Annotated in this window: 227 protein-coding genes, 2 tRNA genes and 1 other RNA gene (2 of these 230 only partly in view); 115 read left to right on the forward strand and 115 right to left on the reverse strand. The window is 70.6% G+C overall.

Translation table 11 applies throughout. The features are described from left to right. The 4 genes from BMZ47_RS28905 to hemF all read right to left on the reverse strand — a co-directional run. Positions 1-48, reverse strand: partial view of a fumarylacetoacetate hydrolase family protein gene (locus BMZ47_RS28905; protein WP_244536767.1) — the 5' portion only. The gene continues 102 nt to the left of window position 1, outside the view; 48 of the gene's 150 nt are visible here — the first part of the coding sequence; it begins with the start codon at positions 46-48; the stop codon falls past the left edge of the window. A gap of 50 nt (positions 49-98) precedes the next feature. After that, positions 99-188 (reverse strand) — tRNA-Ser (locus BMZ47_RS08630). An 80-nt stretch (positions 189-268) separates the two neighbouring features. After that, complete coding sequence (locus tag BMZ47_RS08635) at positions 269-1,387, reverse strand: ATP-dependent DNA helicase (RefSeq protein ID WP_007563537.1); 1,119 nt, start codon at positions 1,385-1,387, stop codon at positions 269-271. After that, positions 1,384-2,316 carry an oxygen-dependent coproporphyrinogen oxidase gene (hemF, locus tag BMZ47_RS08640; protein ID WP_091860816.1) on the reverse strand — a complete coding sequence of 311 codons (933 nt, stop codon included), beginning with the start codon at positions 2,314-2,316 and terminating at the stop codon, positions 1,384-1,386. Before hemF ends, BMZ47_RS08635 begins: the two co-directional genes overlap by 4 nt. A gap of 208 nt (positions 2,317-2,524) precedes the next feature. On the opposite strand from hemF, the gene BMZ47_RS08645 reads away from it, so the two are divergent. Then, positions 2,525-3,229: a glutathione S-transferase family protein gene (locus BMZ47_RS08645; protein WP_091860818.1), complete on the forward strand. Its 705-nt coding sequence runs from the start codon at positions 2,525-2,527 to the stop codon at positions 3,227-3,229. Positions 3,230-3,284: 55 nt separating this feature from the next. Here BMZ47_RS08645 and BMZ47_RS08650 read toward each other — a convergent pair whose 3' ends face one another. After that, on the reverse strand, positions 3,285-3,695 hold the full coding sequence (locus BMZ47_RS08650) for a PaaI family thioesterase (protein ID WP_091860820.1): 411 nt from the start codon (positions 3,693-3,695) through the stop codon (positions 3,285-3,287). A gap of 370 nt (positions 3,696-4,065) precedes the next feature. Here BMZ47_RS08650 and BMZ47_RS08655 point away from each other — a divergent pair, with 370 nt between their 5' ends. Next, entirely contained in the window at positions 4,066-4,569 is a 504-nt protein-coding gene (locus BMZ47_RS08655) for a Ros/MucR family transcriptional regulator (RefSeq protein WP_007563545.1), read from the forward strand. Between the two features lie 133 nt (positions 4,570-4,702). On the opposite strand, the gene BMZ47_RS08660 is transcribed toward BMZ47_RS08655, so the two are convergent. Further along, on the reverse strand, positions 4,703-4,888 hold the full coding sequence (locus BMZ47_RS08660; protein ID WP_091860823.1) for a hypothetical protein: 186 nt from the start codon (positions 4,886-4,888) through the stop codon (positions 4,703-4,705). A gap of 231 nt (positions 4,889-5,119) precedes the next feature. On the opposite strand from BMZ47_RS08660, the gene BMZ47_RS08665 reads away from it, so the two are divergent. From BMZ47_RS08665 to BMZ47_RS08675, 3 genes are all read left to right on the forward strand, one after another. After that, positions 5,120-5,581 (forward strand): GNAT family N-acetyltransferase, encoded by a 462-nt coding sequence (locus tag BMZ47_RS08665; protein WP_091860826.1) that lies wholly within the window; start codon positions 5,120-5,122, stop codon positions 5,579-5,581. 71 nt (positions 5,582-5,652) lie between these two features. Continuing rightward, positions 5,653-6,006 carry a hypothetical protein gene (locus BMZ47_RS08670; RefSeq protein WP_091860829.1) on the forward strand — a complete coding sequence of 118 codons (354 nt, stop codon included), beginning with the start codon at positions 5,653-5,655 and terminating at the stop codon, positions 6,004-6,006. A 129-nt stretch (positions 6,007-6,135) separates the two neighbouring features. After that, entirely contained in the window at positions 6,136-7,266 is a 1,131-nt protein-coding gene (locus tag BMZ47_RS08675) for a hypothetical protein (RefSeq protein WP_091860832.1), read from the forward strand. A 133-nt stretch (positions 7,267-7,399) separates the two neighbouring features. Here BMZ47_RS08675 and BMZ47_RS08680 read toward each other — a convergent pair whose 3' ends face one another. Further along, entirely contained in the window at positions 7,400-7,708 is a 309-nt protein-coding gene (locus tag BMZ47_RS08680) for a hypothetical protein (protein ID WP_091860835.1), read from the reverse strand. A gap of 273 nt (positions 7,709-7,981) precedes the next feature. Between BMZ47_RS08680 and BMZ47_RS08685 the strand changes: the two genes are divergently transcribed. Next, complete coding sequence (locus tag BMZ47_RS08685; RefSeq protein WP_091860838.1) at positions 7,982-9,856, forward strand: PAS domain-containing sensor histidine kinase; 1,875 nt, start codon at positions 7,982-7,984, stop codon at positions 9,854-9,856. Positions 9,857-9,883: 27 nt separating this feature from the next. Further along, positions 9,884-10,591 (forward strand): peptidoglycan-binding domain-containing protein, encoded by a 708-nt coding sequence (locus BMZ47_RS08690; RefSeq protein ID WP_091860841.1) that lies wholly within the window; start codon positions 9,884-9,886, stop codon positions 10,589-10,591. Positions 10,592-10,677: 86 nt separating this feature from the next. Here the strand turns inward: BMZ47_RS08690 and BMZ47_RS08695 are convergent, their stop codons facing one another. Further along, the gene (locus BMZ47_RS08695; protein WP_085985795.1) at positions 10,678-10,935 is read right to left on the reverse strand and encodes a hypothetical protein; all 258 of its coding nucleotides are present in this window, start codon (positions 10,933-10,935) and stop codon (positions 10,678-10,680) included. Positions 10,936-11,233: 298 nt separating this feature from the next. Here BMZ47_RS08695 and BMZ47_RS08700 point away from each other — a divergent pair, with 298 nt between their 5' ends. Continuing rightward, on the forward strand, positions 11,234-11,572 hold the full coding sequence (locus BMZ47_RS08700; protein WP_091860844.1) for a DUF1491 family protein: 339 nt from the start codon (positions 11,234-11,236) through the stop codon (positions 11,570-11,572). A 271-nt stretch (positions 11,573-11,843) separates the two neighbouring features. After that, complete coding sequence (locus BMZ47_RS08705) at positions 11,844-13,514, forward strand: methyl-accepting chemotaxis protein (protein ID WP_167369015.1); 1,671 nt, start codon at positions 11,844-11,846, stop codon at positions 13,512-13,514. Between the two features lie 120 nt (positions 13,515-13,634). Here BMZ47_RS08705 and dgcA read toward each other — a convergent pair whose 3' ends face one another. Together dgcA and dgcN are read right to left on the reverse strand one after the other, a co-directional pair. After that, the gene (dgcA, locus tag BMZ47_RS08710) at positions 13,635-14,618 is read right to left on the reverse strand and encodes an N-acetyl-D-Glu racemase DgcA (protein WP_007563565.1); all 984 of its coding nucleotides are present in this window, start codon (positions 14,616-14,618) and stop codon (positions 13,635-13,637) included. A gap of 1 nt (position 14,619) precedes the next feature. Then, positions 14,620-15,633: an N-acetyltransferase DgcN gene (gene dgcN / locus BMZ47_RS08715; protein WP_091860850.1), complete on the reverse strand. Its 1,014-nt coding sequence runs from the start codon at positions 15,631-15,633 to the stop codon at positions 14,620-14,622. Between the two features lie 280 nt (positions 15,634-15,913). On the opposite strand from dgcN, the gene BMZ47_RS08720 reads away from it, so the two are divergent. Beyond that, positions 15,914-16,483: a PAS domain-containing protein gene (locus BMZ47_RS08720; protein ID WP_007563570.1), complete on the forward strand. Its 570-nt coding sequence runs from the start codon at positions 15,914-15,916 to the stop codon at positions 16,481-16,483. Between the two features lie 43 nt (positions 16,484-16,526). Here BMZ47_RS08720 and BMZ47_RS08725 read toward each other — a convergent pair whose 3' ends face one another. After that, positions 16,527-17,078 (reverse strand): GNAT family N-acetyltransferase, encoded by a 552-nt coding sequence (locus tag BMZ47_RS08725; protein WP_091860853.1) that lies wholly within the window; start codon positions 17,076-17,078, stop codon positions 16,527-16,529. A gap of 131 nt (positions 17,079-17,209) precedes the next feature. Next, the gene (locus BMZ47_RS08730; RefSeq protein WP_007563574.1) at positions 17,210-18,376 is read right to left on the reverse strand and encodes a type III PLP-dependent enzyme; all 1,167 of its coding nucleotides are present in this window, start codon (positions 18,374-18,376) and stop codon (positions 17,210-17,212) included. Positions 18,377-19,210: 834 nt separating this feature from the next. Here BMZ47_RS08730 and BMZ47_RS08735 point away from each other — a divergent pair. The 8 genes from BMZ47_RS08735 to BMZ47_RS08770 all read left to right on the forward strand — a co-directional run bounded on the left by BMZ47_RS08735 (position 19,211) and on the right by BMZ47_RS08770 (position 34,547). Next, positions 19,211-19,711: a GNAT family N-acetyltransferase gene (locus BMZ47_RS08735; RefSeq protein ID WP_091861340.1), complete on the forward strand. Its 501-nt coding sequence runs from the start codon at positions 19,211-19,213 to the stop codon at positions 19,709-19,711. Between the two features lie 470 nt (positions 19,712-20,181). Beyond that, the gene (locus BMZ47_RS08740; RefSeq protein WP_091860856.1) at positions 20,182-22,281 is read left to right on the forward strand and encodes a methyl-accepting chemotaxis protein; all 2,100 of its coding nucleotides are present in this window, start codon (positions 20,182-20,184) and stop codon (positions 22,279-22,281) included. Between the two features lie 372 nt (positions 22,282-22,653). Further along, positions 22,654-24,750, forward strand: a complete 2,097-nt coding sequence (locus BMZ47_RS08745; protein WP_091861343.1) for a methyl-accepting chemotaxis protein — start codon at positions 22,654-22,656, stop codon at positions 24,748-24,750. A 133-nt stretch (positions 24,751-24,883) separates the two neighbouring features. Continuing rightward, positions 24,884-26,329, forward strand: a complete 1,446-nt coding sequence (locus tag BMZ47_RS08750; protein WP_091860859.1) for a lipopolysaccharide biosynthesis protein — start codon at positions 24,884-24,886, stop codon at positions 26,327-26,329. Positions 26,330-26,450: 121 nt separating this feature from the next. Further along, positions 26,451-27,638 carry an FAD-binding protein gene (locus tag BMZ47_RS08755; protein ID WP_091860862.1) on the forward strand — a complete coding sequence of 396 codons (1,188 nt, stop codon included), beginning with the start codon at positions 26,451-26,453 and terminating at the stop codon, positions 27,636-27,638. A gap of 50 nt (positions 27,639-27,688) precedes the next feature. Beyond that, the gene (glcF, locus tag BMZ47_RS08760) at positions 27,689-29,017 is read left to right on the forward strand and encodes a glycolate oxidase subunit GlcF (RefSeq protein ID WP_091860865.1); all 1,329 of its coding nucleotides are present in this window, start codon (positions 27,689-27,691) and stop codon (positions 29,015-29,017) included. 981 nt (positions 29,018-29,998) lie between these two features. Then, positions 29,999-33,154, forward strand: a complete 3,156-nt coding sequence (locus tag BMZ47_RS08765; RefSeq protein WP_091860868.1) for an Rne/Rng family ribonuclease — start codon at positions 29,999-30,001, stop codon at positions 33,152-33,154. 154 nt (positions 33,155-33,308) lie between these two features. Next, entirely contained in the window at positions 33,309-34,547 is a 1,239-nt protein-coding gene (locus BMZ47_RS08770; protein WP_091860871.1) for a methyl-accepting chemotaxis protein, read from the forward strand. Between the two features lie 3 nt (positions 34,548-34,550). Here BMZ47_RS08770 and uraD read toward each other — a convergent pair whose 3' ends face one another. The 7 genes from uraD to BMZ47_RS08805 form a co-directional block, all read right to left on the reverse strand. Further along, positions 34,551-35,060, reverse strand: a complete 510-nt coding sequence (gene uraD / locus BMZ47_RS08775; RefSeq protein WP_091860874.1) for a 2-oxo-4-hydroxy-4-carboxy-5-ureidoimidazoline decarboxylase — start codon at positions 35,058-35,060, stop codon at positions 34,551-34,553. Positions 35,061-35,064: 4 nt separating this feature from the next. Further along, positions 35,065-35,418 carry a hydroxyisourate hydrolase gene (uraH, locus tag BMZ47_RS08780; RefSeq protein ID WP_091860877.1) on the reverse strand — a complete coding sequence of 118 codons (354 nt, stop codon included), beginning with the start codon at positions 35,416-35,418 and terminating at the stop codon, positions 35,065-35,067. A gap of 27 nt (positions 35,419-35,445) precedes the next feature. After that, positions 35,446-35,964 (reverse strand): hydroxyisourate hydrolase, encoded by a 519-nt coding sequence (gene uraH / locus BMZ47_RS08785; RefSeq protein WP_091860880.1) that lies wholly within the window; start codon positions 35,962-35,964, stop codon positions 35,446-35,448. 169 nt (positions 35,965-36,133) lie between these two features. Beyond that, positions 36,134-36,430, reverse strand: coding sequence for a DUF2934 domain-containing protein (locus BMZ47_RS29255; protein ID WP_007567345.1), 297 nt, complete (start codon positions 36,428-36,430; stop codon positions 36,134-36,136). Next, the gene (locus BMZ47_RS08795) at positions 36,430-36,600 is read right to left on the reverse strand and encodes a DUF3606 domain-containing protein (protein ID WP_007567347.1); all 171 of its coding nucleotides are present in this window, start codon (positions 36,598-36,600) and stop codon (positions 36,430-36,432) included. Before BMZ47_RS08795 ends, BMZ47_RS29255 begins: the two co-directional genes overlap by 1 nt. Positions 36,601-36,830: 230 nt before the next feature. Then, positions 36,831-37,193 (reverse strand): membrane protein insertion efficiency factor YidD, encoded by a 363-nt coding sequence (gene yidD / locus BMZ47_RS08800; protein WP_007567349.1) that lies wholly within the window; start codon positions 37,191-37,193, stop codon positions 36,831-36,833. A 6-nt stretch (positions 37,194-37,199) separates the two neighbouring features. After that, positions 37,200-37,646: an iron-sulfur cluster assembly scaffold protein gene (locus BMZ47_RS08805; RefSeq protein ID WP_091861346.1), complete on the reverse strand. Its 447-nt coding sequence runs from the start codon at positions 37,644-37,646 to the stop codon at positions 37,200-37,202. A gap of 310 nt (positions 37,647-37,956) precedes the next feature. On the opposite strand from BMZ47_RS08805, the gene folE reads away from it, so the two are divergent. From folE to BMZ47_RS08825, 4 genes are all read left to right on the forward strand, one after another. Continuing rightward, positions 37,957-38,733 carry a GTP cyclohydrolase I FolE gene (folE, locus tag BMZ47_RS08810; RefSeq protein ID WP_483129549.1) on the forward strand — a complete coding sequence of 259 codons (777 nt, stop codon included), beginning with the start codon at positions 37,957-37,959 and terminating at the stop codon, positions 38,731-38,733. Between the two features lie 106 nt (positions 38,734-38,839). Beyond that, complete coding sequence (gene hisI / locus BMZ47_RS08815) at positions 38,840-39,262, forward strand: phosphoribosyl-AMP cyclohydrolase (protein WP_007567355.1); 423 nt, start codon at positions 38,840-38,842, stop codon at positions 39,260-39,262. Next, positions 39,259-40,242 carry a patatin-like phospholipase family protein gene (locus BMZ47_RS08820; protein WP_091860886.1) on the forward strand — a complete coding sequence of 328 codons (984 nt, stop codon included), beginning with the start codon at positions 39,259-39,261 and terminating at the stop codon, positions 40,240-40,242. The genes hisI and BMZ47_RS08820 overlap by 4 nt, the downstream gene beginning before the upstream one ends. A 143-nt stretch (positions 40,243-40,385) precedes the next feature. Continuing rightward, complete coding sequence (locus tag BMZ47_RS08825) at positions 40,386-41,957, forward strand: alkaline phosphatase D family protein (RefSeq protein ID WP_091860889.1); 1,572 nt, start codon at positions 40,386-40,388, stop codon at positions 41,955-41,957. Positions 41,958-42,005: 48 nt separating this feature from the next. Here BMZ47_RS08825 and BMZ47_RS08830 read toward each other — a convergent pair whose 3' ends face one another. Then, positions 42,006-42,437, reverse strand: a complete 432-nt coding sequence (locus BMZ47_RS08830; protein ID WP_007567361.1) for a CBS domain-containing protein — start codon at positions 42,435-42,437, stop codon at positions 42,006-42,008. Between the two features lie 129 nt (positions 42,438-42,566). Further along, on the reverse strand, positions 42,567-43,388 hold the full coding sequence (locus BMZ47_RS08835) for a rhomboid family intramembrane serine protease (RefSeq protein WP_091860892.1): 822 nt from the start codon (positions 43,386-43,388) through the stop codon (positions 42,567-42,569). A 172-nt stretch (positions 43,389-43,560) separates the two neighbouring features. Between BMZ47_RS08835 and BMZ47_RS08840 the strand changes: the two genes are divergently transcribed. The 4 genes from BMZ47_RS08840 to BMZ47_RS08855 all read left to right on the forward strand — a co-directional run bounded on the left by BMZ47_RS08840 (position 43,561) and on the right by BMZ47_RS08855 (position 45,874). Continuing rightward, on the forward strand, positions 43,561-43,890 hold the full coding sequence (locus tag BMZ47_RS08840; protein WP_244536768.1) for a toxin-antitoxin system TumE family protein: 330 nt from the start codon (positions 43,561-43,563) through the stop codon (positions 43,888-43,890). After that, a complete protein-coding gene (locus BMZ47_RS08845) occupies positions 43,887-44,246 on the forward strand; it encodes an HVO_A0114 family putative DNA-binding protein (RefSeq protein WP_091860895.1) in 360 nt (119 codons plus the stop codon). The genes BMZ47_RS08840 and BMZ47_RS08845 overlap by 4 nt, the downstream gene beginning before the upstream one ends. A 159-nt stretch (positions 44,247-44,405) precedes the next feature. Beyond that, positions 44,406-45,005, forward strand: coding sequence for a PAS domain-containing protein (locus BMZ47_RS08850; RefSeq protein WP_091860898.1), 600 nt, complete (start codon positions 44,406-44,408; stop codon positions 45,003-45,005). Positions 45,006-45,235: 230 nt separating this feature from the next. Next, a complete protein-coding gene (locus BMZ47_RS08855) occupies positions 45,236-45,874 on the forward strand; it encodes a PilZ domain-containing protein (RefSeq protein ID WP_091860902.1) in 639 nt (212 codons plus the stop codon). 19 nt (positions 45,875-45,893) lie between these two features. On the opposite strand, the gene BMZ47_RS08860 is transcribed toward BMZ47_RS08855, so the two are convergent. The 3 genes from BMZ47_RS08860 to BMZ47_RS08870 all read right to left on the reverse strand — a co-directional run bounded on the left by BMZ47_RS08860 (position 45,894) and on the right by BMZ47_RS08870 (position 48,119). Beyond that, entirely contained in the window at positions 45,894-46,475 is a 582-nt protein-coding gene (locus tag BMZ47_RS08860) for an SCO family protein (RefSeq protein WP_050732028.1), read from the reverse strand. Positions 46,476-46,573: 98 nt separating this feature from the next. Further along, positions 46,574-47,077, reverse strand: a complete 504-nt coding sequence (locus BMZ47_RS08865; protein WP_091860905.1) for a PRC-barrel domain-containing protein — start codon at positions 47,075-47,077, stop codon at positions 46,574-46,576. 82 nt (positions 47,078-47,159) lie between these two features. Further along, positions 47,160-48,119 carry a LysR family transcriptional regulator gene (locus tag BMZ47_RS08870; protein WP_244536769.1) on the reverse strand — a complete coding sequence of 320 codons (960 nt, stop codon included), beginning with the start codon at positions 48,117-48,119 and terminating at the stop codon, positions 47,160-47,162. A 202-nt stretch (positions 48,120-48,321) separates the two neighbouring features. On the opposite strand from BMZ47_RS08870, the gene BMZ47_RS08875 reads away from it, so the two are divergent. From BMZ47_RS08875 to BMZ47_RS08905, 7 genes are all read left to right on the forward strand, one after another. Beyond that, entirely contained in the window at positions 48,322-48,948 is a 627-nt protein-coding gene (locus tag BMZ47_RS08875; RefSeq protein ID WP_091860911.1) for a LysE family translocator, read from the forward strand. 60 nt (positions 48,949-49,008) lie between these two features. Then, positions 49,009-49,488 (forward strand): tRNA (cytidine(34)-2'-O)-methyltransferase, encoded by a 480-nt coding sequence (locus BMZ47_RS08880; protein WP_091860914.1) that lies wholly within the window; start codon positions 49,009-49,011, stop codon positions 49,486-49,488. A 52-nt stretch (positions 49,489-49,540) separates the two neighbouring features. Beyond that, positions 49,541-50,974, forward strand: coding sequence for a protein adenylyltransferase SelO (locus tag BMZ47_RS08885; protein WP_091860917.1), 1,434 nt, complete (start codon positions 49,541-49,543; stop codon positions 50,972-50,974). Positions 50,975-51,291: 317 nt separating this feature from the next. Then, positions 51,292-51,519, forward strand: a complete 228-nt coding sequence (locus BMZ47_RS08890; RefSeq protein ID WP_007567380.1) for a hypothetical protein — start codon at positions 51,292-51,294, stop codon at positions 51,517-51,519. A gap of 8 nt (positions 51,520-51,527) precedes the next feature. Then, entirely contained in the window at positions 51,528-51,884 is a 357-nt protein-coding gene (locus BMZ47_RS08895) for a hypothetical protein (RefSeq protein ID WP_091860920.1), read from the forward strand. A gap of 147 nt (positions 51,885-52,031) precedes the next feature. After that, positions 52,032-52,313 (forward strand): BrnT family toxin, encoded by a 282-nt coding sequence (locus tag BMZ47_RS08900; protein WP_091860923.1) that lies wholly within the window; start codon positions 52,032-52,034, stop codon positions 52,311-52,313. Between the two features lie 8 nt (positions 52,314-52,321). Further along, positions 52,322-52,663 (forward strand): helix-turn-helix domain-containing protein, encoded by a 342-nt coding sequence (locus BMZ47_RS08905; RefSeq protein WP_091860926.1) that lies wholly within the window; start codon positions 52,322-52,324, stop codon positions 52,661-52,663. Between the two features lie 42 nt (positions 52,664-52,705). Here BMZ47_RS08905 and BMZ47_RS08910 read toward each other — a convergent pair whose 3' ends face one another. The 5 genes from BMZ47_RS08910 to BMZ47_RS08930 form a co-directional block, all read right to left on the reverse strand. Beyond that, positions 52,706-53,131, reverse strand: coding sequence for a GNAT family N-acetyltransferase (locus tag BMZ47_RS08910; RefSeq protein ID WP_091860929.1), 426 nt, complete (start codon positions 53,129-53,131; stop codon positions 52,706-52,708). 154 nt (positions 53,132-53,285) lie between these two features. Continuing rightward, entirely contained in the window at positions 53,286-54,440 is a 1,155-nt protein-coding gene (locus BMZ47_RS08915; RefSeq protein WP_091860932.1) for a GNAT family N-acetyltransferase, read from the reverse strand. Between the two features lie 10 nt (positions 54,441-54,450). Beyond that, entirely contained in the window at positions 54,451-55,866 is a 1,416-nt protein-coding gene (locus tag BMZ47_RS08920) for a lipopolysaccharide biosynthesis protein (protein WP_007567392.1), read from the reverse strand. 152 nt (positions 55,867-56,018) lie between these two features. Further along, on the reverse strand, positions 56,019-57,518 hold the full coding sequence (gene gpmI / locus BMZ47_RS08925) for a 2,3-bisphosphoglycerate-independent phosphoglycerate mutase (protein WP_091860936.1): 1,500 nt from the start codon (positions 57,516-57,518) through the stop codon (positions 56,019-56,021). Positions 57,519-57,735: 217 nt separating this feature from the next. Next, entirely contained in the window at positions 57,736-58,815 is a 1,080-nt protein-coding gene (locus BMZ47_RS08930; RefSeq protein WP_091860939.1) for a glycosyltransferase family 2 protein, read from the reverse strand. A 354-nt stretch (positions 58,816-59,169) separates the two neighbouring features. On the opposite strand from BMZ47_RS08930, the gene BMZ47_RS08935 reads away from it, so the two are divergent. The 3 genes from BMZ47_RS08935 to BMZ47_RS08945 are packed head-to-tail and all read left to right on the forward strand — an operon-like array spanning position 59,170 to position 62,981. Further along, positions 59,170-60,066, forward strand: coding sequence for an ABC transporter permease (locus tag BMZ47_RS08935; protein WP_007567397.1), 897 nt, complete (start codon positions 59,170-59,172; stop codon positions 60,064-60,066). Continuing rightward, positions 60,066-61,298, forward strand: a complete 1,233-nt coding sequence (locus tag BMZ47_RS08940; protein WP_091860942.1) for an ABC transporter ATP-binding protein — start codon at positions 60,066-60,068, stop codon at positions 61,296-61,298. Before BMZ47_RS08935 ends, BMZ47_RS08940 begins: the two co-directional genes overlap by 1 nt. Positions 61,299-61,313: 15 nt before the next feature. After that, positions 61,314-62,981 (forward strand): glycosyltransferase, encoded by a 1,668-nt coding sequence (locus BMZ47_RS08945; protein ID WP_091860945.1) that lies wholly within the window; start codon positions 61,314-61,316, stop codon positions 62,979-62,981. A gap of 160 nt (positions 62,982-63,141) precedes the next feature. On the opposite strand, the gene BMZ47_RS08950 is transcribed toward BMZ47_RS08945, so the two are convergent. Genes BMZ47_RS08950 through BMZ47_RS08980 form a run of 7 tightly spaced genes read right to left on the reverse strand, consistent with a single transcriptional unit; the run spans position 63,142 to position 69,728 of the window. Further along, positions 63,142-64,110, reverse strand: a complete 969-nt coding sequence (locus BMZ47_RS08950; protein WP_091860948.1) for a glycosyltransferase family 2 protein — start codon at positions 64,108-64,110, stop codon at positions 63,142-63,144. Further along, a complete protein-coding gene (locus tag BMZ47_RS08955; protein WP_091860951.1) occupies positions 64,107-64,907 on the reverse strand; it encodes a polysaccharide deacetylase family protein in 801 nt (266 codons plus the stop codon). Before BMZ47_RS08955 ends, BMZ47_RS08950 begins: the two co-directional genes overlap by 4 nt. Beyond that, positions 64,904-66,040, reverse strand: a complete 1,137-nt coding sequence (locus BMZ47_RS08960; protein WP_091860954.1) for a DegT/DnrJ/EryC1/StrS family aminotransferase — start codon at positions 66,038-66,040, stop codon at positions 64,904-64,906. Before BMZ47_RS08960 ends, BMZ47_RS08955 begins: the two co-directional genes overlap by 4 nt. After that, a complete protein-coding gene (locus BMZ47_RS08965; protein WP_091860957.1) occupies positions 66,037-67,068 on the reverse strand; it encodes an SDR family NAD(P)-dependent oxidoreductase in 1,032 nt (343 codons plus the stop codon). Before BMZ47_RS08965 ends, BMZ47_RS08960 begins: the two co-directional genes overlap by 4 nt. Beyond that, positions 67,052-68,167 carry a DegT/DnrJ/EryC1/StrS family aminotransferase gene (locus tag BMZ47_RS08970; RefSeq protein ID WP_091860960.1) on the reverse strand — a complete coding sequence of 372 codons (1,116 nt, stop codon included), beginning with the start codon at positions 68,165-68,167 and terminating at the stop codon, positions 67,052-67,054. The genes BMZ47_RS08965 and BMZ47_RS08970 overlap by 17 nt, the downstream gene beginning before the upstream one ends. After that, a complete protein-coding gene (locus BMZ47_RS08975) occupies positions 68,164-69,192 on the reverse strand; it encodes a Gfo/Idh/MocA family protein (RefSeq protein WP_091860963.1) in 1,029 nt (342 codons plus the stop codon). The genes BMZ47_RS08970 and BMZ47_RS08975 overlap by 4 nt, the downstream gene beginning before the upstream one ends. Before the next feature lie 14 nt (positions 69,193-69,206). After that, positions 69,207-69,728: an acyltransferase gene (locus BMZ47_RS08980; protein WP_091860966.1), complete on the reverse strand. Its 522-nt coding sequence runs from the start codon at positions 69,726-69,728 to the stop codon at positions 69,207-69,209. Between the two features lie 264 nt (positions 69,729-69,992). Here BMZ47_RS08980 and BMZ47_RS08985 point away from each other — a divergent pair, with 264 nt between their 5' ends. The 4 genes from BMZ47_RS08985 to BMZ47_RS09000 all read left to right on the forward strand — a co-directional run bounded on the left by BMZ47_RS08985 (position 69,993) and on the right by BMZ47_RS09000 (position 77,028). Then, the gene (locus BMZ47_RS08985) at positions 69,993-71,342 is read left to right on the forward strand and encodes a polysaccharide biosynthesis/export family protein (protein WP_091860969.1); all 1,350 of its coding nucleotides are present in this window, start codon (positions 69,993-69,995) and stop codon (positions 71,340-71,342) included. Positions 71,343-71,394: 52 nt separating this feature from the next. After that, positions 71,395-73,797 (forward strand): GumC family protein, encoded by a 2,403-nt coding sequence (locus BMZ47_RS08990; RefSeq protein ID WP_091860972.1) that lies wholly within the window; start codon positions 71,395-71,397, stop codon positions 73,795-73,797. Positions 73,798-74,080: 283 nt separating this feature from the next. Next, a complete protein-coding gene (locus BMZ47_RS08995; RefSeq protein ID WP_091860977.1) occupies positions 74,081-75,244 on the forward strand; it encodes a glycosyltransferase family protein in 1,164 nt (387 codons plus the stop codon). 956 nt (positions 75,245-76,200) lie between these two features. Continuing rightward, a complete protein-coding gene (locus tag BMZ47_RS09000) occupies positions 76,201-77,028 on the forward strand; it encodes a LuxR C-terminal-related transcriptional regulator (RefSeq protein WP_091860980.1) in 828 nt (275 codons plus the stop codon). A gap of 109 nt (positions 77,029-77,137) precedes the next feature. On the opposite strand, the gene BMZ47_RS09005 is transcribed toward BMZ47_RS09000, so the two are convergent. Continuing rightward, entirely contained in the window at positions 77,138-78,502 is a 1,365-nt protein-coding gene (locus BMZ47_RS09005) for a UDP-glucose dehydrogenase family protein (RefSeq protein WP_091860984.1), read from the reverse strand. Positions 78,503-78,847: 345 nt separating this feature from the next. Between BMZ47_RS09005 and BMZ47_RS09010 the strand changes: the two genes are divergently transcribed. Both BMZ47_RS09010 and BMZ47_RS09015 read left to right on the forward strand, forming a co-directional pair. Further along, positions 78,848-79,069: a DUF6894 family protein gene (locus tag BMZ47_RS09010; protein ID WP_007567426.1), complete on the forward strand. Its 222-nt coding sequence runs from the start codon at positions 78,848-78,850 to the stop codon at positions 79,067-79,069. 70 nt (positions 79,070-79,139) lie between these two features. After that, positions 79,140-79,364 (forward strand): hypothetical protein, encoded by a 225-nt coding sequence (locus BMZ47_RS09015; RefSeq protein WP_091860987.1) that lies wholly within the window; start codon positions 79,140-79,142, stop codon positions 79,362-79,364. A gap of 193 nt (positions 79,365-79,557) precedes the next feature. Here BMZ47_RS09015 and BMZ47_RS09020 read toward each other — a convergent pair whose 3' ends face one another. Then, entirely contained in the window at positions 79,558-81,255 is a 1,698-nt protein-coding gene (locus BMZ47_RS09020) for a methyl-accepting chemotaxis protein (RefSeq protein ID WP_091860990.1), read from the reverse strand. Between the two features lie 563 nt (positions 81,256-81,818). On the opposite strand from BMZ47_RS09020, the gene BMZ47_RS09025 reads away from it, so the two are divergent. Continuing rightward, positions 81,819-82,124 (forward strand): hypothetical protein, encoded by a 306-nt coding sequence (locus BMZ47_RS09025; protein WP_230366426.1) that lies wholly within the window; start codon positions 81,819-81,821, stop codon positions 82,122-82,124. Between the two features lie 161 nt (positions 82,125-82,285). Beyond that, the gene (locus tag BMZ47_RS09030) at positions 82,286-82,594 is read left to right on the forward strand and encodes a hypothetical protein (protein ID WP_091860996.1); all 309 of its coding nucleotides are present in this window, start codon (positions 82,286-82,288) and stop codon (positions 82,592-82,594) included. Positions 82,595-82,615: 21 nt separating this feature from the next. On the opposite strand, the gene BMZ47_RS09035 is transcribed toward BMZ47_RS09030, so the two are convergent. After that, positions 82,616-83,641, reverse strand: a complete 1,026-nt coding sequence (locus tag BMZ47_RS09035; protein WP_091860998.1) for a glycosyltransferase family 2 protein — start codon at positions 83,639-83,641, stop codon at positions 82,616-82,618. Between the two features lie 199 nt (positions 83,642-83,840). On the opposite strand from BMZ47_RS09035, the gene BMZ47_RS09040 reads away from it, so the two are divergent. Further along, the gene (locus BMZ47_RS09040) at positions 83,841-84,677 is read left to right on the forward strand and encodes a family 16 glycosylhydrolase (protein ID WP_091861001.1); all 837 of its coding nucleotides are present in this window, start codon (positions 83,841-83,843) and stop codon (positions 84,675-84,677) included. A 303-nt stretch (positions 84,678-84,980) separates the two neighbouring features. Here the strand turns inward: BMZ47_RS09040 and BMZ47_RS09045 are convergent, their stop codons facing one another. After that, positions 84,981-85,718, reverse strand: coding sequence for a sugar transferase (locus BMZ47_RS09045; protein WP_091861004.1), 738 nt, complete (start codon positions 85,716-85,718; stop codon positions 84,981-84,983). 202 nt (positions 85,719-85,920) lie between these two features. On the opposite strand from BMZ47_RS09045, the gene BMZ47_RS28465 reads away from it, so the two are divergent. Next, positions 85,921-86,073: a hypothetical protein gene (locus BMZ47_RS28465; RefSeq protein ID WP_007567443.1), complete on the forward strand. Its 153-nt coding sequence runs from the start codon at positions 85,921-85,923 to the stop codon at positions 86,071-86,073. Positions 86,074-86,402: 329 nt separating this feature from the next. Further along, positions 86,403-87,584, forward strand: a complete 1,182-nt coding sequence (locus BMZ47_RS09050) for an acyltransferase family protein (RefSeq protein WP_091861007.1) — start codon at positions 86,403-86,405, stop codon at positions 87,582-87,584. Between the two features lie 3 nt (positions 87,585-87,587). On the opposite strand, the gene BMZ47_RS09055 is transcribed toward BMZ47_RS09050, so the two are convergent. Next, positions 87,588-88,844, reverse strand: a complete 1,257-nt coding sequence (locus tag BMZ47_RS09055; RefSeq protein WP_091861010.1) for an acyltransferase family protein — start codon at positions 88,842-88,844, stop codon at positions 87,588-87,590. 753 nt (positions 88,845-89,597) lie between these two features. On the opposite strand from BMZ47_RS09055, the gene BMZ47_RS09060 reads away from it, so the two are divergent. Beyond that, positions 89,598-90,344 carry a hypothetical protein gene (locus tag BMZ47_RS09060; RefSeq protein WP_139220960.1) on the forward strand — a complete coding sequence of 249 codons (747 nt, stop codon included), beginning with the start codon at positions 89,598-89,600 and terminating at the stop codon, positions 90,342-90,344. Here the strand turns inward: BMZ47_RS09060 and BMZ47_RS09065 are convergent. Then, a complete protein-coding gene (locus BMZ47_RS09065; protein WP_007567451.1) occupies positions 90,334-90,555 on the reverse strand; it encodes a DUF6894 family protein in 222 nt (73 codons plus the stop codon). The two genes, BMZ47_RS09060 and BMZ47_RS09065, sit on opposite strands and share 11 nt — an antisense overlap. 387 nt (positions 90,556-90,942) lie before the next feature. Between BMZ47_RS09065 and BMZ47_RS09070 the strand changes: the two genes are divergently transcribed. Both BMZ47_RS09070 and BMZ47_RS09075 read left to right on the forward strand, forming a co-directional pair. Next, positions 90,943-91,974, forward strand: a complete 1,032-nt coding sequence (locus BMZ47_RS09070) for a glycosyltransferase family 2 protein (RefSeq protein ID WP_091861016.1) — start codon at positions 90,943-90,945, stop codon at positions 91,972-91,974. A 5-nt stretch (positions 91,975-91,979) separates the two neighbouring features. Next, complete coding sequence (locus BMZ47_RS09075; RefSeq protein ID WP_091861019.1) at positions 91,980-92,912, forward strand: glycosyltransferase family 2 protein; 933 nt, start codon at positions 91,980-91,982, stop codon at positions 92,910-92,912. Between the two features lie 70 nt (positions 92,913-92,982). On the opposite strand, the gene BMZ47_RS09080 is transcribed toward BMZ47_RS09075, so the two are convergent. The 10 genes from BMZ47_RS09080 to BMZ47_RS28475 form a co-directional block, all read right to left on the reverse strand. Further along, positions 92,983-93,753, reverse strand: coding sequence for a potassium channel family protein (locus BMZ47_RS09080; protein ID WP_050731989.1), 771 nt, complete (start codon positions 93,751-93,753; stop codon positions 92,983-92,985). A 47-nt stretch (positions 93,754-93,800) separates the two neighbouring features. After that, a complete protein-coding gene (locus BMZ47_RS28470; protein WP_007567456.1) occupies positions 93,801-93,956 on the reverse strand; it encodes a hypothetical protein in 156 nt (51 codons plus the stop codon). A 78-nt stretch (positions 93,957-94,034) separates the two neighbouring features. Further along, a complete protein-coding gene (nhaA, locus tag BMZ47_RS09085; RefSeq protein ID WP_091861021.1) occupies positions 94,035-95,213 on the reverse strand; it encodes a Na+/H+ antiporter NhaA in 1,179 nt (392 codons plus the stop codon). A 251-nt stretch (positions 95,214-95,464) separates the two neighbouring features. After that, on the reverse strand, positions 95,465-96,130 hold the full coding sequence (locus BMZ47_RS09090; protein WP_091861024.1) for a class I SAM-dependent methyltransferase: 666 nt from the start codon (positions 96,128-96,130) through the stop codon (positions 95,465-95,467). Positions 96,131-96,284: 154 nt separating this feature from the next. Then, positions 96,285-98,432, reverse strand: coding sequence for a TonB-dependent hemoglobin/transferrin/lactoferrin family receptor (locus BMZ47_RS09095; RefSeq protein WP_091861027.1), 2,148 nt, complete (start codon positions 98,430-98,432; stop codon positions 96,285-96,287). A gap of 180 nt (positions 98,433-98,612) precedes the next feature. Further along, positions 98,613-99,437 carry a heme ABC transporter ATP-binding protein gene (locus BMZ47_RS09100; RefSeq protein WP_091861031.1) on the reverse strand — a complete coding sequence of 275 codons (825 nt, stop codon included), beginning with the start codon at positions 99,435-99,437 and terminating at the stop codon, positions 98,613-98,615. Next, on the reverse strand, positions 99,430-100,512 hold the full coding sequence (locus BMZ47_RS09105) for a FecCD family ABC transporter permease (RefSeq protein ID WP_007567463.1): 1,083 nt from the start codon (positions 100,510-100,512) through the stop codon (positions 99,430-99,432). Before BMZ47_RS09105 ends, BMZ47_RS09100 begins: the two co-directional genes overlap by 8 nt. Positions 100,513-100,662: 150 nt before the next feature. Next, positions 100,663-101,556, reverse strand: a complete 894-nt coding sequence (locus BMZ47_RS09110; RefSeq protein ID WP_091861034.1) for a heme/hemin ABC transporter substrate-binding protein — start codon at positions 101,554-101,556, stop codon at positions 100,663-100,665. Then, positions 101,553-101,765, reverse strand: coding sequence for a hemin uptake protein HemP (gene hemP, locus BMZ47_RS09115; RefSeq protein ID WP_007567467.1), 213 nt, complete (start codon positions 101,763-101,765; stop codon positions 101,553-101,555). Before hemP ends, BMZ47_RS09110 begins: the two co-directional genes overlap by 4 nt. A gap of 276 nt (positions 101,766-102,041) precedes the next feature. Next, the gene (locus BMZ47_RS28475; protein WP_007567468.1) at positions 102,042-102,200 is read right to left on the reverse strand and encodes a hypothetical protein; all 159 of its coding nucleotides are present in this window, start codon (positions 102,198-102,200) and stop codon (positions 102,042-102,044) included. Positions 102,201-102,657: 457 nt separating this feature from the next. On the opposite strand from BMZ47_RS28475, the gene BMZ47_RS09125 reads away from it, so the two are divergent. Beyond that, entirely contained in the window at positions 102,658-104,811 is a 2,154-nt protein-coding gene (locus tag BMZ47_RS09125; protein ID WP_244536771.1) for a TonB-dependent receptor, read from the forward strand. 17 nt (positions 104,812-104,828) lie between these two features. Here the strand turns inward: BMZ47_RS09125 and BMZ47_RS09130 are convergent, their stop codons facing one another. After that, positions 104,829-105,809, reverse strand: coding sequence for a PAS domain-containing protein (locus BMZ47_RS09130; RefSeq protein ID WP_167369016.1), 981 nt, complete (start codon positions 105,807-105,809; stop codon positions 104,829-104,831). A gap of 685 nt (positions 105,810-106,494) precedes the next feature. On the opposite strand from BMZ47_RS09130, the gene BMZ47_RS09135 reads away from it, so the two are divergent. The 21 genes from BMZ47_RS09135 to BMZ47_RS09235 all read left to right on the forward strand — a co-directional run bounded on the left by BMZ47_RS09135 (position 106,495) and on the right by BMZ47_RS09235 (position 123,953). Next, positions 106,495-108,426: a methyl-accepting chemotaxis protein gene (locus BMZ47_RS09135; RefSeq protein ID WP_091861045.1), complete on the forward strand. Its 1,932-nt coding sequence runs from the start codon at positions 106,495-106,497 to the stop codon at positions 108,424-108,426. A gap of 31 nt (positions 108,427-108,457) precedes the next feature. Continuing rightward, positions 108,458-110,056, forward strand: a complete 1,599-nt coding sequence (locus BMZ47_RS09140; RefSeq protein ID WP_091861047.1) for a chemotaxis protein CheW — start codon at positions 108,458-108,460, stop codon at positions 110,054-110,056. Positions 110,057-110,108: 52 nt separating this feature from the next. Further along, complete coding sequence (cheB, locus tag BMZ47_RS09145) at positions 110,109-111,215, forward strand: chemotaxis-specific protein-glutamate methyltransferase CheB (protein WP_091861050.1); 1,107 nt, start codon at positions 110,109-110,111, stop codon at positions 111,213-111,215. Continuing rightward, entirely contained in the window at positions 111,205-111,822 is a 618-nt protein-coding gene (locus BMZ47_RS09150; RefSeq protein WP_091861351.1) for a HEAT repeat domain-containing protein, read from the forward strand. The genes cheB and BMZ47_RS09150 overlap by 11 nt, the downstream gene beginning before the upstream one ends. Next, on the forward strand, positions 111,822-112,691 hold the full coding sequence (locus BMZ47_RS09155; RefSeq protein ID WP_091861053.1) for a CheR family methyltransferase: 870 nt from the start codon (positions 111,822-111,824) through the stop codon (positions 112,689-112,691). Before BMZ47_RS09150 ends, BMZ47_RS09155 begins: the two co-directional genes overlap by 1 nt. A gap of 13 nt (positions 112,692-112,704) precedes the next feature. Continuing rightward, on the forward strand, positions 112,705-113,082 hold the full coding sequence (locus BMZ47_RS09160; protein WP_007567482.1) for a response regulator: 378 nt from the start codon (positions 112,705-112,707) through the stop codon (positions 113,080-113,082). Then, the gene (locus tag BMZ47_RS09165) at positions 113,079-115,712 is read left to right on the forward strand and encodes a chemotaxis protein CheA (protein WP_091861056.1); all 2,634 of its coding nucleotides are present in this window, start codon (positions 113,079-113,081) and stop codon (positions 115,710-115,712) included. Before BMZ47_RS09160 ends, BMZ47_RS09165 begins: the two co-directional genes overlap by 4 nt. After that, the gene (locus BMZ47_RS09170) at positions 115,712-116,002 is read left to right on the forward strand and encodes a hypothetical protein (protein ID WP_091861060.1); all 291 of its coding nucleotides are present in this window, start codon (positions 115,712-115,714) and stop codon (positions 116,000-116,002) included. Before BMZ47_RS09165 ends, BMZ47_RS09170 begins: the two co-directional genes overlap by 1 nt. Continuing rightward, positions 115,999-116,793: a ParA family protein gene (locus BMZ47_RS09175; RefSeq protein WP_091861063.1), complete on the forward strand. Its 795-nt coding sequence runs from the start codon at positions 115,999-116,001 to the stop codon at positions 116,791-116,793. Before BMZ47_RS09170 ends, BMZ47_RS09175 begins: the two co-directional genes overlap by 4 nt. Before the next feature lie 9 nt (positions 116,794-116,802). Next, a complete protein-coding gene (locus tag BMZ47_RS09180) occupies positions 116,803-117,177 on the forward strand; it encodes a response regulator (protein WP_007567488.1) in 375 nt (124 codons plus the stop codon). A 2-nt stretch (positions 117,178-117,179) separates the two neighbouring features. Next, positions 117,180-118,454: a methyl-accepting chemotaxis protein gene (locus tag BMZ47_RS28480; protein WP_167369017.1), complete on the forward strand. Its 1,275-nt coding sequence runs from the start codon at positions 117,180-117,182 to the stop codon at positions 118,452-118,454. 95 nt (positions 118,455-118,549) lie between these two features. Next, positions 118,550-118,933 carry a response regulator gene (locus BMZ47_RS09190; RefSeq protein WP_007567491.1) on the forward strand — a complete coding sequence of 128 codons (384 nt, stop codon included), beginning with the start codon at positions 118,550-118,552 and terminating at the stop codon, positions 118,931-118,933. 8 nt (positions 118,934-118,941) lie between these two features. Continuing rightward, the gene (locus BMZ47_RS09195; protein ID WP_091861066.1) at positions 118,942-119,793 is read left to right on the forward strand and encodes an STAS domain-containing protein; all 852 of its coding nucleotides are present in this window, start codon (positions 118,942-118,944) and stop codon (positions 119,791-119,793) included. Beyond that, on the forward strand, positions 119,793-120,182 hold the full coding sequence (locus BMZ47_RS09200; RefSeq protein WP_007567495.1) for an STAS domain-containing protein: 390 nt from the start codon (positions 119,793-119,795) through the stop codon (positions 120,180-120,182). The genes BMZ47_RS09195 and BMZ47_RS09200 overlap by 1 nt, the downstream gene beginning before the upstream one ends. Further along, positions 120,160-120,612, forward strand: coding sequence for an ATP-binding protein (locus BMZ47_RS09205; RefSeq protein ID WP_050731966.1), 453 nt, complete (start codon positions 120,160-120,162; stop codon positions 120,610-120,612). The genes BMZ47_RS09200 and BMZ47_RS09205 overlap by 23 nt, the downstream gene beginning before the upstream one ends. Next, positions 120,609-121,082, forward strand: a complete 474-nt coding sequence (locus BMZ47_RS09210; RefSeq protein WP_091861069.1) for an anti-sigma regulatory factor — start codon at positions 120,609-120,611, stop codon at positions 121,080-121,082. The genes BMZ47_RS09205 and BMZ47_RS09210 overlap by 4 nt, the downstream gene beginning before the upstream one ends. Continuing rightward, complete coding sequence (locus BMZ47_RS09215) at positions 121,079-121,672, forward strand: SpoIIE family protein phosphatase (RefSeq protein ID WP_007567500.1); 594 nt, start codon at positions 121,079-121,081, stop codon at positions 121,670-121,672. Before BMZ47_RS09210 ends, BMZ47_RS09215 begins: the two co-directional genes overlap by 4 nt. A 6-nt stretch (positions 121,673-121,678) precedes the next feature. Continuing rightward, on the forward strand, positions 121,679-122,686 hold the full coding sequence (locus tag BMZ47_RS09220) for a sensor histidine kinase (protein ID WP_091861072.1): 1,008 nt from the start codon (positions 121,679-121,681) through the stop codon (positions 122,684-122,686). A gap of 153 nt (positions 122,687-122,839) precedes the next feature. After that, positions 122,840-123,067 (forward strand): hypothetical protein, encoded by a 228-nt coding sequence (locus tag BMZ47_RS09225; protein WP_007567503.1) that lies wholly within the window; start codon positions 122,840-122,842, stop codon positions 123,065-123,067. Positions 123,068-123,170: 103 nt separating this feature from the next. Next, on the forward strand, positions 123,171-123,392 hold the full coding sequence (locus BMZ47_RS09230) for a hypothetical protein (RefSeq protein WP_007567504.1): 222 nt from the start codon (positions 123,171-123,173) through the stop codon (positions 123,390-123,392). Positions 123,393-123,506: 114 nt separating this feature from the next. After that, positions 123,507-123,953 (forward strand): hypothetical protein, encoded by a 447-nt coding sequence (locus tag BMZ47_RS09235; RefSeq protein ID WP_091861075.1) that lies wholly within the window; start codon positions 123,507-123,509, stop codon positions 123,951-123,953. A 10-nt stretch (positions 123,954-123,963) separates the two neighbouring features. Here BMZ47_RS09235 and BMZ47_RS09240 read toward each other — a convergent pair whose 3' ends face one another. The 6 genes from BMZ47_RS09240 to BMZ47_RS09265 all read right to left on the reverse strand — a co-directional run bounded on the left by BMZ47_RS09240 (position 123,964) and on the right by BMZ47_RS09265 (position 127,775). Next, positions 123,964-125,373, reverse strand: a complete 1,410-nt coding sequence (locus BMZ47_RS09240) for a TAXI family TRAP transporter solute-binding subunit (protein WP_007567507.1) — start codon at positions 125,371-125,373, stop codon at positions 123,964-123,966. 134 nt (positions 125,374-125,507) lie between these two features. Continuing rightward, positions 125,508-125,891, reverse strand: a complete 384-nt coding sequence (locus tag BMZ47_RS09245) for a CsbD family protein (RefSeq protein WP_007567510.1) — start codon at positions 125,889-125,891, stop codon at positions 125,508-125,510. 64 nt (positions 125,892-125,955) lie between these two features. Further along, complete coding sequence (locus tag BMZ47_RS09250; RefSeq protein WP_007567512.1) at positions 125,956-126,159, reverse strand: CsbD family protein; 204 nt, start codon at positions 126,157-126,159, stop codon at positions 125,956-125,958. 83 nt (positions 126,160-126,242) lie between these two features. Continuing rightward, positions 126,243-127,166: a PhnA-like protein gene (locus tag BMZ47_RS09255; RefSeq protein WP_091861078.1), complete on the reverse strand. Its 924-nt coding sequence runs from the start codon at positions 127,164-127,166 to the stop codon at positions 126,243-126,245. Between the two features lie 46 nt (positions 127,167-127,212). Further along, positions 127,213-127,560 (reverse strand): CsbD family protein, encoded by a 348-nt coding sequence (locus BMZ47_RS09260; protein ID WP_007567528.1) that lies wholly within the window; start codon positions 127,558-127,560, stop codon positions 127,213-127,215. A 68-nt stretch (positions 127,561-127,628) separates the two neighbouring features. Beyond that, positions 127,629-127,775 (reverse strand): CsbD family protein, encoded by a 147-nt coding sequence (locus BMZ47_RS09265; protein WP_244536772.1) that lies wholly within the window; start codon positions 127,773-127,775, stop codon positions 127,629-127,631. A 599-nt stretch (positions 127,776-128,374) separates the two neighbouring features. Between BMZ47_RS09265 and BMZ47_RS09270 the strand changes: the two genes are divergently transcribed. The 6 genes from BMZ47_RS09270 (at position 128,375) to BMZ47_RS09295 (ending at position 131,151) form a co-directional block, all read left to right on the forward strand. Beyond that, on the forward strand, positions 128,375-128,557 hold the full coding sequence (locus BMZ47_RS09270; protein WP_007567537.1) for a hypothetical protein: 183 nt from the start codon (positions 128,375-128,377) through the stop codon (positions 128,555-128,557). 209 nt (positions 128,558-128,766) lie between these two features. Continuing rightward, complete coding sequence (locus tag BMZ47_RS09275) at positions 128,767-129,060, forward strand: lipase chaperone (protein ID WP_007567539.1); 294 nt, start codon at positions 128,767-128,769, stop codon at positions 129,058-129,060. Then, entirely contained in the window at positions 129,057-129,287 is a 231-nt protein-coding gene (locus tag BMZ47_RS09280) for a DUF7241 domain-containing protein (RefSeq protein WP_007567542.1), read from the forward strand. The genes BMZ47_RS09275 and BMZ47_RS09280 overlap by 4 nt, the downstream gene beginning before the upstream one ends. A gap of 155 nt (positions 129,288-129,442) precedes the next feature. Then, positions 129,443-130,405 carry a transaldolase gene (gene tal / locus BMZ47_RS09285; RefSeq protein WP_091861082.1) on the forward strand — a complete coding sequence of 321 codons (963 nt, stop codon included), beginning with the start codon at positions 129,443-129,445 and terminating at the stop codon, positions 130,403-130,405. A gap of 121 nt (positions 130,406-130,526) precedes the next feature. Next, positions 130,527-130,775, forward strand: coding sequence for a hypothetical protein (locus tag BMZ47_RS09290; protein ID WP_007567544.1), 249 nt, complete (start codon positions 130,527-130,529; stop codon positions 130,773-130,775). A gap of 139 nt (positions 130,776-130,914) precedes the next feature. Further along, the gene (locus BMZ47_RS09295) at positions 130,915-131,151 is read left to right on the forward strand and encodes a hypothetical protein (RefSeq protein WP_007567545.1); all 237 of its coding nucleotides are present in this window, start codon (positions 130,915-130,917) and stop codon (positions 131,149-131,151) included. Positions 131,152-131,277: 126 nt separating this feature from the next. Here the strand turns inward: BMZ47_RS09295 and BMZ47_RS28485 are convergent, their stop codons facing one another. From BMZ47_RS28485 to BMZ47_RS09305, 4 genes are all read right to left on the reverse strand, one after another. Beyond that, positions 131,278-131,418 carry a hypothetical protein gene (locus BMZ47_RS28485; RefSeq protein ID WP_007567546.1) on the reverse strand — a complete coding sequence of 47 codons (141 nt, stop codon included), beginning with the start codon at positions 131,416-131,418 and terminating at the stop codon, positions 131,278-131,280. Then, a complete protein-coding gene (locus BMZ47_RS09300; RefSeq protein ID WP_007567547.1) occupies positions 131,418-131,651 on the reverse strand; it encodes a hypothetical protein in 234 nt (77 codons plus the stop codon). The genes BMZ47_RS28485 and BMZ47_RS09300 overlap by 1 nt, the downstream gene beginning before the upstream one ends. Before the next feature lie 120 nt (positions 131,652-131,771). Then, a complete protein-coding gene (locus BMZ47_RS29120; protein ID WP_007567548.1) occupies positions 131,772-131,930 on the reverse strand; it encodes a hypothetical protein in 159 nt (52 codons plus the stop codon). Positions 131,931-132,099: 169 nt separating this feature from the next. Then, positions 132,100-132,978, reverse strand: a complete 879-nt coding sequence (locus BMZ47_RS09305) for a class II aldolase/adducin family protein (RefSeq protein WP_244424291.1) — start codon at positions 132,976-132,978, stop codon at positions 132,100-132,102. Between the two features lie 112 nt (positions 132,979-133,090). On the opposite strand from BMZ47_RS09305, the gene BMZ47_RS09310 reads away from it, so the two are divergent. The 3 genes from BMZ47_RS09310 (at position 133,091) to BMZ47_RS09325 (ending at position 136,381) form a co-directional block, all read left to right on the forward strand. Beyond that, positions 133,091-133,996 (forward strand): LysR substrate-binding domain-containing protein, encoded by a 906-nt coding sequence (locus tag BMZ47_RS09310; RefSeq protein WP_091861085.1) that lies wholly within the window; start codon positions 133,091-133,093, stop codon positions 133,994-133,996. Between the two features lie 146 nt (positions 133,997-134,142). Further along, complete coding sequence (locus BMZ47_RS09315) at positions 134,143-135,519, forward strand: NAD(P)H-dependent oxidoreductase (protein WP_091861088.1); 1,377 nt, start codon at positions 134,143-134,145, stop codon at positions 135,517-135,519. Positions 135,520-136,102: 583 nt separating this feature from the next. After that, the gene (locus BMZ47_RS09325; protein WP_091861092.1) at positions 136,103-136,381 is read left to right on the forward strand and encodes a hypothetical protein; all 279 of its coding nucleotides are present in this window, start codon (positions 136,103-136,105) and stop codon (positions 136,379-136,381) included. A 34-nt stretch (positions 136,382-136,415) separates the two neighbouring features. Here BMZ47_RS09325 and BMZ47_RS28495 read toward each other — a convergent pair whose 3' ends face one another. The 4 genes from BMZ47_RS28495 to BMZ47_RS09340 form a co-directional block, all read right to left on the reverse strand. Then, on the reverse strand, positions 136,416-136,574 hold the full coding sequence (locus BMZ47_RS28495; RefSeq protein ID WP_163006140.1) for a hypothetical protein: 159 nt from the start codon (positions 136,572-136,574) through the stop codon (positions 136,416-136,418). 327 nt (positions 136,575-136,901) lie between these two features. Then, a tRNA-Arg gene (locus tag BMZ47_RS09330) sits at positions 136,902-136,978 on the reverse strand. Positions 136,979-137,079: 101 nt separating this feature from the next. Then, positions 137,080-137,820 carry a nucleotidyltransferase family protein gene (locus BMZ47_RS09335; protein WP_091861094.1) on the reverse strand — a complete coding sequence of 247 codons (741 nt, stop codon included), beginning with the start codon at positions 137,818-137,820 and terminating at the stop codon, positions 137,080-137,082. A 176-nt stretch (positions 137,821-137,996) separates the two neighbouring features. After that, positions 137,997-139,574 carry a bifunctional tRNA (adenosine(37)-N6)-threonylcarbamoyltransferase complex ATPase subunit type 1 TsaE/phosphotransferase gene (locus BMZ47_RS09340; protein ID WP_007567580.1) on the reverse strand — a complete coding sequence of 526 codons (1,578 nt, stop codon included), beginning with the start codon at positions 139,572-139,574 and terminating at the stop codon, positions 137,997-137,999. Positions 139,575-139,873: 299 nt separating this feature from the next. Here BMZ47_RS09340 and cynS point away from each other — a divergent pair, with 299 nt between their 5' ends. Further along, entirely contained in the window at positions 139,874-140,362 is a 489-nt protein-coding gene (cynS, locus tag BMZ47_RS09345) for a cyanase (protein ID WP_007567581.1), read from the forward strand. A 205-nt stretch (positions 140,363-140,567) separates the two neighbouring features. On the opposite strand, the gene BMZ47_RS09350 is transcribed toward cynS, so the two are convergent. The 6 genes from BMZ47_RS09350 to BMZ47_RS09375 form a co-directional block, all read right to left on the reverse strand. Beyond that, entirely contained in the window at positions 140,568-143,840 is a 3,273-nt protein-coding gene (locus BMZ47_RS09350) for an efflux RND transporter permease subunit (protein WP_091861097.1), read from the reverse strand. Between the two features lie 125 nt (positions 143,841-143,965). After that, a complete protein-coding gene (locus BMZ47_RS09355; protein ID WP_091861099.1) occupies positions 143,966-145,048 on the reverse strand; it encodes a M48 family metallopeptidase in 1,083 nt (360 codons plus the stop codon). A gap of 10 nt (positions 145,049-145,058) precedes the next feature. Then, positions 145,059-146,336, reverse strand: coding sequence for a DUF898 family protein (locus BMZ47_RS09360; protein ID WP_244536773.1), 1,278 nt, complete (start codon positions 146,334-146,336; stop codon positions 145,059-145,061). 209 nt (positions 146,337-146,545) lie between these two features. Continuing rightward, on the reverse strand, positions 146,546-146,980 hold the full coding sequence (locus tag BMZ47_RS09365) for a tellurite resistance TerB family protein (RefSeq protein WP_007567585.1): 435 nt from the start codon (positions 146,978-146,980) through the stop codon (positions 146,546-146,548). Positions 146,981-147,290: 310 nt separating this feature from the next. Further along, positions 147,291-147,512 carry a YbdD/YjiX family protein gene (locus BMZ47_RS09370; RefSeq protein ID WP_007567586.1) on the reverse strand — a complete coding sequence of 74 codons (222 nt, stop codon included), beginning with the start codon at positions 147,510-147,512 and terminating at the stop codon, positions 147,291-147,293. Between the two features lie 8 nt (positions 147,513-147,520). Then, positions 147,521-149,581: a carbon starvation CstA family protein gene (locus tag BMZ47_RS09375; protein ID WP_007567587.1), complete on the reverse strand. Its 2,061-nt coding sequence runs from the start codon at positions 149,579-149,581 to the stop codon at positions 147,521-147,523. Positions 149,582-149,866: 285 nt separating this feature from the next. On the opposite strand from BMZ47_RS09375, the gene BMZ47_RS09380 reads away from it, so the two are divergent. Then, positions 149,867-150,733 (forward strand): NAD(P)-dependent oxidoreductase, encoded by an 867-nt coding sequence (locus tag BMZ47_RS09380; protein ID WP_091861105.1) that lies wholly within the window; start codon positions 149,867-149,869, stop codon positions 150,731-150,733. A 97-nt stretch (positions 150,734-150,830) separates the two neighbouring features. Here the strand turns inward: BMZ47_RS09380 and miaA are convergent, their stop codons facing one another. Further along, positions 150,831-151,745 carry a tRNA (adenosine(37)-N6)-dimethylallyltransferase MiaA gene (gene miaA, locus BMZ47_RS09385; RefSeq protein WP_091861108.1) on the reverse strand — a complete coding sequence of 305 codons (915 nt, stop codon included), beginning with the start codon at positions 151,743-151,745 and terminating at the stop codon, positions 150,831-150,833. A 14-nt stretch (positions 151,746-151,759) separates the two neighbouring features. Between miaA and serB the strand changes: the two genes are divergently transcribed. Next, positions 151,760-152,653 carry a phosphoserine phosphatase SerB gene (gene serB / locus BMZ47_RS09390; protein WP_091861110.1) on the forward strand — a complete coding sequence of 298 codons (894 nt, stop codon included), beginning with the start codon at positions 151,760-151,762 and terminating at the stop codon, positions 152,651-152,653. A gap of 4 nt (positions 152,654-152,657) precedes the next feature. Here serB and BMZ47_RS09395 read toward each other — a convergent pair whose 3' ends face one another. The 7 genes from BMZ47_RS09395 to BMZ47_RS09425 all read right to left on the reverse strand — a co-directional run bounded on the left by BMZ47_RS09395 (position 152,658) and on the right by BMZ47_RS09425 (position 159,524). Continuing rightward, positions 152,658-152,957: a hypothetical protein gene (locus tag BMZ47_RS09395; protein ID WP_091861113.1), complete on the reverse strand. Its 300-nt coding sequence runs from the start codon at positions 152,955-152,957 to the stop codon at positions 152,658-152,660. A 234-nt stretch (positions 152,958-153,191) separates the two neighbouring features. Next, entirely contained in the window at positions 153,192-154,739 is a 1,548-nt protein-coding gene (locus BMZ47_RS09400) for a Do family serine endopeptidase (protein WP_091861117.1), read from the reverse strand. Between the two features lie 107 nt (positions 154,740-154,846). Next, positions 154,847-155,800, reverse strand: coding sequence for a protease modulator HflC (hflC, locus tag BMZ47_RS09405; RefSeq protein WP_091861120.1), 954 nt, complete (start codon positions 155,798-155,800; stop codon positions 154,847-154,849). Further along, the gene (gene hflK / locus BMZ47_RS09410; protein WP_007567594.1) at positions 155,797-156,993 is read right to left on the reverse strand and encodes an FtsH protease activity modulator HflK; all 1,197 of its coding nucleotides are present in this window, start codon (positions 156,991-156,993) and stop codon (positions 155,797-155,799) included. The genes hflC and hflK overlap by 4 nt, the downstream gene beginning before the upstream one ends. Positions 156,994-157,285: 292 nt before the next feature. Further along, entirely contained in the window at positions 157,286-157,777 is a 492-nt protein-coding gene (locus BMZ47_RS09415; RefSeq protein ID WP_007567595.1) for a dihydrofolate reductase, read from the reverse strand. Continuing rightward, positions 157,774-158,568 (reverse strand): thymidylate synthase, encoded by a 795-nt coding sequence (locus BMZ47_RS09420; protein ID WP_091861123.1) that lies wholly within the window; start codon positions 158,566-158,568, stop codon positions 157,774-157,776. The genes BMZ47_RS09415 and BMZ47_RS09420 overlap by 4 nt, the downstream gene beginning before the upstream one ends. A gap of 98 nt (positions 158,569-158,666) precedes the next feature. After that, positions 158,667-159,524 carry a CPBP family intramembrane glutamic endopeptidase gene (locus tag BMZ47_RS09425; RefSeq protein WP_167369018.1) on the reverse strand — a complete coding sequence of 286 codons (858 nt, stop codon included), beginning with the start codon at positions 159,522-159,524 and terminating at the stop codon, positions 158,667-158,669. On the opposite strand from BMZ47_RS09425, the gene ssrA reads away from it, so the two are divergent. The 3 genes from ssrA (at position 159,516) to BMZ47_RS28500 (ending at position 160,831) form a co-directional block, all read left to right on the forward strand. After that, positions 159,516-159,898: a transfer-messenger RNA gene (ssrA, locus tag BMZ47_RS09430) on the forward strand. The genes BMZ47_RS09425 and ssrA overlap by 9 nt on opposite strands. Before the next feature lie 66 nt (positions 159,899-159,964). Next, positions 159,965-160,591: an SspB family protein gene (locus tag BMZ47_RS09435; protein WP_007567598.1), complete on the forward strand. Its 627-nt coding sequence runs from the start codon at positions 159,965-159,967 to the stop codon at positions 160,589-160,591. Positions 160,592-160,654: 63 nt separating this feature from the next. Then, a complete protein-coding gene (locus BMZ47_RS28500; RefSeq protein WP_167369019.1) occupies positions 160,655-160,831 on the forward strand; it encodes a hypothetical protein in 177 nt (58 codons plus the stop codon). 202 nt (positions 160,832-161,033) lie between these two features. Here BMZ47_RS28500 and BMZ47_RS09440 read toward each other — a convergent pair whose 3' ends face one another. Further along, positions 161,034-161,258: a hypothetical protein gene (locus tag BMZ47_RS09440; RefSeq protein WP_091861126.1), complete on the reverse strand. Its 225-nt coding sequence runs from the start codon at positions 161,256-161,258 to the stop codon at positions 161,034-161,036. 48 nt (positions 161,259-161,306) lie between these two features. Next, positions 161,307-162,725, reverse strand: coding sequence for a cytochrome P450 (locus BMZ47_RS09445; RefSeq protein ID WP_091861129.1), 1,419 nt, complete (start codon positions 162,723-162,725; stop codon positions 161,307-161,309). Positions 162,726-162,846: 121 nt separating this feature from the next. On the opposite strand from BMZ47_RS09445, the gene fumC reads away from it, so the two are divergent. The 4 genes from fumC (at position 162,847) to BMZ47_RS09465 (ending at position 165,514) form a co-directional block, all read left to right on the forward strand. Next, positions 162,847-164,262: a class II fumarate hydratase gene (gene fumC / locus BMZ47_RS09450; RefSeq protein WP_091861132.1), complete on the forward strand. Its 1,416-nt coding sequence runs from the start codon at positions 162,847-162,849 to the stop codon at positions 164,260-164,262. 108 nt (positions 164,263-164,370) lie between these two features. After that, the gene (locus tag BMZ47_RS09455) at positions 164,371-164,574 is read left to right on the forward strand and encodes a DUF4169 family protein (protein WP_091861135.1); all 204 of its coding nucleotides are present in this window, start codon (positions 164,371-164,373) and stop codon (positions 164,572-164,574) included. A gap of 10 nt (positions 164,575-164,584) precedes the next feature. Next, positions 164,585-164,815 (forward strand): ribbon-helix-helix domain-containing protein, encoded by a 231-nt coding sequence (locus tag BMZ47_RS09460; RefSeq protein WP_091861137.1) that lies wholly within the window; start codon positions 164,585-164,587, stop codon positions 164,813-164,815. A gap of 81 nt (positions 164,816-164,896) precedes the next feature. Further along, the gene (locus BMZ47_RS09465) at positions 164,897-165,514 is read left to right on the forward strand and encodes a ParB-like protein (RefSeq protein ID WP_007567608.1); all 618 of its coding nucleotides are present in this window, start codon (positions 164,897-164,899) and stop codon (positions 165,512-165,514) included. A 12-nt stretch (positions 165,515-165,526) separates the two neighbouring features. On the opposite strand, the gene BMZ47_RS09470 is transcribed toward BMZ47_RS09465, so the two are convergent. Continuing rightward, entirely contained in the window at positions 165,527-165,910 is a 384-nt protein-coding gene (locus BMZ47_RS09470; protein ID WP_091861140.1) for a PRC-barrel domain-containing protein, read from the reverse strand. A 118-nt stretch (positions 165,911-166,028) separates the two neighbouring features. Between BMZ47_RS09470 and mepA the strand changes: the two genes are divergently transcribed. The 3 genes from mepA to BMZ47_RS28505 all read left to right on the forward strand — a co-directional run bounded on the left by mepA (position 166,029) and on the right by BMZ47_RS28505 (position 167,569). Beyond that, positions 166,029-166,964 (forward strand): penicillin-insensitive murein endopeptidase, encoded by a 936-nt coding sequence (gene mepA / locus BMZ47_RS09475; RefSeq protein WP_091861143.1) that lies wholly within the window; start codon positions 166,029-166,031, stop codon positions 166,962-166,964. Between the two features lie 19 nt (positions 166,965-166,983). Then, positions 166,984-167,340, forward strand: a complete 357-nt coding sequence (locus BMZ47_RS09480; RefSeq protein ID WP_091861145.1) for a hypothetical protein — start codon at positions 166,984-166,986, stop codon at positions 167,338-167,340. 64 nt (positions 167,341-167,404) lie between these two features. After that, on the forward strand, positions 167,405-167,569 hold the full coding sequence (locus tag BMZ47_RS28505; protein WP_167369020.1) for a hypothetical protein: 165 nt from the start codon (positions 167,405-167,407) through the stop codon (positions 167,567-167,569). Positions 167,570-167,572: 3 nt separating this feature from the next. Here the strand turns inward: BMZ47_RS28505 and msrA are convergent, their stop codons facing one another. Continuing rightward, positions 167,573-168,229: a peptide-methionine (S)-S-oxide reductase MsrA gene (msrA, locus tag BMZ47_RS09485; RefSeq protein WP_091861148.1), complete on the reverse strand. Its 657-nt coding sequence runs from the start codon at positions 168,227-168,229 to the stop codon at positions 167,573-167,575. A 216-nt stretch (positions 168,230-168,445) separates the two neighbouring features. Here msrA and BMZ47_RS09490 point away from each other — a divergent pair, with 216 nt between their 5' ends. Beyond that, positions 168,446-168,940, forward strand: coding sequence for a PAS domain-containing protein (locus BMZ47_RS09490; RefSeq protein WP_007567616.1), 495 nt, complete (start codon positions 168,446-168,448; stop codon positions 168,938-168,940). 10 nt (positions 168,941-168,950) lie between these two features. On the opposite strand, the gene BMZ47_RS09495 is transcribed toward BMZ47_RS09490, so the two are convergent. Continuing rightward, a complete protein-coding gene (locus tag BMZ47_RS09495; protein ID WP_007567618.1) occupies positions 168,951-169,271 on the reverse strand; it encodes a hypothetical protein in 321 nt (106 codons plus the stop codon). 227 nt (positions 169,272-169,498) lie between these two features. Here BMZ47_RS09495 and BMZ47_RS09500 point away from each other — a divergent pair, with 227 nt between their 5' ends. Continuing rightward, positions 169,499-170,176 carry an HAD family hydrolase gene (locus tag BMZ47_RS09500; RefSeq protein ID WP_091861151.1) on the forward strand — a complete coding sequence of 226 codons (678 nt, stop codon included), beginning with the start codon at positions 169,499-169,501 and terminating at the stop codon, positions 170,174-170,176. A gap of 594 nt (positions 170,177-170,770) precedes the next feature. Then, entirely contained in the window at positions 170,771-171,109 is a 339-nt protein-coding gene (locus tag BMZ47_RS28795) for a hypothetical protein (RefSeq protein ID WP_091861155.1), read from the forward strand. Between the two features lie 8 nt (positions 171,110-171,117). Here BMZ47_RS28795 and BMZ47_RS09510 read toward each other — a convergent pair whose 3' ends face one another. Next, positions 171,118-171,837: an invasion associated locus b family protein gene (locus BMZ47_RS09510; RefSeq protein ID WP_091861158.1), complete on the reverse strand. Its 720-nt coding sequence runs from the start codon at positions 171,835-171,837 to the stop codon at positions 171,118-171,120. Between the two features lie 138 nt (positions 171,838-171,975). Further along, positions 171,976-172,257 carry a hypothetical protein gene (locus BMZ47_RS09515; RefSeq protein ID WP_050732141.1) on the reverse strand — a complete coding sequence of 94 codons (282 nt, stop codon included), beginning with the start codon at positions 172,255-172,257 and terminating at the stop codon, positions 171,976-171,978. A gap of 237 nt (positions 172,258-172,494) precedes the next feature. Here BMZ47_RS09515 and BMZ47_RS29300 point away from each other — a divergent pair, with 237 nt between their 5' ends. After that, positions 172,495-172,836: a CopG family ribbon-helix-helix protein gene (locus BMZ47_RS29300; RefSeq protein WP_425285055.1), complete on the forward strand. Its 342-nt coding sequence runs from the start codon at positions 172,495-172,497 to the stop codon at positions 172,834-172,836. A gap of 250 nt (positions 172,837-173,086) precedes the next feature. Here the strand turns inward: BMZ47_RS29300 and BMZ47_RS09530 are convergent, their stop codons facing one another. Beyond that, complete coding sequence (locus BMZ47_RS09530) at positions 173,087-173,578, reverse strand: P-loop nucleotide/nucleoside kinase family protein (RefSeq protein ID WP_091861161.1); 492 nt, start codon at positions 173,576-173,578, stop codon at positions 173,087-173,089. A gap of 426 nt (positions 173,579-174,004) precedes the next feature. On the opposite strand from BMZ47_RS09530, the gene BMZ47_RS09535 reads away from it, so the two are divergent. After that, complete coding sequence (locus BMZ47_RS09535; protein WP_139220961.1) at positions 174,005-174,913, forward strand: hypothetical protein; 909 nt, start codon at positions 174,005-174,007, stop codon at positions 174,911-174,913. A 24-nt stretch (positions 174,914-174,937) separates the two neighbouring features. Here the strand turns inward: BMZ47_RS09535 and argH are convergent, their stop codons facing one another. Further along, the gene (gene argH / locus BMZ47_RS09540) at positions 174,938-176,317 is read right to left on the reverse strand and encodes an argininosuccinate lyase (RefSeq protein ID WP_007567633.1); all 1,380 of its coding nucleotides are present in this window, start codon (positions 176,315-176,317) and stop codon (positions 174,938-174,940) included. A gap of 42 nt (positions 176,318-176,359) precedes the next feature. Between argH and tlpA the strand changes: the two genes are divergently transcribed. Beyond that, positions 176,360-177,001, forward strand: coding sequence for a thiol:disulfide interchange protein TlpA (gene tlpA / locus BMZ47_RS09545; RefSeq protein ID WP_091861167.1), 642 nt, complete (start codon positions 176,360-176,362; stop codon positions 176,999-177,001). 12 nt (positions 177,002-177,013) lie between these two features. Here the strand turns inward: tlpA and BMZ47_RS09550 are convergent, their stop codons facing one another. Both BMZ47_RS09550 and BMZ47_RS09555 read right to left on the reverse strand, forming a co-directional pair. Then, a complete protein-coding gene (locus BMZ47_RS09550) occupies positions 177,014-177,379 on the reverse strand; it encodes a DUF6883 domain-containing protein (RefSeq protein WP_091861171.1) in 366 nt (121 codons plus the stop codon). Then, entirely contained in the window at positions 177,376-177,648 is a 273-nt protein-coding gene (locus BMZ47_RS09555; protein WP_244536774.1) for a DUF4926 domain-containing protein, read from the reverse strand. Before BMZ47_RS09555 ends, BMZ47_RS09550 begins: the two co-directional genes overlap by 4 nt. An 89-nt stretch (positions 177,649-177,737) precedes the next feature. Here BMZ47_RS09555 and nhaA (BMZ47_RS09560) point away from each other — a divergent pair, with 89 nt between their 5' ends. Together nhaA (BMZ47_RS09560) and BMZ47_RS09565 are read left to right on the forward strand one after the other, a co-directional pair. Next, positions 177,738-178,943, forward strand: a complete 1,206-nt coding sequence (nhaA, locus tag BMZ47_RS09560) for a Na+/H+ antiporter NhaA (RefSeq protein ID WP_091861174.1) — start codon at positions 177,738-177,740, stop codon at positions 178,941-178,943. Between the two features lie 49 nt (positions 178,944-178,992). After that, a complete protein-coding gene (locus BMZ47_RS09565) occupies positions 178,993-180,747 on the forward strand; it encodes a carbamoyltransferase family protein (protein ID WP_091861177.1) in 1,755 nt (584 codons plus the stop codon). Between the two features lie 51 nt (positions 180,748-180,798). On the opposite strand, the gene BMZ47_RS09570 is transcribed toward BMZ47_RS09565, so the two are convergent. The 4 genes from BMZ47_RS09570 to BMZ47_RS09585 all read right to left on the reverse strand — a co-directional run bounded on the left by BMZ47_RS09570 (position 180,799) and on the right by BMZ47_RS09585 (position 184,269). After that, entirely contained in the window at positions 180,799-181,146 is a 348-nt protein-coding gene (locus BMZ47_RS09570; RefSeq protein WP_007567643.1) for a hypothetical protein, read from the reverse strand. Positions 181,147-181,231: 85 nt separating this feature from the next. Further along, on the reverse strand, positions 181,232-181,909 hold the full coding sequence (locus tag BMZ47_RS09575; RefSeq protein WP_007567644.1) for a haloacid dehalogenase type II: 678 nt from the start codon (positions 181,907-181,909) through the stop codon (positions 181,232-181,234). Between the two features lie 79 nt (positions 181,910-181,988). Further along, complete coding sequence (murJ, locus tag BMZ47_RS09580; protein ID WP_091861180.1) at positions 181,989-183,515, reverse strand: murein biosynthesis integral membrane protein MurJ; 1,527 nt, start codon at positions 183,513-183,515, stop codon at positions 181,989-181,991. Positions 183,516-183,669: 154 nt separating this feature from the next. Further along, the gene (locus BMZ47_RS09585; protein ID WP_007567646.1) at positions 183,670-184,269 is read right to left on the reverse strand and encodes a superoxide dismutase; all 600 of its coding nucleotides are present in this window, start codon (positions 184,267-184,269) and stop codon (positions 183,670-183,672) included. A gap of 398 nt (positions 184,270-184,667) precedes the next feature. Here BMZ47_RS09585 and BMZ47_RS09590 point away from each other — a divergent pair, with 398 nt between their 5' ends. Then, positions 184,668-185,498 carry a hypothetical protein gene (locus BMZ47_RS09590; RefSeq protein WP_091861183.1) on the forward strand — a complete coding sequence of 277 codons (831 nt, stop codon included), beginning with the start codon at positions 184,668-184,670 and terminating at the stop codon, positions 185,496-185,498. A gap of 12 nt (positions 185,499-185,510) precedes the next feature. Here the strand turns inward: BMZ47_RS09590 and BMZ47_RS09595 are convergent, their stop codons facing one another. The 4 genes from BMZ47_RS09595 to BMZ47_RS09610 form a co-directional block, all read right to left on the reverse strand. After that, positions 185,511-187,226 carry a sensor histidine kinase gene (locus BMZ47_RS09595; protein WP_091861186.1) on the reverse strand — a complete coding sequence of 572 codons (1,716 nt, stop codon included), beginning with the start codon at positions 187,224-187,226 and terminating at the stop codon, positions 185,511-185,513. 201 nt (positions 187,227-187,427) lie between these two features. Continuing rightward, positions 187,428-188,162 carry a tRNA (guanine(46)-N(7))-methyltransferase TrmB gene (gene trmB, locus BMZ47_RS09600; protein WP_091861189.1) on the reverse strand — a complete coding sequence of 245 codons (735 nt, stop codon included), beginning with the start codon at positions 188,160-188,162 and terminating at the stop codon, positions 187,428-187,430. A gap of 195 nt (positions 188,163-188,357) precedes the next feature. Continuing rightward, positions 188,358-189,536, reverse strand: coding sequence for a methionine adenosyltransferase (metK, locus tag BMZ47_RS09605; RefSeq protein ID WP_007567650.1), 1,179 nt, complete (start codon positions 189,534-189,536; stop codon positions 188,358-188,360). A gap of 169 nt (positions 189,537-189,705) precedes the next feature. Next, entirely contained in the window at positions 189,706-190,116 is a 411-nt protein-coding gene (locus tag BMZ47_RS09610) for a helix-turn-helix domain-containing protein (protein ID WP_007567652.1), read from the reverse strand. 563 nt (positions 190,117-190,679) lie between these two features. Between BMZ47_RS09610 and BMZ47_RS09615 the strand changes: the two genes are divergently transcribed. The 3 genes from BMZ47_RS09615 to BMZ47_RS09625 all read left to right on the forward strand — a co-directional run bounded on the left by BMZ47_RS09615 (position 190,680) and on the right by BMZ47_RS09625 (position 193,874). Then, complete coding sequence (locus BMZ47_RS09615) at positions 190,680-191,528, forward strand: thermonuclease family protein (RefSeq protein WP_091861192.1); 849 nt, start codon at positions 190,680-190,682, stop codon at positions 191,526-191,528. A 5-nt stretch (positions 191,529-191,533) separates the two neighbouring features. Further along, positions 191,534-193,021 (forward strand): M48 family metalloprotease, encoded by a 1,488-nt coding sequence (locus BMZ47_RS09620; RefSeq protein ID WP_091861195.1) that lies wholly within the window; start codon positions 191,534-191,536, stop codon positions 193,019-193,021. Between the two features lie 172 nt (positions 193,022-193,193). Then, the gene (locus tag BMZ47_RS09625; RefSeq protein WP_091861198.1) at positions 193,194-193,874 is read left to right on the forward strand and encodes a glutathione S-transferase family protein; all 681 of its coding nucleotides are present in this window, start codon (positions 193,194-193,196) and stop codon (positions 193,872-193,874) included. A gap of 11 nt (positions 193,875-193,885) precedes the next feature. On the opposite strand, the gene BMZ47_RS28515 is transcribed toward BMZ47_RS09625, so the two are convergent. The 4 genes from BMZ47_RS28515 to BMZ47_RS09640 form a co-directional block, all read right to left on the reverse strand. After that, on the reverse strand, positions 193,886-194,041 hold the full coding sequence (locus tag BMZ47_RS28515) for a hypothetical protein (protein ID WP_007567661.1): 156 nt from the start codon (positions 194,039-194,041) through the stop codon (positions 193,886-193,888). A gap of 378 nt (positions 194,042-194,419) precedes the next feature. Next, complete coding sequence (locus BMZ47_RS09630; RefSeq protein WP_091861201.1) at positions 194,420-196,672, reverse strand: xanthine dehydrogenase family protein molybdopterin-binding subunit; 2,253 nt, start codon at positions 196,670-196,672, stop codon at positions 194,420-194,422. Positions 196,673-196,680: 8 nt separating this feature from the next. After that, complete coding sequence (locus BMZ47_RS09635) at positions 196,681-197,688, reverse strand: FAD binding domain-containing protein (RefSeq protein WP_091861205.1); 1,008 nt, start codon at positions 197,686-197,688, stop codon at positions 196,681-196,683. Beyond that, on the reverse strand, positions 197,685-198,209 hold the full coding sequence (locus BMZ47_RS09640; RefSeq protein ID WP_091861208.1) for a (2Fe-2S)-binding protein: 525 nt from the start codon (positions 198,207-198,209) through the stop codon (positions 197,685-197,687). Before BMZ47_RS09640 ends, BMZ47_RS09635 begins: the two co-directional genes overlap by 4 nt. Positions 198,210-198,440: 231 nt before the next feature. Between BMZ47_RS09640 and BMZ47_RS09645 the strand changes: the two genes are divergently transcribed. Then, entirely contained in the window at positions 198,441-199,826 is a 1,386-nt protein-coding gene (locus BMZ47_RS09645) for a M20/M25/M40 family metallo-hydrolase (RefSeq protein WP_091861211.1), read from the forward strand. Here BMZ47_RS09645 and BMZ47_RS09650 read toward each other — a convergent pair. Next, positions 199,817-200,527 (reverse strand): nucleotide-binding protein, encoded by a 711-nt coding sequence (locus BMZ47_RS09650; protein WP_091861214.1) that lies wholly within the window; start codon positions 200,525-200,527, stop codon positions 199,817-199,819. The two genes, BMZ47_RS09645 and BMZ47_RS09650, sit on opposite strands and share 10 nt — an antisense overlap. A 133-nt stretch (positions 200,528-200,660) precedes the next feature. Between BMZ47_RS09650 and BMZ47_RS28520 the strand changes: the two genes are divergently transcribed. From BMZ47_RS28520 to BMZ47_RS09670, 5 genes are all read left to right on the forward strand, one after another. Next, on the forward strand, positions 200,661-200,825 hold the full coding sequence (locus BMZ47_RS28520; protein WP_167369021.1) for a hypothetical protein: 165 nt from the start codon (positions 200,661-200,663) through the stop codon (positions 200,823-200,825). Positions 200,826-201,142: 317 nt separating this feature from the next. Further along, the gene (locus BMZ47_RS09655) at positions 201,143-202,342 is read left to right on the forward strand and encodes an SMP-30/gluconolactonase/LRE family protein (RefSeq protein WP_091861219.1); all 1,200 of its coding nucleotides are present in this window, start codon (positions 201,143-201,145) and stop codon (positions 202,340-202,342) included. 80 nt (positions 202,343-202,422) lie between these two features. After that, positions 202,423-202,863 carry an MEKHLA domain-containing protein gene (locus BMZ47_RS09660; RefSeq protein WP_208601025.1) on the forward strand — a complete coding sequence of 147 codons (441 nt, stop codon included), beginning with the start codon at positions 202,423-202,425 and terminating at the stop codon, positions 202,861-202,863. Positions 202,864-203,194: 331 nt separating this feature from the next. Then, entirely contained in the window at positions 203,195-204,058 is an 864-nt protein-coding gene (gene motA / locus BMZ47_RS09665; RefSeq protein ID WP_091861221.1) for a flagellar motor stator protein MotA, read from the forward strand. Between the two features lie 22 nt (positions 204,059-204,080). Further along, on the forward strand, positions 204,081-204,941 hold the full coding sequence (locus tag BMZ47_RS09670; RefSeq protein WP_091861224.1) for a flagellar motor protein MotB: 861 nt from the start codon (positions 204,081-204,083) through the stop codon (positions 204,939-204,941). Positions 204,942-205,120: 179 nt separating this feature from the next. On the opposite strand, the gene BMZ47_RS09675 is transcribed toward BMZ47_RS09670, so the two are convergent. The 8 genes from BMZ47_RS09675 to BMZ47_RS09710 all read right to left on the reverse strand — a co-directional run bounded on the left by BMZ47_RS09675 (position 205,121) and on the right by BMZ47_RS09710 (position 216,425). Beyond that, the gene (locus tag BMZ47_RS09675; protein WP_007567686.1) at positions 205,121-206,101 is read right to left on the reverse strand and encodes an ABC transporter ATP-binding protein; all 981 of its coding nucleotides are present in this window, start codon (positions 206,099-206,101) and stop codon (positions 205,121-205,123) included. After that, entirely contained in the window at positions 206,098-207,078 is a 981-nt protein-coding gene (locus tag BMZ47_RS09680; protein WP_091861227.1) for an ABC transporter ATP-binding protein, read from the reverse strand. Before BMZ47_RS09680 ends, BMZ47_RS09675 begins: the two co-directional genes overlap by 4 nt. 196 nt (positions 207,079-207,274) lie before the next feature. Next, positions 207,275-208,246 carry an ABC transporter permease gene (locus BMZ47_RS09685; protein WP_007567690.1) on the reverse strand — a complete coding sequence of 324 codons (972 nt, stop codon included), beginning with the start codon at positions 208,244-208,246 and terminating at the stop codon, positions 207,275-207,277. A 10-nt stretch (positions 208,247-208,256) separates the two neighbouring features. After that, positions 208,257-209,234 carry an ABC transporter permease gene (locus BMZ47_RS09690; RefSeq protein ID WP_091861230.1) on the reverse strand — a complete coding sequence of 326 codons (978 nt, stop codon included), beginning with the start codon at positions 209,232-209,234 and terminating at the stop codon, positions 208,257-208,259. 9 nt (positions 209,235-209,243) lie between these two features. Next, a complete protein-coding gene (locus BMZ47_RS09695; RefSeq protein WP_091861233.1) occupies positions 209,244-210,860 on the reverse strand; it encodes an ABC transporter substrate-binding protein in 1,617 nt (538 codons plus the stop codon). Positions 210,861-211,254: 394 nt separating this feature from the next. Continuing rightward, positions 211,255-214,422, reverse strand: a complete 3,168-nt coding sequence (locus BMZ47_RS09700; RefSeq protein ID WP_091861236.1) for a multidrug efflux RND transporter permease subunit — start codon at positions 214,420-214,422, stop codon at positions 211,255-211,257. 18 nt (positions 214,423-214,440) lie between these two features. Beyond that, the gene (locus tag BMZ47_RS09705) at positions 214,441-215,664 is read right to left on the reverse strand and encodes an efflux RND transporter periplasmic adaptor subunit (protein WP_407942885.1); all 1,224 of its coding nucleotides are present in this window, start codon (positions 215,662-215,664) and stop codon (positions 214,441-214,443) included. 293 nt (positions 215,665-215,957) lie between these two features. After that, on the reverse strand, positions 215,958-216,425 hold the full coding sequence (locus BMZ47_RS09710; protein WP_091861242.1) for a hypothetical protein: 468 nt from the start codon (positions 216,423-216,425) through the stop codon (positions 215,958-215,960). 181 nt (positions 216,426-216,606) lie between these two features. Here BMZ47_RS09710 and BMZ47_RS09715 point away from each other — a divergent pair, with 181 nt between their 5' ends. The 3 genes from BMZ47_RS09715 to BMZ47_RS09725 all read left to right on the forward strand — a co-directional run bounded on the left by BMZ47_RS09715 (position 216,607) and on the right by BMZ47_RS09725 (position 218,263). Then, positions 216,607-217,167, forward strand: coding sequence for a L,D-transpeptidase (locus BMZ47_RS09715; protein WP_091861368.1), 561 nt, complete (start codon positions 216,607-216,609; stop codon positions 217,165-217,167). 197 nt (positions 217,168-217,364) lie between these two features. Further along, complete coding sequence (locus BMZ47_RS29305; protein WP_007567703.1) at positions 217,365-217,610, forward strand: DUF6894 family protein; 246 nt, start codon at positions 217,365-217,367, stop codon at positions 217,608-217,610. Positions 217,611-217,648: 38 nt separating this feature from the next. Continuing rightward, positions 217,649-218,263, forward strand: a complete 615-nt coding sequence (locus BMZ47_RS09725; protein ID WP_091861245.1) for an outer membrane protein — start codon at positions 217,649-217,651, stop codon at positions 218,261-218,263. Positions 218,264-218,311: 48 nt separating this feature from the next. On the opposite strand, the gene BMZ47_RS09730 is transcribed toward BMZ47_RS09725, so the two are convergent. Continuing rightward, positions 218,312-218,884, reverse strand: coding sequence for a GNAT family N-acetyltransferase (locus BMZ47_RS09730; protein WP_091861248.1), 573 nt, complete (start codon positions 218,882-218,884; stop codon positions 218,312-218,314). Between the two features lie 174 nt (positions 218,885-219,058). Further along, positions 219,059-219,134 carry the 3' end of a MaoC family dehydratase gene (locus tag BMZ47_RS09735; RefSeq protein WP_091861371.1) on the reverse strand. The gene runs 968 nt beyond the window's last position, so only the last 76 of its 1,044 coding nucleotides appear in the window; the start codon falls outside the window, past its right edge; the stop codon is at positions 219,059-219,061.

The raw sequence follows: 219,134 nt of genomic DNA on the forward strand, positions 1-219,134 counted from the left end.
GGTCCCGGTGGCGATGATATTGCCGGGAACAAGGGTGAGGCGACTCAAGAGATCGCCGATGGTGGTGGCCGACCGGTTGCGTTCGCCCTGACGGTAGCTGGCGGAGAGGGGGGGATTCGAACCCCCGATGCCCTTGCAGGCATGCCGCATTTCGAGTGCGGTGCATTCAACCGCTCTGCCACCTCTCCGCAAGGTGCCTCGATGAGACGGGCGGTGCCTAGCACGCGCGCTCGGGCTTCACAAGCGATGTCGACGCGCCGGGCGCCGATCAGACGACGATCGTGATCGCCTGCGCGGCGCGGGTCAGGCCGGTATAGAGCCAGCGGGCGCGGTGCTCGCGGAAGGCGTAGGATTCGTCGAACAGGGTCACCCGGTCCCATTGCGAGCCCTGCGCCTTGTGCACGGTCAGGGCGTAGCCGTAGGTGAACTCGTCGGTCTCCCGGCGCAGGAACAGCGGGATCTCCTCGTCCGTGCCGGAGATCATCGCGCGCAGCACCTTGATGTCGGTGGCCCGGCGGCGCAGCGCCGGGTCGTCCTCGGGGACGACGTCGAGGCGGACCAGGTCCGGGCGCGGCGGGGCACGCAGGGCCTGGACCGTCCAGGTCGAGCCGTTGAGCAGGCCCTTCACCCGGTCATTGCGCAGGCAGACCAGCTTCTCGCCCACCGCCGGCATCGGGTCGGTGTGGCCGGCGAGCTCCCGGAGCCGGTTGTTGTAGAGGCGGCGGGTCTTGTTGAGGCCGACCAGGACCTGGTCGCATTCGAGCACCTCGGCCGGGTCGAGGGTGCGGCGGGAGACGATCCGGCTCTGCCCGTAGGTGCCGAGCTCCAGCCGGCCGCCCTCGCGCACCGTCATGGCCATGCGGACGATCGGGTCGTCCTTGGCCTGGCGATGGACCTCGGTAAGCATCACGTCCGGCTCGGCCTCGGTGAAGAAGCCGCCGCCCCGCACCGGCGGCAGCTGCGCCGGGTCGCCCAGCACCAGCACCGGCCGGTCGAAGGACAGGAGGTCGTTGCCGAGGTCGGAATCCACCATCGAGCATTCGTCGATGATGATCAGGTCGGCCTTCGCGGCCGGGCCGGAGCGGTTCAGCGTGAAGGTCGGGCCGCCCTCCTCCGCCTCCTTGGTGCGGTAGATCAGCGAGTGGATCGTGGCGGCGTCGTAGCAGCCCTTCTGGCGCATCACCGAGGCCGCCTTGCCGGTGAAGGCGCCGTAGACCACGGTGCCGTCGACATCCTCGGCGATGCGGCGGGCGAGCGTGGTCTTGCCGGTGCCGGCATAGCCGAACAGCCGGAACACCTGGCTCCCGCCCGTCTTCCGCCAGGCGGCGATGGCCTTCAGCGCCGCGTCCTGCTGCGGCGCGTAAGCCGAGGGCAGCCCCGCGCTCACGGCCAGCGCACGGTCGGCGGCAGGGACGACAGGATCGAGGCGACGTTGCCGCCGGTCTTCAGCCCGAAGATCGTACCCCGGTCGTAGAGCAGGTTGAACTCGACGTAGCGCCCGCGCCGCACCTGCTGCTCCTCGCGGTCGGCCTCGGTCCAGGCGGTGCGGAGGTTGTCGCGGACGATCTTCGGATAGGCTTCCAGGAAGGCGCCGCCGACATCGCGGGTGAAGGCCAGATCCGCCTGCGGATCCCCGGTCCAGCGATAATCATAAAAGATACCGCCGATGCCGCGGGGCTCGTTGCGGTGCTTGAGGTGGAAGTATTCGTCGCACCAGGCCTTGTAGCGGGCATGGTCGACGCCGTGGGCCGCGCAGGCGCGCTCGAGGCAGGCGTGGAAGTGGCGGCTGTCCGGGTCGTCCTGGTTGCGCCGCCGCTCCAGCACCGGGGTGAGGTCGGCGCCGCCGCCGAACCATGCCTTGGTGGTCACGACGAAGCGGGTGTTCATGTGCACCGTCGGCACATGCGGGTTCCACGGATGGGCGATCAGCGAGATGCCGGTGGCGAAGAAGCGCGGATCCTCGGCGGCCCCGGGCATCTGGGCCCGGAATTCCGGGGCGAACTCGCCGTGGACGGTGGAGATGTGCACCCCGGCCTTCTCGAACACCCGGCCCTTCAGCATCGCCATGACGCCCCCGCCCCCGGGCTGGCCGGTATGGTCGGTGCGGTTCCAGGGCGTCTTCACGAAGGTCCCGGCGCCCGTCGGCGCGTCCGGGTGGAACGGTCCCTCGGCCTCGGCCTCCAGGGTCTCGAAGGCCGCGAGGATTCGGTCGCGCAGGGTCGCGAACCAGGCCGCGGCCTCGGATTTCATGGCCGTCACGTCGGCCTCGGACAGGGGGGCAGTCAGGGCTGCGCGGGGGTCGTCCGGCATCGTCATGCGCTAGGCTTTCCCACCGCGCCGATGGGGCGTCAATCGGCGGGCGGCAATTCGATTTGCCGCGCCGCCCGACGCCGCCTTCCCGGGCCGACGCGCCATCGCGGCGCACGGGCTGCCGGGCCGGTGTCCCCTTCGGCGGCGGGCGCTCTAGATCAGCCGGCCCCGCGCCGATCCGGCGCCGCCCCGAACCGTCAGGACAGCCCGAGCCATGGCCGACACGCTCCGCCTCTTCACCTCGCCCTCCGCCTTCCCGAATCCCCAGCGCCTGCGCCTGTTCGCGCACGAGAAGGGCATCGCCCACCTGTTCGACGAGGTGATCTACGACATGGCGCCGGGGGGCGAGCAGCGGCACTGGCGCCATCTCAAGATGAACCCCTGGGGCGAGACCCCGACCCTCCTGCTCGCGGACGGGACCATGCTGTCCGAGACCGCCGCGATCGTGCGCTACCTCGACGCGGCCCATCCGGGGCGCCGCATCACCGGCGATACGCCCCTGGAGCAGGGGCTCGACACGATGTGGGAGAACCGGATCTGGGTGCACATCCTCTACCGCATCACCACGATGTTCCACGTGCTGCACCAGGGACTCGGGCCCAAGCTGGAGCTGACGCACAACCCGCAATGGGGGGAGCATTGCCGCAAGGAAGCGCTGGGGCACGCCGCCCTGGTGGACCGCCATCTCGCGGACGGCCGCGCCTGGATGCTCGGCGGCGATGAGCCGACCTTTGCCGACATCACGCTCTGCACGGCGATCGCCTTCTCGAAATTTCCGGTCTGCGCGACCCCGCTCGACGAACGGTTCGAGCAGCTCGACGCCCTATGGCGGCGCTGGCAGGCGCGGCCGAGCTTCAAGGCGGCCTATGCCGATGGCGGCAGCGGGCTGGCGGAACTCGACCCTCTCAAGACCGCGTAGGACGGGTCTCGGGTTTCGGTTCGGCGTAGGCCCGGCGCCGAACCGCGCCTCCGCCTCAGCGCCGGCCGCTCTCACCCACCGGCTTGAGCAGGCCGGTGGCGCTCGCCACCAGCTCGCCGTCCGCATCGCGGATCTCGGCCTCGCAGAAGATCACCGAGCGCCCGGCGCGGGTGACGCGGCCCTCGGCGAGCAGGACGTCGCGGCCCGGGGCGAGGAAGCGGGTCTGCATGTCGAGGGTGACGACCGGCCGGCCGGCCTTCAGCCGTGCGGCGGTGCCGAGGGCGACATCCAGCAAAGTGCAGATCACGCCGCCATGCGCGATGCCGAGATTGTTGGCGTGCTCGGGCCGCAGGGCCAGGCGCAGCCGGGTCCGGCCCTCGTGCACGTCCAGCGCCTCGATCCCGCAATAGGTCACGAACGGGATGTGGGCCCCGAAGACGGTGCCCTGTTCCGATGGTTGATCCACGCCGCTATCCCCAGATCATGTTCCGCCGACATCGTCATCGCGCGGGCGGTATACAATCCCACGCGGCCGATCCCACGGAGCGGGACGTGTTTCCGGTCTGTTGCGAGACCGGACAGGGATTTTCGCAGACGAAGCCCTCCGGTTGACGGCCCCGAAAGGCGTAACGCGCGCGGCGCAAAAGGACCCGTTCCCGTTCAAGTGCGGCTCGCCGCTATCGGTTTGCTCGGGCGACGATTTCAGCTGCACCCGCGGCTTGAGTAATATGCGTGTTCACGACCGACGCATTGTGTAAGGAAACTCTCGACGACGACTTGATTTTGCTGCACAGACGATAGAACCGTGCACCACCGTCGGATAGAGGGAGTCATCGATGGACGACATCGCCACAGATCAGCAGCAGACCTTTATCGAGCAGGCGTCGGACATCGTGTCCGCGTATGTCTCGAACAATTCCGTCCCGATCAGCGAATTGCCCGCGCTCCTGGCCGGCGTTCACGCGGCCCTGGCGAAGCTCTCCGCTCCGGCAGCCGCCGTCACCGAGACGGCCGACAAGCCGACGCCGGCGCAGATCCGCAAGTCGGTGACCCCGGATGCGCTGATCTCGTTCATCGATGGCAAGCCCTACAAGACGCTGAAGCGGCACCTGTCGCGCAACGGCCTGACCATCGAGCAGTATCGCGAGCGCTTCGGCCTGCCGCGGGACTATCCCTCGACTGCGGCCAGCTACTCGGCCCAGCGTTCCGAGCTCGCCCGCAGCCTCGGCCTCGGCCAGCAGCGCCGCAAGTCCGCGGCGCCGGTGCAGGAGCCCGATGAGGAGCCGGCCGAGAAGCCGAAGAAGGCGACCCGTGCGCGCAAGGCCAAGGAAACGGCCTGATCGAGCAAACGGTCTGATCTCGAGAGACCCGATCCAGGGACCTCGATCAGACCGATGATCCCGGGCGGCGGCGCGCATGCGTGCCGCCCGGATCGCATGAGCCTTGTCGCAAGCTTCGCGGCCTCGGCGTCGATCAGGCGAAATCCGCCAGATCGTCGGCCACGTCCCCCGCGGCCCTCTCCGTCTCGGCCTTTTCGGCCTCGCTCTTTTCAGCCGTGTCGGCTTCGGGCCGCCGGCCCGGCGACGGCGGCCGACCGCCCTCCCCCGGCATATCGCCGTCCGGCCCGTCGGTGGTTTTGTCCGGCACCCGGCTCGCCATTCTGTGCTCTCCCGTCGTTCGTGCGGTTGTCGAGCAAAGACATCAGTCTTGCGCCCGTTCCGCACCCGCCGCCGCACGGGTGCCGGCTGAGGGGCTGCCGCAGCCGTCCCACGTCCTTAGTAAGCAGAACCCGGCAACCCGAACCCGGGACGAAGCGCCGCTCGGGCCCGCTTCGCGACGCGCGCGACGATTGCGTAGGATGACCGCAGGCCACGGCCATGGGAGCAGGGATTGGGCAATCGCTACGGGCTGGAGATTCGCGCAGCTGCGGGGCCCGACGCGGCGGGCCTCGCCAACCTGTTGGGCGAGGCGGGCATCGCGGTCGGCGCCATCGATCTCGCCGCCAGGCTCGACGCTCTCCAGAGCAGCGGCGGCACGGCGCTTGTGGCGGTGGAATGGGGACCGCCGAGCGGGCTGATCGCGCTCAGTCCCGTCCGCACGCTGGATGCCCCGAAGGCCTTGGGCCTCATCACGATCCTGGTCGTCGCGTCGGATTCCCGCCGCAAGGGCATCGGCCGGGTGCTGCTGAAGGCGGCCGCGCGGGCGGCGCGGCAGGCCGGGTGCGAGCGGCTGATCCTCAGCGTCGGCCCCGGCCAGGATGCGTTGCACGCCTTCTGTCTGGCGGCCGGCTTCACCGGCGACGGGCAGATCCTCACGCGCCCGTTGCTCAAGCGAGGCTCGACGGACCCTTGAGATCCGCGACACCATGGGCGCAGCCAGCGGGCCGTATCGGGCGTTGACCTCACGAGACTGGAGTTCGACCGATGCTGCGATCCGAGACCCCGCCGCCGCCCGGAAACCTGCCGGCCGATGCCCCGCCGGATTCCGAGAACCCGACCTCGGCCCAGCTCAAGGGCGACATCGACAGCGGCCGGACCGGCGACAAGATCCCTCATGTCGATGTCGGGGCCGCCCCGCTCGGCACCTGCGACGAGGCCGGCGGCACGCCGCCGACGCCGCAGCGGGTCCGGCTCGCGCGGCTGACCGAGCGCGCGCCCTCCGAGAAGGCGGCAGCGGGCGTCATGCAGCAGCGCACGCCCTGGATCACCCCGGCCTATGCCGGCGCCATCGTGGCGATCGCGGCCGTGCTGGCGATCGCTCTCTGGTTGACGCACTGACCCGGAGCCGGAGCCGGACAGTACCGGGATGGTGCAGGACGGCACGGTGCCGATGCGGGCAGCTTAAAGGTCGATTCACGTCGATGCGGTTAGCGTGAGCTTACTGCAGTCTTGCGTAACCCGATCCTCATGCCCCCATCCGTCGACGCTCCGCCGGACCTGTCCGGGCTCCTCGAATTGTCGCGGATCGAGAATCTCGATCTGAAGCCGGTGATCCTCCGGGTGCAGACCGACCTGTTCGTCCGGTCGCCCGGCCGGGATCGGGCCCAGGTCGAGATCTTCGAATCCCTGGCCTGCGGCCTGATCCCCACGGTGGACGACGAGACCGCCGAGGTCGTCGCCCGCAAGCTGGCCCCCTTCCCCGAGACGCCCCCCTCGGTCCTGGAGGCCCTCGCCGTCCGGGGCGGCGCCGTCCGCGACACGGTGGTGACGTTGGCCCCCGTGCTGAGCCACCGCCTGATCGAGGCCGCGCTGGCCGACGGCTCCGACATCGCCGCCCGCATCGCGGCCCGGGTGGGGCTGAGCCGCGAGGCGGTCGACGAACTCTCCCGCGAAGGCCGTCCGGAGATCGACCTCGCCCTGGCGGCCAATCTCGGCATCACCCTGCGCGGGGCGGAGCTGGCCCGGCTCGTGAGCCGCGGCCGCAGCGTCGCCGAACTGGCGCGCCTCCTCCTCGCCCGCCCCGACGTCTCGGCCGCCGACCTCGTGCCGCTCTACCTCCATGCCGACCCGATCCGCCGCGAGGTGATCGGCCGGACCGTCGAGGCGACCGCCGCCCTGCGCCCCTGCCCGCCCCCGCCGCGCGGCCTCGGCGAGACGCTGACGGGCCTCTCTTCCAATCAGGACGTCCCGACCTTCATCGCGGCCCTGGCCGACGGCCTCGGCCTGGCGCACGATTTCCTCACCGTGGTCGCCGAACCCGGCGCGCGCTACGACCTGCTGACGCTCGGCCTGCGCGCCGCCGGCCTGCACGAGGAGGAGGCGGTCTACATCTTCCTCACGCTCAACCAGGGCGTGGCGCGATCCGCCGAGCGGGTGGCCGGGTTGGTGCGCCTGTTCCGGACCGTGAGCCGGCCGGCCTCGCGCGACCTGATCGCGGCGATCCTCGACACCCCCCTCGCCGAGCGCGGACGGAGCGAGGCCCACCAGCCGCTGCACGGCCCGGAGGCCAAGCTGCGTCAGGGCCCCGAGCGCGCCGGCGCGCAGCGCCCGCCCCTGCCGATGCGCGCCTTCCGGGCGACCGGCGGCGAGGCCGGCTGACGCACGAAGGTCGGGGATTCGAAAGGGTCCAGCCCTTGTGCGGGTGAAGGGCGAAGCCCTTCCTCATCAGGGCTCCGCCCTGAGAACCCGCCAAAGGGCGAGGCCCTTTGGGAACCCGTGGCTCTACGTCGGTTCAGCGGGGCTCCGCCGGACCATGCCAGGCAGGCTGCCGGTCGGAGGCTTCCAGCGTGTCGTTCGAGGCGGGCTCGTCCACGCCGGCGCGGCGGCTCAGCTCGGCCATCAGGCCCCGGGCCAGCACGGCGCGCACCGCCCGGCTGTCGGGGGGGACCGCCTCCAGGGCGGCCGGCAAGGCCGCCTTGGCGCCCGCGACCGCCGATCCGGTGAGCTTGCGCGTCTCCGCGGCTGGATCCGTGCCGTTACGCAGCATCGCCAGATACGATAGCGCGCCGATCACCAGCGCGGCGCGCAACAGGAAGGTCATCGGACGGGCTCCTTCGCGGACATCGCGCGCTATCGAAACCCGAAAATGCGTCGGGTTTCGTGAACTCCGCCGCAACCCTCCCGGTTTTCGGCATCCATGGTGAACGAAGCCCGTTCCCGGGCGTCTGGTTACCTTGCGGAAAGCATCCCGAGCAATCGGACAAGTCCCGCAACACTCGTTTAAGCCGCCCCTGCGACTGTCCGGTAGTCGTTTTGAAGTCGAGCCGGAGGCGCGAGGAATGTCGATTGGCATTCACCGCGGCGCGTGTGAGCCTTGCCTGTTAAAAAAGCCCTGACTTCTCTGCTCGACGACCGCCTCGCGGGTCTGGTCCACGAATCCGTGGCGGACGATGCGAGCGTGCGGTTCCGGCATGAGCGTTTCCTGATGTCGCGCCTCGCCACCGGGATGGTGATGATGGCGGCGCTGCCGCCCTATCTCGTCTGGCGCGGGGTCCCGTCGGGCATCGAGGTGCTGGCGATCGCGAGCCTGCTGCTGCCGGTGCTGGCCGCCGTCCTACTCGCCCGCACCGGCTCCCTCTGGGTGGCGCACGCGGTCTCGTCGGCGGGACTGACCGGATTGGTGGTCTGCCTGGCGGGACTCACCGGCGGCGCCGCCTCCCCGGCCGCGGTCTGGCTGGTGGCGATTCCCCTGGAGGCCTTGGTCTCCGGCTCGATGCGCGCCACGGCGGCCGCCGCCGTCCTGGCCGTGCTCGGCGTGCTCGGTGTCGTCTCCCTCGGCTCCTGGGCCGGCACCGTGCCGATGATGGACATCTCGGCCAGCGTCGCCCTGCCGGTCTTCGCGATCACGGCGATCGGCCACGTCGCCGCCCAGGCCCTGGAGCACATGCGCAACGAGGGCACCTGGCGCGAGCGGCTGCGCGACAACGAGGCCCGCGACCGGCTGCTGCTCTCGGCGATCGACGACCTCGTGACCTGGCACGACCGCAACGGCCGGGTGCTCGAGGCCTCGGTCTCGGCGAGCCGCCTGGTCGGCAGCGACGCGGCGCGGCTACGCGGCCACGGCCTGCTGGAGCGGGTCCATGTCGCCGACCGGCCGGCCTTCCTCAAGGCCGTGAGCGATGTCGCCGCGACCGGGCGGCCCGCCACCCTGCCGCTGCGCCTGCATGTCGAGCCGGCCGCCGGCCGTCCCGACGGCGCTCGCCTGATCCATGCCGAGATGCGCGCCCACCGGATCGAGCACGGCCCCCACGATGCGGCCATGACCGTCGTGGCCGTGACCCGCGACATGACCGAGCATCACCGCCACGCCGAGGAGCTGGAGCGCGCCCGCGCCGAGGCCGAGCGCGCCGACGCGATCAAGGGCCGGTTCCTGGCCAACGTCACGCACGAGCTGCGCACGCCGCTCAACGCGATCATCGGCTTCTCCGAGGTGCTGGCCGGCGAAGGCGCGATCAGCCTCAGCCCCGATCAGGCGCGGGAATATGCCGGGATCATCGGCTCGTCCGGCCATCACCTGCTCGGCGTCGTCAACACGCTGCTCGACATGAGCCGGATCCAGAGCGGCAATTTCGACTACGCGCCGGAGATCTTCGATGCCGCCGCGCTGGTCCGGTCCTGCTGCGACCTGATGCGCCTCAAGGCCGAGGCGGCCGGGGTCACCCTGGTGGCCGCCGTGTCGGGACCGATCGAGATCACGGCCGATCCGACCGCCTGCCGTCAGGTGCTGATCAACCTGATCTCGAACGCCGTGAAGTTCACCCCGCGGGGCGGCCGGGTCGACCTGTCCCTGCGCCCGGGTCCGGACGGGCTCGACATCGTCGTGGCCGATACCGGGGTCGGCATCGGCGAGGGCGACCTGCCCAAGCTCGGCACGCCGTTCTTCCAGGCCGGGAGCGGCGGCTACAAGCGCCAGCACGAGGGGACCGGCCTCGGCCTCTCGGTGGTCCAGGGCCTGGTCGGCCTGCATGGCGGCGCGCTGCAGATCGAGAGCGCGCCCCAGGCCGGCACCGTCGTGACCGTGACGCTGCCTCTGGTCTGCCGGGATCCGGCGGCCGCCGCCGGCCCCGCCCCGATCCGCACCGCCGTGCGGGGCGCCAGCCCCCCGCGCCGGTCGGTGGTGCGCCTGCCGCTCGGCCTGTTCGACGCCGAGCCGGCCGCCTCGGAGCCGACCCTGCGTCGGGCCGGCTGAGCCATCGATCCGCGAGAAGGAGACACGATGTCAGGCTACCGCGAGATCACCGTCCCGGGGGAGGCACGCTCCGCCCGCCGTCCGGCGCCGCGCCGGGCCGCCGCCGCCCCGAGCGACTGGCGCGGCGTGCTGGTCGGCGCGTTGAAGGCCACGGGCGCCTCGTGCCGGAACAGCCCCGGCACGGTGCTGAGCAGCCTCGTCGCCGTGGGCGCGGCGGGCTTCATCTGCTTCAACGCGCTGGGGCACCAGTCCGGCCGCCATCCGGCGCCGATCCTGCCGAAGGTCGCCGCGCAGAAGGCCCCGCCCCCGCGCGAGGCGGCGGCCCCGAAGGAGGCGATCCGGGATGTCGCCAAGGAACCGACGCAGCCCGACCGGGCCGCCCCCGCCAAGCAGGCCGTCCGCGACCCGATCGCCGAGCTGATCCGCTCCGACGAGACCACCGCCTCGGTGACGCCCCGGGCCGTCCCGGCCAGGGCTGCGGCCAAGCCGGTGCAGAAGGATGCGCCCAAGGAGGCTTCGAAACCGGCGAAATCCGAGAAGGACGCGGATCCGGTGCTGCGGGCGCAGAAGGCGCTCTCGAAGCTCGGCTATCCGGTCAAGCCCGACGGTGCCATGGGGCCGGGCACGCGCGCGGCGATCGAGAAGTTCGAGCGCAGCGCCAAGCTGCCGGTGACCGGCGAGGCGTCGGGGCAGACCCTGCGCGCGCTGATGTCCCGCGCCGGCGGCCAGGGGTAGAGCGCCCGCCGCCGGGGCGAAGACCGATCCGGCGGCCGGCGCGTGGTGACCACGACGCCCGACGAGGCCCCGCCGGCGCGATGCGCTCAGTATTGCGTGCCGGTGAAGCGGCAGATCGTCTTGCAGCGCGGGCCGCCATTGCCCTGCCACGACTTCGCGTGACCGATCGACCCGGTCATATCCTGCGTCGGATTTCCGCCCGGGCGATGGACCACGATGTTGCAGGCATCGCTCGGCGTCCGCTGGTAGCGGGGGCACGACCGCGACTCGCGATTGCCCAGCAGATCCATCAGCGTGTCCGCCCCTGCGCTGGCCGGCGCGCTCACGGTGAACACCGACGTCATGACCAGTGCAGCAATCCAAGCGAATCTCGGCATGCAGATGCTCCTTTCCGCGCCGCCTCCTGCAGTTTTTAGCGGCTTATGCTCAGTTAATCATCATATTTCAGAGTATATGTGCGGAAACACACATCGATAGATTTGGTTTTAATCCCGAACATCTCAGAAATTCTTTCGGGAATATTTTGCGTCCTCCATCGTATGTGCGGATACCGCAGCGACGAGGCGCTCCGAGCCGATCATCCGGTTGCACCGGTCGGCGCTTTCGCGCATCCCGGGGACGCTTCCGGGAGGCCCGACACGCATGCGCCTGCGCTCCGATTTCTGGGTTTCCGCCCATCTGCGCCGCCTCGGGGTCGAGGGCATCCCGGCCGTGCTGCGCCGGCGCGGCTCTCCCGAGGCCGGGGCGATCTTCGTGAAGGTCGACCGCCTCGACGGCACCGCCGACCTCTACGGCCCCGCCCCCCAGGCCCTGTTCGAGGCCGAGGACAGCGGCGACCGCCGTTTCACCGCCCTGATCACGGGCGGCACGCCGCTCGACGTCGAGGAGCGGTTGACCAAGGAGATCCGGTTCGATTCCGACCTCTGGATCATCGAGATCGACGATCGGCAGGGGCGGCATTTCTTGGAGCTGGCTGAGTAAGCTTCCGTCTTCGAGACGATACCTTCTCGGCCGTTTTCATATCATCCGGACCGCGGCATATCGCTCTTTCCGGCGTATTAAAATATATATTTCCGATATTCGCCCCAGCAACAACCGGCCTATCCCTGCTGCTATCCGACGAATACGCAAATAGCCAGGTTTCAGCGAATAGAATAGCCAGCTTACGCTTATTTCGCCCGGAAACCCATGCTCCGAATTTAACTGTCAGTTTATGGAGTGTTTGTACGCCCAGCCTGACGGGGATCTGGTGATGGACATGAAGATATCGTTCGTTCTGAGAGGTCTGATCGGGCTGCTCGCGATAGGCTTCCTCGCGCAAGGCGTCATGAGTGTGCTGCAGCTGCGCGCCGTCAACGCCAATGCCCGAGATCTCTCCGACAACTGGATGCCCAGCGTGCAGGCTCTGGGCGACCTGAAATACAGGATTACACGGCTCCGGCTCGCCGATGCCCGCTATGTGACCGCGCTCGAGCCCGTTGCCGAACTGGACTCGGTATCCGCGCGGCGCCTCAAGGAGGTCGAAACCGTCGCCACGCGCTACGAGCCGCTCATCGCAAGCGCGGATGAACGGGCCGCGTGGCAGGTCTATCAACAGAACTGGACCGCGTATCTCGGCTTTCGTGCGAAGATCATGGCCGCCGCCCAAGCGAAAGACCAGGGCATCTTGAACACGCTCTTCCAGACGTCGCGCAAGACGTTCGACGAGGTGATCCAATCCCTCGACCGCAGCACGGCCTTGAATGTCTCGGGGGGCGATGACGCCAAGGCCAAGGCCGAAGCGTCCTACGAGCATGCCCTCTGGATGATCGGCCTGCTCTGCTGCGCATCCTTTGCCTTTGGGCTCGCCGGCATCGTCTATGTGCTCGTCGGCGTGACGCGCCCGATCAACCGCCTGATCCTGCGCATGCGGAATTTGGCGTCCGGCGATGTCGAGGCCTCGGTGCCCTACACGGACCGCACCAATGAGATCGGCTCCATTGCCGCCGCCGTTGAGGCGTCTCGGGAGAACCTGGTGCGGACGCGGCAACTGGAACAGGAAACGGTGCTGGCCCGGGCTTCCGCCGAGGAGCAGCGCAAGGCCGGAATGCGCCAGATGGCCGATGCTTTCGAGGACGCGGTCGGCGGTATCGTCGGCATGGTCTCCTCGGCCGCCACGGAGCTTCAGACGACCGCACAGACCATGACGGTCACGGCGGGGGAAACCGCCAACCAGTCCGGCTCGGTCGCCGCGGCGGCCGAACAAGCCGCCGCCAACGTCAACACGGTCGCTGCGGCGGCCGAGGAACTCGGATCGTCCGTGCAGGAGATCGGGCGCCAGGTTTCGGGCTCGTCCGATCTGGCTCAGACGGCGGTGGGCGAGGCCGACCAGACCATGCAGCTCGTCCAGGCCCTCAGCCAAGCCTCCTCGCGGATCGGCGACATGGTCGGGCTGATCTCCAACATCGCGAGCCAGACCAACCTTCTCGCGCTCAACACCACCATCGAGGCGGCGCGCGCCGGCGAGGCCGGCCGGGGCTTCGCGGTGGTCGCCACCGAGGTCAAGGAACTGGCCACGCAGACGGCACGGGCGACGGAGGAAATCAGCGGCCAGATCAGCCAGATCCAGGGCGTGGCGGGCCAAGCGGTGGCGGCGATCGGCTCGATCACCACCCGCATCCGCGAGATCAACGGCGTGGCAACCTCGATCGCCGCCGCCGTCGAACAGCAGGGTGCCGCCACGCAGGAAATCGTCCGCAACGTCGCTCAGGCGTCCGCCGGCACCAGCGAGGTGACGAGCAACATTACGGGCGTCGCGCGCGCCTCGGAGGCGACGGGATCGGCGGCCAATCAGGTGCTGTCGGCGGCCTCCGAGCTGTCACGCCAATCCGAGCACCTGAACGGCGAGGTCCTCCGGTTCCTCTCGACCGTCCGGGCGGCCTGAACCGGGACGGTTACCACTTTGCGGCGGGCCGCCTTCATGGGCCCGCCTCGAAGCCCGGGATGGACGAGAACCGATCCAACGCGGCTTCGGGTGACCGACCATTGGAGGCTGGCGCGCGCCCTACCCCCACAGATCCGCCTCCGGCGGGTGCACGATGCTGCCGTCGTAGCGCAGCGGCGGGTCGCGGTCGCGGGCGAGCAGCAGCGGGCCGTCGAGGTCGACGAAGTCGGCCTGGGACGCCAGCAGCGTGGCGGGCGCCATGCCGAGCGAGGTGCCGAGCATGCAGCCGACCATGACGGAGAGGCCCCGGGCCCGGGCCTCCCGGGCGAGCAGGATGGCCTCGGTGAGGCCGCCGGTCTTGTCGAGCTTGATGTTGATCGCGTCGTAGCGGCCGGCGAGCGCGTCGAGGCCGGCGCGGTCGTGCAGGCTCTCGTCGGCGCAGACCGGGACCGGGTGCGGGATCTCGGCGAGCAGGGCGTCGGCATCGGCCGGCAGGGGCTGCTCGATCAGGGCGACGCCGGCCTCCAGGCAGGCCGCGAGGTTGGCCTCGACGGTCTCGGGCCGCCACGCCTCGTTGGCGTCGACGATCAGCCGCGCTTGCGGCGCGCCCGCCCGCACGGCGGCGATGCGCTCGGGGTCGCCGGCCCCGCCGAGCTTGACCTTGAGCAGCGGCCGGTGGGAGGCGGCCCGGGCAGCCTCGCCCATGCTCTCGGGGGTGCCGAGGCTCAGCGTGTAGGCGGTCACCGCCGGGGCGGGGGCGGCCAGCCCGGCGATCTCCCAGGCCCGGCGGCCCTGGAGCTTGGCCTCCAGGTCGAACAGGGCGCTGTCGAGGGCGTTGCGGGCGGCGCCCGCCTTCATCCGCGTCGCGAGTTCGTCCCGCCCGATCCCGGCGCCGATCGCATCCGCCTGTCCCTCGATCAGGGCGACGACGCTCTCGACGCTCTCGCCGTAGCGCGGATACGGCACGCATTCGCCGCGCCCGACCCCGTTCGCGTCCGTGAGGGTCGCCACCACCACGGCGATCTCGGTGCGGCTGCCGCGGGAGATCGTGAAGGCGCCGGCGATCGGGAAGCGCTCGACGGACAGGGTAAGGCGGCGGGCCATGTCAGACCTCCGGGAAATCGGCGACGATCCGGTCGACCAGCCCGGCGACGCCGAAGCGCACCGGATCGGTGGCGGGCAGGCCGTGCTCCGCGGCGAGCTTGTCGAGCAGCGCCTTCGCCTCGCTCTCGCCGAGCGCCTGCGTGTTCACGGAGATCCCCACCGGCTTGATCGCCGGGTTGGTCAGGCTGCCGAGCTGCACGGTGAGGTCGATCACCTGCTGGAGGGTCGGCAGCGGGTGCTTCACGCCGCGCATCGTGCTGCGGGTGGGCTCGTGGCAGACCACGAAGGCATCCGCCTGGGCGCCGTGCAGCAGGCCGAGGCTGACGCCCGCGAAGGAGGGGTGGAACAGCGAGCCCTGGCCCTCGATCAGGTCCCAGTGATTCGGGGCGGCCTCGGGGGAGATCGTCTCGACGGCGCCGGAGATGAAGTCGGCCACCACGGCGTCGATGGCGACGCCCCGGCCGGAGATGAACACGCCGGTCTGGCCGGTGGCGCAGAAATCCGCGTCGAGGCCCCGCTCGCGCATGCCGCGCTCCAGGGCCAGCACGGTGTACTTCTTGCCGACCGAGCAATCGGTGCCGACGGTGAGCAGGCGCCGGCCCGCGCGCTTGGTGCCCTTGCCGGTGGGGAAGCGCTCGTCGGTATGGCGCACGTCGTGGAGCTGCCGGCCGCGGCGCGCGGCGGCCTCGGCGATGGCCGGGACCGCACCGAGCTTGACGTGCAGGCCGCTCGCCACGTCGAGCCCGGCCTCGATCGCCGCCACGATCTCCTTGACCCAATGGTCCGGCAGCACGCCGCCGGCGTTGACGACGCCGATCACCAGGGTCCGGCAGCCCTTGGCCAGGGCCTCGGGCAGGGTCATGTCGGGGATGCCGAGATCGGCGGCGCAGCCCGGGAGCCGCATCTGGCCGACGCACCACTCGGGGCGCCAATCCTTGATGCCGTAGGCGGTCTTGGCCGCCAGCGTGTCGGGCACGTCGCCCAGGAACATCAGATAGGGCGTGGCGATCTGCATCGGTCGTGAAACCTTCTGGGGAAACCGGCGCCCCGTCTATGCGGGATCGCGGCTGCCCGGCGCAATGCACGATGGCGGCCAGGGCGGTGGACGCCGCCTCCGCCGGGCGCGTCGCCGGCCTACCCCGTCCGCCGCGGCGCCGGATTTATCCGCGCGTTTCGCACTTTCGACCGGCCGCGACCGGAACGGGCCGCCCGCGAGCACGATTGCCGTTGCACCCCGCGCTCCCGATTTGCGACTTGTGCCGATCGAGCCGCCATCCGCAACCGGAGGCCCTCCGATGATCTTCATGACCGACGCCGCGGGGGCCCTGACCTATGTCAGCCCCGAATGGCACGGCCTGACCGGACAGAATCAGCGCGACGCCGTGGGCCAGGGTTGGTTCGAGCGGCTGAACACCGAGGACGGCGCGGTCTTGCGGGCGGTCATCAAGGAGGCCGCGCAGGCCAAGGCGGAGTTCATCGTCCGGTTTCGCCTGTCCCGCGACGGCGGCGGCTCGATCTGGGCGGCGGCCGGCGCGGTGCCCTCCTACGGGCCGCCGGACCACACGTTTCTGGGTTTCCTCGGCTCGATCACCGAGCTCGTCCCCGGCAGCGAGGCGCTGTCCGCGCAGGGCGGCCTCGGCCGCTTCGTCCCGCCGCCGCCGCGCCCCTCAACGGCCCCGGCCTCCACCCTCGACCTGGTGGCCGACCACCTGCTGATGGCCCACGGCCTGATCGAGGTCGATGGCGGCAAGTCGGCGCTGGCGCCCCTGCGCGAGGCCCTGTTCCGGGTCGGCCAGGAGATCGCGCAGAAGATGACGGTGTCGCCGATCTCGTCGACGCTCGAGAACGGCGACACGCTTCACTGACGCCGGTCCCGGCGCTCACCGGGACCGGTCGCGGCGGGCGCGATCAGGCGGCGCGTCGTCGCGCCACCGCGGCCTCGTCCGCCACCGTCTCGGCCGGCGCGACGCGGCCGGTGGCCCGGACCATGCCCTCGGCGCCGGCGAGCGCGCCCGGGCGCAGTTCCAGGCCGAGGAAGCGCGCCCGCTCGAACGGGCCCGGCAGGGTCAGGCCCTCCGCCAGCGCGGGGTCGAAGCCGAAGCGGGTGTAGTACGGCGCATCGCCCACGAGCAGCACGGCGCCGTGGCCGAGCGATTCCGCCCGGCCGAGGGCGGCCTGCATCATCACCGAGCCGAGGCCCTGGCCCTGGATCTCCGGATCGACCGCGAGCGGCCCGAGCAGCAGCGCCGGACGGGCCAGGCCGGCCTCCACGTGCCACAGGCGCAGGGTGCCGACGAGGCGGCCGCGCCGGGTCGCCGCGAAGGCGAGGCCGCGGGCGGGCAGCCGTCCCTCGCGCAGGCGCTCCGAGGTCCGAGCGCGTCGGTTGCCGGCAAAACAGACGTCGAGCAGGCGCTCGCGCGCCGGGACGTCATGGATGCGCTCCGCGCGGATCTCGATCATGACTGTGCCCTCCCCGGGCCGACAAGCGGGAGAAGCAGACGGTTGCCGGAGGGCCGAACGCCCTTCGCCAAGGTGGAGGCTGGAGATCGACGTCCGGCGGCTCGGGGCCGCCGGACATGTCCTACGCAGATTCAGATGACGATCTGCTGAAGGGGCGGGAAGCCGTTGAAGGCCACCGCCGCGTAGGTCGTGGTGTAGGCGCCCGTGCCCTCGATCAGGACCTTGTCGCCGATCGAGAGCGAGACCGGCAGCGGGTAGAGCTGCCGCTCGTAGAGCACGTCCACCGAGTCGCAGGTCGGCCCGGCGATGACGCAGGGCTCGGTCCGGTCCCCGTCCCGGGTGGTGCGGATCGGGTAGCGGATCGACTCGTCCATCGTCTCGGCCAGCCCGCCGAACTTGCCGATGTCGAGATAGACCCAGCGCACCTCGTCGGCGTCGGCGGACTTCTTCGACACCAGCACGACCTCGGCCTCGATCAGGCCGGCATTGCCGACCATGCCGCGGCCCGGCTCGATGATCGTCTCCGGGATCTGGTTGCCGAAATGCTTGGTCAGGCCGCGGAAGATCGCCTCGCCGTAGCTCTCCACGCCCGGCACCGCCTTGAGGTACTTGGTCGGGAAGCCGCCGCCGAGATTGACCATCGACAGGAAGATGCCGCGCTCGGCGCATTCGCGGAAGATCGCCGCCGCGGAGCCCAGCGCGCCGTCCCAGGCCTCGGTGTTGCCCTGCTGCGAGCCGACATGGAACGAGATGCCGTAGGCCTCCAGCCCCTGGCGGTGAGCGTGCTCGAGCACGTCGGTCGCCATCTCGGGCACGCAGCCGAACTTGCGCGACAGCGGCCAGTCGGCGCCGGCGCCGTCGCACAGGATGCGGCAGAACACGCGCACGTCGGAGGCCGCGACCGCCGCGGCCTCGGCGGCCCGGGCGATCTTGTCGACCTCGGCCTGGCAATCCACCGCGAACAGGCGGATGCCGAGCTTGAGCGCGCGGCCGATGCAGCGCTCCTTCTTGATGGTGTTGCCGAAGGAGATCCGGTCGGGGGTGGCGCCGGCGGCCAGCGCCATCTCCATCTCGGCCACCGAGGCGGTGTCGAAGCAGGAGCCCATCTCGGCGAGCAGGCGCAGCACCTCGGGGGCCGGGTTGGCCTTCACCGCGTAGAACACGCGGGTGTCCGGCAGTGAGCGCGCGAAGGCGGTGTAGTTGTCGCGCACGACATCGAGGTCGAGGACCATCACGGGTCCCTCGTCCTGACCGAGGTCACGGCGCACGCGCAGGAAATCACGGATGCGATCGGTCATGGTCGTCTCCCGGCACGGGTTCGCGAGCGCCCGTCTCGCGGGCGCGCTGTCGATGTGACGACCCCACGGGTCGCCGGCGTCAGGGGGCGATGCGTCGCGCGGACCCACGCGCTTTGGAGACGCGTCGATCCAGGCGGGCGCAGAGCACCCGGAAGCTGCCGTGGATTGGAAGGGATGACCCCCACCGCACGCCGGGCAAAGAGAAACAAGCCTCTTCGGTGCCGGCCTTTGGAGGGCCGACGAGACCAAAAAAGCCCGTTCGTCGTTGCTTTAAGCTGCGTCCCCCGTGGAGAGCGGGGTTCGCCGGTTTCGCCTCCGGCTGCCGGTTGTTGTCGGGGTCCGGTGTTGCCACCTGGATGCCGGCCGTAGGGATCCACCCTTGCGACCATCGATCCTTTAAGACCCCTGGCGGCTGTCCGGCAGTTGACCGGATGCCCACCAACCGGCACGCGGCCACAGGCACGTGCGAAATTGGGCAGGGCGCATATACGGAGATCGACCCCTGACAACAAGGGGATTGCGGCCCGATCGACCCGTATTTCCCCGCCAAATCCGCACCGCGGCCCCGGCGTTGCAAAAACGGCGCAGTCCGGGTGCCGCCGCCTGGCCGCGCGGGCTTCCCAAGCGGTCCGGAAGCGGGCATCTGACCGCCGGAGCGATGTCCTCAGACGAGCGTATGATGGCCGGGCCGAACAGATCGAGAGCGGTGCCCGATCGCCTCGCCGCCGCGCCCGGCTCCGGAGCCTCGCCCTTCCCTATCGGCCTGGACCGTTCCGGCTTCGGCGCCGGCGCGACGGCCCGGGCGTGAGCGCCCCCGTGAATGCCGCCGCCGGCATGCCGGTGCCCGCGCCCCGCGGCGACGCGCTCCCGGAACCGCTGATCCGCCCCGCCGATCTCGCCGATCTCGATGCCCTGGTCGCCCTGGAGCACGCCGCCTTCGCCACCGACCGGGCGGAGCGCCGGGCGATCCGTCACGCGATCCGGTCGCCCAGCATGGATGTGCTGGCGGCACTGATTCCGGGGCCGGACGGGGATCGGGAGCCGGTCCTGGTCGGCGCGGCGGTGCTGGAGCGCCGGCGCGGCAGCCGGATCGCCCGCCTCGCCTCGATCGCGGTGGCGCCCAATCGCGGCGGCCTCGGGCTCGGCGGGAAACTCCTCGACGCCGCGGAGGCCCAGGCCCGCGCCCATGGCTGCGACCGCCTGCGTCTCGAGGTCCGCGCCGATAACGGCGCCGGCATCCGCCTCTACGAGCGTCGCGGCTACACCCGCTTCGCCGTGCAGCCCGCCTATTATGAGGACGGGATGGAGGCCTGGCGCTACGAGCGCGGGCTGTAGGGATCACGCGCCGGGCCGCCCCATCGCGGCCATCGGCTCCTGCGGCTGCACCGATCCGGCGTATCGCGCGAGACCCAGCCCTGACGGATGCTCGGCGAACGGGACAGGCACCCGGACACAGGTCGCCGATTGTTATGGTGCGCAGATCAGTCGCGACACCGGAAACCGAACCGATATTATATCTCTCTTGTTTGAATCTGGCATATCCTGTTAGATATTTATGGAATAATGGCGCTCTAGCCGCGCATATGTCAGTACAAATCATTGAACAAATTTCGGATCTCCGCTTTACGATCTTGAGGTTTCAACATATTATCTATCCAGAGCGACAGCCTGTCCTTCCGGGGATTGAATTTTAAACATCAATCTTACGAATGAGCAAAAATTCTGTCGATCACTCAGTTTGAAATATAAAAAACGGCGGCACGCATATCCCGCCCCGTTTTATATTCAGAGTTCAGAGACTGAAGATGCCGCGCCTAACCGGTTTCTCGATCCGCACGACGATCTGTCTTGTCCTGTCGGCGATGGGGCTGATCATCCTGAGCTACGCCACGAGCACGCTGATCGAGGTGCGCAGGCAGGCGGTGCAATCGGCCCAGGTCGCGACCCTCGCCCAGGTGAGCCGGGCGTCGCTCAACGGCCTGCTGGCCACGCGCCTGGCGCGGGGCGTCGCCATGCAGGGCATGTCCGGCGACAGTCCCGCGGACGGGCCGACCCTGGACACGCTCGACACGAACGATCGGCTTGTCCGTGACGCCACGACGGAGATCGTGACCCGCCTGCGGGATCAGGATCTGCCGGCGGTCGGGGCGACGCTCGGGCGGCTTCAGGCCGCGCAGGACGCGGTGACGACCCTCCGGCCCCGCCTCGGTAAGGGCATCCGCCTGGCCAAGACGGAGCGCGAGGCCGGTCTGACGGAGGAGACGAAGCGGATCTGGCAGGAGATGCTGGATGCGCTCTCCGCCACCGCCGATGCCGTGGACGCCGCGATTCCCCTGTCGGATCCGGTCCTGCGCCGCAACATCGAGATCAAGCGCGCGGCCTGGGCGATGCGCATGGCGAGCGGGGCCGTCGGGCTCCGCATCCAGTCGACGCTGGCGGCGGGGCGGTCCTGGCCCCTGGCCGAATCCATGGTGGCGTCCGCGGAGCTCGGCCGGATGGAAGCGGCCTGGGCGCGCCTGAGCGAAGCGGCCCCCGGGGCTTCCGATACGGTCCGCGCGGCGATCCGGAAGGCCGGGGCCAGCAACTTCGAGGGGACCGGCCTGGCCCGCCGGACGAGCCTGTACGACGCGTTCAGCCAGCAGAAGCCGCCGGGCATCACGCTGCTGGAATCGCGGACCCGCAACACGGCCGATCAGCAGACGATCGTGGATGTCGGCACGGCCGCCCTCGACGAGATGATCGGGCGCGCCGACAACCTCGTGCATGCGGCGAACGCCGCGCTGGCGCGGAATGCCGTGGTCCTGCTGGCCGCCGTGGTGCTCGTCGGCCTGGGCCTGCTCGCGGTGTTCCGCGGCGTCCTGAGGCCGATCCGGCGGATCACGACCACGATGCAGGTGCTCGCTGACGGCGATACATCCGTCGCAGTGCCCTTCCGCGACCGTCGCAACGAGATCGGCGAAATGGCCGCGGCCGTCCAAGTGTTCAAGGACAATTTGATCCGCGCCCATGCGCTGGAAGAGGAGACCGCCCGGGCGCGGCTGGCCGCCGAGGAGCAGCGCAAGACCGGCCTGCGCCGGCTGGCGGAAAGCTTCCAGCAGGCGGTCGGCGGCATCATCGGTCAGGTGTCGTCCTCGGCGACCGAGTTGCAAACCACCGCCCAGGCGATGACCGCGACCGCCTCGCAGACCGCCAGCCAATCCACCACGGTGGCGGCCGCGGCCGAGCAGGCGGCCAGCAACGTCAACACCGTGGCGGCGGCCGCCGAGGAGCTGGGCGTGTCGGTTCAGGAGATCGGCCGGCAGGTCGACGGATCCGCCAAGCTCGCCCAGGGCGCCGTCGATGAGGCGGGGCAGACCAGCGCGCTGGTGCAGGAGCTGAGCAGCGCCGTGGCGCGCATCGGCGATGTCGTGGGGTTGATCTCGAACATCGCCGGGCAGACCAACCTGCTGGCGCTCAACGCGACCATCGAGGCGGCCCGGGCCGGGGATGCGGGCCGCGGCTTCGCCGTCGTGGCCTCCGAGGTGAAGGCGCTGGCCGAGCAGACCGCCAGGGCCACCGAGGAGATTTCCGGTCAGATCGCCGGGATCCAGGCCTCCACCGGCGGCGCCGTGACGGCGATCGGCGCGATCACGGCGCGCATCCAGGAGATCAGCACCGTGGCGACCTCGATCGCGGCGGCGGTGGAGGAGCAGGGCGCGGCGACCCAGGAGATCGTGCGCAATGTCGGCCAGGCGGCGGCGGGCACCGGCGAGGTGACCAGCAACATCGCCGGCGTCGCGGGCGCGGCGGACGAGACCGGCCGGGCGGCGGGCCAGGTATTGAGTGCGGCGACCGAGCTGTCGCGGCAATCCGAGCACCTCAATGCCGAGGTCGCCCGCTTCCTCGACACGGTCCGGGCCGCCTGAGCAGCGGTGACCGAGCGGACGCTGCGCCGGGTCGTCCGATGTCGGCGCAGCGGCAGCGACGGGCCGCCTCCTACACGCCGGTCGCAATTGGTCGAGGCGATCGCAGATGAACTGCGCGGATCGGCAAACCGCACGGCTCCCTCTTCGTCTTAAAGTTTTTTTATGCGCCGTCTCATCAATTCAGGCGCCAATCTCCAGTCAAATCCGACTGGACCTAGATTTAAATGATTCCATTCTGCGGACAATATCCTGATCTTCACAAATAAATCGGATCTATGACGGCATCTGCTCGAAAGCTTGACCGATAAGATCTTCGCCATATCTGATAAGGATCAGCATTTCTTAAACAGACATTTCAACTGGAGATTGTCGATGCGGTGGTTGGGGCGATTTTCCATCCGAACACTGATGTGCCTCGTGATCGGTGTCATGGCGCTGATGACGTTGGGCTACGCTGTGCGCACGCTCATCGATGCGCGGGAGCAGGCCGCGCAATCGCGGGAAGCCGCGACGCTGGCGCATGCGAGCCGGGCCCTTCTCAAGACGATCCTGCCGCTGCGTCTCGAGCGCGGTTCGACGCTCGCGCTGGGCGGTCAGGAGCCTGCGGCTGCCGATACGCTGTCGACGATCGCGAACAGCCGGAAGGAGATGATCGCGAACTTTCAGCAGAGCCAGCGTCTCTTGAGCGGCCTGGATGTTCCGGCGGTCGCCGCGACGCTCGATCGGCTGAACGCCGCGCAGGACGCCATGAACGCCCTGCGCCCCGGCATCGACGCGGCCCTGCGCCTGCCGAAGGCGCAACGCGACCCGACGCTTCAACCCGCCGTGATGACCGCCTTCCAGACGCTGGCCGACGCGTTGACCGCCACGGCTGACGCGGTGGATGGAGCCATGCCCCATTCCGACGCGCTCCTGCAGCGGTATCTGATCCTCAAGCGCTCGGCGTGGGCGACGCGCGTGGCCAGCGGCAACGTCGCGCTGCGGGTGCAGGCGTCCCTGGTTGCCGGGACAGCGTGGTCCCTCGCCGAGACGGTGTCCGCAGCGGAGGAGCGCGCCACGCTGCAGAACGCCTGGTCGCGCACGGCCGAGGCCGCGACCAAGGTCTCGGACAGGGTCCGGGCCGCCTTCCAGAAGGCCAACGCCGACAATTTCGAAGGCGAGTCCAAGGCCATCGCGATCGCGGTGTTCGACGCGCTCAGCCAGCACAAGCCGCTGCGCTACACGTTCGAGGACCTGCGGCAGCGCAATACCGTCAATCAATGGTCCATCGTCGGTCTCGTCGACGCCGCGCTCGACGAGATGGTCGCGCGCGCCGAGACCCTGGCCGATGAGGCCCGTAGCATCCTGATCCGCAACGCGGCCGCGCTGCTGGCCGCGATCCTGTTCGTCGCCCTCGGCCTCCTGGCCCTGTTCGGCGGCGTGCTGCGCCCGCTCCACACCATGACGGCGACGATGCGGGCCCTGGCGGATGGCGATGCGTCCGTGGAGATACCGGCACGCGGATACCGGAACGAGGTCGGCGCGATGGCGTCGGCCGTCCAGGTGTTCAAGGACAACCTGATCCGCTCCCGCGCGCTGGAGGCGGAGACCGCCCGGGTCCGTGCGGAGGCCGAGGAGCGGCGCAAGGCCGGCCTGCACCAGCTGGCGGAAAGCTTCCAGCAGGCGGTGGGCGGCATCATCAGCCTCGTGTCGTCCTCGGCGACGCAGCTGCAGGCCGCCGCCCAGACCATGACGGCCACCGCGACCCAGACCGCCAGTCAATCCACCACGGTGGCGGCCGCGGCCGAGCAGGCGACATCCAACGTCAACACCGTGGCGGCGGCGGCCGAAGAGCTGGGCTCGTCGGTCCAGGAGATCGGGCGGCAGGTCGACGGATCCGCCAAGCTCGCCCAGGTCGCGGTCGACGAGGCCGGCCAGACGGGCATGCTGGTTCAGGAGTTGAGCAGCGCCGTCGGCCGGATCGGCGATGTCGTCGGGCTGATCTCGAACATCGCCGGTCAGACCAACCTGCTGGCGCTCAACGCCACGATCGAGGCGGCCCGGGCCGGCGAGGCGGGGCGCGGCTTTGCCGTGGTCGCTTCCGAAGTGAAGGCGCTCGCCGAGCAGACCGCCAAGGCCACCGAGGAGATCGCCGGGCAGATCGCCCGGATCCAGACCTCGACCGGCGATGCCGTGACGGCGATCGGGTCGATCAGCACGCGCATCCAGGAGATCAACAACGTGGCGACCACGATCGCCGCGGCGGTGGAGGAGCAGGGCGCGGCGACCCAGGAGATCGTGCGCAATGTCGGGCAGGCGGCGACCGGGACCGGCGAGGTCACCCGCAACATCGCGGGCGTCGCGGGTGCCGCGGACGAGACCGGCAACGCGGCGAGCCAGGTGTTGAGCGCGGCGACCGAGCTGTCGCGGCAATCCGAGCACCTCAATGCCGAGGTCGCCCGCTTCCTCGACACCGTCCGGGCCGCGTGACGGACCCGCGCCGGGTCACCGGATCGTGCGATCCGGGGGCCGCCCTGTTCCCGCCCTGTTAGGAGAGTCTTACAGCCCCGACCCTACATCGCTGAGGCCGCCCCGAGACCTCGCCGCGCATGAGACGCCGTCCATGGCCGTGATCGCCGCCTTCGTGATCAATGCGGGGCTCAACTTCGTCCTCGGACTGCTGATCGCCCAGCTGCTCGGGCCGGCCGATTTCGGCCGGTTCGCCCTGGCGACCACCGGGGCGGTCGTGCTGAACACGGTGCTGTTCGAGTGGCTGCGGCTCTCGGCGACGCGGTTCTATTCGGGGCGCGTGCGCGTGGACGAGCCCTGGATCCGGCACGGGCTCGACCGGGCCTATCTGCGCATCGGCCTGCTGCTGCTCGGCGCCGCCGCCCTGTGCGGGGCGTTCGGCTTCGGCGGCGACGGGGCGGGCGGGCGCGAGGCGGTCCTGTGCGGCACGGGGCTGGCCGCGCTCGGCATCGGGGTGTTCGACTACCATGCGGCTCTGGCCCGCGCCCGGTTCGACGGCAAGCTGTATCTCGGCCTCGTGGCGGTGAAGAACGTCCTGGCCTTCATCCTGATGGCCGCGGCCGCCTGGTGGCTGCCGCAGCCGGCCTGGGTGCTGGCGGCGGCCGGCCTCAGCCAGCTCGCCGCCGTGATCCTGCTGCGCCATCCGCTGCGCGACCCCGCCATGCCGTTCGAGCGGCCGCGGCTCACCGCGACCTGGGGCATCTTCGCCCGCTACGGCCTGCCGCTGATCGCCGCCAACACCGCCTATCAGTGCCTCGCCTTCGTGAACCGGGGCGCGATCGCCGGCCATGCGGGCTTCGCCGAGGCCGGCTATTTCGCGCTCGCCGCCGACGTCACCTCGCGCTCGCTGATGACGCTGGGCACCGCCCTCGACCTGCTGCTGTTCCAGTTCGCCGTCCAGGCCGAGGAGCAGCACGGCCGCGCGGCGGCCGAGGCGCAGGTCGCCGAGAATGCCGGCACCGTGTTCGCCCTGCTGGCGCCCTGCGCGGTCGGGTTCTGGGCGGTGCTGCCGGCGCTCCAGGGGCTCGTGGTGCCCGACGCCTATCGCGGCCCGTTCGAGCGCTACAGCGTCGCGCTGATGCCCGGCCTGTTCTGCCTGGCGATGATGTTCTACGCCCTCAACCCGGTCTTCCAGATCCGCCGCCGGACCTTGCCCGTGATCGCCGCCGCCCTGGTCGGGCTCGCGGTCAACGGCGCCGGCCTGCTGCTGCTGCCCGCACTGATGGGCGGGATGGGCGTCGCCCTGGCCCAGACCCTGGGGCTTGCCGCCGCCGCGCTCTGGCTCGGCTGGCGGGCGCTCACCGGCTCCGAGCGGATCGTGCTGCCCTGGGGCCAGATCGGTGTGGCGGCCCTCGCCTGCGGGGCGATGGGGCTGGCGCTCGCGCCGTTCCGGCACCTGCCGCCCGCCGCCGCGCTCGCGGTTCTGGTCCCGGCCGGGGCGGCTCTCTACGGGGCGCTGGTCTGGATCTTCGACATTGCCGGCCTGCGCCGCCAGGTCGTCGCGCGCCTGCGCCCGAACCGGACGATCGCCGCGGGATAGGCCGGCGCGTCTTCATCGTCCACGCTTCGCCAAGCCCGCGACGCCACCTCCGCTTGAATCCGCCGCGCGTTCCGGCGAAACCGGGTCTGGAACAAGTCCAAAAAGAACCGGGGCGGAGACGATGGGCGGCTACGAGCCCGGCACCGAGGCGGAGGCGGAAGACATCGTGCGCGCGGCTGCCGGGCGCGGCGAGCGCCTGCGGCTGGCCGGCGGCGGCACCGCCGCGGGGCTCGGCCGGCCCGCGCAGGACAGCGCGACGCTCTCCGCGCAAAAGCTCACCGGCGTGACGCTCTACGAGCCGGCCGAGATGGTGGTGGCCGCCCGGGCCGGCACGCCGCTCGCCGAGGTCGAGGCGCTGCTCGCCTCCCGGGGCCAGATGCTGCCGTTCGAGCCGATGGACTGGCGCGGCCTCTACGGCACGACCGGCGAGCCGACGCTCGGCGCCGTGGCGGCGACCAACAATGCCGGCCCCCGCCGGATCAATGCCGGCGCGGCCCGGGACAGCCTGATCGGCGTGCGCTTCGTCAACGGGCGCGGCGAGGCGATCAAGTCGGGCGGCCGGGTGATGAAGAACGTCACCGGGCTCGACCTGGTGAAGCTCATGGCCGGGGCGCACGGCACGCTCGGGCTGCTCACCGAGGTCACCTTCAAGGTGCTGCCGGCCTGCGAGCGCGTCGCCACCCTGGTGTTTGCCGGCCTCGACGATGCCCGGGCGGTCGCGGCCCTGGCGGCGGCGCTGGGCTCGCCGTTCGAGCTCACCGGCGCGGCGCACCTGCCCGCCGGCATCGGCGCCCCCGAGGCCCGGACGCTGATGCGCCTCGAAGGGTTTTCCGAGTCGATCGATTACCGGACCGGGGAATTGCGCCGCCTGCTCAAGCGCTTCGGAAGCCCTGAGCTTCTGGAGGGCGAGGCCGGCACCGCCCTGTGGCGGGCGGTGCGCGACGCCAGCCCCCTGGCCGAGCCCCGCGACGCGGCCCTGTGGCGGATCTCGACGGCCCCGACGCACGGGCCGGCCCTGGTGGCGGCGATCGCGGCCGGGCGCGAGGCCCGCTGGATCTACGATTGGGGCGGCGGCCAGATCTGGCTCGCCACCGGATCGGCCGGTGATGCCGGCGCGGCCCTCGTGCGCACCGCTCTGCGCGACCAGGGCGGCCACGCGACGCTGGTGCGCGCCCCCGATTCCGTGCGGGCTTCCGTGCCGGTGTTCCAGCCCCTGGCGGACCCGCTGATGCGGATCACCGCCGGGATCAAGACGGCGCACGATCCCGCCGGGGTGCTGAACCCCGGCCGGATGTACGCGGGCGTTTGAGACGGGTCCCCTCTCCCCGCCAGACCGGGGAGCGCAGGCAGGAAGGCATCGTGCAGACCAATTTCAACCTCGCCCAGCTCGCCGATCCCGCCATGGCGGCGTCGGAGAAGATCCTGCGGACCTGCGTGCATTGCGGCTTCTGCACCGCGACCTGCCCGACCTATCTCCTGCTGGGCGACGAGCTCGATTCCCCGCGCGGGCGGATCTACCTGATCAAGGACATGCTGGAGGGCGGCAAGCCGGCCTCGCAGGAGGTGGTCAAGCACATCGACCGCTGCCTCTCCTGCCTGTCCTGCATGACCACCTGCCCGTCGGGGGTGCATTACATGCACCTCGTCGACCACGCCCGGGCGCATATCGAGACGACCTTCGCGCGCCCCGCGGGCGACCGGTTCCTGCGCGCGCTGCTGGCGCAGGTCCTGCCCTATCCGAACCGGTTCCGGCTGGCCCTGATCGCCGCCAAGCTCGGCGCGCCGTTCCGCGGGCTCGTGGCGCGGCTGCCCCGGGTCGGGAACCGGCTGGTCGCAATGCTCGACCTCGCCCCGGCCCGGCTGCCCGGCAGCGAGCCGACCAACCGGGCCGGCCGCTTCGCGCCGGAAGGCGGAGCGGCGACCAAGCGCGTCGCCCTGCTGCGCGGCTGCGCCCAGAGCGTCCTGCGGCCGGATTTCAACGCCGCGGCGATCCGGCTGCTCAACCGGCACGGGATCGAGGTCGTCCATGCCGAGGAGGGCTGCTGCGGGGCGCTGACCCACCATATGGGCAAGGAGGCTTCCTCCCACGCCCTGGCCAAGCAGGCCATCGACGCCTGGGACGCGGAGATCGCCAAGGGCCTCGACGCGATCCTGGTCACCGCCTCGGGCTGCGGCACGACCATCAAGGATTACGGCTTCATGTTCCGGGAGGACCCGGCCTATGCCGAGAAGGCGCAGCGGGTCTCGAGCCTCGCCAAGGACGTGACCGAGTACGTGGCCCAGCTCGATCTGGCGGCGACCGTGGAGAGCGACCTCGTGGTCGCCTACCACTCGGCGTGCTCGATGCAGCACGGCCAGGGCATCCGCACCGAGCCGAAGACCCTGCTCAAGCGCGCCGGCTTCACCGTGAAGGACGTGCCGGAGGGCCATATCTGCTGCGGCTCGGCCGGGACCTACAACATCCTGCAGCCCGAGCTCGCGGCGAAGCTGCGCGCCCGCAAGGTCGCCAATATCGAGCGCATCCGACCCGACGTGATCGCCACCGGCAATATCGGCTGCGCCACGCAGATCGGGAAGGGCACCGGCATCCCGATCGTGCACACGGTGGAGTTGCTGGACTGGGCCACCGGCGGCCCGAAGCCCGCCGCGCTCAATGGCGTCGCGCCGCGGCTGGAGGCGGCGGAATAGGGCTGCGGCCGGATACGGCCGCCTGCCCTCCACTTCCGCGAGCCAACGGCTTCATAGAACGCGGTCCGGATAGCTCTCGGCTGAAAGAGAAGTCTCCCCGAGACTGACACGCGCCTTCCCTCCCCCCTCTGCGGGGGAGGGTGGCCCCCGAAGGGGGTCGGGAGAGGGGAGCGACGCGGCAGAACAGGGCTTGGCCCGTCATGCCGGCCGCGCCCTGTGCTGAACCCGGGTTCCCCTCTCCCGACCCGGCCTGCCGGCCGGCCCACCCTCCCCCGCAGAGGGGGGAGGGAGGCGCGCTTGGACCCGGCCGTGGCCCTCTTTCCGTCAGCGATCGGTGCGGAGAGTGCGGCGCGTCGAGCGTCCGCTGCCGGACCCAGCGAGAAATCGCCCTCGGCAGGACCGCAGCGCCGCGCCCGGGCGCCGTGACGATACCGTGACATCGTCCCGCGCTTGACCCTTGCCAAATCCCTGCGGCCGTCTGTAATGATACTGACCCTTCTCCGGTCCCGCCGGCCGTCGTAACGGTTTGCGGACGCGGCCGAATTCCTTTGCGGAGACGGACGCGGCGTCGCGGTGGGCCTCTTCGGCTCGCCTTGCGGCGGCGGGTGTCTTTCCCGATCGGACAGGTGTCGCACGACGTGGTGGAGATCCTCCGCCGCATCCAGGAATTCACGGCCGGTCTCACCCGGCCGAGATTGTTTCGCGAGGTCGGAACCAGGATGGACGGACGCACGGCTCAGCATGGCGCTGCGCGTGCCCCGGAGGCGCAGGACATGCGTCGTACCGGCCCGTTCCCCCTACCGGCCAAGTTCAACCCCAGGCGCCCAGGGCGCCGAACGGCGGTTGACGGCAATTTCCCCTCGAACCCAGCCGCCTCGGTGACGAGGCCGGCTCCATGCCAGGCCACAAGCAGGTCGGGCGAGGCGCCGCCGGGACCACGGGCACGGAGAACGACGTCGGCCGCCATGCCGAGAGTCCGACATGGCCAACAAAATGCTGATCGACGCGATGCACCCGGAGGAGACCCGGGTCGTCACGGTCCACGGGTCTAGGGTCGAGGAGTTCGACTTCGAAGCCGCCAACCGGCGCCAGCTGCGCGGCAACATCTATCTCGCCAAGGTCACCCGGGTGGAGCCGTCGCTGCAGGCGGCCTTCGTGGAGTATGGCGGCAACCGCCACGGCTTCCTCGCCTTCAACGAGATCCACCCCGACTATTACCAGATCCCGCTGGCTGACCGGCAGGCGCTGCTCGAGGACGAGGCCCGCGACGCCGAGGAGCACCGCGAGCGCGAGGAGCGCCGCCGCCGGTCGCCCCGCCGCTCCCGCGGTCGCCGCGCCGAGGCCCGCTCCCGCACCGACGAGACGGTGAGCGCCGAGGACGTGTCCGAGGCCCCGCTTGGTTCCGAGGCTGCCCAGGTTCTGGAATCCCAGCAGGATACGGACTTCCCGCAGGCCGCCGAGTCCCCGGACGCCCAGGCGCCTGACGCCGAGACCGCGCAGACCGAGGGTCACGCCGAAGGGCACGTGGCCCAGGATGCCCAGGCCGGGCAGCCCGACACCCTCGCCGAGAATCCGGAAGCCGTGCAGGAGGCCGTCGCCTCCGAGCAAGCCGCCGGGGACATTCCCGCGCAGGCCGTCGAGGCCGCTCCGGCGACCGAGCCCAAGGCCGAGACTGAGACCGAGGCCCGGCCCGAGCAGCCGGCGGCCGACCGCGACGAGGCGGTCGAGCCCGAGGCCGTGGTCGCCGTGGCCGAGGCCCTGACCGTCGCCGACGCGCCGGCCGAGACGATCGCCGAGGACGCCGCCGAGGCGTCCTCCGTGCGGAGCGGATCCGTGACCGGAGAGGCCGACGACGAGGCGGATCTGGAAGACGAGGACGAGGACGAGGACGAGTCCGACTCGGACGAAGAAGACTCGGACGAAGACGATTCGGACGACGAGGACGAGGACGAGTCCGACGAGGAATCGGATGAGGATTCCGACGACCCCGACGCCGAGCCCCGGATCGCCCAGGTCGGCGGGAACGGCGACGCGCTGGCCGAGATCCCCGAGCGGCCCCGCCATTATCGCCGCCACTACAAGATCCAGGAGGTGATCAAGCGCCGCCAGATCATCCTGGTGCAGGTGGTCAAGGAAGAGCGCGGCACGAAGGGCGCGGCGCTCACCACCTACCTGTCGCTCGCCGGCCGCTACTCGGTGCTGATGCCCAATACCGGCCGCGGCGGCGGCATCTCCCGGAAGATCACCTCGGCGGCCGACCGCAAGCGCCTCAAGGAGGTCGTGGCCGATCTGGAGGTGCCGGAGGGGATGGGCGTGATCCTGCGCACCGCCGGCGCCTCGCGCTCCAAGCCCGAGATCGCCCGCGACTTCGAGTACCTGATGCGGCTGTGGGAATCGGTCCGCGAGCTGACCCTGACCTCGATGGCCCCGGCCCTGGTCTACGAGGAGGGCTCGCTGATCAAGCGGGCGATCCGCGACCTGTACAACAAGGACCTGGACGAGGTTCTGGTCTCCGGCGAGGAGGCCTATGCCGAGGCCAAGGACTTCATGCGGATGCTGATGCCCGGCCAGTCCAAGGTCGTGAAGCCCTACCGCGACCCGACGCCGATCTTCGCCCGCTACGGCGTCGAGCAGCAGCTCGACGCGATGTTCTCGACCCACGTCTCACTGAAATCCGGCGGCTACCTGGTGATCAACCCGACCGAGGCGCTGGTCTCGATCGACGTGAACTCCGGCCGCTCGACCCGGGAGCACGACATCGAGGACACCGCGCTGCGGACGAACCTGGAGGCGGCCGAGGAGGTCGCCCGCCAGCTGCGCCTGCGCGACCTCGCGGGCCTGATCGTCATCGACTTCATCGACATGGAGGAGAAGCGCAACAACCGCGCGGTCGAGAAGAAGCTCAACGAGTGCCTGAAGAACGACCGCGCCCGCATCCAGGTCGGCCGGATCTCGCCCTTCGGCCTGATGGAGATGAGCCGCCAGCGCATCCGCACCGGCGTGCTCGAATCCTCCTCGATCCCCTGCGTGCATTGCGGCGGCTCGGGCTACGTGCGGGCCACCGCCTCGGTGGCGCTGCACATCCTGCGCTCCATCGAGGAGGCGCTGCTCAAGTCGGCCTCCCACAACCTGATCCTGCGCACCCGGACCGAGGTGGCTTTGTACATCCTCAACCAGAAGCGCGGGCACCTGCGCGAGCTAGAGCTGCGCTTCGGCGTGACGATCACGATCGCGGCCGACGAGCGGCTGGCGGTGACCACCGCGTTCCAGCTCGACCGCGGCGAGCCGGCCCAGCGGGCCGAGGGCCCGGTGACGGGCGTGCGTGCGCAGGCGATCTCGCCCGCCATGGAATTCGATGACGAGGAGGAGGTCGAGGAGACCGACGAGGCCGAGGCGGATGCCGAGGGCGAGTCCGAGGAGGGCCGGTCCGAGGAGCGCGCCGACGGGTCGCGCGACGAGGGCGCCCGCGAGGACGGGACCCGCGATGAGGGCGACGGCCGTCGCCGCCGCCGTCGGCGCCGCCGGCGCGGCGGCCGCCAGGACGGCCGGTCCGAGGAGGGCCAGGCCGAGGGCGAGCGTCAGGACGAGGACGATCAGGACGAGGAGCGCGGCACCGAGGAGGCGCCAGAATCCGTCGAGGCGCCGGTCGCGGCCGTGGCGTCCGAGGGCGCCGAGCCCGACGAGACCGTCGCCGGTCCGGACGAGAATGCCCGGACCGAGGAGGACGGCGCGCGCCGCCGTCGTCGCGGCCGCCGGGGCGGTCGCGGCCGCGCCGAGGGCCGGACCCGCGAGGGTGGCGACGCCGAGGGTTCGGCCGAGACGGAGTCCGATGCGGTCGCCCTGTCGGCCGAGGAGCCGGTGAGCGCCGAGGCCGTGGCCGAGGCGGTCGAGGCCGCCCCGTCCCCCGTCCACGACGAGGTCGCCGTCGACCTGCCGGTCGCGCCGACGCCGGCGCAGGAGGCCGCCGCGCAGCCGACGGAGCCGCAGGCCGCGGAAACGCAGCCCGAGCCGGCACCGACGGAGGCCGTCCCGCCGCGCGAGCCCGTCGCCGTGGTGCTGACGCAGCCCAGCGATCCGGACCGCCCCAAGCGTGCCGGCTGGTGGTCCCGCACCAAGGCCGCCCTCACCGGCGAGTGAGTCACCGCGGCGCCCCCGGACATCACGGTCCGGGGGCGCCGACCGGCGAGCGGACGCCTTCGTCCAATTCCAATAAGGGATGGTTATCCTTCATCTTCGGTTGAAGGTTTCGTGCGAATATGGCTCCCGAATCGACCTTCGCAGGAGCCCTCGCATGTTGAGTTTGCGCCGCAAGCGCCCGGTCCAGGATCTGGCTGGGACCGCGGCGACGGCCGACGCCCAGGCGGCCTCGCCCGTCGCGCCCTCCGGGGATGCGCTCCTGCCGAAGGCCCCCGAGCCCGATCGCGAATTGATGTCGCTCCTGGCGCGCCTGTCGGCGGCGGCCTCCGATGCCGGCACCTCGATCGGCTGGATGACGCATGACGCCTCCGGCACCGCCGAGCAGGCCCGGCTGATCGCCGCCGCCAGCGAGGAGCTCGCCGCCAGCACCAGCGAGATCGCGGCCCGTTCCTCTTCGGCCGCCGAGACCGCTGAGACCGCCCGCGCCGGCATCGCCACCTGCGTCGACGACCTGCAGCGCGCCAGCGACGGCATGCGCGGGATCGAGCAGGGTACCGAGGAGATCGGCAGCCGGCTCGACAGTTTCTCGGCCGCCGCCCTGCGGATCGAGGAGATGGCCGGGACCATCGCGGCGATCTCGGCCCAGACCAATCTTCTGGCGCTCAACGCCACGATCGAGGCGGCCCGGGCCGGCGAAGCGGGCCGCGGCTTCGCCGTCGTTGCGGCGGAAGTGAAGATGCTCTCCGCGCAGACCGCGAAGGCGACGGACGAGATCCGCGCCCGGCTCGGCGGATTGCGCGAAGAGATGGCGGCGATGCAGGCCGCGGTGACGCGCAGCCGCGGCGCCGTCGAGACCGGCGCCGCCGCGATGGTGCGGGCCAATGTCCGGGTCGAGGCGGAGAGCGGCGCCGTCGCCACCGTGGCGGCCCAGATGCGTGAGGCCTCCGAGATCATGGGCCAGCAGATCCAGGCGACCGGCGAGATCGCCCGGAGCGTCGGCCGGATCGCCGAGGGCACCGACAAGGGCCGCCGGGAGATCGGCGATGCGCTCAGCCAGCTCGACCGGATCGAGGATCTCGGCCGCACCTTGCTCGACCGGCAGGCCGGCGACGACGCGGCGATGCGGCTCGCGCGCATCCCGGCCGATTGCGCCGCCTGGCGCCGGGCCATGGCGGCGACCCTCGTGGGGATGCGCTCGGTCGATACGCCCCCGGTCGGCATCCCGGCCGATCCGAGCCGCCCGGCCGCCGTGGAATCGGCCCTGACCCGGGCCCGCGACCTCGCCGCGTCCCTGGCCCGGCACATCCGCGCCCAGGCCTGGGACGAGGCGACCACGGCCTTCACCAGCTTCGAGGCGGCCCTGGTCGAGGCCAAGACGGCGGCCGGAGCCTGAGGCTCAGTCCGCGACCAGCCCGTCCAGGCGCATGCGGGTGATCAGGGCGACCTCCTCCAGGGCGGTCGCTTCCTCGTCGGCCGGGTCCCGGGCGAGCCGCACCTCGAAGGCGGCCAGGATCTCGGCCCGGCTGCGCCCGCGCACCGCGATGATGAACGGGACGCCGAACCGCGCCCGGTAGGCCGCATTCAGGCGGTCGAAGGCCGCGGCCTCCTCCGGCGTGATGCGGTCGAGGCCGGCGCTGCCCTGCTCGCGCGTCGATTCCGCCGTCAGGCTGCGGGCCCGGGCCTCCGGGCCGGCGAGTTCCGGGTGGTTGTTGAGGAAGGCGCGGCGCCGCTCCGCCGGGGCGGCGCGCACCGCCTGCATCATCGCGTCGTGCAGGGCGCCGACGCTGGCGAAGGGCCGGTGCGGCCAGGCGGTCTCCGCCACCCAGGGCGCGTGCTCGAACACGCCGCCGAGCAGCGCCACGAAGGCCTCCGCCTCCATCCGGTTGATCGCGGCGAGATCCGGCATGGTGTCAGCTGCCGCGATAGGTGGTGAAGCTCGCGGGCGCGCACAGCATCGGCACGTGGTAGTGCTGCCGGGCGTCGAAGATCGCGAAGCGCACCACCGGGTCGTCGATGAAGATGTCGGCCTCGGCCGTGCCCGGGCGCTGCCGGAAATAATCGCCGACGTGGAAGACCAGCTCGTACTGGCCGGTCCGGGCCTCGTCGGCCGGCAGGATCGGTGCATCGGTGCGCCCGTCCGCGTTGGTCACCGCGCTGCGCACCAGCCGCCACGTTTCACCGTCCAGAACCGAGAGCTCGATGCGTACCCCGGCGGCCGGGCGGCCGCGATCGGTATCGAGGACATGGGTCGAGATGCCGGCCATGGATGCGCAGTCCCGGTAGGGTTGGGCTCAGCTGCCGCGATAGTAGGAATAGCCCCAGGGCGTGAACAGCACCGGCAGGTGGTAGCGCTGGCGCGGATCGCGGATCTGGAAGCGGATCGGCACGCGGTCGAGGAAGTTGGGGCTCGGGAGCGCCACGCCGAGGGCGGCGAAATACGCCCCGACATGCAGCAGCACTTCGTAGCGGCCGGGCTTCAGCGCATCGTCGACCAGAAGCGGTTCGGCCGGACGACCATTGGCCGTCGTGGTGACCGTCTTGATCGGCCGGTACAGCTCGCCCTCGCGGATCGACAGGTCGCAGACGAGGCCAGCCCCCGGGGTGCCGTGGGCATTGTCGATCGCGTGCAGGGTCAGCCGGGGCCCGAGCCCGGTCTGCGAGGTCGGGGCCGCGGCGAGCGGCCCGGGCTGGGTGCCTGACGCGGGAGCAGCTCCGCTGGGCTGCGCCTGGGACGGCGTCCCGGCCACAGCCACGGCGCCGCCGAGGCCGAGCCCGCCGAGGCTCCGGCGGGTCAGGGCGATACGGTCCACGCCGGTCCCCCGCTCGTCCGCACCGAACGCCCCTCGCCCCGGGATACGGCGCGTTTCGGCCGCAGAGGGCGACAGAACCGGTGTGAAACGGATCGCGACCGCATTTCGCCTGCCCCTCGCGCCATCGACACGCCCGGTCTCGCAAAGGCCGAGCCAGCCGTCGACGGTCTCAGGGTGTCTCGGGGTCGGTCGGCGGGGGCGACGGTGCGGCATCGGCCTTCTTCCGGTCGCGCTCCTTGCGCAGTTCCCGCTCGGCCAGAAGCCAGAACTCGATCTCGAACCCCTCCGGCCGGTGATTGCGCTCCCACAACTCGTAGGCGCGCTCCCGGATCTGCTCGAACGGGATCGCGTCCGGCGCGCCCCTGTCCTCGGATCGGTTCGGGGGCGGGCGCGGGCCGCTCTCCGGAGCGCTGGGCTCCGGAGCGGACCGTATGTCGGGACCGGTTTCCGGCGCCTCGTCTTTCATCAGGAGGCCGGCCTGTCGAGATAGGCGGCGACGCTGGTGATGCGGCTTCCCACCATGGTCACGGCCTTGCGTAGCCGCTCCTCGCTGACGCCGAAGCGCTGCGCCCACTCCTCGCGCATCACCCGGTCGTAGATGTCGATATGCGTCTTGCCTCTGAACTCGGTGGACATGGTTCGCACGCTCTGGATTGCTGGTCAGCCGCGGCCGGGCCGGGCTGTCTCAAGGGACAACCGGAGAGGGCGGGATCGGTTGCCAGGCATCGTTCGATCGGACGGCGCCTTCGGATTGCGGAGGCAGCGGCGGGCAAGCCCTCGGTCGTCGGCCGCCTGAACCGGCCTCGATCCGGATGCCGGCGCCCGTCGAAGACGTCGTATTTTTGGACGATCGGTCTTCCGGTTCGTCACCCGGCGCTGCCCCCAACCGGGCGGCGCTCGGCCGGCGCTTCCTCCGCGCGGACCGACTCGCACAGGAAGGGCGATGGCGGGGCCTCGACGCCGCGCCAGCGGGCATAGGCCCATGGGCGATACCAGGCGGCCCCATCCGGAAGGCGGTCGGGCACGAGATCGATACCGTGCGTACCGAACGGGCCGCAGCGGCAGATCCGCGAGAAGCCCATCCAGGCCCCCGGCCAGACCCCGTGCCGGGCGATCGCCTGGTCGGTATATTCGGAGCAGCTCGGCCAGTGCCGGCACTGGCGGCCGATCAGGCCCGACAGGGTGAGCTGGTAGGTGCGAATCGCCCAATGCGCGGCGCGGCGGACCATCGGGCTCTACGCGGCCGCCTGACGCTTGGCGGCGATCTGGTCGAGGGCGTCGACCACCGCGTCGAAGGTCAGCAGGGTCGAGGCGTGCCGCGCCTTGAAATCCCGCACCGGCTCCAGGACCGCGAGATCCGCCCAGGCCCCCCCGGGGGCTGGGCCGTTCTCCTTCAGCATCGCCCGCATGGATTCGCGGACATTGCGCAACTCCTCCGCGCTGGCGCCGACCACGTGGCGGCCCATCAGCGACGAGGAGGCCTGGCCCAGGGCGCAAGCCCGGACCTCCTGGGCGAAATCGGCCACGCGGCCGTCCTCGCCCAGGACGAGGTCGACCGTCACCGTCGAGCCGCACAGGCGGGAATGCGCGGTGGCGCTGGCGTCCGGCCGTTCCAGGCGTCCCAGCCGCGGGATATCGGCGGCCAGTTCGAGGATACGGCGGTTATAGATGTCGTCGAGCATCGGGGCCTCGGCCGGGTGCGTCATCCGATCGGGCTTTTGCCCATCGGGATTCTGCCGCGCGACGCGTGCATTGCGTGTTGCCGCGCGAACAATGATATAGGCCGCATGCGGTCGCTTCGCGAGGAGGCGGCTCGTCGACCAGGGTCGCGCCCACGGCCAAGGTAGTTCCCACGGCTCAAGTCCAACCGGGGCGCCGGCTCGAAGCTGTTTCGAGCCCGGGATCTCCCTCTCAGCCCGACGCGATCCGACGATGTATGCCAAGCCTGATAGCACCACGATGAAGTCCCGTGTGGCGCGGGCCGGAGATGCCATGGATGCCGCGCTTAAATCACTGTCCTACCGGGGTGAGGGAAACGGTCTGGACCGTGGCGGCCTCGATGGGCGAGATCTGGGACAGAGTCTGACGGGTATGCGCAACGACAACCGCCCGGTCGATGACGGCCGCCCCGCTCCGGTCGAGATCGCGCCCGAGCCCGCCTCCGCCACCCGCGTGCCCGACGGCATCGAGACCGGCCGGCCGAGCCGCGCCGAGGCCGAGGCCGCCGTGCGCACGCTCCTGCGCTGGGCCGGCGACGACCCGAACCGCGAGGGCCTGCGCGACACGCCGGCCCGGGTCACCAAGGCTTTCGGGCAGCTGTTCGGCGGCTACGAGATGGACGCCGAGGCCCTGCTGGCCCGGGTCTTCGAGGAGGTCGAGGGCTATTCGGACATCGTGCTGGTGCGCGACATCCCGTTCTACTCCCATTGCGAGCACCACATGGTGCCGTTCATGGGGCTCGCCCATATCGCCTATTACCCGACCCGCGGCGTCGTCGGGCTCTCGAAGCTCGCCCGCGTGGTCGACACCTTCGCGCGCCGCCTCCAGACGCAGGAGACGATGACCGCCCAGATCGCCGACGTGATCGAGAGCATCCTCAAGCCCCGCGGCGTCGCCGTGATGGTCGAGGCCGAGCATCTCTGCATGGCGATGCGCGGCGTGCAGAAGGCCGGCGTCTCGACCATCACCAGCCAGTTCCGCGGCGTGTTCAAGGACGACGCCAGCGAGCAGGTGCGCTTTCTCACGCTGGTGCGCGGCGGGACCAAGTAACCGCGGGCCGGATCGCCCGATCGGGCGGCCACCGTCACGCGGTCTTCATCGATCAGCCTACACGCAATAGCCTCGACGCAGCTTTACCGGACTCGCTTCTGCCGCCATGACCGCAAGCGACATCGCTTTCGATCCCCCCGGCACCCGGGCCGAGGTCGAGGAAGGCACGACCTTCACCCCGCGCTTCGACCGGGACGGCCTGGTCACCTGCATCGCGGTCGACGCCCATGACGGGCGGGTGCTGATGCTCGCCTACATGAACGCCGAATCGCTGGCCCGGACCATCGCCACCGGCGAGGCCTGGTACTGGTCGCGGTCCCGGCAGGAGCTCTGGCACAAGGGCGCGACCAGCGGGCAGATCCAGCGCGTCGTCGAGATGCGGGTCGATTGCGACCAGGACGCGCTGCTGATCCGCGTCGAGGTCGGCGGCGACGGCGGCTGCTGCCACACCGGCCGCCGCGCCTGCTTCTATCGCCGGGTCGTCCGCGGGCCGGATGGCGCCGTCGCCCTGGAGGCGGCCGGGACATGAGCTCGTCCCTTGCCTTGCAGTGGCAAGAGTGTCCGGCCGTCCCCCATTTCCTTCCCGGCACCGTCGAGCCGATCCGTCCCCCGCCCAGCGCCGGCCCCCGCATCGGGCTGGCGCTGGGCGGCGGCTCGGCCCGGGGCTGGGCCCATATCGGGGTGATCCGCGCCCTCGAGGAAGGGGGCATCCATCCCACCGTGGTGGCAGGCTGCTCGATCGGCGCCGTGGTCGGCGCCTGCTACGCCGCCGGCCGCCTCGACCGCCTGGAATCCTTCGCCCGGGAGCTGACACGGCGCCGGGTGGTCCGGCTGATCGACCCGCGCTTTCCCGGTTCCGGGCTGATCGCCGGCAACCGCCTGCGCCGGCGGCTGTTCGCCGATCTCGGCACGCGCCGAATCGAGACCCTGCCGATCCGCTTCGGCTGCGTCGCGACGGAGTTCGGCAGCGGCCTGGAGGTGAGCCTGACCGAGGGCCCGACGGTCGAGGCGGTGCGCGCCTCCTACGCGATCCCCGGCCTGTTCCCGCCCGTGACCCATGAGGGGCGGGTGCTGATGGACGGGACGCTGGTCAACCCGGTGCCGGTGGCGCTCGCCCGCACGCTCGGGGCCGACCTCGTGATCTGCGTGAACCTCAACGGCGATACCGGCGGCCCGGTGGTGCACGAGGTGCCGACCCCGGCTCCGCGGCGCAGCTTCCTGCAGCTGATCCGCGCGCGCCTGCCCGGCTTCGAGCCCCAGGAGCCGGAGATCCCGGTGCCGGGCATCGCCCGGGTGGTGCTCGGCGCCTTCAACATCACCCAGGACCGGATCTCCCGGGCGCGGCTGGAGCGCGATCCGCCGGACGTGGCGATCGGGCCGGATGTCGCCGGTTTCGGCCTGTTCGACTTCCATAAGGCCGACGAGGGGATCGCGATCGGTTACCGGGCGGCCCGGGCGGCCCTGCCCCGGATCCGCGCCGTCGTGAACGGCGCGGCCGCGCGGGCCTAGGGACCCATCCGGCTAAGCAATTGCCGGGCCTCGGAAAAAGACGGCGCCCGATCGAGCGCACGGTCGGCCGGTTTCGCGCCAGGATCGTCACGCGGTTGTCGCAGCCGGTTGCGATGGGCCCTCATCGACCTAGAGGGCTTCCAATGTATTCGAGCCGCCGCCAGATCCTTCTCTCCGGGGGGGCCAGCCTCGTCGGGATGGCGACCGGCCTGGCCCGTCCCGGCCTGAGCCGGGCCGCCGACCGGCCGCTCCTCAGCCACGGCCTCCAATCCGGCGATGTCGGCACCGATTCCGCCGTGGTCTGGGCCCGCTCCGACCGGCCGGCCCGGGCGATCATCGAGTGGGCAACCACCGAGAGCTTCGCCGAGATCCGCGGCGGGGTCTTCGCCGACGCGCTGCCCGAGAGCGACGGCACCGTCAAGGTGGCGCTGACCGGGCTGCCGCCGGGTCAGGACGTGTTCTACCGGGTCCGGCTCCAGGACGTCGCCGCGCCGACCATCGTCGGCCCCGCGCAAGTCGGCCGGTTCCGCACAGCGCCGGCGGACAAGCGCTCGGTCTCGTTCTGCTGGTCGGGCGACACGGTCGGCCAGGGCTGGGGCATCGACGAGGCCCGCGGCGGCATGACGATCTACTCGGCGATCCTCAAGAACCGGCCGGACTTCTTCATCCATTCCGGCGACACGATCTACGCCGACGGGCCGATCCAGTCCGAGGTGAAGCTCCCGGATGGCAGCCTCTGGCGCAACCGCGTCACCGAGGAGGTGTCGAAGCCCGCCGAGTCGCTCGCCGAGTTCCGCGGGCGCCACAAGTACAACCTCACGGACCGGAACGTGCTGGCGATGAACGCCGCGGTGCCGATCCTGGCCCAGTGGGACGACCACGAGGTCACCAACAACTGGTGGCCGGGCGAGCCGCTCACCCGGGCCGAGCACCTGAAGAAGAAATACGCCGACCCGAACGTGCTCGCGCTGCAGCTGCGCGCGGCCCGGGCGTTCCACGAATACATGCCGATGCGCTTCGAGCCGGCCGAGCCCGGTCGGGTCTACCGCAAGATCGCCTACGGCCCCCTGGTCGACGTGTTCATGCTCGACATGCGCTCCTACCGGGGCCCGAACGGCGAGAACCTGCAGAAGGAATACGGTCCCGACGCGTATTTCCTCGGGCCGCAGCAGATCGCCTGGCTGAAGCGGGCGCTCACCGAGTCGCGCGCCACCTGGAAGGTGATCGCCGCCGACATGCCGCTCGGCCTCGTGGTGACCTACGACGTCGACCGCGATTTCGGCTCGGAGGCGGTGGCGCAGGGCGACGGACCGCCGCTCGGGCGCGAGCTGGAGATCGCGGACCTGCTGCGCTTCATCAAGCAGTCCAAGATCCGCAACACGGTGTGGCTGACCGCGGACGTGCACTACACGGCCGCGCATTACTACGACCCCAACAAGGCGCAGTTCCAGGATTTTGACCCGTTCTGGGAGTTCGTCTCCGGGCCGCTCCACGCCGGCACCTTCGGGCCCAACGCCCTCGACAACACGTTCGGCCCGCAGTTGCGCTACGTGAAGGCCCCCGAGAAGGGCCAGGTGAACCTGTCGCCGGCCGCCGGCTATCAGTTCTTCGGCCATGTCGCGGTGGACGGCACCACCGAGCAGATGACCGTCACCCTCAAGGACGCGGCCGACACCGATCTCTGGCACGTCACCCTCGACCCCGCGAAGGCCTGAGGGACGCGGCGCGCCGGCCGGACCTTCGCCTCCGGCCGGCGAATCCCCCTAGGCCGTGGTGATGTAGTCGCGCAGGGCCTGGTGCTCCGCCTCGACGGTGGCGATGCGGCGCGCGACCACGTCGCCGATCGAGATCAGGCCAGCGAGACGGCCGTTCTCGCAGACCGGGACGTGGCGGAAGCGCCCCTCGGTCATGAGGCCCATCACCTCCTCGATCGTGGTGCTCTTGCCGCAGGTGGTGACGTCGGCGGTCATGTGGTCCGAGACCGGCGCGTCGAAGGTCGCGCCCCCGTGGCGCGCGAGCGCCCGCATGATGTCGCGCTCGGAGATGATGCCGGCCACCGACCCATCGGCATGCGCGACCACGAGGGCACCGATCCGCTTCTCGGCCAGGATCTGGATCACCTCCTCGAGGGTCTTGTCGGGGCTCACGGTGACGACGGAGCTGCCCTTCTCGGCGAGGATGCGTGCGACGGTCATGGCTCTCTCCCTGTGACGCGGTGCGTGCGCCGTCAGCCGCGGCGCCTTCGTTACGCTGTCGTCCGGGTTGACCCCGGCTCGTTCACATTATGGCGAGTGTGTGACCGAACCGCCGCGTTGGCAAGGTGCTCAGATCCGGGCGGTTTCGCGCCGGTCCAGAAACGGGAACAGCAGAAAGCCCGCGATGAAGCCGCCGAGATGCGCGTCCCACGCGATGGCGGCGTTCTCGCCCACGAGCGGCACGCTCACGAGCCCGAACAGCAGGTTGGTCACGAGCCAGATCGCCAGGAAGGCCACCGCGGTCCGGTTGCGCAGGAGTTCGGGGATCGTCTCGGCCGGCCGGTGCGGCGGCAATTGCCAGGGCTGCCCGGTATAGCCGGAGGCGGGGGGCTGGAACACGAAACGGGCGGCCGCCGCCATCAGGGCCGAGATCCCCGCCGAGGCGCCCACCAGCGGCCCGGCGCTCAAGGGATCGACCATCACGTGCAGCAGGCCGCCAGCCACCGTGCCGGCCAGCGCGATCAGGCCATAGCGCCAGGCGCCGCAGCGCCGGGCCACGGGCGACCCGAAGGCGGCGAGCCACACGCTGTTGAAGATCACGTGCATCCAGGAGCCGTGCAGCAGGGCGTAGGTGCCCAGGGTCCAGGGCTGCAGCGCGTGCTCGGAGGTGATGTAGCGGGCGAACGCCTCGCGGGCGGCCTCCATGTCCGGGTCGCCGGCGCCGGCCGCCGCCTGGATCACGTCGGCGGCCTTCCCGGGATCGAACCATACCGTCCAGCGGGCGGGCACCAGGGCGAGGTCGAGGACGACCCGGATGTCGACGGTGTCCGGCAGCACGAACTCGCGCAAGGCCTGGATCGCCATCAGCAATCCGATCGAGAGCGTCACCACCCCCGGCATGTTGAACACGGGCACGCGGCTCTGGCGCGGGAATTCGGGGGAGGCATCCATCCCGGCACCATGTCGGGGCTCTAGGGGGTCGGGCAAGTCCCGGCGACGTATTGAAGCCTTTTCAGGTGACGTTCGGCTGTGGTCGGGTCATCGCGGACGTCCATAGGCGGACATCGGATTGCCGGCATCGGACGCAGATACGCGATCCGAAGCCGACGCACACCGTGACATTATGGCGTTTGACGCCATAATGGCCTTCTGGCATTCTTTCGGCGTGACTGCCGTTCTCGTCATTGCCGACAAAGTGATCTTCGATGACGGCGCGATCCAGGAAATCGTCGTCTGGCAGGTGCCGACGCCTGTTCCGCCGACCGAACACGGCTTCAAGTATCGGTTGTTCTACGGTTTTCCCGGACAACGCCTCATAGGCTACGACAACGAGCGCGGGAAAGGCGATCATCGCCACCGCGAAGGCGTTGAGGAGCCCTATCACTTTCGAGGCTGGGAAGAACTCATCGACGACTTCCTGACGGATGTGGCACGGATGAGGAGACGGAGATGACGGATGTCCTCCTGCATGTCGGGCACGACCCTGCGGCTACGAAGGCCCGCTTTCTCGAAGCGATCCGCCGCGCCGAGGCCGGTGCTGCCCCGCGTGAGCGACACATCACGTTCGAGACGTGGGATGGCCTGGCCAAGGTTCTGAGCGGCAAGCGCCTGGAACTGCTGCGCCACGTCTACCAGCATCCTGCGGCGTCCGTCGCCGAACTCGGGCGGGCACTCGGCAGGGATTACAAGCGGGTCCACGAGGACGTGGAGATCCTGACGGTCGCCGGCCTGCTCGAGCGAACCGAGGGCGGCGTGCGCGCCGCCTACGATGAAATCCGCACCGTGATCAGCCTGAAGCCGGCCGCGTAGACCGTCCTGCGCCGGGCTCGCGTCCCAGAACCGTCCCGCGTCGGCCGGCACGGCGTATGCGCCGGGAGCCTCAGATCGCCCCGGATCGCCGGCCCGTCCCACGCGGATGTGCCAGGTTGATCCGGGGACGGACACCAGGCGTATCGATTCGGGACTCCGATGAAACATCCCACGAGCCGCATGCTCCATGCCTATTGGGAGCGCCTGCGCGGCGAGCGCGCCGCGCCCGAGCGCTCCGAGATCGAGCCGGGCGAGATCCGGCATCTGCTGGCCGACAGCCTGATCCTGGAACTCGACATGGCCACGCGCTCGGCCACGGTCCGGCTCGCCGGCACGCGGGTCTGCGCCCTCTACGGCCGCGAGCTGAAGGGCGAGACCTTCGCCAGCCTGTGGGGGTCGGAGGCGCCCGATCCCTGGCGCATCGTCGACATCGTCGCCAGCGACACCCTGGGCGTGGTGGCGGGCCTGCGCGGCCTGAACACGGCCGGCGAGGCGGTGGACCTCGAGCTGCTGCTGCTACCGCTGCGCCATCGCGGGCGCATGCAGGTCCGGGCGCTCGGGACCCTGAGCCTCGACAGCACGCCCCATTGGATCGGCCTGCGCCCCCTGGTGGAGGCGGAGACCACCTCCTTGCGCATCCTGCCCGGCCGCAGGATGGAGGCCGCTCCGCCGGCGCGATCGGCCCTCAGGGGGCCGGCCGGCTTTCCCGGTCCGGTGCGCCGGGGCCATCTTCTCGTGCATGCCGGCGGGCGGGCCTGACACCGCGAGCCGAAACCTGAATTCAGGACGTCCGGCACGGGTTTTTACGAACGGATATCGCAGGCGATCGGCATAAGAATCGACATGGACAGGTCAGCCCTGATCCAATGGTCGCGCACGACAGAAAAATCCGTCCCGCGGCGGATATTGCCGAAGCGGGAAAAAGGCTTTCGTAACAGTCCGGGTCTAGCCTGCGATGACGATTATCGCGGCGAGGAGCCCATCCCGGTATGATCGCGGTCGAGGCCACCGCTGGAACGGAAGCGGGCCGCGGGGTCAGCCGTGGGCGCGACGCCGCCGACCAACGCCGCCACCAGCGCGTGCGGGTCGCCGTGCTCGGCCGCTACATGCTGGCCGACCGCCGGGAATATCCGTGCCAGACCGAGGACATGTCGCCGGGCGGCGTCCGGCTGACCTGCGCGGTGGTGGGCGAGATCGGCGAGCGCGTGGTGCTCTACCTGGAGCATATCGGCCGGATCGAGGGCGTCATCGCGCGTCACAGCGCGGGCGGCTTCGCCGTCCAGCTCAACGCGACGCCGCGCAAGCGGGACAAGATCGCCTCGCAGCTGACCTGGCTCGCCAACCGGGAGATCCTGGGCCTGCCCGAGGGCCGCTCCCACGAGCGTCTCGTGCCGACCCATATGGCGGTGACCCTGCGGGTCGAGAGCGGGCGGGAGATCCAGGCCCGGCTGATCGACATCTCGATGTCGGGCGTGGCCATCGCCAGCTCGGCGACGCTGCCCCTCGGGGCGGCCGTGACGGTGGGCAGCACCCCCGGGCGGCTGGTGCGCTACTTCGAGGGCGGCTTCGGCGTTCAGTTCCTGCTGCCGCTCTCCCCCGACCGCTTCCATGCCGGGATGACGCTGTAGGGTCTTCCCCCCGGGCGTCTCAGATCTTCTTCGCGAGCTGAGCCGCGGTCTCCTCGGCCGGGCGCGAGAGGTCGAGCGCGCCGAGGAAGCGGTTCTGCGCGTCCATCACGTAGACGATCGCGGTGTGCTCCATCGTGTAATCGCCATCCTTGCCGGGCACCTTGCGGGCATAGGCGCGATACGCCTTCTCGGTGGCGACCACCTGCTCGGGGCTGCCGGTGAGCCCGGTGATGCGGGGATCGAAGCTCGACAAGTAGGTCTTCAGGCTCGCCGGGTCGTCGCGCTCCGGGTCGACGGTGACGAAGGCGACGCGCATGCGCTCGGCCTTCGGCCCGAGGGCGGCGAGCACGTCCGAGACCTGCTGCAGCGTCGTCGGGCACACGTCCGGGCAATGGGTGAAGCCGAAGAACACGAGGTGCGGCGCACCGGTGAAATCCCGCTCGGTGACGGTGCGGCCGTTCTGATCGATCAGCGTGAACGGGCCGCCGACACCGGGAACGCCCACCGGCGCCCGGTCCGGCATGAAGGCGAACACCGCCGCCCCGGTCAGGCCGACGAGGCCGAGGCAGAAGGCGAGGAGCGGGATCAGGGCGCGGCGCATCTCTTCGGACTCCGACCTCCGTGCTGCGGCTGGCACAGCACGGAACGGCGCGCGAAGGCAAGCCGGCTCGCCTGGGACCTGATGTCAGGGCTTGAACGTCAGGGCTTGGCGGCGGGCTCTCCGGCGGGCGGGGCGGCCGCGGCGCCCTTCGGCGGTTCCTTGCCGAGATAGATGTATTCCGGCGCGGCCTTCAGCTGATCCTTGGTCGTGTCGATGCGGGCCTGGAGCGTCTTGTCGTCGGTCCGGTCGAGCTTCATCACCGACGGGTCGACGGCCACGTACTTCGAGCCGATCCCCAGGAAGCCGCCAACGCCGATGATCCAGGCCTTCACGCTGCCCTTCTGGTCGAGGACGAAGTCGGCGATCTGCCCGATCGTGTCGTTGGCCGCGTTGGTGACGTTGGCCCCGATCAGCTTGCTGGCGACCATGTCGTCGGGGGTCTGGGCCACGAAGGTCGGGCGCAGGTTGTCGGCCATGGTGGCCGGCTGACCGGGGACCGGCGTCGCCGGCGCGCCGGCATTCGGGGTCGGGCTGGCACTCTGCGCCGCGGCGGTTGCGAGGCCGGCCAGCAGAAGGGCCGAGGCGAGGAACGGAGTGCGCATCGGGTCAGGACTTTCGGACAGGGATCGCAAACGAAGGTGGCGCCGCCTTAAGCCTTTGGCGCAGCGTAAGTTCCGCCGATTTTCATCGCGTCGCGCCGATTGCGTGCCCCTTTGCCGGCTGCGCGTCCGCGACCTGGGACTCGGCGTTCGGCGGCATCACCATCGCGAGCGTCGCGTTCATGCGTGCCGAGAGCCACGCCACGAAGCGGCTCGCCCGCTCGTCCCGGTCGATCGGATGGGCCGAGAGGGCGACGTATTGCGTGCCGTCCGGCCGGAACCCGCAGGGGCCGCACAGGCGCCCGGCCGCCAGATCGCGCCCGACCATGTGGATCGAGGCCAGGGCGACGCCCTGCCCGGCCAGAGCCGCCTCGATCGCCAGGTAGAAATGTTCGTAGGTCATATCCGCGGTGCAGGCGATCGCCGGACGGTTCAGGCGCGTCCAGGCCGCCCAGGCATCGGGCCGGCTGCGGGTATGGAGGGCTGGCAGGTGGAACCGGCCCGGATCCGCCTCGATTCTCGACAGGGCCTCCGGGCTGCAGACCGGTCCCATCGCCTCGTCGCAGATCACCCGGGCATGCAGCGTGCCGTCGATCGCGAAGTCGTTCCGGCGGATGGCGAGATCGACATGGTCCCGCCGGAAATCGATGCGTCCCCCGGCCGCCAGCACGCGCACCTCGATCCCGGTATCCTGCAGGAACGCGCCGAGGCTCGGGATCAGGAATTTCAGGCACAGGGTCGGCTCGCAGGACACGATCAGCGGTTGCCGGGGCTCCCCGGCGCGGAAGTCGGCGAGCGCATCCTCCAGGTCGCCGAAGATGCCCCGCAGCCGGGCGGCCAGCACGCGTCCCCGCTCCGTCAGGAACACGCCCCGGTTTCTGCGGACGAACAGCGCCGCGCCGAGATCCGCCTCGAGGTTCTTGATCTGCTTGCTGACGGCGCCGTGGGTGACGTGAAGCTCCTCCGCGGCCCGGGTCAGGCTCCCGTGGCGGGCGGCCGATTCGAACACCCGCAATGCGCCGAGTTGCGGCAGGCGCGCGCGCATGGGGTCCGGGGCATCCATACGGTGAGTTTTCCTCACGCTTCCCGGTGAGAGCAACTCGATTTTTTCACTCCGGCGCCCGTGCTTCCATGAGCCGACCGCAGCGACCGCAGGACATCCGGTCCCGGTCCGGCAACCGCGAGACCCCAGCCATCCGCGTCGGCGACGATGCGCGGCCGGGCCCGCGATCCTTGAGGAGTCCGCGATGGAGCAGGCCGCTCTGATCGTCCCCGTCGTCTGGCTGGCCGTGCTGAGCCCCGGCGCCGATTTCGCCATGGTGTCGCGCAACAGCTGCCTGTACGGCCGTCAGGCGGGCCTCGCGGTCAGCACCGGGATCGCGATCGCGTGCTGGTTTCACGTCGCCTACGCGATCCTCGGGATCGCCCTGATCGAGCGCACGCTCCCCAACGCCTTCGGCCTCATCAGGATCCTGGGCGCCGCCTATCTGATCTACATGGGCGTCTCGATGGTCCTGCGCCGCCGGGCGGCCGAGCCGGATGCCGCCGGACCGCCCGCCACCTTCAGCGCGCGCGGCGTCGTCACCGGCCTGCTGACCAACGGACTCAATCCGAAGACATCCATCTTCGTGATCAGCATCTACAGCCAGGCGCTGGGCCCGGACGCGCCGTTGCGGCAGCAGATCGCCTGGGGATTGTTCATCTCGCTGTCCCACCTGGCGTGGTTCGCCCTGGTCTCGTCGTACCTCTCCAAGCCGGGCGTCCGCGCTTTCGTCCTGCGCCGCCAGATCCTGTTCAACCGGGCGATCGGCGTCGTCCTCACGCTGTTCGGGACGATGCTTCTGTACGTCAACCAGCCGGGCGGCATGCTGTAGCCCGGGCCGGGAGCGCGCCGCTTTGACGGCGGGGCGCCGGCCGATCACAAGCCTGGCCCCATGCTGCGCCTCGTCCTCTACCAACCCGACATCCCACAGAACACCGGCACCATGCTGCGGATGGCCGCCTGCCTCGGGCTGGCGGTCGAGATCGTCGAGCCCGCGGGCTTCGACGTCTCGGACCGGCACCTGCGCCGCTCGGGCCTCGATTACCTCGACCACGTGGCGATCACCCGGCACCGCTCGTTCTCGGCCTTCGAGGCCTGGCGGGCCGAGGCCGGCCTGCGGCTGGTGCTCGCCACCACGGCGGGCGCCCGGCCCCACACGGATTTCGCCTTCCGCCCGGACGATTGCGTCATGGTCGGTCGTGAATCGGCCGGCGTGCCCGACGCCGTCCACGCGGCCGCCGATGCGCGGGTGGTGGTGCCGATCCGGGCGGGCCTGCGCTCGCTCAACGTCGCGGTCGCGGCCGCGATGATCGCCGGCGAGGCCCTGCGGCAGACCGGCGGGTTCGAACCGGATCGCGGCAAGCCGGCTTGATAGGGGCGGGCCGCCGGCAGCACCCGCGCCGCCAGCCCGGGAGACGCGCCGCATGACCGAACCCGCCCCCTACAGGCCCTCCCGGCGCCACGCCGATCTTGGCCCGGCCTTCTACGATCCCGTGGCGGCCGCGCGCTTCCCCGCGACGACCCTGCGCTACCGCAACCAGGCCTGGGCCGCGCGCGTCGGCCTCGCCGGCCTCTCGGAGGCGGACTGGATCGGCCATTTCGGCCGGTTCGAGCCGCTGCCCGGCAGCTTCGAGACGCCGCTGGCGCTGCGCTACCACGGCCACCAGTTCCGCTCGTACAATCCCGAACTCGGCGACGGTCGCGGCTTCCTGTTCGCGCAGGTGCACGACCTCAAGGACGGGCGGCTGCTCGATCTCGGCACCAAGGGCAGCGGCACGACGCCGTGGTCGCGCGGCGCCGACGGACGGCTCACCCTCAAGGGCGGCGTGCGCGAGGTTCTGGCCTCGGCGCTGCTGGAAGCGCAGGGCGTCGACACCTCGAAGAGCTTCAGCCTGATCGAGACCGGCGAGGATCTCGTGCGCGGCGACGAGCCTTCGCCAGCCCGCTCCAGCGTGCTGGTGCGGCTCTCCCACGGGCATATCCGGATCGGCACCTTCCAGCGCTTCCGGGCGCTCGGCGAGCCCGACAACATCGCCCGGCTGCTCGACCACACGATCGCGACCCACCGGCCCGAGCTCTGGCGCGACAGCCTGGAGGACCGGGGCGTCGCCTTCCTGGAGGATGTGGTCGCCCGGGTCGCCCGTCTCGGCGCGCAATGGGCGGCGGCGGGCTTCGTCCACGGGGTGCTCAACACCGACAACATCAACGTCACCGGCGAGAGCTTCGATTACGGCCCCTGGCGGTTCCTGCCGCATTACGACCCGGACTTCACCGCCGCCTATTTCGACGAGACCGGCCTCTACAGCTTCGGCCGCCAGCCGGAGGCGCTGTTCTGGAACCTCGCCCGGCTGGCCGACTGCCTCCTGACGCTGGCCCCGCAGGCGCGGCTCGAGGGCGCCCTGTCAGGTTTCGGCCCCGCCCTGCAGGAGGCCTTCGCGAAGGCCCTGTTCGGCCGGCTGGGCTTGGCGGAGGCGTCGCGACCCGAGACCGACCGGCTGGTCTCGGCGGTCTGGCAGTTCCTGGCCGAGACCCGCGCGCCGTTCGAGCAGTTCTTCTTCGACTGGTACGGCGGCCCGGCGAGCGCCGGGCGTGCGGAGGCCGGCCCGAGCGCCCACCATTACCGGTCGGAGGCCTTCGCGCCGGTGCGGGCGGCGCTCGACGCGCTGGCCCCGGCCCCGGGGGCGCGGCTCGACCATCCCTATTTCGCGGGCGCGCCCTGCACGATGCTGATCGAGGAGGTCGAGGCGCTCTGGGCGCCGATCGCGGAGGCCGACGATTGGTCGCTGTTCGCCGCCAAGCTCGCCGCGGTGGCGCAGATGGCCGAGGCCTGCGGCACGTCGCCCGCGGCAGCGGCCTGAGCCTCCTCGTCCGCCAGCCGTCGGCGCTCCTCGGCGTAGCCCCCCGCGATGGCCATATCGACGAGGCGGCGGGTCAGCCGGAAGGCCAGCCAGAACAGGACGAGGCAGACGGCAGTCGCGGCGGCGGCCTTGAGCGGGTCCACGGGACTCCTCGAACAATCTCCCCTATGTCGGGGGCGCCCCTCTTAGAGCCGCCCTGGACCGCGTTGCAATTGGACTTGGCTCCAAGGTCGTCTCCGACAGGGCCCCCAGCCCCGCGCCAACGCCGAACCGGGGCTGGTCCGGCGGCGGGCGTTCTCGAATTCAGGCAGGTGCCGTTGCGCGAGACCTTCCACATCGAAGTCCTCGGTCCCGAGGCGGACGAGGTCCAGACGCGGATCTCCGTGCGCGTCGGCAGCCTGGAGACCGCCCAGGAGCGGGCCCTGCGCCTGTTCGCTCGGGCCCGGGTCCCCCAGCGCTCCGGCGAGCCGGCCCAGGCCGTGCGGGTGATCGACGGCGCCGGCCGCGAGGTGTTCTTTCGCAGCCGCTTCGACTCGGCCGATTGAACCGGCCGATGCGCGCCGCCCTGATCCTGCCCGGGCTCGTCCTGCTCACCGGCGTGCTGTTCCTGCGCAGCTACACCCTGGCGCCGGCCCCCGACCGGCGCGGCGGCACGACGCTCCAGCTGACCTGGCCGAACCGCCCGGTCTTCGGCAGCCCGCGGGCCGACTGCCTCGGAACGCCCGCGGACGAGCCGGTCGTCCCCTGCCTGATCGCCTCGGTCAATCGGGCTCGGGGCGAGGGCATAGCGCTGATCCAGCTGCCGTTCTGCGCGACCTGCTACGCCCTGTCCGAGCGGATCGCCCGCATCGGCCGCGACGAGGCGGCAGTGCAGGCCCGACTCACGCAGATCGCCCGCTTTGGCTGGTGAGGCGCGCTCGGGCTGTCAGAAGCGGCCGACGCACCCGCCCCAACCACAGTCCGGACGCGCCGCGTTCAACGGCGGGCGCGGGGCTTGCCCCGAGAGACGGGTGCGTGATCGCATTGCAGCAGCTACGCCCAAGGCGTACATTAGCGCATGGATTTCGACTGGTCGGATGCGAAGGAAGCGGAGGTCCGCGCCGAGCGCGGCCACGGCTTCCGCGTTCCGAGCCGGATCTTCGCAGGCCGAACCGTCGAGTGGGAGGATGACCGCGACGATTACGGTGAGATCCGCATGGTCGCAGTCGGCCGGGTTGAACGCCGATACTGGACGGTCGTCTACACGGACCGCGAGGACGCAACGGGACCCTACCGCTGGATCATCGCCGCTTGGCCGTCCGAGAAATGGGAACAGCAACGATGGCACGCAGGAGCCTAGAGGATCTCATGGCCGGAGAGGTGGATCTCGATGTCGAGAAGCTCGCGGCCACCACCGACGAAGATATCCGCGGCTACAAGGCCCAGGACGGATTCGCCGATATGCCGTCCGGGCCGGCGCGTCCCGTCCTCGCGCCGGCCGAGGTGCGCACGCGGCTGGGCCTGACGCAGGAGGCGTTCGCCCGCGCCCTGCAGATCCCGGTAGCGACCCTGCGGAACTGGGAGCAGAACAGGAAGCTACCCGACCCCGCGGCCCGCTCGTTGCTGAACGCAGTAGCCCGGGAACCGGAAGCTGTTTTGCGCGCTCTCGGCTCGCCGGTCGCGGCACCGGCGAAGAGGCTGTCCCGATAGCATTGCGGCAGCGAGGCGAAGCAGGCCGCCGGGATCGCGCGTCTACGCGGGCAAGATTTTCGTCATCCAGATATAGGAATGGCCCGGCGGCAAATCGTCCATCCGACCAATCTCGACATACCCAAATCTCTTATAGAATTCCGGCGCCTGAAACGTCATCGTGCCGAGTCGGAACTTGATACATCCGCGTTTGCGGGCCTCCTGTTCGGCCTCGGTCAATAGCCGGGTTCCGATGCCTCGGCCGCGATGTTCTTCCCTCACCCACAGCATCGCGATTGCGAACCAATCCCACTGGATAAAGCCTTGGAGCCCGCCCAGCACAGTTCCTTGATCGTCGCGACAGATGAACCACACCGGTTTCGTCGGATCGGGACCGTTGTGCAACGCATTGAACGCATTCAGCCCATCTTCGACGATCTTGGCCGCCGCGTCGGCTTCTGTGCTAATCGTGATGGTGATTGCAGTCATTGTAAGCGTCCGAGGTGAAAAATTCGAACACCGACGCGCGGAGTGTTGCTCTCACCGATAGGATCGGAAGGGTTTCGGGTCGAGATTTGCCGCTTCAGGCGAGCGAGAAGATAGCCCTTATTCCTCACACGATGACCCGCGGCTGCGGAACGGCTCACGCAGATCGCCCGCTTCGGCTGGTGAGGCGGGCCCGGGCCACACGCTCGCGGGCGCGCTCCAGGGTTCGGGCCAGGGGGAACAGCGGGTCGCGCCCGGCCTCGACCAGGAGGTGGGCGATCGGGCGCCGCTCCGTCCAGAAGGTCGAGCCGAGGGCGAAGTCCGGCGGGGCGCAGGAGTCGATCCGGTCGATGTCCTCCCCGGCCAGGACCGCCTCGGTCAGGCGGTGGACGAGCTGCACCCCGGGGGCGGCCTCCGGGTCGGCCTCGTCGTGGGCGATCTTGAGCACCCAGGCCTCGGGGCCGGTGAGCGGCAGGATCGCGGAAGCGAGGATCCGGTCGTCCCGGCGCAGCCGGGCGACGCGTACGCGCCCCTCGGCCCCGAGATCGGCCAGGGTGGCGCGCAGGAACGCGACCTCGCCGGGCCGCTGCCCAAGGCCGGTGCCGGCCCGGCCCTTCCAGCCCGCCGCCTCCAGGGCGACGTGGTCGTCCAGGGCGCGGTCGAGCGCCGCGGGGGCGTCCAGGATCTCGAGCGCGACGGGGCCCGCGGCCTCCAGCCGCTGCCGGGCGAGGCGCAGCTTGCGCCGGCGCTTGCCGGAGAGGTGGTCGAGATACGTCGCCCGCGCCGGCATCGACCGGCCGGTGACGTCGAGCAGACCGCGTTCATGCGGCCAGTAGGCCGCCTGCCGCACCCCGCGCGCGGCCAGCAGGTCGACGAGCGGACCATCCGCGGGCGCGTTCGGCAGGAAAAGCCGCGGCGGCAGGCCGAGCGCCCGGGGCGCGGCGAGCAATCCCGCGAGGGCGGCCTCCGGGTCGGCGGCGTCGAAGAGCGGGGCGCCGAAGGGGCCGTAGCCGTGGGTCCAGCCCATCAGCACCGGAAGCGGTACGCCCCAGCGGCGCCACGACACCCGGAACGGCCAGGCGGCCAGGAACCGCGCGCCCGGCGCCTCGGGCAGACGGTCGGCGACGATCAGGAGACGGATACCGGCGCCGAAGGATCTTCGGGCCGCCAGCGCGTAGCCGGCCTCGTAGAACGGGTTGCGGATATGGGCCTCCGCGCCGAGCGCCCGCCAGGCCGGGATCCAGTCGGCGGCGGGATCGAGGGGCCGAACCGCGGCGACGAGGCCGCCGGGAAGCGTCGCGGTGTCCGGCATGGCGCGCCCGTCAGGCCGCGAGCCGGTGGCGGATCGCGCCGGCAAAGCCGAGCACGTCGAAGTGCCAGGCGGTCGCCCCCGCCCCGACGACCAGCAGGACCAGCCGCAGGGCCTGACCCGGCGGCATCAGCCCCCCCGGGACCAGGCCGATCCCGGCGATGACCGCGCCGCAGACCAGGGCGGCGCCCGCAATCCCCGCCATGTCGGCGAGCGGCAGCGGCATCGGGGTGCCGGCCCGGTAGGCGCCGAGCACCAGCACCAGGCAGGCCGCCGCCTGCCCGCCCGCGAAGGCGAGCGCCGCCCCGGAAGCGCCGAATCTCGGGATCAGCAGCAGGGACAGGATTGCCACCACCGCCAGGGTGGCGAAGGCCGCCGCCGCCTCGAGCCGGCTGGTGCGGGTGAAGTAGATCACCTGCCCGAAATAATAGGCCCGGAACATCATCAGGATGCTGGCCAGGATCAGGACCGGGGCGAGCGCCCGCGCCTCCGCCCGGTAATCCGGCCCGAGCAGCACCGCGACCACGAGGTCGTCGAAGCAGAGGAAGAACACCGCCCCGAAGGCGGCGATCAGGGTCATGGCCCGGGCGGCGTCGCTCAGAACCCCGGAGGCGGCCGCGATGCCGCCCACCCGCGCCTCGCGCTTGGCGATGGAGATCAGCGACAGGGCGATCGCCTCACCGAACACGATGAAGCTCTGCTTCAGGAAGTCGGCCAGCGCCCCGTAGGCGCCGAGCCCCGCGGGCCCCACCGTCTTGGCGATGATCAGCCGGTCGAGGCTCTGGGCGAGGGCCGCCGTCCCGAACGAGAGGACCAGCGGCCAGCCATAGGCGAACAGGCGCAGCGCCTCGGCCCGGCTGCCGCGGCCGGGCATCATCGGGGCGATGGTGATCGCGGCCGGCAGCGCCGCCAGGGCGTTCGCGGCGGCCACGGCAAAGGCGAGGTGCAGCGGATCGGTCGACAGGTGCAGCGCCAGGCTGCCCAAGCCGAGGATCAGCACGGCCCGGCTCATCACCGAGGCCGCTACCGCCCCGGCCTTGAGGCGCGTGCGAGCGATCTCGGTGGAGCCCTCGAACAGGGTCGTGCCGAAGGCGAGCGCCAGGATCGCCGCCGCCATAGGGGCGGGGACGAGCCCGAGCCCGGCCGCGAACGCGCTGCCGAGGCCGGCGAGCAGCAGCGTGCCGCCCAGGATCCGCACCACGGTGCCGACCTGCGCCGGCTCGCGGGCCTCGTCGTAGAGGGCGAAGAACGCGAATTTCGGCCACTGGCAGGTCGCCCCGTAGAGCACCAGCGCCCAGGACAGGACGTACAGGTAGGTGCCGTAATTCTCCACCGGCGCGAGCCGGGTGAACACCGCCACGGAGGCCATGTTCAGGGCGGCGGCGAAGCCGCGCGAGCCGACATAGATCAGGCTGTGCCGGGCAATCATGTCCTACGCATCACGCGCCATAAGGGTCGCCGGTCCGGCGATACCCCTTATGGCGCGCAAGCGTTAGAGCATCGTTCCGGATACCTGAACGATACTTTAAGACGACGTTGCTTCGAACCCGCACGCCGGCAGGCGCTGCCTCGGCGGCTTACTCAGCGCCGGATCAGCGACCGCCCGGTCATCTCGGCGGGCTGGTCGAGGCCCATCAGGTCGAGGAGGGTCGGCGCGACATCGGCCAGGCGGCCGTCGGAGAGCGTCACGCCGTCGACGCCGACGAGCGTCACCGGCACCGGGTTGAGCGTGTGGGCGGTGTGCGGCTCGCCGGTCTCCGGGTCGCGCATCATCTCGCAATTGCCGTGGTCGGCGGTGACGAGCAGCGCCCCACCGCTCGCAGTGATCGCGTCGACCACCCGGCCGAGGCAGGTATCGACGGTCTCCACCGCCTTCACGGCCGCGGCGAGGCTGCCGGTATGGCCGACCATGTCGGGATTGGCGAAGTTCAGGAGGATCATGTCGTAGCGGCCGGAGCCGATCGCCTCCACGGCCCGGTCGGTCAGCTCCGCGGCCGACATCTCCGGCTGCAGGTCGTAGGTCGCGACCTTCGGCGACGGAATCAGGATCGCGTCCTGGCCCTCGAACGGCGCCTCGCGGCCGCCGTTCATGAAGTAGGTGACGTGGGGGTATTTCTCGGTCTCGGCCATGCGCAGCTGGGTGCGCCCGGCCCGGGAGACGGTCTCGCCGAGGCCGTTCGGCAGGTCGAGGGGGCCGAACAGGGTGTCGGCGAAGGCGTCGATCTCGACGCTGTACTGGACGATCCCGAGGGCGGCGGCGAACCGGACCGTCCGCGCGCGCGCGAAACCCGTGAAGGCCGGGTCGAGCAGGGCTTCGAGGATCTGCCGGGTCCGGTCGGCGCGGAAGTTGAAGCTCAGCACGCCGTCGCCGTCCTCCATGCCGGCATAGTCGCCGATGATGGCGGGGCGCAGGAACTCGTCCGACAGGTCGACAACGTAGGAAGCGGCGATCGCCTCCATGGCGCTCGCAAACCGGGCGCCGCGCGCCGCGGTCATCGCGTCGTAGGCGATCGAGACCCGCTCCCAGCGCCGGTCGCGGTCCATCGCGTAGTAGCGGCCGCACAGGGTGGCGATGCGCGCGCCCTCGGGGAGCGCGGCCTCCACGGTCTCGAAGCAGGCGGCGGCGGAACGGGGCGGCATGTCGCGCCCGTCCGTGAAGGCGTGGAGGCGGACCGGCACGCCGGCCTCGACCAGAACCCGGGCCAGCGCCACCGCGTGGTCCTGGTGGGCGTGGACGCCCCCGGGCGAGAGCAGGCCGACGAGATGGCAGGTGCCGCCGCTCGCCCGCAGCCGGTCGATGAACCGGACCAGCGCCGGGTTGGTGGCGAGCGAGCCGTCCGCGACGGCGGCGTCGATCCGCGGCAGGTCCTGCATGACCACCCGGCCGGCGCCGATATTCAGGTGCCCGACCTCGGAATTGCCCATCTGCCCCTCGGGCAAGCCGACATCGGCGCCGTAGGTCATCAGGCGCGCCCGGGGACGCTCGCGCATCAGGGCGTCGAAGACGGGGGTGCGCGCCTGGAGCACGGCGTTGTCGGCGACCGTATCCCGGAGTCCCCAGCCATCGAGGATCACGAGCATCACGGGGCGCGGGGTCCTGTCGGGCACGGTCACAACACTCCAAAGCCGTCACGGCACGATGCGGGGTCCGGGACTCACGGGGTCCGGAAACGTTGCGCGTGTCGATAATCGGCTTGACCGTGCGAGACTACAGCCCTGGATAGAAATCCGCGACGGATGCGGGACGGCGTCCGGCTTCTGACACCGGATTCGCGGGGTCTGCGCGCGGGAAACCCCGTCAATTGACGCTCGCCGGGTCCGATCCGGGCGGGACGCCGAGCAGGGGCGGCTTCCTGCGTAGCGCAGTCCGGAGCAGCGTCCGGCGATAGCCCCGATGCGACAGGAACCCGGCGGCCCAGGCCAGGTGCATCGCGATCGCCGCCGGGCCGCTCATGACCAGCATCGGCTCCCGCGCCTTGAGCGCCAGCGCGAGGCCGCTCAGCCCGCAGCCGCCCGCGTAGACCGCGAGCAGGATCAGCAGCGCCGGCGCGACCGTGACGAGGGCCAGGGCGGCGACGCCGTAGAGCAGGACCAGGGGCGGCAGCATCTGGCGCAGCCGCGGCAGGCTGGCATGCTTCTCTAGGGTCCGGGCGCAGCCGCGACCGTACAGGAAGTATTGCCGCGTCAGGCTGAACAGGGTCGCGCGGGGGAAATAGGTCACGGCGAGATCGGCCGCGAGATAGATCCGGCCGCCGGCGGCGCATAACCGGCGGTCGAGCTCGGCATCCTCGTTGTGGGAGAAGCTCTCGTCGTAGCCGCCGACCCGCAGGAACTCGCGCCGGTCGAAGATGGCGTGGTGGCCGTGGGAGACGTAGCCCGAGATCCCGCCCAGGCGGTGCGCCGAGCCGCCATTGCCGAGCCGGCTGTTCTGGGCGGCCGCGATCGCCCGCTGCAGGGGCGTCACCCCGATCGTCCGCAGGGGCACCACCACCGAGACCGCCTCGCGCAGGCGGATGGTCCGCACCAGGTCCCGCACCCAGTGCTCGGGATAGGCGGCGTGGCAATCGGCACGCACGAGATAGGTGGAGCGGGAATCCGCGAGCCGCGCCGCCAGGTTGAGGCCCGAGGCCTGGATGCGCCGGGCGTTGTGGATCAGCTGGATCCGCGGGTCCGCGGCGCTCAGCGCCCGGACGATCGCGCAGGTCTCGTCGCTGCTGCCGCCATCCATCACCAGCAACTCGCAGGGGAGCGTGCCGGATACCGGCATCACCGAGCGGATCGCCTCGGCGATGTGGCGGGCCTCGTTCAAGGCCGGCATGGCGATCGTCACGAGCGGGATGCCGGCGCCGTCCGAACCATCGTCCGAAGCATCGTTCATGGCGGTTCTCCTGAGACCGGGGCCCGATCTTTCGCCGGACCCGCGGTGGCCCCGTTCCGGAGGCAGCGCCCAACCTCGGCCAAGACGGCTCGCACGCCCGACGCCATGGCCCGGGCCGGCCGAGCCGGTCTCGACAGAGGCGACGTCCCACGCCCGGGGTCTTTTCTGTCGTCATAAGCAGCCAATACGGTGGTTAACCACAACCACCTCTTCAGTCGGCAGCCTCGATACGACGAAAGGTGTAATTCGTCCCGGCCGGCCGCGATGATAGCTCGGCTCAGTGGGATCGCCGCCCCGGCAGCCGAGCGCCGCGCGGATCCCGCAAGCACCGATCGTCGTGCGGGATCGCCTGGAATGATGGACTCTTTGGACGCGCTCGCGCTCGATGCGCCGAAACACGGGCTTGCCGGGCCGACATCGGAACCGGCCGCGATGCCGGTCACCGAGATCCGTCCGGATCATAAGCTCGTCGCCTTCGATGCCGCGAGCGTCTGGCAGTATCGCGGGTTGCTCTGGGTCCTGATCCTGCGCGACCTGAAGGTGCTCTATCGCCAGACCGCCCTGGGCGCCTGCTGGGCCATCGCCCAGCCGCTGTTCACGGTGGCGATCTTCACCGTCATCTTCGGCCACTTCGCCAAGATCCCCACCGACGGGGCGCCCTACGCGCTGTTTGCCGGAAGCGCCATCATCCTGTGGACCTACTTCGCCGAGTCGGTGCGCCGGAGCGCCACCGGCCTCGTCACCGAGGCCGAGCTCATCCGCAAGATCTACTTCCCGCGCCTGGTGATCCCGCTCGCCACCGTGGTGTCGCCGATGGTCGATTTCGCCATCGCCCTGGTGGTGCTGCTGGCGCTGATGCTCTGGTACGGGGTGGTGCCGGGCTGGCACATCGTCTTCGCGATCCCGACGCTCGCGGTTACGGCGATGCTGGCGCTCGGGGTGAGCCTCTGGCTCGGGCCGGTCAACGTCCGCTTCCGGGACGTCAAGCACACGCTGCCGTTCCTCATCCAGATCTGGATGTACGCCTCGCCCATCGTCTACGCGGCGAGCATCGTCCCGGACTCGGTGCGCTGGGTCTACGCGCTGAACCCCATGGTCGGGCTGATCGAGGCGTTCCGGTTCGCGATCCTCGGCGGAACCGCCCCAGACCTGTTCGCGCTCGCCGTCTCGGTCACGGCCGCATCCGTGCTGCTCTTCACCGGACTGATCTTCTTTCAGCGCATGGAGCGCTCCTTCGCGGATATAATCTGATGTCGATGGCGATCAGCGTACAGGATATCGGCAAGCAATACTGGCGCGCCCCGCGGGCCACGCACGAGAACTCCCTGCGCGAGGCGCTCATCGCGGGCGCGCGGGGCTTGGTGACGCGCCGGTCCGCGGCGCGCCCGTCCAGGGAGGGCTTCTGGGCCCTCAAGGATGTCAGCTTCGGCATCAGGCACGGCGAGAATGTCGGCATCATCGGGATGAACGGGGCCGGCAAGAGCACCCTGCTCAAGCTGATCTCGCGGATCGCCGCGCCGACCACCGGCAGCATCAGGCTGGTCGGCCGGGTCGGCGCCCTGCTCGAAGTCGGCACCGGCTTCCACCGGGAGCTCACCGGCCGCGAGAACATCTTCCTCTACGGCTCGATCCTGGGCATGCACCGCCAGGAGATCGCCGAGAAGTTCGACGCGATCGTCGAGTTCTCGGAGATCGGCGACTTCATCGACATGCCGGTGAAGCGCTATTCCAGCGGCATGTATGTCCGGCTGGCCTTCTCGGTCGCCGCGCATCTCGAGCCCGACATCCTGCTCCTCGACGAGGTCCTGGCGGTCGGCGACTACACCTTCCAGAAGAAGTGCATCGACTTCGCCCGGCGCCTGCAGACCAAGGGCTCGACGATCCTGCTCGTCTCGCACAACATGTTCAGCGTGAAGACCATGTGCGAGCGGGTCATCTACATCAAGAACGGCCGCGTCGCCTTCGACGGCCCCACCGACGAGGGCCTGCACCACTACGAGCGGGACAGCTACCTGGCCGACGCGCCGTGGTTCAAGCCGGAGGGCGGCCACCATCCGGTGGAGATCCGGGAGGTGACGGTCGCCGACGAATCCGGGGCGCCGAAGACGCTGTTCCGGCACGGCGAGCGGATGCGGATCACGGCGCGCTACACCGCCTCGGAGCCGATCGCCGACCCGCATGTCCTGTTCTCGGTCACCCGGTCGGACGAGCTGCTCTGCTGCAATTTCAGCACGATGACGGACCGCGCCAAGCTGCAGACCCTGTCCGGGGAAGGCACGATCGAGCTGCTGACGCCGCCGCTGACCTTGAACGCCGACACCTACACGGTCTCGGTGGTGGTCCGGCAGCGGGGTTTCGAGCGCCTTCTCGCCGCGCGGATCGGGGCCCGCTTCCACATCGAGCACCCGGTCTTCGCCCCCGACGTGTTCGGCGTGTTCCACATGCCCGGCACCTGGACGGCGGATCCCGCCCCGCATCGCTGAAGCCCGGAGAGCACGATGGCCACGATTGCGTCAGGGCACCGCCACGACGGGACACGCGGCGCCGACGACGAGACCGCCCGGCGGGCCGGGCGGATCCGGTCGAACTTCTCGGCCTTCGATGCGCGGGTGCGGGAAGCGGAGCGTCGCGCGGCGTCCGGCGACCTGGAAGGGGCCGCCGTCGAGGCCGCCATCGCGGCGACGCTGGCGGCCCATCGCCATTGCGGCGTGTTCGCGAGCCCGCGCCTGGAGCGCGTGACCGCGCAGATCGGCCGGCGGCTGGAGCCGCAGTCCGACCGCGGGCCGGCCCCGGAGCCGGCGCCGTTCCGCCGCGTCCTCCACGTCTGCACGCAGCTCGCCCCGGTGGGCGGCCTGACCAAGATGCTGGCCCTCTGGATCGGCGCCGATGCCAACCGGACCAACGGGCTCGCCCTGACCCAGCACCGCGGGCCGGTCGATGCCCGCATCACCGAGGCCGTGCGGGCGAGCGGCGGCACGATCCACCACCTGAACCACCGCCAGGGCGGCAAGCTCGCCTGGGCGCGGGAGCTGCGCCGGGTCGCGCGGGACTACGACGTGGTCGTCCTCCACATCCATTGCGAGGACGTGGTCCCGCTGATCGCGTTCGCGGATCCGGCGAGGCATCCGCCGGTGCTGCTGCTCAACCATGCCGATCACCTGTTCTGGATCGGGGCACGGATCAGCCACGCGGTGATCAACCTGCGCGAGGCCGCACGCCGGCTGGCGAACACGCGGCGCGGCGTCGACCCGGCCCGGAGCCTCCTGCTCCCGACCCTGATCACGCTGCCCGAGCGTCAGCGCAGCCGCGCCGCCGCCAAGCGTGCTCTCGGCATCCCGGAGGAGGACATCCTCCTGGTCTCGGTGGCGCGCGGCGCGAAGTACCGCAACGTCGGGCCGGTCACCTACGCGGACCGCCATGTCGACCTGCTGGCCGCGCACCCGAATGCCCGCCTGATCGTGGTCGGCGCCGGCGCGCGAGCCGACTGGGCTCCGGCGCAGGCGGCGACAGGCGGGCGCATCACGGCCTATGCGGAGCAGGCGGATCCGCGGGTGTTCTTCGAGGCGGCGGACATCTACGTCGATTCCTACCCGTTCGTGTCCTCGACCTCGATGCTCGAGGCCGCAGCCTACGGGCTGCCGCTGGTGACGCGTTTCGAGGCGCCCGAGGCGGCCGAGATCGTGGCGATCAACCATCCGGGGCTCGACGCCACGGCCCGGGTCGCCCGCGACCAAGCTGAATACGAGGCCCACCTGACCGCGCTGATCACCGACGCGGAGGCCCGCCGGGCCGCGGGATCCGGGATCAGCGCCGCCATCGCGCGCCTCTACGCGCCGGCGAGCTGGCGCGCCGGGCTCGACGCGGTCTACGCCCAAGCCCGGGCGCTGCCCCGGCTCGCGCCGGATGCCGGGCCGGTGATTGCCGAGGCGCCCCATCTCGGCGAGCCGGACCTGCGCCACCAGGACATGTTCGGCTCGGATTTCCCGGTCTCGGGCATGACCAAGAACTACATCGGCATGCTGCCCCTCCGGCAGCGCGTCGCCTCCTGGGCGGCCCTGCGCCGGGCCGGCGATCTGTCCGGGCCCTGGGAGCGGGTGCGCCTGCTGCTGCCGGAATGGCTGGTGCGCAACGTCAAGGACCGGCCGGGGCTGCTGCGGGCCGGTTGATCGGGCGGGACCATCGCATCCCGCAAGCCGAGACCCGAGAAACGCTACGGTTTCTCGGGTCTCGGTGTCTGTCCGGTATGCAGGCTTTGGCATGCCCGCGGGTCTCGAGCCGCCTGTGATGGCCCCGCCCGCGAGGCGGGGCGCGACAGGCGAGCCCCCCTCAGCGCGTTCCCGGCCCGGCCGCGGCGAGCGGCCGGCTGGCCTGAACGACGGCCAGCAGGGCTTCGCGCAGATGCGTCGGCCGGACCGCGTCCTTGATCGCCCGGTGCGGCATCAGCCGGAAGGCGGAGAAAAGCGCGCCCGCGGCGGCGCGCCGGTCGCCGCGGGCCGCATGGGCTTGGGCGCCATCCAGGAAGGCGTCGTAATAGCCCTGCACGGTCGCGAAATAGAGGCGCAGGGCCGCGAGGCGCGAGACGCCGAGCGCCGGCGCGTGCCGGCGGAAGACCAGCCGGGTGAAGTGGATCCGGCGGGCGATCAGGCTGTCGAAGGTCCCGGGCGGCCGCTGCCGGAAATGCACGCAGGGTACGGCCACGAAGCCGGCCCGGTGCCGGCGGACCGCACGGATCTGCCAATCCCAATCCTGATCGCCGAGCAGCGCCTCGTCGAACAGGCCGACGCTGTCGACCAGGCTCCGGCGCACCACCGTCGCGCCCACCTGCGGGAAGTAGCCGCTCAGCATCCGGCGCAGCAGCGCCCCGCCGTCCGCCGGGAGGTCCGCCGGCCAGGGACCGTAGACCGGCTCCAGATCCTGGGAGGTGGTGACGACCTGCCCGAAGACGATCCCGAGATCCGGCTCCGCTTCAAGCCGGCGGAGATGGGGGTGGATATGGCCCGGCTGCCAGACGTCGTCGTCGTCGAGGAACGCCACGTAGGGCGCGCTGGCCCGCAGCAGGGCGGCGTTGCGGGCGGCCCCCGCGCCGGGCCGCGCGACGGCGACGTGGAGCGCGCCGAATTCCGCCGCGGCCTCGGCGCCCGGCCCCGGCCGGCCGTTGTCGCCCACGATGATCTCGAAGGCGAGATCGGGCCCCTCCAGGGCGCGGATGCTCGCCAGGGCCTCGCGCAGCAGGGAAGCCCGATTGCAGGTGGGCACCACCACGGAGACCGTGAGGCGGGGCGCGGGCCGGATCATGTCCACTCCTCCCAGGCATCGTAGGCCCCCTTCAGGAGGGCGCCGAAGACCAGATCGTTGTCGAAATGCGTGACGAAGCTGCGCCCGACGGTCCCGACCGGCCGCGTCTCCACGGCCTGCGCGTAGACGATCCGGTAGCCGGCCTGCTGGGCAGCGCGGGCGGCATCGGGCGTCCAGTTCGCCGATTGCCCCAGCGGGATCGCGAAGCTCTCCGGCCGGAGGCCCAGGCGGGCCGCGATCGACCGGCGCGAGCCTTCCAGCTCCTCGGCCGCCCGCTCGGGGCTGATCCGCCCGAAATCCGGATGCGTGACGGAATGGCTGCCGATCTCGGCGCCCGCCGAGGCCAGCGCCTCGACCTCGCGCCAGCTCAAGACCCCGCCCGGGCCGGTCCCGGGCCGGTCGAGCCAGCCGGAGACGACGAACAGCGTCCAGGGGATCGCGTGGTCGCGCAGGATCGGCTCCGCCGCCTCGAGCACGCTGCGCCAGCCGTCGTCGAAGGTGATCGCGAGATCCCAGGCCTCGCCGTTGCCCTCCGCGATGGTGGCGGCCGGCACGAAGCGGTAGCCGAGGCGCAGGGCCAGCTCGATCTGGTGCCGGAAGCGCCCGGGGGTGACGTCGTTGACCCCGCATTCGGGCTGCCCGACCGAGTGGTAGCAGAGGATGCGCCCGCCCGGCCTCTCGCGGCGCGTCCCGGCGACCGCCAGGGTCGCGCGCTCGCAGGCCATCCGGGCGGCCGCGACCCGCGGACGGGTGAGCCCCACGGTGCGGGCGAGGCTCTTGACCGGCCCGGGGATCATCGCAGGGCGGCGCGCAGGCCGGAAACGACCTGATCCTGCAGCGCGTCGTCCATGCCGGCATAGAGCGGCAGGAGGATCGCGTGGTCGCGCGCCCGCTCCGATTCCGGCAGGGCGAAGCGCCGGGGCGCCTCGGCGTAGGGCGGCTCCAGATGGGCGCACATGATGCCCCGGCGGGTGGCGATGCCCTGGTCGAGCATGGCCTGCATCACGGCACCCTGGTCGGCCGCCTCCGGCAGGCGCACGCAGAAGCTCTGCCAGTTGCTGCGCGAGCCCATCGGCTCGGGCGGCGGCGTCACCTCGGGCAGGTCGGCGAGCCGTGCCCGATAGCCGTCGGCGAGAGCGCGCCGCCGGGCGATCAGGCCGGGCAGCCGGGTCAGCTGCGCGCGGCCGATGGCGGCCTGCACGTCGGTCATCCGGTAATTGTAGCCGGCGACGGTGTACTCCTCGGCGACCACCCGGGCGCTGCCGTGGCGGGCCACGTCGGACACGCTCATCCCGTGCTGGCGCCACAGCCTGAACTTGCGGTCCCATTCGGGATTGGCCGTGGTGATCATGCCGCCGTCGCCGGTGGTCAGGACCTTGCGCGGGTGGAACGAGAAGCAGGCGACGTCGCCGGCGGGCCCGCCAATCGGTCGCCAGACATCGCCCTGGAGCCGCTCGGAGCCGATGGCGCAGGCCGCGTCCTCGATCACCGGGATGCCGGAGCGGCGCCCGATCGCCACGATGGCTTCGAGATCGCAGGGCATGCCCATCTGGTGGACGCAGACGATCGCCTTCGTCCGCTCGGTGAGGGCCGCGGCGGCGGCCTCCGGGGCCATGTTGAAGGTCGCCGGGTCGATATCGACGAAGATCGGAATCGCCCCGCACTGGGCGATGGCGTTGGCGGTGGCGATGAAGCTGTGGCTCACCGTCACCACCTCGTCGCCGGGCCCGACCCCGGCGGCCAGCAGCGCGAGATGCAGCGCGGTGGTGCAGTTCGAGACCGCGCAGGCATGCGAGGCGCCGACGATGGCGGCGAACTCCGTCTCGAAGGCCGCGACCTGCGGCCCCTGGGTCAGCCAGCCGGAGCGGACCACGGCGGCGGCGGCCTCCGCCTCCGGCTCGCCGACATCGGGTTTCGCGATCGGGATCATGCGAGCGCCCGCCTCAGGTGATCCGAGCCGGCCTCGTCGCTCCACCAGGCCACCAGGTCGGCGAGGCCCTCCGCCGCTCCGATCTCGGCCTCGAAGCCGATCAGCTCCCGGGCCAGGCTGGTGTCGCACAGGCGCCGGGGCACCGGGTTCACGGCGCGCTCGGCCTCGTGGACGAGCGGGGTGCCGTCCCGGCCCATGATCCGGGTGAGATGGCCGGCGAGATCGACGAGCGAGGTCTCCACGCCGGTGCCGACATTGAGCACCACGTCGGTGGCCGGGGCGACCGCCGACAGGATGTTGGCCCGGGCGATGTCGCGGACATGGACGAGGTCCATGGTCTGCAGCCCGTCGCCGAACACGATCGGGGACTGGCCCTCGGCCAGGCGCTGCATCCAGCGCACCATCACCTCGGTGTAGCGGCCGGTCAGGTCCATGCGCGGCCCGTAGGCGTTGAAGTAGCGCAGGGCGACGTAGTCCAGCCCGTACATGTCGTTGAACGCGCGCAGCAGGCCCTCGCCGAACGACTTGGCGGCCCCGTACAGGGTGCGGTTGTCGTAAGGGTGGTGCTTCTCGGTGGTCGGGAAGCTCTCGGCCATGCCGTAGACCGAGGCCGAGGAGGCCATCACCACCTTGGCGACGCCGGCCTCGACGCAGCGCTCGAGCAGGTCGAAGGTCGCGGTCGCCATCACCTCCAAGGCCTGGCGCGGCTCGGCGGCGCATTGCGTGATCCGCAGGGCCGCCTGGTGGAACACCACGTCGGTGCCCTTGACCAGGGTGTCCATCAGGGCCCGGTCGCGGATGTCGCCCTGGACCAGCCGGACTCGGCCCGAGCCGAGGGCGTCCTTCAGGTTCTCGGGGCGCCCGCGGACCATGTTGTCGATGGCCACGATCTCGTCGCAGCCGGCCTCGACCAGCAGGTCGATGATGTGGGAGCCGATGAAGCCGGATCCGCCGGTGACGAGGATCCGGGTCCCGCGCAGGTCGCCGCCGAAGCGGCTTCCCTTGGTAACCTCACGCAGCTTGGGCATCGGCGACCTCGCAGTAGCTCGCGACGGCCCGGCAGACGCTGTCGATCTGGCTGGTCGTCAGTTCCGGGAACATCGGCAGGGACAGGGTCCGGGCGGCCAGCCGCTCTGTGACCGGCAGGCGGCCGGTCCCGTCGTCGAGATGGCGGTAGGCGGGCTGCCTGTGGACCGGGACGGGGTAGTGGATGCCGGTGGCGACCCCGGCCTCGGCCAGGTGCTGGCGCAGGCCCTCGCGGTCGGGGGTGCTGACCGCGTAGACGTGGAAGGCGTGGTCGCGTCCGGCCGGACCGGGCAGGTTGAGGCCGAGGCCCGCGAGCCGTTCGCCGTAGGCGGCCGCCACCGCCTGCCGGGCCCGGGTCCAGCCCTCCAGATAGGGGAGCTTGGTGCCGAGGACCGCCCCCTGGACGCCGTCCATGCGCAGGTTGAAGCCGTGCCGGACGTGGTTGTACTTGCCCTGCTGGCCCCAGTCGCGCAGGCAGCGCGCGGCTTCCGCGAGGTCGTCCCGGTCGGTGACGATGGCACCGCCCTCGCCGTAGGCGCCGAGATTCTTGCCGGGGTAGAAGCTGAAGCAGCCGATATCCCCGATGGAGCCGGCCTTCCTGCCGCCCCGCTCGGCGAGATGCGCCTGGGCGGCGTCCTCCACCAGGGCGAGGCCGTGGCGCCGGGCGATGGCGCCGAGCGCGTCGAGATCCGCCAGCCGCCCGTGCAGGTGCACCGGCAGGATCGCCTTGGTGCGGGGCGTGATCGCCGCCTCGACCAGGGCCGGATCCATGGTCCAGTTCACCGGGTCGATGTCGACGAGCACGGGGGTCGCGCCGGCGTAGAGCACGGCCGCCACCGTCGCCACGAAGGTCGCCGAGACGGTGATGACCTCGTCGCCCGGGCCGATATCGAGGGCCAGCAGCGCGAGATGGAGCGCCGCGGTGCCGCTGCTGACGGCCACCGCGTGCTTGGCGCCGCAGGCCTTGGCGAAGGCCGCCTCGAAGGCGGTGACCGCCGGTCCGAGAACGAAGTCGCCGCTGCGCAGGACGTCGAGCACGGCGGTCTCGACGGCACCGCCGACGGCCGCGTATTGCGCCTTGAGGTCGAGAAACGGGATCACGAGGCCCTCGCAAGTGGCATGAGGTCGATCGGGTGGCCGTTCTGGCGCAGGGAGCGCATCGCGGCCTCGAGCAGTTCGACCACGCGCAAGCCGCTATGGCCGTCGGTCTTCGGCGCCTTGCCGGTGGCGATGCAGTCGACGAAGTGCTCGATCTCGACGACCAGCGCCTCGCGGAAGGACAGGTGCGGCGACCACATGTCCCCGGTCCGGTACGAGACCATCAGCTCGGTGATGTCCCCGGAGCCGTCGCCGACGGTGACGCCCCGGTCGTAGACTTTCACCTTCTCGATCGGGTCCAAGTCGTTGTAGACGATCATCTTCTTGCTGCCGCCGATCAGCGTCTGACGGACCTTCACGGGGGCGAGCCAATTGACGTTGATCTGCGCGACGACGCCGCGCGGGTAGAAGATCGTCAGGTGGGCCATGTTCTCGGGGCGGCCGCTGAAATGGCCGGTGCCGCTCGCCGAGATCGCCACCGGGGCCAGGTCCAGCACATGGTCGAGGATCGCGAGATCATGGACCGCGAGGTCCCAGATCACGTTCACGTCGCGCTGGAACAGGCCGAGATTCACCCGGGTCGAGTCGTAGTAGAAGACTTCGCCCAGGGCGCCGTCGGTGATCAGCTCGTTGATCTTCTCGACGGCGCCCGTGTAGACGAAGGTGTGATCGACCATGAGGGTCAGGTTGCGCTTGGCCGCCTCCTCGATCAGCAGCCGCGCCTCGAAGGCCGAGGACGTGATCGGCTTCTCGATGAAGACGTGCTTGCCGGCCCGGAGCGCGTTGATCGCGATCTCGAAATGCGAGCTCACCGGGGTCGCCACCATGACGGCGTCGATCTCCGGATCGGCAATCAGGTCGCGCCAATCCTGGTGGAGCTGGGCGGCGGGATAGCGCTTGCCCGCCCGGGCGAGGGCCGCGGCCGACTGGTCGGCGATGGCGGCGAGCCGGCACTGCTCGGTCTCCGACGTGCAGCGGGCGAGATTCGGCCCCCAATAGCCGTAGCCGACGATTCCGATGGCGATCATGTGCGTGGGTCCCCTCAAGCGATCTGCAGAGACTTGGCCGCCGAGGAGCGGCGGGAGCGGGCGCGCTTCTGGCGCGTGTCGCCGATGACCCGGGCGGGGCATCCGGCCACGATGGCGTAGGGCGGGACGTCGCGGGTCACGACGGCGCCGGCGCCGACCAGGGCGCCCTCCCCGATGGTGATTCCGGCCACGATGGTGGCGTTGGAGCCGATCGCGGCGCGGTCGCCGACCAGGGTCTCGACGAGCTCCCAGTCGCCGTCGCGCTTCAGGGTGCCGTCCGGGTTGGTCGCCTCGGGGTAGCGCTCGTTGGTGAAGACCACGCCGTGGCCGACAAACACCTCCGCGCCGATGGAGACGCCTTCGCAGATGAAGCTGTGCGACGAGATCTTGCAGCGCGGGCCGATGGTGCTGCCCCGCTGGATCTCGACGAACGGACCGATGCGCGACCCGGTCTTTATTTCGCACCCGTAAATATTAACGAGGTCCGGGTAGAAGATACCCACATCCTGCCCAATATCGGCATCGGTTATCGGCATCCAAGCGGCTCCTTCTGCCGAACTTCTGTGCGGCAAAACTGCGCGGAGCCGTGGACGATCCGGAACCCAGGCTTTCGATACTGGTCCTCCCCCGAAAGGTGCACCGTCTCGGCCGGGGGCGGCGGGGCCCCGGGAGGCCTACCTCGAAAGGCGCAGGCGCCGGCGCCGGGCGGCGCGGCCGGCCTCCTTTTGGACGAGTCCCGGGGAACGGGGCCGCCGCGCATCATGCCGGCCGAGCTGCGAGCGAGCAGGAAGGCACGACGCGTGAAGACCTGGTCCCGTCCGGAAACGTCCGATCTCTGCGAAGAAAAGGCCCCCCGGGGCGGTGCTTCGCTGCGCAGAGCCTTCGCGGCGAGCGCGGCGCTGCTGCTGGCCTTCGCGGGATCGCCGGCACGCGCCGAATACCGGATCTCGGCCGGCGACACCCTGGAGGTGACGGCGCTCAGCATTCCCGGATTCAAGCAGGAGGCGACGGTCGGGATCGACGGCACCGTGATGGTGCCGCTGCTCGGCGAGGTGCCGGCGGTCGGGCTGACCGTGGCCGAGCTGCGCAAGGCGCTGCAGAAGGCCCTGCCGGCCAAGGCGGTGCGGCAGCGCAATGCCGACGGGCGCGAATCGATCGCCGTGATCGAGCCCGACGAGATCGGGGTGCGGATCGCGAAGTATCAGCCGGTCTACCTGAGCGGCGACGTGACCAAGCAGGGCGAGCACCCGTTCCATCCGGGCATGACCGTCCGGCAGGCGGTGGCGCTGGCGGGGGGCTACAACCTCCTGCGCTTCCGGATGGAGAACCCGGTCGTCGAGAGCGCCAACCTGCGCGCCGAGTACGACGCGGTCTGGGCGAGCATCGCCCGGGAGAGCGCCAATGTCTGGCGGCTCAAGGCGATCATCGCGGGGGCGCGCCCCGACAAGGCGGCGGCCGGTGCGGACGCGCCCCTCAACGTGCCGCCGTCGCGGGCGAGCGTCGCGCAGAAGCTCGCCGAGCAGCAGCTGCGCGTGCAGATGTCCGACGTCTCCAAGGAGAAGGAGCACCTGCAGCGCGCGCTGACCCGCTCCCAGAACCAGCTGGCCAGCCTGACCGAGCAGCAGGCCAAGGAGAAGGAGGGCGTCACCGCCGACGCCGACGAGTACGACGCGGTGCGCGCCCTGTTCCAGCGCGGCGCCGTGGTCACGACCCGCCTGACCGACGCCCGCCGGGCGGTGCTGCTGTCCTCCACCCGGGCCCTGCAGACCACGGTCCAGGTGGCGCAGCTGGAACGGGACAAGGGCGAGCTGACCCGCAGGCTCGAGCGGGTCGACGACCAGCAGGCCCTGGAGGCCATGGAGAAGCTGCAGGTCTCGGAAGACAACCTGGCGGCGCTGCGCTCGCGCCTCAACAGCATCAACGACAAGCTGGTCTATACCGGCGCCCTGCGGACCCAGCTCCTGTCCGGCAGCCGGGCGCGGGCATCGATCGCCGTGTTCCACCCCGGCAAGGCCGGCTCCGGCAGGAGCGGCCCGAACCTGACCGACGCGGCCGAGGACACCGAGCTGCAGCCGGGCGACGTCGTGGAGGTCGTGCTCAAGCCGGATCCCGCCCTGCGCGGGATCGGCGACGGCACCGGCCAGAACTGACCCCCGAACCGACCTCGCCAGAATCGTGTGCCCGCCGCGTGAGGGAAGAGCCATGAACAAGCACTCGACCGCCGCGTCCTTCCTGCAGGCCGAGTCCCTCGGCCCGGCGCGGCCGTGGCGGGAGGGGCCGCGGGGGTCCGATCCCGAGGGCCAGGTCGCGATCCTGACGATCGTGCGGCGGAACTGGCGGTCGATCCTGACGCTGAGCGGCATCGGGCTGATCGCCGCGATCGTCTACGTTGCCACCGCCCCGTCGATCTACACCGCCAAGGCGCGCGTCTACATCGAGAGCCGCTCGAGCCCGGTCACGGCCCGCGACACGCCCGGCGCCGCGACCCCCCTGGAGATCCCCGAGGTCGAGAGCCAGGTCGAGTATATCCGCTCGGAGAAGATCGCCCTGGCCGCCGTGCGCCGGCTCGGCCTGCCGCCGTCGCAGGACCTGGCGGTGCCGCCACATCCGCTGGTGGCGAAGCTCCGCGAGGGGCTGGGCGCGGTCAAGCTGTTCGTCGGCCACCTCATCGGCCTCCATCCCGCCGCCAAGCCGGTCAGCCCGGCGAGCCCCGAGGAGCGCCAGGCCGGCACCGTCCGCGAGAACCTGGAAGCCTCGCGCATCGGCGCGGCCTACGTCATCGAGGTCGGCTACAGCCTCGACAATCCCGCCGACGCCGCCGCCGTGGCGAACGCGGTCGCGGACGCCTACGTGGCCACGCAGCTCGAGAACCGGTCGCAGATCTGGAAGGTCGCCGGCGAGTGGATCCTGCCCCGGCTGAAGGAGCTGCAGCAGCGCGCCAGCCAGGCCTCCCGGGAGGCCCAGACCTACAAGGCCGAGCACGCGATCATCGATCTCGGCAAGCGCGGCCTCGTGGGCGAGCAGCAGCTCGAGGAGCTGAACACCGCGGTCGCCTCCGCGCGGTCCAAGACCGTGGACGCCCGCGCCACCCGCGACCAGATCCACATGCTGCTCGCTTCCGACATCGCCGATCCCGGCATCACGGAGGCCTTCAAGGACACGGTGATCATCCAGCTGCGCAAGCAGTATGTGGACCTGGTGCAGCGCGCCGACGACCTGAAGCGCCGCCTCGGCCCCGACCACGACGCGGTGACGGCGATCCAGAAGGACGTGCTGGCGGCCAAGCAATCCCTGCGGGCCGAGCTGGAGCGCCTCGCCGCCTCCCTGGACCGGGATTACGAGGTCGCCAAGGCCCGCGAGGACAGCATGTCGGCGTCCTTCGACGCGCTGATCTCGAAGACGCTGGTGACCAGCGAGGCCCGGGTGAAGGCCAAGGAGCTCGACCGGGCGGCCGAGACCTACGACCAGATCTACACGAACATGCTCAGCCGCTACATCGACGCGGTCAACCAGCAATCCTACCCGCAGCCCTCCGCGCACGTGATCACCCCGGCGAGCGTCCCGGAGCGCCCGAGCGCGCCGCGCGGCGGCCTGATCGTGATGCTCGGCCTGCTGGTCGGGGCCGGGCTGGGCGTCAGCGGCGCCTTCGCGCGGCACTGGTTCGACCGGACCATCCGGTCGCCCGGGCAGCTCACCGGCCAGGGCCTGCCCTGCCTCGCCGCCCTCCCCGAGCTGCGCCGCGAGCCCGGCTACCGGGCCGCCCTGGCGCTGGCGCAGGCCCATGCCAGCGAGGCCCTGCGGCCGGCGAGCGTCGAGGCGTTCAAGGCGAGCGCCGTGCGGTTCATGCCGCAATCGGTCTTCGTCGAGCGCCTCCACAGCCTGAAGTCGCACCTGCTCGGCAACGACCGCCGCGGGCCGGTCTTCGCCATCGGGGTGACCTCGGTGGAGGCCGGAACCGGCAAGACCACCTTCGCGAGCAATTTCGGCCAGCTGCTGGCGCGGTCGCGCTCGGCCGCTACCAGCCGGATCCTGCTGATTGACGCCGACGTGCGGCAGGCGACCCTGTCGCGGCTCAACCAGGCGGCCGACCAGCGCGGGCTGCTCGACGTGCTCGCCGGCCGGTGCGGCACCGAGGAGGCGGTCCGCCTCCAGCTCGGCGATGTCCGCCTGCTCGCCTGCGGCAGCCTCCTGCCGGGCGACCCGCATTTCAGCGACCTGATGACCCCGGAGGCCATCGCCGGCCTGGTCCGGGACGAGCGCACCCATCTCGACCGCATCATCGTGGACCTGCCGCCGGCGGACGAGCTCCCGACCCTGCGGCCGCTCCTCGACATGCTCGACGGGGTGATCCTGCTGGCCGAGGCCGGCAAGACCGACATCGACGACGTGGTCGCCGCCGTCCACGACCTCGAATCCGCCGGCTGCACGGTGCTGGGCGTGGTGCTCAACAAGACCAACGCCACCCCGGCGGTCCGGCGCGGCACGATCGTGAACAGCCTGGTCCGCCGGACCGCCGCGCTCAAGCCCGCCGCCCCGAGCCGGCTCGCCCGCTCCTGGCGCCGCCGCCCGGCCGCCGACGTCACCGACTCGGGAGCCTCCGCGTGACGGGGTTTCGCCGGTCGGATCGCCGAGGCGGACGGAAGCCCCCGGCCGCCCGCACGCGATCCCCTCATCCCGACCGGTCTCAGACATCGGGCCGGGCAATACGCGCGCCGGACGAGGCACGGGTCCCCTCTCCCGTGCGGGAGAGGGTTGGGGTGAGGGACCAGGTTTCTTCGGAGAGGGCGCACCCGCCGCATCGCCGTTCGAAGGGCAGCGGACCGACAGCCTCATACCCTCTCACGGCCAGGGGCTTTGTCGGGACGGCCGGTGTTGGGTGCACCACGCCATGACACGGACCCATCCTGAAGCGGCGGCGCTCGGCCGGGTGGCCTTCTTCGGCCATGACCGGATCGAGCCGACCATCCGGAAACGGGTCGGGGCCATCCGGGATACCGGCTGGTCGGTGGTCGAATACATGTTCGTGCGCGCCCGGGCCGGCCTCCCCGATCCCGCGGCCTCCGGCGACGTGGTCCCCCTCGGGCAGACCGTGGACCGGCATTACGGCAAGCGGCTGCCGCTGCTCGCCCTGGGGATCGCCCGGGCGCTCACGCGCTGGCGCGACCTGCGCGCGGCCGACGTGGTCTATGTCCGCAACCTCGACATGGCGCTGGTGGCCTGGGCCTCGGCGCGGCTCGCGGGCAGCCGCGCGCCGCTGGTCTACGAGGTGCTCGACATCCAGCGCCTGATGGTGCGCCCCGACCGGGTCGGGCGGATCGCCCGGGCGGTCGAGCGCTGGATCCTGGGCCGCAGCGCGCTGCTCGTCGTCAGCTCGCCGGACTTCGTGACCCGCTACTTCGCGCCGGTCCAGGGGTTCTCCGGCCCCTGGCACCTGCTCGAGAACAAGGTGATGGCCCACCGCCTCGCCGCGGTGGCGCACCGGCTGGAGCGCCGCCGGGTCGCGGGGCCGCCCTGGGTGATCGGCTGGTTCGGGACGCTACGCTGCCGCCGGAGCCTGACCATCCTGGCGGCGGTGGCGCGGGCGCTGGGCAATTCGGTGCGGATCGTCATCGCGGGCCGGCTCTCGGAGGAGGATATCGACCCGCAGGATTTCGCCGCGACCCTGGCTCGGCATCCGAACATGACGTTCCGCGGCCCCTACGCCAATCCGGGCGAGTTGCCCGACATCTACGGCGGCGTCCATTTCAGCTGGGCGGTCGATTACCTGGATGACGGCCTGAATTCCGACTGGCTGCTGCCGAACCGCCTCTACGAGGGTGGGTTGTGCGGGGCGCTGACGCTCGCCCGCGCCGACACCGCCACCGGCCGCTACGCCGAGACCGAGGCGCTCGGCTGGGCGTTCCCGGAGCCCCTGGAAGCGTCGGTGATCGCGTTCCTGCGCAACCTCGACGCGGAGACCTACGCGCGCATGCAGGCCGGCCTCCTCGCCTGCGAGACCACCCGGTTCGTCGACACCCACGGCATGCGGGATCTGCTGGCGCGGGTCGCCTGACCGGCGGTCGTGACGCACGGGAGCCCAGCCCCTTCCTGGGCTCGGGGAGCCACATGTCGCGCTGGGCAGATCGCGAAAGGCCCCCTTCCTGTGCGGGTGGGCGGATTCACAGAACGCGGTCCGGCTAGTTCTCGGCCGCGAGAGAATCTTTCCGAGACCGACACGCGCTTTCCCTCCCCCGCAGAGGGGGGAGGGAGACGCGCTTGGGGGTGGCCTTGACCCACATCCGGCAGCGATCTGTGAAGATCGTAGCCCACACGGCGACCTGCACCTCCCGCGGCCCTGCGCGGTTCCCGGAGGCCGGACAGGCGAGGTGCGCGCTGGGCTCCGGCCCCGATTCGCCGCCGATTCGCAACCGAGGGCCCGGGAAGGCTCCGACGCGTGGATTTCCACCCTCGTGCAGTACCCGGACTACCGATACGCCACGAAATCTGATCTTTAGGTGGCAATGCGCCGATACCGTCCTGTATCGGAATATTCCGACACGGATATGCAAAACAGCTCCGCTAAAACCGATTCCGGCGACTGAATTCGCGCCACGAAACGGCACGGCACTCCAGCGAAAACACCGGGGCCGCCGCAGCGACAATATCGGCTTAAAAAGCCTCCGCTCGATTACAGAGATACGAGTCGTCGGCGCCAGTGGACAGTGAGGTGCGCCGAAAGACTTGAGAAATGGACAGCAAGATCTGGCGGCGGCGCCGCGTCCGATTGGACGATCCCCTACGTACGTAGTTTGTGACTGTTTTGAGTTGCGTAGAAATTTAATCAAACGAGCGCAGATAGGGTATTTACAGCCGATTTTACGAAAGTTAGCATTATATCCGCGGTCATCGAGAGCCACTTATAGGGCACCCAATAGACCGCTATCCGCCAGTGTCACGCCGATGGCGATTTCATTGGGTTCCCACGCCCTCGTCTGACAATGGGCTTCCTGCGAAAGGAGGTAACTTCTTATGGCCAGTCTTGGTACTCGAGACGAGCGCGTCATCGTCGAGCGAAACACTCTCCAGAGCCGTGGCGGCTTCCCGGGGGTGCAGGGCGGTGACGGTCCGGCCGTCATCGAGCAGCGGGAGCCGATCCTGGTCCGCGCGAACCGCATCGTGATCATCGATCGGCGGCAGCTCGTCGGTCGATGCCTGGCCGCCTCCCTGCGGGAGGCCGACAAGGACACCGTGTTCGAGGTCTTCCCGGACATCGAATCCTGGAAGCGCCAGACGCCGTTCGCGGCCGCCCACGTGGTCGTGCTGTGCCGGCCGGACGGCAACCTCTCGGAGACCGAGTGGGCCGAGATCAGCCGGGAGCTGGCGCTGCTGCAGGGCGAGGCGGGCGCCCCGCCGGTGGCGGTCATCTCGGACGGGGAGAACCTCGACCAGATCGTGCGGACGATCAAGCTCGGGGTGAAGGGCTACATCCCGACCACGACCTCGGTCGACATCGCCCTGCAGGCGCTCCAGCTCGTCCAGGCCGGCGGCGTCTACATCCCGGCGGAATGCCTGTTCCCGCTGCTCGCCAGCATCAAGGTCGAGGCGCCGGTCGAGACCGGCGAGGACGAGATCTTCTCCCCGCGCCAGCTCTGTGTCGCCCGGGCGTTGCGCAAGGGCACGCCGAACAAGATCATCGCCTACGAGCTGAACATGTGCGAGAGCACGGTGAAGGTCCACGTCCGCAACATCATGAAGAAGTTGAAGGCGAAGAACCGCACCGAGGTCGCCTACCTGACCAACAAGTACTTCCTGCGCGAGGATTCGAGCCTCGCCACCGTGAAGGCCCCGGCGGCCTGATCCGCCCCGACCCGGACCCGACACCACAGAGCCGTGCCCGATCCCCGCGATCCGGCACGGCTCTGTGTCGTTGGCGGACCGCCCCGATCCGGCGACCGGGGCGGCCGGCTCAGCCGGCGGCGACGAGGGGCCAGCCCTGCGCGGCGGGGGCGGTCCGGGGCTCGGCGGCCTCTGCGGGGCGGCCGACACTGGTATAGGCGAAGCCGTGCAGCCGGGCCTCCTCGGGCCGGTAGACGTTGCGCAGATCCACCAGGATCGGCGCCCGCATGGTGGCGCGCAGCCGCGCCAGGTCGAGCGCCCGGAACGCGTTCCACTCGGTGACGATCACCAGGGCGTCGGCATCCGCCGCGCAGGCATAGGGATCCTGCGCGAAATCGACCCCCGGCAGGAGCGGCCGGGCCTGGTCCATCCCCTCGGGATCGTAGGCGCGAACCGTGGCGCCGGCATCCTGCAGGCCGGCGACGATCGCGAGGGCGGGCGCGTCGCGCATGTCGTCGGTGTTCGGCTTGAAGGTCAGGCCCAGCACCGCCACCATCTTGCCCCGCACCCCGCCGCAGGCCCGGATCACCTTGCGGGCCATGCCGCGCTTCCTCTGGTCGTTGACCGCCACGACGGTCTCGACCAGCCGCAGCGGCACCCCGGCATCCTGGGCGGTCTTGACCAAAGCCAGCGTGTCCTTGGGGAAGCAGGAGCCGCCATAGCCCGGCCCCGCATGCAGGAACTTGCCGCCGATGCGGTTGTCGAGCCCCATGCCGCGGGCGACCTGCTGGACGTCGGCGCCGACCTCCTCGCACAGATCCGCGATCTCGTTGATGAAGGTGATCTTAGCCGCCAGGAACGCGTTGGCGGCGTATTTCGTCAGCTCGGCGGTGCGCCGCGAGGTGACCAGGATCGGCGCCTGGTTGAGGTAGAGCGGCCGGTAGACCTCGCGCATCACCGCCTCGGCCCGGGGATCGTCGGTGCCGACCACGATGCGGTCGGGCCGCTTGAAGTCCGCGATCGCCGCACCCTCGCGCAGGAATTCGGGGTTCGACACCACGGCAAATTCGGCGTCCGGCCGGATCTCGCGGATGATCCGCTCGACCTCGTCGCCGGTGCCTACCGGCACGGTCGACTTGGTCACCACCACGGTGAAGCGGGTCAGCGCCCGGGCGATGCTGCGGGCCGCCTGGTAGACGAAGGACAGGTCGGCGAAGCCGTCGCCGCGCCGCGAGGGGGTACCCACCGCGATGAACACCGCATCGGCTTCAGCGACCGCCGCCTCCAGGTCGGCGACGAAGGATAGGCGGCCCTGGCGGACGTTCTCGGCCACCAGCGCGTCGAGTTCGGGCTCGTAGATCGGGATCGCCCCGGCCTTCAGCGCCTCGATCCGGTCGCGGTTGCTGTCGACGCACACGACCCTGTGGCCGAAATCGGCCAGGCACGCCCCGGAGACCAGCCCGACATAGCCCGACCCGACCATCGTGATGTTCATGCTTGCCTCGCCCCATCGCGAATGCCCGGAGATGGTTCGGTCTACGGCGAGGCCGCGGCGGCGGCACCTCAGGCGTTAGGCGTAGGGGCGGTCGGCGGGACGGGGTAGGCCGCCGGCGCCGTCCGGCCGGGCGGCCCGGGCGCGCCGAGGACCGCTGGCGGCCCGGCGGGATACCTCGCTTGGCTTAGGGCGCCCGGCTCTTGCCCGGTCCGAGGCGCGTGCGCGCGACGGGCCAGCCTAAAAGCTAAGTCTTTTTCGCCCCTTTTAGGGCTGGATACGGGAGGGTTTAGGCGACCAGGATCGTCGGGCCGAACTCTCTCGGGACTTTGGCCAGGGAGAGTCCATTTGGCCGCACGCTTCTACTTCGAGCTAGCCAACGCCGAGATCACGTTCCACGACACGACCGGCGTCGAGGCCGCCGACCTGGCCGAAGCCCTGCTCGAGGCGCGCAGCGTGATCGCCGAGATGGCCGACGAGATCGCCGAGGCGCCCGCGGGGCTTCCCTGGACGCTGCTCGTGCGCGACGAGGCCGGATGGCTCGTCGGCCGCCTGCCGGTGCGGAAATGACCGGCCGGGCGTTTACGGGTTGTTAACCCTTCGTCCGGAGGATCGGGCAAGCCTTCGATCACGGGCAGCCATGGCCAGACCGATTTCCTCGCCCTCCCGGGATCTGCGCGTCGCCGCGCTGGCGGATGCAACCGCCACCGACATGGCTGGCGCCGCCCAGGCCCTGGCCGCCGGCGATCCCGAGACCGCCGAGGCCTTGCGCGCGATGGCCCGGCACAACCGGATCCTGGCGCTCAAGCTCCGGGCGCTGCAGGGCACGACGCCGGACCGGATCGGCCTGGCACGGATCGCCTGAATCCGCGCCGTCGCGAGGCTCGGGCGAGCCTCGCGACGGCGCGCCGCCACGCGCAGCGGATTTCCGCCGCGGGCTGCGGCGGGCGGACCGTGATTCCCTCGCCTCGCAGGGAAGGCACGGACTCACAGCGTGCCGGGAGCGGTGCGGGCGTCCTCACACGAGCGGACCGGCGGATCCGCCCATCCCACCCCGGTCACGCCGCCCGCATGGTCGCCAGGAAGCGATCGACCTCGGCCGAGAGGCGCTCGGACTGATGGGACAGGCCGGTGGCCGCCGAGAGGACGTTGCCGGCCGCCGCGCCGGTCTGCTCGGACACGTCCGCGACCCCGACGATGTTGCCGGTCACCTCCTTCGTCCCGGCGGTCGCCTGGGCGATGTTGCGCACGATCTCCTGCGTCGCCGCGCCCTGCTGCTCCACGGCGGCCGCGATCGAGCTCGCCACGCCGTCGATCTCGCGGATCCGCTGGGTGATCGTGCCGATCGCGCCGACCGCCTCACCGGTCACCCCCTGGATCCGGCCGATCTGCTGGCTGATCTCCTCGGTGGCCTTGGCGGTCTGGCCGGCCAGTTCCTTGACCTCGGCGGCCACCACGGCGAAGCCGCGGCCGGCCTCGCCGGCGCGGGCGGCCTCGATGGTCGCGTTGAGCGCCAGCAGGTTGGTCTGGGCCGCGATGGCCGAGATCATCTGCATGACGTCGCCGATCCGGCTGGCCGCGGCGCTCAGCTCGGCCACCAGGGCGGCGGTCTGGTCCGCCTCGCTCACCGCCTTCTGGGCCAGGTCGGTCGAGCCCTGCACCTGGCGGCCGATCTCCTGGATGGAGCTGCCGAGCTGCTCGGTGGCGGCCGCCACCGTGGTTACGTTGACCGCGGCCTCCTCGGCCGCCGTCGCCACCGCGCCGGACCGGCTGCCGGCCTCCTGGGCGATGTCCTTCATCACCCGGGCGGTGGCCTGCAGCTCGGTCGCCGAGGACGCGACCTGCTCGACGATGCCGGCGACCGCCTGCTCGAAGCTCTGGGCCAGGTCCAGCCGGGCGCGTCGGCGCCCGGCGGAGGCGGCGATGTCGGCGGCCCGCTTGCGCTCGGCCTCCTCGGCGGCGCTGCGGGCGACGCTCGCCTTGATGCCCTCGACCGCGCGCCCGACCGCGCCGATCTCGTCGCCGCGCTGCGCCTCCGCGATGGTGGCGTCGATCTCGCCCTTCGCCATCCGCTGCAGGACGGCGACGAGGCTGTCCAGCGGCCGGGTCACCCCGAACACGATGATGAAGGCCGAGAGGCCCAGGGCGATGAGCAGGCCCGCCGCGGCCGAACCGATCAGCACCACCCGGGCCTGCCGGGCCCCGGCCTCGGTGGCGTTCTTGCCGTCGGCGAGCCGGGCATCGACCCGCCCCTCGTAGACCCGGGCCGTGTCGTCGAACCGCTTCGCGATCGGTTTGCTGGCGACCATGGTCAGCTGGGTCGCCGCGGCCCGATCGTCCTTCAGCGCGAGGGCGTTGGATTTGTCGAGGACGTCGTAATACTCGCGCGCGATCGTCCCGATCTCCACCAGCAGATCCCGGACTTCCTTCTTCAAGGACCCCGCGGCGAGCGTCTGGATGTTGTCGGCGGTGCGTTTCACCGCGTCCCGATAGGTCTTCTCGAACTCCGGAAGCTCGCTGGCCGGCTGACCGATGATGAGGTTGCGGTTCATCAGGCCCGCCGTCTGAAAGTCCTGGCGCACCTCGGCGAACGCCTCCAGCCGCGCGACATAATAATCCACCAGAACGTGATTACGCTCTGTAATGTCGCCTAGCATACTGAGGGTATAATAAATCGTTCCGACGCTGACGAGGGCCATGATCAGGAGAGGGACGGACATCTTGTACGCAATTTTGCATCGATCCAAGATCCGCATCTGGATAAAAGCTCCAACTTTATGGTCAGACCGCTATAAAATCCCCTGACGAACTTAATCAAGTGGCTTGACACAAAGATTTGTTCCGAATCAATATGTCGTTGACGCTGGAAACTGAATCGGATCCCGGGATTTTATTTGTCTCCGCCATGCCACTTGCGGATGAATTACTCGGCGAAAACCGGGATTTATAGACGAATCGCAGCAACCATGACGACCGTCCGGAACGACAATGCCTGCCCTGCCGACCGGCCGATCGCTGGGGGTAACGCGCGCACCGACGCGGCGCCGCGCGCATCGCGTTCGGCGGCGGGCAGGTCGGCGACGGGACGTCGACGCGGCGTATCGCCCGAATGTCCCGATCCGTCGGGCCGCAGCGCCGCGACGCGTCGCGGTGCGCCCATGCGCAGCCACCGCAACCGAAGCAATATCCACCCCGGCGATGGGCGCCAAACTCCCGGAAACTCAATAAAAAACGCATCAACTTGTGCTTTTTATTGATTGTTCGCGACCGGACAGACTGGTAGATTTACAACATAAAGCTTGACAGGGAATTCCCCGCCGTGCCCCCTACAGAAAGCGACGCCAGCGACATGAGTGCCAGCCTGGCACTCGATATGGTCGGCCGCGCCTATCTCGCTTTGGCGCTCCTCTACGAGACGGCGCATCCGGGCGAGTTCGACGGAGTCCAGCAGAAGATCCGGGCGTTCGTCGAGGACAATTTCCGCATCATCCAGGAGACCAGCGGCCGCGGAACGCTGGGTGCCGGCACGGTCGAGGGCGCGGCCCATCTTGTGAACAACGTCCTCTCCGAGGTCGAGAACAAGATCGCCACCATGATCAGGCCGAGCCGATACATGCAGGGCTAGAGCGCGCACCACCGAACACCCGGGTGTTGCAGTTGAGCCATGAGCCCGGGATAAATCTTGCGCCGCGCTTCGGCGATGACAATTGTCGGGATAACGTGTGTCGACAGTGTTGATAAGGCATGTTAGGCCCCGATAAGGGCGGAAACTAGCTTATCGACGCGATGAAGAGCAGCGATGATTGCGACCAGGGCGCACGCAGTGCGGATGTTGCACTCGAGGTTTTGGCGCGCGCCTATCATGCTCTGGCAGTCGTCTATGAACTCTCGAGCCCCGGGGCCTACTTGGCTCTTCATGGGCAGATGATGCCGTATCTGCTGGACAGCTTCCGGGATGCGCAGGCCCCGCAGGCCGACGATCCCCAGATCGCCGAATTGTTCAGCGCCGCGCTGGAGCGGGTGCGCTGCGCGCTCGACGACGTCCGATGCGACGTCTCCGCGGTCCGGATGCGGGACGGCGAGCGCGATCACTGACGCATCCGGCCGGCGGCGCGCTCAGCGGGCCGGCCGCAGGAGCGCCCCCGGTCCGAGCAGCAGGCGCGGTGCCCCCTCCCCGTCCGGCACGCGGCTCGGGACGAGCCGGGCGAGCTTGGCGTTCAGGGTCTCGGACAGGATGTGCCGCCAGGCCCGGGGGGCGTGGAGCAATTCGCGCAACGCCGCCGCGTAGCCGTGCGAGCGCCGGCGGTCGAGGACGCGCCGGTGCTGCCATTTCCGCAGCGTGGCGTCGCGATGGGCCCGCAGCGCCCTGCGGGACGCCGGGACCAGGCCCGCCCGGGACAGCATCGCCTCGTCGAACGCGACGATCGCCGCGAGGTCGTCGGTCCGATGCTGGGCGCTCAGCGAATCCGCGCGCTCGATCGCCACGTAGCCGCAGGGCGCCGTCACGGCGAACACCGCACCCGCCGCCAGGGCCTCGACGTAGAGGGCGTAATCCTCGCCGAGCCGCAGCCGCTCGTCGTAGCGCAGGCCGTGGCGCTGCAGGAACGAGCGGCGCATGATCGGCTTCAGGAAGCCGAGCTCCCGGCGGTGCTCCCGGGGGCGCCCGATATTGCCGGCCACGAAGGCCTCGAGCGACAGGCGCTGCGGCTGGCCGGGCCCGGTGACGAGGCCCGCGACCGCGCTGGCGGCGTTCCCCCGGACCAGGACGATGTCGTCGGCGATCAGGTCCCAGCTGCGGGGGGCGGACAGCAGCCGGCCGAGGCGCCCGTCCAGGAAGTAATCGTCGGCGTCGAGGATGCAGACCAGGCGCGCCGTCGCGACCGCCAGCGCCGCGTTGCGGGCGGCCGCCGGGCCGGCATTGCGGGTCAGCCGCAGCAGCTTCAGCCGGCCCGAGCCGTCGCCGGCGGCCTCGGCGGCCGCGCTGGTCCGATCCGCGGAGGCGTCGTCGACGACGATGACCTCGGCGACCTCGGGCTGGCGCAAGGCCGAGGCGACCGCGTGCGCGATCGTGGCCTCGGCGTTGCGCGCCGCGATGATGACGCAGACATCCGCTCCGTCGCTCTGGGCCTGGACGCTTCGCACCGCACGACTCCGAACCTCTCCCGGCCGGCGGGGCCGGACGGCGATCCCGCAGGCTAGGCGGCGCGCCGAGGGGACGCGAGATCGTCCAAAAGGAGGGTTCCGGAGCTGCCGCCGCTCGTCCGAAAGATCGCGGCCGCCGCGGCCGGTTGCCCCGATACTCCCGCCGGATTCCCTGAACGCCCCCGGCAAGGATACGCGCATGACGAGACCGCCCCGCCCGATCCGCCGCGCCTGCCTGGCGACGGCCCTGCTGCTGCCGACGCTCCCGGCCGCGGCCGGAGACGAGCCTGCCCAGCCCGCCGGCTCCGCGCCGGCCTTCCGGGGCGGCGGCTCCTTCGTCGAGACCTTCACCAGCCTCGGCGACCGCCGCTGGTACGTGTCGGACGGCTGGGTCAACGGCGACCACCAGCGCTGCACCTGGTCGCGCCAGCGCGTCCAGATCCCGGCCACCGGCGCGCTGACCCTGACCCTGTCCGACAGCCCCTACAAGGACCGCGCCTTCAGCTGCGCCGAGATCCAGACCAAGGAGCGCTACGGCTACGGCACCTACGAAGTCCGGATGCGGGCGGGCGCGGCCTCGGGCCTGGTCTCGGCGTTCTTCACCTATAACGGCGCGGAGGACGGCGACCGCCGGACCAACGACGAGATCGACTTCGAATTCCTGGGCAAGGACACCACGGGCGTCCAGCTCAACTACTTCACCGGCGGCACCGGCCAGCACGAGACCATCGAGGCCCTCGGCTTCGACGCGTCGACCACCATGGCCGACTACGCCCTGGAATGGCTGCCCGACCGCCTCCGCTGGTCGGTCAACGGGCGGCTGCTGCGCGAGGTCCGGGCCGCGCCCGACCGGCCGATCCCGTCGCATCCCGGCAAGATCATGCTCAGCATCTGGATGGGCCAGGGCGACGACTTCGTCTCCTGGCTCGGGCCGGCGAGCTATCCGGGCCGGCCGATCACCGCCACCTTCGAGCGCGTCGCCTTCACGAAGCTCGGCGATCCCTGCGGCTTCAAGGGCTCGATCGTCTGCCGGTAGGGCGGCCGGGAGGCGGGATCCGCGGGCGGGCGCTCACCGGGGCGCCCGCCCGTCGCGCGCCGGGGCGCCCGCCCGTCGCGCGCCGGGACCCACGGGGCGTGGTGCCGCAGGTCGCCCGATTGGGGAACGCTAACGAAGTCTTAACCATATCCCCGGCAGGCTGAGGCCCGCGGTCACTACGGGGCCCTGTCGATGTCCGGATACAGCCTTCTCGTCGCGCTCTATGCCGTCGGTTTCGTGGAGTTCTGGCGCCTGTGCGTCCTGGCGCCCGCGGCCCACGACGAAGCCTGACGGGCGCGCCCTTCAGCGACTGCCGCGCTGGCGCAGGACCGCCGGCACGGTGCGCAGCATGATCGCGATGTCCCGGCGCAGGCTCCACCGGCTGGCATAGTCCAGGTCCAGCGCCACGCGCTCGGCATAGGTCGTGTCCGAGCGCCCCGAGACTTGCCACAGGCCGGTCAGCCCCGGCGGGACCGAGAAGCAGGTTGCGAACGCCGTTCCGTAGCGGGCGACCTCAGCCTGTACGATCGGGCGCGGCCCGACCAGGCTCATCTCACCGCGCAGGACGTTCCAGAGCTGGGGCAGCTCGTCGAGGGAGCTCTTGCGCAAGACCTGGCCGAGGGCCGTCACCCGGGGATCCCGGTTCAGCTTGTGCGTCGCCGCCCACTCGGCCCTTGCGTCCGGATGCGCCGCGAGATGCGCGGCCAGGACCGCGTCGCCGTCCGGAACCATCGACCGGAACTTCAGGCAGCCGAACGGACGCCCGTGCCGGCCGAGCCGGACGTGCCGGAAGATCGGCGCGTGGCCGTCGCTCGCCCAGATCAGCAGGGCGATGAACAGCAGCAGCGGCAGCAGCAGACACAGGGCTGTCAGCGCGACCGCGGTATCGAGCCCCCGCTTCGTCGCCCAGCCGAGCCGCGGCCCGATTCGCGCCGGGGAGGTGGCCGGCAATGTCTTGACCAACGCTTCGTTGATCGTCTCGACCATATGGTGCGGCGGCGATGGAGGGATGGAGGTGGGGGTCCCAACCGGACGCAGCATGGCGGCGGCTCCTCACTCGGTGCGAAAGGTGGATGAGGCAGTGCTAGACAGGATCGACGCCCGGATGCCCGTGCAGCCGGACAGGATACCGTCGGGACGGGGGAAATATTTGGCGCGCGAATGTCGTGATACGTTGGCACAGTTGCAAACATGCGGGATAAAGCGCCGCCGAGACCGCCGAATCACCAGTGGGGATAAGTAATTGCTGGTCCTACTGGTCTTCGCCGCTCTGATCGGGGGCGCGATCGGCTTCGCGGTGGGCCTGCTCCAGGGCTGGCTCGTCGCCGCGCTGGCGGCCCAGGCCGGGGCCGCGATCGCCGTGGGCCTGGTCGTCCTGCTCGGAATGCGCCGGTGAGTGCCGCGGGCGGGCCGGGCCCGGCATCCGAGGATCGGGCAGCGACGCTCCGCGGCGGCCTGCGGCCGGGAGCGCCGCAAGATATCGCGTCGTCTGCCGACCGGCGTATGTGAGCGATGACCGATCACATCAGTGTTCCACCCGGAATCGGACGGGTCATCGCGATCATACCCCAGTTCGATATTGTTAAACAACCCTAAACACGACGGCCCCAACACCGAATACAGCAATGCGGCAGATGTTCGGGCCGCCGCGCCTACGCCGATCGAGGTAGGCCGCCCGCGCGCCCGACCGGCCTACACAGCGGGACCGCATCGCACGAGGCGTGCATGGTCCCGTTCGAGCAGCGTCGCGACAGGTGGTCACCGGCTTTCGGGAGACGACGAGGAGGCGTCCGAGATCGCCCGCATCGCCCCGGATCCGGCGCCCGGGCCGATGCGGGAGAGCCCCGCATCCTCGGGTTCGACGGCCTGCGGGCTTTGGCCTTCCTGATGGTCTTCGTCAGCCACAAGGCGCCGAGCCCGCGGACCGAGGCGCTGGGCAGCGCCGGGGTCTGGCTGTTCTTCGTGCTGAGCGGCTTCCTGATCGTCCGCATCCTCGCGGCGGCGCGCGCGCGCATCGAGGCCGGCACGGCGACGCCGCTCGACAGCCTGCAGGTGTTCTACCGGAACCGCTTCGCCCGCATCGTGCCGGTCTATTACGCGTTCCTGTTCGTACTCTACGCGACCCCGTTGGGCGGCCCGCTGGATCTCGGCGATGCGGGGTTCAAGCGCGCAACCTGGCTGTATCTGACGAATCTCTACATCGAGCGGCACGGCTGGGGGACGGAGCTCGGGCACCTCTGGAGCCTGGCGGTCGAGCAGCAATTCTACCTGCTGTTCGCCCCCGCTGCCCTGTTCCTGCCGCGGCGCCATCTCGGGGCGCTATGCGGCGCGCTGATCGGCGCCAGCGTGCTGATGCATGTCGTCCTGTGGTCGGCCGGGGCCTGGCTCGTGAGCTTCGACGTCGACACCCTGGCCAATCTCGGGCTGATCGCGCTCGGGGGGCTGGCCGGGCTGCGGAGGGGACCCCTGCCGGGCTGGCTCCGGCGCGACGCCGCGCTGATCGCCGTGCTAACCCTGTTCCTGGCCCTGCCGCTCCTGGCCGGGGAGACCGGGCTTTGGCTGGTCGTCGGGCGTCTGAGCGGGGGGCTCGCGGCGCTGCTGCTGCTGCAGATCGTCCAGTGCCCGGAGAGCCGTACCGTCGCCATCCTCGACAGCCCCTGGCTGCGCCGCATCGGCGTGATCAGCTACGCCGCCTACCTGTTCCACGTGCCCCTGCATGCGGAACCGGTGCTGGCGGCGCTCGGGCTGCCCTTCGCCGGGCCGCGCGCGGTCACCCTGGCCCTCGACCTGGCGCTGACCCTGCTCCTGGCGGAAGCCTCGTGGCGGCTCCTCGAATCCCCCGCCCGCCGGCTCCTGCGGGCACCGCGGCCGGCGGCGCGGGAGCCGGCGCTGGTCAATCCGCTGTAGCCGTCAGGGATTCACAAGGTCTTCGACCTTTTGCGGGTGCCGAGCAGAGCCCTGCGGCCGGGCGAAGCCCGGATCCATCGGGACTCCGCCCCGATACCCCGCCAAAGTTCGCGCCCTTTGGAAACCCAGTCCCTTCCCTGAGATGACGGCGTGGAGGGCTGCGACGGTCCGGCCGAGCCGCTTGCGCGCACCCAGGATCGGGCGTTCGAGCCCATGCCACGAGGCAGCGGCGGCGAGGAGCGTCGGGCCGAGGGCCAGCAGGACCAGGATAGTCACCGAGTCGATTTGCGGGGCCAGGGAATACACCGCGTTGAGGATCGGGCAGTGATACAGATACAGGCCGTATGAGTAATCGACCTTGTAGGGCCCGATCCGTCCGCCGAAATCCGTGACGCCGATCGCGACGGCGATATAGGCCAGGCAAAGCCCCGACAGGGCGGTCTCGACGAGCGGCCACCGCTCCGGGCCGAGCCCATGGACGAGGGCGATCCCTGCCAGCGCCGCCGCGAACAGCCGCCCGTCCAGGGGCACGGCATCGCGCCAGACATAGAGCAGGGCTCCGCCCAGGAAGGCGGCGAACAGGATCGCGCCCCGGCCGAGGAAGACGAGGCGGAACAGCCCGTTCTGCGCGAACAGGGGCAGCAGCCCGAGCCCCTCCAGCAGGGCGGGCGTGGCCGCGACGGCGACGGCCAGCGCCAGGAGCAGCCGGGGCCGCCGCAGGAGCCCGAGGATGATCAGGCCCGCCATGAGGCCGTAGCAGGCGATCTCGTAGGCGAGGGTCCAGAGGGCGGCGTTGACGATGCCGGGCTGCCCGTTCTGAGTGAAGACCCCGGGGAGCTGGGCGCGGAACAGGCCGATGCTGTTGGCGCCGTACTGCCACACCGCCGGCTGCGCGAAATAGGCCGCCGGGCCGTAGCTGGAGAACAGCGGCCCGATGACGAGGGCGGTGACCAGGGTGACGGCGGTCAGCGCGGGCAGGATCCGCAAAGCCCGGTTGACCAGGAACGGCCCGACCGGGAGCCGGGACGCGCTTCCGGCCACCAGGAAGCCGCTGACGCCGAAGAACAGCGGCACGAGGCTGCCGGTGAGGGGCGTGAGCGTATCGGTCCAGAGCCGGCTGCCCAGTGTAGCGCCGGCGTGGAACACCATGACCAGCAGCGCGAGCACGAGGCGCAGCGTGTCGAAGCCGCCGCCATAGCCGCCGCCGGCCGCGAGCGCGCCGCCGATCGTCCGCCCACGGCGGGCCACCTGATGACGCATGATCGGGCCTCGCACGGACACGCACCGGAACGGGGCGCCTGCGAGCCATGCCACCGCTTCGCCGGCGGCGAGAGACGATTGCGGCCGCGCAAAAGGAGGGATGCCGCAGCCGATCCTGCGCCCCGGGGGTCGGCGCTATCCCCCTTGGCGGGAGCGGGGATCCTCCGAACGACGTAGCGGGTCGGAGGATCGGCCGCGGCCCGGCTCCGATCGGGGCAACCACCGATAGCGCGACACGCCGGACCGCGCGCCCGAATAGAAAATACACTGCGGACGTGTTCGCATGGCGTGTGGCGACGCCCAGCAACACCCAAGATCCTGCGGACACAGCGACAGAAAAATCAAGGTCTCATCTCAAGAGACATCTTTTCCTTGACTTGCCGAAGCTTCTCGGCCTCCATAGGCCCCAGCGAGGCACGGAGCCGCAAGCCGACCCGTCCTGGATCATGATGGTCCTGAACGCGACTGTGACGCGGGATCCCCCTCCCCGACGGCATCCCGACGTGTCGCGCCCCGTCGCAGCTGCGATGCCGGCAGCGCCGCGCTGGACCGCCGGCGGGATCGTGAGATCCGTCGATCTCGGACCTCGTCGGTCGAGATCGCAAGATCGCGCGGACTTCGAGACTTGCACGTCCCCAGCTGCGCTGCGCGCGGCGATGGACCTGGGAAGTCTTCCAACGGCCGCCGGCATGTCTTTCACGACGCGATAGGCGCGGTTGGCGTGCCGAAGCGCACTGATTCGGAGGCGGAGCGATGAACCCCGTAGGGTCTGTGACGTCCAATCAATCCACCGCGCTGATGCTTTTGCAGCTTGATACATCCCTTAAGCCTCGCCCAGGGCAGGAAGACGCGGAGACCGATCCGGTCCCTCTCGCAGCCGTGACAGCCATCCAGGTGCTGGACCCCCGCTCCTCTCTGAGCCTGTCGACTCAGGCGAGCGATGCGATCCTGTCTCTGGTTCACAAGATGCCCCATCATAGGAGCAACGTCGGCCTGCTCGGAGGAATCGACGAGAGCGCGATGCTCACGGACGAGGCCTTTGCCAAAACGATGGCGAACACGCCTGCTCACTACATAGAGATGATGAAAAGCATGGGGGCGACGCGCTGGGTATGGCGCCCCGAAGTCCATCTCACGGGTGTTGACTTCTACAAGGCCCTGTCCAGGGCCATTCCACGCGACTACAACAACCCCGGCTCGATGGCGAATGCGATATTCATAGATAAGGCCGCCAAGATCGTGCGTGCGACTGACGTTCCCGACGCCAAGATTGTGTCCGGATATTACGACATGTACAATGACAGGAACGACCATATCGGAACGGTCCGACGGACCGAATGCGACCCTGACTATCTCGCGGCGTTCAGCGCCGATAACCCCGGCCTGCGCATCGCCCCTGTCTATTTCGGCAATGATGCCGCTCTCGTGATCTGGCCCGACGTGTCCGACCGGCAGACCGGGCTGAGATCGCTTATGCGACTGAGGTCCCCTAACGCCTGATCGGCAACCGCGCCACCACGGCGCCGGTCGCGTCCCGCACCACGAGCGTCCAGGCGGTGCCGGGATCGTCGGCGCAGACCGCGTCGGCCATCTCCCGGATAACGCTGCGCGCCTCGGCTAGCGCCTCGGCCAGGTCGGCGGCCTCCACGCCGTCGCGGTCGCGGATCGTCTCCCGGCCGCTCTCGACATCGAAATAGAACCGGATGGGCACCGAGATCCCCCGTGATTGATGCCCTCGGAGGGCCGTCCGTTCCTGGCTGCGCGGCCCGGCTGCGCCCGACTGCAATTATCTGGAGACATAAAGTTTAACAAATATCAAAGCTGATTTCTCTGCACGCGTGGCAATAATGTCTGATTTTTGCTGGATTAGCACAATATAGGTATCGATCATTGCCCATTTGAACGGGGCGGCGCGGCGAAAGGCGGTAATGTACAGGTCCGGGAGCCGGCGCGAGGCCCGAGGCCGGCCATCCTCCGCAGTGAGAGGATACGACCGCCGCCCTACGCCCTTTGAGCGTCGTGCGCCGGGCCCGCTCCGCGGCATGCTCGGCCCGAACCGCCCGGGACGGGCTTTCCGGGGGCCGCGGGCAGGACAGCGATGGCGAATCAGATCGTGGCCGATGCGCGGATGGCCCCCGTGGACGTCTCGTTCCTCATGGCCGCCCACAACGCCGCCCCCTGGATCGAGGCGGCGATCCGTGCGGCCCTCGACCAGACCGGCGTCACGATCGAGATCCTGGTGGTGGACGACGGCTCGGTGGACGGGACCGCCTCCGTGCTGGCGCGGCTGGCGGCGGACGAGCCGCGCATCCGTCGGATCCCCCTCGACGGGGTGCGGGCCGGCGCGCCGCGCGGGCCGTCCGCCGCCCGGAACGCCGCCCTCGGGGCCGCCCGGGGCCGCTGGCTGGCGATCCTCGACGCGGACGACCTGATCGTCCCGGACCGGACCCGGACCCTGCTGGATCTGGCCGCCGCCACCGATGCCGACGTGATCGCCGACAACCCGATCCCGTTCGCCGGCGGCTTCGACCTGGGCGGCGCCGGCATGCTGGAGCGCGGCCGGGAGCCCTACCTGTTCACGGTCGCGCTCGCGCAATACCTGTCCTGCAACCGGATGCTCACCCCCGGGGTGAAGCTCGGCTATCTCAAGCCGATGCTGCGGGCCGACCTCGTGCGCCGGCACGGCCTGCGCTACGCGGATGAGGTCCGGATCGGCGAGGATTTCCTGTTCTGCGTGGCGGCCCTCGCGGCGGGCGCCCGCTTCGTCGTCAGTTCCTATGCTGGCTACGGCTATCGGCGGGGGCCGGCCTCGCTGTCCCACCGGCTGCGGCTCGCCGACATCCAGCGCCTCGACGCCGCCTTCGCGGCCTGGGCCGTGCAGGGCGCGCGCTCCGCCGAGATCCGGCAGGCCGCCCACGCCTATCGCGACAGCCTGGCCACCGCGCAGATCATCGCCCGGGTGATCGAGGCGGCCCAAGGCGGCCGGTGGCTCCGCGGCGCCGGGCTGGCGCTCGCCCGCCCCCGGGCCTGGCGGTTCCTCACCGGTTCGCTGATGGCGGCGGCCGGCAAGCGCCTCGGCAGACGCCTGCGCCCCGCCCTGCCGGGCGCGATGCCGGTCGGACAAGGGTGAGCCCCATGCGCCTGTGCCTCTGCATCTGCACCTGCGAGCGCCCGGCGGGCCTCGCGCAGCTCCTCACGGCGATCGACCGGCAGCGGCTCGGCGGCCGCGCCGATGCCGCGCTGCGGATCCTCGTGGTCGACAACGGCCGCAGCGACGCCGCCATCCCGGTGGTGGAGGCCTACCGGGCCGAGGGCCGCTTCCCGATCACCTACGCGCGGGAGCCGGTCCGGGGCCTGGCGGCGGTGCGCAACCGCAGCCTCGATGCGGCGGCCACGCTCGGCGCCGACTGGATCGCCCTGATCGACGACGACGAGGTCCCGGATCCGGACTGGCTGCGCAGCCTGCTCGACACAGCCCGGCGGACCGGGGTCGCGGCCTGCGTCGGCCCGGTCGTGCCGCTGTTCGAGCGCCCCCCCCCGGCCTGGGCGGTGGCCGGCGGCTTCTTCGCCAAGACCCTGCCGGTCCGCGACGGGCTGGTGACGGATGGCTACACGGCCAACGCCCTCCTCGACCTGCGGGTGGTGCGGGCGCTCGGCCTGTCCTTCGACATGCGCTTCAACACGATGGGCGGGGAGGATACGTTCTTCTTCCGCGCCCTGCTGCTGGCCGGGCACCGGATCGCCTGGGCGCCCGACGCGATCGTGTACGACAGCATCCCGGCGCACCGGATGCGGGTCCGCTGGCTGCTGGCGCGCTGGTACCGCAGCGGCAGCGTCGAGGCCTATCTCGGCCGCCTCCGGCCGGAGACGGTGAGCGGACGGCTGACCAACGCCGCCCGGGGCCTGGCCCGCCTCGGCGGCGGCCTGGCGCGCCTCGCGATCGCCGGGCTGTCGCTCCGGCCCGCCACCCTGATCGGCGGCTTCTACACCCTGTGCCGGGGCGCCGGGCTGCTCGCCGCGGTGCTCGGCCTGAGCTACCGGGAATACCACCCGTCCCGGCATCGGTAGACGCGGGTCTCCGAAGAGCCCGGCCCTTGGCGGAGCCCCAAGGGCGCCGGCGCGCGCGCCTCCTCCGTCGTCAGTCGCCGCCCTCGTCGGGAATGTTCAGGAGGTTGCCGCAGGCCTTGCAGTGCACGGCGTCCGGCTCGTGGCGCATCAGCCCGCAGGCGTCGCAGGGAAACCGCACCTTGTAGGGGCGGAACACCACCTGGGCGAGGCGGAAGAACAGCGTCACGCCGCAGATCATCACGAAGACCGAGAGCAGGCGGCCCATCGGGCCCGGCAGGGTGATATCGCCGTAGCCCGTCGTCGTCAGCGATGTCACCGTGAAGTACAGGGCGTCGACCGGCGTCTGGATCGCCGGGTTGCTGCCGTGCTGCGTGGCGTAGACGATGCCCGTCATCGTGAACACGAACACCACGAGGTTGGTGGCGGCCAGGATCGCGTCCTCGTTGCGACGAAACACGGCGCTGTCCTGGCGCAGCCGCTCGAGCAGGTGGTAGGTGCGCAGCAGGCGCAGCGTCCGCAGGATGCGCAGGAAGCCGACGCCCTCGACGATCACCGGCGCGAGGAACGAGGCGACGGCCACGACGTCCGCCCAGGTGCTCAGGTGCCGGAACTCCCGCAGCGGGGCACGGCTGATGCCGAGGCGGGCGGCGAAATCGAGGAGGACGCAGACGCCCAGCGCCACGTCGCAGGCGATGATCCAAGAGGTCAGCGGCAGGAACGAGGTGACGATCACGAACGCGACCGTCGCCACGTCGAAGACGAGCAGCCCGTAGCGGAAGCGATGGGCTCGCCGCGTGTCCCCTTCGTACAATTCGCGAAGCGTCGTGGCCGCTCTCGTCATCGCTCGTCGGCTTGGGAGAAGGAAGGTCAGGCGTTCCGCATCGGCCCTTACCAGGCAACGGGACCTTCGGCATCGCCCATCAGCCAGGCCAGCAGCAGGAGGATCAGCATGCCGAGGAGCAGCACGCCCGAGAGGGCCATCACGAGATCGGACAGGCGGCCCTCGATGGTGCCGGGACGACGCCTCGGGAATTGACGGCGCATCGTGTTTCACCTGGTTCAGGGGACGGAGACGGATCGGGCCTTCGGCGGCCCGGTCACGCCGCGGCAGCCGGTCTCGGCTCAGCGCTCGGCGCGGAGAGGTGGCGCGAGGCGGAGCACCAGCGCTCCGGCGGCCATGCAGGCGAGCGACCCGAGCAGCACGCCGATCTTGGTCTCGGCCTCCAGCTCCGGCTGCTGCGCGAAGGCAAGCAGGCCGATGAACAGGCTCATCGTGAAGCCGACCCCGCAGAGCAGGGCGATCCCGTAGACCTGCGCCCAGCTCGCATGGCCCGGGCGCTGCGCCCAGCCGAGCCGGACGGTCGCGAGCACGAAGCCGAACACGCCGAGCTGCTTGCCGACGAACAGGCCCAGCGCCACGCCCAGCGTCACCGGGTCGAGCAGCATCGCCGGCCTGACATTGGCGAAGGAGACCCCGGCATTGGCGAACCCGAATACCGGCAGGATCAGGAACGCCGTCCACGGGCTGATGGCGTGTTCGAGGCGGTGCAGCGGCGAGGTCGGATCATCCGGTTTGCCGGCGCTCAGCCGAAGCGGCACCGTCAGGGCGAGCAGGACGCCCGCGATGGTCGCGTGGATCCCCGACAGGAGCACGAACACCCAAAGCACCGCGCCGAGGGTGAGGTACGGCCACAGGCGGCCGATGCCGGCCTTGTTCAGCCCGTAGAGCGCAGCCAGGGTCAGGGCCGCGCCGCCGAGCATCGGCAGCGACAGGTCGGCGGTGTAGAACAGGGCGATGATGAGCACCGCGCCGAGGTCGTCGATGATCGCCAGCGCGGTGAGGAAGACCTTGAGCGACACCGGCACGCGCGAGCCCAGCAGGGCCAGCACGCCGAGGGCAAAGGCGATGTCGGTGGCCGCCGGGATGGCCCAGCCCCGCAGGGTCTCGGGCGAATGCCAGTTGACGGCGGCATAGACGAGCGCCGGGACGACCATGCCGCCGAGCGCGGCCACACCCGGCAGGATCCGGTCCGGCCAGGTCCGCAGGCGCCCATCCAGCAGCTCGCGCTTGATCTCCAGGCCGACGAGCAGGAAGAACACGGCCATCAGGCCGTCGTTGACCCAGTGCAGGACCGAGAGCGGGCCGATATGGGCCTTGAGCACGGCGAAGTAGGTGTCGGCCAGAGGCGCGTTGGCGACGACGAGTGCCAGTGCGGCGCTCGCCATGAGCACGAGCCCGCCCCCCGCTCCGCTCGTGAGCAGGTTGCGCAGAGACGACAGGGGACGAAGGCGTGACGGCATGCGCACAGGTCTTCCACCGCTGGCGGCCCGACCAACGCAGAAACCTGCCGATCCGACCTCCGGATCGTACACCCGGGGCGGCCTATCGCATCGATGCGTGATTCCGGCAAGCGATGGCGGCGCGTCCCGCACCGGAGCGCGAAGACCCGCGGACGTCCCACCTCAGCCGCCGGAAGCGCTGTCGCGCGTTCCCCGGAAGCGGACGTTCGTCAATCGTCCGACAAGTTCAGTTCCGGGGGCGGACGTAAGCGTTAGGCTGAGCAGACCCAGCCTCGGAACGTAAACCCCGCATAGAATAGGCTGACCCCGGTAAAACCGGCCTCACGTAGCAAGGCTTCGTCCTCCTCGGGCGAAAGGATCGGCAAGTGGTCCGCAATTCCGGTCTTGGCGCTCTCGGCCTGCACGCGGTCGATACCGGAGGCGGTTGCGAAGGCTGCGTAGCGCGAGAGCCAGAGATCGCGCTCATCCTGCGGGATGCTAAAGTGTGCGACGATGAAGGGCGCACCGGGCCTTAAACGACGCCGGACCTCCTGGAGGGTGCGGGCGCGCTCAGCACGCTCGATGAAGTGGAGTGTCAAAATACAGACCGCTCCATCGAACGGTCCCTCTGGGGCGTTGTCGATCAGCCCTTCGTGCAAGCGAGTTCGATCCGCGAGGTTGCCGAGGGTCCGGCGCGCGAGTTCGAGCATCGCGGCGGACGGATCGACACCATCGAACGACCATTCGGGTTGGCTCTCCGTGAACACTTTGAGTTCGAGGCCACCGCCTGCGCCGAGGACGAGAACTTTGGCCTTAGCAGGCACACGCTCTGCTAAAAGCAGCATCGCCATGCGCTGCATGTCGGCGTAACCGGGCACCATGCGCGGAGGGTTATCGGCGTAGCGCGCTACGGCATCAGGGTCCGAGAATGCGTCCATACCCGATGGTATCACATCGAGATCGGGCGAGCCTCCGATAAGGTCGTGATCGGGCAGGGAGGCGATGTCTGCTTCCGTCGATCACTGGCCGAAAAGCAGACCGGCAGCCCCCCCAAGCGGACGGCACCGGGCCTCCGATGCCCCCCCTCCCCCACTACCGCGTCGCGAACTTGAGGCTGAGCGCCGCCTTGGCGACGAGGCCGGGGCTGGCGAGCGCGTCGAGATACTGCCGGTAGCGCTTGTCGAAGACGTTCTGGACGACGAATTCGGCCTTGACCCGGTCGTCGAGGTCGTAGGACGCGAAGAGATCCACCAGCCCGTAGGCTTTCGTGGCCCGGTCCTTCGCGCCCCGGGGCAGGTCGGTGCGGGCATCCACGAGGTTCAGCCGCGTGCCGAGTTCGAGGCGGTCGCCGAGAAGGCGGAAGCCCAGGGTCGTGCTGATCCGGTCCGGCGGCACCGAGAGCAGGCTCTCGCGGGTGGTCCGGTCGCGGCCGTCGGTGTGGGTGGCGGCGAGGGTCACGAAGCCGCCGCCCCAATCGTAGGTGCCCTCCAGCTCGACGCCGGACAGGTCGGCCCGGGCCAGATTGCGGTACTGGTACGAGCGGACCGGGATCACGCAGGGGAAGCGCCCGGGCCGGGCCGCGCAGATCGCGGCCGGGATGCCGGGGATCGCCGGCGCGTAATAGGTCGGCCCGACGCCCCGCATGTCGATGAAGTTGTCGACCGCGTTGTCGAACACCGCGAGCTTGCCCCGCACCGCGTCCCCGGGGACCAGCACGGCATCGGTGCGCAGGTTGATGCCGCCCTCGACGGTGTGGGCCACCTCGGGCCGCAGCGCCGGGTTCGGCAGGATGCTGAAGGCCGGGAACGGGTGGATGCCCTGCACCAGGGTCTCGGTGATCGAGGGCGCCCGGTAGCCCTCGGCATAGGTGCCGTAGACCTCGAAGCCGGCGACCGGCGAGATCCCGAGGGTGATCTTCGGCGAGATCCGGTCGCCGCCGGCATGGTAGGCGCCGCCATCCAGGGCATAGGTGTCGTAGCGCAGGGCGCCGATCACCCGCAGCCAGGGGGCGTAGCGCATCTCGTCCTGCACGAAGGCCCCGGCCAGTTCGCGCCGCCCCGAGGGCGTGAGGGCCGCGCCGAACCCGCCGGCCCGGTCGCTGGTCCGGACCCGGTTCTCGACGAGGTCGCCGCCGAAGGTCACGACGTGGAAAAGCGGGCCGGTCTCGAAGCGGGCGGTGTCGTGGGCGTCGAACCCGGAGGTGTCGATTGTGTAGGTCAGCCGGTCGCCCGCCTTCGTGCCGAGGCGGCCATAGGTGCCCCGGGGCGAATCCGCCAGGAAGACCAGGGCGTTGCGCGTGGTCGTGGTGTAGCCGTTGAGGCTGAGGTCCACGAGCGGCACGTCCGGCCGGGCGAAGCGGTAGCCGAGGCTGTAGGTGTCGGCCTGCACCGCGTTGGCGAAGCGCGCCCCCGCGCCGCTGCTGCCGGCATTGGCGAAATCGAAGCGCTGGAGCAGAGCCGTGCCGCGGATCTCGTGGCCGTCCGCCGGCCGCACCGAGAGCTTGGCCAGCCCGGAGGTCAGCTCGTTGCCGGTGTCGCGCACCAGGGTGCCGAGGCCGTCGCGATAGGGATCGGTGGTCCGGTAGGTGAACTGGCCGAACAGGTCGGCGGCGCTGCCGATCCGGGCGCCCAGTGCCGAGGTGTTCAGGAATTTCTGGCCGTTGGTCCCGAAACCCTGCTTCTGCACGAAGCCGGCGGTCTCGTCGGGGGCGAGGATGTCGTCGATCGCGCGGGTTCGGAAGGCGACGACGCCGCCGATCGCGCCCGAGCCGTAGATCGTCGCGGTCGGGCCCCGGGTGATGTCGACGCCCCCGACCAGCTCGGGATCGAGGTAGAACACCCCGTTGGCGGAATGGCCAGAGGTCTGGAAGTCCTGGCGGGCGCCGTCGATCAGCACGTTGACCCGACCGAAATCCTGCAGTCCGCGGATGTTGATCGCCTGGGCCGGGTTGGTCTGGCTCTCCTGGGTGGTCACGCCGGGCACGTCGCGCAGGATGGTGGAGAGCCGGCTCGGCTGCAGCCGCTGGATCTGATCGTGGGTGACCACGCTGGTCCCGGACAGCGCGTCGATTGCGGCGCCGGCGGTCCTGGTGGCGGTCACCGACACGGTGTCGAGGGCGATCTCGGATTCGGGCTGCGGGCGCCCGGCCGGCGGCGCGGCGGCCTGCTGCGCCTGCGCGACGGTGAGGCTCAGAAACGAGACGCCGAGCGCGAAAAGCGCACGGCGGGAAGCATAGGACATGACGTGATCCGCGAAGGCACAGTCTAAGTGGAGCGCTGGCTGGCGGATGGCTGGCTTGCGGCCTGCCTCTTGTGCGGATGCGACCGATCAACGCAAGCGTCTCTGCGACGGCTTGCTTTTCAATGCTTCGAAGCTGCCCCTGCGTCAGCTCACAACACTTCCAGACCGCGCGATCGCGGCTCAGTTTTGTTGCGCGCTGGCAACAGTCCGGTGCGGCAGGATGAACGGCTGATCCGGGCCGGGGATGTGTCCGACCGGCCAGCGCACCCCGAACACCCGGGCGATCAGGTCGTCCCGCAGCACGTCCGCGGGCCGCCCGCTGGCGACCAGCCGGCCGCTTTCGAGGACCAGCAGCGTGTCGGCATAGGCGGCCGCGAGGTTGAGATCGTGCAGGATCGCCACCACGGCGACGCCGGAGGCCGCCAGCGCCGCGGCGGCATCGAGGAGCGCACCCTGGTGGCGCAGGTCCAGGCTCGCGGTCGGCTCGTCGAGGAACAGCACCTGCCGGTCGGACACCGTGCGGCCGGCCTCCATCTGGCAGAGCACCCGGGCGAACTGCACCCGGGCCTGCTCGCCGCCCGACAGGGTCGGGTAGGCCCGGGCCGCGAGATGGGCGATGTCGGCCCGGTCGAGGGCGCGGGCCAGGATCGCGTCGCGGTCGCGGGGCTTGAGGCCCCGGCCGATCCCGTCGAGCCCGATCCGGGCCACGTCGGCGGCGGCGAACGGGAAGGCGAGGCGCGCGGCCTGCGGCAGCACCGCCCGCATCGCGGCGAGCCGCCAGGCCGGGATCGCGCCCACCGCTTCGCCCCCGTAGGCGACCTGCCCGCGGGTGGGGCGCAGCTCGCCGCAGAGCAGGCGCAGCAGGGTCGACTTGCCGGCGCCGTTCGGGCCGACGATCACCTGCAGGGAGCCGGCGGCCACGTCGAGGGACACGTCGCGCACGAGGTCGCGCCCGGCCACATTGACGGTGAGGTCGCGGGCGGAGAGCAGGGCCGACTCAGGCATCGGCGGCGACCCGCGCCCGGCCGAGCAGCAACCACAGGAAGACCGGCGCGCCGACCAGCGCGGTGACGATCCCGATCGGCAGCTCGGCCGGCGCCGCGACCAGCCGGGCGACGACGTCGGCCAGCACCAGGAACGCGCCGCCGAGCAGCGCCGAGGCCGGCAGCAGCAGGCGATGCTCCGGGCCGATCGCCAAGCGCAGGGCGTGGGGCACGACCAGGCCGACGAAGCCGATCACCCCGGCGCCCGCGACGCTCGCCCCCACGGCGACGGCGACCAGGAAGATGCAGGCGCGCTTCAGCCGCTCCACCGGGATCCCGAGATGGAACGCCTCCGCCTCTCCGAGCACCAGGGCGTTGAGGCCGCGCCCGAGGAACGGCACCGCGACCAGAACCGGGAGGATCAATGGCGCGGAGGCCGCGACCTTGCCCCAGGTGGCGCCGCTCAGGCTGCCCAGCGACCAGAAGGTGAGATCGCGCAATTGCCGGTCGTCGCTCGCATAGGTCAGCAGGCCGGTGAGCGCGCCGCTCAGCGCCCCCAGGGCGATGCCGGCGAGCAGCATCGTCGCCACCGCGGTCCGCCCGGACCGGGTCGCCAGAGCGTAGAGGATCAGGGTCGCGCTCAAGCCGCCCAGGAAGGCGCCGGCCGGCAGGGCGAGATAGGGCAGCGGCCCGGGCAGGCCGGCATAGGCCAGCAGCCGGTCGCCCAGCACGATGATGCAGGCGGCGGCAAAGCCCGCCCCCGACGAGACCCCGACGAGGGCCGGGTCGGCCAGGGGATTGCGGAACAGCCCCTGCATCAGCGCGCCCGAGACCGCGAGCCCGGCGCCGATCATCAGCCCCAGCAGGGTGCGGGGCAGCCGGATATTGAGCACCACCAGGGCGTCGCGCGCCAGCGCCGGATCGGCGCCGCCACCGGTCAGAACCGCCAGGACCCGCTCCGGCGGGATGCGGATCGCCCCGAGGCTGACCGAGAGCAGCGCGACGGCGAGCATCAGCAGGGTGAGCCCCGCCAGCACCCACGGGAGCGCGGCGCGGGGGTTCCGCAGACCCCGGGAATCTCCCGATCGCCCCCTCATCCTGAGGTGCTTTCGCGCAGCGGAAGCCTCGAAGGAGCCCTCCAGATGTCACCGCGATCGCTGGAGGGCTCCTCCGAGGCCCAACGATCGTCGATCGCCGGGCACCTCAGGATGAGGTCGAGATGGGGACAACCGTCGTCAAAGAAAAGCTCACTCACCCGGCAGGCCCGGATAGACCGCACGCATCAGCTCGATCGCGGCCTGCGGGGTGCGCGGCCCGAAGCCCAGGAGGTAGAGGCCGTCCATGGCGATCAGGCGACTTTGCGCGCCGGCCGGGGTCCGGCCCAGGGCGGTGTCGGGGGCGAAGATCGTGTCGGGCCTGGGCGGCTCCGGGCCGTTCTGCATCATCACCACCGCGTCGGGAGCGGCGGCCACGATGGCCTCGTCGGTCATCGGCTTGAACCCGGAAACGCCGGCGGCCGCGTTGGTGATGCCGGCGAGCGCCAGCATGCCGTCCGCGGTGGAGCCGGCGCCGCCCACCACCGTGCGCCCGCCCTGCAGGGACAGGACCACGATCGCCCGGGCCGGCCTCTCGATCCGGGCGCGGCGGGCCGCGACCTCGGCGAAGCGGGCGCGCACCTCGGCGGCGAGGGAATCGGCCTCCGACTCGAGGCCGGCGAGGCGCCCGATCACGGCGATCTTGTCGAGGACGCCCTCCGGGCTCGGCGGCTCGGCCACGGTCTCGACCCGCAGGCCGGCCTCGCGCAGCTGCGCCAGCACGGCGGGCGGGCCGGCGCCGTCGGCGGCGATCACCAGATCGGGCCCGCAGGCGAGCAGGCCCTCGGCCGAGAGCGCCCGCAGGTAGCCGACATTCGGCTTCTCGCGCAGGGCCTCGGGCGGGTAGAGGCTGGTGGTGTCCACCGCCACGATCCGCGGGCCGGCGCCGATCCGGTACAGGATCTCGGTGACGGCGCCCCCCAGGGCGGCGATCCGGGCGGCCTTCGCCGCGGCGGCGGCTCCGCGGGGGGCGAGCGCCACGGCGGCGGCGGCGGCGGCGGCGGCGGCCAGGAGGGAACGGCGCGACCAGGCGGGGGCGATCGTCATTTGGTCAGGATCAGCTTGTCGTTGGCGGTGATGCGGAGCCGGTACCGCTGGCCGGCATGCCGGATGACGATCTCGCGGCGCCCCCGCAGGAGGCTCGCCGACACGATCTCCTCGTCCCGCTCTGAAGCCAAGGCGCGGAGCGCCAGATGCGGATCCCCGCGACCGTCGGCGCGCGCAACCCGGTTCTCATCCCCGTCCAGACCGGACATCTTCAGGAAGCCTCAGATTCGTTCTTTGTAACACTTCGAAATACAAAGACACGTGGCAGAGGCCGAACCATAGGGGCGATCTGCGGCAAATACCAGAGCCGACCCCGTCGGGATAACCTTGCGCAGATCCAGTCTAGTCAGATTGATCTTCGCTGCGCTCCGTCGTCGCCGGGGCGGGGGAAGACTGCACCGCCGGGCCTGAATGGCGACGCTGGTCGGTCGATCCGCCGGTCTCGGCCGCGAAAACCGGTCCGGTGTGCCGGGTCCGCGGCGGCCTCAGCCGAACAGGGGCAGGCCCGCGCCGATGATGACGAGCCCGAGCACGATCAGGCTGCCGCCCGCGCTCTCCAGGGTCGCCTGCTGCACCGACCGCTTCGGGGCGATGCCCGCCAGGGTCGCGCCGGTGACGAGGCAGAGGACGCTCAGGATGGTCATGACAGGCGCCTCCAGCGGCCGGACTTCGGACACGCGCAACGGTTTCGGTCCGGATAAGGATGCAGCGCCGGCCTTAATGAACGGTCCACGCGGATCTTCGGGCGCGGGACCGATGGCCCGGTCGTGCCGTTCCGGGCACGGCTCCCGATGCGGAGACATGGCTGCGCGCGCATCCGTCAAGCACAGCCCATCGAACCACAACGAAGCACCCGAGAGCCATCAAATACAAGTCGGAAGCTTCCCACCAATTCTGAACTGCAGATTGATTTTAGAGTTTGTAAAAATTCAAAACTTGACGAATCATTTGCGGATGCCGCCCGAGATCTCTAGGTGAACCCCGTTTTCACTCGGACACCTCGAATCCATGACCTCGCCCGCTTCGCATGTCTTCGGCCCATCCCGCCGGGATCGGGCACCGGGGATACGCGCGCGATGCGGCCTGCGCAGGCCGGCGCTGGTGGCCGGCCTGTCGGTCGTCGCGATCGGCCGGGCGCTGGCGCAGGATCCGGTCGGCGTGGAGGTGCAGGCCGTGACGCTCGACGAGCTCTCGGTGGAAACGCACAACCGGACCGCCCGGAATCCGGGCCTGCCGCCGCCCACCGGCACGATCGGCCAGCCGCCGGCCCCGTTCGCCGGCGGCCAGGTCGCCAGCGGCGGGCGCGTCGGGTTCCTGGGCAACCGCAGCGTGTTCGACACGCCGTTCACGCAATCGAACTACACCGCGGCGCTGATCCGCGACCAGCAGGCCCAGACGGTCAGCGACGTCCTGGCGAACAATGCCTCGGTCCGCGGGCAGCAACCGCCATTCAGCGCGCAGCAGAACATCATGGTCCGGGGGTTCTGGGTGAACGCCCGGGACTTCGCGTTCGACGGCCTGTACGGCATCTCCTCCGCCTATCAGCCCGCGATCGAGGGAATCGAGCGGATCGAGGTGCTGAGCGGCCCCGGCGCCTTCCTGTACGGGTTCCCGCCCTCCGGGAGCGCGGTCGGCGTGATCAACCTCGTGCCCAAGCGCGCGCCCGAGACGCCCCTGACCAGCGTGACGGCGCAGTACCTGTCGACCGGCAATGGCGGCGGGACGTTCGATATTGGCCGGCGCTTCGGGGACGGCAACGCCGTCGGCGTCCGGGTCAACGGCGCCTACCGGGAGGGGGCGACCCCGATCGATCGTCAACGCGAAGGCTTCGGCGTCCTGACGGCCGGGCTCGATTTCCGCGGCGACGCCCTCCGGCTCAGCCTCGATGCGGGCTACGAGCACCTCGATTTCGACGCCCAGAGCAACGGGCTCACGGTCCTACCGGGCGTCCAGATCCCGCGGGCGCCCAAGCTGACCCGCAACATCCAGCAGCCCTGGGAGCGCGCCGATATCGAGCAGGGCTTCGGCGTCCTGCGGGCCGAATACGACCTGACACCGGACGCGACGCTGTTCGGCGCGGTCGGCGGATCGGTCGCGACGCGCGATTTCCTCGGCGCGCAACCGACGATCACGAGCCGACTCGGCGCGGTGTCGCTCCAGACGGGGGTGATCTCCGCCGAGAACCGGCAATGGACTGGCGAGGCCGGCATCCGCGGCCGCTTCCGGACCGGGCCGGTCGATCACGCGGTCGCATTCGTGGCCACGCATTACGCGGCGACGGAGCCGTTCGCCACCACCACGGGTGCGCGCTTCGCCTCGTCGCTCGACGCGCCGGTCCTCGTGCCCCGGCCGTATCAGGCGCCCGCCGCCCTCCAGTTGATCAGCCTGTCGCAACTCCAGGGGCTCGCGGTCACCGACACCGCCTCGATCCTCGACGGACGCGTCCAGCTGATGGCCGGCGGCCGTTTCCTGGCGGCGAAGCGCGATAACGCGCTGCCCGCAGGCGGCTTCTCGTCCCGCTACGACAAATCGGCCGCGACCCCGATGGCGGCTCTGGTCATCAAGCCGTGGGACAGGCTCTCCCTCTACGCGAGCTACGCGGAGGGGTACGGGTTCGGGCCGTCCGCGCCCGTCACGGCGCGCAATGCCGGCGCGTCGTTCCCGCCGGTGGTGACGAGCCAGATCGAGACCGGGGCGAAGCTCGATCTCGACCCCGTCGGCGTCACCCTGGCCTTCTTCGAGATCGCCCAGCCCTCCGGGATCGTCGATCCGCGGACCCGGCTCTTCGGGCTGAACGGCGAGCAGCGCAACCAGGGCATCGACCTGGGCCTGTTCGGCGCGCCGGCAGAGGGCTTTCGCGTGCTCGGCGGCCTGACGCTGGTCGACGGGCGCCTGACCAAGACCGCGGCGGGCCTGTTCAACGGCCATGTCGCACCCGGCGTGCCCAGCGTGCAGGCCAATCTCGGCGCCGAAGTGGACCTGCCGGCCTGGATCCTGCCGGGCGTGACCATGACGGGGCGGGTGATCTACACGGCGTCCCAATACTACGATCAGGCCAACACCCAGACGATTCCGGACTGGACCCGCCTCGACCTCGGCATCCGCTACAGCTTCCGGGCGAACGGCACGCCGTTGACGGCCCGGTTCAACGTCGAGAACGCCGCCGGGGCGCGGTACTGGGGCTCGACCGCCCAGAGCGTGCTGAGCTACGGCACGCCGCGGACCTTCCTGGCCTCCCTGACGGCGGATTTCTGAAACCCAGCGTACCTGGCCTAGCTCCGCGGGAAGCGCCGGAGGTCGATCTCGATGGCGATCCGGTCGGCGCCGATCGCGGAGAACCGGATCCCGGCGCTCTCGAAGGTCTGCCGCACCGCCTGCCGGATCCGCGGACGCGGGCTCTCGCCGAACTCCTCCATCCGGCGGACGCTGGAGCCCGAGACCCCCGAGGCCGCCGCGAGGTCCTGGATCGACCAGCCGATGACCGCCCGGGCGCCGCGGATCAGCGGCCCGAGCGCGGCATCCGGCACCGCGTCGCGCGCGTCCTCCGGGACCGCGAGCACGAGCCCGAACCATTCGCGCACGGATCCGTCGGGCTCGGTCTGCGCCGCGCCCCGGCCGCTGAACCGGCGATACGTCCCGTCCGCGCCGCGGATGCGATACTCCGCACGGTAGGGCGTGCCGGTGGTCCGGGCCGCCTGCCAGGCGGCCAGGGCGGACCGGCGGTCGTCGGGATGAAGCGCGTCGAGCCAGCCGAGCCCCGCCATCTCGGCGGCGCTCTGCCCGGTCAGCTGCTCCCAGCCGGCCGCCATCTCAATCTCCCCGGCGGGATGGGCCGACCAGGTCGCGGCGGTGACCGCCCGCAGGACGCCGGTCTGGCGGCCCTGCATCCAGGCCGTGATCTCCCGGGCCTCGTGCGGCGCCGTGGTGTCGAGCAGGACGCCGTCCGTGCGCGCGGGCCGCGCATCGGGTCCGAGCACGACGTCGGTCTTCAGGGCGACCCAGCGGACCGTGTGGTCGGGCCGGATGATCCGGAATTCCCGGTCGACCGCATGGCCGAGCTGGATCAGGTCCCAGAGGTCCGCTTGCCCGGCCTGGTCGTCGGGATGGATCAGCCGGCGGAACAGGCTGCGCAGATCGTCCGCGAGCGGAAGCCCGGTCACCCGGTGGAAGCCCTGGGACCCCCAGAGGCGGCGGGTCGCGATATCGAACGACCAGAAGCCGACCCCGCCCCGCTCCTCGACCAGCTTCAGCATCTGATAAGACGAAAGAGGAATTCCCTCTACGATATTATCATTATCGAACGCTGAAATTTGATCATGTTTCATCTAAACGAACTCAAACTGAGCACATGACGATCGGAGCCGGCGCTATAAAGATCTATATCCAACCCGCAGTGTTTTCCATCGGACAGTATTCCATCCCCGGATCTTGTAACGCAGCGGCGGCCGCCTTCGCTAGCTCAAGCTGAGCAGTGCTTCGCTGCGGTGCCGACATGGCGCCGGGCGCCCCATTCTCCGCAGGCCGGGCACGCGGCCCGGCGGGCGCCACCCGGGCTCGCATGGCGCGCCGTCTACTTAAAGTTTTGGATCCCGTCCAGGCCGTCGCCAAGATCCCGAACCGGCCGTCCGGCAAAGTGAACCGATTCTGATCAAGTTCGGTCGATCCGGAAAATTTTACGCTCATGCTGAGCAGATTTCTCTCAGAAAAAAACTTGTGACGTGGCCGCGTTTGTATAAAGATTATGATCTCATTAGTCTATGTCTGTCATAGTATATTCATATGACGTGGTGATCCGCGGTTTTCTATAGCACATCATCTAAGCACATCCCTGACAGGATCGAAAACAAGCTTCTCGACCAACGGTTCATCTGAATACCAACACACCCGCCTCTCCCGAGCGGTGGGACATCCTCTGCACCCGACTGAAGGCGTCGACACATGGCTCTTGCGAAGAAATCCGCCATCCACACCATGCCGGCGGCGACCGCCCCGCGGGAGAGTGTTTCGGCCCCCATGGGCCGGTCGCACCTCGTCGCCGAGGCGGAGAAGCGCAAGGCCCGGACCTTCGCGCGCCAGCAGAAGGCCGCCGAGCGGATCGCCTCGGCCACCGCCGAGCTGTCCAGCGGGATCGCCGAGGCGGCGGCCGCGGCCGAGGAGCTGCGCAAGGCCTCCGAGCAGATCGGCGTCGGCGCCGAGCAGGCGGCGGGCGCCGCGCAGGAGACCATGAAGGCGGTGAACCAGGGGGCGGTCCTGATCCAGGCCGCCAAGGAGAACGCCACCACGTCCCTGCGCAAGACCGAGGCCCTGTCCGATCTCGTCGTCCAGACCGCGGCGCAGATCGACACGTCTGTTGCGGCGATCACCAAGGCGTCCGAGCGCCAGGAGGCGTCGGTGAAGCTGGTCGAGGAGCTCGACCGGCAGGCCAGCGCCATCGGCGAGATCGTGAAGGCGGTCGCCCGCATCGCCGACCAGACCAACCTGCTGGCGCTCAACGCCGCCATCGAGGCGGCCCGGGCCGGCCAGCACGGCAAGGGCTTCGCGGTGGTCGCCGACGAGGTCCGCACCCTGGCCGAGACCAGCGAGAAATCCGCCCGCGACATCCAGGCGCTCGTGGCGCAGATCCAGGCCGACGTGAAGGTCGCGGCCGACGGGATCAGCCAGTCGGCGATCTCGGCCCGCTCCCAGGTCGAGACCGGCCGGGCGGTCACCACCCAGCTCGACCGGGTGCGCACCGACATGGCCGAGATCATCGCGGGCTGCGGCGACCTGGCCCGGGCCGCCGACGAATCGGCCACCGCCGCCACCGAGGCGCAGAAGGGCGCCGAGATCATCGCGGCCGCGGCCGAGGAGCAGAGCGCGGCCTGCCAGGAGGCCGGCAAGATGGTCGAGCAGCAGACCACGGCGCTGTCGCAGAGCGAGGACGCCGCCCAGGAGCTGTCCGGCCTCGCCGAGGAGCTGAAGAACAGCACCAATATCGGCAAGAGCGCCGAGGAGGTCGCCTCCGCGGCGGAGGAGCTGTCCAGCGCCGTCGAGGAGATCAACCGCGCCGCCGGCCAGGTCACGATCGCCCTCGACCAGATCACCAAAGGCGCGCAGCAGCAATCGGCCGCGACCCAGCAATCCTCGGCCGCGATCGCGCAGATCGAGCGGCGCGCCCAGGTGACCCAGGACCTGGCGGGCGCCGCCGTGGAGAAGGCGCAGGCGATCGCGGAGATGCTGAACGAGAACAAGGGGCTGGTCGACGCGATGATCGACGGTCTGGAGAAATCCGTCGAGGCGGGCCGCGTGAGCCGCGATCAGGTCGCCGCGCTCGAGCAGGTCAGCCGGCGCATCGACAAGATCGTCGACGCCATCACCACGGTCTCGATCCAGACCAACATGCTGGCGGTCAACGGCTCGGTCGAGGCGGCCCGCGCCGGCGAGTTCGGCAAGGGGTTCGCGGTGGTCTCGACCGATATCCGCAACCTCGCCCGGGATTCCGCCGAGAACGCCGAGCGGATCAAGGACACGGTCAAGACCATCCAGGACACGATCGTGTTCGTGCGCGGCGATATCCAGGAGATCGCCGACGGCGCCGCCAACGAGGTCGAGAAGAGCCTCGCCATCTCCCGGAACTTCGACGCCGTGATCAAGGACATGGACGAGGTGCTGGGCGGCAACCGGGAGATCCTGACCGGCGCCGGCGGCATCGTCCGCATGGTCCAGGAGGTCCAGACGGCGATCGAGCAGGTCGCCGCCGCGGCCCAGCAGGCGGCGCGGACCTCCGCCGAGGCCGGGACCGCCGCCGCCGAGCAGGGCAAGGGCGCCGAGCAGCTCGCCGCCGCGATCGAGGAGATCGCCTCGCTCGCCGACGAGCTCCAGGCCGCCTGAGCCGAACCGCCCGGAGAGCGAAAGACCGACCATGGCAGACGCAGCAGCTCAGGCGGTGCAGGCGCCGGATCCCGGGTTCACGCCCGATCCGGCGGAGGCCGCCGCACGGCCCGACCACGCGGACGACCGCAGCGAGGCCCGTCAGTTCGTGATCTTCCACGTCGAGACGGAGATGTTCGCCGTCGCGCTGGCCGACGTGCAGGAGATCATCCGGATCCCCGAGGTGGTGCGGGTGCCGTTCAGCCCCGCCTCGCTGCTGGGGCTCGCCAACCTGCGGGGCACGGTCCTGCCGGTGCTGAACCTGCGGGACGTGTTCGCCTTCCCGCCGGTGCTGAACGACGACGCCACCCGGGTCGTCGTGCTCGACCAGGGCAATCCGATCGGCCTCGTGGTCGACCGGATGGCCAATGTCGTCACCGTCGATCCCGACCGGATCGAGCCGACCTCGGCGATCGAGGGCAGCGTCGACACCGCGCTCCTGACCGGGATGATCAAGGGCGACGACGGCCGCTCGATGGTGATGATCCTGGACGCGGCCCAGCTGGTGAGCCGCGAGTTCAGCCAGATCGCCGCGAAGGTCCGCCGGGCCGCCGGCCAGGTCCAGGCCGCCGACGCGGATTCCGCCGCCCGGGCCGAGGTCGAGGCCGACGAGGACCAGCTCGTGAGCTTCGAGGTGGCGGGGCAGGAATACGCCTTTCCGATCGAGCGGGTGCAGGAGATCGTGCAGCTGCCCGAGCGCCTGACCCACGTCCCGAACGCGCCGCCCCACGTGCTCGGGGTCATCACCCTGCGCAACCGCCTGCTGCCGCTCGTATCGCTGCGCGAGATGTTCGGCCTCGAGGCCAAGGCATTCACCGAGACCAACAAGGTCGTGGTGGTGTCCCTCGGCGAGGGCGGGACCCTGTCGGTCGGCGTCGTGATGGACAGCGTCAAGGAGGTGCTGCGGGTCAGCCGCAGCCTCGTCGAGCCGATGCCGGCGCTGCTGTCGCAGGACGGCGGCATGGACGAGATCCAGGCGATCTGCCGGCTGCAGGAGGGGCGGCGCCTCGTCTCCGTCCTGTCGGTCGAGAAGATGTTCGACACCAGCGCGCTGCGCAAGCTGGCCGCCACGGAGGACGAGGGCATGCGGGCCGAGGGACGACAGGACGGGGACGAGCGCCAGGACGCCGCCGACGAGGAGCAGTTCGTCGTGTTCCGGCTGATGGGCGAGGAATACGGCGTGCCGATCGAGGCGGTGCAGGAGATCGTCCGCGTCCCGGACGAGCTGACCCGCATCCCCAAGGCGCCGTCCTTCGTGGAGGGGGTGATCAACCTGCGCGGCGTCGTCCTGCCGGTGGTCGACCAGCGCCGCCGCTTCAACCTCGCCGAGGCGGAGCGCAACGACCGGCAGCGGATCATGGTCTTCACCGTCCGCGGCGTCCGGACCGGCTTCATCGTCGACTCGGTCTCCGAGGTGATGCGGATCTCGGCCAAGGCGATCGGCGACGCGCCCAACCTCTCGGACGCGCAGCAGCGCCTGATCCGCCGGGTCGCCAACCTGGAGAGCCAGAAGCGCATGGTGCTGCTGCTCGACACGATGCAGCTCCTCGACACGCAGGAAGCCGCCGCCGTCCGGCTCACCACCCACTGAGCGCGGGGCCGCCGCCCCGTCATCCCGACCCGTCCCGCCGGAAAGACCCCGCATGATCCGCGCCCTCGTGGCCGACGATTCCGCCCTGATGCGCAGGCACCTCACGCAGCTCCTCGAAGCGGCGGGCGGCTTCACGGTCCAGACGGCCCGCAACGGCGTCGAGGTGCTGGAGGCGCTCAAAAGCTTCGATCCGCACGTGATCACCCTCGACGTCAACATGCCGGAGATGGACGGGATCACCTGCCTGTCGCGGATCATGAGCGAGGATCCGCGGCCGGTGGTGATGGTCTCGTCGCTGACCGAGGAAGGCGCCGAGACGACCCTGCAGGCGCTGAGCCTCGGGGCGGTCGATTTCGTCCAGAAGCCCGGCGGCACGATCTCCCTGTCGATCGACCAGATCCACCGCGAGCTTCTGCTGAAGGTCCGCAGCGCCGCGACCACCCGGGTCCGCCGCAGCACCGGCCTGCGCGGGCGCCTGGCCGCCCAGCGCCGCCGTCCCGCCCCGCCGCCGCCGTCGGCCCAGGTCTCCTTCGCGGGCGGTCGCCCCGGGCTGGTGCTGGTCGGCGTGTCCACGGGCGGCCCCGGGGTGCTGGAGGACATCCTGCCGCGCCTGCCGGCGGACTTCCCCTGGCCGATCCTGGTCGCCCAGCACATGCCGAGCAGCTTCACCGGGGTCTTCGCCCGGCGGCTGAACGACCTCTGCGCGGTCTCGGTGGTGGAGGTCGCCCGGCAGATGCCGGTCGAGCCCGGCACGGTCTACATCGCCAAGGGGGATGCCGACCTCGTCGTGACCCGCCGCGGCATCGGCTATTCCGCGACGCCGCTGCCGCAGAGCGACACGCATATCTGGCATCCGAGCGTCGCCCGCATGGTCGAGAGCGCGCTCGCCCTGCTCCCGGCCAACCGGCTGATCGCCGTGCAGCTCACCGGCATGGGCGACGACGGCGCCGAGGCCATGGCCCGGCTGCGCGCCGGCGGCGGCCTGACCATCGCGCAGGACGAGGAGACGAGCGTCGTCTTCGGGATGCCGCAGGAACTGATCAAGCGCGGCGGGGCCAGCGTGGTCCTGCCGAGCGACGCGATCGCAGAGCAGCTTATCGGGTGGCTCGGTGCCCCGGAGGCCGGGGCTCTGGCCGGGGGACGCCGCCGTGGGACTTAAGAAGCCGACCGCTCCGCCGAAGACCGAGGCCGAGGCGCCGCACGCGGATCTCGCCGGGCTCAAGGCCGCCCTCGCCGCCCCGGAGGCCGGCGAGCGCCGCCGGGCCGCCCGGGAACTCGGCGCGTTCCCGGAGGCCGGGCCGCTGCTCTGCGCGCATCTCGCGCGCGAGCCGGCCGCCAGCGTCCGGGCCGTCATCCTGACGACCCTGATCCGCCTCAAGTCGCCTGCCGTGGTGGAGGGCCTGCTGCCGCTGCTGCGCAGCGAGGACAGCGCCCTGCGCAACGCCGCGATCGAGGCGCTCCAGGAGATGCCCATGGAGGTCGAGCCGCATGTCGCCGACCTGCTGGCCGATCCCGACAGCGACGTCCGCATCCTGGCGGTGAACATGCTGAGCCTGCTGCCGCACCCGAAGGCGCCGGACTGGCTGGCCGAGGTCGTGGCGCGCGAGGCGCATATCAACGTCTGCGCCGCGGCGGTCGACGGCCTGGCCGAGATCGGCAACGAGCGCGCGATCGCGCCGCTCCAGGCCCTGGCCGCGCGCTTCCCCGAAGTGCCGTTCATCCGCTTCGCGGCCGCCGCGGCGATCCGCCGGATCGGAGGGTCGTGATGCAGCCGCCCCGTTCCCACGGCCAGACCGCCCCGGCGATCCAGGTCACCGAGGAGGAGTACGAGAAGTTCTACGAATATTTCTACCGCCGCACGGGCATCTCGTTCAGCGGCAAGAAGGAGTATTTCGTCGAGAAGCGGCTTCTGGAGCGGATCGCCAAGACCGGGAGCGACAGCTTCAAGTCGTATTTCACCCTGTTGCGCTTCCAGGCCTCGGGCGAGGAGCTGCAGCATCTCGTCAACCTGATGACGGTCAACGAGACCTACTTCTTCCGCGAGGATTACCAGTTCGACGCCCTGGTGCGGGGCATCCTGCCGGAGATCACCCGGACGCGCCGGCCCGGCGGGACGCTGCGGATCTGGTCGATGCCGTGCTCGACCGGCGAGGAGCCGTACTCGATCGCGATCCAGATCCTCGAAAACTGGTCCCGGGCGGACGAGTTCGACATCGAGATCACCGGGTCGGACATCGATTCCCGGGTGCTCGCCGATGCCCGCAAGGGGATCTACGGCAACCGCTCCCTGCAGCGGCTGTCGCCGGAGCTGCGCAAGAAGTATTTCCGGTCGGTCGGCGAGGACCAGTTCGAGATCCACGAGGAGCTGCGCAGCTCCATCGATTTCTCGATCGCCAACCTGTCGGACCCGATCCACATGCATCGCTACCGGGCGATGGACGTGATCTTCTGCCGTAACCTGCTGATCTATTTCGATGATACGTCCCGACGCGCCGCGGTCGAAGCGCTCTACGAATGCCTGACCCCGGGCGGCTTCATCTGCCTGGGCCATTCGGAGAGCATGAGCCGCATGTCGTCGATGTTCCTGCCGCGCAAGTTCGGCGACACGATCGTCTACCAAAGACCGATCGATTAGGATTGAGGCGGGCATGTCCGGCAAACGAATACTCGTCGTCGAAGACGGCATCACGATGCGGATGTTCTATCAGGACGTGCTCGGCCGGGCCGGGTTCGTCGTCGAGGAGGCCGCCAACGGGGTCGAGGGCCTGGAGAAGGCGCTGCTCGGCGGCTTCGACCTGATGATCGTCGACATCAACATGCCCAAGATGGACGGCTACGAGCTGGTGACGCGCATCCGCCGCGAGCCGTCGCTCCAGGCGATCCCCGTGGTCACGATCAGCACCGAGGCCAAGGACGCGGATGCGAGCCGGGCCTACGCGGTCGGGGCCAACTTCTACATCGTCAAGCCGGCCGACCCCGTGCTGCTGGTCGAGACCGCGCGCCTGCTGACGGGTGCGCAGGCATGACCAACCCCCTGCTGGCCCGGTTCATCCCGGAGGCGCGCGAGTTGCTGCAGGTCTCCGCGAGCGGCCTGCTGAAGCTGGAGCGCAACCCGACGGACGAGACCGCGATCAACGAGGTGTTCCGGGCGGTCCACACGATCAAGGGCTCGTCCGGCCTGTTCGACGCGCTGGCCCTGACCCGGCTGGTCCACGCCGCCGAGGATCTCCTCGGGGAGGTCCGGTCCGACGCGCTCCAGATCGATTCCGCCCTGGTCGACATGCTGCTCGACAGCCTCGACCAGGTCGGCCAGTGGATCGACGAGCTGGAGCGGCGCGCGGTCCTGCCGACGGATGCGGACGCGGTCGCGCACCGGATGTCCACGCTCCTGCGCCAGCGGCTGGGCACGCCGGACGACGCCCCCGGCGGGGAGCCGGCCGACGCGCTGCCCGGCACGGATCCGGCGCCGGGTGACGCCGCCGCGACGCTCCCGCCGGCGCTCCTGGCCCGGCTGCCCGCCCCCGCCTGCCTGGACGCGTTCCGGCGCGCCTGCGGGGGCGAGACGGTCCACTTGGTGCTCTACGCGCCGGAGCCGGGCTGCTTCTTCAACGGTACCGATCCTCTGCAGGCGATCCAGCAGGTCCCCGGTGCGCTCGCCCTCGACATCGCGGCGGACCAGCCCTGGGGGCCGCTGGAGGATCTCGACCCCTACCAGTGCAACCTGCACTTCGCCCTGCTGAGCACCGCGCCCCGGCCCGAGATCGAGCAGGCGATGCGCTACGAGCTCGACCGGGTCACCATCGCCCCCGTGCGGGCCCGGGACCTCGTGCGCATCGAAGGCGCGGCCAGCGACGGGCCGATCTGGGACGATTTCCGCGCGGCGGCCTCGGCGTTCCTCGACGCCGGGCGCCACGACGATCTGCGCAAGGCCGTGGCGGCCCTGCGCAGCGTCGCCGGGCCGACCCTCTGGCGCCGCCAGGCTCTGGACTGGCTGGAGGTCGCCCTCTCGGCGGGCGAACCCGATCGGGATCTCGTGGCGGCTCTGGTGGCCGCCGCCGGGACCGGCCGGTTCGATCCGGCCCCGGCCGGCCCGCGTCCCGCCGACGAGGACCCGGCGCAGCAGCCGGCTTCGCAGGCCGCCGACCCGCGGGAGGACCTCGCCCGCACCGTCCTCACCCGCCAGCAGCGGGCGCTGGAGCGCACGGGCTACGACGCGGAGCGCCTCGCCTCGGTCGGCACCGTGGTGGGCAACGTGCTCCTCAGCCTCGGCCGCGATGCCGAGCGGGGGGCGATCCGGGCGGCGCTCGACGAGGCCCGGGAGACCCGCTCGGTCGCGCCGGTGCTGAGCGCCCTGTCCGCCGTGCTGGACGGCGCCCCGCTCCAGCGGGTGGAGGCCGCGCCGGCGCCGGCCGAGGCGCTGCCGCAGGGCTTCGCCGAGGACGCCGCGTCGGTTCCGGTCGCCGGCAAGGAGCCGGAGGGGCGCCTGGCCGCCAAGTCCCTGAAGGTCGATCAGGCGAAGATCGACCTGCTGATGAACCTGATCGGCGAGCTGGTCGTCTCGAAGAACGCCCTGCCGTTCCTCGCCAAGCGCGCGGAGGAGACCTACGCCTCGCGCGAGATGTCCCGCGAGATCAAGGAGCAATACGCGGTCATCGACCGGCTCGCCCAGGAGATGCAGGGCGCGATCATGCAGGTCCGCATGCTGCCGGTGGCCGAGATCTTCGACCGGTTCCCCAGGCTGGTGCGCGACCTCGCGCGCAAGCTCGGCAAGCGGATCGACCTCGTCCTCGAGGGCGAGGACACGGCCGCGGACAAGACCATCATCGAGGCCCTGGGCGACCCGCTGCTGCACATCGTCCGCAACTCCCTCGATCACGGGATCGAGGCGCCGGAGGAGCGCCGGGCGGCCGGCAAGCCCGCCACCGCGCGCCTCCTCCTGAAGGCCCGCCAGGAGGCCGACAGCGTCGTCATCGAGGTCCAGGACAACGGCCGCGGCATCGATCCGGCCCGGATCCGCGCGGCCGCGGTCGCCAAGGGCGTGGTCGGCCAGGAGGAGGCGGACCGCCTCTCCGACCAGGAGGCGATCAACCTGATCTACCGCCCGGGCTTCTCGACGGCGCTGGAGGTCTCGGACCTGTCCGGCCGCGGGGTCGGGATGGATGTGGTGCTGACCACCGTGGAGAAGCTCGGCGGCCAGGTCTCGGTGAGCTCCCGCCTCGGCGAGGGGACGACGACGCGCCTGGCCCTGCCGCTCAGCATGGCGGTCACCCGGATCATGATCGTGGAGGCCGCCGGCAGCCTCTACGGCGTGCCGATGGACATGATCGTCGAGACCGTGCGGGTGCCGCGCGAGCGCATCCGCATGATCAAGAAGGCCGAGACCTTCGTGCTGCGCGAGACGATCATCCCGCTGCTGCGGCTGTCGCGGCTGCTGCACCTGCCCGAGCAGCCCCGGGGCGAGGCCGACGCCGCCGTGCTGGTCTGCCACGTCAACGGCCGGCGGGTCGGCCTGATCATCGACAACTTCCGGGAGGGGATGGACGTGATCCTGAAGCCTCTGGAAGGCGTGCTCGCGGGCATCGGCGGCTATGCCGGCACGACCCTCCTGGGGGACGGCCGGGTCCTCCTGGTGCTCGATCTCAGGGAGCTGCTGTGATGGCCATCCGGATCGCCCGCAAGACCATCCACCTCGAAGGGCATTGCACCGTCGAGGAGGCCTTGCCGCTGCTGGAGGCCCTGCGCAGGCCGGGCGCCCACAAGGTCGTGCTGACCAAGTGCCAGGGGCTGCACACCGCCATCCTGCAGGTCCTGGCCGCCGCGCGGCCGGCCACCCTCGCGCCGCCCGCCGACCCGGCGCTGGCCGGGCTCGTCATGCCGTTCCTCGAGGGGTCCCGGCAGGCCGCCCCGCAGCGTTCCGCCCCGCGGGCCTCCGGAGCGACCGCTTGACCACGATCCTGGCCATCTCGAACCGGAAGGGCGGCAGCGGCAAGTCCACGACCTCGGTCAACCTGGCGGCCGAGTGCGGCGCCCGCGGCCGGCGCACGCTGCTGGTCGACCTGGACACCCAGGGGCATGCCGGCCTCGGCTTCGGCATCGTGCCGGAGCGCGACGCGCCGACCGCCCACCACATCTTCACGAGCCCGGATTTCGACCTGCAGGCGGCGATCCGGCCCACCGCCTTCGCGGGCGTCTCGGTCGCCCCCGCCGACCAGCTGTTCGACGGGATGACGGTCGTGGACCGCAGCGTCTCGGCCCTGCAGCGCTGCCTGCGCGGCCCGGAGATCGCGGCGCGGTTCGACCTCGTGATCGTCGACACGCCGCCCTCCCTGGACATGATCCTGGTCAATGCGCTGGCCGCCGCCGATGGTGTCCTGGTCCCGATGATCCCGCACGCCCTGTCGGCCGAGGGCGTGCGCCAGTTGGCCCGGCTGTTCTTCCGCATCGCCACCACGGTCAACAGCGACCTGACGGTGGTCGGCCTGCTTCCGGTGATGCTCAACGTGCATACCAACCACCACCGCGAGACGATGCAGGACGTCGCCCGGGAATTCGGGATCGAGCGCGTGCTCACCGGCATCCGGACCGACATCCGCCTCGCGGAGGCCTTCGCCGCCCGTAAACCCATCCGGGACTACGCGCCCTCCAGCCGCGGCGCCGCCGATTACGCCCTGCTGACCGACGAGCTCACCGCCGTCTGGCAGGCCGACACGGCCCCCGCATCCCACGCACCGTCCTAGGAGACCCTCTTGGCCACGACGATCATGATTGTCGACGATTCCCCGACCATGCTGATGAGCATCGAGGGCATCCTGAGCAAGGCCGGCCTCGGCGTCGTCAAGGCGGCGAGCGGCGAGGAAGCCGTCACGACGCTGCAGGGCGGCACCAAGCCCAACCTGCTGATCACCGACCTCAACATGGGGGCGATGAACGGCATCGAGCTGATCCGCCGGGTGCGCAAGCTCCCGGGCCTGCAGTTCATCCCGATCCTGATGCTGACCACCGAGTCCCAGCAGGACAAGCGCAACGAGGCGAAATCGGCGGGTGCCACGGGCTGGATCGTCAAGCCGGTGGACCCGGATGCCCTGCTCAAGGTGATCCGCCAGCTGGTCCCCGGAGCCTGATCGTGGCCTGGGCCCCTCCCCCCCTCGCGCTCCGATGGTCCGGACCGCTCTGCGCCGGGCTGTCGGCCCTGGTGCTCGCCGCCGCCGGCACGGTGGCGTTCGGGCCCGTGCCGGGCGTCGCCGCCCTGGCGGCCCTCGGCTTCGCGGCGAGCTGGGGGGCGAGCTGGGTCTCGGCGGTGCTGAGCCGCCCGTCGCCGAGCCCGGAGGCACCGGCGCACCGGGCGTCCGCGGAGGCGCCGCAAGCGGAATCGCGGCAGGACGATCCCGGCGCGCAGGAGGCGACGGGACCGGCGGCGGGACGGGCGGCGGGGCGCGCAGCGGTCCCGGCCGAGATTCCGGCCGAGATCCAGGCCACCCTGGCCGACCATCTCGCGGTCTACGACCGCCTGTTCGAGCGCGCCGCCACCGACACGGCCTCGGTCACCACCGAGACCGAGGCCGCCGCCTACGACATCATGACCAGCCTGCGGGAGGTCGACGGCGCCATGAGCGAGCTGCTCGCCTTCCTGGACCTGTCCGGCTCCAACACCCGGGTGGTCGAGATCGTCGACCAGACCGACCAGCAGCTCACCGAGAATCGCCAGCTGATCGGCGACTTCCTGGTCCGCCGCGACGAGGACGTGGTGACCTGCCGGCAGCGCCTCGACGAGCTCGACGTCGCCACCGCCCAGCTCACCCGGGCGACCGACGGCGTGCAGGCCATCGCCCGCCAGACCAACCTGCTCGCCCTGAACGCGACGATCGAGGCGGCCCGGGCCGAGAAGGCCGGCGCGGGCTTCGCCGTGGTGGCGCGGGAGGTCAAGGAGCTCTCGAGCGCCTCCGCGGGGACCGCGACCCGCATCGCCCAGGATCTCGCCAGCCTGCGCGTCTCCATCCGCGAGAATTTCGCCAGCCTGGTGACCGACCGGGTCGAGAGCGAGCGCGGGGAGCTGATGAAGATCGCCTCGGCGATCGCCAGCCTGACGGAGAACATGGAGCGCCTGGTCGCCCACCAGCGGGACACGCTGGTGAAGGTCCAGGAAGAGAGCGCCCGCATCGCCCAGCCGATCGTCCGGCTCATCGGGTCGATCCAGTTTCAGGACGTCACGCGCCAGCGCCTGCAGCATCTGGAAGGTATTTTTGCCGCCGCCCGCACGCATCTTCACGCACTGGATCTGTCGAATCCCTTGACGAAATCTTGGCCCGACGCTAGATCATTTGCAGAAATTGCACTTTCCGAGGGACCGTCACCCCCGAGAAGCGCGGCAAAACAAAATAATGATATCGAGTTGTTTTAGAGAATTTTGAAACATCGCATTCTACCAGATGCATCTGCCCTGAACGTCAGGCTTGTGATGCACACTTTCAGCATTCATGACAGGAGGATTGATCTATGGCATCGGTCCTCCTGACGGATGACGTGGCCGTCGTGCGGATGACGGTCCGGCGGTTTCTGGAGCGGGGCCGGCACAGGGTCGAGGAATGCGGGTCCGCCGCCGAGGCGGAGGCCCTGTTGGGCAGCCGCCCCTTCGACATCCTCGTCACCGACCTCTGGATGCCCGGGCGGGACGGGCTGACGCTGATCGGCTGGGTCAAGGCGCACAAGCCCGGCCTGCCGATCATCGCGATCACCGGGGGCGCCCCGCGGGCACCGCAGCTCTTCTCGATGGAGGAGGCCGCGCGCGTCGGGGCCGACCGCGTGCTGATGAAACCGGTCGGCATGCAGGAACTCCTGGCCGCCATCTCCGCCCTCGCCCCATCGGACGCCAAGGAGTGATCGAACATATGCACGGCGTCGGACAGATCCTCCAACAGAACCGGGCGGGCGTCCTCGACGCGTGGCTCGCCAAGCTGCGCGACACCGCGCCGGGGGCGCAGCCGGGCTCGCTCCAGCTGCTCAAGCTCGAGCTGAGCACCCTGGTCGAGAAGCTCACGGCCTATTTCCTCCTGGACGACGGCGACGGCGCCGGGCCCGCCTTCAAGGCCGTGGAGGAGCAGGCCGCCACGATCAGCGCCGCCTGCGTCCGCGACGGGCTGACGCCGATGGAGACCGCCACGCTGATCCTGTCGCTGAAGACGATCGCGGGCGAGATGCTGGATCGCGAGACCAGCGCCAAGGCGACCGAGCTCTACAGGATGCGCACCGCCCTCGACGCGGTGGTGGACCGGCTCGCCCTCATCACCTTCGCGGCCTTCGTCGAGACCCGCGAGGAGATCATCAAGCGCCAGGGCCGGGCGCTGCTGGACCTGGCGACCCCGGCCCTGCCGATCTGGCGCAACATCATCCTGATGCCGCTCGTCGGGATCATCGACACGCAGCGCGCCCGTCAGGTGATGGAATGGCTGCTGGAGGCGCTCTCCCGGGAGGAGGCGCGGATCGCGATCCTCGACGTGACCGGCGTGCCGCTGATCGACAGCCGCGTCGCCCTGCACCTGACCAAGACCGTCGAGGCCGCGCGCCTGCTCGGCTCCCAGGTGATCGTGACCGGCATCAGCCCGGACGCGGCCCAGACCCTCGTGAAGCTCGACGTGGATCTGTCCAACATGATCACCCGGGGGACGCTGCGGGCGGGCCTGGCCGAGGCCTTCCGGCTTCTCGGCCCGCATGCCAAGGGCGCGCACGAGACGATGCTCTGATGCGCGTTCCCATCCTCCGGCTCGGCCGCGTCCTCCTCACCTCCCTGCCGGCCGACCTGACCGACCAGCAGGTGATGGACCTCCAGATCGACGCCCTGGCGCTGATCCAGGCCGGCAAGGCCGACGGTCTCGTGATCGACATCACGGCGGCCGACGTCGTGGATTCGTACATGGCCCGGATCCTCTCGGAAACGGCCAAGATGGTGAAGATCATGGGGGGCGTCGCGGTCCTGGCCGGCATGCAGCCGGCCGTGGCCCTGACGCTCGTGGAGATGGGCCGGGACATGATCGACATGGAGACCGCCTTCGATCTCGAAGGCGGGGTGGCCAAGGTCGGTCGGATGGTGGCTTCCCGCGGAGGTCGCCATGACGAAGTTCCGACCGCCTGATCGCTCCGAACCGGAGCCGCCGCCGGGCGACGAGACCCGGGCCGTCGTGGACATCCGGGCTCAGGACGACATCCTGCGGGCACGCCAGGCGAGCCGCGGCGCCGCCGCGGCGATCGGCTTCGGCACCGTCGATCAGACCCGCCTGGCCACCGTGGTCTCCGAACTCACCCGCAACGCCCTGATCTATGCCGGCGGCGGCGCGTGCCGGGTGCTGACCCGGCTGACGGCCCTGGAGCGGAGCATCGTGATCGAGGTCGAGGATAGCGGGCCGGGGATCGCCAACGTCGCCGGCGCGCTGACACGCGGATACTCGACCGGGGGCGGCCTCGGCCTCGGCCTCGCCGCCGTGCACAAGCTGATGGACGACCTGACGATCGAGACCTGTCCGGGCCACACCCTGGTCCGGGCCGGCATGACGAGGCGGCGATGAGCCGGTCGCCGGGCTTCCCGGACCCGGCCGTCCTCGGGCCGGCCATCCCGGGGCCGGACGTCGTAGGGCCGGAGGTCGTGGCGCTGCGGGTCACGAGCGAGATCGACGCCGCCGAGGTGCGCCAGGAGGCGCGCCGGCTCGCCCTGCGCCACGGCTTCAGCACCGTGCGGGCGCACGGCCTGGCCACGGCGGTCTCCGAACTCGCCATGAACCTCGTCCTCCACACCACGCGCGGCGGGCTGATCCGCCTGACCGCGCAGGATACGCCCGACGCGTCCGTGATCGAGCTCGTGGCCGAGGATGACGGCCCGGGGATCCCCGATCTCGCCCTCGCCATGGAGGACGGCTTCTCGACCCGCGGCGGCCTGGGCTGCGGCCTCCCGGGGACGCGCCGCCTGGTCGATAGCTTCACGATCACCACCCGGGTCGGGGAAGGGACCCGCATCGTCTGCCTGGTGCGGCGGCCATGAGCCCGGATCCGGTGATCCCGATCCCCCGGATCGCCGCGGCCACACGGGTCTATCCCGGCGAGACCGCCTGCGGCGACTTGGTGGCCTGGTGGCAGGAGGGGGACGCGACCTTCGCCTGCATCGTCGACGGCCTCGGGCACGGGCCGGACGCCCATCACGCCGCCCGGAGCCTGCTCGCTTTGGTCGAGGGCCAGGTGGGACTCGAGCCGGCCCAGCGGCTCGCCACCGCCGACCGGGCCATGCGCCACACCCGCGGCGCCGCGGCGGCCCTGGTGCGCATCGATCCCGCCGCCAGGACCATCACCACGGCCGCCGTCGGCAACATCCAGGGCGCGCTGTTCGCCGCCCGGACTCTGCGGTTCGACGGCATGCCGGGGATCGTCGGGGCGGGCCTGCGCCCGCTCAAGCCCCTGGTCGTCCCGTTCACCGCCGCCGACATCCTGGTCCTGTGGACCGACGGGCTCCGGCCGGTGGACCTGGAGCCGGATGCGGCGCGCGCCGATCCCGAGCGGCTCGCCGCGGACCTGATGGCCAGCCACGGACGCCAGAGCGACGATTGCGGCGTCCTGTGCGTCGCCTTCCGGGCGTGAGGCCGCATGCGAAACCTCCTGCTGCGCTACACCGACGGCATGGCGCGCTACGTCGCCACCGCGGACGAGGCGCCGCTCCTCGACATCGAGGAACTCGGCCGCCTGGCGATCACCGACGACATCTCCCTCGACGAGATCGCCGGGCTGCATGAGGGTGCGGCGCTGGCCCTGTCGGACCAGGGCGTGCCGATCAACCGGCCGGAGATCATCCGGCGCATGTCGGCCTGCCTGAGCGCCCTGATGGTCTCCGCGGCGGTGGCCTACCAGACCAAGATCGACCTGCTCGAGCAGCATCGGCAGCAGGAGCGCGACCGGACCGAGCGGGACCGCCAGCGCCTGGAGACGCTGGGCCAGTTCGTCGGTTCGGTGGCGCACGAGCTCAACAACCTGCTCCAGCCCGTGCGCGGCATGACCGAGATCATGCTGGCCGATCTCGCTGAGGGGCGGCCGCCCGAGCGGGCCGACCTCGAAACCGTGGAGGCCTGCGCGATCCAGGCGGTCGGCGTCATCCAGGGCATCCTGGGCTATGTCCGGCGCGAGACGATCGCGCCCCAGAGCCTGGCCTTCGGGGCCGCGGTCGCGACCGCCTGCACCTTCATCCGGCCGATGCTGCGCGAGCCGTTCGCGGTGGCGATCCGGGACCGCGACACCGAGGTCCTGGCCCTCCAGGGCGAGCTGACCCAGATCCTGCTGAACCTGCTCCAGAACGCCGTGCAGGCCGGGGCGACGCGGATGCGGGTCGAGGTCGACCGGATCGACGGCGATCGGGCGGCCGGCGGGGCGCGGCCGCGGATGCGGCTCCGGGTGATCGATGACGGCCAGGGGATGTCCGCCGCCGTCGCGGCCCGCGCCCTCGACCCGTATTTCACCACCAAGGCGACCGGCCAGGGCACCGGCCTGGGGCTCGCCATCGTCCGCAGCATCGTGGTCGGCTGGTCGGGCGACCTGCAGCTGGACTCGGAGCCCGGGCGCGGAACCACCGTCACCCTGCTGCTGCCGGTCCATGCCGGCTGACGCGATCCGGGCGGGCGCGGTAAGCCCGCGCCGGGATTGCGCTTTCGGGAATCGATCAACAGCCCTCCACCGGAATCCGGACCGGCGGCGCCGGATGGGTTGAACCGGGGCGGCTTCCGCGCTTTGTTCGTCATATGTTCTCACTGGAACGGAATGGCCATGCTCGCACATCCGCACGAACCGCCCCCGGAGATTCGGCTCACCGAGGCGGAGGCGATCGCGCTGGCCTATCACCGCGCCGCGCGGGGCGATGCCTGGAACGCCTTGGTGGCGGCGATCACCGATGCGCTGACCGATCTCGACGCGGTGGAGCGGCGCGTGGCGCAGCAGAGTCGGCTCATCTCCCGCGGCTATGCCCGCTGCCGGACCGGGGCGACCTGACGGCGGCGGGCTCGGCTCAGGCCCTTGCGGCGGGTCACAACTTCTGGTAATAATTCCTTTCCTATGACAATAAACCAGACCTCGCCCGCGACGGGAGCCGGCCATGGGCGACATCAACGATGAACGGCGCCGCCTCTCCGCGACGTGGCTCAACACCATCGCGTCCGGCGTCGTCTCGGCCGGGTCCTGCGGCTCGCTGCTGGCCTACAGTTTCGGCCCGCGGCCCGGCATCAGCGGGCTCCAGGTCCTGGTGGTCACGACCTGCGCGCTCGGCCTCGGCGCGACCCTGCACCTCCTCGCCCGGTCGCTCCTGAACAACCGGTGAGGGGCGGACAAGGACCGCGGCCGGCCCGAATTGCGCCGCTGCGACGGCCGGGGGCGGGACAGAGCCGCCGGGAGGCTCTAAGACCGCGCCGAATCTGCCGATCCGGAACCCGCCATGACGCCGGCCGAGCGCGACCGCTTCGAGAAGTGCCTCGCCCTGGCGAATCGGGGGGCCACCGCGGGCGAGCGGGAAGCGGCGCGGGCCGCCGCCGAGCGCATCGCGGCCGGCGCCGGCCTGACGCTGACGGAAGCCGCCGCGTCACTGCGCAATCCGCGGTTCTCTGCGGCGGAACCGGAGCCGCCGCGCCGGCCGCCGCCCTCCCCGCGGCGGCCCTTCGCCTGGGCGCAGCCGAAAGAGCCGGTGAAGCCGATCACCGTCGAGGAGCTGCGGCGCCAGAAGGCCGAGACGGAGGCCTGGAAGAAGCGGGCCGCCGCCTCGGCCGAGCTCAAGCGGAAGCGGGAGCGGGCCGAGCAGGAGGCCTACGCCGCCGAGCAGCGCGCCGCCCAGGCCGAGCGCGACCGGGAATGGGCCGCCGCCCAGGCCCGCCGGAAGGCGCCCTGAGGGGCGCCGGTCAGGAGAGCTCGGGCCCGGCCGTGACGGTCTGGCCGGCCAGAGCCGGGGCGTCGTCGCCGTGCCGGCCGACCGCGATCGCGCGCTTGATCGTGGAGCGGGCGGCGTCGATGGCGATGGCCGCCGCCGACAGGGTCCGGCCCTCGGTCGGGCGCTCCAGGGCGTGCCGGGCGATGTCGCCGGCGAGGTCGTCGATCTCGCGGGCGAGCGTCACCAGGCGGGTGGGATCGGGGGAGTCCTGCGCCTCCTGCCGGATCGCCAGGAGCCGGTCGGTCGCCTCCTCGATCCGCTCGCGCCGCAGGCGGGACAGGCGCTGCCCGACCCAGGCGAAGGCCGAGCCGATGCCGCCGCCCAGGAAGGCGACGAGGTAGATCCAGGTCTCGTAGCGCTCGACGAAGCTCTGCTGCTCGCGCTCGAAATAATCGACCGCGCCGGGATGGATCGGCAGCCGGGCGCTGGTGGCGCCGGACGTGCTCTCGTAGGCCGGGGCCTGGACGTAGTCGGCGGCGGCGGTGACGTTCGCCAGGCCGCTGCGCAGCTCGAACAGGTGTTGGGTCACGTCCGCCGCCACCGAGCGGGACAGGCTGGCGCGCGCCATCAGCCGGTAGGAGGCGCCCACCGTGTGCACGTCCTCCTCCGGCACCTTGGGGCTGCCCCCGAAGGTCTCGGCCGGCATGCTCACCATCTGGAGGCGCGGCATCCGGGCCACGATGGCGTCGGCATTCTCCACATCGACGAAGGCGACCTTCCGGCTGCGGCTCGCCGCCTGGACGCTCTCGACGATGCGCTGCGCCGTCGGGGCGGTGGGCGCGATCACCGAGACCACGGCATCGACCTCCTTGCGGGTCAGCGCGGCGGTGAGGTCGGCCTCGGCGACCTCCACGAGGGCGACCTGCCGGGGCGGCAGCGGGCCGCCCTTGTCCTGGCTCGCGAGCGTCAGGCCGTAATGGGCCAGCATCGACCGGATCAGCGTCTCGTCGGCGTCCCGGTGGGCCAGGATGGCGAGGCGCTTGCGGTCGAGATCGGGAAAGCGGGTGATCTCCGAGGCCTCGGGCGAGGCGATGATCATGGCCTGGTCGCGCAGGATGGCGAGGGTCAGGCCGTTATCCGGCAGCGCCACGTCGGGGCGGACCACCGCCAGGTCGGCCCGGCCGTCGCGGAGCGCCTCGGCGCTGTCGCGCACGTCGTCGAAGGGCAGGATCTTGAGCCGGATCTCCTTGTGCCGCTTCGCCAGGGCGTCGGCATAGGCCTGGATCACCGCCGGCTCGGTGCCGTCGCGCGGGGCGACCGCCACCGTCAGCACCGTGGCGCGCGAGGCCCAGTAGGCCCCGGCGGCGGCGAGCCCGAGCCCGATGGCGAGGATCAGGAAGACGATCTCCGGACGCAGGAGAAGCTTGCCGAATCGCCTCATCGGCCCTCTCCCCCACCCGCGCCGGAACCCGCCCGGCCCCTCGCGGAGGCCGGGCGATCGTCGGGCGCCGGTACTAGCTTACCGCCGGATGGTTTCGGAAACCCGATATCCACGTCCCCGCGTCACGCGCGTGATCAGTGGCTGCGGCGGGTGAGCCAGCCGGCCGCGAAGGCCAGGGCGGCGATGCCGAGCAGGGTGCTGGTGCGGTTGGTGTCGGCGTAGCGGACCGCCTGACGGCCGTAGGTCTCGCCCCGGCGGCGGGCCTCGCGGGCGTAGCGGCGGCCGTCGTCGATCAGGTGGTCGGCGCGCTCGGAAGCGGCGTGAGCCAGGTGGCGGCCGTCCTCGGCGAGATCCTCTGCGCGGTCCCGGGCGCGCCCGTAGACGTATTGTGCGCCGCCGGCCACCTGGTTCACGGCGCCGCGGACCTGCCGGCCCGGATCGCCGGTGAGGCCGCCGAGGGTGGTCTGGGCCCGGCCCTTCACGTGGCGGGACGCGCCCCGGATCTGGTCGCGGTTCATGCTGCTCTCCTGGGTGTGGGGTTGGTCGGGGCGGGACCGGTCCTGCCGGCCCCGCCGAACGGAATCAGTTCCGGCCGGTGACCTTGTCGGCCAGGTTCTTGGCGCCGTCCTTGACGTCGCCCACGGTCTTCTGCGCCTCGCCCTTGAGCTCCTGCGCCTTGCCCTCGGCCACGAGCTTGTCGTTGCCGGTCACGTTGCCGGCGGCCTGCTTGACGTTGCCCACGGCCTCGTTGGCCAGGCCCTTGATCTTGTCGGTGGTGCTGCTCATCGAAACATCTCCTTCGAGGGGGCGGAATGGCCGGCTTGTGCCGGTCGAGAGGGGTCCCGCCGGCGGGCGGGGACCGATCGGGTTCAGGCGCGGCGGGTCTCGTAGGCGCCGAGCAGGGTGACGGGCTTGGGGGCGCCGAAGCGACCGCCCAGGAAGGCGGCGAGCGCGCCGAGGACCAGCGCCAGGGCGGCGTAGAAGGCGCCCTGGGTCGCGGCCGACTTGGTGGCGACGGCGGCGGCCTCGGCCTTCTGCTTGGCGGTGGCGACGGCCTGGTCGTACTGCTTCTCGTAGTCCTGGACCTGCTGGCGGGCCTGCTCGACCGGGATGTTCTGCGCCTTGGCCAGCGCGTCCGCGGCGCGGCTCTCGGCCTGCTGCTTCTGGGCCGGGTCACCGGTGAACAGGGCCTTCACGGCCGCCACAGCGGCGTCGCGGGCGGCCTGCGGGTCCTGGCCGGCGGCCTGCTGGCGGACCGTGCTCTCGATCCCGTCGAGCGGGTTCGTGATCTTGGCGAGCGACGGCGCGGCGGCCTGGGCGGCCGTCTGCACGGTGCCGCCGACGAGCGATCCGGCCCCGCCCAGGGTGGCGGTCACGCCGCTGAAGGCGCCGCCGATGAGGCCGCCGACCGCGGAGGTCAGCAGGTAGAGCACCACCAGGGTGGTCACCGCCCAGGACACCAGGCCGTGCAGGCCGGCCGTCCCCGGCAGCGGCTTGCCGGACAGGCGCCCGGCGATGGCGCCGCCCACCAGCGAGGCGACGATGCCGGAGGCCACGAACCAGATCCCGGCGCCCATGGAGGCGGTCGAGGCGGCCGGGTTGTCGGCGGCATTGGGCCCGAAGGAGGCCAGGCCCACGCCGGCGCCGACCAGGTTCAGGATCACCTGGGTGACCAGGGCGGTGGCGGCACCGGCGAAGATCGCCCCCCAGGAAACCTGGTTGAGCAGGATCGCGCGCGTGTCGGCGGACGCGCCTGCGGCCAGGGGGGACGCGGTGGTTTGGATGGTGGTCACGCTCTTGCTCCGGGTCGTCGGTCGTCTGTGGAAGTGGAAGCCGGGATCAGTCGCGGTTCGCGCTGACCAGGAGGCCGAGGCCGAAGCCGACGAGGCCGGCGACGAGCAGGGAGGCGAGCGGGTACTCGGCGACCTGATGGCTCACCTCGCGGGTGCCCCGGCGCAGGTAATGGCCACCGCGCTCATAGGCGTCCTCGGCGTAGTCGGCAGCCTCGTCGGCCGCGTGCCGGACCGTGTCCTTGGCCTGGCCGTAGAGGTTCTCGGCCTGCCCGCTGGCCTCGCGGAAGCGGCCCTCGACCGAGTCGCTCCGCGAGCCGGTGAGGTCGCCGACGGCGCCCTGCACCTTGCCGCCGAGGTCCTTGGCGGCGCCCGTGATCCTGTCGATGTCGACCATGTCGTTCTCCGTGGGGTGTGTGTTCGATGGGGATGGTGCCCGGACGGGCCGCCGGCTTGAGACCGGGGTCAGTCGGTGCGGGGTTTGGCCGGCTTGGGGGGCCGGGCCGCCTGTTTCTGCCGCCGGCCCTCGGCCTCGACCCGGGCGTCCCCGGTGAGCTTGCCGATGGCCTCCTTGACCGACGCCTTGACGCGCTCGGCGGACGGTCTCTTCACGCGCTCGATCACGGGCACCTCGCCGTTCCTGAGAAGACCCTGGATCGGCCATCAGATGTGCGCCGCGCTCGCGCAATCAATGGTACGAAAGGACTATAATCGCCGGATGATTTATCCGATCACGACTGCGTGATCTGCGGCAGATCGGCCGGCAAGCCTCTCCGATATTTGTACGGTTCGGCACTGGACGCTGGCGCCGGACGGCCTGGTCTTTCGCGTTCGCCCCCTGGCGCTTGCCCTGCCGTGTCGGCAGCGGGGCAAAAACGGGTTGCGCACAAGCTGGTTCCCTGACCTACGTTATTTTTACTGGTATGCCTGCACCATCGGGGCGGTTATTATCGACCAGAAGTAGTCTTCGCCGTTTTGAAGCGGTGGTATCGGCGCCCGGGATCCGCCTTCGCCCGCGCGGGCGCAATCGTGGCGGCGGCCGATGGCGGGCGGGAATCGCGGGGCCGGGCGGGCCTCGGCCGATGCGCGCGTTCGACAGCCAGCGACACGCAACAGTTTTGCGCCGGGCGGATATTTGCGCGTGCTGACCCGTTGCACGTATCCGCGGAGGGTCGGTCAGTCCCGCCACTGACGGGCAAGGATCAAACCCCATGACAATTCTGATGTCGGTCGCGCTGGCACTCGCGGTGCTCGGCGCGCTGGTGACGCATTCCGCCTACCGGTTCGCGCCGGTCACGAACAAGTTCGCCGGCTGGGACGTCGCCTTCGTGAGCGGCATCAGCGTCACCGCGCTCGGCAGCCTCGGCGCCCTGCTGCTGGTCTTCACCGCCTGAGCTTCGCCCCTCCGCACCGCCGAGCCGATGCATAAGGCCACAGGGGCGGACCTATCCGTCCGGCGGCCTGTTCCTCCCCCGAACCGGTCGCGTTGCGACCGGACCCGGCTCCAAGCCTTCGATTCCCCGCGCCTGCCGGTGCCGAACCGGCATCCCCGTCGGCGGCGAGCGTTCCAGACCCCGCAACGGCGGGTCAACGAGGTTCCAAGATGGCAGAACAACTCTCCGGTCAGGACGGCCGGCAGGGCAAGCGTGGCCGGCCGGCGCTCTACGTGCTGGTCGCCAGCGTCGGGCTCATGGTCGCCGCGCTCGCCGGGCTGATGATGTGGCAGGGCGCGAGCTCGCCCCCGGATTACGCCAGCCAGAGCCAGGCGGCCTCGCGCAAGCAGGTCACCGGCAGCGAGAGCGGCACGGGCGGCGCGACCTCGCCCTCCAACAGCAGCGCGGTTCCGGGCGGCAACCCGGCCTATCCGCAGCCGGCCGCCCGCAGCGCCAATCCGTGACCCGGCACGATCACCGCTGCGCGGCGGAGATCTGCCGCGAGCAGGGCTGGCAGGTCGGAACCTGCCTGGTCGGCGATGCCGGCTACGGCCCGACGGTGATCCAGATCACTGCGCTGGGCGACCGGGTCATGCTTGCCAAGATCCTCAGTCACGGCCGGGTGGCCGTGGCCTATAACGAGGCCCAGGCCTGGTCCCTCTCCCTCCGGGACTGGCGCTCGGTCGGCTGATCCGGCCCTGCCGTGGTACGGATCCGCCCGGGCGCGCTCGCCGGGCGATTCGGCTGGACCCACCGGGCGTCGAAGCGCTCCGGGGCGCGTCTTATATCTCCGGGCGCACGGGTGCGGCGGCCTTGTCGGCCGGGCGCCAATCCACGAGGTACGCTATGACATCGCTGCTCGATCAACTCCGCACCATGACCGTGGTGGTTGCCGATACCGGTGACATCGGCGCCATCGAGAAGCTCAAGCCAGTCGATTGCACCACCAATCCCTCGCTGCTGCTCAAGGCGGCCGGCATGGAAGGGCTCGCCCCGATCGTCGACGAGGCCGTGGCCTGGGGCAAGAAGCAGGGCGGCGAGACCGAGGACATCGTCCAGGCGGTGGCCGACCGGCTCGCCGTATCGGTGGGCGCCGAGCTGACCAAGCTCGTGCCCGGCCGGGTCTCCACCGAGGTCGACGCCAACCTGTCGTTCAACACCGACCGGACGGTGGAGAAGGCCCGGGCGATCATCCGCGCCTATGACGAGCGCGGCATCGCGCGCGACCGGGTGCTGATCAAGATCGCCTCCACCTGGGAGGGCATCCAGGCGGCCCGCGTGCTGCAGCGCGAGGGCGTCGACTGCAACCTGACGCTGCTGTTCTCCCTGGTCCAGGCCATGGCCTGCGCGGATGCCGGCGTGTTCCTGATCTCGCCCTTCGTCGGGCGGATCACCGATTGGTACGCCAAGGCCGAGGGCAAGACCTACACGGGCGCCGAGGATCCGGGCGTCCAGTCGGTGCGGGCGATCTACGCCGCCTACAAGGCGCGCGGGATCAAGACCGTCGTGATGGGCGCCTCGTTCCGCAACATCGGCCAGATCCAGGCGCTGGCGGGCTGCGACCGCCTGACCATCTCGCCCAAGCTCCTGGAGGAACTCGCCGCGACGGAGGGCCACCTCCCCCGCGCCCTTTCGCCCGACTCCTACGGCGAGGCGCCCGAGGTGCCGGCCACCGACGAGTTCTCGTTCCGCTGGGAGATGAACGAGAGCGCGATGGCCACGGAGAAGCTCGCCGAGGGCATCCGGCAGTTCGGCAGCGACCTGCGCGCGCTCCACGCGCTCATCCGCGACCGCCTCGCCCGCGGGTGAGTCGCCCCCGGCACGCGGGTCCGGCCCGAAACGCGGGCCGGACCCGCGTGCGGCCGGTGGATCATTCCGGGCGAGCGCCGCGTTTCATCCCCGCCGCATCTGCCGCGGTTCGGAGTGAGCCGTGTACAATCCCTTCTTCTCGTCGATGATGCTGGCGATCGAGGCCCAGCGGGTGATCGAACTGCGCCTGGTCCGGCTCGCCTGGGGCGGCAGCGAGGGGCTGGCCGAGGCGCAATCCATGGTGACCGAGAAGATGCACGCCGCCGGCGAGGCCATGACCACGCTCATGCTGGGCGGCTCGCCCGAGACGGTGATCGCCCGCTACCGCGAGCACGTGGCGTTCAACACCAAGCGCCTGACCGCGGCCTGACGGTCCCGGGCCGTCCGGCGCCGGGTCGACCGGCCGGGGCGGCAAATCCTTGTCGGGATCCATTTTCTCTCGCCGACGCGGTATCGCGTTCGGCGGCGGCCGCCCTCAGCGCGGCCCAGGACGGAACTGAACGCCTACCATGATCGAGCCGAACCAAACCGCCTTCATCGTGAAGGTCGCGCGCCGGGACGAGGACGCCCCGGAGAACCTGCTGACGGTGTTCTACGCGGTCATCGCGGACGATCCCGACAGCGGGGTCCAGATCGTCAAGGAGGCTGTGAAGGACGGGGCCGAGGTCACGCTGACCGAGGTGCGGCTCTCTCAGGCCACCGCCCAGGCGATCGACCTGCGCCCCGGCTACGCGCGCGCGCTCTGACCGGAATTCGGCTTCCACGCCCATCCGTGTTGAGGGGCGAGATCGGATGGGCGTGGAAGGCCAGCGATCGGCTGGTCCGACCAGGCTAGGCCGGCAGGGTTAACGGTCCCTTACCGGCGGCCCCGCTCAGGAATGCGGCGCGATCCAGCCCAGGATCGACGCGCAGCGCTCGGCCTGGTCGCGGGTCAGCCCGGAGGCGACCGCCGCGCCGTTGCGATAGACCACGAAGGTGCCGTCATCGGTCGCGCGGATCTTGATCGAGGCCATCAGGCGGCTCCCCCAACGAGCGCCTGAAGCTGGGTCAGCCCCGTGGCGGTGATCTGCCAGGTGGCGAGGCCGTCGCTGACCCCGACCCGCTCCAGATGGCCGATACTCTCGAGAGCCGTGAGTCTGCTGTGATCACCGGGCCAGGACGCGTCCGGATTCCGCTGAATGGAGATCCGATAGTTGTCGGACCCGGCGGCTTTATTGAGCAGGCGGCGCTCGTGATTGACCAGCATTGGCACTCCTAGGCAGTTCCAATCGGGACGCATTACTTACGTACAGGCTGGCCTATATGGTCAAGCTTGGCAACCCCACCGGCCCAAACGCCCCGGTATCGCGCCCGCCCGGCGCCCGGATCAGGACGCCAGCGCCAGGTCCGCGCCGGCGCAGCCCAGCCCGGCCAGGAACAGGCATCCGCCCATCCCTTCGAGGAGAGCCCGGTGCCGGGGCGCCCACAGGGAGGCGGCGGCCAGGCCGGCGCCGGCCACCACACAGAACACGCCCAATCCCATCATGACGGCCTCCGCGTTGCCCTGGCGACGCCAGGACGACGATCGCGACAGCCGGAAGGTTTCCGGGATTCCGGGTTGTCGACAGGCAAATCGGCCGCCGACAGCGGAAGGGCCGGCGTGGCGGCCGGCCCTTCGGAGAAGCGGATGCGTTCGCGGCCGGACCGCGCCGGCGTCACTGGAACATGTCGGGCTGCGTCGCGGCGATGTGGCTGTAGAGCGTCTGGAAGTGCAGCCAGCCGATGTAGTCGCTGCCGACATGCTCGCGGCTGTAGCGGGCGGTCTTTTCCGACAGGAGCTGCGGCTTGATGCCGGTCGCCTCGACCAGGAGCTGCTGCTGGCAGGCCCGCTCCAGGGCGATGAACCAGAACGCCGCGTCGTCGATGCTGTGGCGGCTGCAGGTCAGCAGGCCGTGGTTCTGGTGCAGCACGCCGCGGTTGCGGCCGATCTGCTGGGCCACCGAGAGGCCGCTCGCCTTCTCGACCGCGACCGCCCCGGCCGAGGCGCCGATCACCGCGTGGCTGTCGTAGAAGGCGGCCGCGTCCTGGCTGATCATGTCGAGCGGCCGGCCGGTGGCGCACCAGGCGGTGCCGTAGGTCGTGTGCGCGTGGCACATCGCCATGACGTCGGGATACTCGTCGTGCACCGCCGCGTGCAGCACGAAGCCCGCGCGGTTGATCGCGTAGCGCCCCTCGACCACGTCGCCCTTGTGGTCGGCCAGGATCAGGTTCGACATCCGCACCTGCGAGAAGTGCACGCACATCGGGTTGGTCCAGTACAGCTCCGGACGCTCCGGATCGCGGATCGTGAGGTGCCCGGCGAAGCCGTAGTCGAAGCCGTGCAGCGCGAAGGCCCGGCAGGCCGCCACGAGGTGCTGCTTGCGGTATTCCCGCGCCTCGGCGTGGCTGGCGAATTCCGGCATCTCCGGGAAGATCAGGCCCGCCTGCTCGGGCTGGTAGATCGAGGTGCGCCTGCGGCCGGCGCTGTCGTTGGGCAGGTCGATGGCGATGTCGCTGCCGTGGGCCTGGTCGTCGAGCATGACGCGTCCTCTCATCGGGCCGTCCTCGGCCGTCTTCGCGGTCTGACAGGCACTATCGTGCCGGGCCCCGACATTGACAAACGACGAGTTTTCACGGTTTTCGTGAATCCAATTCATGGATCGCCCGATGCGCCGCATCCCGAGCTTCCCCGCCCTGCGGGCCTTCGAGGCGGCCGCGCGCCTCGGCAGCTTCGCCCGGGCGAGCGAGGAGCTGCACCTGACGCCCTCGGCGGTGAGCCATCAGATCCGTGCGCTGGAGCGCAACCTCGGGCGTGCCCTGTTCCGGCGCGCCAACCGGCAGGCGACGCTCACCGCCGACGGCGAGCGCCTGAGCGCGGGCCTCGCGCAGGCCTTCGACGCCATCGAGGCAGCCTGCGCCGAATTGAGCCCGCCGCCGCCCTCGGCGCTGGCCGTGCATTGCACCCCGAGCTTCGCCGCCAAGTGGCTCGGCCCCCGGCTGCATGATTTCGTGGAGGCGCATCCCGATATCGGCATCCGGCTGTCGAGCAACGCCGACCCGATCGACCTCGGCCGGCACGCGGAGATCGACATCCTGATCGCCTATGGCCGGCCGCCGCGCGGCCCGGGGCTGACGGTCGAGGCCCTGGGCCTGGAGGAGATCGCGGCCCTGTGCGCGCCGGAGCTGGCCCGCTCCCTCGGGCCGATCGAGCCCGCCACGGCCCAGCGCTTCCCCCGGCTGGATTCCTCGTTCAGCCCCGTGCGCTGGCCGGACTGGTTCGCCCGCAACGCGTTCTCCGCCCCGGCCGCGGCCTCCGGGCCGGCCTTCGATCGCGGCTCCCTGGTGATCGCGGCGGCGGTGCAAGGCCTCGGCGTCGCGCTGGAGAGCCTGCGGTTCGCGCAGGACGAGCTCCGCGCCGGCCAGCTCGTGCGGCTCGGCGACGGCCAGCTCGAGAGCCTGTACCGGGACCTGCACTTCATCTGCTACCGCGAACGCGACCGGGACCTGGAGAAGATCCGCGCCTTCCGCCGATGGCTTCTGGAGCGGGAGCAGGAGAGCCGCGCCGGGGGATAGGCGCCGCCCGTCCGGGGCCGCGCGCCTGCGCCGTCGCATGGGCGCGCACGGCAATGCATGATAATGCCAGGCTCGCACGAGGATGCAACGCGGCGGGTACGGGCCCGAAGGCTCGACCGACCGCGGCACACCGCCGGGAGAGCGCCATGTCGATGTTCGCCAAGCTGCAGCGCCGCGCCAGCGAGGGCCGCCCCGTCCGCGTCGGCCTGATCGGCGCCGGCAAGTTCGGCTCCATGTACCTGTCGCAGGCGCCCCGGACACCGGGCATCCACCTCACCGCCCTGGCCGACCTGTCGCCCGACCGGGCCCGCCAGGCGCTGCGCCGGGTGGGCTGGGACGAGGCCCGCTTCGCGGCCCCGACCCCGGAGGAGGCCGCCCGGACCGGCGCGACCTGCGTCACCGACGATGCCGACGCCCTGATCGCCAGCCCGTTCGTGGACATCGTGATCGACGCCACCGGCAGCCCCGCCGCCGGCATCCACCACGCCCTCAAGGCCTGCGCGCACGCCAAGCACATCATCATGGTCAACGTCGAGGCCGACGTGCTGGCCGGCCCGCTCCTGGCCCGCCGGGCCGCGGAGGCCGGGGTGATCTACTCCATGGCCTCCGGCGACCAGCCGGCGCTCATCGCCGAGCTGGTCGACTGGGCGCGCACCATCGGGCTGGAGGTCATCTGCGCCGGCAAGGGCACGAAGTACCTGCCGGCCTATCACGCCTCCACCCCCGACACGGTCTGGGGGCATTACGGCTTCAGCGCCGAGCAGGTCGCGGGCGGCGACTTCAACCCGCAGATGTTCAACTCCTTCCTGGACGGCACCAAGTCGGCCCTGGAGATGGCCGCGGTGGCCAATGCCTGCGACCTGACCCCGCCGCGCGACGGGCTAGCCTTCCCGGCCTGCGGCGTCGACGACCTGCCCACGCTCCTGCGGCCGGTGGCGGATGGCGGCATCCTGACCGAGCGCGGCACCGTCGAGGTCGTGTCCTCCCTGGAGCGGGACGGGCGCCCGGTGTTCCGCGACCTGCGCTGGGGCGTCTTCGCGGTGTTCGCAGCGCCGAGCCGCTACGTGCAGGACTGCTTCGCGCAATACGGGCTCAAGACCGACGCCAGCGGCCGCTACGCCGCCACCTACAAGCCCTACCACCTGATCGGCCTCGAGCTCGGGATCTCGGTCGCCTCCATCGCGGTCCGCGGCGAGGCCACGGGCGCCACCGGCGCCTGGCGCGGCGACGTGGCCGCCACCGCCAAGCGCCCCCTGAAGGCCGGCGAGCGCCTCGACGGCGAGGGCGGCTTCACGGTCTACGGCAAGCTGATGCCGACGACCGATTCTCTCGCGCAGGACGCCCTTCCGATCGGGCTCGCGCATAACCTGGTCCTGACCCACGACGTCCCCGCCGGCCGGGCGGTGCGCTGGAGCGACGTGACCTACGACGCCAACCACCCGGCGATCCGCGTCCGCCGCGAAATGGAAGCCCTGTTCCGCGCCGAGCTCGGCCTGGGCTCAGCCGCACAACGGGTCGCCTGAGCGGCGGATGCGCCCGGCCGTTCGCGTCCGGCCGGGCGTTTCAGAAGGACAGAGGCCCTCGGTGACGTCTCGGTCGCGCACCGTGCTTGATCCGAAGGTTGGCTGATCGCCGTCCGCGGGACAGGGTCATGTACCCGCATCCGCTCAAGATTTTGTAAGAATGGCGCGCCCGAAAGGACTCGGGCCCCTGCCTCCCAAATTCCATGTCGGGCGGGCGGCATGAGCCATCATCCTGCATTCCACTCCGTCGATGGCATGGAAGGGGACATTCGGGATTGGGCCCTCCGGGCCAGCGTGCCCAATCGCGTAGCCGCGACCTCAGATCCCATGGATCCAGAAGACATCTGGCTCACCAGCAAGGTGCTGTCAGCCATGGCTAAGCGCCTCGACGCGCACCGCCCGGAAGCGTTGTGCAAGGCCGGGGAGAGGGCCTGATGGCTGCCTCGACCCGCCGCGCCGCGCTCGGCGCCATCCTCGCGGCCCCGCTGGGGACCGCGCCGGCCGTCGCCAGCGCTACGCACCGCCGAGCGTTCCGCGGCCTCGCCCGAACCGGTCCGGCTGATCGCCAGGCACGATCGCATCGATGCCCTACGGCGACGCCGCGTGCGACGCGGACGGCATGGGCTGCAACAGAGGCTTGGTCCAGGCCGCGGGAGCGATCCGGACGCGCGTGGCGGGCCTTCCGTCTGGCGGTTGCCGGACATCCTCCGCCAAGGCTGGATGCCGCGCGAGGCTCGACCCGCTCCCTGAGGCCGAGGAACAGGTAAGAGGGCCGATCAACGGCTACGCCGACCTCGACGATATGTCGGTGGCGCTCGTCGTCGCGCTGATGAAGCTGGCGGAGGGCACGCTATGCGCCTGACGGTTGGCAATGCCGATCGAAGTCGAGGGGGCGCCTATCCGACGAAGATGCGGATGAAGTCCGCGCAGGCGACGGCCAGCAGAAACAGCATTCCCCAGCCTAACTTGCGGATCTGGCGTTCCGCCTCGGAGGCCTTCGCTTCCAGCGCGAGGATACGCAGCCGCAGCCATTGGACCTCCTCGTCGGGGTTCATTCTGAGCTCCATGGCCGGGGTCGCAACTTCCGATGGTAGGCGGCGTGGGCCCGCTGTCCATCCATCCCGGCGGTACCAGTCCATCATCGGACGGTGCGAGCCGACTGCTCATAACGGTCTGATTGCAGGTTCGAATCCCGCTCCCCCGGCCAGCGCATGCAGATGCCAGGAGGCGCCTGCAAGCACGCTACCGTGACAGGGTAGGGATCACTGGTTGGCGGCCCCGCGCGCATCCTGCGCGGGCGACAGCCGTCGCCGGGCGTTTTCGCTGTTACTCCCAGCGTTACCCCGGTGCATGCGGCAGGTTTTGAGATGATCGCTGAGTGATGGCGCGCCCGAAAGGATTCGAACCTCTGACCCCCAGATTCGTAGTCTGGTGCTCTATCCAGCTGAGCTACGGGCGCCTGTCACGGCGGCGGGGCTTGGCCCGCCGGTGTGAAGGGGCTTCTAGAGGGTCGGATCGGGCTTGGCAAGACCGATTGTGCCGCGCCCGAAACGACCGGCTTCACGGGGCCCGGGCGCTCGCCTGCACGCGCTCCTCGGCGGCGCGGATCGCGTCCGGGGTGCCGACATGGAGCCACTGGCCGTCGAGGCGCATGCCGGAGAGGCGCCCGGCCGCGATTGCCCGGTCGAACAGCAGGTTGAGCGAGAAGGCCCCCTCCGGCGTGTCGGCGAACAGGCCGGGCTGCAGGATCGCCACGCCCGCATAGATGAACGGGGCGACCTCGCGCTCGCCGCGGCGCTCCAGGCGGCCGTCCGCGTCCATCAGGAAATCCCCCGCGCCGTCGTAGCCGAGGCTGGTGGCGGTGGGCGCCACCAGCAGCAGGGCGTCCATGCGCGCCGGGTCCCAGGCGTCGATCAGCCGGCGGAGATTGGGGGCCGGGCCTTCGAGCCAGAACGAATCCGAGTTCAGCACCACGAAGGGCGCGTCGCCGAGCAGCGGCAGCGCCTTGCGAATGCCGCCGCCGGTCTCGAGCAGCGCGGCGCGCTCGTCCGAGACCTGGATGGCGGGCCCGCCCGTCCGGCGGGCGAGGTGCCCCTCGATCAGGTCGGGCAGGTAGTGGACGTTGACGATCGCGGTCTCGATCCCGGCCTCGGCGGCCCGGTCGAGGGCGTGGTCGAGGAGCGCCTTGCCGGCCACCTCCACCAGGGGTTTCGGCACCGTGGCGGTCACCGGCCGCATGCGCTTGCCCAGGCCCGCGGCCAGCACGAACGCACGGGTGACGGCGGGGGCGGGCTCGCTCATGCGGGAATCCGGATCAGGCGTTGATGATCATGGTTTCAGAAGGTCTGGGACCTTTTGCGGGTGCAGGGCAGAGCCCTGTGAACCTCGGGACGCCGTCCCGAACCCTGCCAAAGGGCCCCCGGCCCTTTGGGATCCCGTTTTTTTCGCGCGTGACTCGATGTCGATAGACATGAGTCCTAGGACTCGGAGTCGGAAGCGACGAGGCCCGGCAGATGCGCCGCGTGCCAGGCCCGCAGCTCGGCCAGCGCCGGATGGGCGAGGTTGCGGGCGAGATAGCCCTCGATCCGCGGCAGGTGGGCGAGATAGCCGGGCTTGCCGTCGCGCCGGTCGAGCCGGGCGAAGATCCCTAAGATCTTGGTGGCCCGCTGGGCGGCCAGCAGGGCGTAGGCGGTGGCGAAGGCGCCGACATCGAAGGCCGGGTCCCGGCTCCGGCGCTCGCGGGCATAGAGGCCGAGCAGCCGCAGCTCGAACTCGGCGCTGGTATCGACCCGGGCATCCTGCAGCAGCGAGGCGACGTCGTAGGCCGGGTGGCCCATCACGGCGTCCTGGAAATCGATCAGCCCGACCCGCTCCAGCCCGTCGCGCTCGGGCAGCCAGATCAGGTTCGGCGAGTGGTAGTCGCGCAAGGTCCAGGTGGCGCGGTCGGGGATCGCGTTCTGCAGGGCCGCGCGCCACAGGGCCACGAACTCGGCCCGGGTGTCCGCCGACAGGGTGACGTTCCGGATCGCCGGCGCGTACCATTCGGGCATCAGCTCCGCCTCGAACAGCAGAGCCGCCTCGTCGTAGGTCGGCAGGACGTGCTCGATGCCGTCCGCCACCGGCAGCACCGCCGGCAGAGGCGTGGCGTGGAGCTTGGCGAGGAGGCGCACCGCCTCGGTGTAGCGCTCGGGCCGGGGCGCGCCGCCCTCGACCACGGGCTCGCTGCCCAGATCCTCGAGGATCAGCAGGCCCTCGGGCAGGTCCTCGCCGTAGATCCTGGGGGCCGAGAAGCCCAGCGCCCGCAGGCCGCGGTCGAGGGCCACGAAGGCGTGGACGCTCTCGGCCAGGTGCACGATGGCGCTGTAGGGTTTTCCGTCGCGGACCGCCGGGCCGTCGGGCCGGGGCGGGGCGATCATCAGCACGGCGCTGGTGCCGTCGGGCTTGGTCAGGCGCTCGTAGGCGCGGGACGAGGCGTCGCCCTGCATCAGGATGCGCTCGGCGATGTCCCAGCCGCTGCGCTCGAGCAGGCGGCGCACCGCCCGGGCCCGGTCGAGCCGGGCGCGCATGCCGCCGGTGCCGTCGATCCGGGCGAGGCGCGCCTCGGCGCCGAACTCCGCCCGCAGGGACAGGTCGATCGTGAGCACCGGGCCGTCGCGGGGCGGCATCCGGTCCGGCCACTCGACCAGGGTGATCGCGTCCTCGGCCATCTCCTCGAAGCCGAGCTCCACCAATTCGTCGGGGTCGCGCAGGCGGTAGAGGTCGGCGTGGACGATCGCCCGGCCATCGCGGGCCGTATAGGGCTGGATCAGCGTGAAGGTCGGGCTCGGCACCTCAAGGCGCGGATCGCCGGCGAGCTCGCGGATCACCGCCCGCGCCAGGGTGGTCTTGCCGCCGCCGAGGCCGCCCGAGAGCGCCACGACGTCGCCCGGGAGCAGGAATTCGGACAGGAACAGGCCGAGATCCTCCGTGGCCGTCTCCTCCGGCAGCACGAATTCCCAGGGTGCCGGCGGCGCGGATGCGCCCGCCGTCTGTTCGTCCCGATCGTCCCCGTCCAAAGCCCGCCTCCGAGACCCGAGGGCGCATGGTCTTAAAACGGGCCGCGGATGCAAGCGTTTCCGGCCCCGGCGGCGCGCTTCCCGCCCCTCCGGTGCATCGAAACCACGCTTCGAAGCGTCAACCGCCGGTTGGCCGCGCTCGGTCATCCTTGGCCATCCTTGGCCATCGCCGCGAGGAATTGGCTGGCGTATCCCTTGCTTCGGCGCGGATCCCGCGCGTTTCGGCCCAGCCGAGGCCGCAGGCCGCGTACCGCCCGCGGCCCTTCCCCAACCCGCCTGATCCCCACACGGAGCCCCGCATGAAGCGCGCCGACCTGACCGAGAAGCTGCTCGACATCAAACGCGAGAAGGGCTGGAGCTGGGCCCATATCCACGAGGCGATCGGCGGCCTCTCGCCGTTCCTGATCACCGCGGCCTGCATGGGCCAGATGAAGCTGCCCAAGGCGCAGGCGCGGCGGGCGGCGGAGCTGTTCGGCCTGACGGTCGCCGAGGAGCGGATGCTCAACGAGGCGCCCTATCGCGGCTCGATCCCGGCGATGCCGCCCACCGACCCGCTGATCTACCGGTTCTACGAGCTGGTGATGGTCTACGGGACGACCTTCAAGGAGCTGATCCAGGAGGAATTCGGCGACGGCATCATGTCGGCGATCGACTTCAACATGGAGATGGCCCGGGAGGCCAACAACAAGGGCGACCGGGTGAAGCTGACGATGTCGGGCAAGTTCCTGCCGTACAAGTATTACGGCAACGACGACGACACGCCGGAATACGGCTTCAAGGAGGGGTAGGGGCGACGCCCCGGCGCCTCCCCGTCACCCCGATCGCGGCGACGGGGACGCGCCAGCCGACACGACGGACATTCCGAACGCTCTGCTCATCGCGAAGCGACGAAGCCGAGCGGCGGCCTCCAGGCAGCGCGCGGCCCACTCGAGGGCTCCTTCGAGGCGCGCTCCGCCCCCACCTCAGGATGAGGGCGCGGGTGGGACATCGCCCTCACGCCGCCGCCGCGCGGCCCTCCGCCTCCAGATAATCCTGCACCGGCTGCGCGGGGCCGCTGCGCAGCAGCACGTAGAGGAACGGCACCAGCAGCAGGGTCGCCGGGGTGGCGAAGGCGATGCCGCCCATCACGGCGCGGGCCAGCGCGGCGTTCTGCTCGCCGCCCTCGCCGGTGCCCAGCGCCATCGGGATCAGGCCGAAGAACATCGCCGAGGCGGTCATCAGCACCGGCCGCAGGCGGGTCTCGCCGGCGGTGATCGCCGCCTCCAGGGCGCTGCAGCCGGTGGCCTCCCGGTGCTCCTTGGCGAAGGTGACGAGCAGGATCGAGTTCGCCGAGGCGATGCCCACCGACATGATCGCCCCGAAGATCGACGGGATCGAGAAGGCGGTCCCGGTGATGAACAGCGCGAAGGTGATGCCGCAGAACGCCATCGGCAGGGCCGCGATCACCACGAACGGGTCGCCCCAGCTCTGGTAGTTCACCGCCATCAGCAGGTAGACGGCGATCAGCGCGATCCCGAGCCCGATCTCCAGGCGGAAGAACGCGCTGCGCATGTTCTCGATCTGGCCGCGCACCGTGATCTTGTCGGGCGCCTGCAGGTTCTTCTGCTCGTCCTGCACGATCGCGTCGATGTCGCGGGCGACCGAGCCGAGGTCCCGGTCCTGGACCGAGGCGAAGATGTCGAAGGTCGGCTGGATGTTGACGTGGTTGATCACCGTCTGGGTCGGCACCCGGCGCAGCTCGGCCAGGCTCGACAGCAGGGTCAGCACGCCGGGGCCGGTACCGGCGGTGGCGGCCGCGCGCACGAACATCGGCGTGTTGCGCAGGTCGGTGAGCGAGGCGTTGCGGTATTCCGGCGTCTGCACCCAGAGCTGGTAGGGAATCCCGGTCTTGGGGTCGGGCCAGAAGTTCGGCGTCACCTGGTAGCTGCCCGACAGCGAGATGTTCATGTTCTGCGCCACCTGCTGCTCGGTGAGCCCGAGTTCGGAGGCCAGGCGCCGGTCGACGTCGACGTAGAATTGCGGCTCGTTGACGATCTGCTGCAGGTGGACATCGACCAGGCCCTTGGTGTGCTTGAGCCGCTGGACGATGCGCTGGGCGACCTCCAGGTCCTTCTCCTTGTGCCGGCCGGAGACCTGCACGTCGATCGGCGTGATGACGCCGAAATTCAGGATCTGGGTGATCATGTCGGCGGGCTGGAAATAGGCGATCAGGTCGGGGAAGCGCTTCATCAGCACCGCGCGCAGGCGCTTCTTGTAGAGCGCCACCGAGCCGTGGCCCTCCTTGAGGCTGATCAGCATCTGGCCGTCGTTGTAGGAGACGAACGAGCCGTCCGAGAAGGCGAAGTTGTAGTTGGTCGAGGGCAGGCCGATATTGTCCAGGATCTGCTCGATCTCGCCCGGCGGGATCACCTCCCGGACGGTGTCCTCGACCTCGGCGAAGACCTGCTGGGTGGTCTCGATGCGCATGCCCGTGCGGGTGCGCAGGTGCAGGGTCATCTGGCTCGCCTCGATCTCGGGGAAGTAATCCTCCCCGACGAAGACGAACAGCACGCCGGTCATCCCGAAGACGCAGCCGACCACCGCCAGGGTGGCGATCCGGCGGGCCAGCACCGCGTGGAGCAGCCCGACATAGCCCCGGTGGAACCGGGTGAAGCCGCGTTCGAACGCCCCGTGGGCGCGCCCGGCGAGGCGGAGCGCCGGCGCGGAGACGAGGCCGAAGGCCCGGGCGATGCGGCCCTGGCGGGGCGGGGCGCGCTCGTCCCGGTCCTTGGCGTGCTTCTGGGCGTATTCCGGCGCCACGATCACGTCGATCATGAGCGGCACCAGGGTACGCGACAGCAGGTAGGAGGTCAGCATCGCGAACACGACCGCGAGCGCCTGCGGGGTGAACAGGTATTTCGGCGTGTCGGTGAGCGCGAACACCGCCGTGAAGGCCGCGCAGATCGACAGGGTCGAGATCAAAGCCGGCTTGGCGATGCCGGCGGCGCCGTGGACCACGCTCTCGCGGAACTCCTCGCCCTCCTCGAACAGCCGGTAGGTGTTCTCGATCGCCACCGTGGCGTCGTCCACCAGGATGCCGACCGCGAGCGCGAGGCCGCCCAGGGTCATGACGTTGATGGTCTCGCCCAGCGCGGCCAGAACGGCCAGGGAGGTCATCACGCAGAGCGGGATCGAGATCAGCACAATCAGGGTCGAGCGCCACGAGCCCAGGAACAGCAGGATCGCCAGCCCCGTGAGCGCCGCCGCGATGGCGGCCTCGTGCAGCACGCCCTCGATGGCGTTCGAGACGAAGACCGACTGGTCGAACAGCGGCTTGATCGTCAGCCCCTCGGGGGCGGCGGCCCGGATCGTCGGCATCGCCGCCTTGACGTTGTTGACGACGTTGAGGGTCGAGGCGGTGCCGTTCTTGATCACCTGCATCAGCACGGCCTGGCCGCCATCGGCCCGGACCACGTTGATCTGCGGCGGCCCGCCGTCGCGGACATAGGCGACGTCGCGCATCAGCACCGGCTGGCCGGCCACGACCTTGATCGGCGCGAGGTTGAGGGTCTCGATCGAGGGCGGCGTGGCGTTGAGCTGGATCGGGTATTGCTGCTCGCCGATCTTGGCGAGGCCCGACGGCACCGTGAGGTTCTGGGCCGTCATGGCGTTGGTGACGTCGAGCGGCGTCAGGCCGAGCGCCTGGAGGGCGTTGAGGTCGAGGTCGACCATGATCTGGCGCGGCGCCCCGCCGAACGGCGACGGCAGGGTCGAGCCCGGCACCTGCGCGAGCGTCTGGCGGATCCGGTACTGGGCGTAGTCGTAGACCTGGTTCAGCCCGTCCTTGGCCGAGGTCAGGGCCAGCTGGATCACCGGGACCGAGGAGGCCGAGTAGCGCACGATGATCGGCGGCTGGGTGCCGGCCGGCATCGCGGCCCGGATCGAGTTGGTCGAGGACACGACCTGGGCGATGGCCAGATCGATGCTGACCGCGGGATCGAAATAGACGCGCTGGACCGCCGTGCCCTGCAGCGTGGTCGATTCCATGCGGCGGATGTTGTTGACGTTGTTGGAGATGCCGTACTCGGCATAGGTCGTGATGCGCTGTTCCATCTCCGGCGTGGACAGGCCGGTATAGGTCCAGACCACGACCACCACCGGGATGTCGACGACCGGCAGCACGTCCTTGGGCATGACCACGATCGCGCCGACGCCACCGAGCATCATCAGTACGGCGAGCACGTAGGTCGTGATCCGGAACTTGAGAGCGTAGAGGACGAGGCCCATGCGGTCTCCGCCGGCCGGCGCCAGGCCAGCCCCTTCGCGTCGCGTGCCGGCGCACCGGACGCCAAGCCTGTTTCGCTATCATGTCCGCTAGAGCAAGGGACGGGCCGCGACGCCGCAGGGCGGGCCTATCCGGGCGGATTGGTCGCGCAGATCGCCCGCAGCGCCGCCCAGGACGGGGCGTCGAGGAGCGGCGGCCGGTCGGCGGCCGGCGGGGTGGCGCGCGAGCGGATCGCGGCGGCCCGCTCCCGGGTGAACGGGTGGCTGCGCAGGAAGGCGAGACTCTCGTCCCGGTCCGCGGCGATCCGCTCCAGGATGGTCGCGAGGGCAGCCGCGTCGCCCCCGGCGCGGGTGACCGCGGCGACCGCATAGGCGTCGGCCGCCCGCTCGGCCTCCCGGCTGTAGCCGGCGGAGAGCACGTTCTCCCCCAGCGCGACGATCACGGCCGAGCCGGCCACGTCGCCGACGAGATACCCGAGCAGGTAGGCGATACCGGAGCTCCGGATCAGGGACCGGGTCGGGTCCCGGGCCGCCACGTGGCCGAATTCATGCGCGAGCACGCCGGCGAACTCGTCCGGCGAGCGCGCCTCATCGAGCAGCTTCGAGAGGACCATGACCCGGCCGCCCGGCAGCGTCAGGGCATTGGCGTCGGTGCGGGAGCGGCGCACGCTCACGCGCAGGCCCGGCGGCAGGTCCCCGCGCAGCCGAGTCACCAGCCGGCCCAGGGCGGCCCGCCCCTCCGGCGCCGCGCAGGCGGGCGGGTTGCCGAGCAGAGACCCGATCTGGTCCTCGACCAGGGCGCCGATGCGCTCCTCCACCGCCGCGGGCACCAGCGGCGCGATTGCGTCGGCCAGGGCCGGCACGCCGAACGCCGCGAGGCCGAGGAGCGTGATCCCGGCCGCCATCGACCAGAGCGCCACCGTCAGGGTGCCCCCCTGCCCGGCCGGCCCGACATGCAGGTCCGGGCAGAGCGCCTCGAGGGCCGCGGCCAGGGCCTCGTCCGAGAACTCGACCCGCTCGGGCGTGTCCGCCGGCCCGACCCGCATCAGCGGCGGGCGCGCATCCTCGGCCCGCAGGTCGAGGCCGTTCCAGTCGCGCCAGAGGTCCGGGCCCGACACCGCCAGGCGTCCCGCTTCGAGGCGCAGGGAGACCGGCACGGGCCGCGCGGTGCGGCCGTCGAAGTAGCGGCCCGCGCCGGTGAGCGCCGCCATGCCCGGTCCCTCAAAGCCCGATATCGATGATGCCGTGCCCGTCGAGGGCATCGGCCATGCCCTCGCCCAGGCTGCTGCTGGCGCCGCGGGCGGCGGCGACGATCGCCCCCAGGGCGGCCGCATCCGAGATCCGCGTGGTCTCGGCGACGGCGCGCCAGAGCCCGGCCTTCAGGACGCGCACGTACAGGACCACCGAGGCGGCCAGGTACCAGGCATAGATGGCCACGACGATCGCCATTCCGAAGATCGGGCCCTCCCCGTTCTGCGAGACCGCCTGGCCGAAGAACAGCGTGGCGAGCACCGCCAGGACGGCCGCTACGAGCGTGATGACGACACCGAGCTTCAGGCACTGGACGATATAGGCCAGGTACGGCCGGTAGAGGTCCCACGCCGTCAGGTGCGAGACGAGGCGGACCTCGCCCAGCCGGATGGCGCTCAGGAAGGCCCGGGTCTCGCGGGCGCGGTAGTAGGGATACAGCACCAGGACCATCGGGGCCGCCACAACGAGCAGGACCACGAACACGGCCGCGAGGACCTGGACGACGCTGTCGCAGCCGGTCGGTACCCAGTCGGGCAGCGCTTCGGCCCTCTCCTTCGGCAAAGCCAGGGCGGCATCCAGCATCGGCCCGCACCCATCCTCGGCCAGGCCGAGGGCCAGCAGCAGCACGACCGGCACCGCCACGAGGGCCCAGAGCAGCAGCCAGTTCCGCAGCACCGCCAGGCCGCGGGCATCCGATTCCATCCGGCTCGTACCGACCAGGGTGTGGCGGATGCGGTAGCGCTCGAGGGCCGCGCGCATGAACGGGAAGGCGAGGCCGAGGGTCGCGAGAACCAAGAGCCACCCGGCCGTGGCCAGAGCCGCGTAGGCCAGGCCCGAACCGTCCTGGCCGAGCCGGATGCCGCGCCACAGGGTCCGGGTGGCCCGGTAACGCCGCCCGCGATAGAGCGCGAACTGCCCGAGCAGGAACAGCACGCCGAAGCCGAGGCCGGAGGCGACGAGGGGGGAATCGGGCAGGAGCAGCGACAGGGCGGACAGGCCGGTGGAGATCGGCGCCAGGAGCACGATCGCCACGAGGAAGCCCAGGAACAGGTCGCGGCCATGGCCCGTATAGGCGGCGGGCGAGCCGTCCACGAGGGTGCGGCTCCAGAAGAACCGCCGCAGGTTCGTCGCGTACCAGAACCGATAGATGCCGAAGGTGACCAGCGTCAGCAGGAACCCCTTCACGACGATCCCGGTCAGCCCGGCGAGCGACCTGTCGAAGGCGATCTCGCCGCCGCGCTCGGGCATGTCAGCCGAAACCGTGTTCCGAACGTCCATCCCGCGCCCCACGCGGGCCGCCGATTCGCGGCCGGCCGGAAGCGTTGCGCATCGCGCGGGGCGGTTCAAGCAACGCCCGGCCCGCGCCAAGCTGTCGCCCAGGCGCGCAAGGTCGATCCGCCGGAGGCCGCAGGTTGCGGCGGGTCAAACCCCGCCGGACGACCGGCCGCCGAAGCGGCTCAACGCAGCAGCGCCGACTTGTCGACCTGCAGCGCCGCGCCGATCTCATCGAGCGCCTTGTGCTCGACCTCGCTGATGCCGCCGAAATCGGCCACGTCGGCGCCGATCAGGAACACGTCCTGGCGCTGGTCGATCGGCCGCTCGACGATGGCGCCCACCAGGCGCAGGTTCTCCAGGCGGCCGGCGCGGGTCTTGGCCCGGGCGATGGCCTCGTAGAGCTCCTGCTCGACCCGCAGCGTGTCGTAGGACTTCTCGAGGATCGGGTTGGCGCGGATGCCGCTGATCGCCGATTCGATCTCCTCCTCGGCGACGTCGCCATCGGCCACGATGACGTTGGCCGCGGCCGAGACCGCGGCCTGGAGGAAGACGGCATCGCCCGCATACGACATGATCGTGCGGCCGAACCGAAGGATGGCGTCCTGGAAAATGCTCATGCCGACCTCCCGTGCGGTCGGAGATGGCGGATATTGTGGCGGCCGAGTCAAGATCCGGCCGCGCTTGCGCCGGGGACTGATGGTCGGCGCTCGCGTTATGGTTTCGCAGGCCGGCGCATGGCGGCGCCGCATCCGGTTTCTGGTTGAAGGCGGCCGTCCCGCCTTCCCCGTCATTGCGAGCGCAGCGAAGCAACCTAGCGACGCGCTACCTTCGGGGATCGCGCGCTGCCCTGGGTTGCTTCGCTGCGCTCGCAATGACGGTGCGAGACGACAAGCCCTGCACCGTTTGACGCCGCCGTCACCGCCCCCGTCAGCAGCAGCGGAATCCCGAGGTGTTCCCCACGCCGAAGCGGGCGTTCTCGCGGTTGCGGAAGAACTCCAGCTCCGACATCGGCGCCTGGTCGGGATGGGTCTGGCGGATATGGGCGGCGTAGGCCGCGTAATCCCCCTGCCCCACCATCAGCCGGGCGCCGTCGCAGACGCATTTGGACAGCGTCTGGAGGCGGCGGCGCAGGCTCTGCTGTGGTTCCATGGCGCGCCCTACTCCGCCGCGGCCAGGCGCGGCTCGGTCTCGAGCGCGGTCCAGCGGTCGGCCCGCCACGCCTTCAGGCAGGCGGCGATGCCGAAGCCCGCGATGGCGACCACGAGGCCGATGAACAGGGCCGCCAGCACCGCGTCGATCCGGTCGTTGAGGATGATCTGGTCCATCTGGGCGGCGTTCTTGGCCGGAGCCAGGAGCTTGCCCTCGGCCGCGGCCGTCGCGTAGCGCTCGGCATGGGCCAGGAACCCGATCTTCGGGTCGGCGGAGAACAGCTTCTGCCAGCCGGCCGTGAGGGTGCACAGGCACAGCCACGCGGTCGGGATGATGGTCACGAACGCGTAGCGCTCGCGCTTCATCTTGAAGATCACCACCGTGCAGAGCGTCAGCGCCACCGCGGCCAGCATCTGGTTGGAGATGCCGAAGAGCGGCCACAGGGTGTTGATGCCGCCGAGCGGGTCGGTCACGCCCTGGTACAGGAAGTAGCCCCAGGCGCCGACCGCGATGGCGGTGGCCGCGATGCTCGGCCCCCAGGAGGTGGTGTTCTTGAACGAGGGCACCGCCAGGGCGACGAGATCCTGCACCATGAACCGGCAGGCGCGCGTGCCCGCATCCACGGCCGTGAGGATGAACAGGGCCTCGAACAGGATGGCGAAGTGGTACCAGAACGCCATCATCGCCTTGCCGCCGATGGCCGAGGAGATGATGTGGGCCATGCCCACCGCCAGGGTCGGGGCGCCGCCGGCGCGCGAGATGATCGTGTGCTCGCCGACATCCGCCGCCGTCTGGGTGATCACCTCGGGGGTGGTGGCGAAGCCGAGCTTGGTCACGGCCGCGGCGGCGGTCTCGGGGGTGGTGCCGAGCAGCGCCGCGGGCGAGTTCATGGTGAAGTAGACGCCCGGGTCGATCACGCAGGCCGAGACCAGCGCCATGATCGCCACGAAGGATTCCATCAGCATGCCGCCGTAGCCGATGAAGCGGGCATCCGCCTCGTTGGCGATGAGCTTCGGCGTGGTGCCGGACGAGATCAGGGCGTGGAAGCCCGAGACCGCGCCGCACGCGATGGTGATGAACAGGAACGGGAACAGGCCGCCCGCCCAGACCGGGCCGGTGCCGTCGACGAACTTCGTCATCGCGGGCATCTGCAGGTGCGGGGCGACGACGGCGATGCCCAGCGCCAGCCCGACGATGGTGCCGATCTTGAGGAAGGTCGAGAGGTAGTCCCGCGGCGCCAGCAGCAGCCAGACCGGCAGGATCGAGGCCACGAAGCCGTAGCCGATCAGCATCCAGCACAGCTGCGGGCCCGTGAAGGTGAAGGCCGGGCCCCAGACCGGGCTCGCGGCCACCGAGCCGCCGCCCACGATGGCCAGCATCAGCAGGACGAAGCCGAGGATCGAGACCTCGCCGATCCGGCCCGGGCGGATGTAGCGCGAGTAGACGCCCATCAGCATGGCGATCGGGATCGTCGACATCACCGTGAAGGTGCCCCACGGGCTCTCGGCCAGCGCCTTGACCACGATCAGCGCCAGCACGGCCAGCAGGATCACCATGATCAGGAAGGTGCCGAACAGCGCGATGATACCCGGCACGGTGCCGAGCTCGGCCCGGATCAGCTCGCCGAGCGACCGGCCGTCCCGGCGCATCGACACGAACAGGACCATGAAGTCCTGGACCGCGCCGGCCAGCACCACGCCGGCCAGGATCCACAGCATGCCGGGCAGGTAGCCCATCTGCGCCGCCAGGACCGGGCCGACCAGCGGGCCCGCACCAGCGATCGCCGCGAAATGGTGCCCGAACAGGACGCCGCGATTGGTGGGCACGTAGTCGAGCCCGTCATTGTGGCGCACCGCCGGCGTGAGGCGCTTCGGGTCGAGGCGCATCACCTTCTCGGCGATGAACTTGGAATAGTAGCGGTAGGCGATCATGTAGACGCAGACCGCCGCGACCACGATCCAGAGGGCGTTGATCGTCTCGCCGCGCTGGCTGGCCACGATCGCCAAAGCCGCGGCGCCGAGCGCTCCCACGAGGGCCCATGGCCCGTGCCTGCCGATCGCCGTACCCATCTCGCGTTCCCTTCGATTGCCTCGCGCTCGGGGCCGCCCAAGGCCGCCGGCTGGGACTCGCGGGTCCCGGGCTACACCGGCGGTTTATCCTATTCGTCCGGCGTTGACGCAAGCGATCCGAGCTGTGATGCAGCTTCGCGGGCGGCATGACGCCCCAATCTGTCACATCGGGTCATCGGCACGGCCCCGACCGTCCTCACGGGCCGGCCTGTGGACCCCGTCGCCGCCTGTCGTGAGCGAAGGAAGGGCGCCGGCGCGGTCCGGCCCTCGGAGGAGCGGACAACCATGGCGAAGGTCGCATTCCTGGGTCTCGGCGTGATGGGCGGCCCGATGGCCGGGCACCTGGCCAAGAAGGGCCACGACGTCACCGTCTACAACCGGACCACGCCCAAGGCCGAGGCCTGGGTGAAGGCCCATGGCGGCGCCTTCGCGGCCACGCCCCGGGAGGCGGTCGCGGGCGCCGAGATCGTGTTCGCCTGCGTCGGCAACGACGACGACCTGCGCAGCGTCGTGCTGGGCGATGACGGTGCGCTCGCCGGCATGGCGGCCGGTTCGGTCTTCGTCGACCACACCACCGCCTCGGCCGAGGTCGCCCGGGAGCTCGCCGAGGTGGCCAAGGCCAAGGGGCTCGGCTTCATCGACGCGCCGGTCTCCGGCGGCCAGGCCGGCGCCGAGAACGGCGTGCTCACCGTGATGTGCGGCGGCGAGCCGGAGACCTACGCCAAGGTCGAGGCGGCGATCGGCGCCTTCGCCCGCGCCTGCCGGCTGATGGGCCCGGTGGGCTCCGGCCAGCTCACCAAGATGGTCAACCAGATCTGCATCGCCGGCCTGGTCCAGGGCCTGTCCGAGGGCGTCCACTTCGCCAAGCGCGCCGGCCTCGACGTCGAGGCGGTGCTCGACGTGATCTCCAAGGGCGCCGCCGGCTCCTGGCAGATGGAGAATCGCGGCAAGACCATGAACCAGGGCAAGTTCGACTTCGGCTTCGCGGTCGACTGGATGCGCAAGGATCTCGGCATCCTGCTGGACGAGGCCCGCCGCAACGGCGCCAAGCTCCCGGTCTCGGCGCTGGTGGACCAGTTCTACGCCGAAGTGCAGGCCATGGGCGGCAACCGCTGGGACACGTCGAGCCTGGTGGCCCGGCTGGAGCGCTGAGGCTGGCACATCTCCCCTCGCCCCGCTTGCGGGGAGAGGGGAACCTACGCCCCACCTGGAAAGCTGCGCGACCGCAGCTCCAGTTAAGACATCGCCCTCACAACCCAGTCGCCTCGTCCGGATCGAGCCAGCGCCAATCCGTTCCCATCTGGTGGCGGAACCATGTGAATTGCCGCTTGGCGTAGGCCCTCGTATCGGTCTGGCCGCGGGCGATCGCTTCTTCTAGATCCAGCGCCCCGTCGAGATGGGCGATCAGGCCCGGCACGCCGTGGGCGCGCATCACCGGCAGCATCGGGTCAAGATTTCGCGCGCGCAGGCGAAAGACCTCGTCGAGGGCGCCCTCGGCGATCATCGTGCGGAAGCGGGCGTCGATGCGGGCGCGCAGCTCCGCCCGGTCGGGCGCCAGGAACAGTTTCTGGAGGTTCCGGCCGGCGAGCGGCCCGGGCACGGGGTCGCCATAAAAACTCGCGATCGGCCGGCCCGTGGCCAGGAAGATCTCCAGGGCGCGCATCACCCGCATGCGGTCGCTCGGGCGCAGGCGGGCGGCGCCGTCCGGGTCGTGCCGGGCGAGGTCGGCGTGCAGCGCCTCGGTCGGGCGGCCCTCGGCCGCCTCCCGTACCTGCGCGCGCACCGCGTCGGGGACCGGCGGCAGCTCGGAAAATCCCTGCTCCAGGGCCCGGAAATACAGGCCGGTGCCGCCGACGAAGATCGGCAGCCGGCCGTCGAGCTCCGCCAGAAGCGCGGTCGCGTCCCGGGAGAACTGCCCGACGGAATAGTTCACCGCCCCGTCGACATGGCCGTAGAGTCGGTGGGGCACCCGCGCCTCTTCCTCGGGGTCGGGCCGGGCGGTGAGGCGGCGCAGGTCGCGATAGACCTGCATCGAATCGGTGTTGATCACCACGCCGCCGTGGCGCAGCGCCAGACGGGCGGCCAGCGCCGACTTGCCCGAGGCGGTGGGCCCTGCGATGAGGATCGCCGCCGGGCGCCCCCCGGTCTCCTCCCGGTCTGGCAAGGCGAAACTCCACGATGCTGGTCGCGGTCCTGATAGCAAACCCGGCTCGGCCGTCCATCACCGGTGCGGTGCTGGCCGAGGCGCGCGCCGTGCTCGGGACGGAGCACCCGCCGCGGATCCTGCACGGGGAGGTTGCCGCCGAAATCCTGGTGCCGGGCGATCCCGCTGACGCGGGTGCTCTGACGGAACGGCTGCGGACCGCGCTCTCCGGCGAGCCGATCGACCTCGCCGTGCTGCCGGCCGACGCGCATCGGCGCAAGCGGCTGTTCCTGGCCGACATGGATTCGACCATGATCGAGCAGGAATGCATCGACGAGCTTGCCGGGACGCTGGGTCTCAAGGACCATGTCGCGGCGATCACCGAGCGGGCGATGCGCGGCGAGATCGCGTTCGAGCCGGCCCTGCGCGAGCGCGTGGCGCTCCTCAAAGACATTCCCGTGACGGCGGTGGACGGGCTGATCGCCGATCAGCTCAGCCTCACCCCGGGCGGGCCGACGCTGGTGCGGACGATGCGGGCGCACGGCGCCCGCACCTGCTTGGTCTCCGGGGGCTTCACCCTGTTCACCGGCCCGATCGCCGGGATGATCGGCTTCGAGGAGCATCGGGCCAACGTGCTCGGCGTGGCGGACGGGCGGCTCACCGGCACCGTGGAAGACCCGATCGTCGGCAAGGCGGAGAAGCGCGCGACGCTGATCGCGCTGCGCGACGCCCTCGGGCTCGCCCCCGCCGAGACCCTGGCGGTCGGCGACGGCGCCAACGACCTCGACATGCTGGCGGAGGCCGGCCTCGGCGTCGCCTTCCGGGCCAAGCCCGCGGTGGCGGCCGCCGCCCGGGTCCGGATCGAGCACGGCGACCTCACCGCGCTCCTGTACCTGCAGGGCTACGCGGCGGCCGAGTTCGTGGGGTGAGGGTTCAGTGAAAGGTGCGGGTGAGCGTGATCACCGCGCCGAGGACGGCCAAGGTCTGAAAGCCGATCGCGCCGACGAGCCAGCGCAAAGTTTCGACTTTTGCGGACGCGATATCGGCCCGAGTCGTGAGCCGCAGCGCTGCGATATCGGCGCGGGTCTGGATCTTCAGGGCTTCGATGTCCCCGCGGACGACCTGGATGTCCGCCTGCACGTCGGCGAACCCTTCCCTCTGCTCGGGCGACAGCTTCGCTTTCTCGCGCAGGGCGCGGGCGAATTTCAGCGTGTCGAAGGCGACGGCGGCCATGGCGTTCGACAGACTCCGAGCCGCACCGATTCGCCAGAGCAGTGTGCGGCACCGATCCGCCGCGTCAATGCAACCGCTCCCATCCCCGAAAACGCGAAGGCCGCCGCATCCTCTCGGAGCGACGGCCCTCGGTGTCTCGATGCGGGATCGGCTTAGAGTACCTCACAAAACTCCCGGTTCCCGGGAGCTCTCCGTTCGCACGCGACGGTGCGGCGGGAGTTTCGTGAGAGGCTCTTATTCGAGCCCGAGCGCCACGAAGCGCACGTCGCCGGTGGCGCTCGCCACCAGCAGCAGGACCGACTTGCGCCCGTCCTTCTTGAGCGCCTCGACCCGCTTGGTCACGTCGGCGGGGGTGTTCACCGCCTCCTGGCCGACCTCGACGATCACCTCGCCGGGCTGGATCCGCTTGTCGGCCGCGGTCGAGTTCGGATCGACGCGGGTGACGACCACGCCCTTCACGGTATCCTTGATCCCGAACTTCTTGCGCAGCTCGTCGGTGATGCCGGAGAGGTTGAGGCCGAGCGCCTGACGGGTCGCGCTCTCGGGCTCGGGCTGGCGCAGATTGGCGAGCTGCGGCTTGTCGGTATCCTCGAGCCGGCCGAGCGTGACCGGCTTGGTCAGCTCCTCGCCCTTGCGGACCACGACCACGTCGACCTTCTGGCCGACCGGGGTCGAGGCGACGATCCGGGGCAGGTCGCCCGACGCCTTCACGGGGGCGCCGTTGAACTTCACGATGACGTCGCCGACATCGATCCCGGCGGTCTTGGCCGGGCCCTTCTCGTCGACGCCGGCCACCAGGGCGCCGCGGGCACCGCCCTTGAGGTTGAGCGCCTCGGCGGTGGCGTCGTCGACGTTCTGGATGCGCACGCCGAGCCAGCCGCGGCGGACCTCGCCGAAGTCGCGCAGCTGGTCGATCACGGGCTTGGCCGTGTCCGAGGGCACCGCGAAGCCGATGCCCACCGAGCCGCCGGTGGGCGACAGGATCGCCGTGTTGATGCCGATCACCTCGCCGTCCATGTTGAACAGCGGGCCGCCCGAATTGCCCTTGTTGATGGCCGCGTCGGTCTGGATGTAGTTGTCGTAGGGTCCGGATTCGATGTTCCGGCCGCGCGCCGAGACGATGCCGGCCGAGACCGAGCCGCCCAGCCCGAACGGGTTGCCGATGGCGATCACCCAGTCGCCGGGGCGCATCGTGTCGGACTTGCCGAACGGCACCGCCTTCAGCGGGCGCTCGGCGGTGGGCTTCACCCGCAGCACGGCCAGGTCGATCTTCGAATCCTTGCCGATGATCTCGGCCTTCAGCTTGGTGCCGTCGTGCAGGATCACCTGGATGTCGTTGGCGTCGCCGATGACGTGGTTGTTGGTGACCACGATCCCGGAGGCGTCGATGATGAAGCCGGAGCCCAGGGAGTTCGACTTGCGCTGCTGGCGCGGGGTGTCGTTGTCGCCGCGCTCGCCGCCCTTCCCGCCACCGCCGCCGCGGCGGTTGAAGAACTCCTCGAACAGGTCCTCGAAGGGCGTGCCCGGGGGCAGCTGCGGCATGGCGCGGCTGTTGCGCGCCTCGACCGTGGTGGAGGCGGAGATGTTGACCACCGCGTCGGTGACCTGATCGGCGAGATCGGCCAGGGAGGCCGGGCCCTTGGCGAAGGCCGGGACCGGCAGGGACGCGGTCGCGAACGAGGCGCCGACCAGGATCGCCGCCATGAAGGAGCGGGCGCGGGAACGGGGCTGCGCCTGCGCGCGGCCGAAGGGCGCCCGGCGGGCGCTCGCGACGGGGTGCATGGTCGACCTCTTCAAGAACGCGTTTCCGGTTGCGCGGGCCGCCGACCGGGATCGGCCGCCCGCGGATTGTCTCGCATCGTAATCCGCTGGCGCCGGGGCGCCAGCGGTCAGCGCGTCGCGCCGGTCGAGGCGGCCGGGTCCGTGGGGCCGCGTGGCGTGCGCGGCGCCGAGGCCGTCGCCCGACCCTGCGGATCGCTGAAGTAGCGGAAGAAGTCCGAGCTGGGGCTGATGACCAGCCGCGTATCGGAGCCCTTCAGCCCGGTCTCGTAGGCCTGCATCGAGCGGTAGAAGCTGAAGAAGTCCGGGTCCTTGCTGAACGCCTCGGCGAGGATCCGGTTCTTCTCGGCGTCGCCCTGGCCGCGCAGCTGCTCGGATTTCTGGGTCGCCTCGGCGAGGATCACGGTGACCTCGCGGTCGGCCTTGGCCCGGATCGTGGCGGCGCTCTGGTCGCCGTTGGCGCGGATGTCGGCGGCCTCGCGCTCGCGCTCGGTCTTCATCCGCTTGTAGACGGCGGCGGAGTTCTGCGCCGGGAGATCGACCCGGGTCATCCGGAGGTCGACGATCTCGATGCCGAGCGCCTTGGCCTGCCGGTTCACGTCCTCCTGGATCTGGTGCATCAGCTGGCCGCGCTCGGTCTTGACGATGGCGTCGCGGGTCGAGCGGGCGAGCACGTTGCGCAGGCCGGAATTGGTGAAGCTGGCGAGCCGCTGGTTGGCGAGCCCGATATTGCCCACCGCCTGGTAGAAGCGCAGCGGATCGAGGATGCGGTAGCGCGCGAAGGCGTCCACCTCCAGGTTCTGCCGGTCGGCGGTGAGCACCGTCTGGACCGGCAGGTCGAGGTCGAGCACGCGCTTGTCGAAGATCACGACGTTCTCGACGAACGGCACCTTGAAGTAGAGGCCGGGCTTTTCCTCGCCGGTGGCGTTGAGCACCGCGCGGACGCGGCCGAATTGCAGGACGAGGGCCTGCTGCATCTGGCCGACGGTGAAGATCGAGGCGTAGAGCCCGATCGCGACGATCGCCGCGATGGCGATCAGGCCGGTGCGGAGAGCCTGTTTCATCGGGCGGCTCCCGTGGCGGCCGGGGACTGGGCGCGGGCGCCGAACTCGGTGAGCGGCAGAACCGGCAGGACGCCCGCCGCGGCGGTGCCCGAGCCCGGCTGCGCGCCGTTCTGGTCGATGATCACCTTGTTCACGGAGCCCAGGACCTTCTCCATCGTCTCCAGGAAGAGCCGCTCGCGGCTGATGGCCGGGGCGGCCTTGTAGGAGGCGTAGACCTCGCTGAAGCGCGCGGCCTGGCCGGTGGCGTCGGCGGTCGCCTTCGTCCGGTAGGCCTCGGCCTGCTGGAAGATCTGCGACGCCCGGCCTCTTGCCTGCGGCACCTCACGGCTGGCGTAGGTCTTAGCCTCGTTCTGCGCCGTGTCGGCGTCCTGCTGGGCGGCGTTCACGTCGATGAAGGCCGGCCGGACTTCCGGCGGCGGGTTCACCGAGACGAGTTGCACCACCTCGATGCGCACGCCGGCGCCGTACTCGTCGAGGGCCTTCTGGACCATCTCCTTGACCTCCTGGGCGATGCTCGACTGCTCGTTGGTCAGGATCGCCTGGATGTTGCGGCGGCCGATCACCTCGCGCATCGCGCTCTCGGAGATCGCCTTGATGGTGCCCTCGGGATTCTGGAGGTTGAACACGAAGTCGGAGGCCTTGAGCGGGTTGATCCGCCACTGCACCTCGAAATCGAGATCGACGATGTTCTCGTCACCGGTGAGGATCAGGCTCTCGTCCGGAACATCGCGGTTGCGGCCCTGGCCGCCGGGGCCGGCGCGGAAGCCGATCTGGATGGAGTTCTGCGAGCCGACATCCGGCTTGACCACGCCGCCGATCGGATAGGGGAAGTTGTAGCGCAGGCCCTCGCCCTTGGTGCCGACGTAGCGGCCGAAGATCGTCTCGATGCCGACCTGCCGCGGATAGACGGTGTAGAAGCCGGTGGCGAGCCAGACCGCGACGGCCAGCGCCGCGATCACCGCGGCGCTGCGTCCGCCGCCGATGCCGCTCGGGCTGCCGCCACCATAGCCGCCGCCGGTGTTGCCACCGCCCGGGATCAGACCGCGCAGGCGGTCCTGCCCGCGCCGGAGCAGGTCCTCAAGGTTGGGCGGGGTCTTGCCGCCGCCGCCGCCACCCCACGGGCCGCCGCCGTTGCCGCCGGGCCGACCCCACGGGCCGCCGCCGCCACCGCCGCTCTGATTGCTCCAAAGCATCCTAGCCGTCGTCTCCTGCCTGCCCGCGCCCGGTCCGCACGCTGAGCGTGCTCCCCGGGCTGCGTCTCCCTGCCTGAACGGCCACGCTCACCCGCCTAGTCCCGCCCACCGGCCCGCTCGCGGTGCGGGCGGGTTGGTTTGGCGGCTAAACGCCTGCGCGGGCGTCTCTTCTCGCGAGGCGCGGAGCCCCATGAGAACGCATGCCCGACAGGCACCTGCGGGTGTGCGCCCCATGCTGTCAAGGCTGGCAGGTGGGCACGCACAGGCCGGAAGACAACCGCGGCGGCGCGCCTCAGCGGATGCGCGCCCAATCGACGAACGCGAAGGCGTGCTCGTCGCGCGGACCGGCCGGGTGCGCCTCGCGGAACGTCTCCCGGAACGCCGCGCGATCGAAGGCGGGAAAGCGCACGTCGCCCTCCGGCTCCGCCTCGACCTCGGTGAGGTGGAGCCGGTCGGCATGCGGCAGGGCCAGGGCGTAGATCTCGGCCCCGCCCACCACCATCAGCTCCGGTGCGGCCGCGGCCGCGACGGCGGCGTCCCAGTCGTGGACGATCTCGGCGCCCTCGGCGTGGAAGCCGCGGTCGCGGGTGAGCACCAGGGTGCGGCGGCCCGGAAGCGGGCGTCCGATCGAGGCCCAGGTCCGCCGGCCCATCAGCATCGGCTTGCCCATGGTGAGCGCCTTGAACCGCTTCAGGTCGCTGGACAGGTGCCAGGCGAGCCCGTTGTCGCGGCCGATCACGCCGTTGCGGGCGACCGCCACGACCAGCGCGATGGCGGGGCTCATACCGCCACCGGGGCCGAGATGGCCGGGTGCGGGTCGTAATTCTCGATGACGATGTCCGCGTACCGGAAGGCGAAGAGGTCGCGGACCTCCGGGTTTAGCCGCAAGTGCGGCAGCGGGCGTGGGGTGCGGGCGAGCAGGGTTCGGGTCTGCTCCAGGTGATTCCGGTAGAGATGCGCGTCGCCGAACGTGTGCACGAAGTCGCCGACCCCGAGCCCCGTCACCTGGGCGATCATGTGGGTCAGGAGCGCGTAGCTCGCGATGTTGAACGGCACGCCCAGGAAGGCGTCGGCGGAGCGCTGGTAGAGCTGGCAGGATAGGCGCCCGTCGCTCACGTAGAACTGGAACAGGCAGTGGCAGGGGGCGAGCGCCATCCGGTCGAGATCCGCCGGATTCCAGGCCGAGACGATCAGGCGACGGGAATCGGGGTTGCGCCGGATCTCGCCGAGCAGCCAGGCGATCTGGTCGACGCTGCCGCCGTCGGGCTTGGCCCAGGAGCGCCATTGCCGGCCGTAGACCGGGCCGAGATCGCCGTGCTCGTCCGCCCACTCGTCCCAGATTGTCACGCCGTTGGCCCGCAGGGCGGCGACGTTGGTGTCGCCCGCCAGGAACCAGAGCAGCTCGTGGATGATCGAGCGGAGATGCAGTCGCTTCGTGGTGACCAGCGGGAAGCCCGCCGACAGGTCGAAGCGCATCTGGTGGCCGAACACCGAGAGCGTCCCGGTCCCGGTCCGGTCGTCCTTGGCCACGCCCTCGTCGAGGATGCGCCGCAGCAGGCTGTGATAGGCGTCCATCGGATAGTCCTGCGCGTGAGAGCGGCCGCGGGCAAGCGCAGGACCAGTCTATCCACCATCATCACCGGTGACGAAGGGGCCTGACCGTCGTCCCGCGCTCAGGTCGGCCAGAGCACGTAGGTCACCAGGGCGAGGTTCGACCAGCCATGCAGGGCGATGCCGGGCCAGAGCCGGCCGGTGCGCCAGCGCAGCCAGCCGAGCACCAGCGCCAGGGGCAGCAGAGAGACCGGCCGGGCGAGCCCCCAGGACGAGACATGGGCGGCGGCGAAGATCACAGCGGTGGCCAGGATCGCGCCGACCGGCCCGACCGCGTCGCGGGCACGGGCGAAGGCCTCGCCGCGCAGCAGCAGCTCCTCGGCCACGGGGGCCAGCACAGCGAGATAGAGCAGCCAGGCCACGACCGCGCTCTGGCTCATGAACGGCGACAGCGTCACCTTCCGGCCGAAGCTCGCGCCGAACAACTCGGCCGTGCCGGTGACCCAGGCGATGTGCAGCACCGGCCAGACCAGGAGGAGCGCCAGCAGCGCGACCGGGCGCATCCCGTTCGGGCGCTCGCGATCGAGCGCCAAGCGCCGACGCCAGCCGGCCCGGTCGCGCCACCATGCCCCGCCGAGCACCAGGGCGGCGAGGTAGACCTGGCGCAGGGCGTCGACCGCGAAGGCGCGGTGGGCGAGGTCCACCGCGCCGAGGAACGGGCGCCGCTCCGGCGGCAGGAACGGGTCGATCCCGGCCCAGAGGTCGAAGCCGACCCGGACGCTGGCGAGGGACAGCAGGCTCGCGGCGCCGAGATAGACCAGCACGAGGGCGACGAGCGCGCCGAGGCGCCAGGTCGCCCCCCAGATCCGGTCGAGCCGGCTCGACCCGTCGGGCGCGGAACCGCGCGACTGCGCATTTCCGGCAACAGCCGCATCAAGAGGTTCGCCCTGAGACAGTGGCGCGACACGATCGGGCTTCAAAACCGGACCGATCCCCTCTATATCTTGGGAGCCGGTCGCGAGGCCGGCTATGGCGATAAACGGTCTTCGAAATAAACCTATCGGACCCGGGGGCGGTACCCGGCGCCTCCACCTGAGCCCAGGACCGATGGCCGCAAGGCCGACGGAGCTGGACTGGTCTCAGGCGGGGGCGAAGCTAGGATCGACGAAGGCGTAAAGGTAGATCTTTCGCTCGGCATGGTTCCGCCGTTATCGGGCCGCTGCAAGAGTTGCCAACGACAACTTTGCTCCGGTGGCGGTGGCCGCGTAAGCGGTCTCCAAGATCGGTCTCAAGTCCTCGCGGTTAGCATCGCGTAGGCGGGGCAGGAAGGCGCCCGGCACCAGAAGCCTTCACTCATTTCCTCGGTCCGGCCATCCGCGGCGGGGCGCCGGGCGCAGACCGGGCTAGAGCGCGACCGCAGATGGCAGACGACCTGATTCGCTACGATCTCCTGGTGCAGGACGCCCTTCGCGGGGTGGTCCGCAAGGTGCTGACCGACGCCGCCCGGGACGGCTTGATGGGGGACCATCACTTCTACGTCTCGTTCCGGACGGAGGCGCCCGGCGTGCGGATGTCGCAGGCCCTGCGCGAGAAGTACCCGCAGGACATGACCATCGTCCTGCAGCACCAGTTCTGGGATCTCAGCGTCAACGAGCACACGTTCGAGGTCGGCCTGTCCTTCTCGGGCGTGCCGGAGCGGCTGCTGGTGCCGTTCGACGCCCTGTCGGGCTTCTTCGACCCCTCCGTGCAGTTCGGCCTGAAGTTCGACCTCACCGAGGCCGGCGAGGTGCCCGAGGAGGCCAACGCCGCCCCGGCCAAGACCGGCCCGCGCGGGGCCGGCTCCGAGCCGAGCGAGGTCCGGCCGAAGGGCTCCGGGCTCGCCACGATCGGCTCGGCCGCCCCGAAGGTCCTGCCGGCGCCGGCCGCCCAGGGCGACAAGCCCGGCGCGAAGCCGGACGAGAAGGCCCCCCGCCCCGCCGCCAAGAAGGACGGCGAGGAGGGCAGCGCCGAGGTCGTGAGCCTGGACGCATTCCGGAAGAAGAGCTGAACGCGCCGGGCCGAAACGTCGGCCCGGGGATTCATCGGTGGACGAGACTGTCGCGCCGCCGTCATGTCGACGGCGGAGCGCGCACATCGCGCGAAACGCTTCAACGAAGATGTGAAGCTCGCCGCGACGTTCTTCAACGCCACGGCCATTCTCGCGATCGGAACAGCGTTCTGCGTCCCGCGGATGTGTTCACCAACGACGGCCGGGCTTTCCCGCTCGCGTCCCTCATCCGACATCTGATCGGGCAGATCGCGATGCGGTTGCTCCTGCGCGCCGAGGCGCTTCGATCGCCCTCCGAAAGATCACCTCAATATCGCGGCGCGCCTGCTCCTGGTCCGTCGTCGGCGTGGCTTCATGCGCCCGAGCCGGCGTTTCGAGCTCGGTGACGGCGCTCACCAGTGCCTCGACGATCCCTGCCGCCCAACGCCTCGAAGGGCGGTCGTCACGGGCCGATCAGTTTGACGAAAGCCGCACCGGCCCCGAAGAACGCGGCCGCGGCGGCCATGCCGGCGAAGCCGATGGAGCGCGGGCTGAGCAGGCGATCCCGACCGATCTTCAGGGCCTCGGCCTGAAGCTTCGACTGCTCCGCGATCAGCTTGCGCTGCTCAGCCACGAACGTTTCCGTCTCGGCGCAGTCCAGCGTGGCGGGCGCAGCGGTATCGGACATCGGGGAGGCTCCGTCCGGTCCACAAGGCGCGAACCGGCAGGGACCGCGTCAACCCGCTCGGGCCCGCAGCTCCGCCTCCATGCGCAAGCCGTGCTCCGGCCGGAGCGTCACCCGGTGGAGCGGCATGACCGGCGGGTGATCCGCCGGCATATGGAAGCGCACCGCCCGCACCACATGGGCCAGCACGATCACCGCTTCCTGAATGGAGAAACTCTGGCCGATGCAGACCCGCGGGCCGGCGCCGAAGGGCAGGTAGGCGAAGCGTGGGATCGCGTCCCGGCTCTCCGGCAGGAAGCGTTCCGGCATGAACGCCTCCGGGTCCTGCCACAACGTCCGGTGGCGGTGAAGCACCCAGGGCGCCACCATCACCAGGGAGCCGCGGGGCACCTTGATCCGGCCGAGCCGGTCGTCCCGGGTCGCCTGCCGGCTCAGGAACGGCACCGGCGGGAACAGGCGCATCGCCTCCTCGATCACCGCCCGCGTGTAGGGCAGCCGCTCGACGGCGAAATCGCCCTCGCCGGCCGCGTCCACCTCGGCCTCGACCCGGGCCTGCGCGGCGGGATCCTGCGACAGGCAGTAGAGCGCCCAGGTCAGGGAATTGGCCGTGGTCTCGTGCCCGGCCGCGATGAAGGTCACGATGTTGGCCTTGACCGCGAGGTCGGAGAGGCCGTTGCCGGTCTCGGGATCCTGGGCGGCGAGCAGCAGGGTCAGCAGGTCGCGGGGCGCCTCGCCGCGCGCCATCGCCGCCTTGCGCCGGGCGATGAGCTCGTCGACCACCTCGGCGAAGAACCGGCCGGCCGGCCGCGCCCGCAGGCGGCCGATGCGGGGCACGAAATCGGGCACCCCGAACACGTCGAGGGGGTCGATCGGGCCCACGGCCTCCAGGAACCGGGTGATCGCGCGGCCCAAAGCGTCCGGATCGCCCGGTAGCCCCTGGGTAAAAATCGTCCGCTCCAGCACGTCGAGGGTGACGCGGGTCATCTCCAGGGCGACGTCAACGGGCTTGCCGCCCCGGCGGGCGAGGCGGCGCCCCAGCTTGGCCCCGGCCGCGTTCATCGCGTCGGAGAAGCCCTGGACCGTGCGGGCGTTGAAGATCGGCGCGAGGGTCCGGCGCTGGAGCCGCCACTCGTCCCCCTCGGCGCTGAGCAGGCCGTTGCCCAGGCCCGGCGCCAGCACGCGCCGCTGGAGGTCGTCCTTGCGGTAGCCCTCGACATTCTCGACCAGGAGGTAGCGAATCAGCGCCGGGTCGCTGACCACGGTGATCCGGCCCATGGCGCCCTCGGCGGCTACCACCGGCTCCTTGAAGTGGACGTCCATCCAGGTGGTGATCGGGTTCTTGCGGGCGGCCCGGAGGAAGTCGAACAGGCCCAGCGGCTCGTGCAGCGGACGGGGCACGGGCGGGCGGAACCGGGCGGCGGGCGCCCCCTCGGCCAGATCGCGGGCGGTTCGGTCGATCGTCGCGCTCATCGGCTCCTTGTCCGGCGGGAACAGAGCCCCGCTCTTGTCCGGCGCCGGGGAAAACCGGCATCGCGATTCACCTGCGCCTCATTTAAGTAAGCACCGCACTGCACCAAACGTAGAGGCCACGATGTCGCCCACCGAGACCGGAACCGCCACCCGCACCGAGTCCGACACCTTCGGGCCGATCGAGGTCCCGGCCCACCGGTACTGGGGGGCGCAGACCCAGCGCTCGATCCAGAACTTCAAGATCGGCACCGAGCGCATGCCGGCGCCGCTGGTCCACGCGCTGGGCCTGGTGAAGCAGGCCGCCGCCCTGGTGAACAAGGATCTCGGCGCGCTGGAGCCCAAGCTCGCCGACGCCATCGCGGCCGCCGCCGCCGAGGTCGTGGCCGGCAAGTACGACGAGGAATTCCCGCTCGTGGTCTGGCAGACCGGCTCGGGCACCCAGTCGAACATGAACGCCAACGAGGTGATCGCGAGTCTCGCCAACGAGGCGCTCGGCGGGAAGCGCGGCGGCAAGACGCCGATCCACCCGAACGACCACGTCAACCGCGGCCAGTCCTCGAACGACACCTTCCCGACCGCCATGCACATCGCCGTGGCAAGGGAGATCAGCGGCCGGCTGATGCCGGCGCTCACCCATCTGCACACGGCGCTCGACGCCAAGGCCAAGGCGTTCGAATCGATCGTCAAGATCGGCCGGACCCACCTGCAGGACGCGACCCCGGTCTCCCTCGGCCAGGAATTCTCCGGCTACGCCGCCCAGGTGGCGCTCGGCGGCTCGCGCGTCGCCGCGACGCTGCCCGGCGTGCTGGCGCTCGCCCAGGGCGGCACCGCGGTCGGCACCGGCCTCAACGCGCATCCCGAATTTGCGGACAAGTTCGCCGCCAAGGTCGCGGCGCTGACCGGCCTGGAATTCACCAGCGCCGCCAACAAGTTCGAGGCGCTCGCGACCCACGACGCGCTGGTGTTCACGCAGGGCGCGCTCTCGGCGCTGGCCGCCGGCCTGTTCAAGATCGCCCAGGACATCCGCCTGCTCGGCTCCGGCCCGCGCTCGGGCCTCGGCGAGCTGTCGCTGCCGGAGAACGAGCCCGGCTCCTCGATCATGCCCGGCAAGGTCAACCCGACCCAGTGCGAGGCGCTGACCATGGTGTGCTGCCAGGTGGTCGGCAACGCGACCACGGTGAGCTTCGCCGGCTCCCAGGGCAATTTCGAGCTGAACGTGTTCAAGCCGGTGATCGCCAACGCGGTGCTGCAATCGATCCGGCTGCTCGCCGACGCGGCGGTGAGCTTCACCGACAATTGCGTGGTCGGCATCAAGGCCAACGAGGACAAGATCGCCGACCTGATGAGCCGCTCGCTCATGCTGGTGACCGCGCTCGCCCCCTCGATCGGCTACGACAAGGCCGCCGAGATCGCCAAGACCGCGCACAAGAACGGCACCACCCTCAAGGAGGAGGCGCTGCGCCTCGGCTACGTCACCGAGGAGGAGTTCGAGCGCGTGGTCCGGCCGGAGACGATGCTGGCCCCCAGCGCCGAGTAACCTGCGCGAAAATCCCGGATCCACGAGGTCCGGGACCTTGTGCGGGTCCAGGGCGGAGCCCTGGTATCCCGGGGGCTCCGCCCTCAACCGAGAGCCGGGAGGCGATCCGTGGCCGAGATCATCAACCTGCGCCAGGTCCGCAAGGCCAAGGCCCGCGCGGCCGAGGATGCCAAGGCCGAGGAGAACCGGATCGCCTTCGGGCGTCCGAAGAAGGCCAAGACCCTGCAGCAGCGGCGCAAGGCCCTGGAGATCGAGCGCCACGAGGGCCACCGGCTCGAGCGCGGCGAGCCGGAGCCCGATTCGTCCCCATGACGCGCGCATCGTGAGCGCGGGGCTCAGCAAGCGCTCGGTGGTGATCGCGGGCCATCGCACCAGCGTGTCCCTGGAGGACCCGTTCTGGGCGGCGCTCCGGGAGGTCGCGGAGGCGCGCGGCCAGTCGGTCCAGGCGCTGATCGGCGCGATCGATGCCGGCCGGGGCGGCCAGAACCTGTCCTCGGCGATCCGGGTGTTCGTGCTGGACGCGGTGCGGGCCGGGCCAATCGGCAAATCGTGAGCACGATCCGGCCGGGTCGGCCTTCCGATCCGGCGCCGGGTATGGAATCTGCGCGACACAACCACGCAGGACGCTCGAGTCATGACCAACCGCGAACCGCTGCTCAAGCCGATCCCGATCACCGAGCTGCGCCCGACCCAGATGACGGTGGGCTACCGGGAGGTCGCCGAGAAGCGTCGGCGGTGGCGCAGCTACGACGGCGAGAAGAAGAAGGCGTTCCTCGGGGCGCACATGATCCCGACCGTGCTCGGGCCGAAGAAGAACCACTACGTGGTCGACCATCACCACCTCGCCCGGGCGCTGCACGAAGAGGGCGTGGAGAGCGTGCTGGTCACGGTGCTGGCCGACCTGCACCATCTGGAGAAGGACGCGTTCTGGACGGTCTGCGACCACAAATCCTGGGTCTATCCCTACGATGCCGAGGGCGTGCGGCGGGACTTCAAGGACATCCCCAAGGCGATCGACGACCTGGCCGACGACCCGTTCCGGAGTCTCGCCGGCGAGCTGCGCCGGGCCGGCGGCTTCGCCAAGGACACGACGCCGTTCAGCGAGTTCCTCTGGGCGGACTTCCTACGCCGCAACATCAAGGAGAAGCGCGTCGAGAACGATTTCTCGGAGGCGCTGGAGAAGGCGATGGCGCTCGCCAAGTCCAAGGAGGCCGGCTACCTGCCCGGCTGGTGCGGCCCCTCGGAGGGCTGAACCGCCGCCGGCTCAGATCCCCCAATAGGGCGCGGCGTCGTAATACCGGTGGATCTGCTCCTCCCAGGCGCCGTCCGCGGCCGGGTCGGTGCCCTCGGGGGTGCGGGCGGGGGCGGCGCGCAGCTGCTCCTCGGTGATGTCGAGCACGTAGGCGTCCTGCTCGGGCTCGAAGTGCAGCACCGACCAGGGCAGCGTGTAGAACTCCTCGCCGAGGCCCAGGAAGCCGCCGAAGCTCATCACCGCGTAGGCGACCCGGCCGGAGATCTTGTCGAGCATCAGCCGCTCGATCCGGCCGACCTTGCTGCCGTCCGGCCGGCGCACATCCGTGCCGATGACCCGATCGCTGGCGATCAGGCTGCGCGGCTGCCGCGCCGCGGGTTGAGGATTGGCCGCCATGCTCGCCTCCCGGGTCGTGATCGGCGTTTCGATCTCTGCCCGAAAAACGCCCCGGCCGTGGGCGACGTTCCGGTCCGGGCCTGCGCCCGCCCCCTCAGCCGGACGAACAGCTCCCCGCATGCCGATCCCGCGTCTCACCCCGAATCCCCGCGCGCGCCTCGCGCTCGCCGCCCTGATCCTGTCCGCCGCGGGGGCGCACGCCCAGGACCGCGGCAGCGTCAACCCGAAGCCGCTGCCGCCGCTCGAGCATCCGGATGCGCCCTCGACCCCGGCCAAGGCGCTGTTCGGACGCGTCACCCGGGCCTCCAGCGGGCCGGCCCATATCTACGGCTTCTACGCCAAGGGCTGCTTTTCCGGCGGGCAGGCGCTGCCCCTCGACGGGCCGAACTGGCAGGTCATGCGCCCGTCCCGCAACCGGATGTGGGGCACGCCCTACCTGATCGATTTCGTCGAGCGCCTATCGCAGAAGGCCGCCCGGGTCGGCTGGCCGGGCCTGCTGGTCGGCGACATGGCCCAGCCCCGCGGCGGCCCGATGATCACCGGCCACGCCTCACACCAGATCGGCATCGACGCCGACATCTGGCTGACCCCGATGCCGGACCACCGCATGAGCCGGGCGGAGCGCGAGGAGACCTCGGCCACCGACATGGTCCGCCCCGACCGCCTCGACATCGACCCGGAGGTCTGGACGCCGACCCATCTGCAATTGATCAAGGTCACCGCCGAGCAGCCGGAGGTGGAGCGCATCTTCGTCAACGCGGCGATCAAGAAGGCCTTGTGCCGGGAGGCCTCGGGCCGGAGCTGGATGTCCAAGGTGCGCCCGATGTACGGGCACAATTACCATTACCATATCCGGCTCGCCTGCCCGGCCGGCCAGGACGATTGCCAGCCCCAGGGCGCGCCCGCCGCCGGGGATGGCTGCGACGACCTCGGCTACTGGTTCTCGGACGCGGTGCTGCACCCGAAGCCGCCCAAGGTGCCGCCGAAGCCGAAGCCCGCTATGACCATGTCGGCCCTGCCCGCCGCCTGCCGCGCCGTGCTGAAGGCGCCGTAGCCCGATGGAGCATCACCGAATGCGGATCCGCAGCCTCATGCCGATGGCGCTCGTCCTAACCCTCGCCGGGGGGCAGGCGTTCGGCGAGACGCCGGCGGAGCCGCCGGCCAATGCCCTCAAGGCGGCCAAGCTCGCCGGGCTGGCCGGCTTCGTGAACACCCATTGCGAGACGCTGCGGACCGACGGCGACCGCTTCAAGAGCGTCGTCCAGGCCATGGGCGTCGATCCCGCGGATCTCGAGCGCGATGCCCTGCTGCTGCAGGCCCGGTCCTACCTGGCCGTGTACGAGAAGGACGTGCCGGCGAGTTGCACCCGCGCCGACGCGATGTTCGGCCGGACGGGCACGGTGGTCCCGGGCGTGTTCGTCCCGCGCTGAGGCGTTCCGACACGCGGCGCGCGGATCGTTCGCCGAACCGGGCGCGACGTGCTAACGCCACCGGATGCCCCGCTGGCTTTTCCTCATCCTCGTCACCGCCCTCGCCCTCTCGGTCGTGGGCGGCGTGCTCATCGTCCTGCGCAGCCCGAGGAGCAGCACGCCGCAGCCCGAGCCGGCCGCGGTCACCGCGCCCGCGGCGCCGGCACCGCGGCCGGGCGGCAACCCGTAAGGGTCAGGCGGCGATCCCGGTCCCGACCGGGCAGCTCACCCCGGTGCCGCCGAGCCCGCAATAGCCCGCCGGGTTCTTGGCGAGGTATTGCTGGTGGTAGGCCTCCGCGAAGTAGAAGGTCTCCAGCGGCACGATCTCGGTGGTGATGTCGGGGAAGTCGCGCGCCCGCAGCGCCCCGGCATAGGCCGCGCGCACGGTTTTGGCGGTGGCCTCCTGCTCCGGGCCGTTGGTGTAGATGCCCGAGCGGTACTGCGTGCCGACATCGTTGCCCTGGCGCATGCCCTGGGTCGGGTTGTGGCTCTCGAAGAAGGTCCGCAGCAGGGCGTCGAGCGGCAGCACCGCGGGGTCGAAGGCCACCAGCACGACCTCGTTGTGGCCGGTCTGGCCGGTGCAGACCTCCTCGTAGGTCGGGTTCGGCGTGTAGCCCCCGGCATAGCCGACCGCGGTGACGAACACGCCCTTCGGCAATTGCCAGAACCGGCGCTCGGCGCCCCAGAAGCAGCCGAGCCCGAGCACGATCGTCTCGGTCCCCGGGGGATAGGGCCCCTTGAGCTGGTTGCCGTTGACGAAATGGGTCTCGGCGGTCGGGATCGGGTTCGGGCGGCCCGGCAGGGCGTCGGCGGGGCTCGGCATCTCGGGGCGCTTGCGGAACGGGAACATCGTCTCTGGCCTTCCGGGTCTTCAGGGCGTGGTCCGAATATGGGCACGCCCGGCCCGGCGAGAAAGCTTCGGGCTTCCGTCCCGACCGTACAGACCGCGCGAAAACCCGCCGCGCCGTTCAAATCGCAGCCGGAGCACTGGACCGGAGCCGCAATTTCCGGCTTGTAAGCGCGCGAGGCCTCGACCCGCAGGTTGAGGCGTGAAGGGCTGAGCCGGATGGACGCGGGCTGGACCGCTACGAGCCACGTGCTGGACAACCTCCGGGCGGAGTCGAACCGGGGCGACCCGTTCGCCGCGGCCGTGCGGGCAACCCGGATGCCGACGATCGTCACCGATCCGCGGCAATACGACAACCCGATCGTCTTCGCGAACGACGCCTTCCTCAACCTCACCGGCTACACGCGGCTGGAGGTGACCGGGCGCAATTGCCGCTTCCTGCAGGGGCCCGGGACCGAGGCGGCCGCGGTGGACCGCCTGCGCGCCGCGATCCGGCAGGGAGTCGACATCAAGATCGACCTGCTCAACTACCGCAAGGACGGCTCGGTCTTCCAGAACGCGCTCTATGTCGGGCCGGTGCGGGACGCGACCGGGACGGTCGTCTACTACTTCGCGTCCCAGATCGACGTGAGCGAACACTACGCCCTCACCGCCGAGATCGCGCGGCTGAAGGCCGAACTCGCCGAGGCCCGCGCCCAGCTCGCGGCGCGGTAGGGCCGCGCCCTCAGGGCTTCGTCAGGAACCCGATCGGCTCCCGGCCCGGCTGGCCGAGCCAGAGCAGGACCGCGCCGAGCCCCAGCCCGATCAGCGAGGCCGGGGCGAGGGTCAGCGGCAGGCCCAGCAGGTGCCAGAGCCAGGGCGCCGCCCCTTCGAGGCTGCCCTGCAGGGTGCCGGACTTGTCCTTGGACAGGGTGGCGATCACGTCCGAGAGCGGCGTCACCCGCAGGCCATTGTTGGCGATCGAGCGGGCGCCGTCATAGACCAGCGCGACGAAGCCGCCGGCCATCAGCAGGAAGCCCAGGACGCGGGCCAGGAAGCGGAACATCGCGGGATCTTCTGAGCCATGCCTGCGCGCCCGGGCGGGCGCCCGAACCGGGAGTATGGGGCCGGGCCGCCCGGTGCAAGCCGCGGCACGCATGGACTCGCCTGCAGCGCGCTTGGAGTCGCCTGCGGCACGCACAAGGTGCGCTGCGGCATAGGCGCGGTTGCCGCCCCAAGGGGGCCATGCCACAGGGACGCCCGGCGGCGCGGGGCCGTCGAGGACCATCGACCTTGGACGCGCACGCCCAGAAGCCCGGCCTGGTGATCTTCGATTGCGACGGCGTCCTGGTCGACAGCGAGCCGCTGAGCCTCGCCTGCCTGACCGCCGGCCTCAACCGGATCGGCGTCGCCATCGATTTCGAGACCGTGCGGGCGCGCTTCACCGGCACCTCCATGGTGTCGATCATGGAACACATCGCGCGCGATTACGGCGTCACCGCACCCCCGGGCTTCGTCGAGGCGGTCAAGGCGGAGACGCTCGCCCTGTTCGATGCCGAGCTGCGGGCGATGCGCGGCGTCGCGGAGGCGGTCTCGGCCCTGGGCCTGCCGTCCTGCGTCGCGTCGAGCAGCGACCCGGTGCGGCTGCGCCATTCCCTGGGCCTGACCGGGCTGCTGCCGCTGTTCGGCGAGAACGTCTTCTCCTCGGCGCAGGTCGCCCGGGGCAAACCCTTCCCCGACCTGTTCCTGTTCGCCGCCGCGCGCATGGGTGCGGCGCCGGATTCCTGCCTGGTGATCGAGGACAGCGTGCCCGGCGTCACCGCGGCGAGGAGCGCCGGCATGCGGGTCGCGGGCTTCACCGGCGGCGGCCATTGGGGCCACGACCCGGCGGGGGCCGACCTGGTGCGGGCCGGCGCCGGCCAGGTCTTCTCGGATTTCGCGGACCTCGCCGCGGTGATCGCCGGGGCCTGAACCATCGCGTCTCCCAGGCGGCCGGGCGGGACCGGTTTCCTGCCAAGCCGGCGCCGAAAATCGGAAGCGCGTTCCGTTGACGGGCCGGCGCCCCGGGCCCATCTTTGCCCTCGCCGAACGGGGCGGACGTCCTGGCCCGCCCCCTCGGCCGCGGTGATTTGAGAAGCGTAGCTTGCGCCGCGTCATCAAACGCTAAAGCACTGCGACGGCGCACGCGCCGCGCGGTCCTTCAGTCTGGAGGACATTGGATGTCGATCCGAACCGGCTCCTTTCGCCACCCGCTCCGTGATGCGCACGGTGCCCCGACCTGCTGGCGGCGCTGTCGACTCCGAGCGGATGACGCGCCCATGGCCCGCGGTTTCGCGTCGAAACCGGGCCCGCGCGCCAAAGCCTGAACGGGCCGCGATCCGGCCCGACACGGCAGGTCCGCCGGGCGCACGCGCTGCCCGATCGGCGATAGCGCGTTCGTCACATCAAGGGGCTAGAGACCCGCACGATCGACGTGATCGGCGAGACCTGAGCCGCACCGACCCTTCGCAGCACTTCCCGCATTCCGGCACGGCCCTGGCGCCGGCCAAGGCAGGATTCCGTCCCATGCACAGTCTCGATGTCGGGCTTCCGCCGACAAACCGTCCCGACCCCTTCACCGACGACCTCGCCCCCGAAGACGTCACGCTCTCCGACCGGGCTTCGGCGGATCGGGCCGAGCCGCCGCGGGTGATCGAGATCGGCGAGGTCACCGCCGGCATCGCCGTGCCCGAGGGGCGCGGCGTGCGGTTCTTCTCGTCGTCACGGGATTTCGACGGCCTCGACGGCGCCGTGTTCCGCAACGCCGAGCAGGCGGCCCGCGCCGCCCGCGAGCGGGCTGCGGCCCGGGCTCGTGCGAACGCCCGTGGCGGCCAGGCGGCGGAGATCCGGCGCCGCCGGGCCTGACCCGGCCGTTACTTGGCGCACTCGTCCCGGGTGCGCTTCATCGCCTCCGCGAACCCGGCGAGCGCGTATTCGTCGCTCGTCGGGTTGCCGCGCAGCGAGGTGGTCTTGATCACGAGCTTCGGGTTGCGCGCGCTCATCTCGGAGACCACCCGGGCCTCCTCGGCCGGGTTCTGCAGCCAGGCATTGCCGTCCTTCACGACGAGGCCGTAGCGTCCGGTGCCGAGGTTGAGGGTCGGGTCGGTCGGCGCGGCCGCCGAGCCCGGCTTGATCTGGGAGGCCGCGGGCTTCGACGGGAAGCCCAGCATCACCGCGACCTCGTTCTGGACGTTCTCGCCCTTGCGCACGCTCACGAACAGGTAGGCGGTGTCGCGCTTGAGGGTCTTGGGCGAGCGCGCCTGCGGCTGGGCGATGGCGTAGCAGAGCTTGGCGCGGCCATCGCCGTTCACGAACACGTTCCAGTCGCCGAAGATCGCCACCGGGGTGGCCTGCTGCATCCCGGGGGGCGTCGCGGCCTTCCTCTCGGCCCGCGGGGCGCGTTCGCGACGCGACCGGCGCCCGCGCTTCGCCGGCTCAGCATCCGAGAAGCCGTCCGGCTCCGCCCGCTGGGCCTGAACCGCCGTCGCCGATAAGGCCGCTGCGCCGACCGTGGCCCCGACGAGGCCCGTGACGAGACCGGAGGCGAGCAGGGCGAGGGCTCCGACCGGGAGCAGGCGGGGGACGCGGACCATCTTCACTTCCTGACGACGGGCGGCCCCATAGAGGGCCGAACCGGGGATCTGGATGAGTGAAGCCCGCGCAAAAAGTCGGCAAGATGGCAGCCAAGCTCGGTGGCGGCCAAGATGGAGTAACCCGGACGGCGCGGCGGTTCAGACCGCCCGCACCTCTGCGGCCAGGGCGGCGATCACCGCCGGCGGGACCGAGACGGGTTCGGGCGTGGCCACGCTGGACGCGACCGCGTTCGGCTGGGCCGGCGGCAGCGGGCGCTTGCGAGGCGGGTCGTTATAGGGGGTGTTGTAGCCCTTGCGGACGGCCGACCAGTAGGTTTCGCGGGTCAGGCCGGAACCAGTCAGGGCAGCATCGATCATGGCGGTTGCCCGTGCCGCGAGTTCGGGCACGTCTTCTGGCTTCAGCCAACTCTCGACAGGCATCATGCGATCTCCGATCCACACAGCCGAGCTTCTAACGGGCCGGACTTAGCCAGACGGTGAACGCGCAGGCCCCCCGATGGTTGCGATGCACAAATTCGTGCCGGGCCTGTGGGTTGGTGTGGGTAGCTGGGCCTGTGTCGAAGCCTGCCCGGCCCCGCTGTCGCGGTCGGATGCACCTGCCTTGTAACGCACCGCCCCCGTGTAAGGCTGCGCATCGATCAGCGCACGAGTTTCGCGATGCCTGCGAGCACGGCCACGACGATTCGGGTTTCGCCCGAAATCAAGTCGACGCTCGAACGCATCGCGATCGACACCCGGCGCAGTACATCGTTTCTCGCTGCTGAGGCCGTATCCGCCTACGTCGAGCGCGAACTGCAAAGTCTCGATGGCATCAAGCGCGGCCTGGCGGATGCCAGACTCGGACACGTCGTGCCGCACGACGATGCGATGGCCGAATCCACGCCGTCATCGATGCGGCGGAGGCCGCCCGTGATGGCGACGTGTGAGGCGGCCGGTTTTCTGGTGTCGCTCGGCGCTGGACGACATCAAGGAACAGATCGCCTTCATCGCCCGGGATAATCCAGCGGTCGCGACAGGTCGCAGAGCGCAATCGGGACGCCGGCGCGGCTCTCGGTGAGACGGCAACGGGTCGACCGGACCCGGCACCTTCGAGAAGTCCCTTGTCCGGTTGCCTTACATCGTCGCGTACGCACTGGAGCCGGTTACGGGCCGGGACAGCGTCGTGATCCACACAGCGCGGCGCTGGCAGGCCGGCGCATGCCGACCTGACCGTTCCGGTTCGGCTGGCCCCCCGAGTCTTCGACGCGCGCTACGGGCGATGAACGATCACCTGAAATCCCTCCTCCGGGCTCGGCGCCACGAAGTATCGGGTGAAGAGGTCGAATTGCGCATCCGTGACCGTGAAATCGTGCGTTCCGGACGCATTCCGCGCCCGTAGGCGGGCCCTGCACACGTCATCGGCGACGTCGAGGTAGTGGAGCCGATGGGCGACGCCCGCTTCCTCGAACAGCGTGCGCATCCAGGCCCGGCTGGCGACGGTATTGGCGGGGAAATCCAACACCACCGAGAGCCCGGCGCGGAGCAGGTCCACCACGTGCGGCCCGATCACGCTCCGCAGGCGGGTCGAATGCCGCACGTAGTCGGCCAGGTCGGCCTGTTCGTTGGGATAGAGCCGCGCGAGCCAGCGATCCTCGGCCACCACGATGGTGCCGGGCGTCGCGCCGAGGCTGGCGGTCAGCGTCGATTTTCCGGCGGCGATCTTGCCGCAGACGAGATGCAGCGTCGGTTCCTGGGCAGGCATGGGGTTCGACCTTGGGGACGGCGCATCGGGCGCCGAGACGTTCACGGGCGGGCAGACCCGGCCTGACGGATCAGGCCGGGTCGTGAATTCGGCTGCGGATCGCAGCGCTCGCGCGGTGAATCGACAAGGTCATGGACGATTGATGCCAGGTCTCGGAATCTGTGACCAGGGGGCCGATGGCGGCCTGAGAACGCGCTGCGGCAACCGATCGAGGCCGCTCGGGCATCGAGGCGAGAGGCGGCGATGCCGACATTTGTGGAATGCACAGCCGGTGGAGAAGCTTTCCGAAACATTGGCGGTCAGATTCCACGACCGGACCCATAAACCAAGAGTTGAATTTGCCAAGGCCGCAAGCACAACCTATGTATTTCCTGTCGGCATCGTCCGAATCCGTCGGCGAACGACAGTTCCGCGCGGCAGGTGGCCATGGTTGGATCCGTGAACCGGGTGGCGGCACCAGAAGGGCCTCAGCGCCCGGTCGCACACAAGGTGACGGTCCCGGGCGTCGCGGCCGACGCCCGCGGGACAGCGGGCGGAAGTGCGCAGGAGGGCGGGGCCGACGCACAGCCGGATGAAGAGGCGGTGCTGCCGCCTCCGGAGCGGCTGGGCTACGCCAAACTGTCCCAGATCAGCAGCGTCCTGACCACCCTGGCCTCGGCCCGGACCAGCCAGCGGGACCGCGCCGCCTTCGCTCTCCAGGAAGCCGAGCGGAAGCTCCGGCGGCTCAAGGCCGAAGCCATGGCGGCGGAGGCCTCCGGGGACAGGAAGGCGGCGGCCCGGATCGTCCAGGATCTGGCCCAGGTCGCCCATGAGATCGCTGATGCCGCCCGGGACTATGCCGCCGCCGGCGGTGAGCCGGGTCTCATGGAAGCCAGCCTCACCGAGGTCGCGGCGGGGATCGATCCCGGCGCGGCACTCGAGTCGGATGCGCCGAGCTCCGAGCGGCCGGAACCCGCTGCCGGCGCGCGCGCGGACGAGCCGGGCATGGCCGAAGCCCCCAGCGATGCGGCGGATGATCCGAGCGCGGCATCCCCCGATCCGACAACCGACGAGCTCGACCCGTCCCGCACCCTGCCGGAGGATGAAGCCTATCCCGGCGCGCTGCTGCGGCACGAGCCGGACGACCACGGCGACGATTCGGTCGAGGCCCACGCACACGAACTGCTGGACGAGGCCGTGGCGCTGAAACAGGCGATGGCGCGGGTGCTGCGCAGCCCACCGGCCGATGCGGAGACGACCGTTCCGACGATCCCGCCCAACCCGCCCGTCGAGACCGGCCCGGCCCGCCGGACCGGACTGGGAGCCCTGGTCACCCGGCCCGGCGCGCGGGCCTGAAGGCCGGCCGGGCGGTCGCCGCGCTCAGCCGAGCCGCTCGATCCACCCTTGCGCCTGCGCCCGGACATTGTCCGGCGCGGTGCCGCCATAGCTGGTGCGGCTGGCCACCGAGTTCTCGACCCCGAGCACGGCGTAGACCGCGTCGGTGATGCGCGGCTCGGCCTCCTGCATCTCGGGCAAGGACAGCGCCTCCAGCCCGACGCCCTTGGCCGAGGCGGCGCCGACCAGACGGCCGGTGACGTGGTGGGCCTGGCGGAACGGCAGGCCGAGCTCGCGCACCAGCCAGTCGGCGAGATCGGTGGCGGTGGCGTAGCCGGAGCCGGCGGCCTGGCTGAGCACCTCGGCGTTGGGCTCGAGGTCCTTCACCATGCCGGTCATGGCGGCCAGGCACAGGGACAGAGCCTGGAGGGCGTCGAACGTGCCCTCCTTGTCCTCCTGCATGTCCTTGGAATAGGCGAGCGGCAGCCCCTTCATCACCACCAGCAGTCCGGTGAGCGCGCCGATGATCCGGCCGGACTTGGCCCGCACCAGCTCGGCCGCGTCGGGGTTGCGCTTCTGCGGCATGATCGACGAGCCGGTGGTGTAGCCGTCCGACAGCTTGACGAAGTTGAACTGCGCCGAGGTCCAGACCACCAGCTCCTCGGCGAAGCGCGAGAGATGCACGGCGCAGATCGAGGCGGCGGCGAGCGATTCCAGAGCGAAGTCGCGGTCGGCCACCGAATCCAGGGAGTTCGCGGTCGGCCGGTCGAAGCCGAGCGCCGCCGCAGTGGCGTGGCGGTCGATCGGGAAGGAGGTGCCGGCCAAGGCCGCGGCGCCGAGCGGGCACTCGTTGAGCCGGGCGCGGGCGTCGCGGAACCGGCCGCGGTCCCGGGCCAGCATCTCGACATAGGCCAGGCAATGGTGGCCGAATGTGACCGGCTGGGCCGACTGGAGATGGGTGAAGCCGGGCATCACCGTGCCGGCATGCTTGAGCGCGGTCTCGGCCAGGGCCCGCTGCAGGTCGGCGGCCTGCTGGTCGAGGGAATCGAGGGTGTCGCGCACCCAGAGCTTCATGTCGGTGGCGACCTGATCGTTGCGCGAGCGGGCGGTGTGCAGGCGCCCGGCGGCCGGCCCGACGATTTCCGTGAGCCGGCTCTCCACCGACATGTGGATGTCCTCGAGCTCGCGCTTGAAGACGAAGCGCCCGGCCTCGATCTCGTCGCGCACGGACTTGAGCCCGGCCTCGATCGCGGCCACATCCTCTGCCGGAAGGATGCCGGCCGCGCCGAGCATCGCCACATGCGCCAGCGAGCCGCGGATATCCTGGGGCGCGAGGCGCTTGTCGAATCCGATGGAGGCGTTGATCTCCTCCATGATCTCCGCCGGGCCGCTGGCAAAGCGGCCGCCCCACATCCGGTTGCTCATGTCGATCCTTCCGCGCCCTGAACGTCCCGGCAGGCAAACCTGATGCCCGGCCGCACCACTCTGATGGCCGGCGCGGGCCTCGCCGCGCTCGCCGTCCTCGGGACCGCCCTATACGGGAGCGGTCTCCTGCCCGGCAACACGGGCGGGGCGCTCCAGCCCTGCGCGGGCGCGACGCCCGCACTCGCCCGGGTCGACGCCGCCGCCAAGGGCGAGGTCGCGGGCATGCAGGCGCTGAAACAGGCGCGGCCCGCGCCGGAGATCCGGTTCAAGGGGCCGGACGGCGCCGAGACCGGGCTCTCCGACCTCAAGGGCCGGCTGCTGCTGGTCAATCTCTGGGCGACCTGGTGCGCCCCCTGCAAGGCCGAGATGCCGGCGCTCGACCGCCTCCAGACGGAACTCGGCGGGCCGGATTTCGCCGTCGTGGCGATCAACGTCGACACCCGCAACCTCGACAAGCCGCCGGAATGGCTCAAGCAGGCGGGCATCCACGCCCTGCCGTTCTACGCCGATCCGGGCGGGCGCGTGCTGCCCGCGATCCAGCGCGACACCCAATCCCCCGGCCTGCCGACCACGATGCTGATCGACGCGCAGGGCTGCACGATCGGCGTGATGAAGGGCCCGGCCGCCTGGTCGAGCCCGGACGGGCTGGGGTTGATCCGCGCGGTTTTGGGAAAGGTGTCGTGAGGGGACGGCGCGTTACGGATCGCGCGGCGCTTTCCGGAGCGGCTTTAGGGTAATGAACCGCGCCGGATGCAGCCCGGGCTGGTCATCGACCTGCCAGACGGTCCGAATGTTCGCCGCGGTTCCATTGGGACAAGGCATCGGCCCTTCGAAGTGGTACCGAAGGCCGTACGGCACCGGATAGGCTCTCGTGAGTGTGGACGGCGTCGGGTGGCCGACAAGGGCCGTCATCAGCGTTATCGGATCGTCGATCGCGAAGCCGAGGCTCAGCAGGAAGGCGCATTTCGGCCCGCCATCCTCGTGATCCGGATCGAGCAGGTAGCGCCGCACCTTGTCGTCATCGACCCGGAACTGTGCCGGGTAGCCGACCGGGCCGATCAAGCGCCGGCGCGCTCCACGAGGACCAGGGACTCGGGCGCGATGGCGGCGAGCGCCTCGACCGGCCGCGTGAACTCGACATCGAAGGCGGCGCCCGCGCCCCAAACAGCGACGATCGTCCCGGTGCTGCCCGCGGGCACGCGCTCACCGTCCTCACCGATCACCTCGGCGAGGGTCCGAACGCGGTCGAGTTCCCGGAAGGCGGTCCCAGTCGGGGCCCGATCCGCAGGGGAACGGCTGTCGACCACCAGCGAGAGCAGCCGGTCTGACATGGTGTGACGATACGGGACGGCCGCCCCGCGATGCAAGGCGCAAGCTGCACCCTTGCCCCCGCCCCCAAACCAAGCCAAGCCTGCCGGCGATGAAGCCGCCTCCGATTCCCGGCCGCGCCCCGCAGGATCGGGGCCGGCGCCCGCTCTCGGCCATCCGCACGATGCTGGCGAGCGAGGCGGCGGGCGGGTTGATCCTGATGGCCGCGGCGGTGCTGGCCCTCGTGGTCGCCAACGGGCCGTTCGCCGAGACCTACGCGCACGGGCTCCACGCCGCGCTCGGGCCGATGAGCGTGCAGCACTGGATCAACGATGGCCTGATGGCCGGCTTCTTCCTGCTGGTCGGGCTGGAGATCAAGCGCGAGGCGCTCGACGGGCGGCTGCGCACCTGGCCGGACCGGGTGCTGCCCGGCATCGCGGCCTTGGGCGGCATGGCGGTGCCCGCCCTGGTCTACGCGGCGGCCAATCTCGGCGCCGGGACCCTGCGCGGCTGGGCGATCCCGGCGGCCACCGACATCGCCTTCGCGCTCGGCGTCCTGGCGCTGCTCGGCAAGCGGGTGCCGGTCTCGCTGAAGATCTTCCTGAGCGCCGTGGCCATCGTCGACGATCTCGGCGCCGTGGTGGTGATCGCGCTGTTCTACGGCTCGGGCCTCGATGCCGGGATGCTGGGGCTGGCCGGGCTGGTGCTGGCCGTCCTCTACGGCCTCAACCGGGCGGGCGTGACCTGGCTGTCGGCCTATCTGCTGCTCGGCCTCGTCCTGTGGGTGCTGGTGCTGCGCTCCGGGATCCACGCCACGGTGGCGGGAGTGCTGCTGGCCTTCACAATCCCGATCCGGGTGAGTCCCGGCCGACCGGAGGCCGCCGATTCGCCGCTCCACCGGCTCGAGCACGGTCTGGCGCCCTGGATCGCCTACCTCGTGGTTCCCGTCTTCGGCTTCGCCAATGCCGGCGTCGACCTGACCGGGCTGACGCGCGACGCCTTCCTGGAGCCCGTGACGCTCGGCATCGCCGCGGGGCTGTTCCTGGGCAAGCAGGCCGGGGTGTTCGCCAGCGTGCGGCTCGCCGTCGCGCTCGGGCTGGCGCAGCGCCCGGCTGGGGCCGGCTGGGGGCAGGTCTACGGCGTCGCGGTCCTGTGCGGCATCGGCTTCACCATGAGCCTGTTCATCGGCGGCCTCGCCTTCGCGGACCCGCAGCATGAGACCGCCGTGAAGCTCGGCGTGCTGGGCGGCTCGGCCCTGTCGGGGCTCGCGGGGGCGGCGATCCTCCTGCTGGTGCGGCGCCCCGCGACCACCCGCTAGGCGCCGCCCCGGGCTCCGTTGCGCGCGAAAATGCGCTACCCGCCTCTCCATGCGGTTCTATCTCGGCCTCGCCACCACCTTCCACGATCCGGCGCTCGCCCTCGTCGGGCCCGACGGCACGGTGCTGTTCGCCGAGGCCACGGAGCGGTTCCTCCAGTACAAGCGCGCCCCGAACTGCGAGCCCGACATCCCGGCCCGGGTGATCGCCCTGGTGCAGGAATACGTGCCGGCCGGCTCGGAGATCGTGGTCGCCTCCTCCTGGGGGGCGCAATTCACCGACTTCCTGCGCGGGCAGGCCGGAACCGGCGCCTTCGACCTGATGGCGCTTGCCGCCCACAGCACGGCGCTCAACCGCTCCTTCGTGCCCGAGCAGGCCGAGCGGGTGTTCATCGCCGACCTCCACGGCGCGCAGGAGCGCGTCGGTCACGGCACCCTGCTGGCCCTCAACCAGGGGGCGCGGGCCACCGGGACGCCGCGCGCGACGATCGCCGGGCAGCGGCGCTACCCGCACCATCTCTGCCACGCCGCCTACGGGCTGTGGGGCAGCCCGTTCGACGCGGCCACCGCCCTGGTGGTCGACGGCATGGGCGAGACCGGCGCGGCCGCGATCTACCGGTTGCAGGACGGTCGGATCACGGAGCTGCGCCGCCATCGCGGGCGCGGGTCGCTCGGCTTCCTGTACGGGCTGATCACCGATCTCGCCGGCTTCGACCAGGTGAAGGGCGAGGAATGGAAGATCATGGGGCTGGCGCCCTACGGACGCCCCGATCCGGAGCTCGCCGCCCTCCTGGCCCGGCTCTGCACCATCGAGGGCGGGCGCCTGCGCTTCGCCGAGGCCGCGACGATCCAGGCGGTCGCCGCGGAGATCCGGGCGCGCCGCCCGGCGGACGCCCTGGAGACCGGCTGGGCCGACCTCGCCCGCTGCGGCCAGGATCTGTTTGCGACCTTGATGGATGTGCTGGTGGCTGAGGCGGCCACCCTCGCCCCCGCCGACAACCTCGTGATCGCCGGCGGCTGCGGGCTCAACTCTTCCTATAACGGCCGGGTGCTCGACCGCTCCGGCTTCACCCGGCTGCACGTTCCCTCCGCCCCGGCCGATGACGGCAACGCCGTGGGCGCCGCCTGGCTCGCCTACGCGGAGGACCATCCGGACTGGGCCGGGCCGCCCCCCGGGCAGCGCCCGCTGACGCCCTATCTCGGCGCCCGGGTCTCCACCACCGCCATGGAGCGGCTGGCCGAGCAGGAGCCGCGCGCCAGGCGCGTCGGCCACGACGCGGCGACGCGCGCGGCCGCAGAGATCCTGGCTGCGGGTGGTCTCGTCGGCTGGGTGCAGGGCCGGGCCGAGTTCGGGCCCCGGGCGCTCGGCAACCGCTCGATCCTGGCCGATCCGCGGCCGGAGGGCGCCAAGGACGCACTCAACGCCAAGGTGAAGTACCGCGAGGCGTTCCGGCCCTTCGCGCCCTCGATCCTGGCCGAGGCCGGACCGGACTGGTTCGAAGGCTATGCCGACAGCCCGTACATGGAGCGCACCCTCGTCTGGCGTGAGCACGTCCGCGCCCGGGTGCCGGCGGTGGTCCACCAGGACGGGACCGGCCGGCTCCAGAGCGTTACCCCTCAACGCAATCCGGCCTACGCGGCCCTGATCCGCGCCTTCGCGGACATCACCGGGGTGCCGATCCTGCTCAACACCAGCTTCAACGTTATGGGCAAGCCGATCCTCGACAGCGCGGAGGACGCGATCCTGATGTTCTACACGACCGGCCTCGACGCCCTCGTGGTCGAGGATTGGCTGGTGGTGAAATGACGAACGCCGCGCCCCGGGGGGACGCGGCGCCGACGAGACGACCCGAACAGATTACTCGCAGACTTCGACGCGGCGGTAGGTGAACTCGCCGTCGCCGAGCCACTCCTTGCGGCGCTCGTAGTGGCAGATCGGGCCGCGGCGCTCGCGGACCACGACGGTCTCGGGCTCCTCGACCAGGACGCGGCGCGGGCGATATTCCGGCGGCGGGGGCGGCGGCTGGTTGGCGCCGTTCACCAGGGCGCCACCGACCACGCCGCCGACCACGCCGGCCGCGAGGCCGCCGATGATCGCGCCGGTCTGGTCGCGGGCGGTGGCCGGGGCGACGGCCCCGAGCACCAGGGTCGCCGCGAGGGCTGCGGCCCCGGCGCGGATCGTCGTGAAGGAACCGTTCGTGGCCACGCGCAACTTCTCCCGTTCGTGTTGAAGATGATCCAACACCGGGACGATTAAAAATCTCCGAAGCGGCGCGCGCCGATGCGCGGGTTCAGAGCAGTCCGTCGAGGGACCCGATCACGCTTGTGGGAGCGAGATCCGCATACTCGTCCGGCAGCCCCCGGCGGTTCACCCAGGCGGTCCGGAACCCGAACGCGTGGGCACCGGCCACGTCCCAGCGGTTGGAGGAGCAGAACAGCACGTCCGCCTCCCCGACCGCGAGCCGGAGCAGCGCGATCCGGTAGGCGTCGGGATGGGTCTTGAACACCTGCGCGTCGTCCACCGAGAGCACGGCGTCGAGATGGTCGGCGAGCCCCGCCGAGGCCACGGCCCGGTCGACCATCGCGGCGTTGCCGTTGGTCAGCACCGCAGTGCGCAGGCCGCGCTTGCGCAGGGACGCCAGCACCTCCGGCACCTCCGGATAGGCATCGAGGTCGCGATAGGCGTCGAGCAGCCGCTCGCGCAGGGCCGGGTCCACGCCCGGATGGACCGCCAGGGCATAATCGAGGGCGCGCACGGTGAGGTCCCAGAAGGCGGCGTAGCGGCCCATCAGAGACAGGGTCCAGCTGTATTCCAGCTGCTTGTTGCGCCAGACCTCGGAGAGATGGTCGGCATCCGGCCCGACCGCGTCGGCGTAGCGCTGGACCGCGGCGTTCACGTCGAACAGCGTGCCGTAGGCGTCGAAGACAACGGCCCTCACGCCCGCGAGCAGATCCTTGGCGTCGGTCATGGCGTTCCTCATTGGCCTTCACGAGCGATCTGGGACTCGAAGGCGCGGCGGCGAGCCCGGCTCGATGGGACGGTGTTTGTCAGGCCCGGCGCAGGCGCAGGCCGAACAGGTGCAGCAGGCCGGCCAGGAGCCCGCCATAGATCGCGGCCCCGGCGAGGCCCAGCACCACCAGGACGGCGATCTCGCGCCCGTGCGACAGGGCCGGGACCAGCGCCTCGGCGAGCCCCTGCCCGTAGACGGCCACGCCCGCCAGCGCGAGGCAGGCGAGCCCGACGCCCAGGACCGTGAGGCCGAGGGTGCGGCCCGGCGCCGTCCAGCCGCGGCGCTTGGCCAGGACGACGAGGATCAGCAGGTTCACCCACTGGCTGACCGCCGTCGCCAGCGCCAGGCCGGTGACGCCGTAGGGCCCGGTGAGCCAGAGCTTCAGCGCGACGTTGACGCCGATCGCGGTCAGCGACGCCCAGAGCGGGGTCTTGGTGTCCTGCCGGGCATAGAAGCTCGCCACCGCGCTGCGCACCAGCACCACGGCCGGGAGGGCGAGCCCGTAGGCGGCCAGCACCGAGGCGGCCCGGGACGCGTCCTCGGCGCTGAAGGCGCCGCGCTGGAACAGGGCCGCCATGATCAGGCCCGGGATGGTCAGGAACGCCACCGTGAACGGCGCCGACAGGGCGAGGGAGAACCCCGCCGCCCGGTTCTGCGCCGCATGCGCGCCGGCCACGTCGCCGGAGGCGATCCGCCGGCTCATCTCCGGCAGGAGCACGGTGCCGGCCGCGATGGCGATCACCCCGAAGGGCAGCTGGTAGAGCCGGTCGGCGTAGTACAGGGCCGAGACCGCCCCGGTGGGCAGCCAGCTCGCGATGATCGTGTCGGCGAAGGCCGCGATCTGGAACCCGGCCGATCCGATCACCGCGGGCCCCAGCACCACGAAGAACCGCTTCAGCGCCGGATCCGAGCGCGGCACGGCGAGGTCGGGCATCACCCGGGCCCGGCGGCAGCCCCACCACAGCAGGCCGAATTGCAGCACGCCCGAGACCGCGACGCCCCAGGCGGCCGCGTAGGCGGCGTTGGGGAACAGGAAGCTCAGCGACAGGGCCGCCAGCATGGCGAGGTTGAGCAGCACCGGCGCTCCGGCCGCCACGGCGAAGTGCCGGTGGGCGTTGAGGATGCCCGACAGCAGCGTCACCAGGGTCATGAACAGCAGGTACGGGAAGGTGATCCGGGTCAGCGCCACCGCGAGCTGGAAGCGCTCGCCGTCCGCGGCGAAGCCCGGCGCCAGGGCGTGCACCACCCAGGGCATCGCCGGCAGGGCGAGGTTCAGCAGCACGAGCTGCACGATCAGCATCAGGGTGAAGACGCGATCGGCGAAGTGGTGCGCCTCGCCGGAGCTGCCCGTCTCGGCGAGCCCGGCATAGGCCGGCACGAAGGCGGTGTTGAACGCGCCCTCGCCGAAGATCGCGCGGAAATGGTTCGGCAGCCGGAACGCGACCACGAAGGCGTCGGCCATGGGCCCCGCGCCCATCACGGCGGCCATCACCACGTCCCGGGCGAAGCCGGTGACGCGGGAGACCAGGGTCCAGCCGCCCACCGAGAGGATGGAGCGGATCATGGATCCGCCCGCTGCGGGATCATGGGGTCGGGAAACGAGGAAAGAATGGCGGCCTGCCCTGCTGAGCCCGGGGGGCCGCATCAAGAGCCGCTTTTGCCCGGCATCTCAAGGGCGCTGCGGACACGATCGGCCCGCAGCGCCCCTCATGACCGGATCAGGCGGTCGCTTCGCCGTACATCTTCTCGACGTGCTCCCAGTTCACCAGGTTCTCGATGAACGCCTTGAGGTAGTCGGGGCGACGGTTGCGGTAATCGATGTAGTAGGAGTGCTCCCACACGTCGACGCCCAGGATCGGCTTGGCGCCGTGAACCAGCGGGTTCTCGCCGTTGGGGGTCTTCAGGATCGCGAGCTTGCCGTCCTTCACGGCGAGCCAGGCCCAGCCGGAGCCGAACTGGCTGACGCCCGCCTGGATGAAGTCCGCCTTGAACTTCTCGGCGCCGCCGAGGTCCTCGTCGATCTTCTTGGCGATCGCGCCGGGGATGGCGCCGCCGCCATTGGGCTTCATCCACTGCCAGAAATGGATGTGGTTGTAGTGCTGGCCGGCATTGTTGAAGAGCGGCTGATTCGTGTTGTAGGCCGCCTTGACGATCTCCTCGACGCTCTTGCCCTGGAGATCCGTGCCCTCGAGCAGCTTGTTACCGGTATCGACATAGGCCTTGTGGTGCTTGTCGTGGTGAAACTCGAGGGTTTCCTTCGACATGTACGGCCCGAGCGCGTCGTAGGCGTAGGGCAGTTCCGGCAGGGTGAAGGTCATTGGCTCTGTCTCCGCTTTGAGCACGATGCGGACAAGCCGGATCCGGCTTTCCGGGATCATCATGCGATAACAAGGGGCTGGAGCAGGCCGTGTTTCACGGGAAACAGCGGCGCGCTTCAGCCTTGGGCGGCCTCGTCCCCGGCGGGGGCGTCCGGGTCACGACCCGCTAGGTAAGTCGGTGCCCGCGCGACGGCAACGCCGTTCCGGCCAGGCTTGGTGCAAACTTCCGGGGACGGCCCGCAGCCGGGCGGGGAAGCCCCGGACGCCCGGCCCGACAACCTGCAAGAACCGGTATCCCGAGCAATCTCACCGCCGGGTTTTGCAATATGACGGCAAGGCCTTACTGTGCGCCACGCCTTAAGCGCCGGCGGTTAGCCGGCCCGTGTCTCGAGAGTAACATGATCGCTGCGCTGTTCGCGCTCGCTGCCGCCATGGCCATCGGGGGCTGCGCCGCCGTGATCCAGGGCTTCCCCTATGTGCGTCTGGAGAGCGGCCTCGCGATGGTGATCGCGGGTTCGGTCGCGGCCTCGTCGGGCGCCGTGCTGTTCGGGATCGGCGTCCTCGCCCTCGTGTTCCGCCGGCTGGAGCGGGTGATCGGCCAGCGCCCGGCGCTGGCCCCGGCCGAGGCCGGCCCGGTCACCGAGAGCGCACCGCGGCTGCCGCCGGTGCTGCCGGCCGCCCCCGCCTTCATCGTGCCGCCGATCGTCGAGCCGCCCTTCGACCCCGAGCGGCCGCGGATCGAACCCAATCTGCGCCTGCTCGACGACACCCCGTCCACCCCGGTCGAGCCCCCCAGGGCGGCCGAGGCGCAGAGGCCGGCCCCGGTCGAATCGGACTTCCCGATCCAGGCCTTTCCCGCCGCCCCGATCGTGGAGCCGGAGCCGCCCCATCGGCCCGCCCCGGAGGCAGCCCCGGCCCTCGCGGCCGAGCGCAGCCCGGAGGACGACCTGTTCGCCGCCCCCGAAGCGCCCCCGCAGCCGGCCCCGCCCTCGGAGCCTCCCGCCCTGCGCCCGAGTCTCGACGCGGCGCCGGAACCCGAGCCCGAACCGAAGCCGGACACCCGCACCGTGGTCGGGCGCTACGCCTCCGGCGGCAACACCTACGTGATGTTCGAGGACGGCTCGATCGAGGCGGAGACGCCGCAGGGCCGGTTCACCTTCGCGTCGTTGGACGAGCTGAAGGCGTTCGTCGACGGCGGCGGCGAATCCGGGACGCGTGGCGCCGCCTGACGGGGCGCCCCGTCAGGCCAGCGGGTTGAGGCTGTCGTTGCGCGGCGGGATCGGCGCCCGCATGGTCAGCGAGAACCCCTCGGGGTCGTAATCGGTCTCGACCTCGGCCTGGACCTGGGTGATGAGCACCCGCTGCAGCAGGCGCGAGCCGAAGCCCTGGCGGCTCGGCGGCCTGACCGGCGGGCCGCCCGATTCGCGCCAGTGGAAGCGCAGGATCCCGGCCGCGCCCCCGGCCTCCAGGGACCAGGTCACCGCGACCCGCCCGGTGCGGTTCGAGAGCGCCCCGTATTTCGCCGCGTTGGTGGTGAGCTCGTGGATCGCCATGCCGATCGGCACCGCGATCTCGGAGGGCAGGTCGATCGGCGGCCCTTCGAGGCTGATCCGCCCTTCGGCGCCGCCCTCGACCGAGACCTCCGCGTAGGGCTTCAGCTCGCTGAGCAGGAGGTTGGCCAGCGAGGCGGTCTGCCAGGTATCCTCGGTGAGCACAGCATGGGTGTGGGCGAGGGATTTGATCCGCCCGACGAAGGCCTCGTAGAAATCCTCGATGCTGGAGGCCGTGCGGGCCGTGGAGCCCACGATCGCCTGCACGGTGGCGAGCGTGTTCTTCACCCGGTGGTGCAGCTCGCGGATCAGCAGGCTCTGCCGCTCCTCGGCGATCCGCCGGTCGGTCACGTCGGCGACCACGCCGATCAGGCGGCGCGGCAGGCGGCTGGGCGCGTCCCGCTCGAACCGGCCGGCCATGTCGATGGTGCGCCAGGCCCCGTCGGATTTCCGCCGGATCCGGCCGCCGATCTGCAGGATCCCGTCCTCGCGCAGCGCCTTCGAGATCGCGTGGCGGACCGCGGCGCGGTCGTCCGGGTGGAGGATGTCGTTGAGGAACTCGTTCTTGCCGATGGTGCCGTCCTCGGGGGCGTGCCCGAAGATCTCGTACATGTGCTCGTTTTCCCAGATCGCCTGGTCCTCGAGCATATGCCACTCGAAGATGCCGAGCTTGGCGATGGTGGTCGCCACCCGCAGGCGCTGATCCCGCGACAGGATCTCGTCCCGGGCCTCGACCCGGGTGGTGATGTCCTGGACGACGCCGACCATGCTGGCGGGCTCGCCGTCGCGGCCCGGCACGGCCTGGCCCCGCACCCGCAGGATCACGGTGCGCCCGGCGACGGTCACCGGCGTATCGAAATGGTAGGACTGCCCGGCCCGGCACGCCTCGGTGACGGTCGCGGCCAGGCGGGCGAGCTCGGGGTCGGACAGGCCGCTCTTGAGCTCGTCCCACGGCACGGAGCGCCCGGGCTGGCGCCCCAGGATCCGGGCGGCCCGGCGCGACAGGGTCAGGAGGCCGGTCGCCCGGTCCCAGCGCCACTCGCCGAGGCCGGCGGTCTCCAGGGCCTCGCGGTTGGCCTCGGAATGGGCGGCCGCGTCCGCATCCACGGCCTCGACCACCAGGGTCCGGCCGGAGCGCCGCACCCGCACGTCCAGCACGGTTCCGTCCGCCCGGCGCCAGGCCTGGATGCCGTCGCCAAGCCCCTCGGGCCGGTCTGCCAGGAGATCCGCGGTCGCGCGTCCGGCCAGCTGGCCCGGAGCCCAACCGAGCAGGTCGTGCAGGACGCGGTTGGCGGCCACGATCGCCGCCTCGTCCGCCGACAGCACGACGAGGCCGATCGCGGCATCGTCGAAGCCCGCGCGATACGGGTCGTCCGCCGCCGGGTCTTGACCCACGCTCTCGTCCACTCGGAAAAACCCTCGAACGCGCCGCGGCGCGCTCCCGCACGAGATGCCCCCCTGCCGCGGTCCGGACCGCGAAGGCAACTCAGGATGGCGCCCGAGCGTGACCGTTGCAAGGCGTCCCGCTCCGATGCGGCGACCCGTCCGTGCGAAACCGGACGGGATGCGGGCGCGCTGGGACCGCGCGGGCACCCCGGCGCCGGCCGCTCAGCGCGGACGGCGCACGAATTCCAGATATGTCGGGCGCCGGCCCGCTGCCAGCGCCTTCGCCTCGTAGCGGGTTCCGGGCCAGCCCGGGAAGGGCTGGGTCCAGTCGCCGGCCTGCCGCGCCGTCCAGGTCAGGACCGGGCAGCGGGCGGCCCGGACCAGGGTCCAGCCGGCATAATCGTCGATGTCGCTGGCGAAGCGGAACAGGCCGCCATCCTTGAGGACCCGGCCGATCTCGGCGAGCGAGGCATCCGAGACGAAGCGGCGCTTGCGCTGCCGGCGCTTCGGCCAGGGATCGGGATAGAGCAGGTAGACCCGATCCAGGCAGGCATCCGGCAGGCGCGCCAGCAGGGCGGTCACGTCCTCGTCGCGGATGCGGACGTTGCGCAGGCCCCGCGCCTCGATCGCGGCCAGCAGCTTGACCACGCCGTTGACGAACGGCTCGGCCCCGATGATCCCGGTCCCGGGATGGGCCTCGGCCTGGGCGGCGAGGTGCTCGCCGCCGCCGAACCCGATCTCCAGCCAGACCGCCTCCGGCGCGCCGTCGAGCGCCGGGAACAGCGTGCGCGGATCGAGCGACCGGTCGTCCGGCGGGAGATCGACGCGCAGCGCCGGGAGCAATTCGGTGAGGCGCCGCTCCTGCAGGCCGCGCAGGCGCTTGCCCTTGCGCCGCCCGAAGAAGGCGCGCTCCGGCTCCTCGGCCTCGCGACCGGGTCGTCCGTTCAGGTCAGACATCGGCTACCAACGCGTCGTCCGCACACGGGCAAGGACGGGTTTCCAGAGGGCTCGCGGCCCCGAGGCAGGGCTCTGCCCCGCTCCCGCAAAAGGTCCAAGACCTTTTGAAACCGGGACTCAAAAAAACGCCAGCGCGCCGTCCCGAATCGGGGACGACGCGCTGGCGGGTCGTTCGGCGCTGGAGCGCGGGCCGCCTTACGACAGGGCCGACTTCAGCTTCTGGGCGAGGTCGGTCCGCTCCCAGGAGAAGCCGCCATCGGCCTCCGGTGCGCGGCCGAAATGGCCGTAGGCGGCGGTGCGCGCGTAGATCGGCTTGTTCAGGCCGAGCGCCGTGCGGATGCCGCGGGGCGACAGGTCCATGGCGTCCATCAGGACGGCCTCGAGCTTGGCCTCGTCGACCTGGCCGGTGCCGTGCAGGTCCACGTAGATCGACAGCGGCTTCGAGACGCCGATCGCGTAGGCGAGCTGGATCGTGGCGCGATGGGCCAGGCCGGCCGCGACGACGTTCTTGGCGAGGTAGCGGGCGGCATAGGCCGCCGAGCGGTCGACCTTCGTCGGATCCTTGCCCGAGAAGGCGCCGCCGCCATGGGGGGCCGCGCCGCCGTAGGTGTCGACGATGATCTTGCGGCCGGTCAGGCCGCAATCGCCGTCGGGGCCGCCGATCACGAACTTGCCGGTCGGGTTGACGTGCCAGACGGTGCCCTCGTTGATCCAGCCCTGCGGCAGGGCCGCCCGGATGTAGGGCTCGACGATGGCGCGCACGTCGGCCGAGTCCAGGGACTCGTCGAGGTGCTGGGTGGAGAGCACGATCTGGGTCGCCTCGACCGGGCGGCCGTTCTCGTAGCGGACCGTGACCTGGCTCTTGGCGTCGGGGCCGAGCTTGCCGGCATCGCCCTCACCCTTCTTGCGGGCGTCGGCGAGGTCCTTGAGGATCTTGTGCGCGTAGAACAGCGGCGCCGGCATCAGCTCCGGGGTCTCGTCGGCGGCGTAGCCGAACATGATGCCCTGGTCGCCCGCGCCCTCGTCCTTGTTGCCGGCCGCGTCCACGCCCTGCGCGATGTCGGCGGACTGGGCGTGCAGGTAGATCGCGACCTCGTTGTTCTTCCAGTGGAAGCCGTCCTGCTCGTAGCCGATCTCCTTCACGGCCTGGCGGGTCAGCTCCTCGAGATCCTTGAAGGTCACGGAATCCGGACCGCGCACCTCGCCCGCGATCACGACGCGGTTCGTGGTGGTGAGGGTCTCGACCCCGAGCCGTGCCTCCGGCATCGCCGCGATATAGGCATCCACCACCGTATCGGAGATCCGGTCGCTGACCTTGTCGGGATGGCCTTCGGACACCGACTCGCTGGTGAACAGGTAGTTGGAACGCGGCATGTGGACGGATCCCGAGCACGGGTACGCCGTCGCGATCGCGGCGTTCGACCCTCTATGGGGTCGGGGTTCTCGCACCGGGCCGGATGACGGTCAACCCGGATCGCCGAACGGATCCGCTATAACGTACGAAACGGGTGAAAAAACGCCCGTCCTCGGCACAACTCAGCATTCAGCCGTTGAGCTTGTGGTCCAGGGCCCGGATCGCGGCGGCGACGTCCCGGCGGGCTTCCTCGGAGAAATGCTCGGTGATGTGGCGGCCCACGACCTCAGCCAGGCCTTGAAGCCCGTCCTCCGCCGACAGGGGCGTCTGATCCGGCTCGGAGAAGCCCGGCGCGGTGAAGTCGTCGTTCCGCGGCATGCCCTTGAAGAAGTAATCCATCGGCACCCCGGTCATCCGGGAGAAGATGTCGAGATGGACGGCACTGATCCGGTTGGTGCCCTTCTCGTACTTCTGCAGCTGCGCCGCCGACATCCCGAAGCTCTGCGCGACGCGACGCTGCGTCAGCGATGCCTTGCGGCGCTGCTCGGCGATGCGTTGACCGACATACACGTCACGCTGATCGGTTTTCTGACCCGCCATGTAGAACTTGCCCACTCCTGCCGCGATTTTCGGGCGGCGAAGCTTAACCGCATAGCGAGGCCGTGTCACCGGCGGGTGACCATCGCGGTAAATGTTTTGCCGCGGCGCCGATTCCCGTCGACGGACTGAGTTCTGGTGTCCCCGGCAGGGCTCGAACCTGCGACCCCAGGTTTCATACCACTTCGGCTTTCGCCGCCGCCGCCCCTGCGGGCCGCGTTCGTGGCCTGGACTATCCCTTCACCATGGGCCCGGCTTGCGCCCGGCCGTTAGGTGCCGCCCGTCTAGTCTCTACACCTTCCCGCTGGCGCCGAGGCGTCGGGCGGGCTTGGCTCGGGATCGGCAGGACGCCGGCATGCCGGCGCCGGGAGCTTTCCCCGACTTTGAGCGGATCCGCCGCGCAGTTTCCCGACGCGACGCCCAATTGTGACCGTTTAGGAAACCTGTGCTCTGTCCAGCTGAGCTACGGAGACGACCAGAATCCCCATAGCATCAACCCCCGGACAGGCCAACCGCGCGGTGTGCGCGCGCGCGATCCGGGGCATGATCGGCCGGGGGGGGGTTCGATGATCCGGACAGGCGACGGGCCGGCGGGCGGGCGACGGGGCCGGGCGGCCCGCGCGATGGCGGTGCCGATCCTCGCGGCCGCGGGCTTTGCCGCGCCGTGTCTCGCCGCGCCGGCGGAGTGTCGGCCGGGACCGGCGCGAACCGAGATCCTCGACGGGATCGGGCCGCGCGGCGAGATCCGTCTCGCCTCGGGCGGCCGCGCCGTGCTCGAATCCCTGCACTGGCCGGACACCCCGGAGATCGCCGAGGCCGCGCGCGCCTGGCTCGATACGCGGCGCGGCGACAGCCTGGTCGTGGTGCCGCGCGGGCAGCCCGACCGCTGGGGCCGGGAGCGGGCCGACATCCAAGTGGCCGACACCGACATCGACCTCGCGGGCGGCCTGATCGCGGCCGGGCTGGCCTTCGCGGATGCCGGTGAGCGCGATTCGCTCTGCCGCCCGGCCCTGCGCGCCGTGGAGGCGTCCGCCCGCGACAGGCGGCTCGGCCTGTGGCGCGATCCGGTGCCCCAGGCCGCCGACGGGCCGGCGCTCCGGGCGCGGGAGGGCCGCTTCGCCGTCGTGGAGGGCCGCATCCGCCATGTCGGCGAGCGCAACGCGCGCACCTATCTCGACTTCGTGGCCCGCGGCGAGGACGGGCTCACGGTCACGGTATCGAAACGCACTTGGCGAATGATGCTCGCCCGTGGTTTGAGTGCGCCTTCGCTCGAAGGCCGGCGCGTGCGGGTCCGCGGCATCCTGGAAGTCTGGCGCGGCCCGACCCTGGAGGCCAACGCCGACGCGGTCGAGATCCTGGGTGAGCCGGATCGGCGCGAGGCCGAGCCGGCGGAGGAACAAGGGCTGCGGCGCTGATCGCGATGGGCGGGATCACGGAGCGAATGCGAGTGGTGAGGCGGCGCTTGCGCGGCCTGGCGTCGGCCTGTTCCGGGGCGGCGCTTCTGGCTGTGGGCCTGGGCGCCTGCGTGGCCGACCAGGCGACCGGTCCGGTGACGCCGGCCGTGGTCCAGGTGCCGGCCGAGGCGCCGCGCACCACCGGCCGCGAGCGCGCCGCCGATGCCGACCACCTCAAGCTCGTGGCCTCGTTCGGGGGCGAGGCCCGCGCGCCCAACGTGATGCGGATGCTCACGGAGGTCACCGACCGGCTGGTGAAGGCCAGCGAGCGCCCGGACCAGGCCTACGCGGTGACGCTGCTCGATTCGCCCGTGGTCAACGCTTTCGCGCTGCCCAACGGGCGGCTCTACGTCACCCGCGGGCTGGTGGCGCTGGCGAGCGACACCTCCGAGGTCGCGGCCGTGCTCGCCCACGAGATGGCGCACGTCACCCTCAACCACGCCACCGCCCGGAGCGAATTGGAGCTGCGCTCGGCCCTGGTCAGCCGGGTCGTGGCCGACGTGCTGAACGATCCCGATACGGGCGCGCAGCTGCAGCATCAGTCGCGCTTCGCGCTGGCGCGGTTCTCCCGGGAGCAGGAGCTGGAGGCGGACGCCACCGGGGTCCGTACCCTCGCCAAGGCCGGCTACGACCCGTTCGCCGCCGGCCGCTTCCTCACCGCGCTCAACCGCTCGACCAACCTCAAGGCCGGCAGCGGCACCGCAGGCGAGCCCGACATGCTGGCGACCCATCCGGGCACCGCCGAGCGCGTCACTCAGGTCACCCGGGCGGCGCGCCGGATCGGGGCGCCGGGCATCGGGGCCGACGACCGGGCGCATTACCTCGCGGCGGTGGACGGGCTGCCGTATGGCGACAACCCGCGCGACGGCGCGGTGCGCGGCCACCGCTTCGTCCATCCCGGGCTCGGCATCGCCTTCGACGTGCCGGACGGGTTCGTCCTGGAGAACACCCGCTCGGCGGTGCTCGGCACCACCCCGGACGGCAACCGGCGCCTGCTGTTCGACCAGATCGAGGCCAAGGAGGGCCAGCCCCTCGACGTCGCGCTCAGGGGCAGCTGGAACGACGCCCTCGACCCGGCCGGGTTCGAGACCCGCGAGGTCGGCGGCCACCCGGCGGCCTTCGCGCTGTCGCGCGGCAAGGACTGGACCTTCCGGCTCGGGGCGATCCGGATCGGCGACACGGCCTTCCGGATGATCATGGCGGCCAAGGGCGCCACCGACCCCGACCCGGCCTTCCGCCCCTGGGTCGCGAGCCTGCGGGCGATCACCCCCGAGGAGGCGGTGCTGCGGCCCCTGCGGCTGCAGGTGGTCCAGGCCGGATCGACCAGCGCCGAGGAGTTGGCCCGCCGCATGGCGGTGCCGGACCGGGCGCTCGACCGGTTCCTGGTCCTCAACGGGCTGGAGCGCGGCGCCGCGCTGGTGCCGGGCCGCAGCTACAAGATCGTGGTGGAATAGCCGCCCCGCTCTGCCGCGTCTTGCGCGCGCCCGCGCCCCGGACGACCGTCCGGCAGCGCTCGACCGTCGTCCCGGGCCAGGTCTCCGAGGCGACGCGCGAAGCGCTTGATGGGCATCACCTTTTTCCGAGAGCCGGTCGCCCCGCGCGGGGCGATGCGTCAGGGAGAGCGCCGTGATTCGATTCTTCTACAATCTCAGCCCCAACCCGATGAAGGTCGCCCTCTGCCTGGAGGAGATGGGCCTGCCCTACGAGCCGGTTCCGGTGGATCCGCGCAAGGGCGAGCAATTCGACCCGGCCTACACGGCCCTCAACCCGAACGCGAAGGTGCCGACCATCGTGGACGGCGACGTGACGGTGTTCGATTCGAACGCGATCCTGCTCTACCTCGCCGGCAAGACCGGCCGGTTCCTGCCGGAGGGCGAGCCCGTGCGGGGCGAGATGCTGTCCTGGCTGATGTTCGTGGCCACCGGCATCGGGCCGTTCTCCGGCCAATGCGTCCATTTCCGCCACTTCGCCCCCAACGGCGGCGCCTACGCCACCGAGCGCTACGCCTTCGAGGCGCGCCGCCACTGGGACATCCTGAACACGCGCCTCGCGGACCGCGCCTACGTGCTGGGCGAGACCTACACGATCGTCGACATGGCCGTGTGGGGCTGGGCCCGGATGGTGCCGTTCGTGCTGGGCGAGGACGCCTTCGCGACCCTGCCCCACGTCAAGCGCCACCTCGACGCGATCAACGCCCGCCCGGCCGCGCAGGCCGCCGAGGCGCTGAAGGGCCGCCACACCTTCAAGTCGGAGATGGACGACGAGGCGCGCACCTTCATGTTCCGCGCACCTCAGAGCGCCGCGTAACGCGGCCCGGTTCAGGGCCCGGTGAGCGTCACGGAGAGCATCGGCAGGGTGACGGCGAACCCGTCGCCCGATGCCGGCGGCGTGCCGAGCGTGAGGCAGGCGCCCAAACCGAGACAGAAAGCGAGACCGAGCAGCGAGGTCTCGAAGCCGCGATAGACCGATTCCATGGGAGGTCTCCTTCGCAAGAGACCCGCAGGATGCGCCCGACCGGTAAACGGATCGGTGCGCTGGCGCTCATCCATGGTGAGTAGGCGGTGGCAGGCGCCGAATACCCGTCTCGGTCAAACCAGCCGATGCCGCCTTCTCTGTCATCCCGGGGACGCAAAGCGGAAACAAGGATCCGGAAATGCGATTGCGGCAGGGATCAGTGCCGTCGGCATTTCTGGATCCCAGGCTCGCCTGCGATGACTGCGAATGACGCCGCGGTTTGCACGACAGCCAAGCAGCCAGAAGGCCCACAGCACTCTCGTGCGGCGGGCCTTCCGATGGGACTCGCGGAGGTTAAAAAAAGCAGCCAATGTTTCACGGGAAACATCGGCCGCCCGTCACAGCAGCTTGTCGATCGTGATCGGCAGGTCGCGGACGCGCTTGCCGGTGGCGTGGAACACCGCGTTGGTGATCGCCGCCGCGGTGCCGACGATGCCGATCTCGCCGAGGCCCTTCACGCCCAGCGGATTGGCCTTGTCCTCCTCGTCCACGAAGATCACGTCGATGTCGTAGATGTCGGCATGGACCGGCACGTGATACTCGCCGAGATTGTGGTTCATGAACCGGCCGAAGCGGTGGTCGAGCATCGACTCCTCTTCCAGCGCCGAGCCGATCCCCATCACGACGCCGCCGAGGATCTGGCTGCGGGCCGTCTTCGGGTTGAGGATCTTGCCGGCCGCGATCGCCGAGACCACCCGGGTGAGCCGCACCTGGCCCAACTCCTCGTCGACTTTCACCTCCACGAAAATCGCCCCGTGGGTGTAGGCCTGGTAGGTCTCGTTGAAGTCCTTGTCGGGACCGGCCTGCTCCACCGCCTCGACCTTGTCGACGCCGGCGGCCCGCATCACCTCGACCAGCGAGACGCTTCGGCTGGGATCGCCCGCCACCGAGATGCGTCCGTCCGCGAAGACGGCGCGGTCGACATCGACATTGGCGAGCGGCGAGTTCTCCAGGCCGCGGGCCAGCTTGAACACCTGCTCGCCGACATTGCGGCAGGCCTTCATCACGGCGGTGCCGGATGAGGCCGCGGTCCAGGACCCACCAGCGACCGGCGCCTCGGGCAAGCGCGTGTCACCGAGCTTGGTCGTGACCGATTCCATGGGCAGGCCCAAAGTGTCGGCGGCGATCTGGGTCAGGATCGTGTAGGTGCCGGTGCCGATATCGCCGGTGGAGTTGCCGACCATCAGCCGGCCATCCGCGGTCAGCGTCGCGATGGCGCTCGACTGCATCATCATCGATTCCCAGACGCCCGTGGCGACGCCCCAGCCGACGAGTTCGCGGCCCTCGCGCATCGAGCGCGGCTCGGGGCTGCGCTTGGACCAGCCGAAGCGCTCGGCGCCCTGGGTGAAGCAGGCCTTCAGCTCCTTGGAGCCGAACGGCTTGCCCTCGGCGGTGGCGTCCGATTCTGCGTAGTTCTTCAGCCGCAGCGCGATCGGGTCCATCCCGGTCGCGTAGGCGAGCTCGTCCATCGCGGTCTCGATGGCGAAGACGCCGGTGACGGCCCCGGGGGCGCGCATGTCGCCCGGGGTGGCGGTGTCGAGCTTGGCGATCCGGTAGGTCAGGGCGACGTTATCGCAGCGGTAGAGCACCCCCGACCAGTTGACGATGACCTCCTGGTAATCCTCGAACTGGGAGGTACCCTGCACGGCATCGTGCCGGAGCGCCGTCAGGGTGCCGTCCGCCTCGGCCCCGAGGGAGACCGTCTGCAGCGCCTCGCCCCGATAGGTGAAGGACCACATCTGGTCGCGGGTTAGCGTCACCCGGACCGAGCGCTTCAGCTCCTGCGCGGCCAGCATCGCCAGGAAGGCCTGGTATTGCGGGCGCAGGCCCGAGCCGAAGCCGCCGCCGAGATAGGGGTTGAGCACCCGCACCTGATCCGGCTTCAGACCGAAGACGTTGGCGAGATACTGGTGGCTGTTCGAGACGCCCTGGATCTTGTCGTAGACCGTGTAGGTCCCGTCCTCCTCGACCACCACCGTGGTGGCGTGCGGCTCCATCGGGTTGTGGTGCTCGTTGGCCAGCGTGTAGGCGCCCTGCACGCGGATCGGCGCGCTGCCGAAGGCCTGGTCGGCGTCGCCCCACGGCGCCGGCGGCGGCTTGATGCCCTCGCGCTTGTAGGGCGGATCGTAGGCGTCGCCGCGCACGGCGTGGAGATCGGTCTCGGGCTCCTGGGCCTCGTACCGGACCTGGATCAGCGAGGCGGCGTAGCGCGCGGTCTCGAAATCCTCGGCTACCACCAGGGCGACCGGCTGGCCGCTGAACACGATCAGGTCGTCATAGAGGGCGCGGAACGGCGAGCCGGGCGGCGCCACGGCGTCCTGGAAGTTCTTGTCGCGCCACGCGGTGCGGGGGCGGTTCTCGTGGGTGATCACCTTGAGGACGCCCGGCACCGCCTCGGCGGCGGCGGAGTCGATCGCCGCGATCCGGCCCTTGGCGATGGCGCTCGACACGACAGTGCCGTAGGCGAGGTCCGGGGCGGCGAACTCGCCGGCGTATTTGGCCAAGCCGGTGACCTTGGCGGGTCCGTCGATGCGGCTGCGCGGGCTGCCGACGAAGGTGTCGTGGCCGGTGGAGCTGAAGGTCTGGGTCATCGGGATGCCTACTGGATGCGCTTGTCGCTGAGCGACTGGGGCGTGCCGGCAGCGGCCTGTTCAAGGCCGCGCACGATGGCCCGCCGGGCGAGGTCGATCTTGAAGCCGTTGGCCGATTGCGGCTTGGCCTCGGAGACGATGAGGTCGGCCGCCTGCTGGAAGCTCTCGCGGGTGGCGGGCTTGCCCTCCAGAAGCGCCTCGGCCTCACGGTTGCGCCAGGGCTTGTGGGCGACGCCGCCGAGCGCCAGCCGGGCGGTCTTGATCGTGTCGCCGTCGAGTTCGACGCCCGCCGCCACCGAGACCAGCGCGAAGGCGTAAGACAGCCGGTCGCGCAGCTTCAGGTAGGTATAGTGCTGCGGGAACTTGCTCTCCGGCAGGTCCACAGACACGATGATCTCGCCGGGGGCGAGGTTGGTGTCGATCTCAGGGCTATCGCCCGGCAGCCGGTGGAAATCCGCGAAGGGAATCGTCCGCTCGCCCTGCGGCCCGCTCACCCGGACTGTCGCCTCGAGCGCCGCCAGGGCGATGCACATGTCGGACGGGTGGGTGGCGATGCAGGATTCGCTCGCCCCGAAGATCGCGTGGATGCGGTTGACGCCGCCGATCGCCGAGCAGCCGGTGCCGGGCTCGCGCTTGTTGCAGGGCGTGGCCGTGTCGTAAAAATAGTAGCAGCGGGTCCGCTGCAGCAGGTTGCCGCCCGTGGAGGCGGCGTTGCGCAACTGCGCCGAGGCGCCGGCCAGGATGGCGTTGCGCAGCAGCGGGTATTGCGCAGCGACCCGGTCGTCGTAGGCGACCTTGGCGTTGGTGGCGAGCGCCCCGAGCCGCAGGCCGCCCTCATGCGCCTCGATGCCGTCGAGGGGCAGGCGGGTGATGTCGATCAGCCGGCCGGGCTTCTCGACATCGTACTTCATCAGGTCGATCAGGTTGGTGCCGCCCGCGATGAAGCGCGCGCCCGCCCCGTAGGCCTGGACCGCCTCCGCCACCGTGCCGGCGCGGACATAATCAAAGCGGTTCATCGGGCGGCTCCCTGCATCACGTCCTCGATCGCATCGACGATGTTGGTGTAGGCACCGCAGCGGCAGAGGTTGCCGCTCATCGCCTCGCGGATCTCCTCGCGGCTATGGGCGTGGCCCTCGTTCATCAGGCCGACCGAGGAGCAGAGCTGGCCCGGCGTGCAGTAGCCGCACTGGAAGGCGTCGTGCTCGATGAACGCCTCCTGGATCGGATGGAGCGCGTTGCTGCCACCCCGGTCGCCGAGGCCGGCAAGACCCTCGACCGTGGTGATCTCGGCCCCGTCCTTCATGACCGCCAGCGTCAGGCAGGCATTCACCCGGGTGCCGTTCACCAGCACCGTGCAGGCGCCGCACTGGCCGTGGTCGCAGCCCTTCTTGGTGCCGGTGAGGTCGAGCTTTTCGCGCAGGAGATCGAGCAGCGTGGTCCAGGGCGTGACCTTGAGCGCCCGGCGCTGCCCGTTGATCGTCAGGGTGATGTCGAGCGCGGTGTCGGCCCGCACCGGCGGACTGTTTTCGAGGAGCATGCTGTCGTCCACGATCTGGGCCGGCCGCGGGGCCGGACGGGGAACGGAAGATCGGTCTGGGGCGGCGACGAGCCGGCGCCCACGGGGCCAGTCGATCGATAACCATTCCAAACTACGCCTGTTCCGCGGACGATCGGTCTCAGGGCTGGACATCCGGCCGTTGCCGGGCCCGCCCCGCCTCGGCTAACCCTGTCGTCGCGAAAAAAAACCCGCCGCATCCCGGAGCTCCCGATGGCCGCGCTCGACGCGATCCTCAACGACATCGACACGGACCTTGAGAACGCCCTGGAGCGGCTGTTCGCCTTCCTGCGGATCCCGTCGATCTCGACCGAGCCGGCCCATGCCGGCGATTGCCGGGCCGCCGCCGCCTGGCTCGCCCAGGATCTCACGGCGCTCGGCTTCGAGACCTCCGTGGAGGACACCTCGCTGCACCCGGTGGTGCTGGCGACCAAGCCGAAGCCCGGCGCGCCGCACGTCCTGTTCTACGGCCATTACGACGTACAGCCGGTCGATCCGCTCGACCTGTGGACGACGCCGCCCTTCGAGCCGCGCATCGCGTCGGATGCGGAGGGCCGCAAGACCATCGTCGGGCGCGGGTCTTCCGACGACAAGGGCCAGGTCATGACCTTCGTGGAGGCGTGCCGGGCCCATATCGCCATGAGCGGCGAGCTGCCCTGCGGCGTCACGATCCTGATCGAGGGCGCCGAGGAGAGCGGCTCGCAGGGCCTGCCCGAATGGGTCGCGGCCAACCGCGACCGCCTCGGCTGCGACGTGGTGCTCGTGTGCGACACCGGCATGTGGGACCGGACCACGCCGGCGATCACCTCGTCGCTGCGCGGGCTCGCGTATTTCGAGGTGAAGGTCACCTGCGCCGACCGCGACCTGCATTCGGGCTTCTTCGGCGGCGCCGCCCGCAACCCGATCCACGTTCTGTCGAAGATCATCGCCGACCTGCACGATGAGGACGGGCGGGTGACGATCCCGGGCTTCTACGACGGCGTGCACGAGCGCCCGCCCGAGGTGCTGGAGCAGTGGCGCGGCCTGGGGCTGACGCCCGAGACCCTGCTCGGGCCGATCGGCCTGAAGGAGCCGGCCGGCGAGCGCGGGCGGATGCCGATCGAGCTGGTGCAGTCGCGCCCGTCCTGCGACGCCAACGGCATCATCGGTGGCTATACCGGCGAGGGCACCAAGACGGTGATCGCCTCGACCGCCTCGGCCAAGATCTCGTTCCGCCTCGTGGACGACCAGGACCCGAAGGTTCTGGCCGAACGGTTCGAGGCCTTCGTGCGCGAACGGGTGCCGTCGGACTGCACGGTCGATGTCATCACCTACAAGGGCTCGCGGGCGATCAGCCTGCCCTTCGACATGCCGCAGCTCGGGGCCGCCAAGGCGGCGCTCGCCGAGGAATGGGGCGTGCCGGCCGTCACCGTGGGCGCCGGCGGCTCGATCCCGATCGTGGGCGACTTCAAGCGGCTCCTGAACCGCGACACGCTGCTGATCGGCTTCGGCCTGGACGACGACCGGATCCACTCACCCAACGAGAAGTACGACCTGACGAGCTTCCACAAGGGCACGCGATCCTGGGCGCGGATCCTCGCGGCGCTCGGTCAGGGCTGATCGTCGGGGCGGGACGCCCGCATCTTCGCGTCGATCCAGGCCCACAGGGCTCGGATCTCCTCGGCGGCGGGGCTCGCGGGCGCGTATTCCGTGACGCCGAGCCCGGTCGCCAGGGCGTCCTGATGGTCGACCCGGTGGATGATGCCGGGCTCGGCCAGCACCCCCAGCGCCCGCAACTGCGCGGCATAGGCGCTGGTGCGCGGCGAGGGCGGCGGCGGGCACTGGTTCAGCACCAGGGCGAACCGGCCGCGCAGGCCGAGATTCATCAGGGCCTGGAGGGTCGGTCGCGCCGCCACGATGTCGAGGCGCGAGGGCCGCACCGGCATCAGCACGAAATCCGCCCCCTTCAGGGCCGGCGCCAGCCCGGCGGAGCTGCCGGCGGTGTCGAGCACCGCGAGGGTCGTGCCCTGCTGGCCGAGGAGGTCCAGGATCTCGGGGAGCTGGCCGATCTCCCAGGGCTGGATCCGGTCGACCGCCACGGCGTTGCGCTCGCGCAGCGCCCCCCAGCCGGCCAGGGAGCCCTGCGGGTCGAGGTCGAGGGCGGTCACGCGCTCGCCGGCCTGCGCCGCCGCGACGGCGAGCGAGGCGGCCAGCGTGGTCTTGCCGGTGCCGCCCTTCTGCACCGCCACCGCGAGGATCCGCGGCTGGGTGCTCCGGCGCGGCGCGCGCTCCGATACCTGTTCGGATCCTTGGGGATCCATGCCTCTCCTGCCTGTCGATCTCGGGCCCGGTCCCCGCGATCGTCGCGGCGCCGGAAGATAATTGTCCGTACCCGTGTTGCGTGTGTGATCACCGCACCGGCGACCGTAGCCCAGCTACCATGACGATGTGATCATGAACACCGGAGGCTTGAACCCAGCTTATCCGGACACGATCCGAACATTTGAAGACGATCCGGCCTCGTCCCGACCGCATTTTATCTCCGGCCTCACGCTGATCTGCGCGATGACCGGACGCCCTGAATTCGGATACGCGGCGTCTGATCCGCATCATTATTGATACTGATCGGGCCATAGCGTGGACACAATCGGAGTGTCAAGGAATTTATCAATACATAAATACCGAATTATTTTAGATCATCGCCCCATATTCGCTTCCAAAGATCTTGCCGAAAAGAAGCTTGCTGTCCGGATACAGGACGACATGTCGTTCTTTGGCGTTGGATACGCCGGATCGCATGATCGTGTCGGGATCCCACGATGACCGGGTCGCGCGGCGATCCGGGGCGGGATCGGATCGCACCCTGCTCGGATCCGGGATCACCCGCCGCCGCCGCGCGTTGGGCCGCCGACCCGCTCGCCTGCTGCAGGAACCGCATGCCCCTCGACCGCCGCCGCCTGATCGGATCGGGCCTCGTCGCCCTCGCGGCCGGATCGGCCCAGGCGGGACCAGCGCCCGCACCGTCCGCCACGCCGCCCGCAGGCCGTGAGCCTCCGACCAGCCGCCCCGCCGGCGCGCTGGAACTGGCGATGGCGGCCAACGCCCCATCGACGCCCACCGGCCTGGCGATCGCCCGGGGCGGCCGGATGTTCGTGATGATGCCGCGCTTCACCGGGTCCGAGCCGGTGACCTTGGGCGAGGTGCTGCCCGACGGTTCCGTGAAGCCCTATCCGGATGCCCGGGCCAACACGCCGGACCCGAAGGATCCGCAGGCGACGCTCTTCCACGTTCCCAACGGCGTGTTCGACCGCAACGACACGTTCTGGATCCTCGATTCCGGCCTGCCGCAGGGCAAGGGCAAGGGCAAGCCGGTGCCGGGGGCCGCCAAGCTCCTGGAGATCGACATCACGCAGGACCGGGTCCGCCGGGTGATCCCCCTCGATGCCGGCGTGGTGCCCGAGTCCTCTCTCAACGACCTGCGGGTCGACGTCCGGGCGGACCGGGCGCTCGCCTACATCACCGACCAGGGCCAGGGCGGCCAGGGGGCGATCCTGGCGGTCGACCTCGCCAGCGGACGGGTGACCCGGCGCCTGGCGGATCATCCGAGCACGGCGACGCAGGAGGGCCTGGTCAAGTTCGTGGAGCTGCGCCCGGTGATGGAGCAGAAGGGCGATGCTCCCGCGAAACACCCGAAGGGCGGGGCCAACGGCATCGCGATCAGCCCGGACGGCAGCCGCCTGTACTACGCGCCGCTGATGAGCCGGCGCCTCTACGCGGTGGAGACCGCCGCGCTCCTCGACCCGAACGTGTCGGACGCGGCTCTGGCCGCCAAGGTCCAGGATCTCGGCGAGAAGGGCATGACCGGCGGCCTGACCACTGATTCGAAGGACCGGGTCTATCTCAGCCTGCAGGAGCACAACGCCGTCGGCCGGCGCCTGCCGGACGGGACCGTGGAGGTGCTCGCCGCCGACGATCGCCTGATCTGGGCCGACACGTTCTGGATCACGCCGGACAGGTGGCTCTACATCTCGAGCGCCCAGGTCAACCGGCGGCCGGAATTCAACCGCGGCCAGGATTTGCAGCAGCCGCCCTACGCGATCCTGCGGATGCGCATCGACGCGGACCCGGTCCTGTAGGGTGGGATTCGGCACCGCGCGATCGGTACGGCCTCGGCTATGTGCTGCTCTCCTGGTGCAGCCGATTCCGGACCGCCGTGATGGACCTCTCGCACGATCCCGACTTCTTCGCCGTCCTCACCGACAGCTACCGGCGGCGCCTCGGCGCGGCTTTGGTCCCCGACGGGGCGAATGCGGCCTGGCTCTACGAGCAGGCGCCCTTCGTGGTGCTGGCCCATGACGGCGGCGCCGACCCGCGCTTCGTCTACGCCAACCGGGCCGCGCAGGCCTGTTTCGGCTATGCGCGGGACGAGGTGGTCGGCCTGCCGTCGCGGTTCTCGGCCGAGGCGCCCGAGCGTGCCGAGCGGCAGCACCTCCTCGACGCCGTGGCCCGGGACGGGTTCACCCGCGGCTACCGGGGCCTGCGGATCGCCAAGGGCGGCCGGCGGTTCTGGATCGAGCAGGCGGTGGTCTGGCAGCTCGACCGCGACGGCGTGACGGTGGGCCAGGCGGCGACGTTCTCGCAGTGGCGCGACGCGTAGGGATCGGACGCGTCGTATCGGCGGCTGGACGCCCTTCGACGCGCGCTTTGCGCTTCCGCGCGAGGGGAAGCGCGAAGGATCGGGGGCCGGCTCCGGGGATGGAGTGGCAGGCCCCGCTAGCCTGACGATTCGTGAAAGCCCGGGTGGTCGCGTTTGCGGCACGTCCGCGCCCGTCACGTCAGGTCGAACCCGCGCCCCGAACGCCGGAACCAAATATCTGCCAATCCTTCGGCCGCGGCTCGAAACGCACCGTTAACCTTAATCAGTGATTTGCCAGATCATTAGTGGCTTCGCGCGGGCTGAATCGGCCGCCGCGCAAGGATGGCAAATCATGCGGCTGATCGTCGGCACCTTGGTCGTCTTCGCCTGCGTCTTCGGCAGCTACGCCGCGATGGGTGGCCACCTGGTCGTCCTCTGGCAGCCGTTCGAGTTTGTCATCATCCTCGGTGCGGCGATCGGGGCCTTCATCATCGGCAATACCGGGCCGGTGCTCAAGGCCGTGCCCGCCATGCTGGGTACGCTCGTGAAGGGCCCCAAATATACGCAGAACAGCTATGTTGAGCTGCTGGGAATGCAGTATTCGCTGTTCAAGCTTGCCAAGCAGAAGGGTTCGATGGCGCTCGAGCCGCACATCGAAAACCCGAGCGAGTCGACGCTGTTCAACGCCTTCCCGTCCTTTGCAGCAAACCACCACGCGGTCGAGTTCGTCTGCGACTACATGCGGATGGTCACGCTGGGCGCCAACAACGTCTACGAGATCGACGCCCTGATGGATGAGGAACTGGAGACGCACCACCAGGAGCAGGAGCGCGTCGTGTCAGCCATGCAGTCGCTCGCCGACGGAACGCCGGCGCTCGGCATCGTCGCGGCCGTGCTCGGCGTGATCAAGACGATGGGGGCGATCAAGGAGCCGCCGGAGGTGCTGGGCCATCTGATCGGCGGCGCGCTGGTCGGCACCTTCTTCGGCGTCTTCGTCGCCTACGGCTTCTTCGGGCCCATGGCGCAGTCGCTCAAAAGCCTCTTCGAGGCCGAGTCGAAATACTACCTTTCCCTCAAGGCGGGTCTCCTCGCCCATATCGGCGGCCAGCCGCCGGTGATGGCGGTCGAATTTGCCCGCAAGTCTCTGATGAGCGACGTCCGCCCGACCTTCAGCGAGGTGGAAGCGGCAACCGCCGCTCTGCCCGCCCAGAACTGACCCGGTATCCGGCAGGGATTCGATGAGCACGATCATCATCAAGAAGGTCAAGAAGGCCGCTCACGCGCATCACGGCGGGGCCTGGAAGATCGCCTATGCGGACTTCGTGACCGCCATGATGGCGTTCTTCCTGCTGATGTGGCTGATCAGCATGACGACGCAGGAGCAGAAGGTCGGTCTGGCGGAATATTTCGCGCCGGCGGCGTCGAGCCCGGCAACCAGTGGCGCGGGCGGGATGCTGTACGGCACCGCCCTGGACACGTCGGGCAACAAGGCGTCCACGCCCCGGGACGCGCAGAGGGGCTCTGACGAGCAGGTGGACAGACCGCGCCAGACCCGTCCGGGCCGCGCCAACGATCTCGATACCAGCCGCCCGGCCGCCAGCGTGCAGGCCGATTACAGCGCCATCGCCAGCCTCCGGCAGGCGCTCGAGACGATGCCCGACATCGCCGAACTGTCGAAGAACATCGTGATCGAGCCGACCAAGGAGGGCGTGAACGTGTCCCTCGTGGACCAGGACGGCCGCGCCATGTTCCGCGAGGGCTCCGTCGAGCCCTACGAGCGCACCCGTCGCGTGCTGGAGGCGCTCGCGCCCGCCATGCGCCGGCTGCCCAACCGTCTGTCGATAACCGGCCACACGTCTGCCGCGCGCCCGGGCTCGGCGCGGGCCGGCGAACCCTGGAACCTCACCGCCGGGCGTGCGCTCGCCGTGCGCGACATCCTGTCGGGTGCCGGGGTTCCCAACGACAACTTCATGTCCGTGGTGGGACGCGCCGACACCGAGCCGGTTTTCCCCGACAATCCCTACATCGCGCCGAATCGACGGGTGACGATCACGCTGCTCCACGCGAACCCGCCGGTGCCGCCGAACCTGTTCCGCTGACGACGAAGCGCCTCGCGGCCTGAGAGCCCCCCGAAACGCCCTCTGCGCTACCTCGCGCAGAGGGGGCAACCGGTCATCGGGCGTCTTGTAGGAGGCTCTCGGAGGCCGCTCGAAATCGAGATCAGGGCGCGCGGCTCGACGCGGCATCGATGCTCGCCGTCGCCGCGGCCCACCCAAAATCAGGCCCGCCCCTCCTGCACCGCGTGGCAGGCGACGCCGTCCAGCAGGGCCGGGACCTCGGTGCGGCAGCGGTCGTTCGCCAGGGGGCAGCGCGGGTTGAAGGTGCAGCCGGGGGGCGGGTCGATCGGGTTCGGGATCTCGCCGGAAACCGGCACCCGGGCGCGGCCGACATGGGCGAGGTCGGGCACCGCGTCGAGCAGCATCCGCGTGTAGGGATGGCGCGGGCGGGCGAACAGATCCTTCGCGGCGGCGACCTCGACCAGGCGGCCGAGATACATCACCCCCACCCGGGTCGCCATGTGGCGGACCACGGCGAGGTTGTGGGAGATAAACAGGTAGGTCAGGCCCAGCCGGTCCTGCAGGTCGCGCATCAGGTTGAGGATCTGCGCCTGCACCGAGACGTCGAGCGCCGAGGTCGGCTCGTCGCCGACCAGGAACTCCGCCTGGCTGGCCAGCGCCCGGGCGATGGCGACCCGCTGCCGCTGCCCGCCGGAGAATTCGTGCGGATATTTCCTGGCATCGTCCGCGTGAAGGCCGACGAGGCCGAGCAGCTCGCTGACCCGGGCGCGGATCGCTCCCTCCCCCTGGATCAGGTTGAACGCCCGGATCGGCTCCGCGATGATCTTGCCCACGCGCCAGCGCGGGTTCATCGACGCGTAGGGGTCCTGGAAGATCATCTGGATCCGCGAGCGCAGGCGCCGCCTTGCGGCCGCCTCCCGGGGATCGGTCATCGAGACCCCGGTGATCCGGACCTCGCCGGCCGAGGGCGGCAGCAGGCCGACCACCATCCGGGCGACCGTGGACTTGCCGGAGCCGGATTCGCCGACGATCGCGAAGGTCTCGCCCTTGGCGATGGTGAAGCCGACCCGGTCCACCGCCGTGAGGAACCGGCGGGGCTCGCGCTCGATCACCCGGTTGAGCCAGGGCTTCGAGACGTCGAACAGGCGGCGCAGGTCGGTGACCTCGACATAGGCGCTCACGCCGCCTTCTCCGTCACATCGTACAGGTGGCAGGCGACGCGGCTCGCGCCCACGAGGATCGGCTCGGGCCGCTCGACGCGGCAGCGGGCAAAGACCTTCGGGCAGCGCGGGTTGAAGGCGCAGCCCTTCGGGATGGCGGTGAGCCGGGGCATCGAGCCGGGGATCTGGCTGAGCCGGTCGGCCTCCTGCGACAGGGTCGGGATCGCCCCCATCAGGCCGACCGCGTAGGGGTGATGGGGCTCCCGCACCACGGCGGCGACCGGGCCGATCTCGGCCACCCGCCCGGCATACATCACGGCGACCCGGTCGGCGGCCTCGGCGATCACGCCCATGTCGTGGGTCACCAGCATCACCGCGGTGCCGTGCTCGCGGCAGAGACGCTTGAGCAGCGTGATGATCTGGGCTTGGACCGAGACGTCCAGCGCCGTGGTCGGCTCGTCGGCGATGATCAGCTCCGGCTCGGCGGCGAGCGCGAGTGCGATCACCACGCGCTGGCGCATGCCGCCGGAGAATTCGTGCGGATAGCCGTCGATCCGCCGCTCGGGGGCCGGGATGCCGACCTCGGCCAGCAGGTCGATCGCCCGGGTGCGGGCCGCCCTGGCCGAGAGCTCGGTATGGGCGCGCAGGGTCTCGACGATCTGGTCGCCGACCCGGAACAGCGGGTCCAGGGAGGTCAACGGATCCTGGAAGATCATGCCGATCCGCCTGCCCCGCACCCGACGCATCGCCTCGGGAGGCAGGTTGTCGATGCGCTCGCCGCGCAAGGCGATCTCGCCGCCGCTGATCCGGCCGGGGCGGTCGATCAGCCCGATCACCGCCGAGCCGGTGACCGACTTGCCGGCCCCGGACTCGCCGACGACCCCCAGGATCTCGCCCCGGCCGATGTCGAACGAGACCCGGTCGATGGCGGTGAGCGGCCCGCGGCGCGTGTCGAACGTGACCGTGAGGTCGCGCACGGAGAGGATGGTTTCGCTCATCGCGCGCGGGCTCCGACAACGGCGCGTGCTCCCGCCCGCACCCTCATCCTGAGGCGCGAGCGCAGCGAGCCTCGAAGGAGGGCTCCGGATGACGCGTGATCCCTGGAGGGCTCCTTCGAGGCCTCCGCTTCGCTTCGGCACCTCAGGATGAGGGCGCGGGTGGGATGAGCCCGGGAAACGCCGTGGTCCAACAACATCATTGCAGCTTCGGATTGAGGGCGTCGCGCAGCCAATCCCCCAGGAGGTTGATGGCGATGACGAGGCCGGCCAGCGCCAGGCCCGGGAAGGCGACGATCCACCACTCGCCGGAGAACAGGAACCGGTTGCCGGTGCGGATCAGGGTGCCGAGCGACGGCATGGTCTCGGGCAGGCCGGTGCCGAGGAACGACAGGGTCGCCTCGGTGATGATCGCCAGCGCCAGGTTGATCGTGGCGATGACGAAGACCGGGCCGGTGACGTTGGGCAGCACGTGGCGGACCAGGATCACCGGGGGCGTCAGGCCGATCAGCCGGGCGGCCTGGACGTAGTCCTTGCCCTTCTCGACCATCACGGAGGAGCGCACGGTGCGGGCGTATTGCACCCAGAACGACAGGCCGATCGAGATCACGATCAGCCCGATCAGCGGCCCGACATCGAGGGCGCCGCCAAAACTCGCCCGGGCGACGCCGTCCACCACCAGGGCGATCAGGATCGCCGGGAAGGTGAGCTGCACGTCGGCGACCCGCATGATCAGCGTGTCGAGGGCGCCGCCTGCATAGCCGGCAATCAATCCCAGGGCGATCCCGATGATGCCCGAGGTGATCACCCCGAGCACCCCGACGATCAGCGACAGGCGCAGGCCGTAGAGCACCGCCGAGAGCACATCGCGCCCCTGGTCGTCGGTGCCGAGGTAGAACGGCGCCTGGCCGTCCGCCTGCCAGATCGGCGGCAGGTTGGAGTTGATCAGGTCGAGCTGGGCCGGGTCGTAGGGGTTCTGCGGCGAGATCAGCGGCGCGGCGACCGCGAGCCCGACCATCAGGATGGTGGCCAGAAGCGCCACGATCGCGGTCTTCGACCTCAGAAAACTCGCCAGCAGGTCGGAATCGCGCCAGCGCGCGAGCCGGCCGGGCGTCGCCGCCTGCAGCGGGACCGGCGGGGCGCCGCCGGCGTCGATATCGCGTCCGCTCATCAACCGGCCCTCATGCCGTCGCCGAGGACAGCCGCAGGCGCGGATCGACCACGGTGTAGAGGATGTCGACCACGAGATTGATGGTCACGAAGATCAGCGCGACGAGCAGCAGGTAGGCGGACATGATCGGGATATCGACGTTCTGCACGGCCTGGACGAACAGCAAGCCCATGCCGGGCCACTGGAACACCGTCTCGGTGATGATCGAGAAGGCGATGACCGAGCCGAGCTGGAGCCCGGCGATGGTGATCACCGGCACGAGGGTGTTCTTCAGGGCGTGACGCAGGTGGACGGCGCGGGTGGAGAGGCCCCGCGCCCGGGCGAAGCGGATGTAGTCGGTGCGCAGCACCTCCAGCATCTCGGCGCGCACCAGCCGCATGATCAGCGTCATCTGGAACAGGCCGAGCGTGATGGAGGGCAGGATCAGCGCCTTGAGGCCGGACCAGGTGAGGAAGCCGGTGGTCCACCAGCCGAGCCGCACCGTGTCGCCGCGCCCGTAGGAGGGCAGCCAGCCCAGCGTCACCGAGAACAGGTAGATCAGCAGGATGCCGATCAGGAAGGTCGGCAAGCTGATCCCGATGAGCGAGACCGCCTGGAATAGGCCGGCGAGCCAGGAATCCCGGCGCAGCGCACAGAAGACCCCCATCAACACGCCGACCACCAGGGCGAAGACCGTGGCCCAGAAGGCGAGCTCCAGGGTCGCCGGCATGCGCTCGGCCAGGAGCTGCGAGACCGGCTGGCGGAACTGGTACGAGATCCCGAGCCGGCCCTGCACCACGTCGCCGGCATAGCGGGCGAACTGGATCAGGACCGGATCGTCGAGGCCGAGGCTCTTGCGGATCTGAGCCCGCTCGGAAGCAGGCGTATCGGGCCCGACGATCTGGTTCACAGGGTCGCCCGCGAACCGGAACATCGAGAACGCGATGAGCCCGACGACCGCGAGCACCGCAATCGCCTGGATCACCCGGCGCAGGAGGAAGGCGAGCACGCCCGGCCCCTACTGGGGGTCTTTCGAGACCCAGTAGAGCAACAGCATATTGTCCGGCCGCTGCACGAGATGGACCTTCTTGGACACGCCCCAGGCGAGCGCCTGCTGGTGCAGCGGGATGTAACCCCAATCGGCCTGGATCGTGTCGAAACCCTCCTTGATCAGGGCGTCGCGCTTGGTCTTGTCCGTCTCGGCCTCGACCTGGTCGGCGATGGTGTCGATCTTCGGGTTGCAATAGCCGCCGAGGTTCCAGCCGCCGCGGCCGGACTTGTCGCCGGGTTTCCGGCAGCCGGCGATCTCGAACAGGATGTTGTGGCTGTCCTGCGAGGACGGGGTCCAGCCCACGAGGTAGAACGAGGTGTCGAAGCCCGGCGACAGGACCTTGGCGAAGTACTTGGCCTTGGGCTGAGCGTTCAGGTTCACCTTGACGTTGATGCGGGCGAGCATCGAGACCACCGCCTGGCAGATCGCCTCGTCGTTGACGTAGCGGTCGTTGGGGCAATCCATGGTGAGCGAGAACCCGTCCGGATAGCCCGCCTCGACCATCAGCTCCTTGGCCCGCTTCAGGTCGGTGGCCGGGCGCTTGATCTCATTGGCGCGGTCGAACAGCGTCGGGGCGATCAGCAGGGCCGAGGGCGTGGCCTGGCCGCGCATGACCCGCTTGGCGATCGTGTCCTCGTCGATGGCGCGGTAGAACGCCTCGCGCACCTTGGGGTCCTTAAACGGGTTCTTGCCCTTGACGCTCGAATCCTTCAGCTCGTCCCGCCACTGGTCCATGCCGAGGAAGACCGTGCGCAGCTCCGGCCCGGCCATCACGGTGGCGGTCCCGCTGCTATTGACCCGCTGCTGATCCTGCAGCGACACCGGATCGACCCAGTCGACCTCGCCCGACAGAAGGGCGGCGACCCGAGTGGCGTCGTTGCCGATGGTGGTGAACACCGCCTCGTCGAGGTTCGACTCGACCTTGCCCCAGTAGCCGTCGAACTTCTTGAACACCGTCTTCACGCCGGGCTGATGCTCGGTGATCACGAACGGGCCGGTGCCGTTCTCGTGCAGGGTGGCGTAGCTCGGGGCGGCCGCGGTGGGCGGCGTCGGCTGGGTGGCGTTGTTCTTCTCCGACCAGCTCTTCGACATGATGTACCAGCCGGAGAACTGGTACACGGCGATGGGGTTGGGCTTCTTCAGCAGCATGTCGACGGTGTAGTCGTCGACCTTCACGAATTCGGCGTCGCCCGGCACGTTGGTCTGGAAGTTCGAGCCCGGGGCACGGACGCGCTGCGCCGAGAAGATGACGTCGTCGGCCGTGAACGGCGAGCCGTCGTGAAACTTCACGCCCTTGCGCAGATGGAAGCGCCAGCGGGTCGGCTCGGGCGTCTCCCAGGATTCGGCCAGCTGGGGGGCGAGCTTGAGGTCCTTGTCGCGGGTGATCAGGGACTCGTAGACGGCCCCGTGCATGCCGATCGTGAAGCTCTCCTTGAGGGAGTAGGGATCGAGCGACTTGATGTCCCCCTGGAAGGCGAAGCGGAACACGTTGGCGGCCTGGGCGGGCAAAGCCGTCAGCGCGAAGGCTGCGACCGCGCCTGCGGCCACGCCGCGGGCGAGGATCTTCAGGGTGGAACGGGACAAGCGGATCTCCGGAACCTTGGAAGTTGATGGCAGGCGGCCATCACCAGCGCAGGGGTTGAGCCTAGGCCGAGTGAAGCGCGCGGGCAAACCGCACCGGCCACACACCCACAGCAAGGTTCGGACCATCCGTATGCAAAATGCGGGGCCGAGGGGGCACGATGTTCACGGATCTCAGGACGAAGCGCGGGTTCCCCTCTCCCCGTGTGCGGGAAGCGAGAGGCGAAGCCGGAGCGGCGGTGAGGGACGTGACCGATGAGTCTCCTCCGGGGCAGCCCCCTCACCCTCGGCTGCCGCCTCGCTCCGGCGACGACAAGGTCGCCGGAGCCCTCTCCTTACAAGCGGGGCGAGGGGATCCGACCGCGCAGGCCGGGGACGAACCCGAAGCCGGCAGCCCCTACTCGGCCGCCACGTGATGCGGCTGGTGGGCGGGCGCCGCGTCCGCGCCCTCCCCCCGCTCGCCGTCCGCCACGGCTTTGCGCCGGAACAGGCGCATCACCACCACGAAGAACACCGGCACGAAGAACACCGCCAGCACGGTCGCGGTGATCATGCCGCCCATCACGCCGGTGCCGATCGCCTGCTGGCTCTTCGAGGCGGCGCCGGTGGCGATGGCCAGCGGCACCACGCCGAAGATGAAGGCGAGCGAGGTCATCACGATCGGCCGGAACCGGAGCGTCGAGGCCTCGACCGCGGCCCGGATCACCGAGGTGCCGGGCCTCCAGAGGTCCTTGGCGAATTCCACGATCAGGATCGCGTTCTTGGCCGACAGGCCGATGATCGTGATCAGCCCGATCTTGAAGTACACGTCGTTGGGCATGCCGCGCAGATAGACGGCCCCCACCGCGCCGATCACGCCGAGCGGGATCACCAGCAGCACCGAGACCGGGATCGCCCAGCTCTCGTACAGCGCGGCCAGGCACAGGAACACGATCAGCACCGAGAGCGCCAGCAGAAGGCTGGCCTGGCTGCCGGCCTGCTTCTCCTGGAACGACTGGCCGGTCCAGGCATAGCCGAAGCCCTTGGGCAGCTGCAGCATCAGCCGCTCCATCTCGGCGATGGCGTCGCCCGAGGTGTAGCCGGGATTGGGCTCGCCGGTGATCCGGACCGACTGGTAGCCGTTGAAGCCGACGATCTGGCTCGGCCCCATGCCCCATTTCAGCTCGGCGAAGGACGACATCGGCACCATGGTGCCGGAGGCGTTCTTCACCGCGTAGTTGAGGATGTCCGACGCGTTCATGCGCTGGAGTTGCTCGGCCTGGACGTAGACGCGCTGCATCTTGCCGCGGTTGGGGAAGTCGTTGGTGTAGACCGAGCCGAGGTTGAGCTGGATCGTGGCGTTGATGTCCTCGAACTTGACGCCCAGAGCGGCCGCTTTCTCGCGGTCGACGATCAGCTCCGCCTGCGGGGTCGGCGGCAAGCCCTCGATCTTGACCTTCTGCAGGATCGGGCTGCCTTGCGCGAGCTTGAGCAGCTGGTCCTGGGCCGAGAGCAGGGCCGCGTAGCCGCGGTTGGCCCGGTCCTGGAGGCGGAACGAGAAGCCGGCGGCGTTGCCGAGGTTGTCCACCGGCGGCGGTTCCTGGGCATCCACGGTGGCGTCGCGGTAGCTGGCGAGCGCCGCGTTGGTGCCGGCCACCAGGGCGGCGGCGGAGTTCTTCGCGTCGCGCTCGCTCCAGGGCTTGAGGGTGACGAAGGCCTGGCTGGTGCTGGGCGCCTGGCCGGAGAACGAGAAGCCGTTCAGCATGGTCACGGTGGCGACGCCGGCTTGCGCCAGCAGGTGCTCCTCGACCTTGCGGTTGGCCTCCTGGGTGCGGTTGTAGGAGGCGCCGGGCGGCGTCTGGATGTCGACCGTGAAGAAGCCCTGATCCTCCACCGGCAGGAAGCCCTCCGGCAGGTTGACGAAGGCGTAGGCCGTGCCCGCCACCAGGGCGAGGTAGATCAGCATCACCCGGCCGGACTTGCGGATGAGACCCGCGACGCCGCGGCCGTAGCGGGCGGTCTCGCGGTCGACGAAGCGGTTGAACATCCCGAACACGCCGCCCTTGGCGTGGCCGTGCCCCTTCTCCACCGGCTTCAGGAAGGTCGCGCAGAGCGCCGGCGTCAGCGACAGGGCCAGCAGCGCCGAGAACGCGATGGAGGTCACCATGGCGATCGAGAATTGCCGATAGATGATGCCCACCGAGCCGGGGAAGAACGCCATCGGGATGAACACCGCCATCAGCACCAGGGTGATGCCGATGATCGCCCCGGTGATCTGCTCCATGGCCTTCTTGGTGGCCTCCTTGGGCGGCAGCCCCTCCTCGTTCATGATCCGCTCGACATTCTCCACCACCACGATGGCGTCGTCGACCAGGATGCCGATGGCCAGCACCATGCCGAACATGGTGAGCACGTTCACCGAGAAGCCGGAGATCCACATCACCGTCACGGTGCCCATCAGGGCGATCGGCACGACGATGGTGGGGATCAGGGTGTAGCGGATGTTCTGCAGGAACAGGAACATCACGAGGAACACCAGCACCACCGCCTCGACCAGGGTGTGCAGCACCTTCTCGATCGAGGCCTCGACGGCCGGGGTGATGTCGTACGGGATGTCCCACTTCAGGTCCGGCGGGAAGAACTGCGACAGCTCCACCATCTTGGCGCGGATCGCCTTGGCGGTCTCGAGCGCGTTGCCGTCGGGGGCCAGCGTCACCGAGATGCCGGCCGCCGGGCCGCCGTTCAGCCGGGTGGAGAACTGGTAGGCGTCGCCGCCGAGCTCGATCCGGGCGACGTCGCGCAGGCGCACGTTCGAGCCGTCCGGGTTGGCCCGCAGCACGATCGCGCCGAAATCCTCGATGGTGCCGAGCTGGCCCTTCACGATGATCGGCACCGTGACCGCCTGCTTGATCGGGCTCGGCTGGGCGCCGACCGAGCCGGAGGCGACCTGGATGTTCTGGTTGCGGATCGCCTCGGTCACGTCCTCGGCGCTGAGCGACAGGCCGCGCAGCTTGTCCGGATCGACCCAGACCCGGAGCGAGCGCTCGGTGGAGTAGAGCGTCGCGCGCCCGACCCCGGGGATGCGGCGGATCTCGTTGATGACGTTGCGGATCAGGAAGTCGCCCAGGCCCACCTCGTCCATCGACCCGTCCTTGGAGATCAGGGTGATGATGTTGAGGGTCGCGGCCGAGGCCTCCTCGACCAGGATGCCCTGCTGGCGGACTTCCGCGGGCAGGCGGGCCTCCACGCGCTTCAACCGGTTCTGCACCTCGACGGAGGCGAGCGCCGGCTCGGTGCCGGGCAGGAAGGTCGCGGTGATGTTGACCGAGCCGAACGAGTCGGTGGTCGACTCGAAGTTCATGATGTTGGCCGCGCCGTTCAGCTCATCCTCGATGAGCCGGGTCGTGCCGACATAGAGGCTGTCCACCGAGGCGCCGGGATAGGCCGTGGACAGGGCGATCTGCGGCGGGGCGATCACCGGATACTGCGCGATCGGCAGGTTCGGGATCGCCAGGGCGCCGCCCAGGCAGATGAACAGAGCCACCACCCAGGCGAAGACCGGGCGGTCGATGAAGAAGCGTGCCATGCGCGAGGTCCCCCGGGCTCAGTGGCGGTTGACCGCGGCGGCGCGCGGGGCGGCCTCCGCCTTGTCGCCGGGCGCGTCGGGAGCCTCGTCGGCGTCGTGCTTCGGACCCGCCTCGCCGTGGAGCGGCGTCTGGTCCACGGGCTTCACCTTCACGCCCGCGGTGATCTTCTGGACGCCGTCGATGATCACCCGCTCGCCGGCCTTGAGGCCGTCGCGGATCAGCCAGTTCTGCCCGACCACCGGCCCGACCTCGACGGGCTGGCGCATCACGGTGTCGTCGGCCCGGACCAGCCAGACCTCGGCGCGGCCGTCCTCGGTACGCTGGATCGCCTGCTGGGGCACCGCGATCGCGTCGGAATCGATGCCCTGCTTGATCCGGGCGCGGACATACATGCCCGGGAACAGCTCGTCATGCGGGTTGGGGAACTGCACCCGCAGGGTCACCTGGCCGGTGCTCGGATCGGCGGTGACGTCCGAGAACAGCAGGCGGCCGGCCAGCGGGTAGAGGGAGTTGTCGTCCATGATCAGGTGGACGTTGGCGGTGTTGTCCTCCAGCCGGGCGAGCTCGCCGCTGGCGAGATCCCGGCGCAGGCGGTTCAGCTCGCCCACCGACTGGGTGATGTCGACGTAGATCGGGTCGAGCTGCTGGATCGTGGCGAGTGCGCCCGTGGAGCCCGGCTCGATCAGGGTCCCCTCGGTGAGCAGCGCCCGGCCGATCCGGCCGGTGATCGGCGCGCGCACGTCGGTCCAGCCGAGGTTGAGCTGCGCCCGGTCCCGGGCCGCCTTGGCGCCGGCGACCTCCGCCTCCGCCTGCTTCTTGGCCGCGAAGGCGGCATCGTACTGCGCCTGGCTGGCGGTCGCCCGGGTCAGCAGGGTCTCGAGCCGGTCGGCCTGCTGGCGGGCCAGCACCAGGGCGGCCTCCTGGCGGGCCAGCACGGCCTCCGCGCTCGCCAGCTCGACCTCGTAGGGGGCCGGGTCGATCTTGTAGAGGATGTCGCCTTCCTTGACCTGGCTGCCCTGCTCGAACAGGCGCTTGACCACGAGGCCCGAGACCCGCGACCGGACCTCGGCGATGCGCATCGGCGCCACCCGGCCGGGCAGGTCGCGCAGGTAGGGGATCGCCTGCGGCGTCACGGTGACGAAGCCGACCTCGGGCACCGGCGGCGTCGGCGCGGCCGTCTGCTTCGGGTTGCAGGCCCCCAGCGCGAGGGCCAGCAGGACGGCCGATCCCAGGACGGTCACGCGCGGCGCGGCGCGCCGGACGGGGGACGGGGAAAGGGCGGACGAAGTGCGGGTCACGGGTTCCGACGCTCCTGGAGATACATGCGTCTGCAAAGGCCGGCGCGGAGCAAGGCCCGCGCGTCGTCGAGGCGGATCGCGCATCCTCCCGAACGGGGTTTCCCGGCTCTCGGAAAGGCGATGCGGCGCGATCAGGACTTCAGGTTACCAGGCCGGATCCGGGATCCGGGACGATGGCCCTGCGCCGATACGGCGAAGATCGGGCGCCCGGCCGGTGGACGAACCGGCGGCGCGGATCAGGCCGCCCGGGGCGGCCGGCGCAGGGCCTCGTCCGGTCCGAAGGCCGGCGCGACGATCGGAGCATAACCATAGGATGCGGCGGAGGCGTGACGCGGCCGCGGGGCCTCGACCGGGCGGCGCGGAAGCCCGAGCTCGCCGCCGACCTCGAGATCGGCCGGGCACAGGTCGGTGCCGTCGAACAGAGCCCGACGGGCCTCGGGAGCGCTCTTGCGCGTCTCGACCTTGCGGGCGTCCGACAGGACGGCGACTTTCTGGCTGACCACCCAGCAGGCCGGACCCGCCACCGGCGCGGCCCGGGCCGGACGGGGCGCAGCTGTCAGCGCAGCCGCCGCGACGGCGAGCACCGCCAGCACGGCGAGGCTCCGGACGAGGCGGTCCGGCGAGCCCGCGACGCGGCGGGCCAGAAGGGCGACGGATCGGATCACATCCCGGAGATAAGCATGGCCGTCCTCCAGCGCAATCACCCACGGCGTCGCGCCGTTTTCCAGTGTTGCCCGGAGCCCACAGGGCCGGCCGGATTCGCGCGCGTCACCCCGCCGGCCTCAACCTTGCCGCGAAGTCGGGGCCGGCTCGCCGGAGGATCGCGGCCCACCCGCGACGACCGACGCCATCGGCAAGAACCGGCACGTGATGAGGATGAAGACCATGTCGAGACGGATCGCGATGCTCGCGCTGGCGGGCGCCCTGCTGGGGAGCGCGCCCGCTTCCGCCGGCCCGCTGGACAGCGGGCCGCTCGCGGATTTCATGAATGTCTTCCGCACCCAGGCGATCCCGCGCGAGACGATCGGCTGGAACAGCACCGAGAAGCCCGGCACCATCGTGATCTCGACCCGCCAGCGCCGGCTCTACTACATCCTCGGGAACAGCGAGGCGATCCGCTACGGCGTCGGCGTCGGCCGGCAGGGCTTCTCCTGGTCCGGCACCAAGACGGTGACGATGAAGAAGGAATGGCCGGCCTGGCGCCCGCCGCAGCAGATGCTGGCCCGCCGCCCCGACCTGCCCCGCTACATGGCCGGCGGCCAGGACAACCCGCTGGGCGCCCGCGCCCTCTATCTCGGCTCCTCGCTCTACCGGATCCACGGCTCGAACGAGCCCGAGACGATGGGCGCCGCGGTATCCTCGGGCTGCATCCGCATGACCAACAAGGACGTGGTCGATCTCTACGACCGGGTCCGGGTCGGCACCAAGGTCGTCGTGCGCGACTGAGCGAAAAGCCCGGCGGCCGGCGCGGATCGCCGGGCCGTCGGGCACGCATCCCGGTTCCGATCATGCGCGAGCCGGCGGCCGGTCCCGGGCCGATCCAGCCGAACCTGCGGCCGATCGTGCCGGCGGGATGTTCCATCGACACAGGAACATATATAGAACATCGAGACGACCTCGCGCAGGATGCGACAGGAGCCCCGATGGCCCGCTACCGGTTCCACTGCACCAACGGTCTGGAATGCGTGTTCGACGCGCGTGGCGCGGATATCCGCGCGGCCGGGCGGCTGCCCCTGCGAGCGCGCCGGGTCGCCGTCGACGTGATGCGGGCGCTGTCCGATCGGACCGACTGGTCCGAATGGCAGGTCAGCGTGCACGATCTCACCGGCCGGCGCGTGATGGTGCAGCCGTTCCGGCAGCTGGTCGGCGATCGGCCCCTGGCGGCCTGATCTGGTCCGCCGCCGGCGCGTTCGACTATGATGCCGGCATGATCAGATCCGCCGGTTTTCGCCCGCGCCGATTCGCCGCCTGCCTCGGCTTCTGTCTGCTGTCGGCCGGCCCCGCCGCCGCCCAGGCGTTCCTGCCGCTCGTGGGTTTCGCGCCGCTGCCGTCCTTCGCCCTGGATCCGGTCGAGGATGCCGGCCGCTGGACCGGCTCCTACGCCCGCCTCTCGACCGGCTACGCGGTCAGCACGTCCCGGCATTTTGGAAGCTATTCCGGCCCGACCCTCGGGTTCGAGGGCGGCCGGATGTGGCAGGAGGGGCCGATCCTCTACGGGATCGGCGGCGGCCTGGATTACCTCGCCGGCTTCGACGGCAATCTCACCCCGGGCTTCGGGCGTCTCGCCTACAGCCGCGACTTCGCCGGCGCGCTCGAGGTCAAGGTCGGGACGCTGCTGACGCCGGACGTGCTGCTCTACGCCAAGGCGGGGGCGGGCGCCGTGCACGACACCCTGCGGGTCGGGCCGACCCCGTTCAGCCCGCCCCTCACCCGGGAGGACATCGCGATCCTGCCGAACGCCCGCGTCGGCGTCGAATGGGCGGTCACGGACCGCCTCTCCGTGGCGGTCGAGGCCGGTGTGGTACGCAACGGCCTGCGCTGATTCGTTTTCGTTTGGGGTCGCCCGACCAGCCCCGTCTTCGCGAGTGCGTCAGCCGGGAACCGGACCCCGCCGAAGCGCCGCAAGATCGCGCCAGCCATAGGCGACCTCAACGAGCGTGGCCCGCTCCCGCCGCTCCACCCGCTCGCCGACCACGATACCGCCGAGACGCGCGTAGAACCGCCGGGCCGTCGCATTGTCGCGCAGCGCCCAGAAGCTGGCGGCACGATGACCGCTCCGTCGGAGATGGGCCGCCAGCGCGGCCATCAGGGTGCTCCCGGTCCCGCGCCGCTGCGCGGCGCTCAGGACGTAGATCGCACTGACCTCGCCGTCGAAGCCGTCCGCCGCCAGCTCGGCCGCGCGCTGGGCGCCGCAGGACCCGAAGCCGACGAGACCCGCAGGCCCCTCGGCGACCGCGACCGCCGTGCCGGACTCCGGCCCCCCGAGGATCCGCGTCCAGGCCGCCAGCCGCGTCTCGACCGTGTGGGCGGCGATCATCTCGGCGGGCAGGAGCCCGGCATAGGTTTCCTGCCAGGCGGCGACATGGATCGCCGCGATGGCCGGCGCATCGTCCAGGCCCGCCGCCCGGATCGTCACGGCTTCCAGCGATGGGACAGGATTCATCGGACGCTCCTGTGAGGGTCGGGCATCGCGCCCGCTGCCGGGCGGGCAATGGCGTTCCGATACACCGGCGCCGGACGCGGGCAGCGGAGACCAAGATATCTGCGCGCCCCCTCCCCCTCTGCGGGGGAGGGAAAGCCGGGCCTATCCAGACGGATTCGCCTATTGCGCCCAGCTCTACTTCGGCACGAACGCCCAGTAATCCAGGTCGAGGATCACGGCCGGGTCGTAGCCATCGCCCGCCCGGTCCGGG

Source organism: Methylobacterium brachiatum, from assembly GCF_900113845.1.
GTDB lineage: Bacteria > Pseudomonadota > Alphaproteobacteria > Rhizobiales > Beijerinckiaceae > Methylobacterium > Methylobacterium brachiatum.

Bases quoted from the DNA above. Each gene is read 5' to 3' on its own strand.
- hemF (WP_091860816.1), bottom strand. From the start codon at position 2,316: ATGACGATGCCGGACGACCCCCGCGCAGCCCTGACTGCCCCCCTGTCC.
- BMZ47_RS08645 (WP_091860818.1), top strand. From the start codon at position 2,525: ATGGCCGACACGCTCCGCCTCTTCACCTCGCCCTCCGCCTTCCCGAAT.
- BMZ47_RS08655 (WP_007563545.1), top strand. From the start codon at position 4,066: ATGGACGACATCGCCACAGATCAGCAGCAGACCTTTATCGAGCAGGCG.
- BMZ47_RS08660 (WP_091860823.1), bottom strand. From the start codon at position 4,888: ATGGCGAGCCGGGTGCCGGACAAAACCACCGACGGGCCGGACGGCGAT.
- BMZ47_RS08670 (WP_091860829.1), top strand. From the start codon at position 5,653: ATGCTGCGATCCGAGACCCCGCCGCCGCCCGGAAACCTGCCGGCCGAT.
- BMZ47_RS08675 (WP_091860832.1), top strand. From the start codon at position 6,136: ATGCCCCCATCCGTCGACGCTCCGCCGGACCTGTCCGGGCTCCTCGAA.
- BMZ47_RS08680 (WP_091860835.1), bottom strand. From the start codon at position 7,708: ATGACCTTCCTGTTGCGCGCCGCGCTGGTGATCGGCGCGCTATCGTAT.
- BMZ47_RS08690 (WP_091860841.1), top strand. From the start codon at position 9,884: ATGTCAGGCTACCGCGAGATCACCGTCCCGGGGGAGGCACGCTCCGCC.
- BMZ47_RS08695 (WP_085985795.1), bottom strand. From the start codon at position 10,935: ATGACGTCGGTGTTCACCGTGAGCGCGCCGGCCAGCGCAGGGGCGGAC.
- BMZ47_RS08700 (WP_091860844.1), top strand. From the start codon at position 11,234: ATGCGCCTGCGCTCCGATTTCTGGGTTTCCGCCCATCTGCGCCGCCTC.
- BMZ47_RS08705 (WP_167369015.1), top strand. From the start codon at position 11,844: ATGGACATGAAGATATCGTTCGTTCTGAGAGGTCTGATCGGGCTGCTC.
- dgcA (WP_007563565.1), bottom strand. From the start codon at position 14,618: ATGGCCCGCCGCCTTACCCTGTCCGTCGAGCGCTTCCCGATCGCCGGC.
- dgcN (WP_091860850.1), bottom strand. From the start codon at position 15,633: ATGCAGATCGCCACGCCCTATCTGATGTTCCTGGGCGACGTGCCCGAC.
- BMZ47_RS08720 (WP_007563570.1), top strand. From the start codon at position 15,914: ATGATCTTCATGACCGACGCCGCGGGGGCCCTGACCTATGTCAGCCCC.
- BMZ47_RS08725 (WP_091860853.1), bottom strand. From the start codon at position 17,078: ATGATCGAGATCCGCGCGGAGCGCATCCATGACGTCCCGGCGCGCGAG.
- BMZ47_RS08730 (WP_007563574.1), bottom strand. From the start codon at position 18,376: ATGACCGATCGCATCCGTGATTTCCTGCGCGTGCGCCGTGACCTCGGT.
- BMZ47_RS08735 (WP_091861340.1), top strand. From the start codon at position 19,211: ATGCCGGTGCCCGCGCCCCGCGGCGACGCGCTCCCGGAACCGCTGATC.
- BMZ47_RS08740 (WP_091860856.1), top strand. From the start codon at position 20,182: ATGCCGCGCCTAACCGGTTTCTCGATCCGCACGACGATCTGTCTTGTC.
- BMZ47_RS08745 (WP_091861343.1), top strand. From the start codon at position 22,654: ATGCGGTGGTTGGGGCGATTTTCCATCCGAACACTGATGTGCCTCGTG.
- BMZ47_RS08750 (WP_091860859.1), top strand. From the start codon at position 24,884: ATGGCCGTGATCGCCGCCTTCGTGATCAATGCGGGGCTCAACTTCGTC.
- BMZ47_RS08755 (WP_091860862.1), top strand. From the start codon at position 26,451: ATGGGCGGCTACGAGCCCGGCACCGAGGCGGAGGCGGAAGACATCGTG.
- BMZ47_RS08765 (WP_091860868.1), top strand. From the start codon at position 29,999: ATGGCCAACAAAATGCTGATCGACGCGATGCACCCGGAGGAGACCCGG.
- BMZ47_RS08770 (WP_091860871.1), top strand. From the start codon at position 33,309: ATGTTGAGTTTGCGCCGCAAGCGCCCGGTCCAGGATCTGGCTGGGACC.
- uraD (WP_091860874.1), bottom strand. From the start codon at position 35,060: ATGCCGGATCTCGCCGCGATCAACCGGATGGAGGCGGAGGCCTTCGTG.
- uraH (WP_091860877.1), bottom strand. From the start codon at position 35,418: ATGGCCGGCATCTCGACCCATGTCCTCGATACCGATCGCGGCCGCCCG.
- BMZ47_RS29255 (WP_007567345.1), bottom strand. From the start codon at position 36,430: ATGAAAGACGAGGCGCCGGAAACCGGTCCCGACATACGGTCCGCTCCG.
- BMZ47_RS08795 (WP_007567347.1), bottom strand. From the start codon at position 36,600: ATGTCCACCGAGTTCAGAGGCAAGACGCATATCGACATCTACGACCGG.
- yidD (WP_007567349.1), bottom strand. From the start codon at position 37,193: ATGGTCCGCCGCGCCGCGCATTGGGCGATTCGCACCTACCAGCTCACC.
- BMZ47_RS08805 (WP_091861346.1), bottom strand. From the start codon at position 37,646: ATGCTCGACGACATCTATAACCGCCGTATCCTCGAACTGGCCGCCGAT.
- folE (WP_483129549.1), top strand. From the start codon at position 37,957: ATGGATGCCGCGCTTAAATCACTGTCCTACCGGGGTGAGGGAAACGGT.
- hisI (WP_007567355.1), top strand. From the start codon at position 38,840: ATGACCGCAAGCGACATCGCTTTCGATCCCCCCGGCACCCGGGCCGAG.
- BMZ47_RS08820 (WP_091860886.1), top strand. From the start codon at position 39,259: ATGAGCTCGTCCCTTGCCTTGCAGTGGCAAGAGTGTCCGGCCGTCCCC.
- BMZ47_RS08825 (WP_091860889.1), top strand. From the start codon at position 40,386: ATGTATTCGAGCCGCCGCCAGATCCTTCTCTCCGGGGGGGCCAGCCTC.
- BMZ47_RS08830 (WP_007567361.1), bottom strand. From the start codon at position 42,437: ATGACCGTCGCACGCATCCTCGCCGAGAAGGGCAGCTCCGTCGTCACC.
- BMZ47_RS08835 (WP_091860892.1), bottom strand. From the start codon at position 43,388: ATGGATGCCTCCCCCGAATTCCCGCGCCAGAGCCGCGTGCCCGTGTTC.
- BMZ47_RS08840 (WP_244536768.1), top strand. From the start codon at position 43,561: ATGGCGTTTGACGCCATAATGGCCTTCTGGCATTCTTTCGGCGTGACT.
- BMZ47_RS08845 (WP_091860895.1), top strand. From the start codon at position 43,887: ATGACGGATGTCCTCCTGCATGTCGGGCACGACCCTGCGGCTACGAAG.
- BMZ47_RS08850 (WP_091860898.1), top strand. From the start codon at position 44,406: ATGAAACATCCCACGAGCCGCATGCTCCATGCCTATTGGGAGCGCCTG.
- BMZ47_RS08855 (WP_091860902.1), top strand. From the start codon at position 45,236: ATGATCGCGGTCGAGGCCACCGCTGGAACGGAAGCGGGCCGCGGGGTC.
- BMZ47_RS08860 (WP_050732028.1), bottom strand. From the start codon at position 46,475: ATGCGCCGCGCCCTGATCCCGCTCCTCGCCTTCTGCCTCGGCCTCGTC.
- BMZ47_RS08865 (WP_091860905.1), bottom strand. From the start codon at position 47,077: ATGCGCACTCCGTTCCTCGCCTCGGCCCTTCTGCTGGCCGGCCTCGCA.
- BMZ47_RS08870 (WP_244536769.1), bottom strand. From the start codon at position 48,119: ATGCGCGCGCGCCTGCCGCAACTCGGCGCATTGCGGGTGTTCGAATCG.
- BMZ47_RS08875 (WP_091860911.1), top strand. From the start codon at position 48,322: ATGGAGCAGGCCGCTCTGATCGTCCCCGTCGTCTGGCTGGCCGTGCTG.
- BMZ47_RS08880 (WP_091860914.1), top strand. From the start codon at position 49,009: ATGCTGCGCCTCGTCCTCTACCAACCCGACATCCCACAGAACACCGGC.
- BMZ47_RS08885 (WP_091860917.1), top strand. From the start codon at position 49,541: ATGACCGAACCCGCCCCCTACAGGCCCTCCCGGCGCCACGCCGATCTT.
- BMZ47_RS08895 (WP_091860920.1), top strand. From the start codon at position 51,528: ATGCGCGCCGCCCTGATCCTGCCCGGGCTCGTCCTGCTCACCGGCGTG.
- BMZ47_RS08900 (WP_091860923.1), top strand. From the start codon at position 52,032: ATGGATTTCGACTGGTCGGATGCGAAGGAAGCGGAGGTCCGCGCCGAG.
- BMZ47_RS08905 (WP_091860926.1), top strand. From the start codon at position 52,322: ATGGCCGGAGAGGTGGATCTCGATGTCGAGAAGCTCGCGGCCACCACC.
- BMZ47_RS08910 (WP_091860929.1), bottom strand. From the start codon at position 53,131: ATGACTGCAATCACCATCACGATTAGCACAGAAGCCGACGCGGCGGCC.
- BMZ47_RS08915 (WP_091860932.1), bottom strand. From the start codon at position 54,440: ATGCCGGACACCGCGACGCTTCCCGGCGGCCTCGTCGCCGCGGTTCGG.
- BMZ47_RS08920 (WP_007567392.1), bottom strand. From the start codon at position 55,866: ATGATTGCCCGGCACAGCCTGATCTATGTCGGCTCGCGCGGCTTCGCC.
- gpmI (WP_091860936.1), bottom strand. From the start codon at position 57,518: ATGCTCGTGATCCTCGATGGCTGGGGACTCCGGGATACGGTCGCCGAC.
- BMZ47_RS08930 (WP_091860939.1), bottom strand. From the start codon at position 58,815: ATGAACGATGCTTCGGACGATGGTTCGGACGGCGCCGGCATCCCGCTC.
- BMZ47_RS08935 (WP_007567397.1), top strand. From the start codon at position 59,170: ATGATGGACTCTTTGGACGCGCTCGCGCTCGATGCGCCGAAACACGGG.
- BMZ47_RS08940 (WP_091860942.1), top strand. From the start codon at position 60,066: ATGTCGATGGCGATCAGCGTACAGGATATCGGCAAGCAATACTGGCGC.
- BMZ47_RS08945 (WP_091860945.1), top strand. From the start codon at position 61,314: ATGGCCACGATTGCGTCAGGGCACCGCCACGACGGGACACGCGGCGCC.
- BMZ47_RS08950 (WP_091860948.1), bottom strand. From the start codon at position 64,110: ATGATCCGGCCCGCGCCCCGCCTCACGGTCTCCGTGGTGGTGCCCACC.
- BMZ47_RS08955 (WP_091860951.1), bottom strand. From the start codon at position 64,907: ATGATCCCCGGGCCGGTCAAGAGCCTCGCCCGCACCGTGGGGCTCACC.
- BMZ47_RS08960 (WP_091860954.1), bottom strand. From the start codon at position 66,040: ATGATCCCGATCGCGAAACCCGATGTCGGCGAGCCGGAGGCGGAGGCC.
- BMZ47_RS08965 (WP_091860957.1), bottom strand. From the start codon at position 67,068: ATGCCCAAGCTGCGTGAGGTTACCAAGGGAAGCCGCTTCGGCGGCGAC.
- BMZ47_RS08975 (WP_091860963.1), bottom strand. From the start codon at position 69,192: ATGATCGCCATCGGAATCGTCGGCTACGGCTATTGGGGGCCGAATCTC.
- BMZ47_RS08980 (WP_091860966.1), bottom strand. From the start codon at position 69,728: ATGCCGATAACCGATGCCGATATTGGGCAGGATGTGGGTATCTTCTAC.
- BMZ47_RS08990 (WP_091860972.1), top strand. From the start codon at position 71,395: ATGAACAAGCACTCGACCGCCGCGTCCTTCCTGCAGGCCGAGTCCCTC.
- BMZ47_RS08995 (WP_091860977.1), top strand. From the start codon at position 74,081: ATGACACGGACCCATCCTGAAGCGGCGGCGCTCGGCCGGGTGGCCTTC.
- BMZ47_RS09000 (WP_091860980.1), top strand. From the start codon at position 76,201: ATGGCCAGTCTTGGTACTCGAGACGAGCGCGTCATCGTCGAGCGAAAC.
- BMZ47_RS09005 (WP_091860984.1), bottom strand. From the start codon at position 78,502: ATGAACATCACGATGGTCGGGTCGGGCTATGTCGGGCTGGTCTCCGGG.
- BMZ47_RS09015 (WP_091860987.1), top strand. From the start codon at position 79,140: ATGGCCAGACCGATTTCCTCGCCCTCCCGGGATCTGCGCGTCGCCGCG.
- BMZ47_RS09020 (WP_091860990.1), bottom strand. From the start codon at position 81,255: ATGCGGATCTTGGATCGATGCAAAATTGCGTACAAGATGTCCGTCCCT.
- BMZ47_RS09030 (WP_091860996.1), top strand. From the start codon at position 82,286: ATGAAGAGCAGCGATGATTGCGACCAGGGCGCACGCAGTGCGGATGTT.
- BMZ47_RS09040 (WP_091861001.1), top strand. From the start codon at position 83,841: ATGACGAGACCGCCCCGCCCGATCCGCCGCGCCTGCCTGGCGACGGCC.
- BMZ47_RS09045 (WP_091861004.1), bottom strand. From the start codon at position 85,718: ATGCTGCGTCCGGTTGGGACCCCCACCTCCATCCCTCCATCGCCGCCG.
- BMZ47_RS09050 (WP_091861007.1), top strand. From the start codon at position 86,403: ATGGTCCCGTTCGAGCAGCGTCGCGACAGGTGGTCACCGGCTTTCGGG.
- BMZ47_RS09055 (WP_091861010.1), bottom strand. From the start codon at position 88,844: ATGCGTCATCAGGTGGCCCGCCGTGGGCGGACGATCGGCGGCGCGCTC.
- BMZ47_RS09060 (WP_139220960.1), top strand. From the start codon at position 89,598: ATGAACCCCGTAGGGTCTGTGACGTCCAATCAATCCACCGCGCTGATG.
- BMZ47_RS09070 (WP_091861016.1), top strand. From the start codon at position 90,943: ATGGCGAATCAGATCGTGGCCGATGCGCGGATGGCCCCCGTGGACGTC.
- BMZ47_RS09075 (WP_091861019.1), top strand. From the start codon at position 91,980: ATGCGCCTGTGCCTCTGCATCTGCACCTGCGAGCGCCCGGCGGGCCTC.
- BMZ47_RS09080 (WP_050731989.1), bottom strand. From the start codon at position 93,753: ATGACGAGAGCGGCCACGACGCTTCGCGAATTGTACGAAGGGGACACG.
- BMZ47_RS28470 (WP_007567456.1), bottom strand. From the start codon at position 93,956: ATGCGCCGTCAATTCCCGAGGCGTCGTCCCGGCACCATCGAGGGCCGC.
- nhaA (WP_091861021.1), bottom strand. From the start codon at position 95,213: ATGCCGTCACGCCTTCGTCCCCTGTCGTCTCTGCGCAACCTGCTCACG.
- BMZ47_RS09090 (WP_091861024.1), bottom strand. From the start codon at position 96,130: ATGGACGCATTCTCGGACCCTGATGCCGTAGCGCGCTACGCCGATAAC.
- BMZ47_RS09095 (WP_091861027.1), bottom strand. From the start codon at position 98,432: ATGTCCTATGCTTCCCGCCGTGCGCTTTTCGCGCTCGGCGTCTCGTTT.
- BMZ47_RS09100 (WP_091861031.1), bottom strand. From the start codon at position 99,437: ATGCCTGAGTCGGCCCTGCTCTCCGCCCGCGACCTCACCGTCAATGTG.
- BMZ47_RS09105 (WP_007567463.1), bottom strand. From the start codon at position 100,512: ATGAGGGGGCGATCGGGAGATTCCCGGGGTCTGCGGAACCCCCGCGCC.
- BMZ47_RS09110 (WP_091861034.1), bottom strand. From the start codon at position 101,556: ATGACGATCGCCCCCGCCTGGTCGCGCCGTTCCCTCCTGGCCGCCGCC.
- hemP (WP_007567467.1), bottom strand. From the start codon at position 101,765: ATGTCCGGTCTGGACGGGGATGAGAACCGGGTTGCGCGCGCCGACGGT.
- BMZ47_RS28475 (WP_007567468.1), bottom strand. From the start codon at position 102,200: ATGACCATCCTGAGCGTCCTCTGCCTCGTCACCGGCGCGACCCTGGCG.
- BMZ47_RS09130 (WP_167369016.1), bottom strand. From the start codon at position 105,809: ATGCTGAAGCTGGTCGAGGAGCGGGGCGGGGTCGGCTTCTGGTCGTTC.
- BMZ47_RS09135 (WP_091861045.1), top strand. From the start codon at position 106,495: ATGGCTCTTGCGAAGAAATCCGCCATCCACACCATGCCGGCGGCGACC.
- BMZ47_RS09140 (WP_091861047.1), top strand. From the start codon at position 108,458: ATGGCAGACGCAGCAGCTCAGGCGGTGCAGGCGCCGGATCCCGGGTTC.
- cheB (WP_091861050.1), top strand. From the start codon at position 110,109: ATGATCCGCGCCCTCGTGGCCGACGATTCCGCCCTGATGCGCAGGCAC.
- BMZ47_RS09155 (WP_091861053.1), top strand. From the start codon at position 111,822: ATGCAGCCGCCCCGTTCCCACGGCCAGACCGCCCCGGCGATCCAGGTC.
- BMZ47_RS09160 (WP_007567482.1), top strand. From the start codon at position 112,705: ATGTCCGGCAAACGAATACTCGTCGTCGAAGACGGCATCACGATGCGG.
- BMZ47_RS09165 (WP_091861056.1), top strand. From the start codon at position 113,079: ATGACCAACCCCCTGCTGGCCCGGTTCATCCCGGAGGCGCGCGAGTTG.
- BMZ47_RS09170 (WP_091861060.1), top strand. From the start codon at position 115,712: ATGGCCATCCGGATCGCCCGCAAGACCATCCACCTCGAAGGGCATTGC.
- BMZ47_RS09190 (WP_007567491.1), top strand. From the start codon at position 118,550: ATGGCATCGGTCCTCCTGACGGATGACGTGGCCGTCGTGCGGATGACG.
- BMZ47_RS09195 (WP_091861066.1), top strand. From the start codon at position 118,942: ATGCACGGCGTCGGACAGATCCTCCAACAGAACCGGGCGGGCGTCCTC.
- BMZ47_RS09200 (WP_007567495.1), top strand. From the start codon at position 119,793: ATGCGCGTTCCCATCCTCCGGCTCGGCCGCGTCCTCCTCACCTCCCTG.
- BMZ47_RS09205 (WP_050731966.1), top strand. From the start codon at position 120,160: ATGACGAAGTTCCGACCGCCTGATCGCTCCGAACCGGAGCCGCCGCCG.
- BMZ47_RS09210 (WP_091861069.1), top strand. From the start codon at position 120,609: ATGAGCCGGTCGCCGGGCTTCCCGGACCCGGCCGTCCTCGGGCCGGCC.
- BMZ47_RS09215 (WP_007567500.1), top strand. From the start codon at position 121,079: ATGAGCCCGGATCCGGTGATCCCGATCCCCCGGATCGCCGCGGCCACA.
- BMZ47_RS09220 (WP_091861072.1), top strand. From the start codon at position 121,679: ATGCGAAACCTCCTGCTGCGCTACACCGACGGCATGGCGCGCTACGTC.
- BMZ47_RS09225 (WP_007567503.1), top strand. From the start codon at position 122,840: ATGGCCATGCTCGCACATCCGCACGAACCGCCCCCGGAGATTCGGCTC.
- BMZ47_RS09230 (WP_007567504.1), top strand. From the start codon at position 123,171: ATGGGCGACATCAACGATGAACGGCGCCGCCTCTCCGCGACGTGGCTC.
- BMZ47_RS09235 (WP_091861075.1), top strand. From the start codon at position 123,507: ATGACGCCGGCCGAGCGCGACCGCTTCGAGAAGTGCCTCGCCCTGGCG.
- BMZ47_RS09240 (WP_007567507.1), bottom strand. From the start codon at position 125,373: ATGAGGCGATTCGGCAAGCTTCTCCTGCGTCCGGAGATCGTCTTCCTG.
- BMZ47_RS09245 (WP_007567510.1), bottom strand. From the start codon at position 125,891: ATGAACCGCGACCAGATCCGGGGCGCGTCCCGCCACGTGAAGGGCCGG.
- BMZ47_RS09250 (WP_007567512.1), bottom strand. From the start codon at position 126,159: ATGAGCAGCACCACCGACAAGATCAAGGGCCTGGCCAACGAGGCCGTG.
- BMZ47_RS09260 (WP_007567528.1), bottom strand. From the start codon at position 127,560: ATGGTCGACATCGACAGGATCACGGGCGCCGCCAAGGACCTCGGCGGC.
- BMZ47_RS09270 (WP_007567537.1), top strand. From the start codon at position 128,375: ATGACAATTCTGATGTCGGTCGCGCTGGCACTCGCGGTGCTCGGCGCG.
- BMZ47_RS09275 (WP_007567539.1), top strand. From the start codon at position 128,767: ATGGCAGAACAACTCTCCGGTCAGGACGGCCGGCAGGGCAAGCGTGGC.
- tal (WP_091861082.1), top strand. From the start codon at position 129,443: ATGACATCGCTGCTCGATCAACTCCGCACCATGACCGTGGTGGTTGCC.
- BMZ47_RS09295 (WP_007567545.1), top strand. From the start codon at position 130,915: ATGATCGAGCCGAACCAAACCGCCTTCATCGTGAAGGTCGCGCGCCGG.
- BMZ47_RS28485 (WP_007567546.1), bottom strand. From the start codon at position 131,418: ATGGCCTCGATCAAGATCCGCGCGACCGATGACGGCACCTTCGTGGTC.
- BMZ47_RS09300 (WP_007567547.1), bottom strand. From the start codon at position 131,651: ATGCTGGTCAATCACGAGCGCCGCCTGCTCAATAAAGCCGCCGGGTCC.
- BMZ47_RS29120 (WP_007567548.1), bottom strand. From the start codon at position 131,930: ATGATGGGATTGGGCGTGTTCTGTGTGGTGGCCGGCGCCGGCCTGGCC.
- BMZ47_RS09305 (WP_244424291.1), bottom strand. From the start codon at position 132,978: ATGAGAGGACGCGTCATGCTCGACGACCAGGCCCACGGCAGCGACATC.
- BMZ47_RS09310 (WP_091861085.1), top strand. From the start codon at position 133,091: ATGCGCCGCATCCCGAGCTTCCCCGCCCTGCGGGCCTTCGAGGCGGCC.
- BMZ47_RS09315 (WP_091861088.1), top strand. From the start codon at position 134,143: ATGTCGATGTTCGCCAAGCTGCAGCGCCGCGCCAGCGAGGGCCGCCCC.
- BMZ47_RS09325 (WP_091861092.1), top strand. From the start codon at position 136,103: ATGCCCTACGGCGACGCCGCGTGCGACGCGGACGGCATGGGCTGCAAC.
- BMZ47_RS28495 (WP_163006140.1), bottom strand. From the start codon at position 136,574: ATGAACCCCGACGAGGAGGTCCAATGGCTGCGGCTGCGTATCCTCGCG.
- BMZ47_RS09335 (WP_091861094.1), bottom strand. From the start codon at position 137,820: ATGAGCGAGCCCGCCCCCGCCGTCACCCGTGCGTTCGTGCTGGCCGCG.
- cynS (WP_007567581.1), top strand. From the start codon at position 139,874: ATGAAGCGCGCCGACCTGACCGAGAAGCTGCTCGACATCAAACGCGAG.
- BMZ47_RS09350 (WP_091861097.1), bottom strand. From the start codon at position 143,840: ATGGGCCTCGTCCTCTACGCTCTCAAGTTCCGGATCACGACCTACGTG.
- BMZ47_RS09355 (WP_091861099.1), bottom strand. From the start codon at position 145,048: ATGGCGGCGCTCACCGGCGCGGGCCGCTACTTCGACGGCCGCACCGCG.
- BMZ47_RS09360 (WP_244536773.1), bottom strand. From the start codon at position 146,336: ATGCCCGAGCGCGGCGGCGAGATCGCCTTCGACAGGTCGCTCGCCGGG.
- BMZ47_RS09365 (WP_007567585.1), bottom strand. From the start codon at position 146,980: ATGAGCATTTTCCAGGACGCCATCCTTCGGTTCGGCCGCACGATCATG.
- BMZ47_RS09370 (WP_007567586.1), bottom strand. From the start codon at position 147,512: ATGGAACCACAGCAGAGCCTGCGCCGCCGCCTCCAGACGCTGTCCAAA.
- BMZ47_RS09375 (WP_007567587.1), bottom strand. From the start codon at position 149,581: ATGGGTACGGCGATCGGCAGGCACGGGCCATGGGCCCTCGTGGGAGCG.
- BMZ47_RS09380 (WP_091861105.1), top strand. From the start codon at position 149,867: ATGGCGAAGGTCGCATTCCTGGGTCTCGGCGTGATGGGCGGCCCGATG.
- serB (WP_091861110.1), top strand. From the start codon at position 151,760: ATGCTGGTCGCGGTCCTGATAGCAAACCCGGCTCGGCCGTCCATCACC.
- BMZ47_RS09395 (WP_091861113.1), bottom strand. From the start codon at position 152,957: ATGGCCGCCGTCGCCTTCGACACGCTGAAATTCGCCCGCGCCCTGCGC.
- BMZ47_RS09400 (WP_091861117.1), bottom strand. From the start codon at position 154,739: ATGCACCCCGTCGCGAGCGCCCGCCGGGCGCCCTTCGGCCGCGCGCAG.
- hflC (WP_091861120.1), bottom strand. From the start codon at position 155,800: ATGAAACAGGCTCTCCGCACCGGCCTGATCGCCATCGCGGCGATCGTC.
- hflK (WP_007567594.1), bottom strand. From the start codon at position 156,993: ATGCTTTGGAGCAATCAGAGCGGCGGTGGCGGCGGCGGCCCGTGGGGT.
- BMZ47_RS09415 (WP_007567595.1), bottom strand. From the start codon at position 157,777: ATGAGCCCCGCCATCGCGCTGGTCGTGGCGGTCGCCCGCAACGGCGTG.
- BMZ47_RS09420 (WP_091861123.1), bottom strand. From the start codon at position 158,568: ATGGACGCCTATCACAGCCTGCTGCGGCGCATCCTCGACGAGGGCGTG.
- BMZ47_RS09435 (WP_007567598.1), top strand. From the start codon at position 159,965: ATGGCAGACGACCTGATTCGCTACGATCTCCTGGTGCAGGACGCCCTT.
- BMZ47_RS28500 (WP_167369019.1), top strand. From the start codon at position 160,655: ATGTCGACGGCGGAGCGCGCACATCGCGCGAAACGCTTCAACGAAGAT.
- BMZ47_RS09440 (WP_091861126.1), bottom strand. From the start codon at position 161,258: ATGTCCGATACCGCTGCGCCCGCCACGCTGGACTGCGCCGAGACGGAA.
- BMZ47_RS09445 (WP_091861129.1), bottom strand. From the start codon at position 162,725: ATGAGCGCGACGATCGACCGAACCGCCCGCGATCTGGCCGAGGGGGCG.
- fumC (WP_091861132.1), top strand. From the start codon at position 162,847: ATGTCGCCCACCGAGACCGGAACCGCCACCCGCACCGAGTCCGACACC.
- BMZ47_RS09465 (WP_007567608.1), top strand. From the start codon at position 164,897: ATGACCAACCGCGAACCGCTGCTCAAGCCGATCCCGATCACCGAGCTG.
- BMZ47_RS09470 (WP_091861140.1), bottom strand. From the start codon at position 165,910: ATGGCGGCCAATCCTCAACCCGCGGCGCGGCAGCCGCGCAGCCTGATC.
- mepA (WP_091861143.1), top strand. From the start codon at position 166,029: ATGCCGATCCCGCGTCTCACCCCGAATCCCCGCGCGCGCCTCGCGCTC.
- BMZ47_RS09480 (WP_091861145.1), top strand. From the start codon at position 166,984: ATGCGGATCCGCAGCCTCATGCCGATGGCGCTCGTCCTAACCCTCGCC.
- BMZ47_RS28505 (WP_167369020.1), top strand. From the start codon at position 167,405: ATGCCCCGCTGGCTTTTCCTCATCCTCGTCACCGCCCTCGCCCTCTCG.
- msrA (WP_091861148.1), bottom strand. From the start codon at position 168,229: ATGTTCCCGTTCCGCAAGCGCCCCGAGATGCCGAGCCCCGCCGACGCC.
- BMZ47_RS09490 (WP_007567616.1), top strand. From the start codon at position 168,446: ATGGACGCGGGCTGGACCGCTACGAGCCACGTGCTGGACAACCTCCGG.
- BMZ47_RS09495 (WP_007567618.1), bottom strand. From the start codon at position 169,271: ATGTTCCGCTTCCTGGCCCGCGTCCTGGGCTTCCTGCTGATGGCCGGC.
- BMZ47_RS28795 (WP_091861155.1), top strand. From the start codon at position 170,771: ATGCACAGTCTCGATGTCGGGCTTCCGCCGACAAACCGTCCCGACCCC.
- BMZ47_RS09510 (WP_091861158.1), bottom strand. From the start codon at position 171,837: ATGGTCCGCGTCCCCCGCCTGCTCCCGGTCGGAGCCCTCGCCCTGCTC.
- BMZ47_RS09515 (WP_050732141.1), bottom strand. From the start codon at position 172,257: ATGCCTGTCGAGAGTTGGCTGAAGCCAGAAGACGTGCCCGAACTCGCG.
- BMZ47_RS29300 (WP_425285055.1), top strand. From the start codon at position 172,495: ATGCCTGCGAGCACGGCCACGACGATTCGGGTTTCGCCCGAAATCAAG.
- BMZ47_RS09530 (WP_091861161.1), bottom strand. From the start codon at position 173,578: ATGCCTGCCCAGGAACCGACGCTGCATCTCGTCTGCGGCAAGATCGCC.
- BMZ47_RS09535 (WP_139220961.1), top strand. From the start codon at position 174,005: ATGGTTGGATCCGTGAACCGGGTGGCGGCACCAGAAGGGCCTCAGCGC.
- argH (WP_007567633.1), bottom strand. From the start codon at position 176,317: ATGAGCAACCGGATGTGGGGCGGCCGCTTTGCCAGCGGCCCGGCGGAG.
- tlpA (WP_091861167.1), top strand. From the start codon at position 176,360: ATGCCCGGCCGCACCACTCTGATGGCCGGCGCGGGCCTCGCCGCGCTC.
- BMZ47_RS09555 (WP_244536774.1), bottom strand. From the start codon at position 177,648: ATGTCAGACCGGCTGCTCTCGCTGGTGGTCGACAGCCGTTCCCCTGCG.
- nhaA (WP_091861174.1), top strand. From the start codon at position 177,738: ATGAAGCCGCCTCCGATTCCCGGCCGCGCCCCGCAGGATCGGGGCCGG.
- BMZ47_RS09565 (WP_091861177.1), top strand. From the start codon at position 178,993: ATGCGGTTCTATCTCGGCCTCGCCACCACCTTCCACGATCCGGCGCTC.
- BMZ47_RS09575 (WP_007567644.1), bottom strand. From the start codon at position 181,909: ATGACCGACGCCAAGGATCTGCTCGCGGGCGTGAGGGCCGTTGTCTTC.
- murJ (WP_091861180.1), bottom strand. From the start codon at position 183,515: ATGATCCGCTCCATCCTCTCGGTGGGCGGCTGGACCCTGGTCTCCCGC.
- BMZ47_RS09585 (WP_007567646.1), bottom strand. From the start codon at position 184,269: ATGACCTTCACCCTGCCGGAACTGCCCTACGCCTACGACGCGCTCGGG.
- BMZ47_RS09590 (WP_091861183.1), top strand. From the start codon at position 184,668: ATGATCGCTGCGCTGTTCGCGCTCGCTGCCGCCATGGCCATCGGGGGC.
- trmB (WP_091861189.1), bottom strand. From the start codon at position 188,162: ATGTCTGACCTGAACGGACGACCCGGTCGCGAGGCCGAGGAGCCGGAG.
- metK (WP_007567650.1), bottom strand. From the start codon at position 189,536: ATGCCGCGTTCCAACTACCTGTTCACCAGCGAGTCGGTGTCCGAAGGC.
- BMZ47_RS09610 (WP_007567652.1), bottom strand. From the start codon at position 190,116: ATGGCGGGTCAGAAAACCGATCAGCGTGACGTGTATGTCGGTCAACGC.
- BMZ47_RS09615 (WP_091861192.1), top strand. From the start codon at position 190,680: ATGATCCGGACAGGCGACGGGCCGGCGGGCGGGCGACGGGGCCGGGCG.
- BMZ47_RS09620 (WP_091861195.1), top strand. From the start codon at position 191,534: ATGGGCGGGATCACGGAGCGAATGCGAGTGGTGAGGCGGCGCTTGCGC.
- BMZ47_RS28515 (WP_007567661.1), bottom strand. From the start codon at position 194,041: ATGGAATCGGTCTATCGCGGCTTCGAGACCTCGCTGCTCGGTCTCGCT.
- BMZ47_RS09630 (WP_091861201.1), bottom strand. From the start codon at position 196,672: ATGACCCAGACCTTCAGCTCCACCGGCCACGACACCTTCGTCGGCAGC.
- BMZ47_RS09635 (WP_091861205.1), bottom strand. From the start codon at position 197,688: ATGAACCGCTTTGATTATGTCCGCGCCGGCACGGTGGCGGAGGCGGTC.
- BMZ47_RS09640 (WP_091861208.1), bottom strand. From the start codon at position 198,209: ATGCTCCTCGAAAACAGTCCGCCGGTGCGGGCCGACACCGCGCTCGAC.
- BMZ47_RS09645 (WP_091861211.1), top strand. From the start codon at position 198,441: ATGGCCGCGCTCGACGCGATCCTCAACGACATCGACACGGACCTTGAG.
- BMZ47_RS09650 (WP_091861214.1), bottom strand. From the start codon at position 200,527: ATGGATCCCCAAGGATCCGAACAGGTATCGGAGCGCGCGCCGCGCCGG.
- BMZ47_RS28520 (WP_167369021.1), top strand. From the start codon at position 200,661: ATGAACACCGGAGGCTTGAACCCAGCTTATCCGGACACGATCCGAACA.
- BMZ47_RS09655 (WP_091861219.1), top strand. From the start codon at position 201,143: ATGCCCCTCGACCGCCGCCGCCTGATCGGATCGGGCCTCGTCGCCCTC.
- BMZ47_RS09660 (WP_208601025.1), top strand. From the start codon at position 202,423: ATGGACCTCTCGCACGATCCCGACTTCTTCGCCGTCCTCACCGACAGC.
- motA (WP_091861221.1), top strand. From the start codon at position 203,195: ATGCGGCTGATCGTCGGCACCTTGGTCGTCTTCGCCTGCGTCTTCGGC.
- BMZ47_RS09670 (WP_091861224.1), top strand. From the start codon at position 204,081: ATGAGCACGATCATCATCAAGAAGGTCAAGAAGGCCGCTCACGCGCAT.
- BMZ47_RS09680 (WP_091861227.1), bottom strand. From the start codon at position 207,078: ATGAGCGAAACCATCCTCTCCGTGCGCGACCTCACGGTCACGTTCGAC.
- BMZ47_RS09685 (WP_007567690.1), bottom strand. From the start codon at position 208,246: ATGAGCGGACGCGATATCGACGCCGGCGGCGCCCCGCCGGTCCCGCTG.
- BMZ47_RS09700 (WP_091861236.1), bottom strand. From the start codon at position 214,422: ATGGCACGCTTCTTCATCGACCGCCCGGTCTTCGCCTGGGTGGTGGCT.
- BMZ47_RS09715 (WP_091861368.1), top strand. From the start codon at position 216,607: ATGTCGAGACGGATCGCGATGCTCGCGCTGGCGGGCGCCCTGCTGGGG.
- BMZ47_RS29305 (WP_007567703.1), top strand. From the start codon at position 217,365: ATGGCCCGCTACCGGTTCCACTGCACCAACGGTCTGGAATGCGTGTTC.
- BMZ47_RS09725 (WP_091861245.1), top strand. From the start codon at position 217,649: ATGATCAGATCCGCCGGTTTTCGCCCGCGCCGATTCGCCGCCTGCCTC.
- BMZ47_RS09730 (WP_091861248.1), bottom strand. From the start codon at position 218,884: ATGAATCCTGTCCCATCGCTGGAAGCCGTGACGATCCGGGCGGCGGGC.